Here is a 230,686-nt window from a genome sequence, read left to right on the forward strand (position 1 = left end):
ACAGGAACTCCTCACCGACATGGGCACTCAAGTGATACCACCCGAGCTTGACTTGCCAAGGGCCTTCACGCCATGTGAGCGGAATACCGACTCGGTAGTCAGTTGCATCGAGATCTTGTTCGAACTCGGAGTTCAGTCGAGGATAGATCGCAGCTTCGATATCAAGTTGAAAGCCTTCCGGGTTCTCGTTTCCCGGCCGACCGTACCGCAAGATTCCGACACGGGCACCGGCGGTCATTTCGAGAACGGAGTCGTAACCCGAATGTTGCAACGCTCGCACGGCTAGCCGTGGTGCTCGCGGATTGCCGAGGTACGAACGGTACAGCAGCGAATCCGGCAGCAACTCCCACTGGCTCGGTTGGTCCAGCGAGAGGTGATAATCCGCAGAAACCACGCGAAGCGGTTCGGACTCTTCGTCAAACACATCCGCATTCGTCACGGCGGTCGCGGAATCGATGATGTCTTCGGCCAGCGTATCACTCGACCGGACGGCCAAGCCAAGTCCGATCAGTATCGTCACGATGTGGAAGACGTGTTGTCCTCGCCACCCCAGAGTAAACCGGCAACTCATGATGTCGTCTCGCTTCAAGCCGGTCTCGATAATGGAAGACGGTTTCATGCCGCATTTCCAGTTCTCACCGGGTACGGATGCGAATCACATACGTCCGAGAAACGCGGTCTAAGCTGCGTTGGTGCCAGGGGTCTCGGCGGGAGACGTCCAGACTGGTTTCTTCGAAAATTCCGTGAACGATTCCGCCATCCGCGTGAGCACAGACTCAAAATCCAGGCGGTCACTGCTGGCGAGATTTCCCAGCAATTGCTGCATTCTCGGTTCGTGACAGGCTTCCACTCGATCGAGCAACTCGCGGCCGCGTTCCGATAGAATCAACGATTTCCGCCGACGATCTCTCGGAGCCGTCAGCCGGTAAATCAAACCGTCGCGTCGCATGCGTTCGATGAGGGTACTAATGCTGGATTCCGATTGCAGTAGTTCATCCGCGACTTGTTTCTGCGAACATCCGCCCTCACCGGCATTGCGAATCATCTGCAATACACTGTAGCGGACATCCGTCAAATCAAATTCCGCGAAATGCGATGCCAAAATCCCGCGAAGTTGGTGCGAGACTCGGAGCAGCAAGTCGACGGCTCTCGCAGAGTTGGTCACCGGCGGATTCGGAGTCGGTTCCGGCTCGGGTTCGGTGTCGGAATCATGCACTCCCACAAGTTGCAGAGAGTGCGGGCGATCCGAATGTGGTGGGCGATAATCAGACATGGCGGTATCCCACTGACCGAACTCGTTGAGTGTAAACTCAGTGAACAAATGCAACGAATCAACTACAAGCATTGGTCGTCCTTCTTTGTTTCGGCATTCGGAAGTAGGTGGCTGTAATAAAATATGGAAGATTTAACGATTTTCCCGACATTGACGATTTGGCGGATCAAAGTTGGAAGTAGGAACTTGAAGTCAGATGAGAAATGCCGGGGACTTGGATTTCTCCCGCAACTTGGAGTCATGAGTCGGCATTGATATCCTGTTAGCTGACAGTCCACCGCTTCAGCCGTTTCATCAGCCATGTCCACACCATCCGAAACCAAAAGTTCCGAAGTCTTCGCCGATTTGCGTGGCCGCTGTGCGGTGGTGACGGGTTCGTCCACCGGCATCGGACGGGCGATCGCATTGGAACTGGCACGGGGCGGAGCAAGTGTGTTGGTTCATGGGGCCAAGAACACGGAAGCCGCCCGTGCAACCGCCGAAGAGATCCGAGCCCTCGGCGTCTGGTCGGAAGCCGTGATGGCCGACTTGGCAAGTGCCTCCGCCCGTCGACGCTTTGTCGAGAAAGCATGGAAGTGCTGGGACGGGGTCGACATTTGGATCAACAATGCCGGGGCGGACTTGCTGACCACTCCGGAAGCCCAGGCTGACTACGCTCAGAAACTGCGAATTCTGTTTGAAGTCGACGTCTCCGCCAGCGTCTTGCTCTCGAAAGCCGTCGGCGAACGAATGCGTGAGAATGGCGGCGGGGTCATTATCAATATCGGTTGGGATCAGGCGGACCGTGGCATGGAAGGCGACAGCGGCGAATTGTTTGCCACTAGCAAGAATGCCGTCATGGGCTTCACGCGATCGCTTGCGGTGAGTTTGGCCCCGGAAGTCCGGGTCAATTGCGTTTCGCCGGGTTGGATCCGTACCAAATGGGGCGAAAACGCTAGTGAGGATTGGCAAAACCGTGTGCTACGCGAGACGCCGCTCAATCGCTGGGGCACGCCGGAAGACATCGCCAAGACGACGCGATTCCTCGTCAGTGACGAAGCCAGTTTTCTGACCGGTCAAGTCATCAACGTCAACGGCGGAGCCGTTCGCTGATGAGTGGCGAACCGCCGAAATCAGAACACGGAACACCGGAACGCATCTTGTTTGTCACCGGTCGTCTCGCGGAATCTGCGTTGCGGAGTGTCACCGACGAAATTGCTGACTCGGTGAAGATTGAAGCTGAAGTGACGGTGCTTGGAATCAGCGTGGCAGCACTCATGCACACGGACTGGGTGTCGCGGAAGCTCGAACTGGCCGAGCGATTCGACCGCATTATTCTGCCGGGATGGTGTCAGGGTGACCTCAAACCGTTGTCTGCACAATTCGGCTGCCCAGTCGAACGCGGCCCCAAAGACCTGTACGACTTGCCACAGTTCTTCGGTCGAGGTGCTAGACAACCGGTGGATCTGACGAAGTACGACATCGAAATCCTCGCGGAAATCAATCATGCACCGCGACTCACTGAAACCGAAACTATGCGAATCGCCAATGGGTTTCGTGAAAGCGGGGCGGATGTGATCGACATCGGCTGTATTCCCAGCGAAAGTTGGACCGGCGTTGGCGAGGTTGTGCGACAATTGCGAGCAGAAGGTCATCGGGTTTCGATCGACAGTTTCGATCGACGGGAAGTTGAAACGGCTGTCGATGCGGGCGCAGAGTGCGTGCTCAGTTGCAACGCAACGAACCGGGACTGGGCCGCGGGATTGCCGGCGGAACTCGTCGTCATTCCCGACGATCCTCGCCACCCTGAAACAATGCAGGACACGATTGATTGTCTCACAGCGGCCGGGGCGAGGTTCCGGCTTGATCCGATTTTGGAACCCATCGGATTCGGGTTCGCCGCGTCATTGGGACGATACATCGAATGCCGCAAACGTTGGCCAGATACGCCCATGATGATGGGCATTGGCAACCTTACCGAACTCACGGAAGTCGACTCAGCGGGCGTCAACATGTTGCTCGCGGGGGTCTGCCAGGAGTTAGAAATTCGCAGCGTGCTAACCACCGAAGTTATTCCCTGGTGTCAGTCGGCCGTCCGCGAGTTTGATTTAGCACGCCGACAGACCTATCACAGCGTAAAGAACAAATCGCTGCCGAAGCACATCAGTTCGGACTTGGTCATGCTGCGTGACCCGCGAACGCCGGTTCGTGGGGAAGAAACACTGACCGCGATCGCGTCACAATTGACCGACCCCAACTTTCGCATTTTCGCCGAACGTGGCGAAATTCACATCATGAACCGCGACGGTTACTGGCGGGGCAGCGATCCATACGCGGTATTCGACCAACTGGCCGCCGATGTGGGACTGACCGACTCCACACACGCGTTCTACCTCGGTTACGAATTTGCCAAGGCCGTCACTGCATTGACACTTGGCAAACAGTACACCCAAGACGAACCTCTCCGCTGGGGATTCCTGACCGTTCCCGAAATCTCCGCTGTCCAACGACGCAAACACGACCGCGATTCGTAGGTCAGTTTGTGCACAGCAATCATTTCGTGGGTCGGTCATTCTTGTCTGTCGGAATTCTTATCTGGTTCAGTCAACGGCTGATGGAAACGTTCCCCCCGGTGTGGTCTCGCAGGAAAAATCCATTCTCGGGCAAAAGCAATTGCGGCCGGCTTGGCGTTTTTCGGGTGGCTCCGCTACGCTGTGGAAACGCGTTTCAATTGGGAGAAGCCAACGATGCCAAGCGTTTTGTGTTGTTCGTTGAATGCCGAGGAAGGTCCGCACTTCGAGATCCTCCGTAAAGCCGGGTTTGAGGTCGAAGTTGTCGACCGCAGTCTCGACCTGAACGATCCGGATGTGTTCGCCGATCAGTTGCAAAACGTGGATGCGACCATTGCCGGTTCCGAGCCGTACACGCCCGCCGTTTTGGAACGGTGTCCTCAGTTGCGAGTCATCGCCCGGACGGGTGTGGGGTTCGATGCGGTCGATTTGGAATCGTGTGACGCCCGAAAGATCGTCGTGAGTACAACCCCGGGTGTGAATCATCACGCGGTCGCGGAACATACAATTGCAATGCTGATGGCTGTCGCCCGTGGTTGGCCGGACAACGATATGCGAGTTCGCGATGGTCGCTGGAAACGGATCGCCCGCCCACGTGTGATGGGTCGCACGATCGGCATCGTCGGTTTGGGTCGCATCGGCAAAGCGGTCGCTTGGCGAGCGGCAGGGTTGGGATTGAACGTGCTGACGTACGAGCCATATCCCGATATGGAATTCCTTAAGCAGCATCGCATCGAATCGGTTGGGTTCGACGAATTGCTGGCTCGGTCTGATTTCGTCTCGTTGCATCTGCCCGCAACGGCGGAAAATCATCATCTGATGAGCACCGAAAACTTGGCGAAGATGAAGAAGGGCAGTGTGCTACTCAACACGGCACGCGGTCGTTTGGTGGACGAAGCCGCTTTGTGTGAATCGCTCAAGAGTGGTCACTTGGCCGGAGCAGGTTTGGACGTGTTCGAAACCGAACCGTTGCCGACCGATCACCCGCTGTTGAAATTCGACAACGTCTTGCTTGCCGGTCACTTAGCCGGTCTCGACGAAGAATCCCACGAAGACACTTTTTCGATGGCGGCGGAAACAATCATCGCACTCCATCGCGGCGAATGGCCGGCATTTTGTATTCAAAATCTGAAGAACGTCAAAGACTGGGTGTGGTAGATCCAGGCGTCTAGGAACAAGGGACAGGAGACAACTACCTGTTCCCGAACTTCTGCCACCCATCGACATTGCCTGCTGAAACGTAACCGAAAACCTCAACGACAACTGCCCACTGATTCGGGAGATATCGCGTGCTTGCTGGTCCGATATTTGCGAGAGAAGCCCTGACCACACCGCGTCAGTTTCGACACTTTCTGGTGCGGGCCGGGTACATCGCGGCCTTGTTTCTGCTGATGTTCACGGCAGGGCAGGTCACATTCGGCTGGAAGCAAACACGAACCGTCGGTGATCTCGCCCGCTTCGGAGCGCTTGTCTTTCAAGTGTTCTCGTTAGTGCAGCTTTCGCTGGTGTTGTTCTTTGCGCTGCTGTTCGTGGCGAATAACGTCAGTCAGGAAAAAGACCGCCGCACGATGATTCTGCTCCTGATGACCGACATGCGTGATCACGAACTCGTGCTCGGCAAACTCAGCGCGAGCCTGTTGAATGTGATCATCATGCTGGGCATCTCTATCCCCGCGTTTGCGTTGCTGCACATATTAGGTGGAGTGATGCTGGGCCAAATATTCTGGTCCATCGGCATTTGTACCGCAGCCGCGATTGCAGCCGGGAGTTGGGGCGCGTTGGTGGCGTTCTGGCGGGAAAAAACCTTTCAAACCCTTGCGATCAGTATGCTCGGTTTGGTGCTGTTCATCGGAACCGTGGAAGGCATTGTGTTTCTCGTCGGTGCGAGTTCGACGGTCGGCCAATGGGTTGCCGAGTTGAACCCGTATCGGTCGTTGTTCGCGGTTTTAAGCCCGTTGCAAAGTCATTTGAGTTTGTCGCCGCCGAGTGTCTCCGGGCTAAAGTCCGTCTTGGCGTTGCTGCTACTGTCGGTTGGATTGAATGCAATCACGATTTGGCGATTACGGATTTGGAACCCGTCACGGTTCATCTTCTTCCAAGCCAACTCTGATGCCGACGACGCCGAAAAGCAACGTAGCAAGACCCGCGAAGTCCGTGGCAATCCGGTCTATTGGCGAGAAGTCGGCACGCGGGCGTACGGACGGAAAGTGTTCGTGATCAAGCTGGCGTATCTGGTTTTAGCCGGCTTCGTGTGTTACGCGATCTCCGGTTTCGTCACACAAATGGTTGACGACGGTCCGCAGTTCCTCGGAATGTTATCAACACCTGGTTTTGCCTTCCTCGCGTTGACGATTCTTGGGCTGATCTTGATCAATGCCCAAACCGTGACTTCGATGACCAGCGAACGCGACATGAAAACGCTGGAATTGTTGCTTGTCACCGACATCACTGCCAAGGAGTTTATTTTCGGCAAACTGCTGGGATCGTTGTGGAACACGAAGGAACTGATCGTGGTTCCCGCTGCGATGGTGCTATGGTTTGCAGTGGCAGGGTTGGTGAGTTGGGAGAACTTTCTGTATCTCGAAGTCAGTTTGTTCACACTGATTCTATTCGCCGCGGCGTTGGGACTGCACGCAGGGCTCAGTTTCGAACGTTCGCGTTCGGCGGTCGCTAACAGTTTGGGAACGATTTTCTTCCTCTTCATCGGCATCTTTGTCTTCATGATTTTGCTGGTCGAGGCGAGCAGTTCGTTCTTCCTCCAATTCCAAAGTTTCGTGGTGTTCATCGGGGTCGGGAGTATCGCCTTGTATGCTTCGTTGCGACACAAGATTCCGTCCGGTGCGTTGACGCTGTCTGCTGGAATGTTGCCATTCTTCACGTTCTATGCGATCACCTCGTATCTGCTGGGCGGCTCGTTGGGGGTTTGCCTGACGATTCTCGCCGCTTACGGATTTCCGACGATTGCGATGCTCGTGCCCGCCGTCAGTGAATTCGACATGGCCTTGGGCCGGACCACACACGACCGCTAGACCGACCGAACATTCCATAGAATCAGACCGCAGGACGCACTCGGATTTCGCCAATCATGCTTCACGAATTTCTCGAATCCATGCAACTTTGGTCGCATTGGTTGATCGTGATGGGCGGACTGGTGATCGGCTCAGGTTTTTTTTCCTCCAGCGAGACGGCGTTGTTTTTTCTCTCGCAGGATGAATTACGACGGTTCCGCGTGGGAAAAGCCCGAGAGCGAGTTGCAGCCGGTCTGATGCGGGACCCCGATCGCTTGTTGACCGCGGTGCTGTTCTGGAACCTCGTCATCAATCTGCTGTATTTCGCGGTGACGGTGATCGTCTCTCACAAGCTTGCCGATGCCGGGCAGAGTGCGGCCGCCGGTGCGTTTGGATTGTTCAGCCTGTTTTTCATCATTCTTTTCGGCGAGGTTCTGCCGAAGAGTTTCGCGGTCGTGTTTCGTATGTTTCTGGCTCGCACGGTCAGTTTGCCTTTGAGTGTCGCGGTGCGAATTCTCGACCCGATTATTCCGCACTTGGCCCGGCTTACCCGTGTTGCCCGTCGTACATTTTGGCCAGACTTGGTTCGCGAACCGCATCTGGCGGCGGAAGACTTGGAACGTCTGATCGAAGTTGCTCAGCAAAGTGCGGAAGTTGTCGAACACGAACGTCACGTGCTGCAGAACATTTTGGACCTTTCCGTGATCTCGGTCGAAGAAGCCATGCGACCTCGGGGCACCTATGTGACGATGTCGCCACCGGTGAATCTCGCGAATTTGGGGGGAGAGGTGCCGCCGGGGGAAATCATTGCGTTGGTTCCCGAAGGCAGCGACGAGATCTACGCGGCCGTTTCTATGAATCAGGTTCCGTCGGCACAAAAGACGAACCTCGAACGCATTGCGGACGTCGTGCAGCCGGTGCCTTGGTGTTCCACGTTGACCTACGCACTGACAGAAATGAAAGCCAATTGGACGAACGTGTTATCTGTCGTCAACGAGTATGGAGAGACCATCGGGATTGTGCTGAAGGACGACATTCTCGACAACATGCTCGCTGCTCAGCCGAGTCGGGCGCGGCGGTTGCTGCAACGGGAACCGGTCGTGGAAGTTAAGCCGGGAGAGTTCCAAGTCGACGGCGTGACCACGCTACGATACCTCTGCTTGCGACTTGGTTTGGAATACGAACCCACACCCGATGGACTCATCACACTAGCCGGTCTGATGTATGAATTGCTCGAACACATACCGGTCGTCGGTGACCAATGTGAGTGGCGTGGTTATCGGTTGGAAGTGACCGACGTCCCGCAGCACGGTTGGATTCGCGTGCAGATTACGCGGATCGAGGAATAAGTATTCAGGATTTAACTACCATTCCCATGTTCGCATTGATGTCACTCCCGAACGGCCTGGAACTGATGATCGCCCTGGTGATCTTCGGGCTGGGCTTACGTATGTCGGCGTTCTTCAGCGGATCGGAAACCGGATTTTACCGCCTGAGTTACTTGCGGATCAGTCTCGATGCGCGAGCAGGGGAACTCGCTTCTCGGCGATTGATGAAGTTCATGCAGGCTCCGAGCACATTTGTGTCGACTGCACTCGTCGGGAACAATGTCGCGAATTATGTGACGACATTGGCGGTCGGCATGATCTCACTGACTCTTTTCCCCGGACAAGCTGGTTCGATGGAGTTGGTGTTCACGCTGTTGGTAACGCCCATCGTGTTCATCTTTGGGGAATTGTTGCCGAAGAATTTGTACTTCCGTGCCCCGATGCACTTCCTCAAACGCGACTCGCTGAAGTTACAAATTTGCTACTACGCACTTTTGCCGGTCAGTCTGCCGTTGATGATGACGGCTCGATTGTTCGAACGGTTCGGGAAATCCGACGATCTTCGAACCGGGCGTGTTCTCAGTCGCAGTCGTCTGACGCAAGCAGTTACTGAAGGGCACCGCCAAGGTTTGCTCACGGACCTTCAGAACAAACTCGTCCACGGACTTCTGACGATTGCCGACGAGTCAGTTCGACATGTCGCCACGAATCCGTCCATGATTCTCGGCTGCTCGGAAGACACGTCCCGCTCAGAGATGTTGAAGACAGCCAAACAGTTTGCCCTCCACGCGTTGCCAATTCATCGTCAGGGTGATCCGCACGCTTGGTATGCGTATGTTCGCACGGTTGATCTCATGGTCACGCAACGCCCGGTGAAGAATCTCATTCGCGAAATGCCCCGTCTGCCAGCGAATCAGAAAAAGCTGGAGGCGTTGTTGCAACTTCGTCGGTTGGGCGAAGACTTGGGAGTATTGGTCGATGAGAAAGACCAGGTCGTAGGACTGATCCGCGAGCGTGGACTCATGGAACAACTCCTCCGCGACCATCACCCCGCCACACGGAAGATCATTGACGACTAAAGACCGTTACTTTTGACCTTCGTGGCTTCTGTCTCGTAGGGTTGAAGAAAAGGCATTCCCGCTTCCCCCCACGGACTGAACTTTTCGTCTTTGGTGTCCGCTACGCCCGTGAAATTGCTATCTTTGACTGCTGGACTGCAATCCGCTTTTGCAACCAGTCACATGTCGTCAGCGAGGATTGTTCTCGACAGACTGCAATTTTTGGCGATATGATAGATGGTACGATCTCGATCATTGCATCATCGCTCAAGAAACCGATGAAACACCATCGCACGGCAGATACGTTAGGAGCAATCAATTTATGGCGTTGCGATACGAGACGGACATGACGATCGTTCTCGATCGATCGGGGTCGATGGGCAGCGTCATTTCCGAGACCATTGAGGGTTACAACCGTATGTTGCGTCGGCAACGCGAAGTGCCGGGACGCTGTCGGCTAACCCTGATTCAGTTCGACGACCAAACCGAATCGGTCTATGTCGGAAAAGACCTCGAAGAGGCGGACGAGTTGGATTTCCAAAATTACCAACCTCGTGGTGCGACGGCGTTGTTGGATGCAATCGGCTGTAGTATTCGGGTGGCTTCGACCCGGCTTTTGGCGATGCCCGCTGCAGAACGCCCTCGGCACGTGGTGATTGTCATCCTGACCGACGGATTGGAAAATGCGAGTTCGAAGTTCGATCGCAAACTGGTGTTCGACATGATCAGCCACCAGCGACGCCAAAACAACTGGCAGTTCGTGTTTTTGGGAGCCAATCAAGACGCGATCGCCGAAGCCCGAGGCATTGGCATTCCTGCCCACGCTGCTTACGGTTTCGAAAGCCAGAATGGTGGGTCGCTCGAGATTTGGGAGACGGTTTCCAAGGGTTTGCTCTCACTACGCACCAGTCAAACGCGGGAAGTCCCGTTCTTTTCGGCTCCAGACGGTTCACCCCGTCCTCAAAAAACGACCGATCCCGCGTCTCATTAGAATCGGTAGATTTGGCAAGATTGCCAACTTCCGACTGTATCACCAAAACCGCGTGGTCGAGATGCGAATTCGACCAACTCATTTCCCGTTCCCACGGGTCCGCGGTTTAGGCTATGAATGGGTTGTCTCGTGAATGGATTGACTCCATTCCGATTGATCCCGTCTTTTCGACTAGTCGTCTCCGCTGGCAAGAATCAATTATGTCTTACATCGACAAGGAAGACTTCGCGTCATCGAATCTCGCAGTCTCTGCCGCTGTGCCAGGGGCGAACCGGGAACAGAACGAAGCGTCGCCGATTGACGATGCGTTCGATAGCGATGATACCCCGATTCTGCAGGACAAAATGCCTGAATGGTTTCGTACGTCTTGGGTGTTTCCCGCTTCCGTCGCGTTGCTCGGGGTGTTTTTTCTTTACCTGAGTTACCAACCGCTTTGGCACACCGATCTCTGGGGACATTTGTCCTACGGACGAGTGCTCGCGGAAGACGGTCTCGATTCGCTGTACGGTGAAGAACCGCTGATGCCATTGGCGGTCGGGGTCGACTTCATCGATACCGCTTGGCTGTCCCAATATGTGACGTACATCGCCTACAAAAATCTGGGCATCTCGGTCTTGCAGTTTATTTACGCCCTGAGCATCACAAGTTGCTTGGCGATGTTGATGACGCGATTCTACCGACATTCGGGCAGTTTTCTGGTCAGTCTGTTAGGACTCGCAGCGTTCTTGTGGGTCGACTGGCAACAGTTACTTATCATCCGCCCCCAGTTGGCGGGGTTGGCCGGTTTTATCGCAACGTTTGGATTGCTCACGGCTCGGCGATGGAAACCCGTGTATTGGGTTCTCATGCCCGGATTGATCGCATTATGGGCGAATCTCCATGGGTCGTTCATCATGGGATTGGCCTTGATGGCATCGTTTGCCATCGGGCATGCGTTCGATGTTTTCCGACGGACCCGTAATTGGAAAGCCGTCGTATCCAGCCGACAGGTTCAACGTTTGATCCTGGTGACCCAACTCGCAGCAGTCGCGGCGTTGATCAATCCATACGGTTTGGCCCTCTATACGGAAGTGCTAACCTTCGGCAGCAATCCGAACTTGAACGACCTCATCGAGTGGGACGCGTTGAATCTTCGGATGTCACAGGGACAAGCGGCAGCAGCGATCGGGTTTGCTTTGATCGTGCTGTACCGACTTTCTCCGCGTCGCGTCCGTGCGATTGAAGTGATCCTACTCGCGGGGTTAGGAGCCGCCACGTTGTGGCACTCTCGTATGATTCTCTGGTGGGCACCGATTGCAGCTTATTATTTCGTCCGACACGGAGCAGCCGTGTGGCGTCGATTCCGCAACAAAGCCACTCACAAAGAACCCCGCTCAGTCGCCAGTTTGTGGACGGTGACCGGGCTCGCGATGATCTGGTTGTGTTTTGCGCCGACGAATTTTGCCCTCCGTGTGCTGCATGGCAAAGAACCGAGTCTGCAAAGCCAACGTCGAATGCTCTCGCCGAATACACCGATCGATGCCACCGCCCATCTGCATCAAATGGCCGCCGCTGATCGTCTCCCCAAGGGTGTGATTTTCAACCCATATTACTGGGGCGATTACCTGCTTTGGGCCGGTCCGCAACAGCTCGATGTGTTTGTCGCATCGCACGTTCAGTACATCCCGCGCACGGTTTGGGGACATTATCGCAGCGTTTCGTTGATGCGAGACAGCTTCGAACAAACACTTGATCGTTACGGCATCAACTTGATGGTTGTCGACAAGATGTACAGCGGACGTTTGATCGACCACATGAAACGCGATCCGAAATGGCTCGTCGAATTTGAATCGCCTTTGGCGGTGATCTTCACTCGAGCCGAACCCATTTAGATCGTTAAAACTCACGTTCCGATTCGACTCGGTCTGACTCTCAATTCACGTCCGGAAACTGTCATGCGACGTCATCAATTCTCTTGGAAGACAATCCTCGTCGTGCAAGCTCTTTTTCTGGGGGCATTTGCAGTCGGTTTTGCGGCGTTGAATGAGCAAAACACTCGCAAGCTCGAAAAGCTGGTCACACGAGTGAATGCTAATCCGCACATTCCACTCCCGCGTCGCGAACCGCTGACGATCACACCGCTTTACGATGATCCGTCGGTCGTCACCGACGACGAATTGGCCGCCGTGCTGATGAAAATCCGTCCAAAGTTTCCGGCTTCGCAGCGAAAGCCCAACTATGTCGAACATGCATTGCGTGCGTGGGGACAATCAGCCGAGTTCCGAGATCCGGCGGTGATGTCGGGAGTCGAACTTCGTGACTTCCTTGTCGATCATAGTCAGTACGCGGCTTCGTGGAGTCTTGCAGGAAACGGACACGATGTGGAACCGATTCTCATCGAAGAGTTGCACGGAATCGATGTGCGTTGGGGGAGCCGTTCGGAATTGTCGGTGCACCACGATCACATGTTGGCATGTCTGGCGGAAGCAGGTGTTACACTCGACGAACGTGTTTTCACGCCGTCAGGGAAACATCACGACGTGGCAGATGTGTTGCAGCAAGCCCTCCAAGATTTCCGTTTGGACGAACGCGAAACCGAATGGTCGACGCTTGCATTTGCCTTGTATCTGCCACCCACGCGGGAGTTTCGCACCGCGACCGATCGGCGAATCGATTTCGATATGTTGGCTCGTCGGTTGATCCGTGGACAACGACAACTCGGCGTCTGCAGCGGCACACATCGTGTGTATTCGCTGATGGTCCTCTGGCGATTGGACCAGGACTTCGACATTCTCTCCGATGCCGTCGAAACCGAAGTTTGGCAGCACTTGGAAGGCGTGCGAGACTCGATCATTGCATCGCAGTATCCTGACGGACGATGGCCGACGAACTGGCCCGACGGCGCGAAAGCATTGACCAATCCCGATCCCAATTCCGCAGAATACCGGGAAGTGATTGCCACCGGACACCATTTGGAATGGCTCGCAATTGCGCCGCTCGAACTTCATCCCCCCCGTGAACAAGTCCGCAAAGCCGCCCAATGGTTGATCGCCAATACGGCCGGCAAGACCGAAGTCGAAATCCGCCAGAAGTACACCTTCTATAGTCACGTGGGCAACGCCTTGGCACTTTGGCGTAACACGCACCCGGCCGTGTTCTGGAAATCCTGGCAAAGCCGTCCCGACACACCAGCGATCGCAGAGTAGGGTGCTCTGCCGAACATCGGCCGAAGCAAACCGTCGGTTAGCCGCTGCCATCGCGCGTTTTCAAGTTTGACGTGACGAATCCGCCGGAAAACCGTAATGTGTACGGATAACATCCACGTCGATTCTCGCTTTTCCTAAAGTTCCGGGAATAAAATTCGATTGGCGGGATCGTAATTGTAGGGAGATCCATGGACGACCAGACGATCGAGCCAATGAACTTGGCGACCTTGATCGACGATCACTACCAGGTCTTATATCGCTATGCGTACCGATTGTCCGGTTCACAAGCCGATGCCGAGGATCTCACCCAACAAACCTATCTACTGGCTCAGGAAAACTTGAATCAGTTACGTGATCCGTCCGCCGCCCGTGGCTGGCTGTTCACAATATTGCGAAATGCCTACCTCAAATCTCAACGGAGCCAACGTCACGCGAAGACAGTGTCACTCGAACGAGTCGGCGAACCCGAGCAAGAAGAAGCTCTTCCGAAATCCATTGATGAAAAGAGCTTACAGAAAGTTATCGACGAACTCCCCGACGAATTTCGAATACCACTCATCTTGTTCTACTTTGAAGAATTCAGCTACAAGGAAATTGCTAGCCAATTGGAGTTGCCGACGGGAACGGTCATGAGCCGGCTATCGCGGGGCAAAGAACATCTTCGCAAGAAACTCCAACCCGAGACCGTTGAAGTCGGTTCGTCGATAGACATCATTCAGAAGTGAATCGGAACTACAGCGAGAGCAAGGAGTTTTCGCAATTTTTTGTCCGACGGTGGAACCGTTGGATTGACCGTTGATTTTCAGGTTTTTATCCCATGCATCCTAAAACCGCACTTGAGCAGTTAGAGGCCGCCCGACCCGGGGACCTCGATTGGGAGGATCCCGATCTCGCTGCTGCCTTCGAGATTGTCGATAATGATTCCGCTGCTCGGGAACTGTTCGAGCAACGACAAGTGTCGGACCGCATGGTTGGAGAGGCTGTTCGGGCTGTCGCCATCCCCGAAGGTTTGAAAGACCGGCTCCATGCGGCTGTCGCCGCGAAGACTGAGATTGCGAGCGCTAAAAACGAGACTCCCCCGTCCCGAACCCGCCAAATCTTGCGAACGGTGGCGATCGCGGTATTAACGTGCTCATTCGTTCTGGGTTTCTGGTTCATTCAGTCGCGGACTCCGCAACTGGAATTGGCGGAAGTTCAATCTGAGATTCCATTTGAGTCTGATGAACTCGCCGGTTTACCGAGATTCGAGGGAAGTTTCGATCCGATTCTGCCCTCGGGTGGTTGGCTCGATGAGCGACGAATTTCCTTCGGGACTGTGATCAAAGGGTTTCCCACGAACGCAGCTCCGCACACGTTGGCCGTTCGTGAATTTCGTTTCCGAGACCCGCGGGATTCACGACGATCTGATCTTCGTGGCGTACTAGTCACGATTCCCTCAGAGCGGTTGAATTCCGTCCCGGAAGGTCGTTCTTTCATGGACGGCACATATCGCTCGATGGCAACCCGCCATGGGCTGGCGATTCGCAGTTGGCAAGAAGACGGTCTTGTATACGTCTGTCTTGTGCCAATCTCTCAGCAGGAAGCTTTGATTCGCGCACTCGAAGTTCGCCCAGTCTAATACTGTCTACCTATTTGCGCTTGGTGCGGAAATCTCGCAGGACACGAGATTTCATCGCTTGAGTCGAGAAGACCACCCCCCGTATGCATTCGGAAGGGGAACTTGCGTTAACCGGCAGACAGACGATTCGCTTCATTCAGTCGTAGCGGGCAGCCGATAAGATCAATAGGGACCCAAGCTGTTCGTGTGCAGCCCTAGCAGCTTTTGTCTCGTGGAAGTTGGAAAAGGAAGGCAATTTCGCATCCACTGCGGACACAGAAGACCCTAGAACGGTCGAATGCCAAATTGGTTCCGCTCCAACGCTGGCGGCGTGCTGATCCCGACGACCGCCAAATTGACTTGGACCGTTGGCAGTGTGACGTGCTGGAGTATCAGCCGAATGCGAAACTTTCCAATTGCATTGTTCGCCAGCCTTGCCCTCGTTTACGTCAGCGACAACGCCGGGGCACAATCCACGAGCGAGCCAGGTCAATGGCCACCGGCAGCGATTGCGGAATCGCCGAACCGAGCACTAGCGAAGCCAATTCACACGACGCTCACCTTCCCACAATACCCGAAGCGCCGATACGAGCGGTCCACGCCAGCGTCCCGACCACCACAAAGTTCTTCAATGGTCTACGAGACCACACCACCACCGCTTGTGAGCCCTGTCATTGAACTTCCGCCGCGTGTGAATCGAAGCGAAGAAGAATTGGCCAAGCAACGTGTGTGGGAGCAAATTCGTGAACGAGAACGCCGACGCGCCGAAGCTCGACGCGCGCGGATTGCTTACCGCAAGGCGATTGGATATTCCGTCAGCCGGCCAACAATTCGCGGCTCAATTATCCCACCGCGAATTGTCTACCCGCCTCAGATTCGTCACGGTGCCTATCGTCGTTAAGCCAATCTCAGGAGATGTTTGTCCAAGCAAACGCTCTCCCATCACTGGCTTACAGCACGTTGCGAATCTTCTGTAGGAACTCGGCGTTTGAGGGGAACATTTCCAGCTTCCGCGTAAGTTCTTCCATCGCCTCAGTCGGATTCAGCGAAACCAAACTGCGACGCAGTAGGGTAACGGTGTCGAGTGTTTCGGGGTCGAGGATCTTTTCTTCTCGACGTGTCCCGGAACGACTAATGTCGAGAGCGGGCCAAATCCGGCGATCGGCCAAGTCTCGGCTGAGAATGGCTTCCATGTTCCCGGTGCCCTTGAACTCTTGGAAGATCGCATCATCCATTCGGCTACCGGTATCGATCAACGCGGTCGCGAGAATCGTCAGCGAACCGCCTTCCTCGAAGCGACGGGCGGTCCCGAAAATCTTGCGTGGAATGTCCATCGCTTTGACGTCCAAACCACCTGTGCCGGTCCGACCACTGTTGCCGACCCATTTGTTGAAAGCTCGGGCGGTCCGCGTGATACTGTCGAGCAACACGAACACCTCGCCACCAGCTTCCGCCAAGCGTTTGGCCCGTTCGATCAACAATTGACTGACGCGGATGTGGCTTTCCACTTCCCGGTCCATTGAGGAGGCAATCACTTCACCGTTGGTGTTGCGGCGAATCTCGGTGACTTCTTCGGGACGCTCGTCGATCAGGAGAACCATCAACTTCATTTCCGGATGGTTCTGACTCACGGCATGAGCGATGTCATGGAGCAACATCGTTTTCCCGGACCGTGGCGGAGCCACCAGCAATGCCCGTTGACCTTTCCCGATCGGCGTGAGCAAGTCCATCACTCGCATCGTGATCGGACGTGGCCCCGTTTCGAGACGGATTTGCTCGAACGGATTGACGGGGGTGAGATCATCGAAGTGCTTGATTTTTTGATACTCTTCGACGTCGCGTCCATCGATTGTTTCGATCGACTTCAGCCGCGGTCCCTGACCTTTCGTGCCTGGTCCGACTTCCCCGCGGATCAGCACGCCTTCACGCAGTCCGTGCTTATCGATGAAGGAACTGGAGACGAAAGCATCGGAGTCTTGTGCGGAATAGTTCTTCTCGGGGCTCCGCAAGAAACCGTAGTTTTTCGGATGCAATTCGAGGACACCCTCGATTGTTCCGGTGACATCTTCTCCGTTTTGATCAAAAGACCGAGTTCGCGTCGTTCGCGACCGACCACGATTGCCACCCCCACCACGCGAATTGCGAGAACCGCCAGAGCTTTGGTTATCGTTGTCTCTTGAGCGACGACGACGACGACGGCGACGACGACGACCGCCCGATTCATCATCGGAGTTGCGGGGAGACCGGAAGTCTGTCGATTCGGACCGATCCGACGACTCATCCGCGGAACTCACCTCACTGTCTCGCGACTCCGCGACGACAACGGGCTCTTTCTTGGCAGACGACTCGGAATTCTTCGTTTCGGCTGATTCGCTGGACTCGTCTGCCTGGGTCTTGGTGGCTGCAGCCTTAGTGGTCGTCGCTTTTGTTCGTCGGCGCCGGGTTTTCGGTTTTGCTTCTGGCTCAAGACCGGCACCGAAATCATCGCCTTCGCCATCAGCGTCTTTGGCGGCAGCTTTAGGTTCCGCCTCGACTTTCTTGCGAGTTGTGCGACGACGGGTCGTCTTTTTCTTCGGGGCTTCTTCTGTCGAAGAGTCGTCGTTCGAAAGCGATTTTGTTGTCTCCGCTTCCGAAGTCGTTGGTTCATCGCTCACGGAATCCTCCGCTGTGGCTTTTTTTCGAGAAACGCGACGACGAGTTGTGCGAGCAGTCGACGTTGAACCCTGAGTTGGCATAAACCGATTCCGTATAGATTCCGTTAAGACAAATTACCGCCATGACCTACTCGCGAATAAGAGCGAGTTCCGTCTGGCCGAGCGAAGTGACGAGCCGACAGACCCCAAACAATTTGGGTCACCAAGACTCAATCCCTTTCCAATACAAGTCAGCGAAAAGACAACAGCGATTGAGACATGACTCCATGCTCTTACGCCTGCTGAAAGTTAGACAAGACGAACGATGCCAAGAGTCTGAAACTCAGACCGGGCATACGCGTCTCACTGCTGCTCATTACCGATTTACCGAACTGGTAACAACCCGTTGGCAAACCACGAGGGGACTTACGACAGATGGATAAACCGAATTCTCAGTCGACACCCCAAAACCGCCAGTGATGGCTTCGACGACAACCCGTCAAAACCGGAAAGAGGTCCGAGGCCGCAACCATCTGGCCGAAAGCAACAAACGCCGAACTTAAGCGGAGCCCGAACAGGACCCCAGCTCGAACATGCTTACGAGCCAGTTTCAGCCGCACCCTCTCGAAGCAGAGTAACGCACCCAGTTCCCGCAAACATCAATGCGGGGGCAGAGCAATTCGCCCATACCAACCGGGGGCAACAAGAGGACTGTCGAATTGATAATGTGATGGGAAGCTGAAAGCAACAACTTCAACCGAGAAACCAAAAGAGACCTCGGTGGGGTAGTTTCACCCCTCCTCACCTCTATTACCAAAACTGTGCGTATCATAACCAATCACGAAGACGTGTCAATCGCACTCGTTCGGCTATCACCCGTTTTTCAAAGTTTTCCGATGGATTATCGTTATGTCTAACTTACCGTGTGACAGTGGTTTCCAGCTGATCCACTCGCAAGACATGCCGGGTGCGTGTGTAACGAATGGGGTGTTGCTTGAACTCGTTGCGGGTTTCTTCTGTCTTGAATAGGTAAAGAGCACCGTCGAAGTACGCGCCGAATTTCGTGGTCCCGGTGATGGCACGATCGGTCCGATAGAGGATTACCGGATCGCAGCCCAGCAATTGTGGCACGAAGCGTTCCGGGTCGGACTCGAATGTTTTCTGTTCCGCGGCGCTAGCACAACGGTAGATCACCCCTTGATGTTCCACCTGGAATTGTTCCTGACCTCGTCGCCATTCCCGCCAATTGGAAAGCGAAACCGGACAATACCCATCAAGCCCCAGCGGAGAGACTTTCGGCTTAGCCGCGATCTGCGGTAGCTTGGCCGGCGGTTTGCTTTCGTTCGACTTGCTGACAAACTTGGCGGCGACACGATCCATCCGCGCCAAGTACAGCGACTTCGGCTGATACCCGAAATCAAGCGAAATGACTTGGCCTTCCGGGGAAAGCAATAAATCAGCCGGTAGTGAGCGGATGCCGTATTGCTTGAGCAATTCCGGGTGTCGGTCGGCATCGACCTTGACCCCGACGAAGCGGGTCTTCAACTCCCGAGCCAGTTCGCCCGAACGCAGAACTTCGCGGTCCATCCGACGACATGGCCCACACCAAGACGCATGGAAATGCACCAGAATCGGCCGATTCAATTCTCGTCCAGCAGCTTGTGCCTGGCGGAAATCGTCAACCCATCCTGGTTCGGTCGCGGATGCGAACCGCTCTTCAGCTCCCAGGAAGCCGGTTAGAACGATGATCGTAAAGAGAAGCCCAATTCGCATATTTGTGCAGTTCACTGATTACAGTCTTGGGGACTGTTTCGAGGAATGCCATGGTTGGAGGAGTTCGAATCCCGGTGCAACACACGCCACGGTGTTCGTTCTGGGATTTGCTCCGAGTCGTGTTCCGACAGCGACAAGGCGGGTTCCGTCCCGTGTTGACGCCGAAACATGCTCATATCACGGCATTGGTCGGTGCCAAAAATTTGAGTCGGTCTGAGAAGATGTATCGACCGTTCCAGTGGGTGTCGGTCGATGCGGGTTTGTCGCAGACGTCCCGAAACGGCGGATCCAGCGCGGATGTTCCGATCGTAACGGGCAAGCGGGCGGTATAATCGTTACGACCGCTTCGATCTCGGCTTGTGTGTAGAACTGCACACCTGCCAGTGGATTGGGCCATCAGACGACTGCATCGACACGTCCGTGGGCAATTGAACACGCTCAACAGGACAATCGAAGGGAATATCGATGCCGCTGATCTGCAGGAAATTCCACAGCAATCGGTGTCCAGAGTCCGTCAGAATCGACTCTGGATGGAACTGCACTCCCATTACGGGCAACATCTGATGCTGTAACGCCATCGGAATACCGTCTGACGTTCTCGCCGTAACTTCGAGTTCCGATGGAAGAGTGGATTCGTCGACGATCAACGAATGATAACGGGTGGCCTGCAACGGCTGTGGCAGTCCGGCGAACAGACCTTGCGCACTGTGCTGGATGGAACTGGTCTGCCCGTGGATCGGTTGCGGAGCACGCACAATCCGACCGCCAAACGCCGCTGCAATCGCCTGATGTCCCAAACAGACACCGAGAATCGGAATCGTCGAACCAAGTTGCCGGACCAATTCGACACTCACACCGGCTGCCGACGGACTACACGGCCCCGGCGAGATAACAATGGCTGCAGGATCGTGGGAGGCAACGTCTTCGATGGAAACGTCATTTCGCAGCACGAGCGTTTCGCAATTCAACTCTTCCAAGTAGCGTGCGAGGTTGTAGACGAAGCTGTCGTAGTTGTCGATCAGGAGAATCATAGGCTTCGCGTCTACCGTGGGCAGTCATTAAGTCAACGCACGCAGCATTCCCTCGGCTTTGTGCCAGGTTTCTTCGTATTCGGCTTGCGGAGTGGACTGGGCAACGATGCCGCCGCCAACCGAACATTGTAACCATCCATGCCGGCCGACGAATGTGCGAATCAAAATGTTGCTGTCAAACGCACCATCCAATCCGGCCCAGAACAGGTTCCCACAGTATGGGCCGCGTGCGGTCGGTTCAAGTTCGGCGATGATCTCCATTGCACGAATCTTCGGGGCCCCGGTGATCGATCCACCAGGAAACGTTGCCCGCAACAAGTCGGCAGCGGACAAACCATCTCGCAATTGGCCTTGGACCACGGAAACCAAATGCTGCACGGTTTCGTAGTTCTCGACCTGACACAACTGCGGAACACGAATCGAACCGGACTGGCACACACGCGAGAGATCGTTTCGCAGCAAATCGACGATCATCACGTTCTCGGCTTGATCCTTTTCACTCGTTTTGAGTTCGGCTGCTGAGTACAAGTCGGCTTCCGGACGACTGCGTCGTTGCCGAGTACCTTTAATCGGCCGCGTTTCGACCAAACCTTCGTGGACTTGAACGAATCGCTCGGGAGACGCGCTGGCTAGAAACCAATCGTCCCACCGCAGGAACCCGGCGAACGGTGCGGGGTTGGTTTGTCGAAGTTTCCCGTACAATTCTAACGGCGAACACGACTGTGTCGCCAACAACCGCTGCGAGAGATTCGCCTGAAAGATGTCGCCGGCATAAATGTATTCAATGACGCGTTCAACCGCTTCCAGATAACCTTTTCGCGAAAACGTACTCGTAATATCACGCCACTTCGGCACCGCATGCTGCGAGATGGGCGTGACCGACCGGACCGGAATCGGCCGTTCGATAGCCGGCGAAATGTTCCGAATTCGAGTTTGAATCTCGACGAGTCGCTGATGAGCGCGAAGTCGACGTTTTTCGGGGTCGGTCTCCGGGATGCCTTGCGAAATGATCCACGCCCGATCGGTTTGGTGATCCCACGCAATCACCCAATCGTAAATCCCTACCGCAAGATCGGGAATTTGAAACTCGTCATGAGCCGCACGCGGAATCCGCTCCCAAGCCCCGCCCAATTCGTAACCGAGGAGACCAATCGCGCCGCCCTGAAACGGAGGAAGGTCTGGGAGTGCCGCCGTCTGCAGATTGGCAAGTGTCGACCAAATTGGGCTCAGCGGTTCAAGCCCGAGTTGCACGCCACTCTGCTGAAAACACTGCACAGGATCGGCCGAGAGGAACGAATACCGCCCTAAGTTTTCAGACTGCTTGACACTTTCGAGCACTGCTAGATACGGCCAGTCCGCAAATGCCCGAGCAACTGTCAATACGTCCGGAATCGATCCGAGTTCTTGAACGAGCGGGAATTGCCCCGCGTGGGAAACCGATCCGGACATGCAAGCCGATCAATCGCAGTATTTTTAACAGTATCTTCCTTTGAAACCGACGCATTCTAGTTCGAATCGCAGATTTCGCCAGTCCTGTGATATCAACGAACGCCTTTGTAGCATTGCGTGAAATCGTTTAAGACTGCAGACTGTGGCCAATCCAACCGAAAACTTCGCGAACATTCAACCGAGACTCTGCCATGCGTCTGTGTCGATTCGAATATCAAAATTCTACCCACGTCGGTATCTATCAAGATGAAACGGTCACCCCGCTAACCTCCATTGACGCATCTTTGACCGTCAACGATTCGGTTCTTCCGTATTTGCCTCACGGCGAACTCGCCGAAGAAGTTCAAGCGGTCGCAGAGAACCTGGATGCGGGCAAGTCGCTTCCGATTGATGATGTCAAACTCTTGGTGCCGATTCCTGCGCCATCGAAATTGATGCTGCTTGCGGGAAATTATTCGAAACACATTGAAGAAGGTGGCGGTAAGGCGGAAGAACGGGCCAAGACCTTTCCATATGTCTTCATGAAACCGCCGTTGACCACGTTGACCAACCCGAATGACCCGATCCGAATCCCGGCTGTTTCGCCAAACTATATTGATTGGGAACTCGAATTGGGCGTGGTGATTGGTCGCGAGTGCAAAGGCGTTTCCGAAAGTGACGCCCTCGATTATGTCGCGGGATACACCGTGATCAACGACATTTCCGACCGCAAATTCAAACCGAACTCCAACCGAACGGCACGTGAAAAGGATTCCTTCTTCGACTGGCTCCACGGCAAATGGCATGACACGTTCTGCCCGATGGGTCCCTGCATCACACCGGTAAGCGACATCCCAGACCCGCAGACTCTCAAGCTTGATCTCCGTGTGAACGGCGAAACCGAGCAAGACGCCAATACCGCAGACATGGTGTTCCCGGTGGCTGCGATCGTGGAGTTCGTTTCCAGCTTTGTCACACTCATGCCCGGTGATGTCATTTCGACCGGCACACCGGACGGTGTCGGTTTCCCCAAGGGCAAATTCCTGAAAGCTGGGGACGTTGTGGAAGCGGAAATCGGAGGAATTGGAATCCTTCGAAATCCTGTCGAAGGACCATAAACCGCTTGACACCGTACCGATTTGGATCGAAATAACTACGGTAGGGCGGAAGATCGGTTGATCTCGACCGGCAAACTCGAAACAATGCGCGTTCATCTGTCAACCGCCCGTCGGTGGGGACGTTCGCCCAATGCAAGTTTTTGAATTCAACGCGGGACGCTATCGTGCTTCACAAAAAGCCACCAATTTACAACGAACGTGACCGCAATTCCTTGCGAACCGCTGCGAAGTTCAATGCGGAATTGATGGACCACCTGCGGCAGTATGTCGAACCGGGTGTCACTACAAACGACTTGGATCGATTGGCAAGCGAGTACACGCTCAGCCACGGCCATACGCCGGCATGCCTGGGATATCGCGGTTATCCCAAGACGATTTGCACCAGCGTCAACGATGTCGTCTGTCATGGCATTCCTAACGATATCCCGCTGCAGGAGGGAGATATCGTGAACGTGGACATCACTACGATTGTGGATGGTTGGCATGGCGATCAGTCAGAGACCTTCCTGATCGGGGAAGTTTCGGACGAGGCCAAGGCACTGGTGCAAACGACGTTCGAATCCCTCTGGAAGGGGATTCACGCGATTAAACCCGGTGGTCGCGTGCTGGATATTGGACGGGCGATCTATCACTACGCCCGTGCCAAGGGGTATGAGATCGTCCGCGAGTATCAGGGGCACGGCATTGGACGCGGATTTCACCAGGAACCCGGTGTTCCACACTTTCCCGATTCCAAACTCGGGCGGCAAGTCATCAAACCGGGCATGTGTTTTACTATCGAGCCAATGCTAAACATTGGCGGTTTCCGGACGAGTCTCGACCGAAGTGATGGGTGGACAGTCCGCACAGTCGACGGCACGTTATCCGCTCAGTTCGAACACACCATCCTGATGACTCAAGACGGTCCCGAAGTCCTCACGCTTACGAAAAACGGCCCCCAAGAAGGTCATGTGTTCTAGGCGGACCGGCGTAGAAGATTAGTCGCGGAGTTCCCGGTGAGCGAATTCGCTACGTGATTCACTGAGGGTGCGTTCGGGCGACGGCGTGTGACTGGTCTCTTCGTCGTTCGACAATAGGTGCATCCAACCTGGGATAAAGAACGGCCGCACTAAAACCGTGGTCAAAACCATTCCCACCGCAATCGCCAATCCTAACTGTTGCAACCCGAGGACATCGCTGGCAAATAGCGAGAGGGAGCAAGCAAGCATCGCGAGCCCACCCAACACCACCGCGTTGCTTTCATTGGTCGGAGCTTGGGATGCCCGAGTCAGTACCTGACGCACCACCGCCAAGTTGCCTGGGAACACGAGTGCAAAGACGATCGTGAACGATAGCGTCACGACTTGCCAATCCAATTCATAAGGCCCACCGGCAAGAACATCGCTGAGTATGAAATCGCACACGCCCATCGTGGCTAACCAGCAAAGCAGACCCGAACATACCAGCACACATGCCACGGAAAGTCGTTTGACCGCCGCCAGTGACAATCCGATCGCAATGACGATCGATGCGAGTTGAATCACGAGTTGATCATGTTGATTGACCGAGTGCAGATCCACAATTCGAGCCGTCGCTCCGAGAAAATACACTCGGCTTTTGCTCAGTTCTGGCGGAAGACAGGCATGGATCAATTCTTGAAGTTGCTCGAACTCGTGAAAGCCGCTGCGTGAAAACGGGCTCTGGTCGACGATCAAATCCAGTTTCGTCACATGCCCATTCCATCGACCTTGGTCCGCAACGTAATGCGAGACCGCTGCCCGGTGTCGAATGATGCGAAACGGCACGGTCTCTTGAATCTTGCGTTCTTCTTGCAGTCCGAGCGGGTAGGCCAAACTCCGCACGTCGAGAATCCCGTGTGTCTCCGAAGCGGAAGCGACACATTCGGTCAAGTCCGCAACAAGTTGCTTTCCTTCGACAGAGTTAAATTGAACCGTCTGATCCTCGAGCAAGATTGTCGCCGGACTGATCGCACCAGGCGGGAAATGTCGTTGAACCGCGTCCGCGCCAATCACACTGGGTGCATGAATCGGGAGGACATTCAAAAGCCGATACGTCGTGCGATCAGCATTGTGCACCGCCACAATCGCGAACGGGAGCAACAACCCAATTGCTAGGGCACACGACAACGGTAGGCCAAATCGACTGCTGCGGTCGCTTGGTCCTTCCGGTTCTGCACGTCGAAGAGTCGACTCCGTTTGCCGAGACCGCAACCAAGATTTCCGAGCGGAAATCCGAGCTTGCGACCGATGTGGCCAAAAGATCCAGTGTTGGAGCGTCCCAATCACGCCGAATGTCAGCAAACTCGACATTCCCCAAGTGATCACGAGCCCCACGATCAACACGGCTCCGATCTGATGAAAACGACCGAAGTCTGCGAACAACAACGTCGACGTGACAGCAACGGTCGCAATAGCACCGATCAGAACTGGGCGAATCTGACGCCACGGAAATTGCGGGAATGCGTCCGCTGTTCGACTCTGTCGCTCGACTTGCGTTCGATAACCGGACAACAACCAAAGACATTGTTCAGCAGCCACGCAATAACACACGACGGCAGCATAACACCGGAAATCGGAATACAGAGTGAGCCAGCCGCGTTCGGTGGTGAACGTCAGAAATCCCAAGGCCGCGTGGACAGACAAAAAGACCACCCCCAATGGAATCACCACTAACACGGGGGATTTCTGTGTCACGATCAAAAGCAGCCCCAACGCCAGCAGGGACCACATTTCAATTGCTCGGGCACTGGCCTTATTCGCGCGATTGATGTCGCGTGTGAATGAGGCCATTCCGCTCATTTCCATCGACAAACCAGGCGGCACCACACCGGCTCGGAACAAACTATGCGGAGACGCAGCCAAAGGACCGTGTTGAGCAGTCAGCCTCTCGATTTGATCAACCGCTTGCAGCACCTGTTGATCTGTCAAATCCTCTTTCAACTCGACCGCGACCAGCGTGGCTTTTCCATCCTCGCTATCCAGTAGCGATCCGATGTACTTGTTCCGTGCGGTCCGCACATTCTTGACAATTCGGGTGCGTTTTCCCCATTGGTCGTAGACGCTGACGGAACTCAATGCAGGCTGCAGAACATTCTCGATAAACTCGCGATCGTCCGGACGCAATCCTCCCGACCGCCCCGTCCGACGCAGAACGACGAACAGACTATTGCTCATCAAGTCACGCGAGAAAGCCGCTTCGTACAAAGCTTCCGCTTGCTGGCTCGGTAGATCTGGGGGCAGCGAAGTCTGCAGCCCGCGATCGGTTTCGATAGACCACCAATGAAAACTCAGGGAGACTAACGCCACCGAAACGAGCAACACCGAGCCGATGAACGCATATCGCCACTGAAAAGCGATTTCCGATGGATTTGCGTTCATAAACTGTTCGCGTTCACAAAGGACACCGCCATGTTAGCGAGCATCCACGAGCCTCTTAATACACGCGATCCAGACCGCCACGTGTCAGCGTTCGCCAAGTTCCGGACCGACGAATTTCAAACGTCTGTTGCGATTCACGGTATCTCTGGAAATTGAACTCGTCAAGAATTGATCTTGGATTCAAAGAGCAAAAGCTGGAAGGATTCCGCTTTTTGCAGAGCCATGTCGATCTGCTGTACTAGGTGAACATACTAAAACTCGTCAAAGTCTACGAAACGGGCAGCACATGCTGGATGAATCAGCAATCGCAAACACTTTTCGGCAAAACTCGCAGAAAATGAAAAATAACTGTCTCTACTGTACGACGGCTTGGTGAATCCATTTTCGTGGAGTGCCGACACCCACTCTCGACTGCCCAACCTCGCGAAAAAACCGGGCTTCGGCACGCGACATGCAGTCCAGACTGTCGCGTTTGATTCTTCGTGTCAGAAAGGGGTCGGGCAAATGAAAAAAATTGAATGCGTTTTCCCCACCCATCAACTTCAACAAATTCAAGATCTGTTGAAGCAGGAATCCTGGCGGTCGGCTTCTATTCTCAAGATCTACGATGGAGCCGCTGCTGACTCGCACGAGATCGGACGCGGACGAGCCTTGCCCACCAAATGCCGATTGGAATTGTTGGTGGAAGACGACGACATCAGCAAACTCACGCGATCATTTCACGAATTGACTGCGTCCGAGGAGGATATCGATTTGCTGGTCACGAATGTCGCCACGAGCCTGATGATCGTGCCGGTCTCCATGTTAGACCGTGACGACGCCCGCTAAACCGCAGTAACGACCTTCTTTCGTTCGCACTTCGACAGTGTCTGTTCTGTCAGCTGAATGCCGGTCTAAGACTCAGAGCCAGTACAACTCCCCGTCGGCCGCAAATCCATAGTCGATCGAATCGTCACCGAGGTACCGCTTGAGAATGTCGTGGCTTTCTTCGTGGAAGGACTGAAGATCTTCGTCGGACCGCTTCGGGTCGTGATGGACGATCCGCAGTTTCTTGGGTCGCTGACTCGTTTTTTCGATATAGGGGAACAGCAACTCAGGTGTTCCATGCCCCCAACCTTCGCGGGACATACAGTTTTCGGAGCGACGGCCAATCGCCATTGTTCCGTCGTATTCCGCTTGGCGATACTGCATATCTGCCAGAAGCAAACCCGCACCGTCGAAGAAATCGACAATCGAAGTATTCACCTCGACTGCCGGTTCATGATCGGTCGCGATCACGATTGGATCACTCTGAGCGAACTCGAAGCGATAGCCCACGCATTCACCGGGGTGGGGCAGCCAAGTCGTCCGGACGACCACATCGTCGATCTGCAGGGTGTCGCCGGTTTGAAATTCGACGTGCTCTCGCGTCGCACCGGTGCGGTCCAACAAGTCCAAAGTGACCGGCCAATAGCTCTTACAAAATTCCGCCTCTAGGACGTCCATCATGCATGGATCAAGCGGACAACTCGAGGTCGGTGACGTCTCATCGTGTGTAAACAATCGCGTTGAAGCACGTGCCTGCAGCCTCGGGCTATAAAACCGTAGTGTTGTTCCCCGTTGAAACATCAACGCATTTGCTCGCAGACCTTCGATGTGATCTTCGTGGTAATGCGTTTGCAGCAGGTGCACAACCGGGTTCTCGATCCGCTCCGCTTGCAGCATATCGATGACGAACTCGGAAATCGGTTCGATTCCCAACCCCTGATCGATCACAATCCACGTATCACGATGCCGCAGAAAATAGGATGAGGTGCGACTGCCGAATTTTTGGCGGGAAAATGGCACATGTCGCACTTGATGCGGAGAATCGGCATCGAAAACGGGCCGGTTCTCCGTTGGTGCAGCGAAGCTCCCGGAGCAGCCACCAACAAAAAGGAGCGTGTCGCTGAGCATCGAGAGTCTCTCAATGAAGGGGACGCCGAGTGAGTGTTGGTCCAATCCAATCCAAATCAACAATGTGGCCGAGCGATTACGTCAAAAAGTGACTAACATGAAAACGCCAAAACCGTCATTGTTTTGCCCAGCCAATCCTGGTGCCCCGAAGATCTGACACGGTTTGCCCAGTGGGACAGATTGACATGGGTCGATATGGTACAGTACGGCTTACCCCGTGCCAACGGGAAATGGGCTAAGTGGTGCCCCTTGTGGCTTTAAACGATTTCCTCCTGACCGTAGCAACATCTTACACATAGAACTCGATCGCTCCGTAGGTTTCTGATTTATGACAACAATTACTGGACTGATTGCCAAAGACATCCGCTTTCCGACCTCGCAAAGTCTCGCGGGATCGGATGCGATGAATCTCGATCCCGATTACTCTGCCGCCTATGTCAATTTGCAGACCGATGCTGACGGTCTTGAAGGTCATGGGATGACTTTCACCATCGGTCGTGGCAACGAACTATGTCGACAAGCCATCGAGGCACTGGGACCGTTGGTCGTTGGCACCACTCTCGAAGAATTCCAAGCGGATCGCGGTGGATTCTGGCGACGAGTCACAGGGGATAGCCAACTTCGCTGGGTTGGACCAGAGAAGGGCGTTATTCACTTGGCGACGGCGGCGGTCGTGAATGCGATGTGGGACCTCGATGCCAAAGCAGCCGGCAAACCGCTGTGGCGAATGGTTAGCGACTTCTCCCCCGAGGAGTTCGTTTCCGCGATCGACTTCCGTTACCTCACCGATGCCATCACCCGCGAAACTGCGTTGCAGCACCTGCAAAAACTTGCCGACACCAAGGCCGATCGGATCGCCACTCTCGAACGCCAAGGTTATCCTTCCTACACAACGTCAGCCGGTTGGCTGGGTTACGACGACGATCAACTCCGCTCACTTTGCCGAGAGATGCTTTCACGGGGTTGGGAGCGGTTCAAGATCAAAGTCGGCCGCGATTTGGAGGACGACATCCGTCGTTGCCGGATTATTCGGGAGGAAATCGGCCCCGATCGCAAACTCATGATGGACGCCAATCAAGTTTGGGAAGTCCCGCAAGCGATCGACCACATGCGGGCACTTGCGGAATTTGATCCATGGTTTATTGAGGAACCGACCAGCCCAGACGATATTCTCGGCCATGCAGCGATCGCGAAAGGCATTTCGCCTATCCGTGTCGCGACCGGTGAGCATTGTCATAACCGTGTGATGTTCAAGCAGTTCCTACAGGCGGGGGGGATGCAGGTCTGTCAGATCGACAGTTGCCGACTCGGTGGCGTCAATGAAGTTCTCGCGGTGCTATTGCTTGCGGCTCATTTCGATGTGCCGGTGTTTCCACACGCGGGTGGCGTCGGGCTCTGTGAGTACGTTCAGCACCTTTCGATGATCGACTATGTCTGCGTCAGTGGGACGTTTGAGGAGCGTGCCACCGAGTACGCAGACCATCTCCACGAGCACTTCTTCGATCCGGTCGTCATGGAGAATGGTTGCTACCAAGCCCCTAAAGCCCCTGGCTATAGCATTACGATGAAACCGGAATCGTTAGACATGTACGAATTCCCCCACGGCTCGGCTTGGGCGTCTGAGGGGAAATAAATCGTCATTTATGGCAATCTTTCCTAAGTTTCCTGGATTGCGGCAAAATTGGTGTCGGGACAATTGTGGCGATTCGCCATAATAGTGTTAGACGAGGCAACGACGGATATTCGCTGCCCCGGAATTCTTTCGAGAATCACTACCACGATGGTCAGTTGACCGGGAAGAGGACACCACAACTATGAAACGCATTGCCCTGACTTTGCTGGCGATCGGACTTTTCGCGGGAGCGACCAGCCTGACCCGCCCGGCCTTCAGTGACTACGACGATGACGACGGACCGCGATATCGTGGCCCTCGTTTCTATACACCCGACTACGATGATGACGACGGCCCGCGATTCCGTGGCCCACGTTTTTACACGCCCGATTTTGACGACGACGATGGCGTGATCATTCGGCGGAGCTACGTTCCACGCACTTACGTTGTGCCGCCGCGATACCCGTCGCGGAGCTATGTGGTACCGCACCGGAACACCTATATTGTTCCTCAGTCCCGAGTTGTGCCGACACAACCGAGTTATGTACCACCGCCACCCGTCGTCAATCAGTACCATCAACACGACTACAGTGACTATTCGGCCCCGCAGACGGTAGCGCCGCCACCGACGCCGGACGAAGCGTTCTCAAATGGCCCTGCGTTGGCACCGCCACCGATTCAGCAGGATGCGTATAACCCATCGGTTACCATTTCCGAACCGGTTATCAAGCAGCCATACCGTGCCGGTCAGTGTGTCTCGACACCAATGCAGTGTTTCCCTCGGGTCAAAGTCAAAGACGCCAAAGACATCCACCCCGCTGCCGTTCCGACACACGTGGCCATTGCGAATCCGCTTGGCCAGGGTTTGGTGTTCGTCAAAGTCTTCGTGCCACCATTCCCGCCGGAGAAACAAGAAGTCAAGAACAACGGCCGGAAGGTCAAACTCGAGTTCGACGACTACAAGGTCGAAGTCGAATCCAAAGACGGTTACATCGAAGTCGACTATGACGACTGACGGCACAGCCGTCGTTCGGGTCCGCGGCGGGCAGGTTCACGCCTTTGGTGATGCACTTCCACGAGACAGGCCCCGTTAAGAAGAAAATTCAAGCCCGCTGGGATCATTCGATCTCGGCGGGCTTTTTCATTTCAACTAGCGCGTGAGCAACGGTCTAGCCGACGTCCGTTATGCAGGACCGATGTATTCACCTTCGTCGTCGAATAGTGCCTCGTGGGGAACGAGCGAGGAAAAGAACTGCAGAAAGCCTTCAGCTACGTACAAGGTGTCGCCGGACTCTGAATCTAAAAATACGATTGTTGGATTGGCTTTGTTGGTGCGGTAGTCAAAAGCTGTCCATGTGTGTCCATCGCCGTCCAGCAAGACGAATCCTGTGGGAAGGCCCCATTCGTCAGTCATGTAGGGAGTATTCAGTACACTCACATGCGTCTGGCCAATGCCATTGATTTCATCAATAGAAGTGTAGCCGTGGTCAACAAATCCCCGTAGATGCGATGGAACGAATTGCTTCGGTAATTTGAAGTAGTTCCCCAATGTTGAGCCGCCATTCTTTTGTTTGAGGGCGGCAACGTAGTCGGCAGAGAGACTGACACCAAGCACACTTTCAGCTTCCCCGACCATCTCATCGGTCAATGCATCATTGGGCGATGGCTCTTGAAGATTCCACATGATTGTGGCTGCCGCCTCCCTGTCTGCGAGAAATTCCGTGCAGCTGTCATTCAGGTATGAAAGTGACTGAGAACAGCCGAATGGTCGGGGCCGTGCACAATGTTTCTTCAGTCTATTGCAAGATCGGCAACGCGGGATCCGGTTTGACCGTGGTTTCAGAACCATTCGCCGCCAACACGCCGGGGGCGGCGGTGGTGCTGTGATCCTGATCGCGGTAGACGCCGAAGTCGTTGAACCAGAAGCGTTTCGCCAAGCGGTACCAAATGTTCTTTTCCGGAATTTCGTTGCCGGGGTTGAACTGCGATGTGCGAACTTGCATCGCTTCCAACTCCGCCAGCGCCGACTGTCGTGCGGTGACATCGGGAGCGGAATGTTCCTCGACAAGTTGTTTCAACAAGTCAGGCCGTTCGAGGACGATGCAGCCGCGTGTTGTTTCCTGCGAGAGTTTGCGGAAGTCGTTGAGATATGGCGAGTTAAACTTTTCGGCCAACGTCTTCGATTCGTCGTGGATGTTGTCGGTCGCGAACTGAATGATCGGGCAGGGCTCGATACCGCCCCACGGGTTGATGTGGTTCGTGATCCCCGTTGCCGCCGGACACAACGCTTCACCGTTGCCGTCGAAGTAGGCGTCGATAATCACAATCGGCTTTTTCGCCCGCATCTCGACGACAAACTTTCGCGCCCGGAGTTGTTGCTCCGGCGTGAGACACAGCTCTGGCGAGGCGTCCGGTCCCATCGGACGGTAGATATGGAACCAGGTGTAGAACACGCCCATCTCGATCAACTTGTCGACCCACTCCTCAGTCAGTAAGTCATCGATGTTCGTCTGGCACACGCTCGTGCAAACGCCGGTGAACACGCCCGCCTCTAGGCAGTTGTGCACACCTTGCATCGTCTTGCTAAAGACGTTCTCGCGGCCTCGGCGTTCGTCGGAGACGATTTCGTTGCCTTCCACGCTGATCAGCGGAGTCACGTTGCCGAGTTTGTGGAGTTGCTTCGCTTTCTCCGGCGTAATGAATTGCCCGTTGGTAAAAACTTGAAAATAACAATCCGGGTGGGCTGCGAAAATCTCCATCAACTGCGGGTGCATAAACGGTTCGCCGCCGACGATTCCGAAAAACACGTTGCCCATCGCTTTCGCTTCATTGATGAGCTTGTTCATCGCCTCTAAGTCGATCGTCTGCTGTTTGGCCGCGACATCGACCCAACACCCCTGACATCGCAAATTGCAGGAATTGATTACCGAGACATACAAGAACGGGGGGAAATAGTTGCCTTGTTTCAGACGTTTTTTGTGCAACCGGACGCTGCGTGTGCCTTTCACTCCCATCGTCCAGGCGACTTTGAGCAGCAATCGCTTGTCGGCTTCGAACAAGGCACGCTTGGCCATCTTGAGCAGATACATGGGCGAAGGTCTTCCGATCGCAAAGTCTGATAAGCCCGCTGAAAAACTCAGTTCGGTGTGCCACTGGCGTCTCGCTCGTGCGGATCACCCGCACGCATTTTCGGTCAAGCACGGCTGACATCGCCGTGGCACAAATTTTCAACTGGCTGCTATTTCGAGATGCCACGATTCTATCCTAAGCAATCGTGTGCTGGGAAGAAACTCCGTGAACCGCTATGCTGATCAAATCCAAAACTGACCGGGACCCGAATGCATGTCGTTTGCCAACCCTTGGGGATTACTCGCGTTGCTGGCGATGCCGGCGATCGTGGCAATTCACCTTTATCATCGTCGCTTTCCACCGATCGTGGTGGCGGGTGTGCATTTATGGGGCGTGCAACATGAGATGCGGTCGGTCGGCCGGACACGGGAACGGTTGCCGATCACTCCATCACTGCTGCTGGAGCTTTTGGCAGCGTTCTTGATCGCGATGATTCTATCACAGCCGCGATTCGGCGAACTCGGCCGGGCAACACATTTGGTGGTTGTGCTCGACAATTCCGCCTCGATGCAAGCCGAACCGACGACGGACACTTCGTTTCGCGATCTCGCTGCCGCGGAATTATTGGAACGCATGGACAATCTCAACCGAGGGAGTCGCGTCACGGCATTGGTCACCGGCAACCGACCGGCGACGCTAATTGGTCCGTTGGCGAGTGTCGACGAAGCTCGCGATCAGCTCGCGAGTTGGCAACCGTCGGTGTCGATCCATGAGTTCAGTACCGCCTGGGACCAGGCAGCTCAGTTCGCGGGCGAATCGGGAGAAATGTTGTTTCTCACGGACCATCTGCCGGCCGAGACGACGCCGCTGCCACAAAGGATGGAGACGGTAGCCGTCGGCGAACGTTTGCCGAACGTGGCCATTCTCGCTGCCCGTTGGCAGATCGATTCCGACAAAGAAACCAGCGAAATCTATCTGCGATTCGTCAACTACAACACCAATGCTGCAGTGGTTTCGGTCCGGGGACGTGTGAGTAGTCAAACGGTCTTCGAACGAGACTTAACCATCACACCAGGTGCGGAAACGCCGTTGCTTGTGCCGGTTCCGATGGGTATTGGCGATATCGTGATTGATCTCTCCACACCCCAAGACAGCCTTGCGATCGACAACACGGTCACGCTCATCGAACCGCAACCGCGACCGGTGAAAGTTGCCATCGATCTCGCAGGCAATCCGACCACGCAAGCCGCTGTGAAAAAGGCGATCGAAGCGTTGCCGGACGTTGAACAGGTCGCAGCCGGTGATGCAGATCTCGTCATCACGTCGCCCAATCCACTGCCACGTTCCGACCGAGAGTTGTGGTGGTTGGGCATTGGTCCGCTGAGCCAAACCGAGGAAGCGAAGGAAGCCGCTGTCGATCTTGGTGGCCCTTACATCCTCGAAAAACGCCATCCGCTGATCGAAGGACTGGAACTTGGCAACCTCGTGTGGGGTGGGGTGCAGAAAGTGGGATTAGACATCAACCCGCTCATCACCGCCGACCAACTTCCGCTACTCGGCCAATTGGAAGGAACCCGAACGACGGCGTTTCTATTAAACATCGACCTTAGTCGATCGCAACTCAGCGAGAGCGAGAACTGGCCAATCTTGCTGAGCAATCTTGTCGAACTCCGTCGGGATGATCTGCCAGGATTACGGCGTTGGAATTACCGCGTCGGTGAAATCATCCGGTTTCGTTGGCCGATTTCCGAAAACGAGATCGAACTGCGGTTGGTCGGTGAGAACACGGAACGGGAGTTGGCTCGCGATCTGTCTGGGATTGTCGAGATCGGCGGTCTTGATCAACCTGGCGTCTATGAAATCTTCGCCGGCGAAAAGTTGCTGGACCGGTTCGCTGTCAACTTTCATGACCCTCGCGAATCCGTGCTCACCGCTTTGAACGACGGCGTCATCGAGCCACAGACCACCGAAACCGTCAACGATTTTCGCTTCGATAACCCATATTCGTGGCTGATTTTACTAGCCCTCGCCATTGTTTTGCTCGCCGCGCTTGTTGATTGGCGAGTTGTGAAAGCGTAGTAAGAAGTAGGTCAGGCTGTGCCTGACGAAACATCAGTAGAACTGCCGAAACGTTCAATACGAAGTCACCGGAGCTTGTCGGGCCCAGCCTGACCTATGGTACACGGTTCCCTTTTTCGCCGATCTCGCTACGATTCACGATGTCCTAACTTGTGTGAACCCCAAGGTTCGCCGCGCGGTCTAATTGAGGGTACTAATCCCCTCGGAGTTTGATACGAATGAAGTGGTTTTTGTCTTCGAAGATTCATCACGCGACCGTCACGCAAGCCAATGTGGAATACATTGGCAGCATTACGATCGATTCCTCGTTGATGGAACGGGTCGGCCTGGAACCGGGTGAAAAGGTGATGGTCGCTGCGTTGGAATCCGGGGCGCGGCTGGAAACATATGTCCTCGAAGGCGAACCCGATAGCGGCGTCATCTGCATGAACGGCCCAGCTGCTCGGCAGATTCAAACCGGTGATCATATCATCATCTTCGGCTATACGCTCTCGACGACACCGATTGAACCCAAAGCAATTTTGGTCGATGGAGACAATCGCTTCGTGAAATGGCTATAGACTGGTTCTGCCCTCAAGGAAATTGTGCGAAGTTTCACGTGACAGGCTTACACATGATGGCTAACATCGAAGAGAGTTGAAACAAAGCCGATCCCGCCAGTTTCCTCGGGCCAGCAAGTTGGGAGGTCGCTATATGCCGAAGCCGTCACCTCAATCGCGGACAATTTCCCCTTCGTGTGCAGACGCCCTCAAGCAGTATCGAGCCAAACTCGCCAACGGCGAACGGATTTCCATCGATCGTTTCGTCGCGGAACACCCGGCGATCGCGGAGGAATTGCGAACGGTTTTGAAGAAATTGGCGGCTTCCCCAGTTTCCCGAAACGCAAAACAACGACCACAGCCACAAGACCGAGAGACACATTCGACCGGGACACTGGAATCGCAAGTTGGAGAACCACAGCCTATGCGTTCGGCTGATCCACAGAACGAGTTTTCATTGCCGCCCGAATTCGGCCGTTACCGCGTCGAAAAACAACTCGGTCGCGGGGCAATGGGGGCGGTCTATTTAGCCCACGATACCCAACTGGATCGGAACGTCGCGTTAAAAACGCCGTCGTTGGAAGCCAAAAACCGCCGCCAACGCATCGAACGATTCCAACTCGAGGCCCGTGCCGCCGCCCGGTTAAACCACGAATTCATCTGTACCGTTTACGATGTCGGTGAAATCGACGGCGTCAGCTTCATCGCGATGGAGTTCGTCAACGGTAAACCACTCTCCGATTTCGTCGGGCAACCCTGGCCGGAACGTCGAGCAGTCCTCATGGTGCGACGCTTGGCATTGGCAATGGAACACGCCCATGCGGCAGATGTCGTTCACCGCGACCTCAAGCCTGCCAATATCATGATCGATCGGCAGAAACGGCCGAAAATTATGGACTTCGGTTTGGCGCGTCAAGTCGATGCCGATGAAGACGAAAGCCGAATGACGAAAGAAGGTGCAATTCTCGGCACACCCGCATACATGTCTCCCGAGCAGGTTCTCGGTGACCTCGATACCGGACCGCCAGCGGACATTTACGCCCTCGGTATCATCCTGTTCGAATTATTGACCGGCGAACTTCCGTTCCGAGGGGGTACAACGGTTGTGCTTGGTCAAATTTTGGGGGCGGAGACTCCGCGACTGAGCAGTGTTCTTCCCCACATCGATCCCGAGTTAGACGCCATTTGTGCCCGGGCAATGGCTAAAAAACCGGAAGACCGTTACCAATCGATGAAGGAGTTCGCCTTACACCTGACCGAATTTGCTCAAGGGAAAACAGCGGGCACTTCGAGTTCCGACTCGGTCCCGGTTCTTCAGCTTGCTCAATCCGCAGACCCGGCGTTTGCCTCGACGCAGATTAACGACGTTTCCGCACCTCCGGAACCGGCGACGACGGAAATGGGGTTCGCGACCGAGTTGCCGCACATCCAGACTGAATCCCCAGACGACGTCGCCACTAGAAGCAGTTTGTTTACCACCCCTCCGGCTTCCGGTCACACACCCCCTGCAAGAAAATCGCACTCGAATGCCGGGCTCATCGCGATTAGTCTTGGCTTTGTCAGCATGATCGCGTTACTGATCGGTGGGGCGATGTTTCTGTCACAAGAACCCGTGGAAGAGCCCGATACGGTCGCTGTGACGAAGCCAACCGCAAAGCAACCTTCGTCGGTCGAATCGGAAGCCCCTGAAGACGAAAACTCGGAGAAAGAATCGGAACCTGAACCAGACTCGGAAGATACGGAATCGTTCGCTGAGCGATCCGAGAACACCCCGGATGAAGAATCTTCGGCGATCAAGGACATGTTGTCGACGAATTCCGAAACCCCACCACCGCAGACGACGATCGCTTCGAATTCGCCTCCACAAAAGACCAATCCCTCGCCTAAACGTGGCGGGTTTGGTGGGAATGCCGGCGGTTTTGGAGGGGGAGGGATTTTCGGCCCGCGAAATCGAACGCCTTCCCGTAACGATACCGACGATGAAAAACCAGATCCGAAGCCGGAACCGCAACCAGAACCTCAAAAACCCCGAGACGCTCTTCAAGAAAAGCAAGACGCGAAAGCCAGTTTGCGAACGGCTCAAGAGCGGCAAAACTTCGACTCTTTCTACAACAAATTTGAAGAAGTCTACGAGGATGCGCCAGGTGGTCCGTACTTCGGCACGTATACATTAATTCTCCCCGGTGCCGCACCGACCCAACAAGATGGCATCGCCAATGCCGCCAAATACATGGCCACCCGCATGCCGTTCCGTGGAAGTTCCCGTCGATATAACATGTACTACCAATACTCCGAATGAATCGAGACGTTCCGACCGATATGAGAACGAGATCCCTAGGTCGGGTGACGGAACGCTCGACCATTTATCACAGGAATTGAATACGTCCAAGGACTGACATGGCAGACCATACCGAGCACCAAAAGAAAATCATCAAACGTTTTTACGACAATCGTGATGATATCGATCAAGATCGACTCAGTGAGATGGTGACAAATCTTTACCTGACAGATTCCGCAAAGCAAAAAACTCGAATCTGGCAAAAAGCCGAAGAAACCATGCTCCGATTAGGCGTGCCGGAAAGCCGCGTGACGCATGTTGTTGGCACTCAAGATCCCGCAATCCTGGCTGAAGTCGTCAGTGACCTGCAGGCGGGCAAAATCTGATTGATAGCCCCATCAGAGCGTCGTTGTTGAATCCCGTCCCGCGAATACCGGACGGGATTTTTTATTGACCTCGCGATAATCTTGCATCGCGGAAGAGTTGATTTCTACTGGGACATTGTTAGAGTGTCTGACTTGAAACTCAATTCTGCCAAAGTGGACCGCGCAAACAGACGAGCGTGGTCATCTGTGTATGGAGCCGGTCGTTAAGATGTCTGTGACAAAAGAGCGGAAATCAGAAATTGTTGAAGAGTATCGACGGTCGGATTCCGACGTCGGTTCGCCAGAAGTGCAAATTGCAGTTGCCACGGAGCGGATCGCCAACCTGACGGTTCACCTCCGCGAAAACCCCAAGGACTACGCCAGCCAACGTGGTTTGATGCAACTCGTCAGCCGCCGTAAGAAGTTGTTGCGTTATCTCGCAAACAACACGCCAGAACGGTATCGCGAGATCCTTCAACGGCTGAACTTGCGGAAGTAGTTCTTAAGAAGCCGTGCGGGCTTCCAGGTACGCATGGCACGAGTCGTGTAAATCAGTATCAGGTGTCGAAACAACAACCTTTCGACAGGTGTGTTGAGAGCGACCACCATTCGCGTGTCGTCGACATACAGTGTCGACGATGCAGAACGGCACGTCCACGCAACACCTTCCACACTCGTGGCTAGTCGAGGTCGCAATAACTGTTGTCATAGCTCCAAGCGTGATCTGACAACGATAAGCGGGTTGAAGTGCGCATTTTGTCAAATGCGTCGAACTTCTGTCGTACGGTCTAACCCAACCGGTTGTGTCGGTGTGTCGTCGTAAGAATTTTGAATGCTAGGACGGAAAACGTGAGCAAAGTTACAGTCGAACGGGAAATCGGGGGCCGAAAACTCAGTCTGACAACAGGAGACTGGGCCAAGCAGGCAAGTGGGGCAGTTCGAGTTCAGTTCGGCGAAACAGTTCTCTTTGTTGCGGCTCAAACTGGGCCAGCCCGACCAGGTATTGATTTCTTCCCACTTCAAGTTGATTATCGAGAACGACTAGCCGCATCCGGCAAGTTTGCCGGCGGCTTTCTCAAACGCGAGGGACGCCCGACGACCCGCGAAATTCTGGCAGCCCGTCTCACCGACCGCCCGATCCGCCCCCTCTTCCCGGAGGGTTACAAAGACGAGTTGCAAGTCATGTGCAACGTCTTGTCCGCGGACCCCGAAAACGATCCTGATGCTTTGACGATCCTGGGAGCCAGCGCTGCGATCATGCTTTCGCCGGTTCCGTTCCAAGGTCCTATCGGTGGACTGCGGGTCGGATTGATCGATGACGAGTACGTCGTGTTCCCGACCATCCAACAGATGAAGGAGAGCAAGCTTGATCTGATCGTCGCCGGTAGCCGGAAAAGCGTTCTGATGATCGAAGGCTTCGGCGAAGAGATCCCCGAACAGCAAATGACCGAGGCGATCGCTTTCGCTCACGAAGAAATTCAGAAGCTCTGTGATCTGCAAGACGAGTTCGTCAAAAAGGTCGGTGTCGAGCCGTTCGAGTGGGAAGCTCCACCAGAAAACCCGTTCGATAAGATGCTCAAGAGCAAGGCTTATTCGCGGGTCAAGGAAGCGAAGCTAGCTGGCAAAAAGCAAGATCGACATAGCGAAGTCGCTGAGATTCGCCAAGAGTTCATTGACGAATTGTTCCCGGATGACGCCACGGAAACCGCCGATGGTCACTCGCTGACAGACTTCAAAGATGCTTTCTATAAGCTCGAAAAACGGGCCGTTCGCGACCTGATTCTCGAAGGCAAACGTCTCGATGGTCGTAAGCCTAGTGAACTGCGTCCCGTTTCGTGTGAAGTCGGTGTGCTGCCACGCGTCCATGGTTCCGCAGTGTTCACGCGTGGCGAAACACAATCGCTAGGCATGATCACCTTGGGAACCTCGCGTGACCAACAACGCGTCGACGGGTTGTATGATGAAATCTCCGAACGGTTCATGTTGCACTATTACTTCCCGTCATTTTCGGTCGGTGAAGTGCGTCCGATTCGTGGTCCCGGTCGACGTGAGATCGGTCACGGGATGCTAGCCCAACGCTCCGTGGAACCCATTCTACCTACGCCGGATAAGTTCCCTTACACGATTCGTGCGATCTCGGACATCCTCGAGTCCAATGGTTCGAGTTCGATGGCAACAGTGTGCTCGGCTACGCTTTCGATGATGGACGCCGGTGTGCCGTTGCAGCAACCGGTTGCTGGTATCTCCATTGGGATCGTGATGGACAGTGATACCGAATACACTCTCCTCACCGATATCATGGGTGATGAAGACCACTACGGCGACATGGACTTCAAAGTCGCTGGCACACAACGTGGAATCACTGGTATTCAACTGGACCTGAAGAACTCGGGGATCAACGGCCAAATCATCAAGGAGACTTTGGCTCAGGCTCGGCAAGCTCGGATTCAGTTGCTCAAGACCATGTTGACCACGATTCGTCGGCCACGTGGTGACATTTCCGATTTCGCCCCCCGTTTGCGTCAGATCAAAATCGATCCGGAAAAGATCGGTCTCCTCATCGGCCCTGGCGGAAAGACGATCCGCGCCATGCAGGAGAACAGCGGCGCTCAGATCGACATTCAAGACGATGGTACTGTCACGATTGCCGCGAACAATGGCGAGTCCGCTGCAAAAGCACTCGCTGCCATCGAAGCGATGACCGAGGAAATCAAAGTCGGTCGAATCTACGCAGGGACTGTGAGTTCGATCAAAGACTTCGGAGCCTTCATTGAGATTGCTCCCGGCAAAGACGGTCTCTGTCACATCAGCGAGTTGGCAGACGGCTTTGTGAAGAATGTTTCTGACGTCGTCAAGGTCGGTGATCGGATCGATGTCAAAGTGATTGCGGTCGACGAACAAAACCGTGTCAAGCTTTCTCGAAAGGCTGTCCTCGCTGAACAGAACGGCGAAGGTGACGAGGAAGAGTAATCGTCGCCTTTCGTGCTCTTGCACAACACGTGTCTTTGGAGCGATCACAAGGACCGCACCACTGCTCGATTTGAATAAGCATGAATGCGGATCGCTCATTAGGTGACGACGAACGCAAGCGATTACAATCGCAGTCGGCTGAGATCGCCACGCTCGCAGGCGGGTTAGCGCATGAGATCCGCAACCCGCTTTCGACAATCAGCCTCAATCTTGAGCTGATGGCCGAAGACCTTGAGCAAACCGACGGCAGTCCGCGTGATCGGCGATTGTTGAACAAGGTCAACTTGCTTCAACGTGAGTGTCGCCAACTCGATCAGATTCTCACGCAGTTCTTGCAGTTCGCTCGACTCGGTGAGCTTCACCGGATTGAAACGGATTGGAATTCGGTCGTTCGTGAGTTCATCGAGTCTTATCAGATGCAAGCGGACGATGCGGGAGTCCGCATTAGCCCGCATTTGGCGGCCGACCTTCCTTTGGTCCCCATCGATCGAGCGTTGATCCGGCAAGCGATTCTCAACCTCGCACTCAACGCCCAACAAGCCATGGCCGATGGCGGGACGCTAGAACTGCTGACATACACCGATCAAGAATCCGTCTGCCTGGACGTGATCGATACCGGAATCGGCATGAGTGCCGACATGCTCGAGCGGATGTTTCGACCATTTTTTTCGAGTCGCAAAGGCGGCAGCGGACTCGGACTGCCCACGGTTAAACGCATCGTCGAAGCTCACGACGGCGTGTTGACCTGCGAGAGTGAACCCGGTCGCGGTACTCGATTCAGAATTTGCATTCCGATCACACCGGCGACGAATTAACTGGGAATTCCGAAAAAATCGGAACGTCGGCTTTTTTGATGATCTCCTCAGCCGCCTGCTCGTTTCCCCTTTCAGAATCGAGTAAAATGTCAGTGTTGGAAGTCGACGAAATCGGATCGACACCACACACGGAAGGGGATCAACTCCAATGGAATTGGATGCTCTCGTCACGCAGACGAAGATCGAGCCGCGGCCCTATCAGGCTCGCATCGTTAATAAAGTTGTGGCGATGCTGGAAGGTCGGTTTACGAACGGCCTCGGGAATCTCGAACCCGCCGCTCGGTCAGCGATGATTGAATCGCCGACTGGCAGTGGCAAAACCGTCATGGGATTGTTGACAGCGAAACTCCTGCAAGAGCGACACGGCGTGCGGGTTGGCTGGGTTGCGATGCGTCGCAATTTGCTGAACCAAACGGCTGCAGAAAACGTCGAGCAGGGCATCGACGTCGACCCCATCGAGTTCATATCGATGTTCGACAAAAATCCGCCCACCGACATCGACCTACTGATCGTCGACGAAGCTCAACACGATGCTGCCTCGTCGATGGCGTTCTTGCACAACCGAATTCGCCCGCGATGGATTCTCGGACTCACCGCCACTCCGTTTCGAGCAGACCGCGTCAAACTTTGTTTTGACAAAGTCATCAAGGATGCGGGAATTCATCAGCTCATTCAGGACGGGTATCTCGCCAAGTATCACCACTACACGATCCCAGCGTTCAACGTGGACACGGTGGCCGAGTTTTATCTTCGCGAACCACACCGCTGGGGCAAAACAATCGTCTTCTTTCGCAAGCTGGCCGAGTGCTTCGAATTCGCCGAGCGATTGCAACGACATGACATCGCGTGTGAAACCGTGACCGGGTCGTCGGATCGCGATGCCCAACTCGCCCGCTTTCGCCAGGGGGGAACGGACGTGCTCGTCAACTGTATGGTTCTGACGGAAGGCTTCGACTGTCCGGATTTGCAAACCGTTTTCTGTCGTGATTCCGCAAAAGGCCCCACAATGCAAATGTGCGGGCGAGCGTTCCGTAAGCATCCGAATGTTCCGTTCAAGCAAGTGATCCAGAGCAAACTAACGCGGTATCCGTTCACGAAGATGGCGACCGCACTCGAGCAACATCTTTGGCAGGAAGATGAGTGGCGAACGTTGACGGTCAATCCGTTGATCAACATTGCGAACGCCCGGGCACGCATGGCCATCGCCAGCACGGATGTGGAAATGCCCCGTTTCATCCGTCGTCACAATGTCGGGCTTCCCCGTCATTGGAACGCGCAACCGTCGCAGTTCGATTGAACGGTCGATTGCCTGATCGTGTCCCTGCTGCCGCAATTTTCATGAATTCGCGTTACCTCATGTCGAGAACGCATTTTGCCCCGAAGGAGTGCAATCCCATGTCTGCCCGCGTCAACGATGCTTACACGTTCGAATATGGCGTCACCACGATCGGCCAATTGCGTGTAGAAACAACCGAACCGGAACAGAAGATGGCTCGCCATCGTCCGGTTGCGAACGTGTTCATCGATGATGAACCGGTGACGCCGACGGATCGGTTTTGGAACAGTCTGTACGTGCGATATGGATTCAGCAAATCGATTTTCAACTACTTTAGCCACGAGGAAGTCTTTCAACGCATCGCCGAGAAATCACCGCACGAGCGAATGCGATTCTGCATTGAACGCAATCCGAAATCGGGTCGAGGTCGGTTGCTAGGAATTTCTAATCCGAAACGTGCTGCCGTTCATCATGATGAACTGAGCGACCTGCTCTCGCGTTATGACGGCGAGAAAACGACCTATCACAACGGCATCGTCGAATCGCACCACATGCCGCGTACGGGATCAAATCGTTTCCAGATTTCCGGCGATCAATTCGCCCACCGCTTTGTGCTCCGAACGCCGGTGGATGGCTTTGGCCTGCCGAATATTTACTTGTCGCTTTTGCGTGAGGTTTGTTCGAACGGAATGATCGGCTACGCCAAAGCGTTCCGGAGTGAAATTACTCTCGGTCGCGGCGACGATTCTCCCATTTACTCTCTCGTGCGAGCATTGGATGGTTTCAACAATGATGAAGGCTACGCCGCTCTTCGTCAACGATTCGAAAGTGCGACCACGTCTTGGGCGAGCGTCCATGAAACGATGAGTCTTTACAACTTGCTGGCCCGTTTGGTCGGCGGTCGGCAAGTCAATCACGAATTGCGTGGCCACGATGGAGCAGAATCTCGCAGCACCAAAGACAGCACGCCGTTGCTCAAGTCGTTTCACCAGATGACGGGTGACGTCTCCCGGATTTACGGGTTGGCCAACCTCGACGCACTGTCCGCGAAACGACAACGGACCCTGCCGGTGCAGTGCAAGGTGTATGACCTGCTGAACTTCGCCACGGAAGTCGCCACGCACCATGCGGAAACCGACGGCTCTCGTCGTCTGCAAGCGTGGTTGGGTACGATGATCAGTCGCGAATACGACATGGAAGGGACCACCGATAACTACAGCGACTTCCAAGACTTCTTTGTTGCCGATAGTGCAAGTCGACAGACATTGAACGACCGCTCCATCCGAAACTAGTCGCGGCTCCCTTCAAACAGAAAACGCCCGAGAGATTGCTCGGGCGTTTTTTATTGCCATTCGTGGATTGCTTGATGAAACTTGGTCGGACGGATGATCAAATACATTGATACTCGGCGACCCAAATGGCTCGAGCGAACCCAAATGCTAGTAATGCTATTGAATATGAGATCGACGAGACGGGCCAGAACTTTTCGAATTACTTCGCAAGCACGAACACACAGAACGACTCGTTGAAATTGTGCTCGATGGTGATCTGAATAGCTTGTGGGATTGGTCGATTGATCGCAGCGTACGTTTGGCGAGCCTTCAAGATTGGACGCATGACGGAACCATTTCCAGTCGATCTCGTTAGACCAGAGCAAACTTGTGGAGGCGTTTCCTCGATACGGTCGACACCGCACCGAACAGTACCGGCCACTGCCGTTACGGACGGCTCCCATGAAATCAACGCATTCGACAGATATCATTGAATACGTTAGAAATCAGAGATGTTCGCGATTCTTCTCACTCTGACTCCGAGCCCACATGCGTAGGTTCAACAAAATTCACGTCATTGCACTTCCGCGGTGTGCCACGGTTTCCGTATGCGATGCATTGCGAATGTTGGGACTGCGTTTGGCTCATCTTGGCAGAATCGACCGACAGTCCGACGAAGAACACCACGACACAGCTCGGCTCGTGCGGATGCATCAGCAGATTGAGAGCAGCGACTTCGCTTTCGACATACTTGATCACTGTGATGGGCTTGCAGACTACCCGGCGTGCATCACGGAAGTCTATCAGAAACTCGATCAACAATATCCCGGAAGTCTCTTTATCAACGTCCGTCGCGATCTCGACCCGCAAGCCTGGTTGCGTTCCGCCCGACGACAATTCATCGGATTGCGATTACTTAAGTCGATGCCGAACTCGTCGGACCGTGACCAAGACTTCGTCAACGTGATGAACATCTTCCGCGAAATGACATTCGGCAGCCGTGAGTTTCATCACGAGACTTATTTGCGTGCCTATGAAACGCACCAGCAAAACGTATCTCGCTATTTCGCCAATCGACCGGAATCGATTTTAGACATCCCTGATATCAGCATTTTGAACGACCAGGGTTTCGATCTCCTCTGCGAATTTCTGGATTGCGAGAAACCAAAACTGCCGTTCCCGTACAACAATCGACATAGCATTGCCCCCGAAGAGGCGTATCGTTCGGCCTTGGAACGTGGTGAAATTACGACCGACACTGAAGACGACACCTGACTTTCCAATCTAACGTTACAAGCTCCCTCGTACCGCCATTCATTGGCGAGCCGGAAATCTTGAGAAAAGTCTCGGTTTTCTTCTAAGCCCGTGCGTAGAAACGTTTTCACAACACGTAATCGCAAGAATTGTGTCGCAAAAAGCGAAAAAATCAGAAAAATTGTTGAAATTCGTGTGCAATTTGTACAGAATGTCGATGATCTAACCAGACTTGTTTCTTCAAGTCTCAATATCACGCACTCGCGTAACGCTGTCGAAACCCAATCCAAGTTCAATTTTTTTACAACTTGGTAAGTCGTTTTACTTTCGAAGTCGTATGCGCGTGTGGTTTGCGTCTGTTGTCCAATTCTGGATTTCGGACTAAGCGGATGTTGTATCACCTTTCTAATCTTTGTTCTTCCACACCCGTCTTTGAAGGAGAGTCTTATGTCGCGTCGTCAAATGAGATCGCGCACTGGGTTCACGTTAATCGAACTACTCGTGGTGATTGCCATCATCGCGATTTTGATTGCCTTGCTGTTGCCGGCCGTCCAACAAGCCCGTGAAGCTGCCCGCCGCACGCAATGCCGCAATAACTTGAAGCAAATCGGGATCGCACTCCACAACTATCATGACATTCACGGCACGCTCCCTCCGGGTAGTTATCATACGACCACAGGCAACGAAGAAGTCTGGGGTTGGGGAGCCTATTTGTTGCCTCAGATCGAACAAACCAATCTCTACGAGCAGATGGGCGTCTCGTCACGACGACTGACCGAAATGTTGAGCACGGCGGATCGAACTTTGGCTCAGACAAAACTCGATTCCTACATTTGCCCCTCCGATCGTGGCAAACACTTGATGGACGGTGGGCGGATGAACGGCGGAAGTGGTCGTCACTTCAACGGAGCCTCGACTGGATTTAACAACAGCTTTCGCGTTGCCAAGTCGAACTACATTGGCGTCTGTGGTTATGGAGACGTGCATCGAACCAACAACGATGGCGTAATGTATCGGGGTAGCGAAGTTGGCTTTAAGGATATCATAGACGGGTTAAGCAACACGTTCGCAGTCGGCGAGCGAGATTTCCGTTGTGCACAGGGGGCATGGGTTGGCAATCGAAACGTAACCGGGCACGGACCACAAGGTGCGGACTACACAATGGGTCGCGTCACCCGACCTCTCAACGATCCTGATAACAGCTCGCACCATTGCACCGAAGGGTTTAGCAGTGCACATCCAGGCGGAGCTCACTTCTTGTTCTGCGACGGTTCGACTCAGTTCATCAGCGATAACATCAACTACAGCGTGCCAACCGGCGTTGACACAAGTAATGCCCCCGGCAAAGCGAGTAACGCCCAGAAACTTTCCTCGGGAACTTACCAACGGCTCGGAATGCGAGACGACGAGCAAGTAGTCGGCGATTACTAAGCCGTCATTTGACCGGTATCTCACTGAATTTGGGAATACATGTTTCTTTCGGCGACATGCCTCCTCGCATGTCGCCGTTTTTGTAAATTTAGATAAGCAATAGTATTCTTCTCTCAATTCCCCGTATAGGAGACGAGCCGTGACCCGAAACAGACTTTGCTATGCATTCTTGATTCTCGGAGTTATCGCGAGCGGCTGTGGTGGAAGTGACGACACCCCCGAACTGGGCACAGTTAGTGGTACGGTCACACTGGACGGAGAACCGGTGCCCAATGCGAATGTGTCATTCACGCCAACCGAAGGCGGACGACCATCGGCAGGAACAACCGACGAAGATGGGTACTACGAACTCATGTACTCGCTCAACAATCCTGGCGCTTTGCCAGGGGAACATCGAGTCGGAATAACCACGGCAACCACCGTCACTAACGAGGCCGGGGACGATGTCGAAGTTCCTGAAAAAATTCCCGCTCAATACAACGCGGAAACCGAGTTAACCAAGACGGTTGAACCAACCTCACAAACGATCGATTTCGAATTGAAATCGAACTAAATTCGTTATGTCAAACATGGTCGTCGGTCGGAATGGTCGTCGCTGATTGAGATTGCTCGACGACGATATTCTTGCCGTAATATTTTTGCAGACGTTCCCGAATCTGGGCAATTTGCGCCCGCCTGTCCAGATCGGGAATGTTCTGACACTCGTCAAGAATCTCCACAAGTTGTTCGAGACAACGCAACGTCAGTCGCTTCGAAAACACAAGCATCAACCGGCGTTCGACAAGGTCTTCGAGTGTCGCGACCCATTCGTTCTGGCAAACCCATTTGGCGTATGCGATGGGAATGTTGGTCCCGTCTAAGTTTTCGAATGGGCCCGGTCCGATTTGGTCCAAAATCTCATGTGTTCGGGTTCCCCATAAATTCCAAATCGTCGCAACCTGCGACGGTTCGGCGTTGTGACCTTTGGCAAGCTGATTCACTTCAGATTGCTCGGCTGTGGTGTCGGGTGGAAATGATTCCCCACCAGGAAAAGGTCGGTCGTGGGTATTCTGAGAACGCGAAATGCTGAGTTCTTCCAACACCCGGTCGGCGACCAACTCGCCGAAGGCCCGAGCAGTCGTCAACTTCCCGCCGACTAATGTGCAAAGGGGATATGACCCGATCCATTGTTCTTTGAGGGAATGGTCCCGGGAGATGGCGGCAGTTGTTCCATCGGTATAAGGTAACGGTCGCACACCGGCATAATGCATCGTCACATCGTCACGGCTCAGGTTCAGTCCGTCGAACAGATAATTGACCATTCCAAGCAGGTATTCCAATTCTTCTTCGCGTGCGATCGCTAATTCTGGCGGTCCTTCGAAGCGTTCGTCGGTCGTGCCGACCATCACTCCCTCGCCAAACGGGAGGACGAAGACCAAACGCCCGTCGTCTGCCTCGGCGTACAACCCGCCATCACGGAGCCGCTGACGAAGGTGTTCGTTAGTCGTGAAGAAATGGCTGCCTTTCGTGCCTCCGAACAACCGCGGCGAATTCACACCGAGTTTCCCAAGCGTCAAGTCTCCCCAGGCACCAGTCGCATTGATGACCATACGTGGCGTGCACGTGGTCGCATCATTGTCTTCTGCGAATCGGGAGACGAGACGAAAATCCTCACCGGTAAATTCGGTCTCGGTGTAGGTCAGCACGCGAAATTCGGTTGCGGTTTTCTCTGCAATCCGTCGTGCGTCTTCCACCATCGACAGCACAAACCGTTCGGGAAATTGCATCCAAGCGTCGGTGTAGCTGCATAGCCAACGAAACTTCTCAGGGTCGACATCAGGAGTCGAATCAGTTCCGACCGCAAATGATTTGGATTTCGGGAAAGCCGCATCAGAGACGAACGCGTCGTACATCTTCAAGCCGGTTTGCACCAACCATAATCCGCGAGATGCGGACTGACTCGATTTGCCGAACAGAAAGCGTTTCGCGGACTGCACCAAACCGCTGGACAGTTTCGAGACCGGAATCGAGAGTCGCAAAGGATGCACAAACTGCGGGGCCAAGCGATGTAACCGTGATCGCTCTTGGAGAGACTCTCGCACCAGCCGAAATTCGGCGTATTCGAGGTAACGCAACCCACCGTGAATCAAACGCGACGACCGGGAACTCGCCCCGGAGGCGATGTCGTGTCGATCCACCAACCACACTGGAACTCCGTTGAGAACCAGTTCCCGCGCGACGGCACAACCGTTGACACCGGCTCCCAGAATCAGAACCGGTCGTTGATCACTCGACATCCCCACACACCTTCAGAGTTCATCCGTTGTATGCCCATCAATGTTTCACTGCATATATCATAGCAGTCTCAGGCCAGGTTTCAGCATTCGAGCAGGTATCCGGCGAGGCATTCAATTGGAACACACTCGTGGTTTCCGTTTTTCGATCAGGAACAGAACCGGGGTACGTTCGCTCGGGTGCTGAACATCGATTCGCTCCCAAGATATCCGTTCTCGTAATGCCCACACCTCAATTGCATCGGTGATTGCTTGCATTTCTCGTGTCCCAGCGGGATGGCCGGGGTAGGCGAGAACCGTTATCAATCCATCGTCGCTAAGGACGTCAATCGCCGCGTCGATTGCAAGTACGGAAGAATCCGCCTGGGTCGTGTGCTGTTCATCTCCGCCAGGTCGGTAGCCTAAGTTGAACATCACCGCACCCACAGCACACCTGTGGTTTTCTGGAATCCAGGTTCGCAGGTCGGCGTGGTTTCCGAGAATGAGTTCGACATTCTCAACGGACTCATCCGCCAGTTTCTTCCGCGTGTTTTCAATCGCGCTCGGCTGATTGTCGATTGCAATCACTCGCCCCGATGACCCGACACGACGCGCAAGAAAGAGGGTGTCATGTCCGTTACCGGCGGTGGCATCGACTGCGAAGCCGCCTGTCGGTAACACGTCGCCAATCCGTTGCTGAGCGAATTGCGTCAGTCGAATCATCAAGTTTTCCGTCGGAGTTGGTAGTCGTATTCCGGGTCGATCGGGCATTCGCCTGTTGCAGCTTCCACCAAGTGCGCGACAACTGCGGGAGCTTGCAACGCACCTTTCGAAGCCAAACCGTTGAACAACCACATCCCCGCGTGAGTCGGGTGTCGACCGATGACGGGGTTGCGTCCCACAACAATCGGCCGAACGGCTGCATCGTGCTGTAGTACCTCGACCGTGTCTGACACGAATTCTTGGAGGCCGTTCAAGATGGTCTCTTTCCCGGCTGAGGTGCACTCACCGGTTTGGTCTTCACGATTATAGGTCGCACCGACGCGAAAAACCTGTGCGGTTTTTTCCGCGGTTAGCCATAGACCCCGGTGTATCGTACGCGATTCTGTCAGCCCGCTGATTCGCACAGTGAGAATTTCCCCTGCGGCCGAATCGAACGCCAAATCCGCGAACCACGCGTTGTTCCGAGCCGCGATGCCTTCGCAGAAGAACAGGCGTTTGGCCGTCAGGTTGAAACGAGGCAATTCGATGCTTTCGAGGTTGGGTTCGACATCGGTGGTGGAATCAATATCGGCTTGGAGATAACTATTCGTCTGCTCCAGCATGCTCCGAGTGGCAGCCAAGAATTGAGTCGTGTCCAAGCGGGCCGCTGAGGGCATTTCAAATGCACCGAACGGTTGATGAAACACTTCCGATTTGAGCGGCGGCCTTGGCGGTTGCGTTTGTCCACTCAGTTTGCCCGCCGTAAGCCGTTTGGCATAGTTGTCGACTTCGGCTTGCGATGCAAGAATTCTCACTGCCGGTTGAACACGAAAAATCGACATGCCGGTATCGCGTTCGACCCGTCGATAGAACTCGACCGCGGCTGGCCAGAATTCGGCGAATCGCCAAGTTTCGACGAATCGCATGCCGGTGACGGGCGTGATCAGACCGGCGGCAATCCGGGAGGCTGTCTGTGTGTCTTCGCGGTCGATCACCAGCACTCGCCGTCCGAGCCAATGCAATTGCCAGGCCAACACCGAACCGGCAAGCCCTTGGCCAATGATGATGTCGTCAACTTCAGGCATGCGTTGTATTCGTCAAAAGAAAATCGCCACCGGAAACCCGGCGGCGACATACAAATTCATTCGAGATCAGTTTCGATCTAGCGTTGTAAACGGCTGCGACGATCTTGCCATTCAACGTCTGCGTTCTGCACCGAATCTTTAAGGAACTTCACCATCTGGGTTTGAATGGGTGCGATTCTCAACATCATCGATCCACGGGCCGGTGTGGGAAACGCCGCTTTGAAGACGCGATCTTCGATCGGTTTGACGTGAACGGTGTCGTAAAGTTCTTCAGCAGTTCGTTTGTCTTTGGCGTCGTTGCCGTAGAGGAACACGATCGAGGGCATTAATTCCTCACCGGCGACCGGGTAGAATGCCGATGCTGCGTCCTTCAGTAATCGCACAGCAGCTTGGCCGGGAACCCCCGGAACCGATTCTGCCGGAGAAACCAGCAGCAACGCTCGCACATCTTGTCCTTTGCGAGTTTTGGCAATGGCCGTTGGGGCGTCGTTATAAGGAGCTTTCGCCCAATCAGAAGCCGCCCAAGCAGCAGCGACAGGTGCCGCTTCTTCACACGCCACAATGGCCATCTTCGACATGTTCAACTTGCCTTCTTGGTGTTGATCGAAGATGAATTTTTTCACGCTTTCGATATCTCCTGCAGCCCAACCGGCACTGGCGACGGCTTGCCAATCGCGACGTGTCATCTTTCCACCGGTCGCTGAACCAAGACCGGCCTTGGCCTCGCCATGCTTGCGATAGTCCATCGCGATCACCGCAAAACCGGTTTTCTGCAACGCTTCGGCAAAACCATTCGCTTTCCAGACTAAACGATTCTTGCCTTCACCGTGCAGCAATAGGACGACAGCGGCATCTTTCCCTTCCCGAGAAGGGTAGTAATGAAACGGAATCTTCCAACCGTCTGCCGTTGTGACTTGATCCGTTTCGACATCATTCTGAGCGAACGCATCAGCGGCCACACCACCACAAATCGCGGAAGTTACCAGACTGAACAGGAAAAGTCGTCTTGCGATAGACGCCGGCGAAAGACGAGCCATGGAAACACCCTCTATGTGAGTGAGAACGATTGATGGGGACCGTGGATGTGGTTCTTCGATGAACAGACGATCTCGAATCGCCTTCTTCTCAGTGTAAAGTCGACTGTCCGAAGGGTCAATCTGCGATTGACATGGGTGGCAGGATTGAATAATGATTTGCCGCGATTGATCCGCAAGGTCGACCCCGATTCGTAAGTTTGCCGCCGTATCGCGGCCAACCGACTTCGAACGGTCAGACGGCAATCCCAATTGGAATGGAATCGATTGGGGTTTGCGATTGCGCTGAACAATGAACATCAAAGAACCTTGGGAGGCAAGATGCCGATTCACCCAACCGCCGTTGTCGACCCACAAGCCGTTATCGACCCTACCGCGATTATTGGCCCGTATACCGTCATCGAGGGACCAGTCGCGATTGAGTCTGGTTGCAAGATCGGCCCGTTTGCTTACATCACGGGATCGACCACCATCGGTGCCAATTGTACCATTCACGCCAACACGAGCATTGGCGACTTCCCGCAAGACCGGGCATTCGAAGGCGGCGAGAGTTTCTGCCGAATCGGAGCCGACACGATTATTCGGGAAGGTGTCACCATTCACCGAGGAACCGCCGCTGGGTCAATCACCAGTGTCGGCGACCGATGTCTGTTGATGACGAATTCCCATGTCGGGCACAACTGCGTGCTCGACGACGACGTGACACTCGTGAGCGGTTCGCTGCTCGGCGGACACGTGACGGTCGGATCGAAGACGATCATCAGCGGCAATGCAGCTGTGCACCAATTTGTGCGGATCGGTGAGATGGTGATGGTCAGCGGACTCGCGAAAGTCGTGCAAGACATTCCGCCATTCTTCATGACCGACCGAGATGGCCACGTTGTCGGTGTGAACAGTGTGGGACTGCGTCGCAACGGATTCACAGCCGAGGAACGAGCCGAAGTCAAAGCGGCGTTTCGGATCGTGTATCGATCGATCTCGAACGCACAAAACGCGCTGGACTTACTTCGCGAGACCATGCAAACCCGCACCGGACGGGCCATCGTCGAGTTCTACTCGAACGGGGGCGGTCGGGGTGTTGCCAAAGGACGGGAACGGCGTCGAGCGGCGGCTTAATTCCTAGAATAGCGATCGTTCCAGTATAGCGACCAAACGTACTGCCGATTCTTTCCGTTGCCTGGTCAATCCGTTACAGTCATGGGCACTTTCCTTGACCCATGACCGCGGATGAGCAGCTCGATAATGACGATCAATCAACGGAAGTATGTCGCGGAAGTGATCGGCACATTCGCCCTGATTTTCGCTGGAACTGGCGCGATTATCGTCAATCAGGCGACCGACGGGCAGCCGGTGACACATCCCGGAATTGCATTGACGTTCGGGTTGATCGTCATGTCTGTGATTTACGCCATCGGTGACGTTTCCGGTGCGCATATCAATCCGGCGGTCACCATTGCGTTTGCGGTCGCCGGTCGATTCCCTGTTTCCCAGGTGTTGCCATATTTGCTTAGCCAGTGCGTTGGCGGCTTAGCAGCGAGCGGACTTTTACGACTTCTGTTTCCACTCCAAACATCGCTCGGCGGAACATTGCCGGCGGGGCCGTGGTGGCAATCGTTTGTGTTTGAAGTCGTGCTGACGTTCCTGCTGATGTACGTTGTTCTACGAGTCTCAAGTGGCTCGAAAGAGCAGGGGATCATGGCTGGCGTTGCCATCGGCAGCGTGGTGGCCTTGGAAGCGATGTTCGCCGGGCCGATCTGCGGAGCGTCCATGAACCCCGTACGCTCGTTTGCCCCTGCGGTGGTTAGTGGCAACTTGCAGTCGCTTTGGATCTACCTCACCGCACCGGTCATTGGTGCGGTACTGGCAATCCCGGCGTTCGCGGCGACAACAATTCCACTCTACAACGAGCCGACTGCGTCGAGCAATCAAACCCCGGCAGAGGCGAAGTGAGTCGGATCGTCAGAACCCATGGCGTACAAGCCGTTGAGGACCGCCAACATTTCCTGACCCATCTCTGTCAACTCCGGCCAGACCGCATGCTTGTGTTCGGTCTCAGAACCTTGAGCTTGGTCATCGAAGAGGCCATCGTAATCGGTCTCGAAATCCAAGTTATTGGCGTTTTCGCTCAGGGTCGAAATCATTCCGTTCATAAGATCTCTCTTGGCAGGCAAGCGGTACAATAGACGGACAGAATGTTGTCAATTAGGAGGGCTGACTCAAGAACGCCTGAAAATCGAGCGGATCGACGGCGAACCATCTTGAGTCTCGTTATGAACATAGGTCACGAGGAAATAGACATCGCCGATTTTCAAACGAAGAAACTGGAAAGAATAGGGCCTTGGTTCGGGCAGAAGCGAATCGTCCAAATGAAACGATTCTCATAGATGGATGCGACTTTGCCCTGACGAAAAGTTCGGCTGGCCCTTGACCGGAGGCCACATCCTGTCATAATTCGCCTCGGTGTTCTTCGACTCTGCATAAAGAGCGAGACGCCACCTTTAATTGGGGTGGGCGCGTGTGAACCTGGTCAGGCCCGAAAGGGAGCAGCCATAAGCATTGTTGTCCAGGTCCATGCGAAGGTGGCGTCCCGCTCTTTTTCTTTGCGCCGCCGGCAATTCGTGTTCGGCATCAGAGACTCTTTGGCACTACGGTCGGTGATTTGCTATCGTAACTGGTTCGATTGCCGTCCGTGACCGTCCGATCGCTGGAGAACCGATGGATTCCACTTCGCCGCATTACACCGTGCTTGCTCGGCGGTTTCGGCCGCAGACGTTCGATGCGGTTATCGGCCAACAGCACGTCGCACGGGCTCTGCAGAACGCGATCCGACACGAGCGTGTCGCCCATGCATATCTCTTCACTGGTGCTCGCGGTGTCGGGAAGACATCAATGGCGAGGATTCTCGCCAAGGCCCTGAACTGCCCGAACGTCGTCGATGCCGTCCCTTGCAACGAATGCGACATTTGCCAGGCGATTTCAGCCGGGAACGATGTCGATGTGCTGGAAATCGACGGAGCCTCCAACCGCGGGATCGATGATATCCGCCAGTTGCGAGCGAACGTGAACGTCAAATCGATGCGAAGCCGCTACAAGGTTTACATCATCGACGAAGTTCACATGTTGACGACCGATGCGTTCAATGCATTGCTGAAAACCCTCGAAGAACCACCGCCCGGCGTGAAGTTTGTCTTCTGTACCACCGAGCCGGAAAAACTGCTGGACACGATTCTTTCCCGCTGCCAACGCTTTGATTTCGCGTCGATCGAAACGCAAAACATCGTAGAACGCCTAGCCGAAATCGCCACGGCTGAAGGTTACGAAGTCACGCCCGAGGCACTCGAACTGGTCGCGCGACGGGCCGGGGGATCGATGCGAGACAGTCAATCGCTGTTCGATCAAGTCCTGGCGTTTGCGGAAGATACGATCACCGCTGACGATATTCATCAACTTCTCGGTACGGCCACGGACGACCGGTTGATTGAGTTGGTCGACGCCTTGGTTTCTCGCGACCGTCCCACGGTCGTTCGGCTGTTCGACTCAGCACTTGCGAGCGGCGTGCAACTTACGGAATTGACCGATCAGTTGCTGCGATATCTTCGCGACGTCATGCTCGCTGCTTCAGGAGCCCAGTCAGCAACCCTGTTGAGTGTTAGCGAAACACATCGCGAAACATTGAGTGCTCAAGCGGAGACATGGGGGCTTCCCACGGTCATCGCGGCTTTGCAGATTCTCTCCGAAGCCCGGACTCAGATGAACCGCGTCAGTTATGGGCGAGTCCTGGCAGAGTTGGCACTTATTCGGATCACTCTCCTGGAAGACCTGCGATCGATCGACGCGATGTTGCAGGCGATTCAAACGAAAGACGAACGCAACGACCAAATTCCTCCGCCACGCCGGATGGAATCGCACGCTACAGAACAGAACCGCCCGACTGCAAATTCAGCGCCTTCGCCTAGCAACGTTGTCGAAAAAAAAAAGCTAGAAACTGACCCCGGCCCAGAAAAAATTCCAGATTCGCCGAGACAGGAACGGCCCTCTGTCAATATCAAAAAAGGTTCTGAAGCCAACATATTGACACAACTTATTGAATCGTCAGACGTTAGATTCCAAAGCCACCTCAGAACTGCAACAATAGCAATTTTTGAGCCAAACGGTCTGGAATTAGCCTTCGATACAAGCTATGATTTTAGTCGAAGGTATTGTGAAAAGAATCTTGACGAAATTCAACGATTGGCATGCCGTTTGGTGGGTCAATCGGTGACGGTGCGAATTCGGGCTCCTGAGGAGTCGATGACTCCTCAGCCAAAGCCCATTACGACCGAAAGTCGGCCCCGCAAGGTGGTTGAAGACGTCGAGTCAATTCCGTTTGTTCGCGACCTTCTGAATGTTTTTAATGCCAAAGTTTTGAATGTACAGACTTTGAAGGCCGTGGAAGTCGCAGCGGTCCCAAGTTCCTACGAAGAGGGACAAACCGACGCAGACGGTCTCGATGAGTCCAACAGTGACGAATCGGAGGAGTCATCCGACTGACCGATTCGTCATCACAAAAGAAGGTGACCGGTCATGTTTGGAAAGCTCGGTGATATCGCTTCGCTGATGAAGCAAGCTCCCGAAATCATGCGGCAAGCTCAGCAGATGCAGAGCAAGGCGGCAGAAGTGCAGGAGCAGCTCAAGGAAGTCCGCGTGGAAGGCGTTTCCGGTGGCGGCATGGTCACCGTGTCGGCAGACGGTCAACAACGAGTTCTGAACGTCAAAATCGACCCGACGTTGCTCGAAACACCCGATGCGGAAATGCTCGAAGACTTGATGCTCGCTGCCACGAATCAAGCGTTGGAGAAGTCACGTGAGAAGGCCGCAGAAATGATGCAGGGGCTGACTGCCAACATGGATATTCCTGGTATGCAGGACATGATGGGCAAATTCGGCCTCGGTCCCACATCGACGCCGCCCGGCGGTCCAATCGACGAAGACGAGTAAGGCGTTTTCCCGCAATCGAAATTTACTGAGTTAGGAATCGGTCAGTCCATTATGGAAAGTTCCGCACATCCGTTTGGCCCTGCTGTCGGTGAGTTGATCGACCAGTTCGCTCGCCTTCCGGGCATCGGTCGTAAGTCGGCGGAACGGCTTACCCATTACATTTTGGGTTGTACCGGCGAGGAAGCCCGAGGACTCGCAGAAGCGGTCCTTCGGGTCAAAAATTCTGTGCATCCTTGTGCAGTGTGTTTTAACTTAACAGAAGCGGAAACCTGTCGGATCTGCCAAGATCCGAAGCGAGATCGCGACGTTGTCTGTGTCGTGGAACACTCGAAAGACGTGGTAGCTTTGGAATCGACCGGGGCTTATCACGGATTGTATCACGTGCTCGGCGGACGAATCTCGCCGCTTGAAGGCGTTGGTCCAGAAGACCTGACCATCGCCGCTTTAGTGCGACGAATTCGCCAGGATGGTATTCGAGAATTGGTGATGGCGACCAACCCGACATTAGAAGGGGATGGAACGGCACTCTACATTTCCAATTTACTCGCCGACGATGGCGTAAGCATGACACGACTCGCCCGAGGCATTGCTTCTGGCAGTGTGTTGGAATTTGCGAATAAAGAAATGCTGGCCGACGCATTACGTGGTCGGCAAGGGTTTTAGAGTCAGTGATTGAACTCGGACTCTCAAGAGTTGTGACCCGAGGACTGAATTTCGATCTTTCAACAACAATCAGTTTCGTGCTACATCGAAGCAGGGCGGTTTCGAACTGGCACCACCTGGATTTTGACATGGATTCACCATGCAACTGAATGTCGGTCAATATCAAAAAATGAGCCAACAAATGAAGTTGGCTCCGCGGATGATCCAGTCGATGGAGATTCTGCAACTTCCCGTCATCGCGTTGCAAGAACGGATCGACCAGGAACTCGAAGAAAACGTGTGCCTGGAAGCCCGCACCAAGGACCGTGAAAATACGACCGACTCCGAACGGCAACACGAGATCGAAAGAGCTCGCGAGGAAGCCAACGGCAAAGACACCGACCAAAAGGAAATGGTGTCCGACGATAACAACGAAGCCGACTTCGAACGCCTTCTCGACATCAGTCAGGAATGGCCCGAAGACAATGTTTCCGCGGGCAGCCGGGTGTCGTCGAATCGTGTCGGCGATGAAATGGATCGTCAACATGACATGATGAGCAATATGATCGCGCGCCCGCAGTCGCTCCAAGATCACCTCATCGAACAGTTCGGTTTCTTTTCCTGCGAGCCGGAAGTTCGGGACTTCGGTGAGTTCCTCATTTCTAATCTCGACCACAATGGCCGGTTGCAGTCGAGTCTGCCGGAAATCGTGCAGGTCTATCCGCACAACATCGACTTGGAGACTGCCGAAAAAGCCCTTGCGATGATTCAACGCCTCGAACCAGCCGGTGTCGGAGCGCGGGATCTCAAAGAGTGCATGCTCCTGCAAATTCAGCCGGAAACACCTTACCGTGAAGTCATCGTCACGCTGATTAACGATCACCTCGAAGATCTCAGCCAGAACCGGTTACCCGTCATCCAACGACGCACCGGCTACGACTTGGAAACCATCAAGACCGCCATCGAAGAGATGCGGCACGTGGTTGATCCGTATCCGGGACGCGGTTTCGTCGAACAGCCGGTCCAACGTGTGACGCCAGACGTGTCCGTCGAACAAGACTCAGATGGCAATTGGACGGTGAAACTGATCGACGAGTACACGCCGGAACTCCGCATTAGTAAGCGGTACATCAACATGCTGCGGAACAACCCCGATCAGCAAACCAAAGAGTACATCAAGAAGAAAATCGATTCGGCGAAGTGGTTGATTGAGTCCATTGAGCAACGCAACGGCACGCTGCGAAAAGTGTCTCAGGCGATTGTCGATTATCAATCTGCGTTTCTCGAACAGGGACCGGAAGCGATTCAACCGCTGAAGATGCAACAGATCGCGGACCAAGTCGGAGTCCACGTGACAACCGTTTCGCGGGCGGTTGATGACAAGTGGATTCAAACGCCGCGTGGGTTGTTCCCGCTCAAACGCTTTTTCGGTGGTGGCACACAAACAGACGACGGTGAGGAAGTCGCCTGGGACATCATCCGCCTGAAACTAAAAGCCATCATCGATAACGAAGACAAGAAAAATCCTCTCAGCGACGACGCGTTGGTTGATGCTCTCGCAGACGAGGGGTACCAACTCGCTCGGCGAACGGTGACCAAATATCGCAAAAACATGGGCATCGCTTCTTCCCGCCAACGTCGCGAGTATTAAGCTCCGAACGTGATCAAAACAGCGTGCCACGGCTCTGCGAGCCGTGCTTGTCGACACGAACTCTCGGCACGCCTAGTCTGAACTCTACAATCGAACTTTCATAGACCGGAGGGGAATGCCAATTCCTCTCCGGTTTTTCGTCGGTCGAAAGTCATACGGTTGATTCGTGATTCGTATTCGGTTCTGCTACGATCGGATGACGTCTTAACCATCGACGAATGTCATTGCCAATTTCGACCTCACCGAGTTTCCCCAATGCTGCGACTTTTCCCTCTTGTTCTCCTCGCCCTCCCGAGTCTGCTGTTGGCGGAAGACACCGGCACGTTCAGCGGGCAATTCACTTACAACGGTTCGGCCCCGAATCGCGAAAAACTGGAACTCAACAAGGACTTGGAGTTCTGTGCGCCGCACAACTTGAAGTCGGACGAGTTGATTGTCGATTCGAAATCCGGCGGGATCAAAAACGTCATTCTATGGTTGGACACAAAATCCAGCGGAAAGAAACCGGGATTCAAGTCCGACAAGAAGCACACGGAACCAACGCTTCTCGACAACAAAAATTGTCGATTCGATCCCCATATCTCGATCGTGATGACGACGCAAAAACTGCTGGTGAAAAACTCCGATCCGATTGCCCACGCCGCTCTCGTCAATGCCTTTGTGAACGATCCCGTAAATGCGGTCGTCAAACCGAAGTCGAAGGCGGATACGGTCTACAATCTGCCATACGTCGAGCCTTTGCCGATCAAAGTCACATGCCCGATCCACGCTTGGATGTCGGCATATCTCGTCGTGCAAGATCACCCCTTTGTGGCCGTCACCGACGACAATGGTCGATTCAAAATCGAAGGTTTGCCGGCCGGAGAATGGACATTCCGTGTTTGGCAGGAGTCCTGCGGATATGTCACATCAGCCACCCAAAATGAGGAAGTGATCGATCTGGATCGCGGTCGTCTGACCGTCACGATCGAACCTGGAAAAACCGCGGGCGGCGTGTTCCAATTGAAGCCCGAACTTTTCCAAAGATAGTCTTTGCAGAATCTGATACTCGAGAGAACCCCACTTATGAAAACGTTGTTCGCTTTGCTCTGTCTCACGACTACCGTCGTTGCGGCTGACATCGATACGTCCCCCGTACCCGCCAAAGCCGAGCGTGTGTTCCGGCAATTGCGATTCGACCGCCCGATTCTCGTTACGCATGCGAACGACGGGTCTGGCCGGCTGTTCGTCGTCGAACAAAAAGGGCAAATCCGCGTCTTCCCGAATCAGCCGGACGTCGACGAAATGGAGACCTTCCTCGATATCGGCGAACAAGTCGTCTACAAGGATAAGCAAAATGAAGAAGGCTTGTTGGGTATGGCCTTCCATCCGAATTACAAGGAGAACGGCGAGTTCTTTCTCTATTACACCACCAGCGATGAGCCGCACACGTCGGTGATCGTGCGTCGGCGAGTTTCAAAGGACGACCCCAATCAAGCGGACCCGAAATTCTCGCAGGAAATCTTGCGAGTCAAACAACCGTTCTGGAATCACAACGGCGGTACGATCGTGTTCGGGCCGGATGGATTTCTTTACGTCGCGTTGGGCGACGGCGGCAGCGCGAACGATCCGCAAGGCAACGGACAAAACTTGAACACGCTGCTCGGTGCGATTCTGCGAATCGATGTCGACAAGACCGTCAAAGGGAAAATGTATGCGATTCCCGCCGATAACCCGTTCGTCGGAAAACCGAACGCTCGACCGGAGATTTACGCCTACGGTCTACGAAACGTCTGGCGGATGTCCTTCGATTCGGAAACGAAAACTCTCTGGGCCGCTGACGTCGGGCAGAACCTTTGGGAAGAAATCAATCTGATTGTCCCTGGCGGCAACTATGGTTGGAATGTGCGTGAAGGACTTCACCCGTTCCCGCCGGAATCGAAATCGGATGCGTCGAAGTACATCGACCCGATCTTCGAATACCATCACGACATTGGCAAATCGATCACCGGTGGCGAAGTCTATCGCGGCAGCAAGATTCCCGAACTGGTCGGCAAATACGTCTATGCCGACTACGTTTCCGGCTTGGTTTGGGCGCTCGACTACAACGCCAGTCAGGACAAGGTCGTCGGCAATCATCCGATTGAGGCCGCCAAGTTGCCGGTGATGTCGTTCGGTATGGACGAAGACGGCGAACTGTACATGACGACCTCCGTCAACGCGATTTACAAAATCGTTCCCGCCAAATAGTCGCCAAGCACGTCCCAACTCGAAAGGTTCCTACGGATGTCAAAAACGATCGTCATCACCGGAGCAACGCGCGGGTTGGGGCGAAATTTGGTCGATCGCTTCGCGGAATCGGGGCATACCGTCGTTGCGTGCGGTCGCTCCGAATCTGCGGTGGCGGAGCTGAAAGAACACTTCGGCTCTCCTCATGCATTTGAAGTCGTCGACGTGACCGACGACGCCAGTGTTGCAGCCTGGTGTCAATCGGTGCTTGATTCACACGGCCCGCCGGATTTGCTCATCAATAATGCGGCGATTATCAATCGCAGTGCCCCCTTGTGGGAAATTACCGCGGACGAGTTTTCGCAAATCGTGGATATCAACATTAAAGGTGTGGCGAATGTGCTTCGCGGTTTCGTGCCGCAGATGATCGCCCGTGGACAAGGTGTGATCGTCAATCTCAGTTCCGGTTGGGGACGTTCGACGTCTCCGGAAGTCGCACCATATTGTGCGACAAAGTGGGCGATCGAGGGGCTCACGAAAGCACTGGCCCAGGAGTTGCCCAACGGTCTCGCAGCGATTCCACTCAATCCCGGCGTGATCGACACCGATATGCTCCGTAGCGCGTTTGGGGCCTCCGCAGGAAGTTATCCCAACGCCGAACAATGGAGCTACAACGCCGCTCCGTTTCTGTTGAAACTCGGTCCGAAAGACAATGGCGAATCACTTACGGTTCCGCAGTGACCTCTGCATGTCTCGCCAAGCCTTCGGCGCGTAACCGACGATCATCCCCAGGACCAACCCGCCCGCGTGTGCCACATTGGCCACGGGTCCCATCGCACCGGTGAAGCAGATGAAAAACCAAAAAACCATAAACACGATGATGTTGTGCGGAAGATAAAGTCCCGTTTCCGGCGCATATCGAGTCTTCATCCATAGGTACCCGAACAAACCGTAATTCACACCGGACATCCCGCCAAAACGCGGTCCGTGCCAATAGTACTGGGCCAGATTCGAAACCGCCGCCATGAACAGCACCAGCAATAGCAACCGCCAACTGCCACGACGGTATTCAATCATCCCGCCGAAGTAATACAGCCAATATGCATTGAACAAGGCGTGCAGAAACGGGATGCCCATGATAGATCCGTGCAGGAACATCGGTGTGAACAACCGCCAAACTTGTCCGCTCCGAATATCGGCAAGTCCGTCCCAGTACATGTAGAAGTTGTCGATCTTGTAACTGGCGATGGTGAGTGTCTGATAGAACTCACCTTCATCCTCACCGGATCGGGTCACAGTCGTCACAAACGCAATGCCGATCAGGAGTCCAATCGTCACCGGTAGGCGGCCGCTCGAACGTTGCCAACGATCACGCACATTGATGGTGCGTTTCGCAGCCGCTTTGGCTTCCTTGAGTTCGCGGGTTCGTAATTCGTCGGCCACTTCCCGAGCGGCCATATACTTGGCATCGCTCGGGTTCTCCCGAAAGGCGGCCAATTCCTCGCGAGCACGATCTAAATCGTCTTCGTCGATCACCCACACGACCCAGCCATCCCCGTCACGTTCCAATGTCACGCGCATACCAGTGGTGAAGAGATAATCGGTCAAACGTTGGGCTTGATCGGATTGTTCAAACGTTGCGAGTTGTCGCATTTCGAGAAAAATCTTCTGAGGGACTACGAGTGAAGTTCGACGAGATCGCCATCGGCGAGTTGATGATCCCGGCCAACGCTTTGACCATCGTGAGCGCTTTCGCCCCAGACCTTCGCGAATTTTAGTGACTCCGCCAAATCGCGGTGCACCTTCGCCGCCAGATCTTCCACCGTTCCGCCGATGGGAATCGTGAACGGGTCTTTATATTCCGCGGGTTTGCCTGGGGCTTTCGTGTAAACGCGAATCACTCCGAGCATCTCGAAAATTCGGTTCCGCAAGGCTTCACGCGAATCGTCTTGGTCGAACTCCACCTCTTGAATTTCAAAGGGAGTTGTCACCATTTCCCGGAAGTATTCCAAGCGTTCCGCAACGCCGTCGCTACCGGCACGCGTAACGACCAAAAGAGTCTTCACCTGCACGACCCCGAAATCGTCATCGACAAATCCGTTCTCACGACCGAGCACCGTGCTGCGGGATCGAAACTGTTCCAGCAGTTCTGCGGTCTCGTCGGGTGCATCATCCGAGGAACCATCGAGACACAGCACCACCAAGTCGGCGGTTCGCACCAAATTCAAGACGTACGGTTCAAGGTGGTCGGCGGTTGTTGGTGGCGTGTCGATCAGTTGCACCATCGCGTCTTGCCAAGGCATCATGCCGGGCATGGGCTCGTGCGTGGTGTAGGGGTAGTTGGCGACTTCCGGTTCGGCGTTCGTCAGTTCGGCAAGCACTCGACTTTTCCCGGCATTCGGCCCCCCCAACACCAAGACTTGACCCGCGCCCTGACGAGGAAACCGAAACGTGCGACCGGTTTTGGGTGCTTTCTTTTCGGTTTCAACGTCTTGCTTCGCTTCCTTGAGTCGTGTCTTCAAGTCAGCCTGCAGGTGGTCGGTTCCCTTGTGCTTCGGGATGAGCTTTAACATGTTCTGTAAACATGCAACGCGTTCCTCGGCCGACTGTGCACGTCGGTATTCGTCTTCGGCTTTGTGATATTGAGGGGTGAGATTCGCTGGCATCGGGATTCATTCCACCCAGGTTTTTCAATGTCGTTGCGATGAATCTTAGCAATACAATCCAAAGACCAACAGGAAACACCGAACCAGATCAGAAGGTTTACTCGGACCGTAATGTTGCCAGGATTGGCGTACGCACGGCTTCGATCACTGCCACGAACGCGGCTGCCAAGCCGACGAGAAACACGCCCACCAGAATCACACCCACCGCGAGCCACGGTACATCGGCACCGGTACTCGACAGGTGTGGAGCCATCGCAATCAGTGCTGAAATTGTGCCCGAGGCCAACCCCCATACCAACAGAAACGCATTCTCACAGACAACCAACCAAGCGATTCGCGACTTCACAAAACCCACACTTCGCAACAACGCCAGTTCGCCGCGTCGTTCGAGAACATTTCGCAGCATCACTGTCGCGAGTCCGAGTGTCCCCAGTAACAGTCCCAACCCGCCAAGTGCTTCGAAAGTTGAGAGATACGTGTTCTGCACTTCGAGAAACTTTTGCAATCGCTGGCCGACCGGTTCGGCATCGAAACCGTAGTCGTGCAGTTGCGATTCCAACAAATTTTGCAGTTCTCCGGTCTCGGCCGGTGGTGCGTCGACGAGGAAGTACTCGTAGCCGACCTGTTCCGGATACAGCCGCGTGAAATTCGTTTCCGCCATCGTCAATACGCCTTGAAACACGCTGCCGTCGAACATACCGACAATCCGCAACGCATGCGTCGGGTTGCCTTCGGTCGGCACCGGAATCAGATCACCCACTGCCTTGTGTAAACTGTACTGCAGTGTGTTCATGTCTCCGAAAACCGGGTAAGCCGGGACTGTGTGTTCCTTGCCATCGGGAGTCGTCAGGGTGACATCTTCAGCCGGCTCTTCGAGGAGTGTCCAAGGGTTCTCACGGTCGGCACCGATGAATTTGAATCCGCCACGTTCGATCATCCGTGACGGAACTCCGAGTATGGTTGGTAACCGCGTCTGATAGATGTTCAAGCAACTGGCGTTCTCTCCGGGTCGGACACGAAACGGCATGACGGACATCTCATCGAGCAGGTTGTTCTTCCGTTTTGCCTCCTCTTTGGCTGCCGCCAATTCCGCCGGGTCGTTCTGAAACGCAGCGTCATTGACGGAGATGGTGAGATCAACTTCACTGCGTCCGCCGGGAGTTCCCAGGTCGTAGAGGATTGGGGTCGATGTCTCTGCGACCAACGTGAACCCACCGTTGCCGCTGTTCTTGTCAGGTTGTTCGGAGGCAGGATTTCGATGCCCTGCCGCGATGGCAACGATGACAAACGTCGCCGATGCAATCAGTGCGGTTGTTAAGTTGCTACGCGAGCGATTGCGAGACGCATTGCGAATCCCAAGCCGTCCAGAACCGCTCCAACCCGAACCGCGAACAAACACGCCGCGATTCCCGCCGGTGTACCAGTTGAGAAAGGCGATGCTCGCGGTGAGCATCAACATGCCAACCAGAAAGAACGCGATCACCTGCCACGAGATGCCCATAAACGCTTCCGATGTCGGCACCAACCCCAGTAAGGCGGCGATCAACACGAGTAACGAAATTCCCGCTCCGATGATGGCGATTCGCAGGGAACGGCTACCGTGTGCTTGGGTTTCCTCAGATGTTTGCGTGGGTTCGCTGACACCAGCGAGCAACTCTCGCGTGGAGATCTTTTTGAGTTGTCTCAGTGACCACCAAATTGTCGCCAACGCGATCCCGGTCGCGATGACAAATCCGATCAACAAACTGACCGGCTGCACATACACGTCGAGAAACCGCGTGCCAATGGCTCCAAACCACCAAGTTTTGAGTCCGTAAACCATCAGCTCCGCATAGCCCACAGCCGCGATCGTCCCTAGCAATCCGCCAACACCGACGACGATCAATCCTTCGCCAAGAAACTCGTTTCGGACGCGTTTCGGTGAGTATCCAACTGCGGTCAGCAATCCAATGTTCGTCACGCGTTGGTCGATACCGAGTCGAAACAGCAAGCCGATCAAAATCGTTGCGGACAGGATCAGGAAAAAGCTGAAACCGAAAAACAGCCCGGAAAAATCCGTCGTGCCGCTCGCGGCTTGCAAGCTCCGATATTTGATCGGCAAGAACGTAAGTTGCGCGTCTGTCGGATCGAACTTTTGAAGATACGCGTCAATGAATTGTTCCTTCGCGGCTTCCAAGTCCGCTGGCATGTCGGTTTTCTTTGGAGCAAACCTCAATGATGTCTCACGGCCGTAGCGACTGTTCCACAACTCCTGAGCAACCTCCAACGACAGAAACGCTTTCGGCGTGGCGGGGAACATTTCCCAGAAGTTCTCGTCGCGTTCCGTGATCAGTTCTCGCTTCATCGGGAACGGCTCTTTGATTTCATCGAACGTGCGGGCGTCGGTTACGCCTTTCACAGCGGGAACCAAGCCGCCATCGACCGCGACTCCTTCCGCTTCGACGATTCCTGCAACACGAAATGTCTTTGTCTTCTCCGGAATGTTGCCATCGGCGTCGACGACATGGGAACCGACGATGTAATACGTCATTGTGATTTCATTGCCGACAGCGACCTTCAGATCTTCCGCGAGGTACTCGTTGAGGATGATTTCGTCCGTAGCCAACGGCCAATTCGGTTTCTCGCCAACAAACGGGAACTCGGTAAACGGAGCCGGTTGTGGGAACGGCAAACCCGCAACGAGCGTATACATGCTGTAACCTTCGCCATCCTGCTCTTCGAAGGTGCCATCGTCTTTCTGAATTCGCTTGCGGTAGATCACTTGGCTTCGATCCGAATTGGCAAGCTCGTTCGCGACGTAAATCAAGACGGGTGACGTTGCCCAGCCCAATTCGTTCGCAACCGTTTTTCCGGTGTCGGCGTAGGCATCGGAAAGGATTTGCTGATCGCTTTCCAACGACAAATAAAGATGCTCTTTATTGACGGTGACTTGCAATCCAAGATCATCGAAATCGAGCGTCTTTTTCAGTAGTGAATCCAGCGATTCCGCCCTGGCGACCGCCTCCGTCCCTTCGGCGACGGACCGCGACCTTGCCTGTGTGAACAGTGCGTTCACTCGGGCCGGGTGATTGATCACTTGCCGACGTCTTGTGTCTCGCTCACTGTAGGCAGCCAAGCCCAATGCGTCTTGCAGGGTGTCGAGTGGCACGAAGGCGTTTAACGGCAACTGTTGTGATGGACGCAGTTCCAACCGGCCCACGCCCGATTCTTCCGGGAGAATCCCGCTGACCGTCAAATCCAGTTCCACCGACGCCTGTTCCTCGCGATCGCCGAGGAGTGAATCGCGTGGTATCGACGCCGGCAACTCGATCCATAACCGAATGGAATCGCCGGGTTTGATCGGCTTTGCGTCTCCATCCACCGTGCTGGCCAACTGATCGGCCAATGACTGACTGAGCAGAACGCCATCGTCCTTCGGATTGGGCATACCGCCGTGGTTGGTCAGCCCCCAGAACCGATCATCGATCCCCCAAACATTCACCTGACCCGCGCGGGCAAACTGACTCTTCGAATCTTCCTTCGTCTTAATCTCTCGCTCGACCGCACCAACCAATGCAATTGCCGGTGCGATGCTGGGCGAGTCGGTACCAGACGACTGACTTCGAAACTGCTCCGCGAACTCCAGCTGCGAAGCAATTTCCGTTGCCAGGTCTTCGCGAAAGAAGCGGTAAGACGACAATGCAAAATCGATGTCACCGAGTCGTTCACGACTCATCGTTTCCAACGACCCGCGTACCGAATCCCCGACGATAAGTGCACCGCCGATGACCGCAGTTCCCGCGAGCACACCCAGCAACACCGCGAGATGAGTTCGCCAATAGTACAACAAACTTTGCAGGCGAAGTTTCCAGTTTGACATTGGGAATTATCTTCCTGGGAAGTGTCGTTTTGTTATTCGTTCCCACCGGCGGAACTTTTTTCAAAGAAGTGTCGGGCTGCCGCTACACTCTCCCATTTAGAGAATGTGAGGCAATGACGCACTTACGAACAATCATGACAAGACGGCTCCGGCGGGCCAAGACCTTCGAGGAGATTTGCGATGAAGACAATCGCCACCACTTTTGCGATTCTCGCTGCCACTGCATTTTCTGGCGTTAACACAGCTCAAGCACAAGTTGTCGATCCACATATCGATCAACTCGCGTTGCAGTTGCAGTCGCAATCGGCGGCGGCTTGTCGCGAAGTGTATCATCATTTCCGTCGTTCACCGCACTTCCAACATGCTTACAGCGATCTCTACGAGATTTACACCCTGGCAACTCACATTCACGACATCGCCCATCGCCCTTGCGAACTCGAGCACATGCGTGAAGACGTCGCGGAAATCGATCGCTTGTTTCACCACACCGAGGACGTGGTCGCTCGGATGACTCAATGCCCGATTACCGGCAACGGTTATCACATGCGACGTCTCCAAGCCCTGATGCGAGGTCTGGAAGATACCATTCACCACCTTGACGAGGACCTGAACCCTGTTGGAATCCCCGGCGTGAACTTGCCCGTCCCCCCGTCGACCGGCCCGGCTTTGCCGCCTCCGCCGCAGACGGGTTTCCGCAGCGGATACCGCACGAGTCGCCCTCTTGGATACAACGGCCGCACCGTCTCGATCGGCAACGACCGCATTGGAATCTCGTTCTCTTTGGGACGCTAGAGCACGAACGACATTGCTCGAAAAACGTCATTGCGATAAGCCCTGAAGTGGTTCACTTCGGGGCTTTGTTTCTGCGCGACACGGTCGGTACGATACACGACCAAACAGACTGGCGGTTTGATTGCGTTCCGAACCGCTCTCGCAAAAACAAGATCGGCTCTGATGACTGCCCCCGCCGTGATCCCCTCAAATCGCGAACGATCCGAACTGGCATTTCTCGTCCTGGCGGGCATCTTCATTTCTTCGATGACGATGCTCAACATCCTCGGGGCGACGCGAATTCTCGACATGAGTTTCACGCTAGGAGGAATGCGGATTCCGCTCTCCGTTCCGATCGGCGTTTTGCCCTATCCAATCACCTTTCTGTGTACCGACTTGATCAGCGAAGTCTACGGGCGACGACGAGCCACGTGGGTGGTACTGGTGGGTTTCGTTGCGAATTTATGGCTGCTTCTGATCATCTGGTTGGGCGGAATGTTACCGGGTTTGAACGAACCGGTTCTCGATGAAGCCAGCCGATTGCCGTTGTTCTTCGAGATTCGTGCTGCCACGCTCGGCGGAACCGTTGGCTCGATGATCGCCTATCTCGTCGCCCAATTTTGCGATGTGTACCTATTTCACTTTTGGAAAGACCTTACCAACGGCAAACACCTTTGGCTGCGGAACAATGGGTCCACACTTGTCAGCCAGTTTCTCGACACCTTCGCCGTGTTAACCATCGTGCACTTCTACGCGAACATTCTGCCGATGGACGCGTCCCGACCCGTTTGGCCTCAACTCTGGACGTACATTTTCTCGGGCTACGTTTTCAAAGTCGTGTTCGCGTTGCTCGATACGTTGCCGTTTTACTGGTTGACTGCCTGGTTGACGAACTGGATCGAAGCCGATCCTGAAACGTCACCCCATCAAACACCAGCCTCGGAGTCACCGGGAGAGCAAGTCCTCTAGCCGATACACCTGATACCGGCCACGTTGAAACAGAGGTTTCGCTGGCATTTGCCGGTCAGTTTCCAACACCACATGAGTCACCCCCCCACGATTCGGTTTGTTCACCACGTCTTGAAGGTCTTCGTTCGAACGGTGAAACCAATCGACCACGTTGGCCGCGTCTTGGGGTACGTCTTTGTACGCAAAGTACTCCGCTCGCTCTGCGTACCATTTGAATGCCCACGTGCTGCGAGGCGTAAAGAAGACTGCGTCGGTTGGTGTATTTCCACGAATCCACTCGCAGACTTCCAACCAGTTCGCAAGTCGTTCCGGGTCCATCCGACTGGGATTGCGATTCGCCGACGGTAAAAAAATCGCGTAGACAAAGATGGTCGCGAACAACGCCCAACGTCGGCAAGACTGCGAAATCCAACGGACGCTCAAGCGAGCAGCCATCAAACACACCGCCATCGGCAAAGCGACATCGACCAACCGGAACGGATAAAACTTCAGCAGCGACTGCCGAAACTCAAAATACGGCATCTCAAGGGCCGGGCGTGGCCCCCATCCTAATCCCACGCCGACTAACGCAACCAGCACGCTTCCTAGAACAAACCGCGTCCACCAGCGTTCGTTTGCCGATCGTTCGACTTCGGGACGGACCAACAGCCATACGGCGAGCAACAATCCGTAACCGAGATATGCACCGGCTTTGAACTCCAGCGGATCGAGGTGATGTCGCAGGCGGATGAAGACGTGAATATACGTGCCTTGTCGCGTTTGCTTCGGAGTGGCATCTGCGAGTGTTTGCAACGCCGGTACAATCCCTGGCAACGAGCAAACAAACAGTACGACCACCGCGAGCCAAACTTTCGACCATGGAATGACTTCCGTCGACGGTTTTCTCAACGCACCAAGGCGTCGCAACAATTCCGCGAAACCACCGCAGATGCCCCCCCAAATCCCAACAATCGGATGAAAGCTAATCGCCAGGCCCAGACAGACAGCCGACCGCAATGGTCGGAAATTCAACCAGTAACCGATCCCGGCAAAGAGCAAACCATAGCTGAAGACTTTGCCTTCAACCCCACCGACAACCCACTCGCCCGAGAAGTTGCCAACGGACTGCATCGCCAAAAACAACCAAGCCGCATAAAGCGGGGTCCAGCGAAGGAGCCCCAAACTGCGAGATAGGACAGTCCACCCAAAAGCGAGCAAACCGAGAGCAACGCAACGCCCCACCCACGCGGCCAACTCGAATGACGCGAATTTCGTCAACCATCCGACCGTGAGGTAAAACACGTAGTGTGTTTCACTCGAATTCAGAAAGAAGTCGTGTGGGGCGAACTCTGGTTGCCAAAAATGTTTGGCACGGGCTAAATAGTGCGGTTCGTTCACCGATGGTACCGGCGAACGCCACGCAGACACAGCGAAGAAACTAGCCCAAATCGTGAGCCCAACGATCCACGTCAGACCCCGATGATGGGGATGTGTCTGCTCGTTCGCGACAGAGTCCGCCATGGCAAGTCGTTCCCGAAAGAGAGTTGATCAAGGTCCGCGTGACGGCCCTCGGGGAACAACCGCCGATTACTTCTTCTTCGCTTTTTTGCCGGTGGACTTCTTGCCGGTGGTCTTTTTCTTCGCGGTTTTCTTTGCGGTTGTGGATTTCTTGGGGGTAGCCGCTTTCTTGGCACTAGCGGCTTTTTTCGTGCTCGCTGATTTCTTTGGGCTGGCGGATTTGGCCTTTGCTTTCGGGGCCGCCTTTTTCGAATCGTTAGCTTTCTTCTTGGTCGACTTTTTCGCGGTGGTTTTCTTCTTCGACTTCTTGGCAGTCGACTTGGTCTTCGGTTTCTCGCCGCCGAAAATCCGATCCCAGCCTTCAGAAAATTCAGGATTCGCGCCAACGCGAATAATTGGTCCACTCATGATGCTTCCTCGTGTTGCTTAAAAACTCGGTGCAAGTCGCAATGTTGTTCGGCAGGATGACGAGTCAAGAAACTCTCAATGACATCCCGCGAAATCGTAGGTGAAAAGCCCACTCAATTGCGAGCCGGATTGTTTTCGACTTGCGAAACCTTGTCAAGCGGGGAACCGCGTTTGGTTGGACTTCGACGCGAAAAACTCATTGTTCGGCCAAGCTACCACCGCACAAGTTGCCATTCGAGCTGTTCGACGGACGTTTTCCGAAGCACATCGCGGATTTCTTGACTGGTATAGCGGTCCGCACGGATCCGTCGAGCCGAAACCGAAACGGGGAGTGAATCACCTTCGAAGGGATACGGCGAAAACGCAAACTCGAATTCACGCAGCGGGGTCATATGGAACGAGTTGCCATCCGGCAGCGACAGTTCCGTTGTTTTCTTCAGACTGCCCATGCAAAGTAGCAAACTGAGCCGGTCGAAGATTTGCAGCCAACGGAATCCCACGTCTTCGATCTCGCTTCGCCACTCGTCATGTCCGAGTTCTTCACGCCAACGGTGTTGCCATTCGAGTTGGCGATTTCGGAACTTCGTTGCGGCGGACAACTCGGCTGGATCGTCTTTGCGGTGTTCCATGGCCGATTCCGCGAGAGCCGTAAAATGTCGACTCACCCACAATCCGCCCCAGAGAGAACCTTGGTCGAGACTATGCGTTTGGCGATACGCTTTCGCCCGCCGTCCCAAGACCACACGTTCGATCAGACCAGCTTCCCGCATGAGTCCAATTGTTCGGAACACCGTCGCACGAGAAACCCGTCTCGCATCATCCCGCATTGGAAGACATTCGAGGATCGATTCTTCATCGAATGCCTCATGCGTTGAAAAAACCTCTTCTGCAACGATGGTGCGTTCATGCGTCATTCGCATGCCACGACCTTGCAAATACTGCTCGAATTCCTGCAATGCGGGCACCATCGACTGCCGACCGGATCGGCAAATCGAGATGCTTTTTTCCCAGATACGCGTCGACACTTCCATCGGCATTTCGGTGAAGTTGAGCGGGCGACCGGTCGCTTCATCGACAGTGGGTGACTGTTCCCAGTCCAACCAGCCCTCATCGTGATCACGAACTGCGGGAATGAGTTCGACCGGTTCCGGCAGACGGGGAACTTGCGAGTTTCCCCACGAACTTGCCAAGGTCTCGGCCAACCGGGCGTGGTCAATTTGTGAAATCAACAACCATTCGGAACCACAATCACGTCGTATCATGCCGCATCCGTTTCCTGCCAGAACCGTTTTGCGGAAATCGGCCTCTCACGGCTGTCACCCGAGCGTTTCTGGGAGCAGAAATTTCACTTCGCATTCGGGGCAACGCGCTTTGCGCCCTTTCATTTGTTCGAACATCGACTCAGGAAGTTTCAACGGAAATCCGCACCGCGGACACGCGATGAGTAAAATCCGACCGGCGGGTTTCGAGTCGGACGTTTTCGGCGTCGGCTTGGGCGTTGAGGCCTTTGCACCAGCAGTTGCTTTGGGATTGGCCGCTGTCGAACGAGGTTCTTTCGTCGATGCCTTCGTTGGTACTTTAGGCGTCAGCACAGGGCCTTTCGGGATGACTTTCTCCTGAACGGGTTTCTTGGTATCGGTGGTTTGCTCTGCTTCTTTCTTGGCGACTAATTGCAATGCCGCCTTTGCTCGCCAGGCGGCCGGCATTGCCCATTCTGCCGGATACCCATACTTCTCGCGGAGCAGGGCCACAATCGTCGCCGCTTGATGCTCCGTTCCCGATCGTCCTCCCGAGGGATGTTCCGGCACGGCGGCAAGCGTGGGGGTATCGTCTTCGTCCGCAATGCTCGGTAGGGGACGACTGGCTGGAGGATTTTTCGTCGCAGTTGCAACGTGATCTTCCGGCCGACGCTCTAAGGCCTTACCGGCTCGTTGAGCGGCTTCAGTTGCGAGAGTCGTCGAATAGCCGTACTTCTGAACGAGCAGCTGTTCGATTTTTTGAGTGTCGCCAGAAGTTGCCATCGTACGAGAACCGTTCAGGTGTTCGTGGAAAGTCGTCGACCGTTCGCAATCCGTTTACTTAGTCCGTTGTTCCAAGAGATATCCTATCAGATCATTGAGATCCGCAGGAGTCAATGTTTCCTCCCAGTTACTGGGCATTAAGGAAAGTTGCGACCGCACGCGTTCCAGTATCTCGGATTCCGCGACGGTGAACTCCTTGCCCTTGTTATCGGCAAAAATGAGCGTTGAATCCTCTGCACGGCGGAATAAACCAGTGCGAACTTGCCCTGATTCCAGGGCCAGCGTTTCACTACGGAAGGCGGCATCGACGTTGCGATTCGGATCGAGAATGTCTTCCAGAATCCGACCCACACCACGAATTCCGACACCATCCAATTGCGGACCGATCAACGCCCCTTCCTGACCGATTCGGTGACAGGCTGCACAGTTCTTTTTGAAAATCTCGGCCCCGTGTCTGATATCCGGCGAGGCACTTTGGAAACCGCGTGTCCGTTCTGCGATGACTCCGGCGAGTCGTTCGTCTTCCGGAGCAACACGTTCAGTCAGTGTTTCTAATCGCTTCGTCCACTCGGGATTGTTGCGGGCCACGATTTTCTGCCGAACTTCCGGCCGCACTAACAGCCGAGGCGAAGCCCGTCCGTCGGCAATCAGGTCCAAGAGTGTCTCGGTACCGGCGGCATCTGCTGTGAGTGATTCGGCAAGTTCCCGTTGTTCCGAGCTGGACGCTAATTGCATTGACCGGGACAGCAATTTCTTCACCGCATCAGGAGCGGGTTGAACGTCGTCGGCGATCGGGAACTGGTCGAGGATCTCACTGCGGATTTCGTCGGTAGTCTGTGGACTTTCGACGATCGCCAGCAGGGTTGACCAGCGGGCATCCGGACGCAACGCCAGTTGAACGCGAGCCGCTCGGGTTCGCTCCACGGTCGCCCGGGATGTGTCGTGAAGAATCGTTTTGGCTTCGGGCAACAGTTCTTGAAGACGAAATCGTTGGGTTAACTCAGCCACAGAAACGGCGGCTCCGGCCCCTGTCGGGTTCAGCGACTCCACTGAAAACCGTCCGACCGCCAACCACGCGTAAGCCGCTGCGTTATCACCATCAACGATTTCCAGATAAACCGGTTTTCCCTGCGACTTCGGCAATGTCCACGTGACTTTCTGAGCGGTATCGTTACGCGGAGGAAACGCTTTCGCCAGGACGGCATCTGTCTGGGCATCACGCAGCTGCACGAAGTTTTTCTCATGAGCTTTTTGACTAGGATGCCCATGATGCCCCGCTACAAAGAACTCGAACAACGCGGGCATTGGGAACACATCCGAAATCACACGACCGGTGTATTGTTCCCCCAACGGAAAACTACTCAACAGCGTCGCCTGTTGACCATCGGCGGATGGACGCTGCCCCAACGGCCAACTCGATTGCCCGTCTGTCGGCGGAAGTTGTCGCCAGGTTATTCGCGGCGGCTGTTGCAACGCTGACTTGGCCAATTCCAACCCCCAGCCACGCAACCGACCATCCGCCTCACGCCCCGAATTCCGCAACCCATTGTGCATTGCGATCAGTTGCTCGTACTGTTTGTCGGGCGAACCTGCAAACCGCTGTTGAATTACCGGCTGCAAACTTGTCAGCGTTTCGAGCGTGCCGTGTCGCGCGATGTGCTGAAGCGCAGCTGTCAAATCAAGTTTTGACTCCTCAGCCTCTCGCAAGTTCTTAGCAATCAATCGTGTTGCTGGTTCCGTTGGCACGGCGAGACACAACTCGGCGAGCGTGGAATCGTCGTCTGTCATCGGCTGTTGGGCCAATGCAATGCAGATCGCATCTGTCCGGAGCTGATTTCGCAAGGCAATCCGCAACGTGTGTACCAAATGCGTGTCATCGGGATTGGCTTGAGATAATGCCGACTGAAGCCCCTCGACGTTAGCCAGGTCCGGACGACGTCCCAGTGTTTCCGCGGCCGCTCTGCGAACTTGTGGATTGTCGTCAGACAACACCCGTCCGCATAATTCGCTCCGCACCGCAGTCGGCAAGACGTCTCGCTCGCCGCAAATCCGCATGATGTGCGTCCGCACGATCGGTGAGGCATCATCCATCAATCGCGATTGGATCTCGGGGGTCAATCCATCGAGACGAAATAAAATCCACGCCGCGTGTGCCCGCTGCACCGGTGACTCCGCAGTGAGAACATGTTCTTGCACGAACGCTACCGTGTCATCAGCGTGGTGGTCGACGATCAGATTCGTTGCGAGCATGCGTTGGACCAGGTTCGCACCGGCCAACTCGTCCCAAAGCTCAGGGAGCGATTTCTTCGTCAAATCGACGTTTTGCGTGACCGACGACGAATCGCTTCCCGTGTACACGATTCGCCAAACGCGGCCATGTGTACGGTCTCGACGAGGGTTATTCAGCGGCACTTCGTAATGCCCGATGATCGCGTTGTAGAAGTCAGCCACGTACAACGCACCGTCCGGCCCCACTTGGCAATCCACCGGGCGGAACCACGGGTCATCGCAGGTGATGAAATCGGGTTGTGTGTCGACTTCGGGCGTCGATCCGTGCCACTTCAACTTGTCGCGGTGGACTCGTCCCGTTACCGGATTGCACAGAAACAGATTTTGCCGATAGTCTTCGGGGAAATGATCCGCCGCATAAAACGCCGGTCCACAAATGCCAGTCGAACCGTGATTGTGGTTGATCATATCCGGCCCAAAACCCAGGCCATCATGCGGTTTGCCAAAGCTGGAATAGTATGCGCCTCGAATCAACTGCGTGAGCGGTTTCGAGTGGCAATCGGCGGTGTAGATGTTGCCGAATTCGTCGAAGGTGAGACCGAACGGGTTCACTTGCCCCCAAGTCCACTGCTCGAATCGCGAGCCATCTTCGCGAAACCGGTACGTGTTGCCGGAATTCATTTCGGTCACACGGCCTTCGCCGTCGGTAATTTTCGACGTATTCCGAAACCCATGGCAACCATAAATCCAACCATCGATCCAGCGTGTGAAACTATTCGCCATCCCATGCGTGTCGACGTTCCCAAACTGCCCGTAGAGTTTCTTCCGTGCGTCGGCTTGAAGGTTATGATCCGCGTCTGGACAAAACCAAATGTTCGGAATGCTAAATAGAATTGCACCGTCATCGACGGGCACATTCCCGATTGGAATGTTAAGTTCGGTAACAAAATCTCGCGACTCCGCTGGGGTTCCGTCGGCACCGATTTCGAAAAAGATTGTCAGGCGATCACGTGGCGGCGGTGTTCCGGGTTTGCCAAAGCGGGCGTCACGTGGCTCGACCCCAGGCGTTTCGACAGGGTAGGGGTATTCTACCGAATGCGTCACCCATAATCGGCCAGCCGCATCGAAGTTGAGATTCATCGGCTGCCCGATCGTCGGTTCACTCGCGACAAGTTGAATCTCAAAACCGGGCGGCAAATGAAATTTCGCACGTTGTTCTGCAGGCGTCAGCGGATCCGTCGGTGCGATCAACTCCGGCGACTGCGCAATGGCCAACCGCGTCAGACTCAGACCAACTCCAACCAGGAAAAACAACCGACGAAAAAAACGCGAATTCATGAAGATACTCTCCGGCGCGATGAAAGAATCAAGCACCGAGAATAACAAATCGCGTCCCGCTTCACACCGCCGTCAATCGACCGGTGCGTTCAAATTGCTAAGGTCGCAACCCGCCAATTTCTTCTTCGAACTCTCTAATCTTCTGCGGATCGAGATAGCGATCGATCAACAAGCTAATTTCGTCGCATTGCGATTGGATTTTGCGGACGGCCACGTTGTTCTTCTGCTTGCGAGCACGTTCCAATCGCGGCAGGCGAATTTGCGTGAGGTCGCTTTGCAAGTCGGCCCGGGTGGGAAGTTCCTTCAGCGTCTTCAACTCGCGATCAACGCCCTTCCAATTGTTCGCCTTGGCCAGCGCTCGTGCTCGGATCGTGGCAGCGGCTCGTCGTGCAACGACATCGACCAACCGACTTTTGAGTTGATCGATATCACCTTCGACCTCCAACCGCACGCCATCGTCCGGCAGATCGACGGTGGCAAATTCTTCAAGTCCGGGAGCGTAGGGAAGTTTCGCCAGGAGTTGTTGACCGCTCTTGATGTAAATCCACACAATCTGTGATGCTTGATAGACGGGGATTTCAACGACGCCATTTCGATCGGTAAACAGATCGCCCAGCTTTGTTTCCGGTTCGTCGGCTAACCGAGCGGACGTCGCGATGGTCACATCGTGGGCGGCTAACCGGCGATCCGGGTTTCGTCGCAGTCGAAGTTGCAACTCCGATTTCGGGAACAACGGCTTGACCGCCAATCCAAACGTGCGAACACGTTTGCTCTGCGCACTTCCGAGCGGCACCCGAATTCCCGAGACGAAGTGACTCATCCCGCGGCCACGTTCGACGTTATCTACGACCAGATAAGTCCAAGGCAAGAACTGATTCTTCCGCAACGAACCATCACGGTTCCGGTATTGAATGAATGGCAGAATCACATCGTCTGCATGAACTTGGGCGTGCAATGGATCAGCGTCGGCATCATTGAAGAGGTTCACCGGTGCAAAGGCTCCCGCTTTCAAGGTGAAAGCCACGGAGCGTGTGCCCAAATCCACGTCACCCAATTCGACAATCGGACGGAACACGTCACCCAGAAGATCATAAACGACCGATGGACATGCCGTCGGATCGCGAACCGATGCCGTTGCGAGCGGCCCCAGCGTTTGGGACAACGCATCCCACTCGCGGACGCAGACTTCCCAGCCCGCGTTCGCCGGTGCAATGCCTACGAGGAATCGCTTCGCGAACATATCTTCGTCAACAGCGTCCTCCATCGACATCACCGCCGCCGGACTAAGCCGCTGCAAACCCGAACGATTTGCCAACGTTGGCAAGTTCCTACTAGAGACATCCGCCGACCACGCCGCTCCCACGTTTTCGTCGAGCCGCGTTTGAAGTTCCGCAAGGATCTGTGCAGACACCGATGGAGCCAAATCACGCGATGCTGCAAAAAACACATCGATCTGAGCGGTGTAAGGCGTGCATTCAAGGCGGTCATTATCCGCACCGACCACCGGCCGCGCAGCACAAAACGCCATCAAACCTAGGAATGAAACCAGCGTCTGCGAGATTTTCAGCATGGAGTTTTGTTTCGAGGGTTTTGAAGTCATCAATCGGGCCAAGCGGCCGGAAGTTTACGGCGGACAGTCCATTGTTCGATGTTCTGGTACGGCGTGACAGGCTCGGCAGCGAAGCCTTGCACGTCGCGACGGAAGGTCAGAAATTCGTCGATTTCCCATAATGGAATCAGTTGCACTTCCGATTGCAACAACCGATGCATCCGTCGCAAACGCCCCAAAGCCGTTTGGCGATCGGAGACGGTATCGAGTTCCAAAAACTCGCGACGCAACCAGTCGGGAAGATGCTTCAATGACGACACGCGAACGTGATCATCGAGGGTTACGAACGGCCACAGTTCCGTTAACGGGTCGGCCATGCTCGCGGTGCGGTAGACGATGTCCCAATCGAGCGAGTCCTTACGAACGGGTTTCGTGGGGTCGTCGATCAATTCAATTTCGATTCCCGTCCGTTTCCAGTCGGCCACCAACAATTCGGCGGCTTTGCGGATGTTCGGGTCGGGTTCGCAGAGCATTCTGAGTTTGGGCAGTTCTTCTTTCATCGCTTTCTTGGCGGCCAACCGAAGTGCCACCGCCAGCGTGAGGTCTTGCGTCCGCGGATCGACCAACGAATTGTAAGCCGCATGGCTCGAAGGAAATGGAGCCGAGACCACCCGTCCATGTTCAGCCGTATCGCCCGTGAGGAACACATCACGCAGGATCTGCGGCCGTCCGATCGCGTAGGCCAACGCTCGGCGAAGTTCACGTCGACGAAGTGGTTCACTCAGCGGATTGAACTGCAATACATGCGTTACCGGCAATGCCATCGGAACAACCACAAAGTCGCTGGTGGCATTGAGCCGATTCAAATCTTGATGTCGAGTGGGTGCGAGCAAAGACAATTGCCCGCGGACCAAATCACGGACGGCTTCGTTTTCGTCTTCGTATTTCGTCTCCACGATTTCCGCCAAACGATACGCGTCGGCCGGCAAATCCGTCTGCGGAACTGCGCGTTGGTAACGCACCATATCGGCGGTCCGTTCGACTTCCACGAACCGCCGAGCGATAAACTCGCGTTCGTTGTCGATGGAACTTGCAGGAAGTGGAAAGTGAAACAACGACTCGATCCGTAGCGGAACCCGGGCCAACGCGATTTCGAATTCCAACGGCGAGCGGACGCGAATCGAGTCGACATAGTCCGCGAGTCGTTCATCATATGCCGCCGAAAGGGGATTAAGTCGACGACCGATGGCGTCGGCCAACCGCGGCGCGGTCACTGCTTCCCGACTCTCCCACGATGCCATTTGCGGACGCAACCGAAACGCGATCCGTCGTCCCAAGTCCGTCGGTTCCCATTCCTCGAAGAACCGTGTGCGGTACTGCGGTTGCTCTTGAAATCGGCCGATCTCGAACAGCGTGAGGCGGGAAAGATAGTTCACGCGACGGTCGGCTTGCGTGGGAAGGAAGTAGTGTGGCGACTCGCCTGGAAGTTGCCGAACGCCGACAGACAGTCGTTGCCAACGCGATTGCAAGTTGCTGTACAACGCCGGCAAACCTGGCGTGCGTGGCCAAATCTGCGCGGCCTCTTCCGCGAGCGTGACGGCTGCGGAAAAATCACCGGATTTCTGCTTCTCTTCGATTGCAGGAAACTTTTCGAGCGTTTGCCGTTCGAGATCTGCTTCCCACTGTTTCACCACCGGATGTTCCGAATTCAGTCGATGCAACCGCCCTACGTAATGACGAGCCTTGCGGAAGTTCTGTTCGTCGACAGCAGACTTGACCAGACTCTCGGTTGCCTCACCGAGTTGCTCTTTCAGGTTCGGGAACCGAGGGTCGCGGTCGAACAACTCTTCCAAATAGACCAACGCCAACTCCGGTTCGCCGGCTTCATACTTTAACTTGGCTTCCAACAAAAGCACGCCATCATGCCGTCGCTGCAAGCCCGTCCAATTCGGATCACGTCGATCAAGATGCGCCAGCAAATTGTACGCGTCTTTGCTGTTTTTCTCCTCGATCAAGCGGTCAATGCGTCGCAGCACGAGATCTTCGTGATGGATGATTTCTTGGATGTGTCGCGGGTGCAAACGAAACTCCGGATCTTCACCGCCATCCGGCAGGATGATCGTCACATACTCGAGTTCCTCTAACCGTTTAGCACGGTCGGCCCGTTCCTCTTTGCTGCGGACTCGCTCCTGTTTGATCTTTTCCTGCTGGCGTTTCAACTCCTCGATCGTATCCGGTCGCGGATAAATCGGTTCCGACACGATGACCTCATCGGTCTGCAGTCGCACCCAATCTTGCGGCGATTCCGAAAGAAACTCAGCCGCCGTCGGCAATTTCATCTCGCTGTAACGCGGCAGTTTCTCTTCGTCTTCCTCGTCGTCAGCAGTTTTCTCGTTTTCGCCGTCGGCGTTTGTCGCGGGCGGTGAGTCATCCTGAGCGGCCAAGAAACCGCCCGGAATGGAAAATGTCAGAAAAAATAACGGAAGCCAGAACAGACGCATGCGAAGTTCCCGCAGAATGGAAGACTGGTTATGGCTATCGTATCGCCCCTGTAGACCAGACCTCAAGTGTGCGTCGCATGATCGGCAAGATGGTTTATCGAGGGCGACGCCGCAACCGTTCGATGGCGGATGGCGTTGCGGGTTCGCTCGAGTCACGTTGCACTTGGGAATTGAATTCGGTAGCCGTCATTGCGTGAATTCGCGAGTGACTCGACTCGTCCTTCGTGACCAAGAAATAACGACTCACGAATCCATCTGTTACGCGAGCCTTGGCATCGAGCGGAGCGACGATGAGAAGTTGCAAGCCAAACCGCTCGAACAGATTCAACGCATACTGTGAATACCTGTCGTCCACTTTGGAGAACATTTCGTCGACCACCACGAAGTGGAACCGATCGCTAGTTTTCGCCGACGGATCGATGTTGTACTGATACGCGATCGAGGCCACCAAAATCGTAAAGGCAAGTTTGGCTTTCTCACCGCCCGATTGACCGGTGCTGTCTTCGTAGTAGCTTCGCTCCGCGCCAGATTCCGTCTCAATTTCTCGTGCAGCAAAATCGAACCAACGACGAACATCGATCACTTTGTTCCGCCAACGGTCTTCCTCACGTAAGCGGGAAATCAATTCCTTGATCTTCAAAAACCGGCGTTCGTTGGCGTCCGCATCGTTATCAAAGGCATCCGTCAAACAGGCGGCGAGAGTCTGTTGGAATTCCACGATTTCCGGATCACGGACACTCCGCATCTCCAATTGCATATGTGTGCCGGCGCGGTATTCCAACTCGCGAAGAGATTGATTTAGCAAACTGATTTTGCTCTCGATCGACGAGCGTTCCAGCTGCAAACTCGCGCTGAGTTGACTGATCTCGCGAGTCACTTTGTCGTTGAGTCGGCCACGGAAGCGTTCCTCATGCCGCGGCAAATCTTCCTCGCGAATCGATGTCAGCAAATCGACGAACCGATCCAAATACCTGGCCGACGGTTGCAAATCGGCCCGTTCCTGCGGGAACTTGGCGAGATAACGAGCCATCATCCGCACTAATTCGTCATGGATCGGTTCGAGTTCCTCTTGCAGTTCCTGCTGGTTAGCCAACTGAAGTTTCTGCACCTCGTCGCGACGATCGAAGAAGTTCTCCACGGTCAACGGATCGGCTTCGACTTCCTCGGCGAGGTGAGCCAGAGCCGTTCGAGAAACGGATGATTCGTCTTGCGACTTGAGCCGACGACGCGCGTTCCCGATCAGTTGATCGGCTTGACGCCGTTCCAGCGACAACTCGCCTTCCCGCACGTTCAACGAATCGCGTTGCTGCGTGAGCGATTGTTCCCGGTCTTCCAGTTCTTGCAGCCGGTCTCGCAACAATCGCACTTCATGACTGCCGCTTTCGAGCGACTCGCGTTCGGCTTCCAACTTCGCGATCGCATCGTCGTGTGACGTCGGATCGATGGACTGAAAATCGGGAATGTTCGCCAACTCGGCGAGAGCCGCCAACGTCAAACGATCACTCGTCCGTTGCGATTCGATGTCCGCGATTTGACGGTTCAAGTCGTGCTCTTGCGAAACGAGTCGATCGAGACTGCCCGTCAACGATGTTCGCTTCTCGCGGTTGTCCCAACCGAGCACAAAGCGTTGCCGATCGACGGACCAGTTGCGGTCGTCTTTGGAATGGCGGACCGATCCGGATTTGATGTGCCGATCCTGCGTGACGGCCAATCCGGTTGTCGCTTGGAATTCGTCGATGGAGTCGCAGCAGCGGTAATCGAAGCGGCTCTTCAGTTCGGCTTTCAACCACGGTGAAAGAGCATGGCCATCGCGGAATTGGAGTTTGCGAATCAGCGATTTCGCGTGGGGCACCCGTTCGGCGTTCATGTCACGCGTGGGATTGACTCGCAGATAAACCAATCGTTGCCCGGCTCCGGCCGAGTTAATGAGCCGATTCTGATTAATGTATGTGCTCACCGTGCGATACAGCCGATCGGGCACCAGCAGACTCAATGCAAAACTTCGTAGCACAAGTTCGATGCTAGCTTCCCAACCTGATTCGTCTTCATCGACACGCATCAACTCGCCCGCGAAACGAAGTTCGTCAACCGGCAGGCCAAGATCGTCGCAGATGCGTTGTCGAAGTTCGACCAGACCGATCGGCAAATTCTCTCGCCGACTTTCCATCCCCGAGAGTTCGGTTTGCATCTCGGACATTTGGCGACGAATGCCGGCCCGTTCGAGCACCAGCCGTTCGTACTCGGCATTCGATTGCGACAACTGGCGTTCGGTCTCAGATTTGAGCTCGGGAAGTTGTTGTCGAATATCACTCCATTGCTGGGCATCGGTAATCGGTTCGACCACGCCGATCCGCTGCAGGGACTCTTGGAACTTTTGATTCGCTTCCCGAACCCGATCGGCTTGCAGTCGATGCGAACGCACGAGAAACGGGATCTCACGCAGTCGGTCACTGCCGGCATTTTCGATTTGATTGTGCAATCGCCGGGCATCGTCTTGCACATCACGAATCGACTGCGCCAACTTGGTCTTCTGCGTTTGGAGCGATTCGAGTTCTCGCTGACGGTCACTCGCGGCCGGTTCGAAGATCTCGATCGTCTTCTGAAGGAAGAAGAAATCCGAAGCGTCGATCATCTCCTGCAAGTCGTGAAGTTGCTGCGTGTGTCGCCGCCACTTCGCACCTTGTTCTTCGATCGGTTCCAACAATTCCGCTTGTTGCCGAACACGCAGCAAACTTTGGTGCGTTTGATCGAGCAGGTCATAGTGTGTGAGCAGTTTATCGATCTCTTCGCCATGCAACGACGGTTCGAGCATGTGGTTGCGGATGAAATCGTTCAGACGTTCGATGTCTTTGACAGCGACCGTTTGGTTAAACGTGTCCATCGCCTTCGGTTGGATGCCGGTCGCTTTTTGAAACCACCGCTGGTACTCGTTGAAATTCCGCGTCGTGCGAAATCCGCGTTCTTGCAACTGCAACGGCAATTTCTTTCCGCTCGATTTCAAGCCGGAGCAATCTTGGGTGATCGAGCGTTCCTCCTCGCTAAAACAGTAGACCTTGTCAACTCGCCCTTCGGCATTTAGGTGCATGACCTGAGCAATGGTGATGGTTCGATCGGATTGCTCGTTGCGAAAGCATGCCAGCAGCACGGAGTAGTGTTTGCCGTCGGGCCGGAGGAATTGCACGTCGCTGCGACCGTCTTCGCTCCGGCTACGGCGATCGAATGCGCCTCGAATGTAAGTGCGTTCGTCGCGTTCGCGTTTCTTCGCACCTGCGGCGACGTTGTAATTCCGAACCGCGGGACGCACCAACAACGTCAGCAGGGCATCGACCAGCGTCGATTTCCCGGAACCGTTCGCACCGATTAACAAGCCCGTCTGCCCATCGGGTTCAATGCGGTAAACCAAGCCGCGACTGCTCGGGGAGGCACTGTCGAACGTCCCCCAGTTCGTGAGTTCAAGGTGGTGCAATCGAAACCCGACCTGTGTGCCGACCGGTGGTGTGACGTCTTTAGTCTTCATCATGATCGTGTTCGATTTCCTTCTGATCTTGAACTGCGAGCAAGCGCGCTTTCAGTTTTTCGAGTTCCGCCACGGACAATCGGGCCTTGAGAATCCGCCGAATTTCCCATTCGTTCGCATCCTTATCCAGGCGGCGAATGAACTTGAGGTCTTCCAACCGCGACAACGATGTTTCGAGCGACCGTGACAACCGCACTTCGTCCGCTTCATGCGTAGAAAACGACTTCCAGATTTCGAACAGTCGATCCGTTGAAATCAGGCAACGATCGCCGTCCAAGTCTTCGATTTCCAACCGGCGTAATTCGTCCCGGAGAATGACACACAGCAGCGTGGCATCGTAACTGAGTCGCGTTCGCCGAAAGAGTTTCGGCAGGTTCTCGTAACCCGACGGGAGTTCGCCGTCATCTTCCGCTTCCCATTGTCGCACGAACGCGAAACCCTCGGCCTCATTCACAACCAACCGCAGTCCCAAGGCAATGAGATAATTCTGCAGCGGCGTTTGAAAGCGGAGTAGGGCGTCCCAGGCGGGCAGGTCGTCGTGATACACTGGCCCCTGCAATAGTTTCGCGGCAGCCAAGTTCCAATCACGGTACGCGGGGAGTTCGATTTCCGGGTGCATTAAACTCCCTTTTGGTCAACGAAGGTCACTTCCGGTAATGTGATCCGCACGGGACGATCGATTTCCGGCAACTGAATGACAACGTCTTCGGAACGCTCCGAAGCGATCGTGTGCCCATCATCGTTTGCAATTTGCAGGTATGCCAACACATCCAACACGCCACCGGTGGGGGGATGTTCGATCAACAAATCGGCCAATGTGGTTGGTCCGTCTTCGTGTACGGTTTTGCGGATCGTTTCCCGCATCGAAGCAAAGTCGATACGTTGCATCCGCGTGAATGATTCGAATTGCTGCTGCACGGCTTGGGTGTCGAGTACGGAATCGACCAGGTCCACCGCTTCGAACGTCGGCGGCGGAGTCCAAAATGTGCGACTTGTCGGTGAGTTCAGCGGAATCGTTTCATCGATTTCCAGGTAGAAATCGTCTTTAAGCGACTCAGATTTCAACTCGACAACCAACCCTTTGATCTCTTGCAACAACTCGGTGAGTTGCTGATGTTCGCGACCACGACGTTGATCAAGCAATCGCCGCAAACTGGCAGACAATCGGCGTTCGGTTTGCATGACCTGGTTCGCCTCGGCCAACAACACTGGCACAATATGTCGCAAGGTTTCGACGTTGTCTTTCTCGTCCGCCAAACCTGGTACGCGTTCCAACTGCTGGACTAAAGACCGTAAGCGTTCCTGTTGGTCCGGCGATTGAATCAGCCGAAAAAACGCGAAGAAACTCGCGCCATGCTCGTTTTCTCGCAGGGAATCTTCGGCGGCGAGGGCGTCTTCGAGAATGCCACTACGCGAGCCCCAGCCCTGGATTTGCCGTTGTTGGACATCGCGGGCAATTTCGCGGAACCGCTCCTCAACCACGCGAAAATCCCGTTGAAGTTCCTTGAACACATTGACTGCCCAACTAAACTGCTCGCGAATCCGGTTTTCCGACCATTCGACGGGTTGACCGGCGGTCTTGAGAAACCGAATTTGTTCGTCGATGCGGTCTCGCTCGGCTTCCAAATGCTGAATGTGAACCGTCGGATCGGGCGACGAACCAACGACCAATTCTTCCAAGGTCTCGACGATATGCGTCAACCGTGTTTCCGGTCCGACGAAATTTCCGCCCGTTTCTAGCGTGCGTTCGAGGAACTCGAACACGGCTTCGGTGACTGGCGTGAGTTGATAGAACGGTTCGGAGCGGTCGAAATCTAGCGTCCGTCGCAACCAGCGTTTTTCGTTCGAGCACCAATCGGCCAGGTAGGTCTCGGCCTTGTCGGCGAAGGCATCCGGGATAGACTCCTGAAAACTTCGCAGGCCCGCGATCAACTCGGAATGCGGAATCACAATCCGACTTTCGCTCCGAAATTGATCGAACAAGAACTGCAGCACATACGGCGCATTCTGAGCGCGGAGCAGACGGACTGCCGGGGAGGTTTCAAAATGCTCGATCAATTGCTCCAGCCGCATGGTCTCCCATTATACGGCTTTTCGTCACAAGTCGAGCGACAAAAACTGAACAAATGAACAAAAACGCGACGATTCTAGGCTGTTTCGACTGGTTTTTCCGCTTCTGTATCAATTTCGCCGTCACGAACGCGGAGCACATTGTCGCCGTCTTCGATATAGCGTTGATCGTGAGTCACCACGACGACGGTCGCTTGTTTGTCTCGGTGAAGTTTCCGCAGGTAGCCGAAAATCTCCGCTCCGGTTTGGCTGTCGAGTTCGCCGGTCGGTTCATCGGCGAGCACGATTTGCGGGTCTTTCAGCAAGGCCCGGGCAATCGCGACACGTTGCTGTTCGCCGCCAGAGAGCTGATTCGGTGTGTGATCGAGTCGATGTCCCAGCCCGACTTGCTCCAATAAATCCTGAGCCCGACGCCGGAGATCCGCAGAAATGCCCCCGGGCAAGAACGGCATGAGCACGTTCTCGACTGCGTCCATCGTTTTCATCAGGTTGAAACTCTGAAAAATAAACCCGACTTCCGTGCGACGGTACTCGTCACGTTCGGCAGGTGTCATCTCAGAGAGCAATCGGCCCCGGACGCGAATGTCGCCAGAAGTTGGTTCGTCGAGCGCTCCGAGCAGATACAACAATGTGCTCTTCCCGCTGCCGGACGGTCCCACGATAAACGTGAACGATCCGGCTTCGATCTCGCAACTCAATCCGCGGAGGGCCGGAACCTCGGTATCGCCGCGATGATGAACTCGTGTGACGTTGCAAACTTCGATCATGAGGGGGTTCGCCTTCCGGTTCGATCCGGCATCTTTTTTGAAAGTCACATTCGCGACGTGCTGACCGTTGCAGTATCCTAGTCTGCAGATCCATTCCGTTCCACTCGAGACGAGACGACCACTGTGCTGAAAATCAAATTCGTGATGATGGCGATTTGCGGCATGCTGTTGCACGCCGGCATCAGCTTTGCGGATGATCCTGCCGAAACCAGCAAACTGCACGCACTCTTCGAGGAAACTTGGGAACGCACGCTGCGTGAGTTTCCTACGTTCGCCTCCGACCTGGGCGACCTGCGATACAACGATCAATGGCGAGACGTTTCGCTAGAGTCGCTTGAAGAGTACCACAAGTACGAAGTCTCGGTTCTCGAACGACTAAAAACGATCGACCCGAGTAAGCTCTCAGCCGACGATCGCATCAATTATCGGTTGTTCCGACGCGAATACCAAGACAGCGTGGACGCGTGGCCGTATCGCTGGCATCTTGTGCCGCTCACACAACGTGAGGGCATCCAGGACGCAGGTTCAACCGCCGATGCTCTCCGCTTCGAAACCGTCAAGGACTACGAAGACTGGATCGCCCGGATGAATGCCATGTTGTCTTACATGGACCAAACCATCCTGCTAATGCGTCGCGGGATCGAGCTAAAAATCGTACATGCTCGGATCGTGATGGAGCGTGTGCCCAACCAGATCGAACGGCAAATCGTGGATGATCCGACGAAAAGCCTGTTCTACAAACCATTCCGCAAATTTCCGGATTCGATCCCGCCCGCCGAACAACAACGACTTCGCACGCAAGCCCAGGCAGCGATCCGTACTGCTGTCGTTCCGGCTTATGAAAAGATGCTGACGTTCTTCAACGATGAATATCTCCCGGCATGTTTCGACCGCGTGGGAGTTTGGCAGATCCCCCAAGGACAAGAGTTCTACGCTCAACGTGCTCGACAGTTCACGACCACCGAACTGACGCCGCAAGAGATTCATGATATCGGTTTGAGTGAGGTGAAACGGATTCGTGGGGAGATGGAAAGGATCGTTAAGGAAGTCGGTTGGAAGGGCACGTTTGCGGAATTCCTGACGCATCTCCGCACGGACGAGAAGTTTTACACCGATTCCCCAAACGAATTGTTGGAAGCCTACCAAGCGGTGTGTCGCCGCATCGATCCGGAGTTGCCGAAGCTGTTCAAAAATTTGCCGCGAATCCCTTACGGAATCGAAGCGATCCCGGCTCATATCGCTCCCGATACGACAACTGCGTATTACCGACCGCCATCGGCCGATGGTCGTCGACCGGGCACGTATTTTGTGAACCTCTACAAACCCGAAGTACGACCGACCTACGAAATGGAAGCCCTTTCGCTGCACGAAGCGGTGCCGGGGCATCACTTGCAGATTGCACTCGCCATGGAACGCGGTGCGTTGCCGGAGTTTCGTCGATACGGTGGGTATACGGCGTTCGTCGAAGGTTGGGCGTTGTACGGGGAGAAGTTGGGTTACGAGATGGGACTCTACCAAGACCCATACTCACGGTTCGGCCAACTCACTTATGAAATGTGGCGGGCGATTCGGTTGGTGGTCGACACTGGTATGCACTCGCTGAAATGGAGTCGCCAAGACGCGATCGATCTCTTCAAAGAAAACACTGCGAAGACGGAACTCGATATCGTCAATGAAGTCGACCGTTACATCGCCTGGCCCGGTCAGGCGTTGGCGTACAAGATCGGCGAACTGCGGATCAGCGAACTTCGCAAAAGAGCAGAGAAAACGCTCGGCGACGATTTCGACGTCCGTGAATTCCACGACGTCGTCCTCCGTAACGGAGCCGTCACTCTCGACGTGTTGGAACAGAACGTCAACGCGTGGTTAGAAGAGCAAAAGTAGCGACCAACAGGGCTCGCATGGCGGACCCGACTTCTGGAACATTGCTTATTGGGGAACGAGTTCGAAAGGAATCTCGCGGATCAGTTCCGGGGCGGTGTATTGTTCGCGAACAGTGAAGCGAATGAGATACCGCCCAGGCCGAAAATCGTCTTCCATCTTGAATCCAATACTGCTGTAGGCGTGAGTGGAATCAATTTGCCGGGAGTAATGGGCGGCGATGGTTTCATCGGGAGTTTTCCCATCATCGGCAGGCGGGACGAGTTTCCAGTCGAGAATAAACTGCGGATGCGGTTGGGCAAATCGCACCATGATCGTCACAACTTCGCCGATCGTGAATGTGGTCTCATCGCCGAACACATGACGATGCCCCAACCGGTGACCGACTTCCACGCGGTGCACGTAATCGGCGTAATCCGGTTCGAAGGCGTCGATCATCGTGATCGCATCATCCGCACTGATCTCCACGAACTCGCTGGGTTCCGATCCACTAAAAACGCCATACCGATCATGCGTTTTGTGCCAATAGAATCCCCACGCTACGCCACTACCGACGACAATTAAATAAGCGACGAGACTAACGGCGGTCACACGCAGGGTCCGCGGTGCGGACCATTCCCATGCAGCGTGGTCCATCCGTTTCCAACGCCACCACCTCAAATCTCGTTCATCCACGAACGCTAGCAACGCGACCATCATCAAGGGCGAGAAGATCTCTAGGTGCATTGTCGCCCAAAGGGACGCGTGGAACAGAACCCCGCAGCACAACATCACCCGCCGCATGCAGGGAATCCAAATGAGCACCGGAAACAGCACTTCGTAGACGACGGTCAGCAAACTGCCAACGATCAGGAGTTGCGGATGAGTTGCAATCCAATGCCCGAAGTACGTGCCGCCATAAGCATCATCGAGGAGCGAAAACTCCAGTAGATCGCCGGTGGCAAAATCCGGGAGCCGAATTTTGGTGATCGCTGCCCCCCAGTACACACTACACACAAGTAGTTGCATCAATCGGCGTGGCCAAACCGGCGAGAGCGGCACGGCCGATGTATGCCGTCGTCGAAACCACGCATCAACCGACCACACCGCACCAGATTGCGTGAACGCAAGCAAAATCAGCAAATGGGTGCTGATGGCCGTGTACTTCGTGAGCGTCGAAATCGCATCTTGAAACGCAAAACCAAGGACCAGAAACCCAGAAAGTGCCAGATTCAACCGCGTCCACCAACCGATCAAGACGGCTACGAGTGAAACCAACATCAAGCTGTGTAGCATCACCGTATTCGATGCTGACAGGGTGATTTCCGGAAATCCCGGAAACCGTGTGACATTCCCCGCGACGGAATACAGTTCCACCGCAAACGGCCACTTCCCAAAGAATTCCCAAAGCCAGACGGTTGCAAGTCCGATCCGCATCAACGCATAGGAACGTGGACTTTCCACCGCGAATAGGAAATTCGTCACGGACGAGGCAGCCATTCCAACTCCCCGTTCGGACCGACCGCGGATTCATCGACGATCCGCCACGATTTTCGTCGTGGGTTCTCGGTGTTGTAAGCGGCCTCGTAGAGATCATCTGGCAAATTGAACCGCACCGGCCAGAATTGTTCGATCAAGAACACATAGCTCGGAGGATCGTCGACGGCGATCGGCAAACCTCGAAACTCCGTCAATGCCACTTCAGCAGCTTGACGTAGGGCATTGTCGTTACGAGGAAGATCGAGCCGACTATGGGTGCGTTGGCTCCCGCGACGGAACTGCTCATGCCGAGTCGGCAAGATCTGGAAGTACCGCCCGCTTTCGGTCTCGACGAGAGCCACACGCCTCGCGGACCACGCCGGATAATTTGGGAACATATCCCAAGTGAACAGGTAAGCCACCGGCCCACCAACCGCGTCTCCTACAGCATGTCGACCGAAAAACCACAGCGTCACCGTGGCGTACAGCATCACGGCCGTCACGATCAGAAAGCAACGTGAGATTCGGAGTATCCGCGAGAATCCATTCACGGCGTTTCGTTCTTTATCGAGATTCGTCGGCGTGAAAAGTTGAGGCTCGGACTACTCGTTGGTGTCCGCAGCTTCGGAATTCGCGGAAACTTGCTGTTCGAGTTGTTGCAGTTCATCGATCAATTCGGCGATTTTTTCGTCGGCGTCTTTGATCTGTCGACGAATAGCATCGAGTTCCAGCAATTCTTTATTTCGCTCGTCTTCCTCGCTCGCCAACATGGCCACCAAGCCGGGATCGTCGTCTTTGCCTTCGAGTTGATCGATCCGATTTTGCAAGATTGTTCTGGCGTCGGCTTCCTGAGCGGTCTGGGCTTGCAACTGACGGGACTTGTCCTGCAACGATCGAATTGCCGTCGCCCGGTCAGTTCGCAGTCGCGTCAATTCACTGGTGAAACGCGATGGGATTTCCGACCGCAACCGCCATTCGCCACTGGGTTGCACACCGTTCAAGTCACCGGCTTCGACGTTCCACAACGGTTCGAACTGTGCTTGATTGTCGTCGACTTGCACGGCTTGGAAGATGCCAACGTACTTTGACTCCGTGCCGTTGTTTATCGTCATGAATGCATGCACGATTGGCAGTGGCACGTTGGGGTCGTTGCCGGCTCCCGGTGTGCCCAATCCTTGCAGACGACCGACCTGAGCCACCATCTGACCTTGCGGGTTGATGTTCACCTGCACGGGGAACCAAGTGCGTCCCCAGCCGATGGAAAGATCGTGGAGTTGGCTTTGCAGTCCCAGATACTCCTTTTCGCTGGCCTCCAACGTGATCGCATTGGTGGCGACTTGCTCTTGAGCTTTCTCGACTTTTTCGGCCCACGAGTTTCGCACTTCGAATAATTTGGTCGTCAGCACGGTCGCACCGACTGCGCCGATGACGTTGAGCCACAGCAAAACCTTGCCGAGAGTATGCATCGGGTTCCCTGCCGGTTGATTATCGAAAGAATTTGAGGGGGTTTTGATCCGATCTTCGCCCTACGTCCGACCATAGTCGACGCAGTAACAGACCAGGCGCAATCGCATTGGACGGAATTTTGCGTCTGGTACCAAGTGTATGCCACACGTTTTTCGTCGGTCAAGCAGAAACAGTTCGCCTCGCTTGCCTAAGCGGAAAGATCCGGAGGTCGGGGTTAGGATTTAGGGATTAGGGGTCAGGGAAGATGGGACGATTGCGTTTGGTCGTGGCCCAATCGGCACACACTGCAAGCTCTCAGACATGCGAGTGATAGCATTTCCCATCTGTGGTCCACTTGCGTTTTGGTACGTCGTGTCGTCAAGGACGTGCTTTCGAGGTTGTTACAAAGATCGAAATTGACGGTGTTATTGCACACACGTATGCTAACGGTATCTCAAGGTCTAAGCGTCTGTTAGGCCACACAAGAAATCCCTTGATGGAGAATAAATTGTGATGCGACGCTCATTGGCCTTGATCGTAATGTTATTCGCTTTGCCGCTGAGTCCCGTAGATGCGGAAGAGCCGATTTCGGAGACGGCTTCAGAATCCAATCCGGTGTACGTCAAGCTGATTATTCCGATCGACGCTACGGACCGCAAGCAGGATCAACCTGTTGTCGAGTCTTGGATCGCGAAGGAACTCAAGAACCGGGGACAGACCACGTTCTCCGCTGCGACATCGTGGGTGCCATTGGATCTTTCTCCCTTTTCCAGCACGCATGTATGGAATGGGAACCTGGGCGATCAAAGTTGTTGTCCTGTTGGCGCGGACATTCGTGTCCGGGCGAAGGGCCGCATCGACATCTTCCTCATCGGATGGACCCCGGGAGGTGCCGACGTGACGGTTTCACTGACGGATGAACCAGGCAGCCGCGCGATTGCGGCGGTCAAACGGTTCAAGATGGAAAAGGGGATGCCCCATGTTGCGGTCCTCATCGGTCCACCGCCTGAAAAATCCACGCCTTCGAGCGATTCCAGGAAATAGGTTTGCCTCCCGGTTTGGTCAACATCCGGAAATGACTGGTTGGGGATCAGGATTTAGAGATTGGGAAAGTTGAACCAATCTCTCCTACCACGCAGGTTTTCCGGTTCCGTGGGGTGGCCCAGAAAGATTTCTTTCTGGGCTGCGAAGCAGCAAGAGATTGTTTGATGGCGTGGTTCTGTTCACAATCGTAGAATGAGCGAATCTTGTCGGATTGTCGATGACCTGTTGTATTGCCACTTCGTAACGTTTTCGTGGACTGGCGATGGAGTTCCGCCAAATGGTATGAGGAACGGAAATCCGTGGGAGTGCCGATTAGTTGGGTCGACTGACGGGGGACCTCTTGATCACTTCGTGATCCCAGTTTGCAAGCAAACTGGGCCACCCGGGAATCCCTAATTCCTCCCCTCAGAACAAAAACAGCCTCCGAGCGTGACACTCGGAGGCTGTCTGCATTTTGCCAACTTCCTGAAAATTCTTACGCTGATTGCATCTCGGTCAGCATTTCTTTGAGCCGATTTCGAGCGGTGTGCAATCGTCGTTTGATCGTTCCGATTGGGCTGTCGAACTGATCGCTCATCTGCTTCAAAGATTGACCTTCGAAGTAGAACGCCATCAAGGTTCGTCGGTCCAGCTCCCGCATCTTCTCCAAGCTGTTGCGGAGTTCGGACGCCCGTTCGGTCTTCATCAAACCGTCCAACGGGGTTTCAGGTTCGCTGGCGAGTGCGCCGAAGGTTTCGGGAGCACATGCCGTTTCGTTCGGTCGTCGGACGGCTCGGTTGATGCTCATCCGCACGGCGATTCGTCGCAACCAACCGGCGAACCGTTCGGGTTCTCGCAATTGATCGAGCTTTCGCATTGCCTGAATGAACACGTCTTGCGTCACTTCCACCGCTTCGGCGTGGTTTCGCAGTCGACGAAACACGATGGCGTAAACGGTGGGCTCGAATTGCGTGACCAACTCGCCCATGGCTTCCCGGTCACCAAACTGGGCTTGTCGGACCAGCGAGATCATTTGTTCTTCGTCCATTTGTCTGCGTTTCCTCTGGTGAAGGACAGGCGCATCGATTCTTAAAAAACGCCTGGTACCGAAAAATCATGGGCAAAAACGCTGGCTGTGTGTCCGTGCCAAGACACGATTCGTAAGCGATCACGAACGCATCCGCCTGGAAATCGACGAATCAAGTGGCAGTCTCTTCGTGCGTGAAGAAGCCGACCGATTCCGTCGAAACCGACGAGCAACGGAAAATGCCCACTTGACGACTGTCATCAGTCACCAAGTGACAGCCAGAAACGGCTGAGATGTGTTGTGCTGGCAGTTACCCGGCGAGGGCGGCTGGCAGCGGACACATCATCCTTGCATTCCCTGGTTGCATGGTCCCGCGTTGATAACTCGCCGCCGGTTGCTTGATGCAACTTGCCTGCGAGGCGAACGCGAAGGAACCGAGTGACGAACCCCGTTTAGACTGAGTGCCGGTACCTCGCGTGGTACCGTCCCAGCCGGTGGGTTCCGTCTCGCCTGTCGGACAACATCCAACAGACTCGGGATGCAATAGCCGTTTCCCACGTAACTGGCTGCGTAAGCGAATTTGCCAATGGCGCATAATTCGCGGCAGGAGTACGTTAATGACGGCGGCATCTACCTTCGCATGCACACCGGCGAACCGATTAGCAACGAGAAGGGCGACGGAATCGAGATTGAGATTCTTCCGCAACATCACACGACCTCCTGCGGGCGGTCTCACCCCCCGCAGCCGAAGGAAACGAAATGAGGACAATTCCTCATCAGACATCCGCACTTCAGCGGCGAATGCCCAAACGAAAATTCGCCCGTCCACGACGAGCAGTATCCAAAGTTATATACAGATCCCGACGCCGATGAAACGCCGGTCATCCACTTGTACTCTCGCAGAGAGCCGTTCTTTCAATATGGTTCGCTCTTTTTTCGAAGTTTTTGAAAAAAATGTTTTCTAGCTGCATATGCTGACCATACTCGAAAACTGTGCTTGCCCAACTAATAAGAGGTCATTGATGGAATCAATGTGGGATTTCACAACCGACACACAGTCGAAGAAATTTGTTGAGGAAATCATAGATTTGATTTGTTCTCGTTTTGAGGCCACGCCAGACCAGGCAATCGCCTCGATCAACAAAACTTGGCGTCACATGGATTTTCGAGGCGAAGGACACATCTACTATCACGAGTCACCCGGCTACTGGGCCAACACGCATTGGCTAGGCAAGGATTCTCAATGGTGGCTACCCAAGCACGAACGAGATGAATTCCAGGAAGAGTCCGTAGAGCCCAAAAATCGTTTGGGCGACACAGATCGTCGTTAAAACTGCACTATTGCCAAGTCCGAGCGAGAAGCTCACCTTTCGTTTTCCAACTCTGTACTCTCTACCCTCAACTCTCCACACGATTTACAACGGGTCTCTCTGCCGTTTACACTGAACGGATCAAAGCCAATCCCACACCATTCTTCCAAATCCATTCGTGAGGAGAATCTCTTGGCATCTCAAAATTTGCAGCGTCGTGACTTCCTGAAAACCTCCGCGGTTGCCGCTGGTGCCGCGAGTGTGCCGTTTTGGTTCCCGGTCCAACCAGCCAACGCATGGAATCAGAACAGCCCGAATGAACGCCCCGTGCTGGGTTGCATCGGAACCGGAAGTCGCTGGGGAGCCGTCGGTCCGAACGCGATGGAGTTCGCCGACTGCGTGGCCGTTGCCGACGTCGATTCCGCTCATGCCGAAAGCGGAGCGAAACGGGTCAAGGACATTCAGGGTAAAAAGGGCCGTAACACAGACGTTGAAATCCATGAGGATTACCAAAGGATCCTCGACAACGACAAAATCGATGTCGTCACCATCGTCACCCCAGACCATTGGCATTCGAAAATCGCCATCGAAGCGATGAAGGCCGGTAAAGACGTCTATTGTGAGAAACCGCTGACGCTGACGATTGATGAAGGCAAAAAGATTCGTCGTGTTCTTGAAGAAACGAATCGTGTCTTTCAGGTCGGGACCCAACAACGCAGCGAAATGGGTCTGCGATTCCTGCAAGCCGTCGCGATGTTGCGGGACAAACGCATTGGTGACATTAAAAAAGTGACGTGTGCAATCGGCGGCGTCGGCGATAGCGGACCGATTCCGAAAGCCGATCCGCCGTCCACGCTGAATTGGGAGAAATGGCTCGGTCAAGCTCCGTTGGTCGACTTCCGCTACAAAAAAGGCGGACGCTGGGGTAAGTCGCGGTGTCACTATGAGTTCCGTTGGTGGTACGAATACTCCGGCGGCAAAATGACCGACTGGGGTGCCCATCACGTCGACATCGCGATGTGGGGACTCGGTATGGACGATTCCGGCCCGACCGAAGTCGAACCGGTTTCCGCCCACCATGCGGTCGATCTCAAAGACGGTATGCCGGTTCAAGATGACCGTTACAACGTCGCGTTGAAATTCCATGTGATCGAGCGATTCGCCGACGGTGTCGAGATGCACATTCGCGACCGTGCCGACGATCTCGGTTTCGACAACGGCATCATGTTCGAAGGCACCGACGGCCGATTCTTGGTCAATCGAGGCAAAATCGTTGGCGCACCGGTGGACGATCTGAAGAAGAATCCGCTGCCGGAGGGCTTGATGAGAGAGGTCTACAAAGGCCGCGAGCCTGGTGGCAACAATGCCCATATGAAGAACTTCTTCGATTGTACCCGCGACCGCGAGCAACCCGTCAGCGACGTGCATTCCCATCACCGAGCGATGACGGCCTGTCACTTGGCGAATATCGCCGTGCGACTCGGCCGTTCGATCAAATGGGATCCCGAAGCTGAAATGATCGTCGGTGATGAACAAGCCCAAAGCATGCAAGCTCGTGAGCAACGCAAGGGCTATGAGATTGAAGTGTGATGTCGTCGACAAGTTGAATCGGTCAGATTGATCGATTCGACGTATTTGCGGTCGGACCGAGAAAGCTGCCCTTGCGCTCGCGGGCGGCTTTTTCGGGCCTGGCCAACACATCGGAATGGTGGTCAAGCACCGTTGAAAACGCCCGCAACTCACCGCCGAAGAGTTCCTTCCACCCGGAAGTTGAAGCCGCGGAGTTTGCTGGTCATCGTTGTCACCTCGATGTTATGCACCTTACCGACTTCCGTACGAGCCGAACGCGACCCCAATCTTCCGGAAGGGTGCATCGCACGGTTTCAACTGGAAGGTTACACGTTTACGTCTCTGACGATTGATAAAATCGGAAACTCGGTTTCGGCCTTCTGTGGAACCGCGACCGGCGAAGTCATTGAGTTTGATTGCGCGAACGGTCGACATCTTAGCACGTTCAACCGATCGGAATCTGTTGAGCCGGCCGGTATCCAGTCGATCGCTGTAACGCCGACACAAATTTTGGCGACATCACCAACGACCGTGATGCGATGGTCACGCGATTCCGAAATTCCTGAAACGATCGCATCGATCGAGTCGCCGAACACGCTTGATCCATCGGGGGTGTTCGTAGCATCGCCGCGGGACTCGTCACCAATTTGGATCAGCTCACTCCCGCAGCCACAACATTCGTGGCGGGTCGATCACCAAGTTCAATCCGACCTATTAAGATTTAGTCCCGATTCGCGTTGGTTATTGAGTACGCGATTCGGACGACTCTATTGCTGGCGGGTTTCGACCGGTGAACTCGTATGGAAACGCCGTCTAGCCAGCCGCGCAACAGGCCTCGAATTTTCCCCGTCGCATCGTGAACTGATCGTGGCTACCGAGTACGGAATCGGCTACCGCTTAAATATCATTGATGGTGAGACGATCTCGGAATTAGGGAAAGAGCGGCAGTTTCATAGTTCGCCGGCATTAGCCTGGTCCCTAGATGAGAGTTTGTTGATCGTCACCGAACCTGACAACACATTGGCGATTGTCGAAGAGTTTAGCCACCTTGTCGCATTGCGATTAAAAGGGCACCGCGACAAGGTGACAGGCATCCGCTTCCTTCCCGACTCCCAGAAGTTCGTCAGTGTTGACGCTAGCGGTGTTGGACTGGTGTGGGACCTGTTTGATTCGTCCTTGGCTTCACACACTCCTCCGCAGTCGTCGGATTCAGACGTTGACGACCAACTCGTCATGTTGTGGCAACACCTCAGCGAGATTGATAGTCCTCGAAACGTCTGGACGGCCGTCGTCACCCTCCGAAACCAACCGGAAGTGGCGTATGCGATGATTCGGAATCCGCCGGATGGACGATCGACGCTCACGCGATTGATCTCAGAACTCGATCACCGGGAGTATCTCGTCCGGGCAGCGGCAACTCGGTCGCTCCGAAAATTTGGTGTCCTCGCGGAACCCGCGCTACGACAGGCGAAACAACAAAAACAGTCCGTCGAGATGCAGAGGCGTTTGAATCGACTGCTGATCTTACTCGGCAATTCGCGTTCGCAAGATGCGATTCGAAAGAAACAGGCGGACGATCTGCGTCTCATGCGGTGCGTCCATTTGCTAACATGGATCCACACGGAACGCTCGGCCGAGGAATTGGCCCACCTTTGGGAACAAGCCGACAACCGCCGCGTTCGAGACGAAATTGCCAAGGTGCTGGAGAGAACGATGCGGAACCTTGTGTTCCACCGGTCTCGATTGACAACATGGAAGCAGATGTTGATTCGGCATCATCGAGTTTTGAGAGTCATTTTTTAGAAAGTCATGCGTTCGATGCTCAAATCCGGAATGGCGGGTTGGTCCCATCAACGGCTACGCGGCGTTCTTGAATACAGTATCTACGGACACGTCGTTTTTTCCGCGATCATGTTGTTGGTCGCGGAGGGCACGAAAACGTCATTGCCCCCGCAAACGCTGACCGTCCCGATTGCACTCGCCGCGTACTTCTTCGTGGAGCGTTGGCAACGTTTTGATCTACCGACTTGGATCGGGAACACCGGCGGTACAATTGCAGTGCTCGTTTCCGCCTGGTCGCTGATCACCGGTGACAACGAAATTCGTCTGCTGTCGTTGGCGCATTTTCTGGTGTACCTCACTTGGATCGTACTCCTGCAGAAGAAAACGCAGCGACACTTTTGGTCGTTGTGTGCTCTCAGTGTCGGGCAAGCGGCCGTCGGAGCCGTGCTCACGGAAGCCCCGGTTTACGGCGTGATGCTCGTGGGTTTCATGTTTGCCTCCGTCTGGACGCTCACGGTTTTCACCCTGTACACCAGTCACGAAGAGTTCGACAACGCCGACAGAATCTCGGCCACTCCCGTCGCGAAACTCGAACCTCTTGGAACGTCTCCCATTGATGGGCTTTTGCACGTGTTGCACCGACCGAGTACCGTCATCGGTTCGGTACAACGCGATCCATCCCGGAACTGGATCACCACTCGCTTTACACTCAGTAACCTGGGCATGGGTGCTGCGTCCTTGATGATGGCGTTCGTGTTGTTCCTGATCGTGCCCCGGAATCAGGAAATCTGGGGATCGGGTCAGAAGAGGAATTCTAACAACGAAATGCAAACCGGCTTTGCTCGGGAGATTCAGCTCGGTGATCTCGGGCAGATTCTGGAAAGCAACAAGCGGGTGATGGAAGTTCGGCTCTTCGAAAACGGCAGCGATCGCGAACTCGACATCGAACGTTATGCTCAAACGATCGGTTACGACGAACCGTATTTTCGCGGCTCGGTCATGGATGAGTACGAACGTGGGAAATGGAAAAACCGCACTCGAGGGAATTCGTTTACACCAAGCGTGCTGAGAAACCCCTTGTTGCCCGACCCCGGTTCGGTTCGTCAAGAAATCTTACTCGAACCGGTCGACAAAGAAGTTCTTTTTGGCATCCCTCCGATTGTGGGTGGGAAGCTCGATACGACGGACGACTCCATCCTGCGAGATGACCGAACCATGATGATTCGGCTGCCCGAATCGATGCGGAATCCCAAAGCTCAAATTCAATACTCGCTGTTGGCCCCCGCACCGGTTCCTTCGGCAGAACCTCGGCTGCATGGAAACGAGTTTTCGGAGCGTCGACACGAACAAGCCTCGCGACTCAACCGCTGGTATCTACAGGTTCCCAGCGAATTGGGACGACTTACTCAATTGGCCTACGAAACGAGCGAATTCAATCCGAAACTGGAAGACACTCCGCAAGGCGAGGGCAATGCGAAAGCGGCTCAGAATCCCACGCCACGCGAGCGAGCCGACCGATTGCAACATTATCTTCGTGATTCCGGGGAATTTGGATATACGCTCAATGCTCGCGTCAACGATCCGCGTGATGACCCGATCGAAGACTTTCTGTTCGCGCGGAAAGTCGGACACTGTGAGTATTTTGGTTCGGCTTTGACTTTGATGTTGCGAGCCGTCCGGATCCCGGCACGACTGGTCAGTGGTTTCAAAGGCGTGGAGGTGGACGAGTACTCCGGGCATGCCTTGGTGCAAGAACGCCATGCTCATGTCTGGGTCGAAGCCTTCATCGAGGGAGAATGGAAACTCTACGACCCCACGCCATCCAACTTGCGATCGGCCAGCGTGGCGGAAATCGGCGGAGAATCCTCTGGCTGGTCTCGGTTGGAATCTGGACTTCGAAACTTTTGGTCACGGTACATCGTGAATCTGAACGAGATTCAACAGCGGAACCTACTGTCACCCGTGAAGGACTCGGCCTTGTGGTTGGGTATGCAGATCCGTAGTTTGTGGATGAATGTCGGCGAGCACCTCAGTCGAATTCGCGACATCGTCATGACTCCACGACGTTGGTTTAGTTGGGAAGGCGGGGCGATCTCGTTTTTCTTGTTGCTCGGGTTGGTCGGAGTCGCGGCGGTGTTCCGTCGGCTCATCCGTTTGCTTTTGAAGCAACTCCGTGATCGGCAACTCGCGTCTCGTCACGCAGAACGTCAGATCGCGTTCTATGAACGGTTTCGTCGACTCTGTGCAAAGGCCGGTTTCAAACGACTTCCCAGCCAAACACAACGCGAATTCGCACGGTTCGTGCAAGGGCAAGTCCAGATGGCCGGGCAAACTTTCGATTCGATTTCCGAAGCGTTTTACCGAGTTCGATTCGGGCATCAGCAGTTGGATGTCGACGAACTTAACGAACTCGAACGCTTTCTCGATCAATGGGAGACCCAGATCGCAGCTGGCAAACCGGCATCTTGAGAGAATTGATCCGCTCCTGAACTACACTTTCTCGTCCACCTTCGACAGAATGGCAACGCATCGGCGTTCGCTGTTTTCAACTGTGAGGCAAAGGATCGGTTCATGAAGTGGATTTTGTCGTTCAATCTTTTCGTGCTGTCTGCCGTTTGGAGCGTCGACGCTGCACACGCCGAGTTCCAAGCGGGAGCCGCCGTCGTCAATGTCGTGCCCGAACAATTCCCGGTTCTGGTCAACGGTGGCATGACCAGCCGTTCCACCGACAAAACGGAAAAAGCCGTCAACGCTCGGGCTGTGGTCCTCAAAAACGATGACACGCAGTTGGCGATCGTCGTTGTCGACAGCTGCATGATGCCCCAATCGCTTCTCGACGATGCGAAGGCACTTGCGACCGTGAAAACCGGAATCGCGGCCGATCACATTTTGATTTCCGCAACCCACACCCATACGGCACCGTCGAGCATGGGAGCCTTAGGCACCGATGCCGACTCCAACTACGTACCGTTCCTACGACAAAAACTGGTCGAAGCCATCGCTGCGGCTCAGGCGAATTTGGAACCGGCACAGGTCGGATGGGGAAGTTGCGATGCCAACGAATTCACGGCCTTGCGACGATGGATTCGTCGATCCGACCGGATCGAACTCGACCCCTTCGGGAACCCCACCGTGCAAGCGAATATGCACGCCGGTCGCACCCCCGAAGTTGTGACGGGTGAATCGGGTCCGGAAGACCCGGAACTTTCGCTTGTTTCGTTTCAATCCCAGGCAGGTCGCCCGATCGCGGTGCTGGGAAACTTTTCGATGCATTACTTCAGCGGCGTCCCCGCGTTGCATCCCGATTATTTCGGACTGTTCTGCGACGGTTTGAAGGAGCGAATCGCCGGGGCGGAACTTGGCAATCACCCGCCATTTGTCGGCCTGATGTCTCATGGTTGCAGCGGCGATATTTGGCGACGAGATTACCGTTCGCCTTCGCCATTCGAGCAGGTGGCGATCGAGGAATACACATCCGCATTGCTAGACCGAGCCATCGCGGCTTACGAAGACATTGAGTACCACACGCCCGACGAACTCGCGATGGCGGAACAACGCATCCCGTTGAAGTATCGGGTGCCGAATACTCAACTCTTGGAGTGGTCGCAGAAAATCGTCGACGAAATGGGCGATCGACTTCCGAAAACGCGGGACGAAATCTATGCGAGGGAGCAACTGTTCCTTCATGAGATGCAGCAGACAAAAGTCGTGGTGCAGGCACTTCGCATCGGCAAAATCGCGATTGTGACAACACCGACCGAAACCTATGCACTCACCGGATTGAAGTTCAAGTTGCAGTCGCCATTCGAGTCGACGATGGTTATCGAACTGGCGAACGGGGGCGACGGTTACATCCCGCCGCCGGAACAACATCTCCTCGGCGGTTACAATACCTGGGCCGCTCGGTCGGCGGGTTTGGAAGTCACCGCGGAGCCGAAAATCGTCGCAGCTGGTCTACATTTGCTCGAAACCGTCACCGGCCAACCCCGAAAACCATACCGACCAACGAACGGTCCTGCGAGCAATGCCATCTTAGAGTTGAAACCGTTAGCGTATTGGCATTTGGCCGACATGGCGGGACCGGTTGCGGTCGATGCAACATCCCATCATCGAGACGCCATCTACGAACCCGGTGTTGTGTATTTCCTCGAAGGTCCGACTGAACCCGCTTTTACGCCAGCTGACGATATCAATCGAGCGGCTCACTTCGCAGGCGGTCGATTGCGAACACGCTTGCCAGATCTCAAGTCCGACTGGTCCGCTTCCATGTGGATTTGGAATGGCATGCCCACGGATGCGCGTCAAACGACCGGTTGGATTCTCTCTCGAGGACACGAGTTCCTCGCCGACTCGCCAGGCCTACACCTCGGTCTGGGAGGTCTCGACAATCATGCCGGGCGGCTGATTCTCCAAACCGGCGATGCAAAAACCGCAGCAGGAAAAACGGAGATCGAACGCTGGACTTGGAATCATATTGTCATCGTTTGCCAGGACGGTCAGACCAGTGTCTACCTGAACAACGCAGCGAAACCCGAGATCACGACCGACTCGCCGATCGAATTCAACGCCGGATTCGAAACCGTCTTTTTCGGGGGACACGCATCGAACGAAAGCAATTGGGAAGGTCGACTCGATGAAATCGCAGTGTTTGATCGAGCACTGTCTGACGCGGAGATCAAATCGCTGAGGTCGGCGAAGTAATTTCCTCTTGATCCACTCGCTGGGCGACGACAACTTTCGTCCGCCCGGCGATTTTCGCGTAGATCAAACTCGCTGGTGGTCCATCCCCTAACGGAAGCTTGCGTCGAACGACGTCCGCCTGCACGGGGACGTGTCGGCACTTGATTTCGACCTGTCCGCAATTCATCTCCCGCACGAACTTCCGAATTGCCCGGTCGTTATTCGGGAGTTCCGCCAGCACTTGATACGCCCGTACGAACGGTGAAGCCACCAACCGATCGGCCGTCAAGTACTCGTCAGCATCGTCGAGACGCGAGATCTGGAGTTGTTCCGCCAGCAGCGAAACCAAACCCGCGCGAACCACCGCGGGGTCGGGGTCGTAGAGATATTCGCTAAGGTCGTCTAACTCGGCCCATGCATCGAGCGGATCGCCGAAGATGGTTTCACCCGAGGGCAGGGCAGTTGCACGCCAGAGTCCCGGTTCCGCGAGTTCGCCGAACCACACAGTTGCCTCTTTGCACTCGCCGTGCAAGCTGACGAGTTCGATCTCCGTTGTCGGAAATTTCCCGACGAAGTTCGAAGCCGGACTGAGTTTCGCAGCACCGCCACGTCCGCGTTCAAACAAATCGATCAACGCTTCGAGATTGGGCTGGCCATCTTCAATCCGCAATGAGCGTTTGCGACCGACCCGCCGATCGGGATCGACGTGAATCCACGCGTTCGACGAAATTGCCTCGTTCCAGACCTCCGACACATCCGCGATGCGTGTAGTCACTCGATCGGCGACTTCGTAGACCTCGCCGTTCCATTCCGTTCGCAGACACGCCGCCGGATTCAAATCGACTGCAGTCACGTCACACCGCTGGGCCAACGTGATCGCGTCGCCACCGATTCCGCAGCACAGATCCCAAACTGCCCCATCGAAGCGTTTTGCTTTGTGACAGGCCACATCTTCAGGGGTGGCCTGTTCCAATCCCACACGGTCGAACCACATCTCGTCGGCCCGTGTGAACTTGCGATGAGCCCGTTCACGGAGTTCGTGCAAACTCAACGCGGCTCGGACGATTTCGTCATCGTAATCACGGCGAAGTTGCTTCTGTCGTTGCAATTCGTTGCCAGTGACGGTGGCCAAAGCCGAAAAGATCGCGGGTGTGTTTCGCAGGCGATTCATCACCTCGACATTGAAATCGTCCGACATTCCGAATTGTTCCCGCTCGGATCAACGACTGAAATTTTCTAAATTCGATACTCGGATTCCACAGTAGTTGGTTCGGCTCGAATTGCAAAGCCGATCGGCAGTCCATAGAGTGCTCTAGTGGTGCAATTCGTAGGTGCCGCGTGATTCGATTCGACGTTGTGAGGACGTGAATGCACATTCCTGACGGTTTTTTGGCTCCCGAAGTTTGCTTGGCCACCGGGGCGGTTTCCGCTGCCGCGGTCGGTTGGAGTGTCGTTCGACTGCGGGATCAGATCGCGGAACGAACGGTCGCATTAACCGGAATGACAGCGGCCTTCATTTTTGCTGGTCAGATGGTCAATTTTCGGGTGCCGATTGCTTTTCTGGGAGTACCAGCCGTCTCCGGGCATCTGATGGGAGGCGTATTGGCGGCGGTCCTTCTAGGACCGTGGGCGGGTTGTGTCGCAGTGACGATCGTCCTCGCGATGCAAGCACTTTTATTCAGCGATGGTGGGCTCTTAGCCCTTGGGGCGAACGTCCTAAATATGGCGGTCGTGGGCACTTGGGGCGGTTACGGCGTGTTCACAATCACACGACGCTTCCTCGCCGATCGTTCGGTGGGTACGGTGGTCGGTGCGGTGGTGGCGTCGTGGCTCACTGTCATGGCTGCGGCAATGCTTTTCTGTGTGGAACTTGGTTTCTCAGTGGATCGATCCGAGTTTGATCTCGGTCGCGTGTTCTCGATGATGGTCTCGGTCCATTCCCTAATTGGAATCGGCGAAGCATTGATTACCGGTGGAATTGTCAGCTTCGTATTGACTCAACGTCCGGATCTGCTTGAACGCGATGAACCCGCGTTTCGCCCACGCTCGAACCTAGCCCCGACAGTGATGGCTGGCTTGATTGTCGCGTTGACAGTCGCCGCGTTTTTGGCGCCATTCGCTTCGGCAGCGCCGGACGGATTGGAAGCCGTCGCGGAATCGCGTGGATTCATCGATCGAGCTGAAGATGGTGCTGCACTTGTCCTGAGTGACTACGCCGTACCGTCACCACTGGCTGGTTGGAACCGCTCGCCGTGGTGGCAACGATTGTCAGTCTCATTGGCCGGAATGTTCGGCACGATCACCGTGGCAATTGCAGCGTTTCTGTTTGCGAAGTCGATCCGCTCGCGGATGCAGCTCGAACTCGATTCGTCGGCAACACCCCCAGAAAGCGGTTCAGTGTGAGCGATCCGGAATCCCCACAACCCCGCACATTTGCAGGTTGGCGCATCGGTTTCTGCTTGGCCATGATCGTTGTAGCGTTGGTGGTGCCGATCCGGTTCTGGCCGTTGCACGGGGTATTACTGGCGACTCTCTGGGCCGCCCATGCCTTGGCCGAGACGCCGTTGTCTTACCTCGCTCGTCGACTCGTCGTGTTTCTCCCGTTTCTCGCATTGCTGGCGATTTCGTTACCGTTGTCGCAGGGGTTCCGGACGGGTGGCGAGCTGGCTGCTGCGATTGCATTTCGCGGTTTGATCTCGTTTCTCGCAGCCTTGTGGCTCACGCGTGTCGTATCGTTCGATGAGTTGATTCTCACACTGCGGAAGATTCACGTCCCCGAACTTTTGCTCAGTGTGATGTTGCTTTCGTACCGCTACCTGTTCGTTCTGTGGGAAGAATTAGAGCGAATGCAAACCGCACGAGCCGCCCGCACGGTCCAACCACGACCGCTGTTTGCCAGGTGGCGACTCGCGGTGCAATTGATCGGTATGTTGTTGGTGCGAGCACTCACTCGGGCGGAACGTGTGCATGACTCGATGTGTGCTCGCGGTTGGGACGGACGACATCGCACCCTCGACCAAGACCGTTCCCAACGCTCTGCCTGAGCGGTAGGATGGAATTCGATCCTCGCCGTCTCTTGAACCTGCCTCATCAACGAACGTTGCCTCCGTATGATCGAAAGTTCCTCTGACCCAGTTCCGATGTCGGAACCCGCTGTGCGAGTGAACGAGCTTTCATTCCAATACGCTGGCGGACCACCCACCCTGCGGAAGATCAGTTTTGAACTTCAACCCGGTGAACGCGTCGGGCTGGTCGGTCCGAGCGGTGCAGGCAAATCGACATTGTTGATGCACCTCAACGGATTGCTGCCGCGGACCCACTCCGCGAAAAACGGATGTGCCGCCGTTTCGATCCACGGGCAAATCATCTCGCGTGAGACCTTGCCGGCGGTCCGTCAGCAGGTGGGCTTCTTGTTTCAGGACCCGGACGACCAACTGTTCTGCCCGACGGTGCGGGAAGATGTTGCATTTGGTCCGCTGAATTTGGGTTTATCATCGGACATGGTGCACGATCGCGTCCGAGTCAGTCTTGAACAAGTCGGGCTCGCAGGTTTCGAACATCGCAGTACGATGCGGCTTAGCGATGGCGAACGAAAACGGGTGGGGTTGGCCGGCGTGTTGGCGTGTCATCCGTCCGTTTTGGTGCTCGACGAACCGACAAGTAACCTCGATCCACGTGCACGACGATCGTTACTCGCCCATCTGGCTGCGTTTCCCGGTACGCAGCTGATCGCGACGCACGATTTGGATTTCGTCGTTCTGCATTGTTCTCGCGTGCTGGTGTTGGACGGTGGCGAAATTCACGCCGACGGACCAACCGGGCGGATTCTTCGCGATGCCGCCCTGATGGAACAGCACGGGTTGGAAGTCCCTCTGCGATTGGCCGCTCAGCAGTAGCCTCTGCGCTGAAACTGCAGGCCCCTCCCAACGTTTTCCGAAAAGCAAATCGATTTCCGCGCGGTTGAGAAAATCGTTGTGGAATTCGAGGTTTTCGCATGTCTTCGGTGGTCCTGCCGGCGATATCCGTTCAAAGCCCGCAAACCCTCCAGACCACCAAGAAAACCTAGTCAAGCTGGACACCGTTTCAACCGAAAATAGAGAAAGGCGACGCGATCGCGGGCTCTTCTAGGTACGCCAAAAGGATCTCTCCAGCATGACAGACGACATCGTAAAAGAGTTTCTTGCAGAGAGCTGGGAGAACCTGGGACAACTCGATTCCGAAATCGTTCAGCTGGAAAAACGGCCAACCGATACCAATCTGATCGCAAGCATTTTTCGAACGATCCACACCATCAAAGGCACTTGTGGATTTCTCGGATTGCCGAAGCTCGAAGGCGTGGCCCATTCGGCGGAAAACGTTCTCGGGCAAATGCGAAGCCGAGCGTTACCCGTGACGCCCGATGCGATCTCACTCGTGCTCGAAGCCATCGATCGGATTAAAGAGCTATTGGAAGCACTTGAACGATCTGGTGCCGAAGACGATGGCGACGACAAAAAACTAATCCACAAATTGGATTTGTTGGCCTCGATCCCCCAGACCTTCTCGCAGGCGACAAGTCAGCAGCCTAGTGTGGACATTGCTTCGGAGTTGGTTTCTGCCGATCCTCCTGTCGTCGAAGAACCGGTAGCCCAACCGGTCGAGCCAGTCCCAGCCCCAGAACCTGCGAACGTCGAAACTCCGCCGCCAGCACCGGTTGCCGAACCGGAGCCAGAAGCCAAAGCCCCCCCCCCTGCAAAGAAACCGGCTCCCAAAACGGAACCGCAAGCGAACGGATGGGAAGAGCACGCGAGAACTTCAGATCTATCGATCCGAATCGACGTGCAGGTGTTGGATCACCTGATGAACTTGGTCGGCGAGTTGGTTCTTACTCGAAATCAGTTGTTGCAACTCACTCGAGGCGATGAAGAATCCCGTTATGCGGCTCCGGTTGCACAACTCAATCGCGTGACCACGCATCTACAAGAAGGGGTCATGAAAACGCGGATGCAACCGATCGGCAATGCCTGGAATAAACTTCCCAGACTTGTCCGTGACTTGGCCCGCGTCACCGACAAACAAATTGAACTGGAACTCTACGGAGCAGAAACAGAGTTAGACCGGACGGTTCTCGATGCGATCAAAGATCCGCTAACGCACATGGTGCGGAATTCTGCCGATCACGGAATCGAATCGCCCCAAGACCGCGAGGCGGCCGGGAAACCAGAAACCGGGCAAATCAACCTCAAGGCATACCATGAAGGCGGACATGTCATCATCCGCATCGACGATGACGGTCGGGGAATCGCCGTCGACAAGGTTCGTGAAAAGGCGGTGCGGCAAGGATTGATCAGCGAGTCCGACGCCGAACTCCGCAGCGAAGCGGACTTGATGCAATTCATTTTCCATCCCGGTTTCTCGACCGCCGAAAAGATCAGTTCGGTGTCCGGGCGGGGTGTGGGGATGGACGTCGTCAAAACCCAGATCGAAAAAATCGGCGGAACGATCGAACTCACTTCCCGTGCTGGTCAAGGCACGACAATCAAAATCAAAATCCCTCTGACACTTGCGATTATCTCAGCGTTAATCGTCGAAGCCGGTGGTGAAAGTTTCGCGATTCCACAACTCGGCGTTGTGGAACTCGTACGGCTATCTTCTGCAGATCTTCGCAAGATCGAACGAATTCGCAACCACGAGTTCTACCGTCTCCGCGACCGGTTACTGCCCTTGATTCCATTGAACGAAATTGTTGGCTTAGAAGATGGTCGCGAAGCGCCCGATGAAGCCAACATCGTGGTGGTACAAGTCGGCGAAGATCAATTCGGTATCTTGGTGACCCAGGTCTTTGATACCGAGGAGATCGTCGTCAAGCCGGTGGGATCGCTGTTAAAGCACATCGATATTTATCAAGGCACAACGATCCTGGGCGATGGGCGTGTGATCATGATTCTCGATATCGCGGGAATCGCGAACCAGAATGGTGGTCTGCCGAGTAACGACGGTCTCAATCACGAAGTTGCCGACGGACACGGCCCCGAACCGACGAACGTTCTGCTATTCGATGCCGGCGACAATCGCACAATGGGTGTACCACTTTCGCTCGTCGCTCGCTTGGAAGAAATCCCGCACGAGAAAATCGAAACGGCCGGACGCCGAAAAGTGGTGCAGTATCGCGACCAATTGCTTCCGTTGCTCACAATCGACGGCGTTCCTAGTGCAAACAACAGCACCAACATTCAGCCGGTGATTGTGTTTAGCGAAGGCAATAACTCGATGGGGCTGATGGTGCAGGGCATTCGAGACATCATCGAAGAACGCCTGACAATGCACATGAACTCCACGCAACCCGGCGTACTTGGAACTGCCATTCTCGGTGGGCAAGCTGTGGACGTGATCGACACGCACTACTACATCAGCCAGGCCAACCCGGAATGGTATGCCGACGTGAAACGAAAAACGTCGCATCGAGTGTTGGTCATTGACGATTCCATCTTCTTCCGCCAGTTGATTTCCACGACGTTGGTCTCTCATGGCTATGAAGTCGTCGCCTGTGGAGCGGCGGACGAAGCCATCAGCCGATTGGACCAGGGTGCACGTTTCCATGTGGTTGTCAGTGATCTCGAAATGCCGAACATGGACGGCTTCCAATTCGCAAAAGCCTGTCGCGTTCGCCCGGAACTCAAATTGACCAAGCTCATTGCGATGACCGCGCTCCAAGATGCCGACTTGGACCAACGTGCGAATGACGCCGGCTACGACGCCATCCTCAAAAAGTTTGATCCGCCCGTTCTCGTCTCGACGATTCGCCGACTCTGCGAAGCTCACAATCGCCAGGAAAGGATCTCCGCATGACAACCGCCGCTCCATCCGCACCAGCTTCGAATGCCACGGCTCAAGTTGCTCAGCAATATGTCACCTTTCGCGTTGCCAACGATCTGTACGGCGTCCCCGTAAACGTCGTGCAGGAAGTGCTCAATCCGCAGCGAATCGCGAAGACCCCCAAGGCCCCGGCCGATATCGCGGGCCTGCTGAATCTTCGCGGGCAGATTGTCACCGCTGTCGACTTACGAACATTTTTCGACTTACCGCCGCTCGACGGTGAAAAAGAACCCATGAATGTCGTGGTCCGTTACCGCGACGAATGGTTCAGCCTTTTAGTTGACGAAGTTGGCGAAGTCGTCGATGTGGGCAAAACCCGAATGGACCCGGTTCCTCATTCACTCGCTGCCACACGTCGCGGTGTTCTGCAAGGCGTGCTGCGATTGGAAAATGCATTGCTCGTCGTGCTGGATATTTCTTCCATTCTCGATCGGCGAAAGGGCTAGAATTTATGAGTTTGGCTGTCGGTCCCTTACGAGATTCCTTCGCACTTCTGCGAGGGCAACTCGACCGCGTTACAAAACTGTTCTACGAGCGGTTATTCGAACGACACCCGACGCTGATGCCGTTGTTTTCCGGTGCCGATCTTATCGAGCAACGGCAAAAACTCGCACAGGCGTTAGTCCTGATCGTGCGGTGGCTTGACCAACCGTCGGCACTCCAACGTTACCTCGGTGATCTGGGCGTGCGACACATGCGGTGGGGTGTTTCGGACGACGATTATGCCGACGTGGGCGCAGTATTGCTCGACGTCCTCGCCGATGTGGCCGGAGAACATTGGAACTCCGAACTGCAATCCGCCTGGTCCGATGCATACTCCGCGATCGCGGAGATCATGATCACAGCGGCCAACTCACAGATCGCGGTGACATCCACCGTCAACGAAGTCACTCTCGGTTCGTCGGGACATGAATTGCCCCCGACAGTCAATTCCGTCCCTCCCTCTCTCGATTGGACTGCTGAAACCATGCCTCATTCTCAAATCGATGCCCCGACGAATGCCGCGTCTGAGTTGAACTCACAATCGACTCAGGCCAATCTATTGGCAATCGCTCTGGAACAGTCACCGACACCAACAATGGTTTTCGACGCCGACGGCGACGTGATCTGTTTCAACAAGGCGAGCGAGAAGCTGTTTCAAACGCTCTCATCCGATCTCGATGTTCGCACCGACACACTTCGGCATGGTTCGTGGTCGTTGATTCGGGAATCGATCCCCGGTCTGCGTGACATCTCCAGTCATGTCGATACGCGAACGGTCATATCAAAGATCGGCAATCGTCACTTGGAGATGACAGTCGTAAACTTACACGATGCCAATGGCCGTCCCTCGGGACATACATTGAGTCTGACAGAAATCACGGAGCGAGTGAAATCCACCGAGAAGACCGCCGATCTGGAAAGCCAAATCGAAGCGATCGGTCGCACTCAGGCCGTCATTCAATTCGAACTCAGTGGCAAAATTGTCACCGCAAACGACAACTTCCTAAACGCCTTGGGTTATCAACTTAGCGAAATTCAAGGCCAACATCACCAAATCTTCGTTGATGAAGCCTATCGAACTTCGACCGAATATCGACAGTTCTGGGAACGGTTGCGTAATGGTGAAGCGTTCGTGGGTGAGTTCAAACGTATCACGAAGACCGGTAAAGAAATCTGGATCTCTGCTAGTTATAACCCGATCGTCGACGCCTCGGGGAACATCATTAAGGTTGTCAAGTTTGCGACCGACGTCACCGCACTCGTTGCCGCTCGCAAAGAAGCTAGTATCATCAAGTCGGCTATCGAACAAATGCCGATCAACGTGATGATGGCTGGCAAAGATTTGAAACTGAACTACATCAACACTGCAACCCGGAACACACTCCGCGAGTTGCAACACATGCTACCGAAACCGGTTGACGAACTAGTCGGCAACTCGATTGACATTTTCCACAAGCAACCGGAAATGCAACGACGGCTGCTTGCAGACCCTTCGAACTTGCCGCATCGTGCGAAAGTAAAGTTGGGCCCGGAAACGCTCGACCTGCTCGTATCGGGTGTTTACGGCGAAGATGGTCAATACGTTGGTCCCATGGTGACTTGGTCGGTCCTTACCAGCCAAATTCAACTTGCAGACGACTTTGAACGCGACGTCAAGGGTGTCGCCAGCAAAATCAGCCAGGCCTCAAATTCGCTGCACATGAACTTCCAGTCGATGGCTGAGACTTCCAAAGAAACGTCTCAGAAGGCGGAAGTCGCGGCTGTCGCTGGCGAACAAGCCACGAAGAACGTCGAAACAGTCGCCGCTGCTGCGGAGCAACTGAGTCAATCGATCGACGAAATCGCACGACACGTCCAAGAAGCTTCTCGCATGACCGAGCAAGCCGTCTCGGAAAGCAACCGTACGAACGACTCCATCAATGAACTCGAAGGTGCTAGCAAGCAGATTGGCGAAGTGATTAAGGTCATTACCTCGATCGCACAGCAGACAAACCTGTTGGCATTGAATGCAACAATCGAAGCCGCACGAGCTGGCGAAGCCGGCAAAGGGTTTGCAGTTGTGGCCAACGAAGTCAAAGAACTTGCCCGGCAAACTGCTAAAGCCACGGAAGAAATTAGCCACAAGATCGCTGCGATCCAAACGAGTAGTGGCGAAGCCATCGGAGCCATCACATCGATTGGGGAATCCATTCGTCGAATCAACGAAATTTCGACAACGATTGCCGGGGCAGTGGAAGAGCAAACCGCAGCCACTAGTGAAATCTCGCGAAACGTGGCTGAAGCCGCCCGTGGAACTGCAGAAGTTAGCAGCAGTATCTCTGTCGTCGCCAATGCCGCCGAAGAAAGCGGCCGCCGCGTCAGTGAGATGCAGAAGGTGGCTCAAGAAGTCAATAGTGAGTCAGTAACACTCAACCAAGTTGCAGACGACTTCCTCACCAAACTTCGCATCGACTGACAAACCCGTCTGTCGAATCACTGCCTGCGTCCTACTGCGACCACTTTTCGGATCAAGAACGATAGGAAGACTAATGGGAACAGTCTTATTAGTCGACGACGCTCGCACCGTGCGGTCAATCTGTCGACGAATCATGGAATCAATGGGCTATACCGTTCTAGAGGCGGAGAATGGCCAGATTGCACTGGACATGGTTCACAGCCATCCAGAGATCGAACTGGTACTTCTCGACTGGAACATGCCTGTCATGGACGGCCTAAGTTTTCTTAAGGCAGTTCGTGCTGAAGCATTGCCTCAGCAGCCTAAGATTGTCATGTGCACAACCGAAGCTGAGTTCACGCAAATCGCAACTGCGATTCAAGCGGGGGCCGATGAGTACGTGATGAAGCCATTCACCGAAGATGTGATCCGCGAAAAAGTTGAGGCGGTATTCGCGTTCTAACAATGATAAGGCACCTTGTTTCAACTTCTGTCACAAGGTGCCTTATTTTTCTCGTTCTGTGCTCGACGATAAGAACGAGGATCGAACAATAATCGGTTCGAGGGTCAAAAGCCATCGATCCCTATTTTTCTTCTTTGTAACAATCGCTTGTACTCCATCGGCACTAGTTTCCGGCAACTATTCGCACCGGCAATTCTCGCTGTCGACTCGTTGTGCTCAACTGTAATTGCAGGAAACCGCCAACCAGCGACCTCGATGACTATCTCGCAGTTCTTAGACGCATCCAGCATAGCGACTGTTCTGCGGATGAAAGGTTTCAGGCTTACCCATGAATCCAAGCGATTTTGAGTTTCTTTCCCGTTGGCTCCGAGAACGGTCGGGACTGGTTTTGACTCCGGGGAAGGAATATCTTGTCGACTCACGCCTGCTACCGCTTGCACAGAGTGAAGGGTTGGCTGACATTGCCGCGTTGGTTCGGGAGTTGCGTCGTTCATCAACGACGCCCTTAGCAACTGCGGTAGTCGAGGCGATGACAACGAATGAGTCACTATTCTTTCGGGACAAGAAACCATTCGAAGATCTTAAGGATGTGATTGTCCCCGAACTTATCGAAGCCCGCGCTACGAAGCGAAATTTACGAATCTGGTGTGCCGCCTGCTCGACCGGGCAGGAGCCTTATTCCGTATTGATGTTGCTTGGTGAAAACTTCCCACAACTGCAAAGTTGGCATGTTGAAGTCGTCGCCACGGATCTCGACTCGAAAGCGATCGAGCGAGCCAAAAGAGGGCTTTATTCTCAGATGGAAGTTCAGCGGGGCTTACCGATTCAATACTTGCTGAAGTACTTCCGACAAGTCGAGAAGAGCTGGCAAATCAAAGACGAACTTCGTCACCGCGTCACATGGAAGCAGTGGAATCTACTAGACTCGTTTGCCGGACTCGGACAGTTCGACCTGATTCTTTGCCGCAATGTCTTGATCTACTTCGACGAATCTCTCAAGAAAGACATCTTCCAGAAACTAGCACAAAGTTTGAGGGGAGATGGTCCTCTAATCTTAGGAGCTGCTGAGACTGTATTCGGCCTGTCATCACAGTTCAACAGAGACTCTCGCTGCAAGTCCTCTGTCTATCGACAGCAGCATCAAAGTAATGCCTTATAGATTTCATCACCACGGGCTTCTTGCACGACACTATAGTTCGCTGCAAGATTCCCGAAAGGTTGTCCAAACGCCCGCCTCACAGCCTGCCAACTCCCTCGCCTCGCTCACCGACAGAGTCCTAACCACAACGGGAATCAGACCGTACGCGGTCCGTAGTTTCCACAGCAGACGTAATGCCGCTGTTGTTTTCCTACGTCCGGGAAACAGAACCCGCAATGATCAGAACGGAGCAACTCGATTGTACGAAGCTAGGTTCACGAGTTTTTCTTAATCGCGTCGTCAACATCCGTACAATTCGGACGTCATACTTCACAAATCTCTATTTCTTCTTGATTCGGAGGTGAACTATCAGTCCACGGGGCTAATGCCGATACAACCTTATACCACCGAGACATATATCGGGCATTTGATGCCTTCGTATGTCGTTGGTAACAGAGAGTAAATCTACACGAACTTCATTAACCACTTTTGGCAATACCTGACAGCAGTTTCTCATAAGACGCTCCACATAGTAATGTGCCACCATTTGGCTTTGCGGTCATTGTAAGTTCACTTATACCGGGCAACTGCCAATGCCTCTGATGAGATTCGATACTCAGTTAACAACGGAAGCGGCTAACCCCTTCATCGTCGCTACCAAAGACACGTTCAAGACGATGCTAAGGTGCACTCCTACCCGCAGGACTTTATCGTTCAAAGCCGACGAATCTGGACGCCCGCCGCACGAAGTCAGTGCTATGATCAACATCACAGGATCGGCGAACGGACTCGTGCTTCTCAGTATGCCTGCGCGAACGTCGTTTAATCTCTTGAATCGCATGTTGCAGATCAATGTCGAGTCGATGACTGATGAAGTGATCGACGCCGTCGGTGAGATCGCAAATATCATCTCGGGAGCCGCGAAGGTGCAGATGGAGCAGATGAACCTGACGATCGACCTTCCCAACGTTGTAGTTGGACGAAATCGTGTGATTCGCTATCCAGGCCAGGTCACGCCACTCGCAGCTGGATTTCACTGTGAAATCGGAGAGTTCGCTTTAGAGTTTGGATTCCAGAGAAACGACTAATTAGCTCTCCCGAGACCTGCGTTATCTACAGGCAACAACCTCAGAGATGGGGCCAGCGTGGAATGAAAGTCTTAGTAGTCGATGATTCGTATGTCATGTGTCGAATGCAGGGTTAGTACTTCGACGAACTTGGTATTACGGATGTCGTCGAGACTGCCGATGTTTCAGGTTCAATGGTTACTACAGAAGTAACTCGGGGAAGTGTTGTCGCAGCGATTGTGTCAGGAGTTACCGATCATCTAGTCAAACCGATTCAGAAGCATGGATTAGCAGCTAAGGTTTATCGCTGGTGCTTTCAGTCCGACCGCTCGCAGGTCATCTAGGTTTCGACATTTTCAGTTCAGACAATCTGCTTGACTTCAAAGAGAAAGCCACTCAGTCGTAAAGATAAGACAAGTGGCTTGTGCTGTTTCAGCTTTGCAAGCTAGGACTAAACGTTTAAGCCGTTTCTGTTTTCGCGGCCTTTGAGTCTTGCCCGTTCTTTTTATTCGTGGCAACTCGATCTTCGTCGGCTTCTGCAAACTTGGCGAGATACTCCGGCATTTCGACTCCGCCGATATCTTTCATCACTTGCATCATCGGTGGCAATGTTCGCGACATGCTTTGCAAGAAGTTGCTAGTCATGTTGCCACCATTGGGGTTTGCACCATTTCCGCCATTGTCCCAGACGATGATCTTATCGAACTTGATGTTCGAGATTGCCTCGGCACTTTTTGCGGCCAATGTATCTAAGTGTTCGAGCATCATCAGCTGGAAGGCCTGTTGAGAGCCGCCACACGCAGCGACGATTTCTTTCAGACCGGCCCCCTTCTTGGCAAGTTTTTCGTACTCACCACGGGCTTCGGCGTCGAGTCGCGCGAAGATGGCAGCTGCTTCGGCTTCAGCTTCGAGTTTGCGTTTCTCGGCTGCCGCTTCCGCCTCGACAATTGTTTTGGCTTTCATGGCTTTCGCGGGGGCTTCCAATTCAGCACGTCGTTCCGCTTCGATGCGATCGGCTTCCGCCAGGGCGGCTTTGGCCATCGCGCGGTGCTGGGCCTCTTCGACGGCAGCAGCGGCTTCGCGTTTGCGGGTTTCACCAATCTCATAGGCTTCAGCCTGACGAACATTTAACGTTGCATTCGCATCGGCAATCTTCGCTTTTGATTGCGTTTCCCCTTCGATCGCAGCGGCCTCAGCCTCAGCAACCGCAATTCGTTGCTCACGTTTGGCATCGGCAACGGCGGTGTCGCGTTCGAAGTCGGCTCGTTGTTCGGCGACTTCCTGTTCCTTGTTCAACTCGGCCACTCGAACAGCTTGGGCACGAGTCGCTTCTCGAATCCCAATTTCCCGCGTCTTGTTCGCATCGGCAACCTGCACCGACTTATCTCGGTCTGCGGCGGCAACGCGGATTTCACCGAGCTTTTCCTGCTCGGCAACATCGGCACGCGCGTTTTGCACGGCTTCCGCGGCTGCCCGTTGACCAATCGCTTCGATGTACCCCGATTCATCGGTGATATCGGTGATATTGACGTTAATCAGAACCAAGCCAATCTTTTCCAGTTCCGGCTCTAAGTTCTGATGAATGTTGGACAGAAACGCATCGCGATCGCGGTTGATGTCTTCAATCCGCATCGAGGCAATCACTTGTCGAAGCTGACCAAAGATAATGTCCTCAGCCTGTTTCTTGATATCGATCGTCTTCAGTCCAAGCAAACGAACTGCCGCGTTCTGCATCACTTCAGGATCAGTCCCGATAGCCACCGTGAACACGCTCGGCACATTGACGCGGATATTCTCATGGGAAAGTGCATCTTTCAGCGGCACTTCAATTTGAATCGGCTCTAGCGAGAGGTAATCATAATCCTGAATGATCGGCAAAATAAATGCCCCACCGCCGTGCACCGTCTTCGAGCTTTTCCCCGCACCGACACTCCCATAAATCACAAGGATCGCGTTACTCGGACAACGACGATAACGCTTGGCCAGAAAGAGAAACAAACTCGCTAGAATCACAAAACCAACGAACACAAAGCCCCAAGTCGAGGCCAGCAAATCAAGCAGTTCGACGGCAAATAGGGGTGTAGACATAAGACGGCTTTCCGAATGGAGAAGTGAAGTGGATGCTTCGAAGTTCAGATTCGAACTCAGTATTGTTGGTCGATTGAACAACTTGCAGGGGTTGCAATCGCAGCTGCTCGACGTTTGAACTCAAGAAGGAGACAACGGTTGAGTCAGCAAGGAATGCTTAATTTTTCAGTCGATCGTGAATGATCACGCACCACGTCGTGAGACTTCGATTAGTTTGTCGTCGAGGACGTTTGTGACAATGACCGCAGTGCCAGTCGGCAATTCTTCCTCAGGAGTCACCGCTTGGAATTCGACAGTTCGCTCACCGACAAGGACGGTCACACGCCCCTGTCCACTGGCTTCCCCGGGGATCTTGACATACACCCGACCGGGCATGCCCATCGTTTGTTCGATATGAATCGTGCCATCGGTTGCCAAGCCGTAGAAGGTGTTCATCAACCAACCGACGAGAAATAACACCGCGATCCCGGCAGCGGTTGCCATCGAAAACGCGAGAGTGGGGTCATATTCCCGAGAAGCCGCGATCCCTGTCAGACCAAAGATCGCGACAGAAGCGACAATGGCCCGCAAGCTCAGAAAGCTTGCAAACCGAATTCCATCATGATCACCATCCGGCACATCGGCGGCATGGTCTCCGAGGCCATCGTGGTCGACTCCGATATCATCAATGCCATCGCTGCCAAGGCCGCCAACCTCAAGCCCTTCGTGGTCGTGACCGATTCCTAAGAGAGAGAGTAGGAATTGACCGAACAGCATTGTGCCGGCCACAATGGCACACCAACGATAGAACATTTCCATCAGGAACCTCGGCTCGTTTCCAACGATATTCACCAAGTTGAAGAGATAGTATTCAACTGTGGGAATGGTCACTTAAAATGAGTCGACTGTCAAAAAATTTTCGATTGGATGAATTGAGATTGTCGCGAAGAGTTTCCTGGCGACGTTTTTACCAACGTAGTTTTCAAACAATCGGATCTCGGAATTCGAAAAAGATTCAAGTTTCCGAATTCCTTCTGACACAGGAGTCGATTGACGGACATGCCCGACCTTCCGGCGATTTTAGGGGGCGTGCCGATTCGTCCTCAGGGACCACCCACTTGGCCACTTCGTCGGTCGGCCATCCGCGATGGATTGCTCTCGGCGTGGGATAACGGAAGTTGGGGGCGTTATCACGGTCCACACACCGAACAACTGACCGAGTACTTAGCCGAACGACATCAGTGCGAGCACATCATTCTCTGTAGCAGCGGGACTGTGGCGGTGGAGTTGGCTTATCGTGGCGTGTCAGTTCAGACTGGCGATAAGATTTTGCTAGCCGGTTATGACTTCAAAGCAAATTTCCAGAACGCACTGATCCTGGACGCCTGCCCGCTGCTGGTCGATATCCGTCCTGACGACTGGCAGTTGGACATCGAGCAACTCGAGAAGGCCTCACCGCATGCAGGGGTGGTGCTGGCGTCGCACTTGCACGGCGGTGTCGTCGATATGCCCAGACTCAAAACATGGGCAGGGCAGCATGATGTTCGTATCATCGAGGACGCCTGCCAGATGCCGGGAGCCAAGTTGTTCGGACGTCCCGCGGGAACCTGGGGCGATGTCGGCGTTCTCAGTTTCGGCGGCAGTAAAACACTTTCGGCAGGTCGCGGAGGAGCGGTGCTGACGAACGATGCCGCCATTGCCCAGCGAATCCGACTCTACATGCAACGCGGAAACAATGCGTATCCGCTTTCCGAGTTACAGGCGGCGGTGTTGCTGCCACAATGGGTTGAACTCGATTCGAACCGTCAACGACGGACCGCTAGCGTCGAGAAACTTTGCAAGTGGGGCGAATCGTTGGCCGGTCTTCGTCCATTCAAAGCGCCGGCGGATTGCGAACCAGATTACTACAAACTTGGGTTTCAGTACGATTCGGCAGCGTTCGCCGGACTGTCACGAGATCGGTTTGCAGCAGCGATGCGAGCGGAGGGAATCGCCTTAGACGCTGGTTTTCGAAGTCTCCATTGCATTCATAGTCGTCGTCGGTTTCGAACGCTCGACGACCTTCCACACGCCGATCGTGCCGACCGCGATGTTTTGGTTTTGCATCACCCGGTGTTGCTTGAAGACGACGCCGCGTTGCGAGAAATCATCACCGCAGCCGAACGAATCCGCGAATTTGCAGGTCAAATCGTCGAATGACGAATCGGCATTCCGTTTGCGTTGACTCCTGGTGTTCACATCATTGGGAGAGACCGACATGCAAGCGGCAGGTTTAGGTGGCGTTGGTGCAATCAGCATGGGCGGAGCAGCGGGAATGACCGTTGCGGCCGGCGGCTCGACGTCTTCCGCGGGAACACAACCCGCCACAGCGACCTCGCAATCGAACGCTGCATCGCAACCGAATGAGGCATCTCAACCGAATGAGGCATCTCAACCCTCTCGCCCGCCCGAGACAATCGCCGAACTACACGACCGCATTGATCCAGGTCGTCTGCAAGAACTGATGGAACACCTGGAAGGTTTCTCGTCAGCCGAGTTAATTATCGCCTTGATGTTGATGTCCCAGTCGAAACAGGAGGATCAGAAATCAGGCGGTTCCGAGTTGCTTGCCGGCCTAATGATGTCGCAGGCGTTTCTCGGGCAAGGCTCGTCATTCTCACAAGACTGGAACTCCCATTCGCAGATTTCTTCGGTCGGCCAAGTCGGCGGTCAGTTGGACGTCAGTGCGTGATCAGTTGGCTGCAACGATGGCATAAACTTCCGAAGTGCTCACAATACGATTGCCAGAACAGTTGACTTGGCTTCGTAGCGGTTTCGGTCCTTTAGGGTCCGGTAAGCCGTGAGACGGCCTGGTAATCGTCTTTGTGGGATCTTGAGATGGATAAACCGATTTGGGTTTGGAAACTCGGCGGGAGTTTGTTGGACTTAGCCGATTTTCCTCGTCGATTGGAAACCGCCCTGGACTTGTATCCGCACCGACCGCTATTGATCATCGGCGGCGGGGGGCTAGCGGATGAAGTACGACGTTGGGACCAACGGTTCGAAATCGGTGAAGCGAAATCGCACGACCTGGCACTTCACGCCATGGCCCTCAATGAGCAGTTGATCTCAGTGGTCTGGCCACGCTCGACCTTAGTGGCCGATCGCACGTTGGCTCAAGAGGCCTGGCGGATCGGTCGAGTGCCGGTGCTGCAGACAAGCGTCTTCCTCAAAGCCGAGGAATCTCGCCATCAGACCGAGTCTTCTTCAATCGCTGCGTTGCCGCATACCTGGGATGCAACAAGTGATACCATCGCAGCGTGGATCACTTTGCGATGGCCAGCTGAGGGGTTGTTATTGTTGAAATCGATCGATCGCCCCACCGGCGAACTCGGTGACGCCGTCGACCCGATGTTCTCTCGCTTCTCTGAACAAATCGACGCGTTTGAATGGCTCAATCTGCGAACCGTCGAACCATCACCGCGTCGACTCTAAGCGGATATGTTGCACATTGTGTTTGAGTAACCACTCGAGGAAAATTTCCTGATCTTCGGTGATCTCGAGTTCGGTGCGGTTCTCGCTATCAAGAATGGAAACTACATGTAGCACGCCTTCATCGAAGGCTTGCTCCGCGTCTTCTCGCCGAACCCAGTACTCACCCGATGCTAGTTTTTCAGGGGCATCCGCCATACCGGCCGGTGTGGCGAAGTGAATAACGTCCGTCCGAAAGCGATCCGGCAACTTAAGCGGCGGCGTTTCCGGTCGGTCAACCGAGTAAACCATGACGGACATAACAGGTCATTTCCAATGGGGCGGGGTGTTGGACCTATCGAATCACTCAGATTCGGCACGGGTTTGCTGGATTGCAGCGATCACTTGATCATGATGTCGACCAGTTGTCACGACAACTCCCTGATTCTCTACCAGTTCGATGCCATGGGTAAAGTCGAGTGGTTGGCCATTGATATCGGTGACAGTTCCCCCCGCTTCTTGAACGACGAGCACTCCACCGGCGTGATCCCAGATTTTTTCGAGATAGCCGGGGCGAGTAGGCAGTCGAAGATAGATATCCGCCTCTCCCCGAGCCACGGCGGCATATTTCGCTTGGCTATCCATGCGAACCGGGTCGGCGACAATGCCCAACTCCTCAGCAATTCGCGCCGACCAATCGTGCTTGCTGTGGCCACTTTCGACAGACTCACAAAACCGCGATTGTTCCATGTCCGGTGTTTCCCGAACTCGGACCGGCTGCGGAGATTGTTCCCCGTCGGCCAGTTGATACATGGCTCCACGCCCACTGACTGCCGAAAAAATGACGCCCGCTTGCCCATCCGCTGAGAGATTCGGGCATCCCAACACCGCCACCGTCGGCAGTCCTTCCACAATCAACGCCAACGAAACAGCGTACTGTTCGCCACGTAGGAACCCTTTGGTCCCGTCGATTGGGTCCAACGTCCAGAACCGGTTGCAATACGATTGCGCGTTTCCTTGATCGATCCAGCGACAGATGTCGTCCGTGGTTCCGTTGATCCCAACTCGTTGTAACTCGTGTTCAATCTGCGTGAGGAACGCCTTTTGCTCTGTTTGCCGGAGTGAGGTGGAATCCTCTTCTGCAACGATTGGATCACCAGGGAACGCCAAACTCAATGAACGACAGATCACTGCCTGACTGGCATAGTCGGCGATTGTCACGGGGCTTTTGTCCCGCTTTTCCAAGGCTTCCGGGGTCACCTGACTCTGAACAAATTGGCAGACCGACATCGCTTGACGCACCGCATCGATCCCAACAGCCAACTCAGCTTCATAAATGTCGAATCCACGAACCTCAGAGCGGTCAAAATTTTCAGTCATGTATCTGTCTACTTTGGACGATTCGAATTCCACAGCCCACAATTGATCAAACCAAACCTGAATTTCCAAGGTCTGGTCCGAAAAATCTTGTTTTCCGCTCGGATTTTCATAGTTCGTTCAAAACGCTTTCCTAATACGTGACAATACTCATATGGAAGAACGTCCCATCTTCGAACTTCTCTTCCATACACTCGACATTTGAAACGGATGTCACATTCGTGTCCTTCAGTCAAAGAAGGCGTCCGTCTCCAGTTTCTGACTTTCCATATCTGGATTTCTGTTCTTAATCCTCAATCATGAGGGGCTGCGATGTCGAACTATCGTCTTGAAAGCATGACACTTCGGGAAAAATACAAGGCTGCCGATGTCATAGTGCGCGAGCTCATCGAACATGTCGAACTCGGTTTTGTGCCAAAAGTTCGGCAGTTGGAACGTTTGGTGGAACCTCAGGAGTCTTCCGGCGTCTACCGTTTACCTGATAACCCGGCTACCGATCGCACGATCCGGGACGAAGTCGGTGTTGTTTTGGAAAGTGAACTGTTCACTGACGATGTTTTTGAACAACTTCGAGCCTTATTAGAATCCATTGATTCCGACGTCGCACAAATTTTGAAATAACTTTTTTTGTGACTGACTTCGGGATCTGCCGAGGTTTCTATCGAGAATTTCCTGTAAGAAGCCGGCCGGTGTAGGGGTTTTTCTTTGACCCCAAGGAAGTTAGCGCGATAATATGTTTGCATTGTGGAACGGACTCCTCAACCATTCTCAGGCTCGAGAAACTCGATGAGCCAACACGGAACGCACGAACACTCCTCCCAAGTTACACAACCTCCGGAGTCATCTCCCGACGAGGAACGCTCTCCGTTTGCATTCCCATTGCTTCCCGGCGCGTCTCGCCATACGGAGACCGTTGTCAATCTGGAAGGACGGGGCGAGCAATCATCCGATAAACCAGCCAGCACATCGACGAACCGGAACGACCCTGACTTGTGGAACCGTTTGTTCCCGGTTTTGAATTCGGATGGATCATCGATCACCGAAGCTGCCCCGACGAGCCCTGAAGGCGTCGAACTTGGGCATTTTGTGATCAATGAGCGGATCGGAATTGGCGGAATGGGAGCCGTCTTCCGGGCATTGGACACGCGTCTGCAACGAATTGTGGCCCTTAAAGTTCTTGGGCCGAGTCAATCGCGTGATGAATCCGCGGTCCGTCGGTTTCAAAACGAGGCCCGTTCCGCGGCCCGTCTCGACCATGATAACATTGCGCGTGTTCACTACTTCGGTGAAGACAAAGGTCTTCACTTTATCGCGTTCGAGTATATTCATGGCTTGAATCTTCGCGATCTGATCTCGCAACGCGGTCCCTTGCATCCCGCAGAGGCCATCAACTACACGTTGCAAATCGCAACCGCGCTGAAGCACACTTGCGAAGCGGGTGTCGTTCACCGCGACATCAAACCCTCGAACATTATCATCACGTCCAATGGTCGGGCCAAACTCGTGGATTTGGGTTTGGCGCGGAAAGAAGCAGCCGATTCATTGGGCGACATCACACTCGCTGGCACGACGCTGGGAACGTTCGACTACATTTCACCCGAACAGGCTCAGGATCCTCGCCGAGTCGACATCCGTAGCGACATCTATTCGCTTGGCTGCACCCTATTCCACCTTCTGACGGGTTCGCCGCCGTATCCCGAGGGTACGGTACTCCAGAAATTGCTCGACCATCAGGGTAAGGAACCGCCGGACCCGGCGACTCGCAATCGGCTCGTGCCGGCGGAATTGTCGGCGATCGTCAAGAAAATGATGGCGACCAAGCCGAAGAACCGCTACGGGACCCCGGATGAATTGTTGGTGGATCTCGGTCGCTTGGCGCAGGCCTTCGGACTGCAAGCCGTCGACCCGGAAAGTTACATCTGGACGATTCCGGAAGTGAAACCGGAACGTTTTTGGGAACGTCATTTTGGCTGGATCGCGACGGTCGGATTGCTGTTTGCGATCGTGATCGGAATCGAGCGATTCCCGAAATGGTCAGCCTCCGTTTCCGCACCATCGGACCGAGTTGTAACGGCTCCAAATCGAGTCAACTCGGGCACACAGACGAATCCTGATGTTCCGCCGAAGCCCTTCGCAGATCGTTCCGAAGGAGATGATCCCATCTTCAATGATGCGCCGGTCGCGTCATCGAATTTGAACGAAAGCACAGCCCCTACGCGTTCTATCGGAACGGAGAGTGAGAGAGCGAGTTCCAATACTCAACCGCTAGTTACGGCTTCCACCGATCCACCACTTCCGTTGTTGGATCCCGATGCCGTTTCTTCGTCTGCGTTGCCGTTTCCAGGGATCGAGCCGATCTTCAAACCCTCGACGACTGATACGCTCTCTCCGTTGCGACCAAGCGAAACTCTGGTCTCGCCGACCAAGCCGACCGAACAAACACCGGCAGACTCCGTTGCCATGACTTCGACGAAAACGGGGACAACTGTCACACCAACTTCGAAAGAACTCGACACATCGAAGACGACACGTTCGCCGGTGAAAACAACCCCCGTCGAACAACTTCGGCCATACACAATCTTACACGCCGATGGTTCGCCATCGGAAACCAAACCGACCTTGGAAGCTGCCTGTGCCGCTGCCAATGACGGCGACATCATCGAAGTCCGCACCTCGGGAACCTTGCCGGAACGAATCCGTAAGCCCATTCTCATCAAGGGAAAGAAACTGGCTATTCGAGCGGCTGAAGACTCTCGCCCCTGGTTGGAGTATGTCGCAGACGTGGACGATGGTTCGGCTCAACAAACTCGATTGATGGAGTTGGTGGACGCGTCGATCGACTTAATCAATTTAGATATCCGGTTCGACACCGCGACGCAATTCGGAGCGGAGACCGATTGGGCCGTTATCTCCCTGCAGGGAAGTGGCCAGGTCCGGTTAGACCGCGTTTCGATCACTGTCGAAAATTTGGGCAACGTTGATTGCTCGGCCATCGAACTACTTGAGGCATCGGTCCGATCACCCGTCGACATGGGAATGAAACGGACCAGTGCCGAACCTCGCCCCGAGTTCAGTATCGAAGTCGTCAACAGTCTCATCCGTGGCGGTTGTGATTTTATCACATCGCACCATACCAGTCCCGGTCGAATTAATCTCGAGCGATCTGCGATCGTTGTCGAAGGGGCGGCCTTTGCGTCGACGGGGAATCTCGAGTTGCTCGACGAATCCGCACGAGTCGAGTTGCGGATGGTTCACGTCACAGCCGTCACCGATTCGCTCATCCGTCTTGATGCCGGTTCGACCCCGCGTGACCTACTTCCCATCGATGTCTCCACCGCCCGAGACAACATCTTCGCCACGAATACCAGTAACCCCTTGGTAGCGATTCATGGCGCTGTAAGTGCCGATCGGTACGAACAGTTGCTGCAATTCAACGGTCAGCGCAATTTCTATTATGGCTACGAGATGTTTTGGTCCGGCGACGCAGCGGAATTCATCTCTCGCGATTTCGAGATGTGGAAACGCACCTGGACGCAGTCGTCGAGGCAGGAAGTCGGTGCACAGAACGGTGGATTTGATTGGAGCGGCATGTGGGACCGCATGGAAGCCTCTGCCGTTTCTCCCGCTGATCTGATGCTGGACGACGAAGCCCTCGGCAACAACCCGGCCATCTCGGGCGCTACCGATGGCACGAACGTCGGTGCTCCCTTGCAAGCAATTCCCACGCCACCAAGTCTGCCGGCCGGTTTTCAGTAGGCCGGTGCGAGCGATTCGATCATGCTGAGATGGATTTATATCGTCGTCACGCTGACTTACGGATCGTCGCTGTACGCTCTTTCGTGGGCACCAAGTGTTATTCCCTGGGATTTGACGGTTCCCGCCTTCTTGGTCTCGGTCGTCATGACGATCCCAGGTTGTCTCGCGTTCGGCCGATTCGAAATATGGTACGACGGTCCCGGGCCAACGCCTCCTGACATCCAGCAAAACAACTCGGATTTATCCTTCGCGTGTCGCTGGTGGCCGGGAATCTATTATGCGACGTTGGTCCTGATTGCAGTCAATTGGTTGGGGTTCTTTCTTGGTCTCTCGACGCATCCTTTCTATGCGTTTTCCGGTGGCATCGTCACATTCGTCGGCTGCTGGTTTCTGTTCGTGCATCGCACCGCATTGGAATTGTTTGCGTCAAACCCGCCACAATAACTCCCGAAAAGTGGAACCACCTCAAGTCCGCAACCGATCAATTTCCTATCCAAAACAGTTCCCCACGCATCAACGACTTGATATACTTTGAGATGCGAATGCTTGCTCCCGCCTTTCCACCAGCCCAAATCATTCCGCCATGTTGGACTTCTCCATACTGCGCCAGTTCGCTTGGGTCAGCCTGTTTTTCGGGTTAGTAGTTTCGACTTCCCTCGCTGATGAAGCCGGACTGGAATTCTTCGAACGAAAAATTCGGCCGGTTCTGGTTGAAAAGTGTTACGAATGCCACTCGGCGAAAGCGGCAACGAATGGCGAACTCAAAGGGAACCTGCTGCTCGACACTCGCGAAGCACTGCTCACCGGTGGTGATTCCGGGCCGGCGATTGTGCCGAACAAACCCGATGAAAGCCCGCTGATCGACGCACTCGCCTACACGACCTACGAAATGCCACCCAGTGGACCATTGGGTGAAAAGGTCGTCGCGGACTTTCGCAAGTGGATCGAAATGGGCGCTCCCGATCCGCGGTCGGGGGGCGAGAGTATTCCAATTGCCAAGACGGAAATCGATTTCGAATCCGCCCGAGAGTTTTGGTCCTTTCAACCACCGCAGCGTCACCCAGAGCCGGAAACTCGACAACACGACTGGATCACACGTCCGATCGATGCGTTTGTCCTCAAGCGAATCGAAGATGCTGGTCTGTCACCAAGTGAACCCGCTGACCGGCATACTTGGTTGCGGCGGGTCACGTTCGATCTGACAGGGCTTCCGCCGACTCCACACGAGGTGGAACAGTTTCAAGCGGACAACTCTGCGGATGCAAAATCGCGTGTCGTGGAACGACTGTTGGCCTCGCCGCAATACGGCGAACACTGGGCGAAAATGTGGTTGGATTTGATGCGGTACGCCGAAGATCAAGCCCACATTGTCGGGAACAATCGCTCGCTATGTTATCCGAACGCGTATCTGTATCGGGATTGGGTGATCGACGCGTTGAACAAAGATGTCCCGTACGATCAATTCATCAAACTGCAACTGGCCGCCGATTTGATCGAACCCAAAGACGACCGCAATCATGTCGCACTTGGGTTTATCGGGCTCGGTCCGAAGTACTATCGGCGGAACTCGCTCGAAGTGATGGCTGACGAATGGGAAGACCGTGTGGACGTCGTGAGTCGCGGATTACTTGGGCTGACGGTGGCCTGCGCGCGGTGTCATGATCACAAATACGACCCAATCGAAACCGAAGACTATTACGCACTCGCGGGGGTATTCGCTAGCACGCGGATGTTCAACCGCCCAATGGATGACTCGAAAAAAGCGGAGAAGGGTGGCGAAACGAAGAACCCGGAAGACGCGATGCACATCATTGCGGACACAAAGCCGCAAGATCTCAATGTCTTCATTCGGGGCGACGTCAAGAAGAAAGGCCCAACCGTTCCACGACGATTCCTACAGATTCTCGATGACGAAGCCAAAGCATTTGAATCCCACAGCGGACGATTGGAACTCGCGAACGCAATCGTCGATCCGCAAAATCCGTTGACGGCACGGGTGATCGTGAATCGGGTATGGGCACGACATTTCGGTCAGCCAATTGTCGATACGCCCAGTAACTTTGGAAAACTTGGCTCTGAACCAACGCATCCGGAATTGTTGGACGATCTCGCGACACGGTTTATCGAACACGGTTGGTCTTTGAAATGGCTCCATCGTGAAATCACGATGTCGGCGACTTACGGTCAATCGAGTGTCGCAACCGCCGAAGCGATCGCCAGTGATCCGGCGAATCAACTGCTCTCACGTATGCCCAGGCAACGACTGAGCATCGAGCAATGGCGGGACGCAGTACTCACGATTTCCGGGGAACTTGATCCGCAAGTCGGTGGCCAATCGATCGACCCGCAAGATCCGAAATCGACTCGCCGAACCGTTTATAGTGAAATCAGCCGTCTGGAACTGAATTCCATGTTGGCATTATTCGGGCATCCCGATCCGAACACCCACAGCGAACGCCGCATTCAAACCACCACCCCGTTACAAAAACTGTTTGTATTGAACAGCCCCTTCATGGTGAAGCAAGCGGAAGCATTCGCCAGTCGATTGATCAACAGTCAGACCGATTTCGACTCGCGGCTTGAACTCGCCTATCAGTTGTGTTTCAGCCGATCGCCAAATCCAGCTGAACACGCGTTGGCTGCGAAGTTCTTGGAAAATCATGCCGACGACGAGAATAGTCGTTGGACGCAATTCGCCCAAATCCTGTTCGCCTCGAATGAACTGCAGTTCGTCGACTGACCCCGGTGATGGGTACGTGACCTCGCGATAGCATCCTTAAGAGCATCAGAAAGAAGATTCCTCATGCAGCGGACAACCACGCCCACGTTGGTCAATCGACGCACGATGCTGCAACGTGCGGGTGCCGGTTTTGGAATGTTGGGGTTGGCCGGTGCAATGAACACCGAAGGCATGTTCACATCGCCCGCACAGGCGGCTTCCGCTCCAGCACCGTTGCCGCACTTCGCACCGAAGGCGAAGCGGGTTGTCTTCCTGTTCATGAACGGTGGTCCGTCGCACGTCGACACATTCGACCCCAAACCGGCCCTCAAGAAACACGAAGGTGAGGAACCTTCGGAACGCTCGAAGGGACGCGGCGCCGGTTACATGCCATCGCCGTTCAAATTCCAGCCGCACGGAGAAAGCGGCGTGGTGATGAGCGAATTGCTGCCGAATCTCTCACGTCATGCCGACGATCTGTGCGTACTTCGTTCAATGCACACCGACGTGCCCAATCACGAACCGGGTTTGCTGCTTATGCACTCGGGGAATATCCAACCGACTCGGCCGTGTCTCGGTTCTTGGGCGTCGTACGGGTTGGGAAGTGAGAATCAGAACCTGCCGGGTTTCGTATGTCTGTGTCCGGGATTGCCAGTGGTTGGGCCACAGTTGTGGTCAAACTCATTTCTGCCAGGCAAACATCAAGGCGTGGCGGTCAACACGAACGACATGGCTGTCGACAAGCTCGTCGCGAATGTTCGCAACCCGCGTTGGGATCGTTCGCAACAACGCCAACAGCTCGACATTTTGAACCAACTCAATCGCCTGCACGCAGACGAACGCAACCAAGACGATGCGTTGGAATCGCAAATCCGGGCGATGGAACTTGCCTTCGCCATGCAACGTGAAGCGACCGACGTGTTCGACATCAGTGGCGAACCGAAACACGTGCAGGAAGCCTACGGCAGTACGCCGTTCGGGCGATCGTGTTTGCTCGCGCGTCGCTTACTCGAAGCCGACGTTCGTTTCGTGCAGGTCTACTACGTCACAAAGTCCGGCAAGCAACCTTGGGACACGCATTCCAACAACGACGACGGACATCGCCGCCTGTGTGCTGACAGCGACAAAGCCACCGCTGCGCTTCTGGGTGATCTCAAAGCACGCGGACTGCTCGACGACACACTCGTCATTTGGGGCGGGGAATTCGGTCGCACGCCATACGCTCAGCAAGATAAAAAGAAGAAGAACAAGCCCGGACGCGATCACCACAACACCGGGTTCTCGATGTTCCTCGCTGGCGGCGGCACGCGGGGCGGAATGATGTATGGCTCGACAGATGATTTTGGAATGCACGCCGTCGAAAACCGCGTCCATGTCCACGACCTGCACGCCACGATTTTGCACCTAATGGGCCTCGACCACGAACGCCTCACCTACCGCTACTCCGGCCGCGATTTCCGCCTCACCGACGTCCACGGCCGAGTCGTGCACGACATCATCGCGTAAAGCCAACCAGCGACAATCCGGCTATTGGCTGGTATGCCAATCCGAAAAAATGTACCCTTGTTGAGTGGTCTAATCACACGTGAAGTCATTCACGGACCAAGAGGGTATGCCGCATCGTATTCCAGAACAATTCGGCCGCTATCAGATCAACCGCTCACTCGGGTCGGGCGGCATGGGCGAGGTTTTTCTAGCCCACGACACAATGATGGATTCATTGGTCGCCCTCAAAATTCCGTTTCTTGACAAAGGTCAAACCGCGCGGGCCACCGAAAGGTTCTATCGCGAAGCACGGGTGATGTTCGGGTTAAGACACCCAAATCTCTGCCCTGTATATGACGTCGGTGAGTTTGACGGATACCACTACCTTGTGATGGCCTACATCGAAGGTGTTCCGCTTTCCAAGTGGTTAGGTCAACAAGGGCAGATTACTGTCCAAGACGCGGTGAAGCTGGTGAGTACCATCGCGAGTGCAGTTGACGTCGCCCATCGGAATCATATTGTCCATCGGGATCTCAAACCCGAGAATATTATGATCGAAGACGGCGGTGTGCCGGTGGTGATGGATTTCGGTCTCGCGTTGGAGACGGATGCAGCTCAATCCCGGTTGACGCAGACCGGTGTCGTTTTGGGTACGCCGGCTTACATGTCAATCGAACAAGTAATGGGGCAGACTGAGCAAATCGGACTACGCACCGACGTGTATAGTCTCGGCGTCATCCTCTATGAATTGCTCTGCGGTCGCTTGCCATTTGAAGGCGGCACAACGGTCGTGCTTGGGAAAATCATTGGCTCCGAAGCGCCGCCGTTATCGGAATGGAACTCGTCGATCGATCCGCAACTCGAATCCATTTGTATGCAAGCGATGGCGAAACAGCCAGACGATCGTTTCGCCAGTATGAGTGAGTTCGCCGCAGCCTTGGATGAGTATCTCGCTCAAACTTCAGCCACGCCAAGCGGCAAGGTCGGCGGAACCTCGCTGTTCGCAACCATTCAAACGCAGCCAAATCTCATACTACAACCGACATCTCGATCGCAGCCGAAGAAATCGCTGTGGGACGAGGAACCGCAGACAACTCCCGAGACAAAAGCAGCCACCGTCGAGACCACGACATCGCTTGATCAGACCACGATCCAACCGCAGCCTGTTGTGACTAAAGATGGGGTGGTGCGGAAATTTTTCGCGAAGTGGCGAAAGCCGATAGTCGCAACAATGTCGGTGGTCGCGTTGACGACAGCCATTTTCCTGGTCGCAATCAGCAAACCAGATCCCGCTTCCTCGAACCTAACAACCAAGAGCAGTCAGCCGACAACGTCCTTGACCGAAGCAGAGAAAAGTGATCCGCCGACCGTTCTAGTGAGCGACACAATCTCGCAAGCGTTTGACGGCATCAAGACATTAGCGACTCGAAATCAGACGTCTGAGCCATCCAACGTACCGACCGAGAATTCGTCACCACCGCCTGAGCTCATCGAGACTTCCAATGATACTCCGAAGCCAACGCCGCAAGTCGTAGTGAAACAGGATTCGACCACCAAGCCTCCGCAGTCGGCTGATTCGGTCGTTGCCTCAGTTTCCACCAACAAAGCTCCATCAGCGAATCCACTGCCAATTCCGAATGCAAAACCGAGGCCCGCGTTGATGCGTAGCCCGTTCAATGCTTCTCAAGCCGAAGCCGGTCAGAAAGTTTGGGCAGCATACCTGGAAATGCCGACGATGAAATTGAACTCCGCTACGATGGTCATGGTGCTGATCCCGCCGGGTTCCTTCAAAATGGGTAGTCCACGGTCGGAGAGCGATCGCGAAGACGACGAGCACCAGGTGCAAGTCACACTGACACGCCCATTTTATCTTGGTCAGTATGAGGTGACTCAACGTCAGTGGTTCGCAGTCGTCGGAACCAAGCCCTGGAGTGGCAAGCCAACGGTTCATGAAGGCGATTATCAAGCAGCTAGTTACATCAGTTGGAATGATGCCAGGTCGTTCTGTAAGAAACTCACCGACAAAGAACATCGGTCGGGGCAATTGCCGAAGGAATGGGCCTATGCATTACCGACTGAAGCACAATGGGAATATGCCTGTCGTGCGGGAACGACGACAACCTATTGCTTTGGGGACGACGAAGCCGGCCTCAAGTTCGTTGCCAACTACCGTGACCTCCGAAATCATGGCAGCGGAAGTTCGAAGAATTCCTACCAAGTGGGTTCGAAGACGAAGAACGCTTGGGGGCTAGCCGACATGCATGGGAATCTGCGGGAATGGTGTGAAGATCGTTATTCGAGACGACTCCCGGGTGGCCCAGATCCACTCGTGACGCAGGGCAATTACTCGCGAATCAGCCGAGGCGGAAGTTGGACCGAACCGGCTCGATTTGCTCGATCGGCAAGCCGCGGGCCGCTGGAGTTCGACCGCATCCGATACGGTCGCAAGCAGTATCTCAATGCCATCCCCAATTTCGATGCTGGCAAAAATGGCTTTCGCGTCGCCCTCGTGCAAACGACGCCGTAGAAATCGACGGAGGCCAAACCGTTCGATCTTGCAAATGTAACGGAAGTCAAAAACTCGAATTATCCTGTCGATTTGCTACTGTTCCAATCGACTATGAGATGTCCGCTGAGAAGTTCTCAGTTTCTGTTATTCGATTGGAGTCCAAAAAATGTCCGATTCAGCCAATACGGTGAAACTACATCGCGTGCTGCGTGCTCCTGCGGAGCGGGTTTATAAGGCGTTTATTTGTCCTGATGCGCTCTGTCGCTGGATTCCGCCGTATGGGTTCCTGGGAAAGATTGATGAAATCGATGTGAAAGTCGGTGGCGGCTATCGGATGTCGTTCACGAACTTCGGCACCGGCAGCAGTCACTCGTTTGCGTGCAAGTTCGTTGAACTCACACCGAACGAACGCATTCGCTATACCGACCGGTTTGACGACCCGAATCTGCCAGGCGAAATGGCAGTCTCGATTGAGTTTCGAGCCGTTAGTTGTGGCACGGAGTTGTCGATCGTGCAGTCGGGAATCCCGGAAGTGATTCCGGTAGAGATGTGCTATCTGGGTTGGCAAGAGTCGTTGTTGCAACTTGCGAACCTCGTGGAACCGGAAATTCCGGATGGAGCATAACCGAGACGCTTGCAGAATTCAGTGAAGCCTCGAATGTGATCCGTCGCACCCGGGTAGTTTTCTGGAAAGCCCGCAAACGCAGTCGTTCAGCCCTTTACCGTCTAAGATCCGTTCGGCGTAGCGTTCGATTCTCGTCGAGCGGGTCTTTGATTGTTTGCCCCCGGAAAAGTGCAGCAGATACCCGCGCTGGCGACCGGGTGTGAGTGCATAGAATGCCGACTTCAGTTTGGGATTCTGTGCGAATGCGGCGTGAAGTTCTTCAGGCAAATCGAGTTGGGGGTGTTCGTCGAAACGAGGTTTCAGACCCGCTTTCTCGACTTCGATTGCAGCCATGATGTAAGACCGCAAGATCTCTTTCCGCTCTTGGATCTCTGCGAGAGTTGTAAACCGAATCACACGGGCAGACCGCGTGTTTTCGCCCGGTTTTTCGAGCAAGTCATGTGGATCGGCTAGCAACGCGCCGTTGAAGAAACCCAGCGTGCAGCAATCTTTGAAGTCTCCCAAGATCGCGATGTTCTTTTTTCCGAAGGAATAGCACGGCGCACGCCATTTCCAGTGCTCGACCAATTGGCAATCAAGCAAAATCTCTCGGAGTGCCAGCAGTTCCTCTTGCCATCGATCTGTGGTGGCTAGAAATTTGTCGACGTCTGAATGCACCGGTTCCTCGATCGCTAGACTCGATGCACTCTAACGTACACAGCGAAATTCGATGATTCAAGCGGGACAATACGCTCTCGGTGGCGGGTGGCTGTTATCTCATCAGAGTCCGCTTTATCATGTCCGCATCCCACACAATTTGCCGTGAAAGAACTTGGACTGATGAGCATCAAAAAACTTCTCGTCGCGAACCGTTCGGAGATCGCGATTCGGGCGTTCCGTTCCGCCTATGAATTAGGCATTCGAACCGTTGCAATTCACGCTCATGAAGACCGCTTTTCGCTGCATCGCTTCAAGGCCGATGAAGCGTACGAAGTCGGACTAAAGGGCGAGCCGATTCGATCGTATTTGGATATCGACTCGATCGTGCAACTTGCCGAACGCGTTGGCGTGGATGCCATTTACCCGGGCTACGGGTTTCTCTCGGAGAATGCCGACTTCGCTCAGGCGTGTGTCGATCACGGGATTATTTTCGTCGGCCCGCCGGTGGATGTGCTCCGACGGTTGGGTGACAAAACAACCGCCCGCGAAATCGCCGAGCAAGCCGGCGTGCCGATTTTGGGCGGGAGCCAGGGTGCGATTCAAAGCGTGGACGATGGATTGGACACCGCACGCGGACTCGGTTTTCCTATCATCCTGAAAGCTGCTCATGGTGGTGGCGGACGCGGCATGCGGGTGGTCCATAAGGAAGACGAATTTGCCGGTGCCTTTGAGCAAGCTCAACGGGAATCGTTAACTGCCTTTGGCAGCCCGGATATTTTCGTCGAGAAGTTCATCTCTCAAGCTCGGCACATTGAAGTGCAATTGCTGGGTGATCAACATGGCAACGTGCTGCACTTGTACGAACGCGATTGTTCCGTTCAACGTCGGCATCAGAAAGTTGTTGAGATCGCTCCCGCTCCCTCACTCGACAGTAGCATCCGCGATGCACTTTGTGATGCTGCAGTGAAGATCGGTCAAACCGTCAACTATCAGAACGCCGGTACGGTGGAATTCCTCGTCGACGCCGAAAGCGGGCAGTTCTTCTTTATCGAAGTCAATCCGCGGATTCAGGTCGAGCACACGGTGACGGAGGAAATCACCGGGGTCGACATTGTGAAGTCACAACTTTTGGTCGCTCAGGGGAGAGCACTGAGCGAACCGGAAATCGGGCTACCGGATCAAGCGTCTGTTCCCATTCACGGTTTTGCGATTCAATGCCGAGTCACCACCGAGGACCCGACGCAAAATTTCACTCCCGATTATGGTCGGATTACGCACTATCGCTCGGGTAGCGGGACCGGTGTGCGGTTGGATGCAGGTAGCGCATTCTCCGGGGCCGTTGTCTATCCCTTCTATGATTCCCTCTTGGTCAAAGTCACCGCACGTGCACGACGATTCACCGATGCCGTCAAACGGATGGAACGGGTGCTCGCCGAGTTCCGAATCCGTGGCGTGAAAACGAACATTCCGTTCTTGCAAAAGCTGCTGCGACATTCGACCTTCGTAGCCGGCGAATGCACAACTCGGTTTATCGACCAACATCCGGAGTTATTCGACATTCCCGAACGCCGAAACCGCGCCCAGAAGATGTTGCGGTATATCGGTGATGTCATCGTCAACGGGAATCCCACGGTCGCCGGTCGACCACAGGGCAAACGACGGACGCCAGCCCCGGTACCGAAGTTCGATGGCTCGGAAGCAATCCCAAAGGGCACGCGGGACTATCTCAAAGAACTTGGCCCCGAGAAATTTTCTCAGTGGATTCTCGACCAAAAACAGTTGCTCATTACCGACACCACGTTCCGTGATGCCCATCAATCGTTGTTCGCAACGAGAATGCGAACTTACGATATGCTGCAGGTGGCAGAGGCGTACGCACACTTGGCACCGCAATTGTTCTCCCTGGAGATGTGGGGCGGAGCAACCTTCGACGTCTCGATGCGATTCCTCAACGAATCGCCGTGGGATCGCCTGGCGAGGATGCGAGAGAAATGCCCAAACATTCTGTTCCAGATGTTGTTGCGGGCATCGAATGCCGTCGGTTACACGAACTATCCCGACAACATCGTGCGGGCGTTCGTCAAGGAAACCGCCGACGCGGGGTTGGATGTCTTCCGAGTGTTCGATGCCCTCAACTGGGTGCCGAACATGCGAGTGGCGATGGAGGCGGTTCTCGAAACCGACGCGATCTGTGAAGCCTCGATCTGTTACACCGGCGACATCACCAACCCGAACCGCACCAAGTACGATTTGAAGTACTACGTGGAATTGGCGAAGACGCTGGAAAAGATGGGGGCGCATATTCTGGCCATCAAAGACATGGCGGGCCTATGTAAACCGGCGGCGGCCAAAAAGTTGGTGTCCACGTTGAAGAATGAAGTCGGAATCCCGATTCACTTCCACACCCACGACACCGCCGGCATGCAGACCGCATCGATCTTGGAAGCCAACGATGTCGGTTTAGATATTGCCGATGCTGCAATGGCTCCGCTTTCCGGTGGGACTGCGCAAGTCAACTTGAACACGCTGAGCGAGTCGATCCGCTTCACCGACCGGGCCACCGGACTGGATTCCGATGCGATCGATTCCATCGCCGATTACTGGGGTGCGGTCAAGGAATTCTACATGCCGTTCGAAAGCGAAGTCCTTCCCGGCACAGCCGACTTGTACAACCACGAGATGCCCGGCGGGCAATACACCAACCTGTATCAACAAGCGTCCGCGCTCGGGTTGGCGGATCGTTGGCGGGAAGTGTGTCATGTGTATGCCGACGTCAACACAATGTTTGGTGACATCGTGAAAGTCACACCGACATCGAAAGCCGTCGGCGACATGGCATTATTCATGGTCGGCAACGACCTGACGGTCGACGACGTGTTAAACGGCGAGAAAGAGTATTCCTTCCCGGCTTCGGTGATCGATTTGCTCAGTGGAGCAATGGGCCAACCGCCCGGTGGGTTCCCCGAGAAAGTTCGCCAACGGATCGTCAAAGATCACCCGTGTTTCGACGGTCGGCCTGGTGAGACACTTCCACCGGCAGACTTCGAAGCCGAAGCGGAAACGTTAGAGAAACTGCTGGACCGCAAACCGACTTCGCAGGAAGTCTTGTCGTCTCTGTTGTATCCCCGCGTGTTCGCCGACTTTGCGAAACATCAACTGGAATTCGGCGACACCAGCACTTTGCCCACGCCAGTGTACTTCTTCGGCATGGAAGCCAGTGAGGAAATCGCAGCGGACATCGAAGAGGGCAAGACTTTGATCATCCGTTACCTGACGACCGGAATTCCGCACTCGGACGGAATGCGAAGTGTGTTCTTCGAACTCAACGGGCAACCGCGTGATGTGCTGGTGCTCGATAAATCGGAAGAACCGGAAACCCCCGCTAGTGCCCAAGCCGACCCGAACAACCCGAATCATGTCGGATCACAAATGCCAGGGATGGTCGTTGCGGTCGCGGTCGAAGCAGGAGCTCAGGTCTCGAAGGGGCAAAAACTTCTCACGATGGAAGCGATGAAAATGCAAACCACTGTGACTGCCGAACGTGACGGCAAAGTTGCCGATGTCCTCGTGAAAGCCGGCAGCCAAGTGAAAGCCGGAGACCTGCTGCTCACTTGGGAATAGATAGGCAAAAAAATTGCTCGTGTCGCCAATCGGGCGACACGAGCAATCGTCAAATTCGATGATTAGCTTGATATTCTGTGTTCAAGGACTGTCACAAACGCACCGTTCGGCGAATCGACAATGAACACAGACGACCGTTAAGCGACCTAGAAGTCACTGATCACTTCGCCGGAAGCTTTACTTCCCAATGCTCCCCAAACACCATAAGGGCTGAGGCCACCGAAGCTCGGTGAGGTCTGAGTCACACCCAAGTTTCCGGTGTCGACGTTTTCGCTCACGAATCGCACCGATGCATCGGCCATCAGCACATTGACACCACCTGGGTGCAAGCTGCTGGCAGGTAGCAACACATTGATGGAGTCGGCGTTGACGTTGGCGTCGTCGGTACAGCTTGGCGAGTTCGGCGGAAGAATCGTGTTGAATCCGCAGCGTTCTGGTTGACCGTCCCACAGAGACGTTCCAAAGCGACCTTTAACCGCACTCGGCGTCACAAAGGTGTTGCCGGAAACCGAAGAGAGACAGCTCACTGGCGGATTGACGACGGCACCGGTCGCGGTTCCTTGGTTGATTCGAGCACCGGTATTTCCGCCGATGCCGAAACTAGCTTTTACCCGTTCACTCATCAGCAGCGTGTTGCTGGTACCGTCGGTGATATCAGCCATTTTGGTCGATGTTCGGTAAGCGAACACGCCACGCAAGTTTTGCGTATCCCGAATGTTCATGTGGCTATCGCCCAAGCTAAAGGCGTAGTTCGTTTGTCGCACGCCGCTTGGGTAGGCATCCGATGGACAGATCAAACCATCGATGGAATGATCCCAACCTGGCCAACCCGCCCAACCAGCCGGTCCACCAGGACTGACACCAACGCTTGCGTCGCCGGCTTGGATAACGTCATAGAGGTTGTCTTGTTCGATGAACGGCAGCAGTCCGAAGAAACCACTCAACCGGTTGCAGTTGCCGTTGTGATAGGTCCCGGATTGGGTGCACGCGGCGGTTCCATATTTCCGTGGAACGAACCCGCCGTGAACATCGTGATAGTTGTGATGCGCAATACCAAGTTGTTTGAGATTGTTCTTACATTGGGTTCGACGTGCCGCTTCACGAGCTTGTTGAACGGCGGGCAATAGCAGGGCAATCAGAATCGCAATGATCGCGATGACCACCAACAATTCGATGAGGGTGAACCCTCGACGGGAAACGCGCATCTCAACTCTCCATAACCAAAAAGGTTGAAAAAACCGGGGAGTTCACCCCGCAGAAACGTGCAAAGCAAAAGTGTGGGTGTGGTGTCTGCACGCTCGATCGCTATACGGACCGAGAGTTCGCTTAGGTAGGAAAACTCAACAAGGAAAGCTCTACGACAATCGAGCCTTGTTTAGGGGTGGGGAATGTCGTGGGTAGGATTCTTGGGAGTTTGTTCATCCCTGTGACTAGGCAGAACAATCTCAAATTACCTATAACGATAAGTGTGAGTTCTCATCGTATTCGCGATATTTTACGTAAGTATTCACACAAATTTCAAGAGGATAATTATGCGAATTTTTTATGCTTCCGTGACGGTGGGCGTATTAGGGCTACTTTTAGGATGCGGGGGATCGGAGGCGAATCCCAATCGCCCGGAAACGGTGCCGGTTACGGTCACTGTCACGCAAGGTGGTACCGCGGTCGCCGGGGCAACGGTGAATTTTATCCCAGCTAGCAACGCAGGGGGACACGCAGGTTCAGCAATCACCGATGACAACGGCCAAGCCGAGGTGCGGACGTTCGAAACAGGCGATGGTCTGGTTCCAGGCGAGTACAGCGTGACAGTCGTCAAGGTGGCTGCTCCGCCGCAGACCGGATCAGGAAGCGAAGACGAAGGCAGCTACCAACCGCCAGCCGCCGGAGAACCCGCCCCTGTCGCCAAAAGTTCGCTTCCCGAGAAGTACTCCCAACCAACCAGTTCGCCGCTCAAAGCCTCGATTCCTAGCACCGGCGAAGCCCAGGAACTGACTTTTGAACTGGAGTAGCGTGAGTTTGAGAGCGGCATGCATCACAACATGCATGGCATGATCGAACATGCATGGCATGAGCGAAGCGGTTCGGTGCTTCGGACTATGCGAGCACCGAAGCTTCGATTCACGAACCGTGGAAACGTGCGTCGATGAAGTCTTTCAACGTATTGACGTCGTTGTAAGATTTTCGAGGATGACGCCCCGTGACCGAAGAATCGCTAAAATCCGACTCGGCCAAGACGACTGTTCTGCGAGTGGCTGTCGCGCAGATTGATTCCGTGCCTTACGAAGTCAACATTAACGTCGACAAACACTTCAAGTACATCGAGCAAGCCCGAGCGGCCGACGTCGATCTGCTCGTGTTCCCGGAACTTTCCATTACCGGTTACCCGGTCGGCTTCCGGGCGTTGGAAGTGGCCATCGAAAAAGATGACCAACTTCTGACGGAAATGGCGAACGAATCCGGGCCGATGCGGACGGTCGTGGGATTTGTCGAGGATGGGTACGCGGCTCAGATCCACAATACCTGTGCGGTGCTCCACGAAGGCAACGTCCAGTTCATTCATCGCAAACTGAACCTCGCTTCCTATGGGAATCTGGAAGAAAAGAAGCACTACGCCAGCGGACGCTATATCGACGTTTTCAAGTTGCAGCGACCTTGGATAGGTTCGATTCTCGTCTGTGCCGACCTCTGGAACCCGGCGCTCGTGCAGATTTCGGCCCTTTATGGCACCACGCTATTGATCGCCCCCGTTGCCTCTTCTGAGCGGGCATTGGCGGGCGATTTTTCGAATCCCGCCGGTTGGGAAACGGTCATCAAGTTTTACTCGATGATTTACGGCTTCCCCGTCATCATGGCGAATTTCTCTGGCGGCATTAGTTTGGACGACCGTTTCTGGGGCGGTAGTCGTGTGGTCGATCCTTATGGAAACACATTAATTCAAGCCGGTGACGGCGAAGAACTGATCGTTGCGGAAATCGACTACAATGGCGTTCGCGATGCCCGATTCCGACTCCCCACCGTTCGCGACTCGAACCTAGATTTGATTCAGCGAGAAATCGGTCGTCTCACGAAAAACCTCGGCGTTCCGTTTGACGTGCGTACTTGACGCTGCCTGGTCTCGGGTCTAGGGTTGCCTTCGGAAGACGCTCGTATTGCCCAAGGATCTCCCGAAGGACGCGATTTCTATGTGCGGATTCGTTTGTTTGTGGAACATCGACAACGAACCCCTCGCTCGGCAAATGATCGAACGGATTGCCCATCGCGGTCCCGACGAAGTCCGAATCTACCGATCGGAAAATGTGCCTGCGGTCATGGCGCATTGTCGTCTCTCGATCATCGGTCCTCAAAACGGTCGTCAACCGATCTACAGTGCAGACGATATCCTCGTTGCGAACGGCGAGATCTACAATCACTCGGATTTACGCGCGATCCTGGGTGAAAGTGCCTTCGAAACGCAAAGCGACAGTGAAACGATTCTGCATCTGTTCCGTTCCGATCGGCTACGCTGGATCGCTCAACTCGATGGCATGTTTGCCTTCGTGCTTGCAACTCGTGATCGCGTGATTGCCGCTCGGGATCCACTCGGCATTAAACCGTTGTACGTCGCGGAGTTTGACGGCGGATTGGCCTTTGCCTCGGAACTGAAGGCTTTCGACGGCTTGGGACTTAAGTCGATTCAAGCGATCGAACCCGGAGGAATGTTCGATAGTATTGACGGCTACCGAAAGTGGGCTCGGATTCCTCATGGTGCAGCGGACGTGGAACCCGGCTTGGATATCGAACCGATCTCTCGCGAACTCCGACTTGTTCTTGAAGAAGCCGTCCGCAAATGGATGGTGGCCGATGTCGAAGTTGGCTCTTTCCTTTCCGGCGGTCTGGATTCCTCGATCATTGCGGCATTGGCAGCGAAAGCGATTGATCGGCCTTTGAAAACGTTCTCGGTCGGTGTGGAGGGCAGCCCCGATTTACTGGCTGCGAAACAAGTCGCGGACCATATCGGCTCCGAGCACTACGAGCTGACATTCACGCCACAAGACCTAGCCGACGCCTTGCCGCACGTCATTTATCATCTCGAAAGCGCAGACGTAGACCTTGTTCGCAGCGCGATGCCCACGCACTTCGCCACCACGCTGGCCCGCCAACACGTCAAAGCCATTCTGACTGGCGAAGGCGCCGACGAATTGTTCGCCGGGTATGCGTATCATCACGAGTATGCCACCGCTCCTCGCGAACTCGCCGAGGAACTCACGCGGTCTTTGCAGTCGATGCACAACATCAACCTGCAACGGGTCGATCGCATCACGATGGCCCAAGGACTCGAAGCCCGCACGCCGTTTCTCGATCGCGATTTGATCGACTTCGCTCAGTCCATTCCGGCATCTCTGAAGATGCGAGTCACTGACGAAGCCACTGGCGGAACCGTCGAAAAGTGGATTCTTCGCAAAGCCTGTGAAGACTTGCTGCCACACGATTTGGTCTGGCGGGAGAAAGCTCAGTTCGACGAAGGCACGGGAACTGTTGGCGTCTTGGATGAAGCTTTGGGTTTGATTGCCGACTCTCAACCACCGATCAGTCGCGAAACGGAAGCGGAGATCTATCTTCAAGTTCTCCGTGAGCAATTCCAAGAACCCGACTTCATTCTCGAAAACGCTGGCACATGGACGGACAACCGCGTCGCACATTGATTTGGCCAGAACCAATGACAAGTAACGAGTCGTGTCCCTCGAAAAAAATCACCGCAGCCCCACCTCGGCAGATTGTCGATTCGTTCGCCATAGCCTTTCGTTGTCTCACGGTCATCGCATCATTTCTTGCGACGAAAATTGCTTACGCGATTTTAAGTTTGATGGGCGCGAACCCACCGCCAGATCATTTTATTGTTCAGATGTCCACATTCTTCGGCGATCAACTCATTTTCCGTCTGACGATCCTCTGTTGGTGCTTCTGCGTTGTCGTTAGCCAATTGTTGCGAGGGCCAATCAGATACTCGCCATGGGACATCCTGCTGTTGGTGACACCAGTGACTTTATGGCTGGCGATCGGAATAGCTGTCATCTCTGCACAGTTTGGCTAGAGCAGTTCACTTTTGACATTCTGTGAATTGCGGACACCGAGTCGCTACCGGTACACTTGTCCCGGTCACCCCCGGAGAAGCGCGATGCCGATTACTGCTGTCTGCGAGTATTGTTTCAAGGAATATCAGGTCAAGTCTGCGTTCGCCGGTCGAACCGGCAAACTCGGTCATGATGGTGTGACCTACTTCATCGGCTCGCGACGTCGGAAGCTTCTTTCCAAAGAGCTGGTCGACGTAGAACTCGATTCGTGTACGGCCGCCTATTTAGAATCACGACCAAGACTCCAAGAATTTGGACGCTGGCCGATCTCGATTGGCAACCATCCCGGTATTGAATTGCGGCTTGTCGGTCCCGGTCATGAAGACCGCGTGCGGTTTTTCATTTTTGAGGACGACATCCTGATGCAATCCGTGTCGGCTGAAAACACGCGATTACCGAAGGAGAACATGCGTCGCTTCTTCGACTCGCTCACAGTTGACGGCCAACCCGTGGAACAAGGAAAAGAAAACCCATAGTTTTCACGGGCGTCGCCATGCCGTTATGCCGCTGCGGCGAGATCATCGCCTTCGTCGGTGGCGAATTCGCCGTCGTCGCTGACGTCTTCGAAGCGGACCGACATCCGTTTCGAGACCCCGGACTGTTCCATCGTCACGCCGTAGATCACGTCGGAAATCGTCATCGTCGGTTTCTTGTGAGTGATGATGATAAACTGTGTTTCGCCTTTGAACTCTTCGACGAGCGCGCCCAATCGACCAACGTTCGCTTCGTCGAGCGGGGCGTCGACTTCGTCCAGCAGACAGTACGGGCTCGGTCGCGTTTTGAACAATGCGAGCAACAACGCGAACGCAGTCAGTGCTTTCTCGCCGCCGCTCATCAGCGAAATGCTCTTGAGGTCTTTCCCCGGCGGACGAGCAATGAGTTCGATCCCGCACTCAAGCACATCGCTCGGGTCTTCTAGCACAATGTCACCATCCCCGCCGCCGAACGCTTTGCGGAATAGGTGTTGAAAGTGCCCACGGACCATGTCGAACGTTTCCACGAACAACCGTTTGCTTTCGATGTTGATCTTCCGCACGATGTCTTCGAGAGCCGCCTTCGCTTCGGTCAGGTCGGCCAATTGCGTGCTCATATGAGCGAAACGGGATTCCATTTCTTCGAGGTCACCAAGACTCTCGGTATCCACGCTGCCCATACTTTTGAGCCGACGACGGAGCTTGTCGACCTGCTGTTCGAAATCGTCCCGAAGTTCCTCGAACTCCGGGATTGGTTCGGCGAGTGGAAGTTCTTCTTCCTCGAGCTCAGCATCTTCGACGGATTCGACATTGGCCGATTCGGTGTCAGCCGGATGTGCAATCGATTGTTCCGCTTGTCGCCAGTTGGGATGGTTTTCGTCGAGGTAGTCGCGATACGCCGACGCATCGGACGCCACGATGTCGGAGAGTTCCAATTGATACTCTTCGCGGATTCGCTCGGCCATTGATTCGAGACGCTGACGAATGTCGCGAGCCGACATCTCTTGGAGATGTTGCTGGTCGTTCAAGTCCCGTCGTTCGCCACGAAGTTGAGTTTCCTCTTTCAACAACACAGCTCGACGCCCACGCAGTTCGGCTTTCTCCGTCATGCATCGACGCACGCGCACGCCGACCGTCTCTTGTTCCAATGCCAACTCCGCGAGCATGGCGGAAGTGTTTAGAACATGCAGACGAATGTCCTGTCGTTTTTCGATAGCGGCCGAGTAACGCCGTTCGACTTCATCTCGTTGTTGCAATCGCGTGGTGCGGTCTTCTTCCAACCGTTTGTAGGCTTGTCGCATGCCGGCGAGGCGTTCTTCGTGCTTGACGGAATTCAGCCGTTCTTCTGTTTTCGTTTTTTCCAAAGTCTGCAAACGGTGTTCAGAACGAGCCAGGTCGAACTCCAATTGGCTGATATCGTTTTGCAGCCCTTCGAGTTGTTCTTCCGCGGCGGAATGTGTCGCTTCGGCCTCTTGCAATGCCGCCGTGACTCGTTCTTCGTCTTGCGTGATTTTAGCGATTTCCTCGTCGAGGGCATTCAAGTCGCGAAGTAACCGAGCGAGTTCTTGCGATTCCGCATGAAATACCGCTTTGCACTGGTTATGTTCATCGGCAGCTTCCTGCAGCGTATGGTCGATGGTGTCGAGTTCATGGTCATAGCTGGTCAGCGTATGAGCCATCCCTGCCAACTCGGCTTCGCGTTGTTCGATCAACGTGTCGACTTCTTGGAGATCGTACTTCAGCCGCTGTAATTCACTTTTTCGAGGTATGAGGGCCGTTTCGATCTGCAATGTTCCGACGACCAGATTGCCGTCGGCATCCAGTAATTCACCTTGCAACGTCACGAACCGGCAGCCACGTCCGACGCCGTTCGCCAGATGTCGTGCGACTTGAATCGTTTCGACGACCCATGTGTCTTGCAACAACCGCGCGGGCAAATCAGCGATACGCGGAGACTCTTTGACAAGGGAATCCGCCCGGCTACAAACACCAGGTTCCGCGGATAAATCTCGCGTGGCCGCAGCGACCGGCTGGTCGGTGGCATCGTCGGTCAGTTCCACTAAGGAAGACATTCCCGATGCAGACAAGTCTACGAAACCAACGCGACCGGTGATGTCACAAATTCCGCTCGTCAGGTATTCCACGAGGGAATCCAAGTTGTTCACGACCAGATATTGCGAACGCGGCCCGAGGGCGGCTTCGAGAATGGCGGCATTTTCTAGGTCGACTTCGAGCAGCTCCGCAACGCTGCCGTGAATCGTGTTCCACGGTGGTTGATCGAGCGTCGCTGCCCGGCGGAGCAGTTCCTTCACCCCCACGCCAAGACCATTCTGCCGGCGTTCGAGGTCGTCGAGCACACTCTTTCGGGCCTGCCAACCGCTGCGTTGCTCGCGGAGGTCGGACAGACTCTGCTGATAGTTATGTCGATCTTCGAGAAGTCGGCGACGTTCCGCGTGAAGTTCATGCACGCGATCACCCAGCCGCACGACCCGTTCGCCGGAGGTCTCCAATTCGTCGCGGTGTCCTCGGCATTCCTCTTCGCACGCCTGAACCGCTTCCGCAACGCGTGCCCGTCGTGCCAACACACCGACTTTCGAGTCGCCCATCGCCTTGAGTTGCTGACGAAACCCGTCCGCCCGACTCGCCGCCACGGACGCTTCTTTCATCTGTTCCAGCAGTTGTTCGCGATACTCTTCGACGGTGTCGCGTTCGCTTTGAATCTTGTGATTCAACTCGGCGATCTCGGCGAGACACTGTTCCAACCGTCCGGCACGTTCCGCGTGTTCTTGTTCAAATCGCTTGAGTTGCCCGCGAACATGCTCGATTTCGCCAATCACTTCTGCCGCTCGTGACGCGAGAAACGTGCGTTGATGACGCAGCCGATCGAGTTCGGTTTCTAGTTCCACCAGCCGGGATGATTGGTGACCGATGGTTGTCTCGTGACCGGCAAGCGTTTCGCGTTGGGCGGAGCTGGCTTGTTCCTCGACACGCAAGCGGTCCTCGACTTCGGCGATATCCACATCCAAAGCCGAAAGTTGCGATTCCAATTCCTGATGCCGCCCGTTGACCTCGTCCAATCGGCGTCCACACGCGGACAATTCGGTTTCGAGGTGCTCGAGTTCCTCCGACTGATAGCGATAATCGTCAGCGGCAAGCCCGAGCCATAGTTTCTTCAGTTCGGCAGAGGTGTCCCGATATTTCGCGGCGCGACCGGCTTGCGTCCGCAGGGAATTCAATCGGTTTTCGACTTCCTCGACGATATCCCGCAGTCGCAACAGGTTCTGATCGACGCGTTCCAACTTGCGGAGGGCATCGGCTTTGCGAGCTTTGAACTTACTGATTCCGGCGGCTTCTTCGAAGATGACCCGCCGATTCGCTGCGTTGGCTTGCAGAATCTGGTCGACGCGACCTTGCTCGATAATGTTGTACGCCGCCGACCCCGCACCGGTGCCCATTAGCAGGCTGCGAATGTCCTTCAATCGTGCAGTTTGGCGATTGATCAAATATTCCGCATCGCCGTTCCGCCACAATCGTCGACCAATCGCCACTTCCCGGGCATCGATCGGCAAAAAACCGGACGTGTTATCGAAAGTCAGCGTGGCTTCGGCGAAATTACTGCCTTTGCGACCACTGGAACCGTTGAAGATGACGTCGGTCATCTCCTTCCCACGGAGACTTTTCGCGCTTTGATCCCCGAGAATCCACTTGATACCGTCGACCACATTACTTTTGCCACTACCGTTCGGCCCCACCACGGCGGTAATGCCGGGGGAAAAGTCGAACCGCGTTTTCTCGGCAAAACTTTTGAAGCCGAAAAGTTCAAGTGATTTCAGCATGGTCCAAACAGTTCAGTAGACAGGATTCAGGGGCAGCAGTCAGGGGACAGGTCTGCAGCAACTTGCTGACGCCTGTCTCCTGAACCCTGATCTCTGCCCCGATCAGTCCGTGTTCAGTTGGGGTTTGCCCAACAACCGACGCGGGTCGTACCATTTTCTTTCATCTCGGAGAAGAGCGTTTTCGGGATTCTCGTCCTTCTCTTCTTCAATCGACGGTTTATCCTTCACGCTAGCTTCCACTTTTTCCTCGGAATCGAAGGAATCTTCGTCTTCGTCACGGGAACTCCGATTTCGAGACGATTCCTCCTCACCGGCTTCAAACAAGTTTGGCAGCAATCCGGTTCCACCGACGCGGGATGAGGACGTTTTCTCAGCATCGCGGTAGTAGATTCGGCCGGATTTCGGCAAAGCGTCGACTTCGAGTCGGCCAATCAAGTTGTGTTGTTGGTCAGCCTGTGTCAGAAGTTGAGCGACGTCCGGGTAAGTGGCGCCCATTTCGGTGACGGCTCGGACGACATCGACCACTCGATTGGGAACTTCACGCTTTTCATCCGTGCGACCAACCTGGAATCGACTGATTTTCACCGTTGCACTGCCTGGCGAGGCGGTTACGAGGATATGTCGTCCTGCACGCAAGGCCAACGGAGTTTCGAACGGTTGACTCGCTCCGAACACCACGACTTCAGCGATCTTGCGATTGGTCAGGTGAACCATCGGTTCGCCTTTGGTATCCAACGCATGCAACATGAATTGTCTGTCGGTCGGGCTGGGCAGGGGTTCGCCTTCGATGAACGGATCGCGTTTATCTAAGACGGAAAGTGCACGGAACGCTCCGTACCGAGTTTCGGCACTGTCACTATCGAGCAGACTTCGCAAACCAACATGAGCGGTCGCGTCATCGGTGGCAGCGAGACCGGCAAGAGCGTACACGCGGAAAGCGGGTTCATCGCGGGCGGCTTCCACCAACGCATCAATCCCGTCCGGCTCTCCGAGATAGGTAATCGCCATCGCAGCATGGAAGCGAACTTCGAGATCCGGGTTTTCCAACGCGTCTCGTAAGACCGGAATCGATTCCCGGCCGACCGCTTCCAACTCGAGCGCGGCTTTCTCGGCTGTCGGAGGATTGTTCAACTTATCGGCCAGTTTCTCGACTCGTACGTGCTTGGCAACATCCGTTTCACGAAACGCGATATGCCGAATTGCCTGGAGAAACCGGGGATAGTTCTCCTTGTATCGCGGTTGCAGATTGAGTTCGATTCGCTGATGGGTTTTGGCTTCCGCGAGTGGTTCACGAATGCCAGCGCGGTTGTAGCGATAGAAGCGATCTCCGATTTTCTCCGCGATCCGCACCGAGTTACGGAAGCTGGCGAAGTCGTTACGAAGATACATGGTCAGGTGACGGTCGGTCTTGGAAACGCCTCCGCCCAACACACGACCGCGTTTCAGCACACCGGCCAATTCCTCGCGATCACCCTCGCTCGCCGAGACGAGAATCGGTCCCGAAGCGATCGCGAACTCGCGACCGGTCATCACGCCTTCACCAGGAACGACGGCATGCTCGCTGAGGTAAGTCTCGTAGAGCAATCCGCCATTGAGGCTTTTCGTGTCGTCTTTGCCAGGGACACGAACTTCGACGTCAAACCGATCGCCCTTGGCAACCAATGGTGGCAAATACGCTCGAACAACAACTAAAGCCGTGTCGGGGGAGGCGAGGAGTTGGTTCGGGTTCTTGATGTCACGACGCCGCATTTCATCCAAAAGGGCTTCGCGATAGTGTGACGGAGGGGGATCACCGCCGTTGCCGTCCAATCCGACAACTAACCCCACGCCTTCCAATGTAATGAAATGCAACCCTTCGATGGTGGTGTAATCGCCGACCATCGGGGTTTCGACTGTTGTTTCCAGGGTGAGTTCGTCATCCGGACTTTGTGACCGGGCAAACAGGTCTCCCCCGAATGGATTCACCGTTTTCAAGGACGACGATAACTCCGGACCGCGGAGCGCATCCCCACCACAACCAGCGGCAAACAACGCGAGAGTGATCCACACGAAATTGGTTGAATATGACAACCGACAAAAACAATAGCGCATGGAACACGAGTCCTTTCGTGTCGAGACCGCTGGCCCGGATCCGCACCCTGAACCGATCGTGACAGAACGTCACTAACGGCGATTACGAATTGGGGTTCGCATCCGAAGAGATCGAACGAGTTGTACAGGAGAAAGAGAGAGGGCGGGAGGATAGGAATCCTCTCACGATCGGTCAACTCCAGTTTTTTTCCGGTGACTCAGTGTCGTTTCTGCGTCGGACGGTCATGAAGATGATGTTGTTGTTCTCTTCAGATTCCAACGAAACGTTTTGAATTTCCTCCTCGGCGATTCCCTCGGTCAGCCCAATCATTTCTTGCCGGGTCCGATAGATCAGCTTCCAATCCATAATGGCTTCCATATAGCCAATGTCATGAATGCCGGGCAAAAAGTTCGCCACGACCAATCGACCACCAGGTCGCAACATGTCAAACGCTTTGCTCACAAGCCGCCGACCGATTTTGGCGTTGAGATAGTCGAACAGACCGAGTGAGTAGATCAGGTCGAATTGACCGGCTTGGACTTTTCCAGATAGTAGACTCGTGAGCGGTTCGGCGATGGTTTCCACGCCATAGCGTCCGTATCGTGACTCGACTTCCTTCAGGCTCTGAGGGTCGGCATCGAGTGCAGCGATGCGGCCAAATCGTCGGCGACGGATCGCTGCCGACATCTCTGCTTCACGGAAGTGCCCCGCAGCGATCGAAAGCACATGCGGACGTGTTACCTCGAAAGCCGCCAGATCGAGAACATCAGCGATGTAACCACGTCGAGCCCGCACACCCGCCGATGCCGGTGCAAGAGTCGTGTATTCGAAAATCTGCCGCCCCAAATCAGTGCACTCGGGCAAGGGCCAGTAGTCTTCTTTGCCATAGATGTAATCGAGCATCACAGCGTCACCGGCGTACCGCCGTGGTTTGTAAAACGCTCGGTGTGTGAATGGGTCCTCATGAAGAACAGTTAGTACCGGATGTGATCGGCACAACTGCACACAGTGCTGCCATTGCTCTTCATCCAGCTCCATTTTGAGGGTCTGCAAACTCGTGAAAAGAAGCTCTAAACAGTCACGAACTCGATTTTCGTCTACGAGCCACCGAAGCGCGGTGTCTAATTGTGTCGATAGTTCTACCAATTGAGGGCGTGCCTGCTGAACAAGGCGTTGGTTGAGAGAAGATGGTGAATTTTTGCACATGTCAGAAAAAGGGACGCTCATCGTCAGTCCTTGTGAATAGTGGCCCGACAAAACAAGTAAGAATACTGAGGACACATCCTACCCGGAATCATGACGTCGTCAAAAACTTCAAAACCAAATCAGCAAACAACTTACGGCAAAAACACATTGCGGTATCTTAGTAAGATTTTCGGCTTAATCGTCTTCGGTAAATGAGTTGGCCAGACGAACGTCTTCAACCGGTGCAACGAGACAAGAGATTATTATTGGAAAATCGCTCATCGTCGATTTAAGACCATAAATCAATTTGATCAAGAAAAACATCAATACGTGTAAAAATTACACAGAAACACTTAAACCGATGTAGTTTTGCGACGCCACGTTGCAATTTCGAAACTTGAATTTAGTTCGACGGAGCGATGTCGGGGTTAACAACGTGCAACACGTTGCTTGACCTTCCCCTATAACACCACCGAGGTTGACCGTGCCGGAAAATCCGCTGCCCGCATCGAGTTGGAGAGACTTGCCGCAAAAGGTGCGGAATCGATATCAACTGATCAAGACTTTGGAGACGTCTCATCCTCGGACTCGGTGGTTGGCAGAAGATGGCGAGACGCTGTCCCAAGTCGTCATCGAGACGGTTCACCCGAAGTCTATCGCGGGTGGTGTTCGGCTGCGGATGGAACACGATGCGAACACGCTAAGACAGCATGCCAGCAAGCTGATCGATGGCATTTCAGACTTGGTGAAACAACCCCATTGTTGGACGGTTGTTTCCCAGTTTCGTTCGGGCCTTGCGTTGTCCGATCGACTGGAAGCAGCGGCCATCGAGATTTCCGATGCGCTTCGAATCGGCAGCGATCTGCTGAAATCTCTTCAGGAAGCCCATTCCATCGGTGTGTTACACCGGATGATCCGTCCATCGCACGTCACGCTGGACCAAGAGACCGGCTCGGCACATCTGACCGCGTTCGGCACAGCGGGCTTGATGCGTTGGGAGGATCATGACGATCGGCAAAAAGTCAAAATCGCCGCCTACCTTTCCCCGGAACAAGCCGGCGCTGTCGATTGTGACGTTAAAGAAGCGGCCGACTTGTACTCGTTGGGCATCGTATTGTTCGAATGCCTAGCGGGGCGTCCCCCGTTTCTCGGTGGCAACATCGGCGACTTGTTGATGCAGCACATGACTGCAGAAGTTCCTAGCCTGCGGGCATTCGGCTGTGAGACGCCACGAGTTCTCGATGAAGTCTTTCAGCGGCTGCTCTGCAAAGACCCCCAGGACCGCTATCAGTCGGCACAGGCAGTTCTGTCTGATTGGGAGACGATCCGAGATGCATGGAACAATGGAACCCCGGAACCGTCTTTAGTCGTTGGACTCACGGATCAACGGAGTACCTTGGTCGAACCGGCATTTGTGGCGCGAAAGGCAGAGTTGGAATGCTTGACGCTAGCTGTCAGCGAATCGCGTCAGGGCAAACGGCATCTGCTTTCCATCGAGAGTGAATCCGGGATGGGGAAAACCCGGACCATTCAAGAACTCGTACGGACCGCGAATAGTCAAAATGTCTGGGTCCTACGCGGACAAGGAACGGACCGTGCCGGTCAACGACCGTTCTCGCTTTTGGAAGGGGTGATTCGCGAAATTATCGAGGTCACCACACGTGACTCCCAATGCTTAAAGCAAATTCAAGATCGCATCGGGGACCGTCTTGATGCGATCATCGCCGCGGTTCCAGAACTTGCGACCGCCTGGAATATCGAGTCGCAAACAGACCTTGGACCGGAAGCGTTCGGGGAAACGCGTACTGTCGAAGCGTTGGCGTTGCTGCTGGATTCGCTGGGGACATTCGAGAAGCCCGCGTTGATCATCCTCGACGATTCCCAATGGTCCGACGATGCCACCATCCGACTGATTCAAAGCTGGAGAAACCTCAAGGATCGTCCGGGGTGTTGCACGGTTCTTCTGGGCATTCGCACTGAGGAAACCCGGCCGGACCATTTATTGCGTTCGTTGCTCACGGATAGCCGAATTGAACTTCAACCGCTCGGTGCAGACGATGTGCGACTGCTGACCGAGTCGATGGCCGGGCCGTTGCCGTCGGACATTCACCCAATCATTTGGCGGTTGTCGAAGGGGAGCCCGTTCCTAGCATCTGCGGTCTTACGGGGCTTGGTTGAGACCAAAGCCTTGCGTCCGACCGAGAAAGGCTGGCGTGTCGATTCCCTCGCGATGGAGGACATGCAATCCTCCCAACAGGCAGCGGATTTGCTTTTGCAACGACTGCAGCTTCTTTCTCAACCTGCGAAAGACTTCCTCCGTGGCGGAGCCATCCTCGGCAAGGAGTTCGATCTGGAAGCGGCCGCGGAACTCGTGAATCTCTCGACATCCGACACGATGACCGCCGTCGATGAAGTTCGCCGACGGAATATGATCTGGTTGCGTTCCGATGGAACGACGTGCGTCTTTCTGCATGGACGGATTCGTGAAACATTGCTCGATGCGATGGATAACCATACGCAAGCCGGACTACATCTGCGAGCTGCGAAACGGATTTTGCGAACGCAGCCGGACCGCGTTTTTGAACTGGCTTATCACTTCGATGCAGCGGGGCAATCGGACCGCGCACTGCCGTTTGCACTCTCGGCTGCGGATCAGGCGAGGACTCAACACGCTTTAGAAGTCGCCGAGCAACAATTTCGCATTGCCGACCGTGGAAGCAACGAAACCGACGAGCAAACGCGTTACAAAATTGCCGAAGGACTTGGCGACGTCTTGATGCTGCGTGGTCGCTATGACGATGCAGAAACCTACCTTCGTCGTGCATCGGAACTGGCGACGCAACCGTTCGCTCAAGCTCAAACTCGTTGCAAACTTGGTGAAGTCGAATTCAAACGTGGGCAGGTCGAGTCCGCGACGGCTTCGTTCGAGGATGCTCTCCGGTTGCTCGGACGACTGGTGCCACGGACTTCGGTCACCTTGTTCGTGATGCTGCTTTGGGAAATCTTGATTCAGGCGTTGCATACGATTTGGCCGTCTCAATTTCTGGCGAAGTATCAACGAGAACCCGATCGAGAAACGCGACTCAGTTTGCATCTTTTTAGTCGCTTGGCTCACGGGTATTGGTTCACGCAGTCACGCTTTCATGTTCTGTGGACCCACCTGCGTGGCATGAACCTGGGCGAGCTATATCCGCCGACATTGGAACTTGCGCAGTCGTACTCGGAACACGCCCCCGCGATGAGTTTGGTTTCGTGGTATCGTCGTGGGATTCAATACGCGCAAAAGTCGTTACGTATTCGTCGCCGTCTGGGCGATGTTTGGGGGCAGGGTCAAAGCTTACATTATTACAGCGTCGTCCTGTTCACGAGTGCCCAATTCGAAAAGTGTATCGAGAAAGCTCGCGAAGGTGTTCGACTACTGGAACGGACCGGCGACTACTGGGAAGTGCACACCGCACGATACCAACTTTCGGCGGCTCTCTATCGACTTGGGCGGTTGCGGGAAGCCGTCGAGGAAGCACGAATCACGCACCAGTCAGGTCTCAAATACGGAGACGAACAGGCATCTGGAATTATTTTGGATGTGTGGTCCCGTGCTGCTGATGGCGATGTTCCTGAAGACATCATGGCTCTTGAAGTAAGTCGGGTTCGTCCCGATGCTCAGGGAACCGCCCAAACGATGCTTGGCGAAGGGGTGCGTTTGCTCGCCAACGGCACACCGGAAGAAGCTGCCGAAGTCTTTCATTCCGCGTTCTCACTCGCTGAACGTGCGGGTGTGTGCAATGCATACGTCTCCCCGAACCTGACGTGGTACGTGACGGCATTGCGTCGACAGGCGGAAGAGTTATCAACATTTCATTCTCGACGAAAACGAGAATTGATTCGCCAGGCGTTTCGAGTAAGTCGACGAGCCGTGCGAATGGCACACCGGTTTCCGAATTGTCTGCCGCACGCATTGCGAGAACGCGGGCTGTTGCTTGCCTCTCAAGAACTTCATCAAGCGGCCCTTTCGTCATTGAACGAGAGTCTGAAAATTGCCCGAAAACAGGAGGCTGCCTACGAAGCCGAACAAACGCAACTTGCAATCGCCCAGGTTCGATTGGCCTTGGGTGATCCAAATGCTCAGCGCGATGTGGAACAAGCGGAATTGCAACTGGCAAATCGTCGACAACAAATTGCCCCCGAAACCGAACAGAAAGCCGACTCACTTTCTTTGGCCGACCGATTCGATTTCATTCTGCAAGCGGGTCGTGAAATTGCCACAGCGTTGGAACCGCGGGAGATTTTTCGCGCAGTCGAGGACGCCAGTACCCGACTGTTGCGGGCCGAGCAGTGTTCGCTGTTTCTCACTCCTGAAGACGGCGATCTTGATGTCTCGAATTGGTTCTACGCGGACACCGGCGTTCAAATCGATCCCGACCTGGTGAATTCCGCGATCCTCACCGGTCGCGCGATGATCCCCCGAGACGATTCGGAAGAAAACTCTTCCCGTGATGACAACCGGTCTCAGCTTTGTGTTCCGATTTCTGTACGATCGCGAGTCATGGCCTGTTTGGTCGCGAGACACGATCACATCCGCAACCTATTCGGCCCTGACGAATGTCGCTTGGCGGATTTCATCGCGACGATCGCCGGTGCGGCTTTGGAGAACTCGGAGAACTTCGTCAAACTTCAGGAACTCAACGAAACCTTGGAGGCTCGTGTCGCCGATCGTACCGCCGCGGCCGAAGCGCGAGCTCAAGAACTTCAATTGGTCGCTGCGGAGTTGAAGACCGCCGAGGAACGTCTGCGGGTCGCCAAAGAAGCTGCCGAAGCGGCCAACCGTGCCAAGAGCGACTTCCTGGCGAACATGAGCCACGAAATCCGGACGCCGATGAACGCAATTCTCGGCTTTACGGATTTGCTTCGCCGCGACTTCTACGAATCCGACGCCGAACGGATCGAGTTCCTCGAGACGATCCACTCGAGTGGCACGCAACTGTTGCATTTGATCAATGGCATCCTCGATCTTTCCAAAGTGGAAGCGGGGCAGATGGATATTGAACAGGTCGCGTGTGCACCGCATGATGTGCTGGAAAGCACGTTACGCACACTCAGCGTTCGGGCGATGGAAAAGGGGCTGACGCTGCGGATGGAAACACCGGAACCGCTGCCGGCGTACATCGTGACCGACCCAGCTCGATTGCGACAAGTCGTAACGAACTTGGTGGGCAATGCCATCAAGTTCACCGAGACGGGCGGCGTGCATCTCGTCGTGAGAATGCAGGAAGACGATTCACCGAGCATGCAAATCGAGGTTATCGACAGCGGTATCGGAATGTCGCCCGAGAATGTCGATCGCATCTTCCAGCCGTTCGTGCAGGCGGACAGCTCAATCACTCGCAAATACGGCGGTACGGGGTTGGGGTTGGCGATCAGTCAGCGACTGGCGCGGGCGTTGGGCGGGGATCTCACTGCGACCAGCGAAGCCGGGGTCGGAAGTACGTTTACGCTCACGATCGCAGCCCCGATGCCAAGTGCGGATACGCCGATCGCGGAAACGACCGGATTGGCAACCTCGGAAAACTCACTCACGCGGTCATTGCAATCTCAGTTGCCCGCTGCTCGGGTGCTTTTGGTCGACGATGGCGAGGAAAACCGTCGCCTGTTGCGGTTGGTGCTCTCGCGGGCCGGTTTGGAAGTCGTTCAAGCCGAGAACGGTGCGATCGCCGTCGAGAAAGCGTTGGCCAGTTCATTCGATGTCATTCTGATGGACATGCAGATGCCCGTCATGGACGGTTACACCGCCACGAGTCGACTCCGTGAGGCCGGTTTAACAATCCCAATTTTTGCCCTGACCGCCAGCGTCATGCGTGGCGATGAAGAAAAATGTCTCGAGGCCGGCTGTTCCGCGTTCATCGCCAAACCCGTCGATCTGGATGCATTGCTCGTCACGCTCTCGGAAGTTCTGCACGAATCCGCCGACAAGGACGACTTCTGCGACGACAGTGTCGACCTTTCGATGGACATCGGCATCGAAGAATTGATCAGGAATATTTGCATTCAGGGCCAACGTATGCATCGCGTCTTCCAGAATCAGGAATGGGAGCGATTAGAAGAATTGAATTCTCAGTTGCATGAGGCCGCCGGGGAAATCGATCTGGATGACTTGGTGGATGCGACGAACGCTGTTTCGGAGATGCTACAGACGCACGACGAATCCGGCCTTCAATCCGCCATGACGGAACTTTCGGCGGTGATCGATATGTTTGCAGGCCCGGCATCGTCACCGGCTCCGCAACCGAAGCCGTCGCTGAGTGCCCCAAGTTTAGGGAATGTGTTGACGGATGACCCCGAAATTCAGGCCATTCGCCAAGACTACCTCATCGGTTTGCCGAAAAAGTTGGAGCAAATGACAGCGGCAATCGCGGCGAAAAATTGGGATGAGCTAAAATCGCTCGGTCACTGGATGACAGGTTCTGCCGGCACCGTGGGGTGGCCCGAGTTCAGCCCGATCGCTCACGAGCTCGAGCAAGCAGCCATCGCACGAGAATTGGAAAAAGCCCAAGATCTCCTCACGAAGTTACAATCAACGGTGGAAAAACAACTGGCCGTCATCCACGAGTGATCGCTTTCGGACATTCTCTTGAGTCTTCCCAGTCTGCCCACCTTTACAATTAGTGAGAATTCGATTCAACGCATCCCGAAACCGCGATCGGGATTCGAGTGACGTCAGGCGAGCGGTCGATACGAACTTCGGAACACGAGCAACCTTGGCGACGATCTTCCAAGGTGATGATTGTATGCAGGTGATCCGATCTCGTCCGTTAGAGCCAAGCATGGAACGCTGTCCTATTCGAAATCGACTTTGCACTGCATTGGCTTTCGTCCTCGTTTTCGTGGGACTCGGAAACGCCGTTTCGCCCACGGTCTGTAACGCACAATCGGACGTCGCCGGCCACATTGTATCGTCCCAATTTGCAACTCTTCCCGCTTGCGACTGGAAACGATCGCTCCGGGAAAACGCGTTCAAGAAACGCCCGAGCCCCGAAACGGCTGCAGCGTTGGCCAAACATCTCCTGTGGCGAGCACAGCAAGCGGCGGAAACCACGAAAGAAATCGCCGTCGATCATGCGTATCTTGCAGCGACCTACGCTTGGTATGGCCAATTCGTACTCGATCCCGCCCCGCGAGTGGGTTCGACATGTCTTGAACTCTACAACGAAGCAGTCGGTCTCTGCATGGAGATCGGATTCAAGACGGGTCGATTCCATCCGACACGTGGGTTGACGGTTAACACGCCAAACGGTTGGCGAACGTTGCCGGTCGAGCTTTTTGGTTTGGAATGGCAACCGGATAAAATCGACCGACTGTATGCGGTTACCGAGGAGAACTTCGCAGACATCAACTGCGATTACGCGGTGCACGGAGTGGGTGCGGCGATGGCCGCGGTTCACGTCCGCAACCCCGATGACCCTGCCGAAGAATTCCTCTTCGATGAACATGTCTACGCATTCACGATTGTACTGCGACCGGATCTGTCTTGGCTGGCTGGTTCCAATGCATTGCTCGGAACGAGTGAGGCAGACGGTTCGCCGCTCGGCCCGTGCGTGGAACTCCATGATGTCTTGCGACACAGTGGTGTGCGAGTCGCGGAGCATGTTTGGCCGTTGACCAAACAAGCAGCCGCCGCATTGACGATCGGCCTTGACCTAGCGATGCCCGAATACAACGTCGTCCGCGCCTATTTGAATCCGAACCAGGCGATCGATCGGCAACGCCTCTACTTGCTCGAACCGCATCGCCCCGGTCGCATCCCCATCCTCATGGTGCACGGATTCCTTTCGTACCCGTGGACGTGGACGGAAATGGCCAACTACATCCGGTCCGACCCTTGGATGATGGAGCATTTCGAACTCTGGGTCTATTTCTATCCTACCTCCATGCCGGTGCCGCAATCGGCAGCGAATTTACGCTCCAAATTACAACGGGCCGTCGAAGGGTTCGATCCTGACAGTACCGATGCAGCACTGCAAAATATGGTCATGCTTGGTCACAGCATGGGTGGACTGCTGACGAAACTGCAGGTCACCGACAGTGAAAACATTCTCTGGGATAAGTTCAGCAACATTCCTTGGCCGTACGTTCGCGGCAGCGAGAAAATGATCAACTTCTTCCATCGGCAGTTCTTCTTCGAGTCGCAACCCTTCATCACCCGAGCTGTCTTCTTCGCCACCCCTCATCGCGGGACAGGATTACCAGAGCCTGCGGTGCGGTGCATTGGTCTGGCACTTGCAGGAGAATTACGAACGACCTCGCAATATTTCGGGGAGCTGATCGACCAAAACCCGGGCATCATCCGACCTCCGGATCCGGGACGCTACGGGAACGGGCCACTAGTCAGGATTTTACGGTCCCCGTTTTTCATTCCCTCCAGCATTTTGAACGTGACGGAACCCAGCAGCATCCTGCAAGGGCTCGACATGTTGCCGTATAACCCGCGGGTCACGATCCACACCGTCTATGGGCGACTGGGCAAATATTGTTTCCGGGAAATCGGGGACTTGGTCGTTCCGACCTACAGCGCGCGCGAGATGGAATCCGATACGCTCTATGAACTACGCACGACCCACGGCCGTGTCCACCGAATTCCCGAAGCGCTACTGGAGACCCGACGAATTCTGCAGCAACAATGGAATGACGTAGAGGCGATCCGTTCGGGCGACATCGTGCCACCGGCACCTGCCGACGAAATCGTGCCGCCATTACCTGCCGAAGACAACGTGCCGGCAACGCCAACCGTGCTCGCACCGGCTCCGGCAACGATCGATAACGAGGATTCCACAGACGACTAGAATCAAGCGGCGTCGAGTTCGCTTGTCTGGGAGGTCGGCTTTTGTCCGGGCACTCGGAAGCTGGCTTTTTCCTTGATGATCGATTCCCCGTCGAATCGCGTACCGAAGTACATTTGCTGAGCCAACGGATCGTTCAGCACGGTGGCTGCATCGCCACTCACCAGGATTTTCCCGGCACAGACGACATAGCTGCGATCGGTAATGGTGAGCGTCTCACGTTCCCGGTGGTCGGTCAGTAGGATCGAAATGCCGGAATCGCGGAGGTCGCGGATGATGTCCTGAATGCTGTTGATCGTCACCGGATCGATCCCGGTGAATGGTTCGTCCAAGAGAATCAATCGCGGACGACTTGCCAAACATCGGGCAATTTCGAGTCGTCGTCGTTCCCCCCCAGACAACGTCGAGGCGATCCGTGGCTTCTTGTCTTGTAACCCGAACTGTGTCAGCAAGCGATCGACTTCACGATACCGGTCTCGCCGTTTCAGCTTGAGGTACTCCAAGATCGCCAAGATGTTCTGCTGCACCGTCAGTTTGCCGAAGACGCTGTCATCCTGAGGCAAAAACCCCATGCCTTGACGAGCCCGACGAAACATCGGCCAGCGAGTGACTTCCACACCCTGGAGGAACACTTTGCCCTTGGTGGGTGTGATCAACCCACACGACATGCGGAAGGTGGTCGTTTTTCCGGCCCCGTTCGGACCGAGCAACCCTACGATTTCCCCTTCTTCGACGGTGAAATCAATGCCATCGACTGCCCGCTTTCCAGGGTAGTCTTTCACCAGACCGGTACATTCTAACAGGGCCATCGTTCGTCCTCCATGACGAATGTCGTTTCACTCGGTTCTCGATTGGGCGTGCTCAACTCTGTGCATTCTGGGCTTCGAGTCTACCACTCAGCACGGCTGACAACGTCGTGATTCCCGCTCGGTTGGATATTGTCTCAATTTCCGCGGACCTTGCAAAGGGCGAATTGTTGGCACAATGCCGACAAGCGTCTTAGCGGATCCGCCGCATTCGCATAACGTCCGGATAGAACGGCACGCGAAAACTTGGGTAATCTGTCTTTCCGATCGCACCGCCGGACGGAAAATGATCGCCTCGATCTTCGACAGCCCGATGATCACGAATGCCCCAACCGTCTCCGCCGTTGCCGAATGGAATCCCGTGTGGCCAATAGATGAAAAATGCTTTCCCCACCAAAGCCGACCTGGGCACCGCGTGCCGATTCGGCGGACGACGATCACCCGGCAACAACCAATCGCGATCAAACGGCCACAACCGGCTATCCATGCTTTGCGGGCTATTATCGCCCATCACGAAAAACTCATCATCCTCCAACCGGTCGAATTCGATGGCCTCACCGATCAAGTCACGGTACTCATCAAACCACAACTCAGGTTGCGATCGTAAAAAATCGAGATCCCGCACGTTACTGGCCGACTCTTTCTCGCCCACAAACAAGTCCGCCCGGTAGTAAATGTCCCGTTCGAGTCGCAAGTTGGCAACTTGCGCGACGGCGTTTTGGACGGTAATGCCCACCGGTGTGAGATCGGCCTCGGTCGGTACGGTTCGGGTTCGCAGTCCGCCGACAGGGTGGTAACATCCCACGCGTTCGCCTTCGGCTAACTCCACTTCGCCCGCCGACTCGAATTCCACCAGGTCGCCATCGATCCACAGACACACGCGGTCATCGACGTTGGCATAGGAAATATCCCAGGAACCGGTGCCCACGAGATCGGTTTCGGCCGTCCCCAAAGTGACAACTTCCGATTCATCGCGGCTTTTGTCATCGGGGTAATAGAGCGTGGCATGTCCGTTCGAGAGATCGATTCGACAACGGTATTGTCGACGACCTTCGTTCAGCTCCAATACGAGTTCCGCGTCTTCGGTGGCAGACTCGACGGTCACATTCATCGAGACCATCAAATCGCCGACCCAGAAGTGTCCCTCGCCGTCATGGTTACCCATCTTTTGCAGGGTAAACGCATTGTATCCGCAGAAGTCGGTCACCAGTTGCAAACGATCCCGCAGGTTGATGACATTCGACGACTCATCGTCGACAAAATCCCGATCCGCCAATCGCGGAGGAGTCCGCCATTCGAACTGCAGATTCCCTCCCAACTCCGAGATTGCTCGCCAATCCGATGCACTTGGTACGAAATGACGATAACGCAGCGTTGCGGGGCCGTTACTCGCGTCGACCACAAAACTGCGGTCGACCGGATCCATTTTCCATCCTTCAGGATCATCGATCCAGCCGGCGATCGCGCGGCCATCATCTCCCTTGGTCATCCCGGCCCAACGTTCGGGCCAACCAACCGCCCGCAGAGCCTCCGCGGTGTGGTCGTTGTCATAGACGAGAATTTGCAACTCTTGTTGTTTATCGGGATCGTCCTTCCGCAGAATGCGGAGCGGCCCGCCATCGGAATCGTTAACGTAGACATCACCTTGTTGAATACGGATCTTTTCGCCCGGCAGTCCCACAAGTCGTTTGATGTAATTCGTCGTCGGTTTTTCCGGATACTTGAAGACAATAACGTCCCACCGGTCGGGACCACCGATCTCGAACGGAAACTTGTTGACGAGAATCCGGTCGCCCTTGAACGCCGGTTTGTCGAACATATCGAACCGGTACCGGCAGTTGTCGCAGATGACATCGTGGATACGTCGTGTTCCTTCGATGACGCCGTTGGAATTCTCGCGTCCGTACAAGTAGCCATCGTTGTTGACTTCTGCCGACGCTCCAACCACCACATGATGACCACACTGCGGACAATCGGCCTCTTTGTGTCGTCCTCGCAAGGTCGGTGCCATCGATCCGGTGGGAATCACAAACGCTTCCGCTTCGAAGGTTCGAAACAAAAACGCCAGGATAAATGCGACAACGATCGATTCCATCGTCTCACGCAGTTCACCGGCCTTGGACTTTTTGTTCTCGGAGGATTCCGCGGACTTCTCGGACGGTTGTCCAGAATTGGTCTCGTTTCCAGAGGTCGATTTGGTGGGATTTGCTTTCGCCATGAGAACGAAGATTCCTATCGAAAAAAGCGGCGACCGACTAAGTCTGGTCCAGGTAGCGGCGGCGTAATCCACCATCGGAAAGCGTATTATCCGCGAATTCGGCATATTAGGCAATGTTAGCCACGCAATTCGAACGCCTGTGACTGCGGAAAGTGTTTTCCTTCCCTCAAATCCACTGTAGAATCTAGTTTCGCTAAACCACCAGAACAACCTAACCGAAAAATTGTGTGTATACTAACTGACCTACCACATAACGAAGCCGAGATGTTTCAAGAATCACGATTGAAAATATTGGGGAAACAGCGTTGAATGGGTCCAACCCACCGCGTTTCCTCAACAGTTGATCGCTCGCGACGCCTCCCAACGTCAGCGATCGATCGCACCTCGCGTTGATTACCCACACAACCCAAAGAGCTCATACATGCCTCGTCCTAGCAAGCGGTCCGGAGCACGGCATCACCGAATCCATATTGCCAGCGTGGAAACCTTCGAAGACCGAGTGTTACTTTCAGCGGTTTCGTCCGTAGCCGATCTTACGGAATTTGCTCCGATCGACGGAGTTGGAAACAACGAAGCCCACCCGGAACAGGGATCCACCGATACGCCGCTGTTGAGACAAACTTCCGTTGGATACACAGACGGTCTCGGCACGCCCGCCGGTGAAGATCGTCCCAGCGCACGCGCAATCAGCAACGCCGTGGCGGCCCAGTCCGGGTCGAACGTCAACGACCGGCATCTGACCGACTACATCTGGGTGTGGGGTCAGTTTCTTGATCACGACATCGACCTAACCGAAACAGCCGACCCTGTCGAACCCTATCCGATCAAAGTACCGACCGGGGAACCGTTGTTCGATCCGTTCGGCACTGGCACTGCTCAAATTGCGTTGTCGCGTTCGATTTATGAAATCGACATCAACGGAATCCGTCAACAAATCAACCAGATTACCACGTATATCGATGCGTCCAACGTCTACGGTTCGGACATTGCCCGCGCAAATGCATTACGTTCATTTTCCGGTGGCCGACTTAAGACCAGCGAAGGCGATTTGCTGCCGTACAATGTCGATGGCGTCCCAAACGGCGGGGGAGAAAGTGCCAGTTTCTTTCTTGCCGGTGACGTGCGAGCCAACGAAAACGCTGTTCTTACATCGATTCACACGATTTGGGTTCGCGAGCACAACCGCATCGCCGACGAACTCGCCCAGAACGATAAAAGCCTGACCGACGAGGAACTCTATCAGCAAGCTCGGGCGATTGTCACCGCGGAAATTCAAGCGATCACCTTCAACGAGTTTCTGCCGGCCCTTCTCGGTGAAAATGCCATCGACGATTACACCGGTTACGATCCGAACGTGGATCCGTCCATCGCGAACAGCTTTTCGACAGCCGCCTACCGTCTCGGTCACAGTTTGCTTTCGTCGGAATTGCAACGTCGCAATAATGACGGCAGCGTAGCTGACGAAGGCAACATTGAGTTGCGAGACGCGTTCTTTACGCCGTCGGTCGTTGGTGACAACGGCATTGACAGTCTGCTGGTTGGTGCGTCCTATCAGTTGGCCCAAGAAATCGACCCCCAAGTTATCGACGACGTCCGCAACTTCCTTTTCGGACCTCCCGGTGCCGGCGGGTTTGATTTGGTGTCGTTGAACATCCAACGTGGTCGCGATCATGGTTTGGCGAGTTACGCCCAAACGCGGATCGACTTGGGACTATCACCGGTCACCAGTTTTGCCGACGTTTCTTCCGATCAGGCAATCCAAGCTGCTCTCGCGAGCGTTTACGAGACTGTCGACCAAATCGATCTCTGGGTCGGTGGTTTAGCCGAGGATCACTTGCCCGGTTCCAGCGTGGGCGAACTGTGGAGCACAATCCTCACCGATCAATTCGAACGACTTCGCGACGGCGATCGATTCTGGTATCAAAACATCTACACCGGAGAACTCCTCGAAGAGATCGAATCGACGACATTGGCCGACGTGATCGAACGCAACTCGACCGCTGCCGGTCTGCAAGACAATCTCTTTTTCAGTCGTGCGTCCCAGAACTCTTCGCAGGTGGAACACCTTCGCAATGACCCGGTCCCGTCCCAGCGGATGGACCGCGATTTTGAAATCGTTGTCGCCGGTGATTTCGACGGTTCCTCAGCCGGGCAGGGGATGCAAGACGATCTCTTCCTGTGGAATCCACGCACGGGAACAAACCGCGTGATCCTCAGCAATGGAGCCATTCGGTCCAACCCGATTCCGCCACAGGCCATCAATGGTAACGATTTTGGAATCGCCGTCGTCGGTGATTTCGACACGACCGGCGGTAGTGACATCTTCTTTTGGAATCCACTGACGGGGCGGAACCGTCTGGTCCACTTCGATGACGGCTCCATCGGCCAGCTGGACACCAACATCGAAACGAATGTGGTCTCACCAACTGCAATCAACGGGAACGCCTACGGGAAAATCGTCACGGGTGACTTTGACCAAGGCGGTGCCGACGACTTGTTCTTCTGGAACCCGCGCTCTGGAAGCAACCGGCTCGTGAGGCTTGCCCCGGGTTCATCGCCTGATACGACCGTCACCGTGCAGATTCAAACCGATGTCATCACGCGACAAGCTATCAACGGCAATGATTTCACAGAGATCTACGCCGGCGAATTCGTGGCTGGCGGAGGTGACGAATTGCTCTTTGTGAATTTGCGAACCGGACGCAACCGCGTGGCCGAATTCACGCAAAGCATTCCCGGTGGCGAATTACTTGCCGGAGCGATTTCGAATAACGTGATCGACTCGACTGCAATCAACGGAGATACCTACACTCACGTTTCCATCGGCGATCTCAATCGGGATGGCGTTGACGAACTTTTCGCATGGAACTCCCGCACCGGATCCAATCGGTTGTGTCTGATCAACGATAACGACCCGACACTCGACCAAGTCTTCGACGAATTGGTGGACTCCAGCTTCATCAACGGCAACGACTTCGACCAATTACTCGGATTGACAATGGATGATGGCGACGAAATCGGCGACGCTTTGTTCTTCTGCAATTCCATCACCGGCCGAAATCGCATGGCCTATAACGGCTTTGACGACATGCGTCCCTTCGGGCAGTAGACGTCAAAACGAGACTCCGGCTATCATGGTTTGCATGATGAACAAGCCTGAATCGTCGCCTGATTTCTCTTTTTGGAAAGTAGTTGATGCGATCGCGCTAGGTGTCATTGGCACGTTCTTTGCAAACATCCCTTCAGCCATGATTATGATGGCGATCGCGCCGCGTCATCGTGAGAATATTCGCGATGTCGTATCCTGGCCATTTCCGCCATTCGCCCTGGGGGGTGTTGTACTTACGTTGTTGATCGTGTACGTGATCGCTCTCGACGCATTCAAGAATCCGAAACTGCGAGTTCTTATCGTCTGCGTTGCAGCCATCGAACTGTATTGGATCAATAACATCGGCATTTTACGTCGTTTCCACATCGGCAAGTTTTAAGTATGAACCTGGACATCGTTGACGGTGACTTACTCGATCAGGATGTCGAAGTCATCGTCAACGCGTGGAATCGCAATGTGATTCCCTGGTGGCTACTGATCCCGCAAGGCGTCTCCGGGGCAATCAAGAAACGCGGGGGAAACAGCCGTTCCGCGAACTCGCGAAGGTCGGACCGCTTCCGCTTGGGCATGCGGTCCTGACGAACGCCGGGACATTGCCGTTCCAAGGCATCATTCATGTCGCCGGAATCAACCTGCTATGGCGATCCTCGGAGTACTCGGTCCGCGAGTCCGTCCGCAACGCAATGCGAATCGCAACCGATCAAGGGTTCCGCTCCATCGCCTTCCCTCTCATCGGTGCCGGCTCGGGTGGCGGAAAAGCCACTCGAATTTTGAATTGGATGCAAGACGAACTCACGCAGACTGAATATCAAGGCGACGTGCGAATCGTGCGTTATCACAGCAGATAATCAACTTGCACCGATCGTTTCCGGAACTTGCGGTTGCGTGATGTGGGGTTCATCATCGCTTTCGTCCTCGGTCCTCACCAAACCCACCATGCGATGCTTGGTTTCCATGACCACGCTGAACAACGTCGGCACGAGGAACAGGGTAAACACCGTCGACAACGCCAACCCCCCGAGCACCACACTCCCCAAACCGCGATAGAGTTCACTCCCGGCTCCCGGGAACAACACCAAAGGCAACAGTCCGAGCACCGTGGTGGTCGTTGTCATAAAGATCGGGCGAATCCGCGTGCGGACACTTTCCAGAATTGCTTGCCGTGGCGCGAGGTTGTCTTCCCGCATCAGGTTCAACGATTGGTGCACGATCAAAATCGGGTTGTTCACGACAGTCCCAATGAGGATCACGAAGCCGAGCATCGTCAGTACATCGAGCATCTGCGTCGGTTGGCCCGTGAAGGTCAACCACTGATTGAGTAACTGCAACCCGATAATTCCCCCGACCGCCCCCAGCGGAACACTTAAAATCACCACAGCCGGGTACAGCCACGATTCGAATAACGCCGCCATCAGCAAATACGTGATGAGCAATGCTAAGATCACGTTTGACTGCAACGCCTTCCAGGTGCTGTCGAGTTTGTCTGCCGTTCCCGCTAGATTCACTCGATAGCCACCTTCAAGTTGCCCGCTTTCTCGTAGTGGTGCGATGACCTGCGTTTTGATGAGTTCCATGGCGTCTTCGAGTGCCATCTCTGCGGGCGGGGAGACTTCAATTGTGATCGCTCGCAGACGTTCCCGGTGATTGACTTGCTCCGGTCCGCTACTCATCTCAACCGATGCCAAGGCTTCCAACGGAACGACTTGCCCAATGGGCGTCGCTACCGGCAAACCGCGAATTCTTTGCACGCTGTCAGCTCGGGTTTCATCGCCGACAATCGTGACATCGATCTTGTCGCCTTCGATGTAATAATCGCCGGCGTAGGCACCGTCGATCAAAGCATCGGCAGCGTAGCCCAGATCGGCGGTCGGGATTTGCATCTCGGCAGCTTGTGTCAATTTAGGCCGAATATGCACTTCCGGCGATGACAAATCCAAACTCGGCACGGGACGGGCTTGAGCCGATTCGGTGATGGTCTTTCCATCGACGACCCGGTCAACTTTGATAATCGCCCCGATCGGTTTGAGACCGATTTGCGGATTGCCCCCGAGAATCTGCCCTCCCATACCAACGAGCGTTTTCAGTTCCGGCCCAGTGATTTCGATATCAATTGTTCGCCCGGCAGTTAGCCCTTGTTCGAACAAACTTGACTGTTTCGCCACCGCGAACGTGCCCGGCAGTTTCGAACCGACCTGCTGAACCAACGGCACGAGTTTGCCGACTTGGTCCTGATTGCGTGCCCGAATCCCCAAAAATACTTGCCGACCCCGAGCCACAAAGAAAAAGTCGCCGATGATCGGGTAATCCAAACCGGCTTCGGCCGCATCTTTGGCGTCGGTATCCCAATAGGGCCGAAGTTCCCGTTCGACGGTCTCGCCCATCTCCATCATTTGGTTGAGGTTGTACCCCGGCGGCGGAATGAGAATTCCGAAAACGAGGTTTCGGTTACCGGTCGGCAGATATTCGACCTTTGGCCACAGAATCCAACTAAGTGCGACCGCCGCACCTACCAGAATTCCAATCGTCGCCAGCCGGCGGGTAAGCGAGTGTTGAATCCAGTTATTGATCGACACCACCTTGTCGACAAAATATCCACCACACTTGTTGACCGCACGGACGAAAGCCTGATCTTCGTTTGGCTCGGTCGAATCAGCATCGCCAAGCCCGCCGATTTTAAGATTGCGGCCTCCGAACAATCGCGAGGACGCCGTCGGAATCACGGTCATCGAAACCAACATCGAAAGTGCCACCGCACCACTGATCGCCAAGGCGATATCACGGAAAAGTTGGCCGGCTTCTTCTTGCACAAACACAATCGGCAGGAACACCGCAATCGTCGTGAGCGTGGAGGCAACGACCGCTCCCCAAACTTCCTGCGTGCCCCGCACGGCGGCGGTGATTGGTTTTTCACCGAGGGAGGAATATCGACGGAAAATGTTTTCCAGCACGACAACGGCGTTATCGACCAACATCCCGACCGCGAACGCCAGCCCGGCAAGCGAAATCACATTGAGCGATCGGCCAAGCGCACCGAGAATCAAGAATGTCCCGATAATACTGATCGGAATCGCCAGACCAACGACCAATGCCCCCCGGGCGAACCAGAATCCGGCACCGATGATGAGTGCCAAACAGGGCACGAAGAACCACGGCGAAACAAACGCAGCAGCAATCGCGGTCGCAAGAATTGCGGGAATCACGAGCAACGTGCGGATGCCGAGATGCAGAAACGACATGAGCACGATCATCGTGAGTGCCCCCCCGATGAAGATGTTCTCCTGCACCAAATCGACAGACGAATAAATGTAATCGGTTTCGTCGTAGACCTGCGTGAGCACCAACCCACGATCTTTCAGAATGCCCTCGTTGAGTTCTTGATTGACCAACCGCAATCCATCCATCAAGTCGAGCACGTTCGCACCGGTTTCCCGCAAGCAGTTCACCGCGATGCTCGATTCGCCGAACCGCCGCACTAAACCGTCGGGCTTGCGATACCCTAGTCGAACTTGCGCGACGTCACGAACATACACGGGGCCGCCATCGTCGTGGGCAAGGAGTTGTTGCTCGACTTGTTCAGGCGTGCGGAATTGCCCAAGCGTTCGCACGACCCAACGGCGTTTCGATTCCCAAAAATCACCGGCGGACACATCGGTATTCTGCCCGCGTAGTACTCGTCGCACGTCGGCGATCGTCAAATTCCGAGCAGCCAACTTGTACGGGTCGACGACGACTTGCAGTTCCTCTTCCAATCCGCCAAGCACGTTGGATTGCGAGCAGCCGGAAACCCGCTCAAAACGGGCTTCGATCTCATCTTCGGCGAACCGCTTGAGCTTCGTGACATCCATATCTTCCGGTGGCAACAGAGACTTGACCGCGGGATGATCTTTGCTCAAATTTCGCAACCGGAGCGTCGCCAAACCCGGATTGGCAGCGTTTAACACCTTGTCTAAAGCGTCTTTGATTTCGGGATGCTGTTTCTGCATCTCCCGAATGTCGTCAGGGTTCGGAAATTGGGCACTGAGGATGAACCACGCAATCGGTCGGTCCGCTGCGTTCGATGTACTGATAATCGGTTTGTCGGCGTCTTCGGGGTAGTTGGGAACTTGTTCCAACCGGCCGATCACATCGACGACGGCTTTATCCATGTCGGTTTCGACAAGAAACTCCAGCGTAATTTTGCCGCTGGAATCGCTGCTTTCCGATGTCATCTTCGTGACGGACTCGACGCTTTTCAGCTGCTCCTCTTGTTCGAGCACGATCTCGCGTTCGATCTCCTGCGGACTGGCACCGGGCCAACGCGTTTCGACCGTGATGGTCGGCGTTTGCACCTCGGGGGTCAGTTGCATCGGCATGCGGTCGAGCGCGACATAACCAAACAGCACCAACAGCAACACACCGACCGCCACCTTCACCGGGCTGCGAACGAATGAACCAATCAGTTCCATGATGTACCGATTCGGAATTAAGGATTCGAGATGAAGATTGATGATATGCGATTTACCACCGACCGACGGCGTCAGTCGGAAGTCACTGCAGAGCGAATCGACGTTGCTGGTCCAACTTTCGACGGCTCCACGGTATCGACAATAATCACTTCATTGGGGCCACGTGGACGCAACCGCTCGTTCCCCAGCACAACCACCAAATCACCTTCCTGAACGTCGCCTTTCACCTCGATGAACGTGCCGGTCGCCGCATGAGTTTCCACAGGAACCGCGACAGCCGTCCCGGTCAGGGGTTCGCCTTTCTTCGCGGGGGACTTGGGTTTGACGACGAAAACAGAACGTTGATCTCCTGCGAGCACCAAAGCATCCTTCGGCACCAACAATCCATCATGTTGGGGGCCAGTGGGAAGGTACGCCCGAGCTAACATGCCAGACTTGATGACAGGTTGGCCGTCAACGATTTCGTTGTCCACACGGACTTTGACCGGAAATGTTCGCGAACGAGGATCGCCTTGGGGGTTGATACTGGCGATCTCTCCCCGGAATGAACGCCCTAACGCGGGCACTTCGACTTTCTCCACCGCACCGCCAATTTGCAGGTGTGGCACATGACTTTCCAAGACGTTCACAACCACTTCGACACGATCCAATGCCACAACTTCCGCAACGAGATCTCCTCGATTGACCCACTGGCCTTCCTCGGTATGTTCTGCAGAAACGTAACCAGCGAATCGAGAAATGATCGTGTGTTTCTTGATTTGGTCCGAGAGTTTCTCGACGACCGCCTCCTGCATGCGTGTCATCGCTTCCGCCTGAGCGACCTTTTCCTTCCGAGGGCCGGCGACCGTCAAATCATGACCGGCTTTCCGTTCGTTGTAGGTTTCCTGAGCCGAGGTCCACACCGAAATCGACTGCAAGAGTTCGTCTTCGGAAATGCTATTGCGGGCATACAGAGTTTGTGCGCGTGACTTCCGGCTTTCGGCCAACTCTAAGACCGCTTTCGATGCTTCCATCTGAGCACGGGCCTGTTCGATTTCCTCGGGACGCGAACCCGCTTTGAGTTCTTGCAATTCCTCGCGTCTCACTTCGAGTTCCGCTTTGGCGGCTGCGAGTTCGAGCGAGATCGTTTCCGTCAGCAGTTGAGCGAGTGTTCCGCCTTTCTCCACGCGATCGCCTTCGCTAACAGGAAAGTCAACGACGCGGCCGTCGACCGCACTGCCGACTACCGCCCGTCGTTCCGGCATCACCGAACCGACAAACGCTTGTTCGGAACGAATCGGCGAGATTTGGGCCGGCGAGAGAACGACACGAACCGTTCCCTGAGCAAACGCAGAGGAACTCGTGATCCAACCGCTGCACAGTGCGATCAGTGTCGTCGAGATACTCAGGCCGGAGAACAATTTTCCGCGTGGGGTGCGGACTTGGGGGGGCTTCATAGCGGAGATTCCGAAGGATCGTGATTTAAATTGGCATGCACGACGCGAAGCAGGTCTCGTAAGTTTGCAACTTGCTCGTCACTCAGACCGTGTGTGGCCCGCGCACGGATTCGGCGGGCACATTGAGCAACGATTTCCCAAACGGGTTCAGCAGCGGAAGTCAACTCGATCAGTTTCTTGCGGCGATCGTTGGGGCAGTTGGTCCGCCGGACCCAACCGGTACGTTCCATCCGATCCACAATCCCCGCCAGCGTGGGTGGTTCGATCTGCATCCGACTGGCCAGATCGCTTTGTGAGAGTTTCCCATCCAGGACCAGCCAGCCCAGCACTTGCGACTGTCGAAAGGTCAGGTCATGCGGAGCAAGTTCTGCATTGAGCACACGATGAAACGACAAGGCTGTCACCGTCACCCAGTAGCCAACACTCTCTTCAAAGTCATAGTCCATACCGAGACCCACCCCAATTCAATAGCAAGCTAAATTTTAGCAGGCTTAGTATCAGTGTCAATTTCGAATTGTCAGACGAGGCAATGAGTCTCAGCGTGCCGGATCAGCTGTCCTTTCCGAAGACGAACAGATGAAACGAATGAGGGCAGGCTAGCCAACCTCATTCGAAACTCTTCAATCACGAGTGAGCGCACTCTTCTGTAGGAAAGTTCGATTTAGTACCGAGCCAAATCCTTAGTGGCAGGTTCCATATCAAGTTCGCCCAGCATCCGACTGGCCTCATTGACCATCATTTTCATTTCGCTGGCAATCGCGATGAACTGCCAACCCTCTTCGATTCTCTGTTTAACCTGTTCCGGCGTTTGCACGTGTAGTCCGACCGGAGTGCCTGTCTTTTTGCCGGCCGCCAAGACGCGTTGCATCATTTCTTCGTGAGCTTCCGCCGACGGATCCGTGCCATCCGGCGTTCGCATTTGTGCTCGCAAGTCGTTTGGGCCGACGAAGATTGCATCGCAACCGGGCAAGCTATAAATCTCCTCCGCGTTCTCGACACCCGTGGGAGACTCCGTTTGCAAGACCACGAGAATCTCATCGTTCGCATGCCGATAATAGTCACCCGCCGAAGCCGCAAAGTTCAATGCGTGCATTCCGCCGCCAACCGATCGGTTTCCAACCGGCGGGTACTTCGCAGCGGCAATGATCGACTTCGCTTGCTCGACGGTATCGACCATAGGCGCCACAATCCCCATCGCACCCGCATCGAGCGCCCGTTTGATGTGCGTGTGGTCGCCATTGGGCACCCGGCAAATCGGCACACAGCCGGCGTCCGCGATGACACCGAACAACGTGCCCGCTTCCATCCAACTGATGGGCGAGTGTTCCATATCGACCGTGAGCCAGGGAAAACCAGTGCGAGCCATCAATCGGGTCGCAAAAATATTTCCGAACGACAACCATGTCCCAACTTGTGGTTCCCCCGCCCGTAACGCGGCTTTGACTGGATTCTTCTTCATTTGCGTTTTCCGTAATTTCGTCGGGTGCGTCGTGACACACCACATGAGGTCGATAATGGTTGAAAGGGAGGGTGCGTCGCGACGCACCCGACGATGAGAAAATTATTGTTTGAACATGGGGTCGTTCGGGTTGCCTCGCGAGAGAAGATAAGCCATCAAATCCATGACCTCGTCGCGGTTCAAATCGTTGAGCAGTTTCGCCGGCATCGTGGACGTTTTCGAAGGCGTCATGACTTCGATTTCATCCTTGTCCACGGTGACGGTTTTCGAGATATCGACCGGATCGGTCAGGATGACGACTTTGCCATCGGCTTCCGAAAGCACTCGCCCTGAATGGCTCAGCCCCGAAGTTAAAAACACTTTCATCTCGCGATACTGATCGGAGATGACTTTGCTGGGGTCGATAATGGCGTCGGCCAGATCTTTGGCGCCGAAACGACCGGCAACGTTGGTGAGGTCCGGCCCGGTGGCACCGCCTTCACCCCCGAAGCGGTGACAACGCACACACTGAGCCGCCGCGAACATCGCGCGACCTTGATGAAAATCCCGTCCGGTCAGACCAGATGCTGACATTTGCACTAAATCATCGACAGTCCAGTTTTCTCCCGGCCCCTGTGGCTTCGGAAGTTCCTCTAACGATGGTGGTTCGAGAACAACGGTTCGCTCGAGGGCTTCGCGTTCCAAGTCGGAGGCGTTTTCGAGAGCTTCCTTGCGAATGTTGTCGATGAAACCCTGATAACTCGCCCCGCCGCTTTTCTCACGCTGGGCCGCCAAGTGGGCAAAATATTCTTGGCGTTGTTCCAGCGTCCAACCGTATTTCAGATTCCGCAGCACTAACGCGTAGAAAACTTTATCTGGGTCGGGTTGGTTGGCAATCATCTGAGCGACCGTCCCGCCGTAACCCGGATTGCGAGCCAGCAAGTCGGCCCGTTGTTCCGCACTCGGTTTGAACGGATTGCTCATCAACTTCAGCGTTTTCGTGATGACTGTTGGCGATTTGAGATAGACCAACAATCGCGCGAGTTCGCGGTTCACTTCGGAATCGTCACTTGGGAAATACGGATCGAGCTTTCCGGCCAACTTCGAGGCAATTTGTGAAGTCGGTTCCCCCATGCGAATGAAGACTAACGCCCACGCCCGCAGGTACGCCAACTTTTGATCCTTGTCGAGTCCGCCGAAATCCACTTTGTCGAGAGCCGATATCGCAACCGCTTGCTGCGACGGTTCGCCTTGCCGAGCCAGTGCAATGACCGCCGAGACAAGTTGTCGTGGGCTGTCGACAGCGTTCAATCTCGACAGCCACTTTTCGACGGGCCGATGCTCCAACGCGATTCGGGCAGCATAACGAATGAAGCGGTCTGGACTATCCAATTTCGACCAGATAAATTCCATCTCGTCTTCGTCGACTTCACCAGGACGGTGCAACGCTTCTAAACGGCGGCGGATTTCGCGCGATTCCTCGCTTGCTTCATTTCCCGCGTCCACCGGTTGCGTCGATTCGTCACCCACATACGTCACACGATAGAGTTCCGATTGCGTGCCGCGACCGCCGATGGTGAAGTACAACGCGCCGTCCGGTCCGACGGCGGCATCGGTTAATGGGAGCGGTGTGCGTGAGAGGAACTCGGTGCGTTCGCCGTCGTAGGTGGAACCATTTGGGGTCAGGTGAATCGCGTAAATCGTGCCGAAGGTCCAGTCAAGCAGATACAACGCTTTCTGATACTTCGCCGGGAACTTAGTGCCGTAGCCGAACTCCACTCCCACTGGCGAACCCGGGCCGATATTCACAACCGGCGGCAACGAATCTGGGAAATACGTCGGCCATTTACCGGTGCCGCTCCGCCAACCGAACTCGCTGCCGCTGACGGCGTGACACACACGCGTCGGGCGATACCAAGGCGAACCGAGGTCCCACTCCATGTCGGCATCGTACGCGAACAATTCGCCATCCGCGTTGAACGCCATATCGTACGGGTTACGGTAACCAACGCTAAACATTTCCCACTTCTCACCGTCCGCGTCGGTCTTGGCGATCCAACCACCTGGCGCCAACTTCCCACGGGCATGTCCGCGAGCGTCCCACTGACGCGGCAACAGCAAATCTTCGCTCCAGTTCGAAGGAATGCGTGATGCATCAAACTCAACCGGGTCCGTGTGATTTCCAGCGATCACATACAGCGACTTGCCATCCGGCGACAGTCGAATCGCATGCGGCCCGTGTTCGCCACCGCCTCGGAACGATTGGAGTTTCTTCACCTCATCGTATTGGTCGTCGCCGTTGGTATCGGTCAGCCGATAGAACCCACTCCCCGGTCCGCCGTTGACGGAGCAATACAAACTTCCGAACGCCGCCAGCATTCCTTGAGCCGACGTCATTTTGACGTCCAACGGCTCAACTTTCGTTGGTTCATCGCTGCCGATTGGGGACGGGGTGACGCGACACAAGCCTTTGTCGCCCTGATCGCTCGCAATCAAGCGTCCTTTGTCATCGAACGTAATACATACCCAGGAACCGAGTTCATCCTTGGGAACCGTGTAAAGCAATTCGACTTGGAATCCCGGCGGCGTTTGGAACACATTCCGCGGTTGACTGCCTGCCAAACGTGGCTTCGAAAAGACATTGCCCCACGGTTGATCGCCCATCTTTCCCACAATTCGAGCCGCAACGGCATCGGAATCGCTTTTCTTGCGAGAGACGGTCCAACTGTCATCGGTCACGATGAACTTTGGCTGGGCATTTGGGTCGCGTTTGTTGACCAGCATCAACTTCATGGCAAACGCCGCGATTCCGCCTTGGTTGTTTGCTTCGACAAGAATCTCGTTCTTGCCCCGCTTGAGCATCGCGCCGATTTCACGCGTTTCCGGCGATTGCCATTCGCTGCTGCTGAAGACTTTCTTGCCGTTCAGAAAGACGGTCATCACGTTGTCGCACGACGCGATCGCGGTGCCGGTCCAACCCGGTTCAGCGGTGAATGTTTTGCGGAAATATCGGGTGGCGTTGTCTGTGCCTTCATTCCAAATCCAATTAGGTTTCGGACCTTGGTTCGGGTCGATTGTGGGCGTTTCCGGTTTGCTGGTTTCACCCTGCACCTGAGAAGCCGCGACTTCCGGCATCTGCGTCAGAACTTTCGCAGCATCGGCGGCGAATGCCGTTCTCGAAAACCCACCCAAAACCAGCGTGCAACAACACCATCCGCACACCCGAACAACCAGCAGCGAACGCAACATATCGAACCTCTTCGGAATAGATTGGGATATTCCGTTAAGATAACGAATGCCCGATGCGAACGGTAGCGGGTGGGAGTTTGGCAAGTGACGAGGGACCAGAGGCCAGGGCCGGAGATTGATGGGACTTTGCACGCCTGTATGACGTCTCACAAGTTACAATGGGCAACGGTCTGCGAAGTTCAAATGCACAATGGCAAGGTGATTTCATGACACGGCAAGTTCTGCTATGGGTCGGGCTGTTCCCAATTTGCGGTTGTAATTTCCCGCAGTTCGACCCCACCTCGTCAAACGACACGATCGATACCATGTTGACAGTGGTACCGTCTCACGATCCCGAACCGCCGGTTTTCTCGCTCGCTGACAAGCCTGTGCTCATCCCGATCTCCCAGAGACCCAATGGACCAGCGATTGCGGAACGCTTCAGACCACCAGCTCCAGAACCGTATCCGAATCAGATAACGGTCCGTGAGGCGAAAGCGTTGGCAGCTGTATTAGACGAAGAATGGATCGGGTGCGGCATTGGGAGATTGGAGGGCGAATGGCGTGGTGCGGAATGGCTGGGTTACGGCGGAAACCTTTCTACGACCTGGTATGATGGCCCGGTCACACTCGAGCTCTTTTCCCTCGCCACCGACCACGGGAGTCACTTGATGGGAGTGACAATCAACCGCCAAGAGTATCGGCGTGAGAGTCTCAACACGAACATCTTAACGTGGCGACGTACACGGCCGGAGCGTTGACGCACAAGTCTGGCTCGAAACTCTATTCGTCTTTCCGGGCCGCGAGCCACTTGGCGTATTCGCTGTGAGCGTAGAAGATGACGTTCGTGCCAAGTTGGTAGCACGCTTCCCAGACCGTCGGTTTCACGCCGGCATGGTCGTCGGCCCAGGCATCGGCGATGTCGCCGGGATGGTAATAACACACCCAGCGTCCGTCGACTTTCCAACCGAGCGCTTCTTTCCCACCGTGCGGAGCGACATACGGCAGAAAGGGCAGGGTGTAGGGGATGCGGTGAATCACGTCATCCAACGGCACCGGCACCTCCCGCACGTTCGGCAAGACTTGGTGCATCATGTGCAAGACTTGATTATGAAAATGCCGACTGCCGCCATTGTCCACGAACAGCATGCCGTGTTTGTCGAGCAGATACTCCCGCAGAATTTTGATCTCACCATTGGAAAGTGAAATGTTCTTCTGCCCGGTCAAGAAGACCATCGGCGGAGACTTGCCGATCGGGAAATTCTTGAGTTCCGCGACCCGTCGGGCTTCGGTTTCGGCAGCGACTTTCTGACCGGTGCGGATGCCGTACTCAATCAGAATATTTTGGTCCGCCCCCACACCGAAGTCTTGGTTCCAGTCGCCGCCGGAGTATTCCAAGCGAATAAACCGCACCTTGCCCTTTTGCGTGCCGCCCGCGAAACCGGCTCCTTCACCCTGTCCGTAACCGACCGTGTAAGCGTGTTTAGTCAGGTCCTGCGTGATGACCTGCACCTCATCAATCGGCGGAACTTTGAACTTGAGCGCCGACAGCGGATTGACGACAAACTTCTGCCGAATCTTTTTTTGAACTTTGACGACTTGTGCGATCGGCTGTTGCTGCCCACCACCGGCAGGCATTTCGTAGACTTCGGAACAGCCGCCAACTTGCGTGAGCAGCATGTAACCCGCGAAGAACAGCAACATGTAACTCATCAATGCCGACAGCGACTGGTTCAGTTTCTGACTGCGTCGCCCGTAAAACCACGCATCCGGTCGCATAGGGTTCCAGATGCGTTTTGGTGGTTCCTCAGTGGTCTCGAGCGCTTCCAACCAGTGTCGACGTTCGATCCGTTCGAGCATCCAAATCAGCCACGCCAACCCGACGAAGAAGATGCCAATCGTGCCCCAAAGTGCGAGTTGACTGCGAGCCCATTCCCATCCCAACGCATCGGCCGCGAACACACTGAACTGCCACCACATCACGCCGATGAATGTACCCACCGCCCGACGTCGCACAATGTCCGCTTGCCGAACTTTCAACCACCAGTAAAAACCGAACGGAATCGTCGCAACGAAGACCGCCCAATACACACCGGTGACCCAAGTATGCGAGTCGGCCAGTCGCGTGAAGTATTTCCAGGTTGCAACCGCAACCAACCACACGACGAAAAACACGCCGGAGAGAATTTTCTGGTTGCGGGAAACTGAAGTCTCGGACATATCGCGACGTTAATCCAAAGAGCGATCAAGGATGCTGTCCAGGTCGGGAGCTTCCGCTGGGTTGGTCCCTTTCGTTTCGTCGATCCCGAGCACACGGGCGGCATTGTTCAGATCGGGCTCTGAAGCCGTCGGATTCGCCGGTGGGGTCTCGGCCGTTGACTCCGAAGAGGTCGCTGTCGTTTTGGTGGGACCTTTTTCCGCGGTCGTCGATTTTGGTGCGGATTGGGCAGCCGTCTTGGATTTCGACGAGTTATTTGCGGCTTCGGCAGATTCGTTGAGCATGTATGGCACGACCGTAAACACACCGATGACCAACACGAAGCCGATCGTCGAGATCAACAATGCCTGGATCAAATTACTCGACGCGAACGCACCTAGAGCGTCTTCGGGCGACTTCCCGCGAATCGAACTTAGGAACTCACGCAGTTCAGCAGCGGAGGCGGCACCGTTCGTCCGCAGTTTGTGCAAGTCATTCGCCACGCCGCCGCGTGCGGGCGGTTCGCTGAGACGGTCTCGGGTATGGTCCATGTGTTGTCTCCAAAAACTCGCGAGGAATTTCTCACGGCTTGGTTATTCTTCGGATGTTTTCTGCTCTTCGAGAACGAGGAACGCTTCGCCACCTGCCGCCCCGACCGCTTCCAAGACCGGCCCCCAACGTTGACCGAGGGCGTCTTTGTGAATTTTGAGCAGCACATTGCGTTCGCCCTTAGGGGCATCGCCAAGAAGTCCGCTGACGGCCCCTTCCAGACCCGCCAATCCGATTTCTCCTCCGTTGAGGTACAGCCGGCTTTCTTTGTCGATCACCACACTGACTTGTGATTGCCGACCCGCTTGCAACTCCGCCGCATTTGCAGGCTGCCATTGCAGATGGCTGTCGTCCTGAGCCCGAGCGAGAATGACGAAGAAGATCAGCAAGTTGAACGCAATGTCCCCCATTGCCATGCTCGGCACTTCGGCAGTTGAGGATCGTCGGCGGATTTTCATGCCAGTTAGGGGCTGGGGTTGGATTTAGGGGTTTGGGAAAGCGTTCTTGCTTTGTTCTCAACTATTCAGTGGGAACGTCGACTTCTTGTTCTTCTTCGGTTTGTAGCACGACGGTGCCACCCGCGGTGTCGATGATCTCCGAGACCTCCACGTAGCGAAACCAGGGGGCGTCGTTGTCGTAACTCACCACGACCAATTTTTCTTCCGGCGTGCGAGCGGCGGCAAACTTGTTCGTAAGTGCCGGACGGAGCGTGTCCAACTGAATCGGGTCACCATTGTATAACAGCACACTGCGTTTGATACGAACTTCGAGGTTTTCCTGTTCGTTTTGCTGCTCGACGGTTTCGCTGCCGGGAATGTTCTGTTCCTTGCCGCCCTCCGGTTGGACTGACGCACACACCAGGAAGAACACGATCAGATTGAACGCAATGTCCCCGGTCGCACTCGCAGGCGATTCCACCAACAACTTGTTACGTCGCCGAATTCGCATAGGTTTCTGCGGTTTAGAGTTCAAATTTCTGTTCGGGTGGCATGCCCACCGCTCGGGGTGGGCATGGGCCGGTGACGTCGAATGTCTAATCATGCCCACGCAAAGCCGTGGGCATGCCACCCATTTATTCGTTCTAGGCTATGACACCAAGTTCGCTTTCGATTCCTCGGTCGGCGTTCCGTTGCGTTCTGCGAGGGTTTCGTTGAGCGAGACGGTCTCAATCAGTTCCGTGGCGGATTCTTCCACGTCGAGTACGAAGCGATTGATCACGCTGTTGAAATAGTTGAACCCGATGAACGCGGGGATTCCGACGATCAATCCGAAACACGTCGTTAGCAACGCTTCACTGATCCCGCCGGAAGCGAGTTTAACGATGTTCTCTTCGCCGATGCGTTCGTTGATTTCATTGAAGGACACGATCATCCCGGACACCGTCCCCAGGAACCCCAGCATCGGGGCGGCACTCGAAACCGTCGCCAGAACCGGCAGATGTTTTTCCAAAGCAGCGACGATGTGCACGCTGTAATCGTCCATTGCTTTAATGACTTGTTCTTCGATGCGGGCGGTGTCGTAACCGAGTCGTCGCAGCACGACATATTTCCGCAGTCCTGCCGCGAGAATCGCCGCCACCGGCCCGGTTTCGCGGTCACACAATTCGAGGGCTTCTTCCGGGTTATCTTGCTCCAAGAGTTTGCGGACTTTCGCCCGCAATTCTGACGAATCGGTACTCAGCATCTTCAAACTGCGATAACGTTCGATGATCACGCCGAACGCGACAATTCCGAGCAACAAAATCGGCAGCATGAACCAGCCGCCATCGAGCAACAACTTGAGTGCCCCGGAGTTCCTCAACCCGTCGAGGACACCGTCCGATGTGGATTCTTCTTCCGATTCGGTCTCGGTATTTTCGGTCGACCCTGGTTCATCGGTCGGAGCGGGATCTTCCGGAGCGACTTGCTGTTCGGCGGCAGGCGGCGGTGGAACATCGTCCACATTGGGGGCAGCCGGGGCCGCCTGCGCGAACAAAACCGTACAAACTAACCAGTGCGTCATGACGAATCACGGCTTTCCAAAACGTCTGTCTTTTGAAGTTTCGAATGTCACTGGCTGCTAGTTTGCCAGCGACACCCTCGCATTAGACAGTTGTCTCAAACTCCCATGAGGATACGCAGAATTTGCTCAGCTCGCCTATTTTTTGAGAGTTCCTGGTGTGACAGCGACAAAATGCGTATGTAATTTCAATTCACTGGTCCCCTGCGTGATTGGGTGGCAATCCGATGCGTGAGTCGCGAGAATAGGGGCCGCGCGGCCGATTTTCCGTTTAAGAGGGTGTACATGTAATGTCCGATGACCGTCAAGCAGCCACAATTCTCATCTTCGGTGCCACCGGCGATTTGACGGCCCGAAAACTTTTACCCGCCTTGTACGAATTGTGGATTTCCGGGTATTTGGCGGACCAATGTCCGATTGTCGGTGTTGCACGACGCGACAAATCCGATGACGAGTTCCGCAGCGATATGCAGTCGGCGATCCGCGAAGCACGAGACGACTTCACCGAGGAACGCTGGAACAAATTTGCCAGTCGACTGTTCTATCAACGTGCGGACCTAAAAGACCCGGAAGACTTCAATCGGCTTCGTACCCGTTTGGAAACACTCGAAGACGAAACGAACACTCACGGAAAACGTTTGGTCTACCTGGCGACGGCTCCAACATTGTTCGTGCCTTCGGTCGAGGCGCTCAGTGAAGCCGGAATGATCCCGCATGCGGAGAGTGACCAAGTCCTGCGGGTCGTCATCGAAAAACCTTTTGGACACGACTTGGAATCCGCTCGCGAAATGAGTCGGCAACTTGGTCGTCTACTCAATGAGGACCAGATTTACCGCATCGATCACTATCTCGGAAAAGATACCGTCCAGAACATCTTGATGTTCCGCTTCGGCAACGCGATTTTCGAGCCGCTCTTGAACCGGAATCACGTCGATCATGTTCAGATCACGGTAGCAGAGTCTCAAGGAATGGAACACGGTCGTGGAGCGTATTATGATCAAGCGGGCGCTTTGCGAGACGTGCTCCAGAATCACGCGTTGCAACTACTCTGTTTGACTGCGATGGAGCCACCGGGGCAGTTTCTGCAGGAACATATCCGGGACGAAAAAGTCAAGATTCTCGAAGCACTTCAAGCACCATCGGCGAACATTGATGATTGGGCGGTCGCCGGACAGTATTTTCCGAATACGATCGGCGGCGAAACGCTGTTGGGTTATCGCCAGGAGGAGCGAGTTTCCGAGACGTCCAACCGCGACACCTACGTCGCGATGGAAGTGCATGTCGACAACTGGCGATGGTCCGGTGTGCCGTTCTATCTGCGAACCGGAAAGCGTATGGCCAGTCGGGTCACGGAAATCGCGATTCAGTTCAAACTCCCGCCGCAACACTTGTTTCAAACGGTCGAATGCGAAGGCGATATTTGTGACGTCGTCGGGACCCAACCAAACGCATTGGTCTTTCGCATCCAACCCAAAGAAGCGATATCGCTGAAGTTCTCGACCAAACGACCGGGCATGCAGTATCAAGTGCATCCCGCGAATATGGAGTTCGATTACGAAGACGACTTCGGCGAGAAAATGCCGGAAGCTTACGTCCGCTTGTTGCTTGATGTGCTTCGTGGTGACTCCACACTCTTCACCCGCAGCGATGAATTGGAAGCCGCCTGGAAATTCGTGACGCCGGTGCTCGAGCATTGGGAACAAGGCAACCACGAACCCAACTTCTACCCAGCCGGCACCTGGGGTCCGAAAGCCGCCGACAATTTGCTCAACCGCTCCGGTCGACATTGGCGTCGCCCACGTTCATCCGGACCGTCTTGAAGATGATGAGGTAATGAGGTCTGATGTGATGAGGAAAGGGTCCGTAGGATGCGTCGCGTACCATTTCGCATTTCTAATTAATGATCTCATCGAATAGTTGATGTCGAAAGAAGTTGGGTGGCATGCCCACCGCTTGGGGTGGGCATGAGCCAGAAAGGTTCAAATGTCGAATCATGTCCACGCAAAGCCGTGGACATGCCACCCTTGCCACTTGATGAATGCGAAGTGGTAGCAGTAAAACGCAACCTTTTGATCGACGTGGAAGGAAATCTGTGCGATACGCTTCGCTACACACACCCTACATACTCTTCGCGAAGTACAAACCAGTGTAGACTTTGGGGTCGATGTACCGGCCTTTCGCTCGGCGTTTGAGCCATTCGTCGACTTCGGCCAGCGGCACTTCGTGGACTTCGATGTCTTCCGAACCGTCGCCACCGCCGCCGTCTTTGGTCTTCGTCAAACCGGTGGCGAGATAGAACGTCACGACCTCCGTCGACAGCCCGGCAGAGGGTGGTCCTTCGGCGACTTTCTTCATCCGGCGGGCCTTGTAACCCGTTTCTTCGTGGAGTTCCCGTTTGGCCGCCGCGACGGGTGTTTCGGTCTCGGAGTCATCCCCGACCAAACCGGCCGGAATTTCGATCACGCGTTTCCCAACCGGTGCCCGAAACTGCTCGATCAAGATGATCTTCCCGTCATCGGTGATCGGAATCATCGCCACGATGCCAGTGACACCAACGCGGTCGACATATTCCCAGCCGTCCTGTCTGAGTAATCGTAAATACTTCCCACGAGCTTGGAAATCAATCGAGGAATCGGCATTCATGGTGCTTCGTTTCGTTGGTTTGGATGGATGGGATCGTTATCATGTCAACGTCGTATCCCCGCGTCTAGATCATTCGGAAAAGGGAAACCTATGTTTCAACGTCGCTCATTGCTGATCGTGTTGTCAGCGATTCTTATTGTCTTGCCAACGTCGTCATTTGCCGCGGATAAGCCGGCTCGCGTGTTGTTTTTGACGCAGAGCAAAGGGTTTGTCCATGGCTCCGTGAAACGCAAAGGTCAAGAGTTGTCGCCGTCCGAGATCGCGATGAAACAGCTCGGTCAACAGACTGGCCTGTTCACCGTCGATGCGACTCAAGACGCCGCCGCCGACTTCACACGCGAGAACCTGGAGAACTACGACATCGTCATGCTGTATACGACTGGCGAACTCCCGATTAGCGACGAAGCCAAAGACTACTTCCTCACGAAATGGTTGACGCAACCCGGTCATGGCGTGATTGGTTTTCACTCGGCGACCGATACCTACCGCAACGACAAGCCCGAGCATGCCTGGTATCGGGAAATGATCGGCGGCACCTTTGCAGGGCATCCGTGGGGAGCTGGCACGACAGTCACGATCGCCGTCCACGATCCCGAACATCCTGCCATGCAACCGTTTGGCGAAGAGTTCCAAATCAAAGATGAGATTTACCAATACGTGAATTTCGTCCCGGAAAACGTGCATGTGCTGATGAGCTTGGATATGTCGAAATGCAAACCAAGCAAACCCTATCACGTGCCGGTGGCGTGGTGTCGGGAATGGGGCGAAGGCAAAATCTACTACAACAATCTTGGCCACAACAACCAGACATGGACCGACAAACGCTTTCTCAAGTCCACCGAAAACGCGGTGAAATGGGTGCTCGACCAAGTTGACGGCGACGCGACCCCGAACCCGGAAGTCTCCGCCGAAGCCACCGCCGCCGCTAAGAAAGCTGCCGAATAGGGATTAGGATTTAGGGGATAGGGATTAGCGGAAAATCAGAGCATTCGAAGCCTCTAACCTAATTCCTAAATCCTAACCCCCAACCCCGAGACCTTCCCCCTCACTTCAATCTGCCCCAACAAAAACCAATTTCATCATGACAACTGTTCGCACGCGATTCGCTCCGTCTCCGACTGGCTACATGCACATCGGAGGGATGCGGACCGCTCTCTTCAACTGGCTGTGGGCGAAAGCCAACAACGGTCAATTTATTCTTCGCATCGACGACACCGACCAAAAACGTCATGTGGAATCGGCACTCGAACCCATCTTCCAAGCGTTTCGCTGGTTAGACATGGATTGGGACGAAGGCCCGGAAGTTGGGGGGGAATTCGGTCCGTATTTTCAATCGCAACGCAGCGGGTTGTACAAAGCGGCCGTCGAAAAATTGCTGGCCGATGGGCATGCCTTCCGCGATTACAACACGCCCGAGCAGAACGCCGAAGATCGGGAACTCGCCGACAAGGAAAAACGCCCCAGACTCAACATTCGTCGTTCGCTCGACCTCACCGACGCCGAACGCGAGCAGTACAAAGCCGAGGGACGAAATTATGTCATCCGATTGCTGGTTCCGCGTGATCAGAAGATCGCGGTAGACGACTTGGTTCGCGGTCATGTCGAATGGGATCTGTCGGTCATGTCGGACCCTGCGATCGCTCGCGGCGATGGTTCGCCACTCTACAATTTGGCGACAGTCGTCGACGATGCGCAAATGAAAATCAGCCATGTGATCCGAGCCGAGGAACACCTCTCGAATACACCCGCTCAACTGCTGATCTACAAAGCTCTCGGCGAGACTCCACCACGGTTCGCTCACATTCCATTCGTGACGGCACCGGGAACATCGAAGAAGCTGTCAAAACGAGACATCGGAAAATACCGCAATAACCCGAGTTTCAAGAAACTCTTTGAAGCTGGCGACCGAGTGTTTCCGCAATTGAATCTTGGCGAGATCAACAACGAAACCTTGAACCCGGTGATGGTGCAGTTCTACGAACAGATCGGCTACCTGCCCGAGGGCCTACTCAACGCGCTTGCCCAACTTGGTTGGTCGTTCGACGACAAAACCGAGATCCTTTCCCGCAAGTTTCTTCTGCAGAATTTCACGCTCGAAAAGGTCATCAAAGCGCCCGCCGGGTTTGATCCGGATAAACTCAACAGTTACCAAGCCCATTGGATGCAGGAACTATCCCGCGACGAGAAAGTCGCCGGGTGCATTCCGTACTTGCAACAGGCCAAACTCTTGAGCGGTTCGGCAACCGATGATGATCGCGAATGGGTCGGCAAAGTGATCGACATTCTTGGCGAGCGATTAGTGCTATTCAGCGATATTCTGAATGCCGACGACTTTTTCACATCGGATGACGAACTCACTTTCGACGAAAAATCGTTCAAGAAACGAATCCAGAAACCGGATGACGCCGTTCCGTTGCTGACCAAGTTCCGTGACGAGTTGGCCAAGGCCGAGCAGTTTGATGCCGACGCTTTGGACAAGTTGCTACACGATTTCTGTGAGACCGAAGACGTGAAGATCGGCCAAATCATCCACGCGATTCGCATTGCATCCACCGGAAAACCGAGTGGACCGGGAATGTTTGATTGCCTCGCGGTACTCGGCAAAGACCGCGTCCTCGCCCGAATCGACCGAGCCTTGGCAATTGCAAAAGCCTAACCGAAAGCACCACTAAAGCGGGTGCCACGGCTTTGTGAGCCGTGTTTTTCGGGGTTGTCGAGCGGCACGGTTCACCAAGTCGTGACACACTGGTTCGCGACGCGCTTGGTCGCATGCGTTGGACAACGCATCGGCGAACGTTAATAATTCACGAATTGCGTTCGTGAGTCTGACCAAATTGATCGGAGTGAATTTTATGTTCCGTTGGACGCTCGTCCTCGCGGGGATTTTGACGTGTGTGTCGACCGAGAACCTGTCGGCTCAACCGGCAATGGTGAAGAGTCCGGTTTCGCCGAAAGAGTCGATCCAGCACCTGCAGGTTCATCCTGATGTGCGGGTCGAGTTGGTCGCATGCGAACCGCAGGTCGTTGATCCTGTTGCAATGGCCTTCGATGAAACCGGGCGGTTATATGTCGTCGAAATGACCGACTACCCCAACGGCCCAGAAGACGGTCAACCGCCGAAATCGAAGATCAAGTATCTCGAAGATCAAGACGGCGACGGTTTCTACGAAACGTCCCACCTCTTCGCGGATCAACTGCTTTTTGCCAACGGTGTGCTGCCTTGGGAAGGCGGTGTCATCGTCACGATGGCTGGCGAAGTTGCGTACTTCAAAGACACGACCGGCGACCACAAAGCGGACGTCCGTGAGACCTGGTTCACGGGGTTCGCTCAGGAGAATCCGCAACTGCGGGCCAACCATCCAACGCTTGGAATCGACGGTTATGTTTACATCGCCAACGGTTTACGGGGTGGGGATGTCATCGCGAAACGCAAGGAATGGGCCAAGGATGCCAAACCGGTTTCGCTCAGCGGACGTGACTTTCGGTTTCACCCGATCACTGGCAAGTACGAAGCCGTCACCGGAATCGGCCAGTTCGGTTTGACCTTCGACGACTACGGTCGACGTTTCGTGTGCAGCAATCGCAATCCCTGTAAGCACCTTGTCTTCGAAGATCATTACCTGAGTCGCAATCCCCATTTGGCGATTAGCCAAACCGGGCACGATGTCTCTCCGGCCGCGGAGAACAGCCGTGTCTACCCCCAAGTCAGTGCCTGGACAACTTCCACACTGCACTCGGGCCAATTCACCGCCGCATGCGGTGTAACGGTGTATCGCGGAACTGCGATGCCGCAGTTCTACGGCAACTCGTTCACCTGCGAACCGACCGGCAGTTTGGTGCATCGTGATGTCTGGTCACCTCTGGGAGCCACGTTCACCTCAAAACCGGGCCGGGACAAAGTGGAATTTCTCGCCAGTAAAGATTCCTGGTTCCGCCCGGTGAACTTGGCTCACGGACCAGATGGTGCATTGTATGTTTGCGATATGTACCGAGCCGTCATCGAACACCCGCAATTCATGCCGACCGAACTCAAAACTCGTCGCGATCTCACCAATGGCAGCGACCGCGGACGGATTTATCGCGTAGTCCAGAAGCCCACGCCCAGCGATGAAGAAGAGGAAAGTTGGGCCACATATTTCAAAGACTTTCCGCCAGAGAAACTGGTCGGGTCCCTCGATGCCTACGAACCTTGGCAGCGAGAAATCTCGACACGACTTCTGTTGCAACAGCAGGACCAATCCATCATCCCGGCACTGGCGGAGCAAGTTCGAACTGCGAACAGACCGACAGGTAAAGTTGCTGCTCTCGGACTGCTACATGCGTTGGGTGGACTGAAGTCGAATCGTGACTTGGTTCTCTCTGTTATTCAAAATGACTCCGACCGTGTGGCAGAAATTGCAGTTCGATTTTCCGAGAGTTGGTTAACGGAAAACGATGTCGAATTATTAGACACATTGAAAACGCGAGCGAAAAAAGCCGATCCACGATTGCAGTTTCAAATCGCACTGAGTCTGAGTTACGCCGATGCTGACATGACCGAGACGCTAGCCGAAATCGCTCTGAACAATTTAGATGACGAATGGATCGCGTCCGCGGTCCTTCTTGCCACCAAGAAACCCGTCGAGTTGTTGACACGAATCGTTGACGATGAGCGGGGCAGCCAGGCGGACCGATTCCTTGTACAACTCGGCAATCTGATCGGTCGACGCAATACGCCGGCTGAGTTGGCTCGCGCGTTCGCGTTGGTCAGTCAGTTGTCCGCCGATGACCAATTGGCAACGCAGTTACGGTTCCTGAATGGTCTGGCTACGGGCCTACGAAGTCGCGGGCAACGACTGCCACGCATCGTCGAGAAGTTCGACAAAGACCTGCAGACTCAACTTGCAACAATCGCATCCAAAGCACTCGACGAAGCAACCGATGCAGATGCATCGCCGAGCAACCGCCAAATTGCCATGGAATTCCTGGCACACGGATTGGCCGACGCCGAGGAACCGCTGTTCAAACTCGCGACGTCCCGCGAACCGCAATCGATTCGCTTGGCTGCCATCGATGTCCTGGGACAACGATCGAGTGCATTCGTCAGCCGACTGCTCGAATCGGGATTTTCCGCGCAAACGCCAACGATGCGGAGCAAAATTCTTGACGCGGCTATCTCTGTTCCGGTCGCGACAGACACGTTGCTTAAACTCATGGAAGCGGGAACCATCAAGCCGGCGGAACTTTCTCTCGGGCAGTCACGACGATTGACATCACACCGTGATCCTGGCATCCGTCAGGCATTCGCGAAAATCGTCCAAGCGGCGACACCGGCGGATCGCAAGCAAGTTCTTAGCGATTACCAAGTGGCATTGTCGCTCAAACCGGATTCGGCAGCGGGCCGGGAAGTCTTCACGAAGAACTGTGCGACGTGTCACCGCATCGGCAAACTCGGCGTCAATGTGGCCCCCGACATCGCTGACTCTCGCACGAAAACTCCCGAGTATCTGCTAACGAACATTCTCGACCCGAATCGAGCGGTCGACAACAACTATTTCAGCTTTACCGTACTCACTGTCGATGGCCAAGTTCACACGGGGTTGGTCGAAACCGAAACCGCGACATCTGTGACGCTCAAGCAGCCGGAAGGCAAAAGCATCACTCTACTGCGAAGCGATATTGAGCAAATGAAATCGGATGGTGTCTCACTGATGCCGGTCGGTTTGGAGAAAAACATCACGCCGCAACAGATGGCAAACCTGATTGGTTTCATCAAGAATTGGCGTTACCTCGATGGAGATATCCCTATCGATTTGCCCGGCGAGTAAGCAATGGGAACAGGCCGGTGAACTGCAACATTGCTTCGATTCGTCGTATTTCGACCGATCGTTAGATAACAATCAACAATCGAACTCGCTTTGGTATTTGCCAAAGCGAGTTTTTTTTGGGCCGACGAAACCGACGCAATCGGAATCATAGAAAAAGCATCTGGCCGATTCGCAAGCTGACCGATAGCATGAAAGGTAGTGTCATCCGTCTCAAGTCAATTCGTCAGGTATCACATGAACCGCTCGCAACGACTTTGCCGCCTTCGTGATCTAGCGACTCTCGGCATTCTTGTTGCATGTGGGACAACTTCCGTTTGGGGTCAACTTTACACCGTCAAACCCTACCGCGGACGACAAACCGCTCCCACGACAACGACTTCAAAACCACCGACGATTTCCCCCACTCAACCCGACAGCACCAATCAAACCGTCGTGACGGTCGAACTCTTGATGGAAGCTCCTGGGACGAGTTATGAAGCTCAACGCTGGGCAGCCGGATTAGGGAAGCTGGGCTACTCGCCTCAAGTCCGCACACGACGCGCGATCGACGAACCTGGTGTCACCGAGCGTAGCGTTCGGGGTATCCGTAAGGTGTCGGTCGTGGCGGTGTTGGATCGGCGGGGACGAGTGGTCTTACCGGACGGAGCATTCACACTCGACAACCTGGGCAAGTTCCGTGACTACCTTGACGAGTTGAAAAAATTCGGCCAGCAGGGTGATCCGAAAGGCCAACCGCTGTGGGGCTTGAGCAAAACGCAATTTGGGGTCGTCTTCGGCACATTGAGCTTGGAAGTCGAGCAGGACGTTAAAGGAAAACCACTTGTCGAGGCCGTCGAACAGCTGAATCTGCCAAACGACTTGCCCGTGCACTTCTCCGAGGAATCGCAGGCTTGGCTTCGGTTGCGGGGCGACGAAAAAACGAAGGTCCGGCAATCGGTTGCCGGGTTCTCGCATGGGACCGCGCTTGCAATTATGCTGCGTGAGCAGAGCATCGGGTTTCGTCCACGTCGGACACCGGACGGCACGTTGGAACTTGTGGTCGACCCACTCAATTCGCAAGCGAAATTGTGGCCTGTCGGTTGGGAGCCGAAAGACGCCCCGATCGAGACGGCACCAGTCCTGTTCAAGTTGCTGCCCGTGAATCTCCACGATGTCGCCTTGCTCGATCTTTTGGCCATCATTGAAGCCAAGACGAACGTGCCGATGCGATTGGACCTAGCCACTATCGAAAAACAACAAATCAACCTCGACGAAATCCGCGTCGATCACCCGTCCCGCAGCACATCGTGGAGCCTGCTGATTCGCCGGATCACAGCGAAAAGCGGACTTGTTCGTGACCTCAAGATCGACGAACGCGGTCAGCCGTTTATGTGGATCACACCGATGGAACACGGCCCGGTCGGCCAATAGTTCGTCTCACGTTCTTGGAAAGAATCGAGCTGTAATGGTCATTCTATGGGCCGTTTTACTGTTAGCCGCAAACCTGATTGCTTGGATTTCCACCGCATTCGGACTGCCGGGAAATTGGCTGATTGTGCTGTTTACGGCTTTATATGCGTATCTTCAGCCAGTTGATCAATCGCCGAGTGTGAGCTGGACGGTCGTCATCGCCATTCTCGTCTTGGCGATCATTGGTGAAATCATCGAGTTCCTCGCCGGTGCCGCCGGTGCGGCGAAGCAGGGTGGCAGTCGTCGGGGAATCATCTTCTCCATCGTCGGAACGATCGTGGGCAGTATTCTCGGTGCGACGGTCGGAGTGCCCATTCCTGTAATCGGCCCCATCATCGGAGCCGTCGGCGGCGGCGCGGTCGGTGCATTTGCAGGTGCGTATCTCGGAGAATCCGCCGCGGAACGCACGACCTCCGAACGCATTGCCATCGGTAAAGGTGCAATGATCGGCCGCCTCCTCGGCACCGCCAGCAAACTCATCGTCGGCATCGTGATGGTCATCGTTGTCGGTTTTGACTCGTTTTTAGACTTCAAAACTGATTCGGACAGCCGCAATGCTGCCACGGCCACTTTCGAATCGGCTGCCTACCAGAATTTCCACCAAGGCTTGCAACTGCGATCCGGTGGAGTGAACATAAAGCCGTTTTGATGGTCTAATGCGACCAGACCCGACTCACGTGCGAGTCGCAAGATTTCGTCGCGGAACTTCGGTTGGGGCGGGTCCATTCCAATGACTGCAATCTGGGGTCGCAGTACGACGTGTAACTGCCGGTCTCGAACTCACCGTGCGTGATCGGAACAACGAAGTGATTGGCTCCGAAGCGTTCGACACATTGTGTCACGAATGCTATGAGTTCGTTCGACACGAACCCGGTTTCACTCAAACCGTCGGTGAGAAACTGTAGGGCAGCTTCATAGTTGCGATGGTTTTGATTCACACTCACCGTGATTCGTTCCATCTCGTCTAAGCCCTAGACACGTTCGCCTATGTGAATCGATGGCAGCTATTGACGGACTTCAATGCCTTTTTCCCGCAGTCGCTTGATGATATCTGCTCCGTTCATCTCCCAAAGGTCTCCGGGGTCGATGGTGCGAGTACTGCCGTCTTTGGCTGTGATGATCCAAACTTCCTGGGTACGACCTTTCCGATCGAGTTCCGTGCCGATTGTCACCACCGCGGTATCTGCCAACCGAAGCCCTTTGACAGTTGGCGAGAACCAGAAACCAGTCGTTTGTTCGAGTTTTTCATCATCGAGCACGACACGATCCAAAGCCAACGCCGGCGCGAAAATCGCCCCTGCCAGCACGGCAAGTACAAACGAACCGATGATGAACCGCAGCGGCTTCCGCGCCCAAATCAAGATCACACCAACAATCGCAGCAACCACCGCAATCGCAACAGCAATCACAGGGACATAAGTCGGAAATTTATAGATCATGATTCTCACAAACCTCGTTTGCGTAGCAATGTAGGTCAGGCTGTGCCTGACGAAAATAGACGCACTTGTCAGCCACAGCCTGATCGACTGACTTCATGATCCCAGTCGACCTCGCACTTATGGAACACGAAGCGAGGAAACTACTTCGTCAAAGACAGGTTTGAGATCAGCCACTCGATCCGGTTTTCCGCCACAGAGTACAGCATACGCTCGCCCGTGACGTACGGCCATATGGCCCGTCACCCTTAGCTCATTACCTTCCGCGAACTGCCGGAATTCAATCCATGACCAGTCCACGCCATTGATCGCCATTGTGCCGCTATCGTATTCCAAAAAGCCGGGAGTGTTCCGCCGAAGGTCTCGCAAATCCTTGGCGATAACCGCTTCGCGTGTCATTCCAGCGGGGATACTCCCTGATACGATCGTGATGTTCTCTTGAAACTGATCTTCTGACGAATCCAGAGGGCTCAGTGCGATGGCGGCAATTCCGGCTTGCGGATCTCGAATGACTTCCCAGTCGTCTGGGAACTGAATTGCGAAAAACGATTTTCGATCGACGTGCCAGTCTTCACCCGTTGGAATCCAATCGGTTAATACGGCCGCTGCTTCCTCACGGCGATGTTGCTCGATGATTTTCGGGGCAATAGTGAATGTAAAATAAACCATGTAGACGAGAAAGCTGTTGATCACGAGACCGATGGTTGCGGGAATTAGTATTCTTTTGGGTCCCTCTCGAAATGCCCCAATGATGGCCCAGATCGCGAACACGAATCCCGCGAGAATAATCAAACCGGCAAATACCGCAATCGCCAATTTCGTGGTCCGGTCGTCTGCGTTCTTCCCGAGAGCCATATTGATGAAGATCGCAACCAATGGAGCAACCCAACTGGCCTTCGCAGCCTGCACATGCGACGGCGCGACGTTTGATGAATCGTGGTTGGATGTCGACATAATCGCTTTCTGAACTAGTTTCGTAGGTCAGGCTGTGCCTGACATCTGCGTCTACTCTTCGTCAGGCACAGCCTGACCTACTAACTACGTGACGACTATGAAAATGGATGCTTCCACGGTTCACGGTACGGTCGCTGCAAGAGTTTGGTGGCTTCGTCGTCGCCGGTGACGATGTGTTTGTCGGGATCGAATTCGAGGGAACGGCCGAGTTGCATTGAGCGGTTGGCGAGGATGCAGCTGGCGGCGGAGATGTGGCCTTGTTCGATGTCGGCGATGGGTTTCGTGCGGTTGTCGATCGCGGTGAGGAAGTCGCGCATGTGGCCTCGGATGGCGGAGGCGACGTGTTGTTCCAAATTGATGGCAGCTTTATCCGGGCCGTCTAGCGGGTATTTGTCGAGTTCGATCACTGCGTCGCCATGCAGTTTTTTGCCGGGGCCGTGCGGGGTGAAATCGTAACGATTCACACTCAACCGCAGCGTGCCCTTAGTGCCATAGATGGTGGCTCCCCAGGGATATTCCGGGTCTGGCGGATTGCCCCATGACCGGTGCGTCCAAAGGACGTCGAAATCGTCATACTCGAAGATCGCGTTTTGTGTATCGGGAATGTTCGCCAGCGACTTTTCATCGACGAGAATCCCGCCGCTGGAGGCGATCCGCTTCGGCCAACCGAGTTCGAGCATCCAACGCACCATATCGAGCATGTGCACACACATGTCGCCCATGATGCCGTTGCCGTATTCCCAGAACGCCCGCCATGATCGCGGATGTGTTAGACTGGTATAGGGTCGCATCGGGGCGGGGCCCGTCCACATCTCATAGTCGAGCCATTCCGGCGGCTGACTGGCGGGCGGATTCGCCTTTGCTCGCATGTGATAATAACAGTAGGTCTCGACTTGAGCGATGTCGCCAAGCAGGCCTTCGTTGATGACACGGTCGCGGGCTTCGATCAAGTGCGGCGTGCTGCGACGTTGCATCCCAACTTGCACAACGCGTTTGTGCTTGCGGGCGGCAGTCACCATCGCTTGGCCTTCACGCACATCCACGCTGATCGGCTTTTGCACCCAGACATCCGCACCGGCTTCGACGGCCGCAATCATCGGCAATGCGTGCCAATGGTCGGGCGTGTCGATCAGCACGATATCCATCTCCTGATCGGCCAACATCTTGCGATAGTCGCCGTAGAGTTGCGGCGTTTTCTTCGATTCCTGGCGAGAGGCGATCAGATCGCCGGCTTCTTTAAGCATTTTTTGATCGACATCACACAACGCGACGACTTCGACCGGTTCAATCTGCATGAGCCGTGTGAGATCGCATTTGCCGTACCACCCGGTGCCGATCAATCCGACTCGGCGACGTGAAGCCGGAGCGGCGAACGCTCCACTGGTCAGCATTGCACTCGGCAACGCGGCGGCAGTCAAACCGAGAGCGGCACCTTTTAAAACGTCTCTGCGATTCATTGGTTCATCCTTTCGAGCGGTTGGGAATCGGAATCATTCTAACGCTGTTTCATGTCCGTCGCGACTTCTCGGGGTTGGTTACTGGTGTCACACGACCGGCTCGCGCTACAATATCAGTTCGTTGAACGGAATCCACCGACAACCAACACCGCCCCAGCAGACGCTGCTAATGGGCGTAACCAATTCGAGGAGAATCCTGTTGATGATTTGGTCTTGGCATCGATTGTTAATCTGTCTTGTCTCATGTGTGTTTGTCGGGTTGGTCGGGGAAGCCACCGCGGAAGAACTTTCAACCACACAGAAGTCATTGCTCGACGATCTGAAATACCTTGCGTCCGACGAATTGGACGGTCGCGGCGTAGGCACGGAAGGATTGAACGAGGCCGCCGAGTTCGTCAAGAAGTCCTTCCGTGATGCCGGTTTGAAAGTCGACGCCGTTGATGGCGACGCGTTTCAGAAGTTCTCCATCACAACCGGTTCCAAACTCGGCGAACCGAACGAGTTAACGTTGACAACCGCGGAGGGGAAATCGATCGCACTGAAAATCGGTGAAGATTTTGAAGTGTGTTCGTTTGGCGGTTCGGGTGAGTTCGACAAACCGATCGTGTTCTGCGGCTATGGCATTGAACACGACGACTACAACGACTTCGAAGGCGTTGAAGTGAAAGATTGCGTCGCCCTCATCATGCGTCGCAATCCGCAACAAGCTCGGAAGGATGGCCCGTTTGCAGGTGTGCATGGTGGCGTCTCGCGACATGCGGCACTTTCGACGAAACTCAGCAACGCTTACCAACGCGGGGCGACGGCAGTGTTGTTCGTGAACGATCCTTACAGCCGAGCGAGTGAGTTGACCAACCTCAAGGAACAACTCCGCAAAGCTCGGGCAAAACGCAAAGAGTTGGCGGAGGAAATCACGAACGTTGGCGACGACCAAGAGAAAGCGGAAAAACTGAAGCAAGAGCAAGTCGACACACAAAAACAGATTCGTGCGGTACGACAGCAGATCGAAAAGTTCGACCCCGATCCACTGATGGAGTTCGGTTACGGCGGCGATGGTAAAGAGAAATCCATTCCGGTCGTGCACATCACTCAAGAAGTAGCGAACAAGTTGTTGTCAGCGAGTCTCGATAAAACGCTGAACGACTTGGAAGCCGAGATCGATAAAGACCTCAAACCGCAAAGTGCTGTGCTCAAGGATTGGAAAGCCGATGGCACTGTGTCGGTCGAGCGGGTGAAATCGGAAATCAAAAATGTCATCGGCGTGCTGGAAGGCGAAGGACCGCTAAAAGACGAAACGATCGTCATCGGTGCTCATTATGATCACGTCGGTTTGGGTGGTGCCGGTTCGTTGGCACCAGGTTCGACCGAAGTTCACAACGGTGCCGACGACAACGCATCGGGGACGGTCGCGTTGCTCGAAATTGCCCGACGGCTGGCGAGTCGTGCGGAGAAACCGAAACGGCGCTTGGTTTTCATCGCCTTCACCGCAGAGGAAATCGGTCTGATCGGTTCCGCCCGCTATTGCAAAGAACCCGTATTTCCGCTGGAGAACACCATCGCGATGTTCAACATGGATATGGTCGGTCGGCTAAGAAACGACGAACTCACCATTTTTGGAACGGGGACGGCGAAGCGATGGGTCGAACTGCTCGACAGTATTGAAGAGGATTCCGGACTGAAACTGTCCTACAAGCCAGAGGGTTTTGGGCCGAGTGATCAGTCGTCATTCTATGCGAAGAAGATCCCAGTTCTGCACCTCTTCACGAACACGCATCGCGACTATCACCGACCGACAGACGATTGGGACAAAATCAATGTCAGCGGCATCGATCGCGTGGTGAAGCTGCTCGAACGAGTGGTTATTGCGACCGACGACAACCCGAAACGGCCGGAGTACGTGCAGGTCAAAGAGAAAGCGAACCCGATGCGGTCGGGGAACCGGCCATACTTCGGTAGCATTCCCGACTTCGCGAATGAAATCGAAGGGTATGCGCTCCAAGGTGTGGCACCGGGAAGTCCCGCGGAAAAAGGCGGACTGAAAGCCGGCGACGTAATTGTCGAATTTGGTGGCAGCAAAATCGGCGGGCTCGATGACTTCGATCTCGCGTTGCGAAAGTTCAAAGCCGGCGAGCAAGTCCCGGTTGTGGTATTGCGGAGCGGCAAACGTGTCGAACTCAAAGTGACACTTGCAACACCGAAATAGATGGTGTCGCAGTTGGAGTGTTACTGCGTGAGGAGTCATGACTCAGGGTGCCACGGCTCTGTGAGCCGTGCAGAGCGATGACCCGGAAAAACACGGCTCACAGAGCCGTGGCACCCATGCCGACTGGTTTGTGTAGAAGTAATACTATTCTTAATCAATGGCTGGTGGTGTTCTTGCCCTGATTGTTGCAATTTCCTGCATTGGCAAAACGCTTACTGGTCATATCGTTACCGACATTCTTTCGAAGGACAACAACAGTTTTGCATGGGTTTCTGGCGATCTCCGACGTTTTCACGCTTCAGTATGTCTCATCCGAAATCATCGCTCAGGCGGGTTTCGCGAACTGGGGGATGCTGGGTTGGGCGGCGGTGGCAGGTTTGCCGGTGTTGATTCACCTCTTGCATCGACGACGGTACAAGGAAACCACTTGGGCCGCCATGCGTTTTCTGCTGCAAGCGACGCGAAAACATTCGCGTCGCATTCGGCTGGAACAACTCCTGCTGTTGGCGGTGAGAGTGTTGATACTTCTACTTTTGGTCTTGGCACTCGCGCGGCCGTACATGTCCGCATTGGGTTCGTTCTTCCAGACCGACGCACCGAAGCACCGGATTATCGTGGTCGATACCTCGATGAGTCTCGCTCACCAAACCGGCGAACCCAGTCGATTCGAACAGGCCCGCGATCTTGCGAACGAAGTCATTTCCTCAAGCCGACAAGGCGACGCGTTGAACTTAGTGCGAATGGGTTCGATTCCGCCAACCGTGTTGGTGCAAAAACCGTCGTATCAAAAGTCGCAAGTTCTTAAAGAGATCGACAACCTTCGGCAAACGCACGAGGTGGCCGATGTCGTCACCACACTGCGAGATGTGGAAGGACTTCTTGCTGAAGCGGGTAACATCACGCAGAAGGAAGTTGTGTTCATCAGCGACTTCCAACAATCATCCTGGCAACCAGACGCCACCGGACGACAAAGCCAAATCGGTCGGGCACTCAAACGTCTTAGTGAGCAGGCGGCGGTGCACTTCCTTCCGGTTGGCCAAGCAGACGCCGCGAACCTGGCAATTTCGTCGCTCACAATCGTTGACCCCTACGTGATCGCCGGAAAGCCGACCAGTTTCCGGGCGACGGTGACGAACAATTCTCTCAATGTCTCCGGCTCCCGAGCGGTGCAGCTGTTGGTTGACGATCGCGTTGTTGCCAGCGAACAAATTGAAATTGCGGCGGACGATAGTGCAGTCGTCGATTTTGAGACGACCTTTGCCTCCGCAGGGGAATTCCGGGTGGAAGCAAGATTCGCCAACGAAGACGCCTTGAGCGTAGACGATCACCGTTACCTCGCCGTGACAGCGAAAGAAAAACTGCGAGTTCTGCTGGTGAACGGTCGCGCTGCCGGTCGTCCGCGGGAGACAGCAACGTTTTACCTCGAACAAGTGTTAGGTCCGCCGCCTGGAAATACTTCAGGTCATAGCGTGACCGAGTCGCAAGTGATTGCCGATGGGGAACTGGCGGCAGTAGACCTTAGCCGATACGACTGCGTTTTTCTGTGTGATGTCGCTTTGGTAACCGAACAGGAAGCCATACTACTGCAGCGATACGTCGAAGCCGGTGGCGGACTCGTGATTTGTCTTGGCGACCGTGTTCAGTCGGCGAACTACAATCAGACGTTATTTGCGGACGGTCAGGGATTGCTGCCTGCAAAGCTACTCGACACGAACGGGGGAGTCGCGGCAGACAACATCGACACCGTTTTCCAATTCGATCCGATTGACCTGAAACATCCGATTGTCAACGCGTACCTCGGGAATCCCGGCACGGGCTTGGAAGATACCATCATCTTCAAGTATTACCGGACGGAGATCCCGGAATGCATGCAAACCGAGAAAGTCCTCGGCTTCACAAACGGAGACCCGGTTCTGCTCGACCGAAAAATCGGTTGGGGCCGGGTGATTCTGATCACAACCGCCGTTGACGACCAATGGGGACTCTGGCCGGTCCAACCCAACACGAGTTTTCCGCCGATTATCAGCGAAACCGTGCAATACGTGGTTGCCGGTCGTTGGGCGGAACGCAATCGGTTGGTGGGTGAACAACTGACGTTGACCGGTCATCGGTCTGCAGGTTCCGTGGTGGTCGTGACGCCGGATCAACGGGAAACGACGCAACCGGGATCCGCCGAGACCTCGCCACAGTGGACGGACACTGCGTTGGTTGGTTTTTACGAATTCCGTACCGCATCGGCCAATCAAGCAGCGGGATGGTTCGCAGTCAACTCGGATCCCCTGGAGAGTGACCTCCGCACGATCTCGAAATCGAAATTTGAACAAGTCTTACTGCCGGGTGCCCAGTTCACCTATCAAACGAAATGGAAAGAAGCCCCTCGTGTCAGCCAAACCGACGAAGACGGTAACGGTCTGATTCGTTGGTTGCTTCAAGCGGTTTTGGTGTTGGTTTTCATCGAACAGCTGATGGCCTGGCGGTTTGGTTGGGGATTGACGGTTCTTCTGGTCTGTGTGGCTTGTACGATCGTCCAACAGACAATCTCCAACAATTGGGTAACCTTGGCAGTTCTCGGACTAGTAGTTATTCTGACTGTACTACGGGTCGTCACCAGTTCTCGGAAGCCAAGGCCAGTCAGTTCGAGCTAGCATCGTACGGTTGCGCTTGAACACGACCGAGTCCGTGATAACATCATCAAATACTGGGCCCGTTCGTTCTCGCTTCCGACTTCGGATGCCGTCCTCCTTCCGGACCGGTGACCGAGCCGTCATACCCGCTGGAAGGTCTTTGTTTCTCTATGCCCATCACCACGATCGATCAACTCACTCATGACTTGATCCAAGCCCGCCTCGTGACTCAGCAGCAGATCGATGACGCCCTGATCCAGGTCAGTTCGCGTACTCGAACTCCCGACGACTTGCTCAAAGCCCTCGAGCAAAGCGGGCACCTGACGTCTTACCAAACGGGTCGAATTCGGCAAGACGCCGCCGACGAACTGGTACTTGGCAATTATAAGATCATGTATCGCAATGCATCGGGAAGTTTTGCCCGCGTGTACCGTGCGAGCCGATTGTCGGATGGTGAGACGTTCGCACTGAAGGTCCTCCGCAAACGCTGGGCCGACGATCCCATGATGGTGGCTGAGTTTCGACGCGAAGCGGAAATGTGCCAGAAACTTCGTCATCGAAATATCGTGCGAATCGACGAAGTTCAGTCCGAACGTGGGTATCACTACTTCGTGATGGAGTTCGTACAAGGCGGGAATCTCAAAGAGTTCCTGCAAATGCGACGCAAGTTGTCGCCGCTCGATGCCACACGGGTCGCCTTGGATGTTGCTCAAGGGTTGGCTTATGCGATGGAACAAGGCGTGACCCATCGCGACATGAAGCTAACGAATATCCTGATGGGAATGGACGGCGTCGCAAAACTGGTGGATTTCGGCCTTGGCGGAGCTGATGATCGCGGCTCGTTCACCAGTGAAGACAGCGAAGCGAATGCCCGAGCACTCGAATACGGTGCCATCGAAAAGTTACCTGGTTCGCGACGAAACGATCCCCGCAGCGACCTGTTTTTCTTGGGGGCAGTCTATTACGAACTGCTAACCGGTCAGCCGCCGTGGCCACCGACGAAGAACCCGGAAGAACGGCGGATGACGACACGCTACACCAACATTCGGCCGGTCCGGTCTGTCGATCCGATGTTACCGAACTGTGTCGGTGAGATCGTCGATCGACTGTTACATCCCGATGCCAACCAACGCTATCAAAAGCCCGCGGAACTCTCGCTCGATCTTCGTCGGGCGATCAATCAGCTAGACGAAACCAAAGCCACCCCGACGGGTCAACCCGCAGGTTCCAACGGCCAGCCCACGATTCTTTGTGTGGAAAGCCGGATCAAACAACAAGATGCGTTGCGACAGTATCTCTCGAAACACGGTTATCGTGTAATGATCGTCGGTGACGCGGAACGGGGAATTAGTCGCCTGAACACAAACCCGCCCAATTGTCTCATCCTCATGGGCGATTCCATTGGCAACGACATTGGCGAGTTCTTCCAGCAAGCTGTCGAGAAGGCCGCCGAGAAATCGGTGTTCACGATTGCAGTGCTCTCGGAAAAACAGCAACAGCTAGCCAAGAAACTGAAGTCGATGGATCGTGCCCGTGTGCTGGTCCAACCCCTCAAGCTTCGTGAACTGCGAGAGACCATCGAAGAGGGAGTGCAAGGCAAGAAAGAACCGAGCGGTTCAGCGTGACTTACTCGGGAATCGCTCGAATGGTCACCGAATAGCGGCCCGAATTATCCGCTAGACTATCGGGCCGATCGTTGATCCGGAGGAAAATCCGGCCATCGACGGGGGCCGTGAACGTGGCACGCAGACCAATCGGAATCGGCTTGAGCAGCCCGTCGGCCGGTCCTTGGAGTCCTGGTGATTCATCTTGAAACGCAAGCATCAACCGTCCCAAAGGTTGTTTGGCGACGTAATCGAACGTAATCCCACCAGGTTCGCTGACCCAAGGTTTCGGCTCGTTCGCCAACGTCACACGCCCGGACGCTAGAACTTCGTAGACGGTTCCGCGTGTCACCTCGACACCGCTCGACTGCCAACCACGATCGGCTCGCACCGGGATGCTGGCTAGGCTGGCATCTGCGATCAGTTCGGGAGGCGTCATCGTAATCGCAGCGCGAATCACGTCGTACCCCTCTGTCAATTCGCTTGCAAACAGTCCCCATCCGACCGTCATCTGCTCCGCATCTGCTTGGAACGACTTCTCGAACTGATCCAAAAATTCAGGTCGCGACTTTGTCTTGCCCAACTCGCGAAACCGAGTCGAGTACTCGGGATGCGTGTCTAACCAATAACACAACGCCCACGACCAAGCGTAAGCTTCGTTGTTCAGAAAATCATTCGGCGTCAGGTTGAGTATGTTCTGCAGTTGCTGGAAACCGCCCATCTCGACGGCTTGTTGAATCAATGAGATTCGCCCCAGACCTGCGAAATCGTCGTTGTTGGTCGGCATGACGCGAAACACAAAATCCCCGTCAGGGTTCCGTATGTGAGTGGCGAAAAACTCCGCCATGCCTTCCATATACCAAACCGGTGGCAACAAGTTGTTATTGCGACGCACGGACATGAAACAATGCGTTGCTTCATGCAACAACAGGTGACGCCGATAGTAGTCGAACTCCTGCTCGTTCATCCAGAATTCGCGATCCCGATGTCGACCGTTGAGAAACTTGGGCAAGTCGTCTGGTAGAAGTCCCATTTGGCGAAACAGGTCCCGGTCTTTCATCAGGAACCCGGTCATCTGAAACGGTTTCCCATCGCGATCGGGTGGCAACGGTGAAAAGTACCGTTCCCACTCCGGGTAAATCGCATCGATCAAGTCCGGTAGTTCTTTCGCGAATTCCGGGGCAATGTCGGTATAGAGCAAAAGATGCTGGGACTCGTACTTGTGAATGCCCACCGCCGCCAAGCGACGAGCGTCACGGACGGGTCTCGTGTCTGGTCGACGATAGTTGGTCGCTGGGATTGGCTTGGATTCGATCTCCGGAGAAACGGGGTCGACCGGTATTTCTGGAATCACCTCTGGCTGCGTCTCTTCGTTCACAATTTCCGTCTGGTTTGTGGAAATCGTCTCCAATTCCCGGTCCGTTTTTCTTTCGGTTTTCGCCGGTTTGGGTTCGTTGCATCCGCTGAGGATGATCCACAACAGTCCCAAACACCAAATTCTCGACCACGTTCTATGAACAAGTGACATGCCATACGTGTGATGGTTTTGGTGTTTCATTCCGACCTGTTCAATTTGCGTTGTTCGAATCCGCTCGGTAGGCTAACGGACGTAATAGACACCCCGTGGATCGCTTGCCGACGGACTTCCAGAATGGCAGATTTCATCTACTCGCTCAATTCCAGTACGATCAAACCGACGCCTATCCTAGAGAAAATTCGAATCGCCGGGGAAGTCGGCTACCAGGCGATTGAGTTATGGCACGACGATATCGATCTCCATCTGCAAGCCGGTGGCTCGTTGGCGGACATCCGCAAAGCATTGGCCGATCAGGGATTGTCGGTGCCGACAACGATTTTCCTGAAAGGATGGTGGGATCGCGCCGGTGACGAGTATCGCATGGCGATGGATGAAATTCGTCGTCGTTTAGCACAAGCCGCCGAGGTCGGAGCACCGCATTCGATTGCCGGTCCGCCGCATCATGGTGTCAGCGACTTCGACCACGGAGCAGAACAATACCGCAAGTTGCTCACCGTCGGACGGGAGTTTGGCGTGAAGCCGGTGATGGAATACCTGGGATTCGCCGATGAAGTCAACACGATCGAAGCGGCCATCGACATTATGGAACGCTGTGGCGATCCAGATGCCACGACCGTGGTCGATCCATTTCACTGCTTCCGCGGTGGCGGGGGAGTGGAAGGTATCGCGAAACTCCGTCCGGAACAGATTGCCGTCTCGCACTTTAACGATGCCCCCGCCGATCCCCCACGCGAAACCCAACGTGATCCGCACCGCGTCATGCCGGGCGACGGTTGCATCGATCTGAAACGCTATTGCGATCTTCTCCGGCAAATCGGGTACGACCGCTGTTTGTCACTCGAATTGTTCCGCGAGGATCTCTGGCAGCAAGATCCTATGGAAGTCGCGAAGGTCGGCCTCGAAAAGATGAAAGCCGCCGCTGAAGCATGAGGCTGTCGTAACAGTCGATTGGTGCTTGAAAACGCCTCAAGTGAGACACCGGGAACGCACGGACCACGCTCACAGCGTAAAAACTCAACTTGGCAAAGGTTCGCGGACGAGTTGGCTGATCTGCTTGAATTGTTCGGTCCCGGCCACTTCACACCATTCGAACAGGACTGACTCGACGGTCACGATCACTGCACCACCGTCACGCAGCCGTTGAAGGGCAAGATTGTGACTCGTCGTCGAGCGGCTACTGACGGCATCGGCGACGACATACACTCGCAGACCGCGTTCCATGAAATCGAATGCGGTTTGCAAGATACAGATGTGGGTTTCAATCCCCGCAAGAATGATCTGATCGCGGGCATTTCCGTCGTCGTCATTCAGAGACCAAGGCAACACCTCGCCGGCACTGAACCGCAACTTTTCTGGGCGGGTCTCGAAGAATTCGACGATTGGCGAAACCGTCGCTCCCAGGCCTTTCGGATATTGCTCCGTCGCAGTAGCTGACACGTCGAGGATGTTTGCCCCGGTTAACAAACGTCGACACCCCTCGATGACCCGATCTGCTTCCGCGATATGCGGAACGAATTTTTCCTGCACATCGACGATGACAAGTCGTGAGCGACCTGCGGACATTAGTTCATGGCTGCGGTGAAAGTCGTTTGGCTGATTCATCGGGGGCAGTTCCAAAAAACAGAGTTACGGATCGGCCGCTAAGTATGTCGCAGTGTCAAAGCGGGTGTCAAACCGAATAAACAGAAACCATAAGGTCAATGAAATAATGGACTTATGGCTTTGACACAAGTTTGACACAAGTTTGACCGCCGCTAGACAGTGTGCAGTTTACACACGCGTAAGATACAGAGTACAACTACGTGTCAAATTGACCTGAATTGAATATTCAGCGTGCTTGAATTCCCATAATCCGCCCGACAGTTCTTCATGGAAAGCCATTCACCCATGTCTGATACAATTGTTCCGGCAACTCAAAACGAGTTAGCCACCGAGGCCGACGCCTCTGGAATTGCAACTTTGGAACCGCCCGTTGAAACGGAAGTCGTTGAAACGGAGTCTTCCTCAACGAAGCCTTTAACGATCAGCGAAGAACGCCAGTTGATCATTGATTTTCATGATCCTGCGAACTTGACCTGGAAAAACCTCGATTGGCTCACACTGGTTTGGACCGGTGTGATGCATGTCGGTGCGGTTGCGGCATTGTTCTTCTTTACTTGGCCGGCGTTCATCTGTTTCCTAGTCATGCACTGGTTAACAGCGAGCATCGGAATTTGCATGGGATATCACCGGTATCTCTCGCATAAGACCATGAAGCTTAAGCCGCCGGCGGAATTTTTCGCCATGCTCTGTGGAACGCTGTCAGCAGAAGGTTCGCCATTGGATTGGGCTGCCACACACCGATTGCACCATCAGAAGTCGGATCAAAAAGGCGACCCGCACTCTCCCAACAATGGCAACTGGTGGTCGCATCTTCTGTGGCTGTTCGTGAAACCACCGAAAGGTCACTGGGAACGAACCCACCGATTGTACGTTCCCGAACTTCTCGACCGCCCGATGATTCGGTTCTTCCAGAAATTCGAATTTGCATTGCTGTTAGGCAGTGGTGTCGTTTTGTATCTGATTGGCGGTTTGCCCATGCTGTTATGGGGCTTGTGCATGCGGATGGTGGTGGCTTACCACAGCACGTGGTTTGTCAATTCCGCCACGCACATTTGGGGCTATCGCAACTACGAAACGCGGGATCGCTCCCGCAATTTGTGGTGGGTTGCACTGCTAAGCTACGGAGAAGGCTGGCACAACAACCATCACGCTCATCCGTCGGTCGCTCCCGCTGGGCACCGTTGGTGGGAAATTGACATGACTTGGATGGCCATTCGCTTCTTGCGGTTCATCGGCCAAGCTTATGATGTCAAAGACAAAATCCCGGATCGTAGTAGCCGCAAAGCTGGCGTCGATGAAAACGACGCTCCAGCGAACCCGATTCCAGCTGCGACCACGTAAGTTAAACTCTGATCTCAATAAGAAAGCCCCGTCCAACAACCGTTGGACGGGGCTTTATCGATTTTATCGTCAATGTCTTCAGACCTATGCCATCGAGTCATACGACGTCGAGACGACCGTCAGGATAACACCGCATCGCCGGACCGGCATCTGCGATCGGCAAGCCATGGACTGTCAGACGGACGGATTCATCCCCGATCCAGCCTTGGACTTCAATCACGGAATTCTCGATCATTGGCGAGACTTCAGTCGACGACTCCGCAGAGAACGTCTTCCATGCAACGCTGTCGACGCCACTGAAAAGTTCTTGCACGCCCTGCACATCGAACCGAAATGCCGCTGGACGTCTTGATCCGTCGACTGGCCCACCCACGTGTTCGACAAGACCAAGATAAACATCGACGGCCCAGTTCGTTTCCGTCAGGCTACATTGAAAGCCGACCCGAGCCACATCATCTTCGGGATCAAACAATTCCGCTGCGTTTTCCACAAGGTCGACTAACCAATCGGGTCGGATATCGACGAACTCTCTCGGCGTGTTTTGGTAGGTCTCCAATTGTTTGAGCAAATGTTGAACGGGGAGGTGCGAATGACTCAACGGCGTTTTCTCCGAATCACAACGTGGACCGCGATCGATACCGCGGCGGGCTCTTATGAATACTTGTCAGGTAGGGGCTGATCGCGAGGAAAGATGTTTGCTGTGAAACATCCTTCTATGATCGCGAAGCTCGATGCCCGGGGTGCGATCTGCGACGGGCACATAGGTGGATATCGGGCGATGTTCCGGCGAAACCGCATGGAAATTGAGCCGCTTCCGTGCTGATCGATGCACCGCGCACGGTTGGACGAAATGGTCCGGCAACGACACGCCTTCCTATCCTTCCGTGTTGTAACGGTTGCGTCAAACAGCGGTATTTGGCGTTGTAACAAGAGTTTTCTCAAGCATTTGCGTCGCTCGACCAGTTTTCAGTTATCGATGGTCGCGTGAGATGTGCTTGTGCGTTTGGATTTCTGACTGTTCAGAATCATTGCTGCGATGATCAAAAGTTGTCTGCACTCGGCGCGTAGAAAAACGGGTTGGCTCGAAATCATTTCAAGCCAACCCGTTCCACATCGAACCCGCATACCCGCATCCGTGCAGCGAGTGAATTCGTTCAAGTCATGGTTGCGTTAGTTCGGTTGCTCATAAGCATGCATACCGTGTTCGCAGAGGTCCAAACCTTGCATTTCCTCTTCCGGTGAAACGCGGAGCAAGCCGATCGTTTTCAGGACCAGGAAGATGACGAGCATTGTGACAAAGGCCCAGACTGCATAGGCGACTGACCCCAAGATTTGCACGCCTAAATCTTTGCCTTCACCGAAGATACCGGTGGCAATTCCACCCCAAATCCCGCACAGACCGTGGACAGGCCATGCACCAACAGGGTCGTCGATCTTCACTTTGTCAAGAAGCACGACACCGAGCACCACAAGGACACCGGCAACTGCACCGATGATGATGGACTCTGGGTTCGTCACGACATCAGCATTCGCGGTGATGCCGACCAGCCCGGCCAAACAACCGTTCAAAGCCATCGACAAGTCCGGCTTTCCAAACATGCCCCATGAGGTCGCCATTCCGAGCAAACCGCCGGCGGCAGCTGCCAGAGTGGTGTTGACCGCGACGAGCATTGTCAGATTGATGTTCGCGACACCTTCGAATGTCAGCACACTACCGGGGTTAAAGCCATACCAACCCACCCAGAGAATGAAGACACCAAGAGCGGCGATCGTCAGGTTGTGTCCAGGCATTGCCTGTGGCTTGCCATCTTCGGAAAACTTGCCGATACGCGGTCCCAAGACAATGGCACCAGCCAACCCGGCGAAACCACCTACTGCGTGCACAATCAGCGAGCCAGCGAAGTCGTGGAAGCCTTTTGCATCCAACCATCCGTAACCCCATTTCCACGAACCACTGATCGGGTAAACGATCGCCGTCAGAATCATACTGTAGATCAGGTAAGCACCGAACTTCATACGGCCGGCGACAGCACCGGAGACGATCGTGGCAGCGGTCGCAGCGAACGCGACTTGGAACAAGAAGTCCGATTGCGGAGACAAGCTTGTCCCGCTCAAACCCTCTGCATCTTGGACTTCCGGACGCCCGATCGAGTCAGGCATTGCAAAGTACCCGTTCGGGTTGCCGTCACCCCACGCACCGGGATACATAATGTTGTACCCGATTGCCCAGAACAATAATGCTCCCAAGCAAAGGTCCATCACGTTCTTGAAGAGGATGTTGACAGTGTTTTTCGAGGCATTGAAGCCTGATTCCACCATCGCGAATCCGGCCTGCATAAACAGCACCAGAACCGCACAGACGAAAAGGATAACGTTGCCGATCCCGTACCAAATTTGCGTATCCATCGGGATGGCAGCGTAAGGATCTTCCTCTTCCGCAGGAGCCTCTTCGGTTTCGGCCTCTTCGGTTTCACCACCCGCTTCTGGACTGGCTTCGGCGGTTGGTTCTTCGTCCTGTGCATAAACAGGGGCCAGACCGAGGACTGGGCTGAGGAAAAGAATGCCGCTCAGAAGTGCTCCGAGCGCAAGTAAGCGTTTCATGGATGGTTCCCTTTCGCAGATGGTGCATCACGGTGGACAACAAAATGTTCAAGTGGGAAACGAAGACGATTCGCAGGCAGCACCGACCCAGCCATCGCGACTTCGCATCATGACGTTCAAGTTGATTCCGAGTTCTCTCCAATCAATGTTCGCGGGGGAGTGGAGGGAGAGACCAACCCGCATGATCGGAAGCTGTGGACTTTCAATAAAATGAGCAGAACGCAATTCGTATGCCTGACCTGCCCGAGTTCTGAGCAACAGGAATTTTCGATGAAAAAAAACGGGTTTTCCCTGTGAAAGCAGGCACTCTTTTTTTGAACACGACCTTCTCGAAGCAAACATGCTTAGACATCGGGCAACGTCTCTGCCCAAAACGAAAGCACCAACGCGCGCTATATCAGCAGCGATAATCATCGAGAATGCCCAGAGGGCGTCCGAATCGGGATTGACGCATTTGCGGTCGGTTGCCACCATACCGCCGCTTCCCGAATCCCGTGGTTGAACTGTCGCGGTCTGTTCGGAATCCGGATTGCCCCTTGTCAGCATAAGGCCAGACAAACCAATGTCTTATCATCTCATCAACGCCGTCGAGGGCCTGGGAGAACCGCGATTGCTCGTCCTGGGAGATTTGATTCTCGATCGCTACATCTGGGGCGATGCCGAGCGAATCAGCCAGGAAGCTCCCGTTGTCACATTGCGGGAAGAGCGACAAGAAGTCCGACTCGGCGGAGCGGCGAATGTTGCTCAGATGCTCTGCGGGTTAAATGCCCAAGTGACCGTTGCCGGAGTCGTCGGTGCCGATGCCGATGCTCAAGTTCTGCGACGACAACTGGAAAAAATTGGAGCCGACTGTGCGGGCGTTGTCGACGATCCGTCTCGTCCCACCACCGTGAAACAACGCTACCTCGGACATGCACCGCATCGTCATCCCCATCAAATGTTGCGGGTTGATCGAGAAACTCGTGAGGCGGTCTCGACGGAAATTGCCGACGAGATCCGCAAATGTATTCTGAGTCGGTTGTCCGAGTTCGATGCCATTTTGATTTCCGACTATGCCAAAGGCGTGTGCACCGCGGAGGTCGTCGCCCCGGTCATCGAGCAGGCTCGGAAAGCAGGAATCCCGGTGTTGGCCGATCCGCCCGGTAGCGGAGCAGGGGCTCACTTCGCAGGCGCCACCGCGATTACACCGAACCGCGTAGAAACTGGCCGCATGACTGGTCGTACCATTAATACGACTGAAGAAGCCTTTGCCGCTGGCGAGCAACTTTGTCGAGAACTGAATCTCGATCACATTTACGTCACGCTCGACAGCGATGGCATTGCCCTCGTCCATGCCGACGGTCGTCGCGAGATGCACTCCACGCGGAAGCGTGAAGTTTGCGATATCACGGGGGCAGGGGACATGGTCATCTCCACGATCGGGCTCGGTCTGGCGGCGGGGATTTCAACGAGCGATCTCTGCAAACTCGCGAATGTCGCTGGCGGATTGGAAGTTGAGCAAATCGGTGTCGTCACCCTGAGCCGCGAAGAAATCATTGCCGACCTGCTACATGGTGCCCGGTCGGTAGAAGACAAAGTCACCGAACTTACCAACGTGAAACGTCACATCACTGCCCGCCGAAAACTTGGGCAACGCATTGTGATGACCAACGGTTGCTTCGATCTGCTTCACATCGGACACGTCGGGTATCTCGAGCAAGCTGCCCGTGAAGGCGATTGTCTTGTGGTCGCGATCAATAGTGATGCCAGTGTTCGGAGTTTGGGCAAAGGAGACGACCGTCCAATTTTCGATCAGATTCATCGCTCCACCATGTTGGCCGCGCTCGAAGCTGTGGATTATGTCGTCGTGTTCGACGAGTCCACACCTCACGCGGTCATCGAATCTCTGCAGCCGGACATGCTTGTCAAAGGCGGAACCTATGCCAAAGAAGAAATCGTCGGCTGGGAAATGGTGGAAGCGTATGGCGGAACGGTAAAACCGATGGGTGAAACTCCTGGCATGTCGACGACACGGATTCTGCAACGCATCCGAGGTCTCGACACTCCGGATGTCCTGCCGCATCCGTCTGCTCGGAATACCGACACCGACCCGTCACTGCCCGAACGCAAAGCTGGTTGATCAATCGTCCCGTTGACACGAAATCGCCGCCCGCTTCCCTAAACAAGTCGCACGCGCGAGAGTAACCCATGAAAATCGGTGTTTTTCTCCCTAACTGGATCGGCGATGCTGTGATGGCAACGCCGGCACTGCGGGCCTTGCGAACGCAATTTCTGTGCTCGGAGATTGTCGGAATTTGCCGTCCCTATGTTGCAGACGTCCTCGCCGGTCTGGATAGCCTGGACCGAGTGATGTTCTACAACCCCCGCGGCAAAGACCGGAATCTTCAGGGTTGGCGGATGGCGCGGACATTGTATCGTGAGCAATTTGATACGCTCGTCCTGCTGCCGAATTCGATGCGATCGGCTTTGATGGCGTGTGTTTCCCGTGCTCCCACGCGTGTTGGATTTGCCCGAGACGGCCGGACGTTGCTACTAACTCACCCGGTGCGTCCGAAACCCAAGTCGGAGCCAAACCCTGTTCTCGATGAGTATCTCCGGCTGACGGAACAGCTCGGCTGTCGTCCGACTTCCAAGCAAACGGAACTCGTCGTACAACCGCAAGACCGCAAACAATTGGCTGACTTTTGGAATACGCAGCCGGCATTGTTGCGGGAACGTCCACTTGTTTGCTTGAACCCCGGAGGGGCGTTCGGAGCCGCGAAACATTGGCCTGCGGAACACTTTGCCGCGTTAGCGAATCGATTCGCAGATGAGTTGGGAAAATCGGTGCTTGTTCTTTGTGGACCTGCGGAACGAGAAATCGCCCGACAGATTGTGAACGAAACCCGGCACCAATTCGTGACGAGCCTTGCAGAGTTTCCTCCAAGCATCGGTTTGACGAAAGCCTGTGTCGAGTCGGCTGAACTGTTGGTGACGACGGACTCGGGCCCGCGACATTTCGCCCAACCCTTCGATGTCCCTGCAGTCACGCTGTTCGGGCCAACGCACATCGCCTGGAGCGAAACCTATGCACCCAAGGCGGTTCACTTGCAGTTAGATATGGAGTGCGGGCCGTGTCAAAAACGTGTGTGCCCGTTGCAACATCATCGCTGCATGAACGAACTCACGCCGGATAGTGTGTTTCGGGCCGCTTGCGAATTGCTGAACCAACAGCCGCAATCACGTCGCGTCGCGTAGCCCATTGAACCAAAGCTTTTCCTAGTATGCCACTGGCTTCGCCAGTGCTTTACCGTTCCAACACTCGCCGAGACTCGCACTGGCAGAACCAGTGACACACAAAACTCACTCTCATCAAGTACGCCGCACCTGAATTGAACCTGTGCCGCGTGAATTCCTCAGCTCCGAGAATCGTGATGCACATTGCCTTCGTTAAAAAACGATTCTCACTTCAAGCCGGGGGATCCGAACGCTACACGGTCACGCTCGCCCGGCAATTTCAGAAACTTGGCCATCAAGTGAGCGTTATTGGCGAGCGTATCGACGAGGATCTCATCGACGAAGTCGAATTTCTGCCGGTGCGAACGAATCGGCTGACGTCTGCATTGCACAACCGCTCTTTTGCCATCCGAGCAGGACAGATCGCCCGAGAGCGAAAGTTTGATATCACATATGGCATCGGACGGTCTTTCGGCCTCGACGCTGTCCGCGTGACGGAGCGGTTGCAATCCCACTGGCTTGGCGTGCGGTATCGCAATGGAGTTACCCGGTCGATACAGCGGATGAATCCTCGACATCGCACGCTAATCGAATTAGAACGCGTGATCTACAATGATGACTCGGTCCGCCGTGTGGTAACGCAGTCCCGCTTGGATCGCGATCTCGTGCGGAAGTATTACAACGTGCCCGAAGAGAAACTCCGCACGATTTACAACGGCGTCGACACAACACTCTTTCACCCGGGTGTGCAAACCGAACGCAAAGCTGTTCGGGAAGAACTTGGCATTTCACCGGATGTGCCGCTGCTGGTGTTTGCGTCGATGGATTTCGAAGGCAAGGGGTTGCGTTCGATTCTCGAAGCCATTGCAAACTCGAAGCATCATGAAACCGAACTACTGGTCCTCGGCACGGGACCGGTTCGTAAGTTTCAGCGAATTGCCGACCAACTCGGAATTGGCAATCGCGTGCATTTCGCCGGAAGACGCAGCGACATCCAACGCTGTTACGGAGCTGGCGACTTATTCATTTTGCCGACCGCGTACGAACCGTTTCCGAACGTCAACCTGGAAGCGATGGCCTGTGGTTTGCCGGTGATGACGTCCACAACTTCGGGCGGTGCCGACATTGTGACTCCGGGCAAGACGGGTTGGTTGGTGCCGACGGTGCATTCCGTGGATGAAATGACCGAGGGAATCAACATGCACTTCGATCTCTCGACAAACGACCGAGAAACGATGTCCGTCCGCTGCGTGGAAACGGCTCGGCAAATGCCCATTGAGAACAACATCCGTCAGACGCTACAACTTTTTGAGGAAGTGCTTGATGAAAAGCGGGCTGCTTGATGTTCCGAAGACATCACCGTTGGAAACCACGGTTTTTGATCACGGTCGCTTGCAGATCGCAAACGATTTCGTCGAAACCTTCCGTCACAACGATCGGCTGACTTTCGCGTCACTCATGGATGCCTCACTTGGGACGGTCGCCAAAAATGTGCTCGCCGAGCGGGTGACGAGTCGCTTCACACTGACGGGCCCCGATGGCGTCGAGCACGCGTTTTATATCAAACGACATGAGCCATCGCCTTGGCGGGAATATCTCAAACCTTACTTGCGACTCCGTCGACCGATTCTCGGCGCACGCAATGAATGGACCGCAATCCAAGATTTCACAGCAGCCGACATTCCCACCATGACACCGGTCGCCCTCGGTGAAGACGGCCGTCGTTCGTTTCTAATTACCGCAGCGATCGAAAACTGTCGCAAGCTGTCGGATTATCTCAGCGATCCAACGACGTCGTCGAATGATGTTGAGCGAATGTCGGTTCTCGTTGCGAAGTTAGCGCGTCAAATGCACGACGCCGGCTTGCACCACCAAGACTTCTACCTGGGACACCTTTTAGTCCCGACGCACGATGTTTGGTCGCAGATCCTTGTGATCGATCTCGGTCGGGCCCGGAAGTTGGCTCGACTGAGTCGTCACTGGGTGGTCAAAGACCTTTCACAGTTATTGTACTCTGCCCGCGACCTAGACGGCTGGAGCGTCAATGCGTTTCTAGAGACTTATCTCGATCGCGAACTTTGTCCGTCTGATCGCCGGTTCTACAACCGCATCGGCAGCAAAGTCGCTGGCATCAAGCAACATTCTGAGAAGAATCGATTGTAGACCGTAGTACGGCTTTCTGTGTCTGTGAAGGTCCCGAGTAACCGGTGACTTCCGACCTCCACAAGACACAAACCGCGACGATCAAACGTCAACTGCTCTACAAGCCTAATGCACGGTCTTGACGTCATCAGGGGTTTTCAGCCGCAACATCACAAGTGCTGCCGCTTGAACCGTGTACTGAGACTCGGCAGGGAAGACTTCAGTTTCGGCGTCTGGATTGGCGGTATCGAGCACCAACTGCCAAGGATAACTTTCGTCGGTCATCGGAAGCGTGAAGTCGATGGCATTGGCTTGATCGCCATTGAAGAACAGCACGAGCGTGTCGCCGGTAATCTGTTCGCCATGTTCATCGACATCGATTGAGTCTCCGAACAAAATCACACCCACGCTGCGCGCGAACCCGGTGTTCCAACCGTCCGCGTCCATTTCTTCGCCGTCCGGATACAACCAAGCGATATCGGACGCATTCGAACCTTCAATCGCTTCACCGTGGAAGAATCGACGACGACGCAACACCGGTTGGTTTTCCCAAATTCGGATCACTTCGCGAGTGAAGGCAAGCAGTTTTTCCTTCCGCTCGTCCAGATCCCAATTGAGCCAAGTCAGTTCATTGTCCTGACAGTAGGTGTTGTTGTTGCCCTGTTTCGTGTGACTGATCTCATCCCCCGCAAGTAGCATCGGCACACCTTGCGAGAACATCAGCGTCGCCAACATGCTGCGTTTTTTGCGTTCGCGGAATTCGATGATTTCCGGATCATCGGTCGGGCCTTCCACACCACAGTTCCAACTAATGTTGTCGTCGGCTCCATCGTTTCCGTCTTCGCCGTTGGCTTCGTTATGTTTGTGGTTATACGAAACCAAGTCGTTTAGATTGAAACCATCGTGACAGGTGATGAAGTTGATGCTGGCGTGAGGACGGCGACTCGACCATTCATAGAGATCGCTCGAGCCACAGAACCGGGTAGCGAATTCACTCACCACGCCGCCGTCACCTTTCCAGAAACTCCGCACCGTGTCACGGTATTTGCCGTTCCATTCAGACCACCCGATCGGGAAGTTCCCCACCTGGTAACCGCCTTCTCCGAGATCCCATGGCTCGGCAATCAACTTGACTTGGCTGATAATGGGATCTTGGTGAATGATATCAAAGAACGCACCCAGCTTGTTCACTTCGTGAAGTTCTCGTGCGAGAGTACTAGCGAGATCGAAGCGGAACCCGTCGACATGCATTTCCAGAATCCAGTACCGCAGACTGTCCATGATCAGTTGCAGTACGCGGGGGTTGGTCATGGCGAAGGTGTTGCCGCACCCGGTGTAGTCCATGTAATACCGGGGATCCTCAGGCGAGACACGATAGTAAGCAGCGTTGTCGATTCCGCGGAATGACAACGTCGGTCCCATTTGGTTGCCTTCCGCCGTGTGGTTGTACACAACGTCGAGGATAACCTCGATCCCGGCTGCGTGCAGGTTTCGCACCATCGTTTTGAATTCACGAACGGTATCTAAGCCCTCCGACTCAGACGAGAACCATGTCTGCGGTGCGAAATAGCCGAGAGTATTGTACCCCCAATAATTGTTCAGACCTTTCTCGACCAAGTGCCGATCGTTCGGGAAGTATTGCACCGGCAAGAGTTCGACGGCATTAACGCCCAAATTCGTGAGGTGATCGATCGCCGCTTCCGAACCCAACCCCATGTAAGTTCCACGCCATTCCTCACGGAGTTCGGGATGAAGCTTGGTGAAGCCGCGAACGTGCATTTCGTAGATTACGGTGCGATTCCACGGATGATTTGGACGTCGATCATCGCCCCATGTGAACGCCGGATCGACGACCATCGCAAGCGGAGCATGGGCAGCACTATCGCGGGAATCGAACGACAAATCTGCATCGGGATGACCAATCTCGTATCCGAATAAACAATCATCCCACTCGGCCCGCCGAGCAATAGCTTTCGCGTAAGGATCGAGCAGCACCTTGTTCGGATTAAAGCGATGGCCTTGCGGTGGATCGTATGGGCCGTGCACCCGATACCCATAGATTTGGCCGGGGATGACATCAGGGAGATAACAGTGCCAAACGAGATCGGTCTGTTCCGGCATCGGGATGCGAATTGATTCCTGCTTTGCATCGGGTGAGTCGAACAAGCAGAGTTCAACCTTAGTCGCGTTTTCGGCATAGAGCGCAAAGTTGACGCCCTTGCCATCCCAAGTTGCACCGAGTGGGTACGAACGTCCGGTCCACACCCGCCGAACTTGTGATGGCACACCGGTTCGTTGTTCTTGTGTGCGAACACCACGAACTCGTTTGTCTTTGCCGACCGGTCGCTTAGGACCTTTGGATTTATTTGAAGTTGGCATATAGCTCTTTCGTTTCTCTTTGGTCGTCGCGGTGTCCCAGTTGCGGAAGCCCCAGTCACCGAAGTGGTTCATGGCTCGATTTGTGACTATCAACCTCACCGTCGATCGCAGACATCATAGCATCAATGTCCAGAGAGAACAGACTCTCAAATTCCGATCGCTCGTTCGCAACTCGCAATGCCATGCTAAGACGGCTAAAATGCACCGACACTTATTCGTCTGATGATACTGTCTCAAATACTTGCATCGTCTGACGAACCACGGTTTTTAGGGTAATAGCATGAGCGTCGTCGATCCGCGTTTCGCATCGTACCTTCTTCTGATTTTCTTGGTCGTACAACCGAATATCGTCCAGGCAGAAGAAACGAAACCGAACATCGAAGCAGATCATTCCGAAAAGATGAAAGCGGGACTGGTCGTATTCAAAGATCGGGTCCGTACAATACTCATCGATAAATGCGTGGAATGTCATGGCGGAAAATCGACCAAAGCCGACTTCGACTTATCCACTCGCAAGGCATTGCTCGACAGCGGCTACGTGGGCAAAACTGCGGACGACAGTTATTTGATGGAACTGATTCGGCATACCGCCGAACCCCATATGCCGTTTAAAGCGCCGAAGCTTTCGGAAACCGAGATTGCTCATATCGCGAAGTGGCTTGATTTGGGGGCTCCGTTCGACAAACCACTCATCGACTCTCAATCCACTCCGGCAAGTCGTTCCCCGGTGACCGATGCCGATCGAGAGTTCTGGTCCTTTCGCCCGCTGCAAGTCGTTTCTCCCCCTGATCACGACGGAAAAACCAGCCCCGACCAACACCCGATCGACGCCTTCATTCGACACCGTCTTGCCGCAGACGACTTGGACCTACTTCCTTCGACAGACCGCAAAGTACTGATTCGTCGGTTGTCGTTCGACTTACTTGGTTTGCCGCCGACACCCCAACAGGTTGCAGATTTTGTCGCGGACCCGAGTCCGAAAGCGTACGAAAAACTTGTGGATTCGTTGTTGGCCTCTTCGCACTACGGGGAACGATGGGCGCGACATTGGATGGATGTGGCTCGGTTTGCGGAAAGTCACGGTTACGAACAAGACTACAACCGTCCCCACGCTTACCACTACCGCGACTTTTTGATTCAAGCACTCAACGACGACATACCTTACGATCAGTTCATCCGCTGGCAAATTGCCGGCGATGAATTTGCGCCAGAGAGCCCTCTCGCAATGATGGCAACTGGTTTCCTTGGTGCCGGTGCATTCCCGACACAACTCACCGAACAAGAATTTGAATCCGCCCGCTACGATGAGTTGGATGACATGATCGGCACCATCGGCACTTCGATCTTGGGGCTGACGGTCGGATGTGCTCGCTGTCACGATCATAAATTTGATCCCATCTCGTCACGCGATTACTATCAACTCGCCGCGACTTTTGCGACGACGATCCGCAGTGAAATTGATTTGCCTCGCGAGTCCGCTACCGGACTTCCCGCAGGTCCTGTGATCAAACCGCCGAAGGGAGAACAAGCCCCCGCAGTCCCGAAAGTCAAAGTGCAAGTCACGTCGGAGGGGTACCCGCATATGAAGCACCACGCGGATGGCAGAGGCTTTCCGCACTTCTATCCACAGGTGCACTTTCTCAAGCGGGGCGATGCCTCGCAGAAAGACGGTGTGGCGGAACCGGGGTATCTCGGCGTCCTCAAGCGGAACGGTCGAACCGATGAGTTCTGGAAAACCGCCGCTCCAGATGGCGTCCAACAGAGTTACCGTCGAACCGGTTTGGCAAATTGGCTGACGGATACACAAGACGGAGCCGGTCATCTAGCGGCCCGCGTGATAGTCAACCGGTTGTGGCATTACCATTTCGGACGTGGCATTGTTAGTACGCCAAGCGACTTTGGTTTCCAGGGCGGACGTCCCTCGCATCCTGAGTTGTTGGATTGGCTCGCGGTCGATCTCGTTCATCACGGTTGGAAGCTCAAACGATTGCACAAGTTGATCGTGATGAGCCAAACCTATCGGCAACAAGCGGTAGACAACGACGCATCGCCGGAGAAACTCGCGTTGCGAACTTCGCTATTCGGTCGCTGGACACCGCGCCGACTCGAAGCTGAAGCCATCCGCGATGGTATGCTTGCGGTTAGCGGGTTGCTCGATGAGACGCCATTCGGCCCCGGTACTCTCGATCAAAACATGCGACGGCGGAGCATTTACTTCTTCATCAAACGCAGCCAACTCATTCCGACAATGATGCTCTTCGACTGGCCGGAACATCTCGTCGGCATTGGGCGGCGGAGTACCACAACTGTTGCCCCTCAAGCACTCGCGTTTCTCAATAGCCCGCAGGCTCGCCAGTACGCCGAAGGACTTGCCAATCGCACCGATGGAGTCGAAACCGCTGAAGCCATTCGCCAAGTCTACGAATTGTTATTCAGCCGCGAGCCGACTTCCGAAGAATCGGCGATCTCGCAAGAGTTTGTAAAAACGCAAGCCGATCTGCACAACGAAGCCGATGCCACCAAGGCTCAACGCCTCGCCTTTGTCGATTGGTGTCAAATGATGCTCAGCACCAACGAGTTTCTATACCTGCAATAGAGGTCACGGCTCGCGAGCGGTTTTGGCGTTTTGCATTTCCCAGAGGAAGCGTGACGGATGCGAATCCCGTTTGCGTCCCCACTTGGTTCGAGCGACGGCGCGTGTGAGTGTCAGGTGATCTTTCGCCCGCGTGATGCCAACGTACGCCAACCGCCGTTCTTCCGCGATGCTTTTTTCACCGACTTCTAGCGACCGACGATGCGGCAAAATGCCTTCTTCTAATCCAACCAAGTAGACCCGCGAGAACTCCAGCCCCTTCGCGGAGTGCAGCGTCATCAAGCGAACTCCATCACTTTTCATCGGGTCACTTTTGCCAAAGCCGTCTTCCCCACCGATCAATGCCGACTCTTCAAGAAAATTGATCAACGTAGGTTTCGCCGTGCGTTCGGCATGTTCTCGAAGCGCTGTTACTAGTTGATCGAGCATGGCGCGTTTGGTCGCTCGAATTTCCTCTTTCGGGTACTGCTTGGCAATTTCATTGTCGTAGCCGATTTCCTTGATCAACGCTTCTGCATGCTCCGCCATTGCCTTGGGAGCTTCTTGAAACCGAGCCCGGTAGCGATTCAACAAATCGTAAAACGCGACAACCGACTGTGCGGCCTTCTTGGAAACATCACCCGCTTCGACCGCAACAGGCAGTGTCTCCCACAACGTCCTGCCACTTTTGACCGCACGTTCCAGAAGTTTTTCAACGGACGTGGTTCCGACCCCTCGTGCAGGCGTGTTGATAATTCGCAGCAGCGAAACTTCATCAGCCGGGTTTGCCAGCAGCTTCAAGTACGCGAGCATGTCCTTGATCTCGCGACGATCAAAGAATGACTGCCCACCCAGCAACACATATCGCACCCGCTTGCGGCGAAACTCTTGTTCGAAGACACGGGGTTGCTCGTTCGTGCGGAAGAGAACTGCAATATCGCTCGCATCGACTTTCTGTCGATTCACTAACTGTTCGACTTCGTTGACGACAAACTCGGCTTCTTTGGTTTCATCCTCGAACGCAAAACAACGAACATCGCTCACCGCACGCTTGTGGGCCCGCAAAACTTTGTCGTGCCGAGCCGAATTGTGTCGCACTAATCGGTTAGCGAGATCGAGAATCCGATCGGTGCAGCGGTAATTGTCTTCGAGCCGCACGACTTTCGCACCGGGGAAATGACCGGCAAAGTTCAGAATGTGCTCGACCTCCGCCCCCCGCCAGCCGTAAATCGATTGGTCATCGTCACCGACCACACAGATGTTATGATGCGGCTCGACGAGTTTCTCGATGATCTGAAACTGAGTGCCGTTGGTGTCTTGGTACTCGTCGATCTGCACATAATCAAATCGCTTTTGCTGACGTTCGAGCGTCTCGGGAAACTCATCGAACAACTGCAACGTGAGCAACAGCAAATCATCGAAATCGACCGCACCGCATGACTTGAGCTTCTGTTGATATCGGCGGTATGCAGTCGCTGCGAGGAAATCGAGATCGTGATCGGTGAAGTCTTTCGCCCGATCTGGTGCGACTCCCGCCATCTTCCACTGACTGATCCGGTTCAGCAGATCGTTAGGACGCATTGTTTGATCGGTGACACGAATATCCCGAAGAGCGGTCCGGGCGGCGGCTTCCTGATCACCACGATCGTAAATCGTGAAGTCTGCGGGGTATCCAAGAGCCGTAATTTCCTGTCGCAGAATCTTCACGCATAGCGAGTGAAACGTGGAAATGATCGGCTTCGTTTTCCGTCGTCCGCCGAGCAAACTCATCGCCCGGTGTAACATTTCCCGAGCGGCTTTATTCGTAAACGTGACCGAGAGAATCCGATCCGCCGGGACGCCGTTACGGATCAACTCGGCCATGCGGAATGTAATGACACGAGTTTTTCCGGTTCCTGCACCGGCCAAAACCAACAGCGGTCCCGAATCGGTGAGAACCGCCTCACGTTGCGGCGGGTTCAAGTCGGCTAGATGCTGCATGGATCAATTCAACGTCGCGAGGTGTTTCCGGTCGAAAATGGTATGCGAAGCGTTCGCACTTAAGAATCGGCCAGACCAGCGGGAGTCCGGGCTTGCACCCCTCGAAGTGCCTCGAGCATCCGCGAGATCGACGACCACCGATCGTTCGGCTGAGCAGCAATGGACTTCATGATAATTTCGCCCAACTGTTCGTCGATCTGCGGACAGTACTCCTGAACGGGAGTCGGGGGGCTGTTGATCGCCTGCACCACAGCCTCGAACGAACTGGATTTCAACTCCCACGGATGCTTCTTCGTGAACATCTCGTAGACGGTCACGCCAAACGAGTACACGTCGATCCGTTGGTCGGTGGGCTGTCGCTTGACCAACTCGGGAGCCATGTATTGAGCTGTCCCGGTCCGATTGCCAGGCTTACGGAAGTTTGCCGTGTTCGGCACGACCAAACCAAAGTCGATCAGCTTCACCACATTGTCATTATCGACCATGACATTCCGCGGGCAGATGTCGCGGTGAATCCAGTTTTCGCGGTGGAAGTATTCGATCGCCTGAGCCAACTGAATCGTGAAATCGAGTCGTTTCTCTAGCAGCAATTTGCTCTGGTTGAGGACATGAAAGCTGAGCCCGTTGCCTTCGATGTACTCCATAACCAAGAACTGCTCGGCGTCCTGGGTCCAACCGTGTTCCAGGGTCCGGACGACATTGGGATGCTTGAGTTGCATCGCAATTTCGCCCTCGGACGGCCGATCGAGACCCGCAAACCGAGCCTCCAGTTTTTCGGTCTTTTCCTTATCGAGCACCTTGAGCGCGACAGTGCGACCGGTGTTGTAATCGATGGCCTTCCAAACCTTGGACATGGTCCCATGCCCGACACGACCGACTTTGTTGAAGCGGCTGTCGATGTCTGTGTTCGTGATTTTCTTCCGATTGCCGAGCAGCTTCTTGAAAAAATCGATCACCAAACAGAATCCGAAGGCGGGAGGAAAAAATTACTGGCCGCAGTAATCGATGATCCGAGCAATCTCGCTGCGGAGATCCCGCCGCGCGACAATACGATCCACGAACCCGTGCTCAAGCAAGAATTCACTGGTTTGGAAGTTTTCCGGTAGCGACTGTTTCACGGTCGCTGCAATCACACGCGGACCGGCGAAACCGATGAGGGCTTTCGGCTCAGCAATGATGATATCGCCGAGTGACGCAAAACTTGCCGCGACGCCGCCCATCGTGGGGTTAGTCAGCACTGAGACAAACAATCCGCCAGCTTCGTGAAAACGCGCAAGTGCGGCGGAGACCTTCCCCATCTGCATCAAAGACAAAATGCCTTCATGCATCCGAGCGCCACCGCCGGATCCGCTAACGATCACCACCGGCAATTTTCGCTTTGTCGCGCTTTCGATGGCCCGCGTCAGTTTCTCACCAACGACCGAGCCCATACTTCCCATGATGAATGCTGAATCGGTCAACCCGAGGACTAAAGGTCGTCCACGCATGTAACCGCGACCGACAACGCAGGCATCTTTGAGGCCCGTCTTCTTCTGCTCGGCGACGAGTCTGTCCGCGTAGGCTTTCTTATCTCGAAATTCCAACGGGTCACATGGCGAGAGATCCTCGAACCATTCCTCGAAGCTGTCTTCGTCCAACAACTGAGCAATTCGAGTTTGAGCTGGCACGTAAAAGTGGTGATCGCATTCCGGGCAGACACCAAGATTCTGCTCGACTTGCTTGCGAAACACTGTCGCATGACAGCCATCGCAGCGAATCCATAATCCTTCCGGAACGCCTCGTTTCGGACGCTTCACTGTTCGACCGCTTTCCCCATTCGATCCGTTTCCAGACGTCGCTGTTGTCTCTGACGCGGTAATGGCCGACTCAGTTTGTGGTCCCCCGCTCACGGTGCATCCTTTTCATGAGGGTGTGACGCTTCGGTAACATCGGCGCTATGACCAGAAACTCCCACGGGTGCGAGTTCTTCGGGCAGCGATTCTGCGATTGTCCCGCTCGATTCCACGAACTCCAAACGCGGAGCCGAATGACATTGGCAATTAGGCTCGGGAATTTCCATACGTTCATTACGGACGATTGAAGCAATGATAGTTGCCAACGGTTCGGCAACGACGACTCCAATCACCTTACGTTTCTTGAGCGGCTTCCGCAACACCCGGCGGACTCGCTCGACAGCCTCAGGAACCGTTTCCCCTTCGGGCGGGCAAATCGTTTCCGGAGAATCCTGCCATTGTTTGTACGCTTTCGGATATTTGTGCCGTATATCGTCGATCTGCAAACCCTGCCAAAGCCCTTGGTCGAGGTTTCGTAGGTCCTCGGAGAGTTTGACAGGAATCCCAAGTTCGTCCGCAATCGCTTCAGCGGTGCGGCGAGACGCCTCGCTTGGATCGGCGTAAATCACTTCCAGCGGGCATTGGCTCAATTGCAGAACCACTTCCTCGACTTGTTGAAGTCCGCGAGGATTCAACGGGATGTCGAGTGAACCTTGAATACGGTTCTGTTCGGCGAAATCCGTGCATCCGGGCCGAATAATGACGACCTGTGGCATGGTTCAATTCACATGAGAGAAAACTGACATGCGACAGGCCGACAATTGCTCCCTGTCTACATCGGTCAGTCTGAAATTTGACGCGGAGTCGTTGGGTCAGGAACGCTTACTGAATCACAACGACCGGCTGTAACCTCCGATTAACTCGATTGGGCTTCCGATTGTAGCATCGTAATCGCTTCCGAATAATCATTGGAATTAAAGATAGCACTTCCAACCACAAATGTATCAGCACCGACAGAGGCCGTTTGGCCGGTTGTTCCTGGTCCAATTCCTCCATCGACCGACAACCGCACTCCGTCCGGGAGAACGTCCCGGAGTTTCGCCAGCTTCTCCAAAGCCGACGGCATAAACTTTTGCCCACCGAACCCGGGCTCGACACTCATCACCAAGACCAGGTCGCAAGCTGTCAGGTACGGTTGAATTGTCTCCACTGACGTCGACGGATTCAATGCCAAACCCGCCAACGCGTCATTGCGGCGAATTTTCTCCAAAAGCGGCAGGGGATCGTCGATGGCTTCGACATGAAACGTAACAATGTCGCAGCCGGCTTGCAAATACTCGTCGACGTACTTCTCGGGATCAGAAATCATCAGATGAGCTTCGCAAGGGATGTCTCCCACATTGCGAACGCTCTCGATCACCATCGCGCCGTAAGACAAATTCGGCACGAAGTTGCCGTCCATCACGTCCCAATGGATCAGGCCAGCTCCAGCCGAGACAAGCGATTCGACTTCCTCACGAAGCCGACCGAAATCGCACTTAAGCATCGAAGGTGCAATCACTGGGGTCGCCTGGGCGAGTTGATTTTGAACTTCCTGCCGACTCATTGAATTCGATCTAACTACACTTGGTTGCTTTGAGGGTTTGAGCGTCCTCACTCCTCAAGCGACTATTGTGTCTTGCGAATGGTCTGTCGTCTAGTGCGAGTCCGAGGAAACGACAACCAACACGACGCAATCGCTAGAACCCTGTACCATCAAAACGGCAAGCCAGACTTACCGAGACCGCAAGAAGTTACGGCCTCGGCTATGTGTCTGACTGCGAAACGCAGACAATTTGTCGGCATCTCGCCAGGCTGACTTCGAACGGATTCTACAAACCGGCGACTTTCTTGATGATGTCTGCGGTTCGCATCGAATATCCATACTCGTTATCGTACCAACCCAAGATCTTCACCATCTTCGGACCAATTTTGGTGGTCCAAGAGGCATCGAAAATACAGCTGTGGGAATTACCGATGATATCGGTCGAAACGATTGGATCGGTCGTGTACTGCATCACGCCTTTCAGCTTGCCTTCAGCGGCAGCCTTCATCGCGGCGTTGATTTCGTCAGCCGACTTGTCTTCCTTCAGATTGACCACCAAGTCGGTGATACTACCGGCCGGAACCGGAACCCGCAGAGCAATCCCGGTCAGCAAGCCATCCACTTCAGGAATCACTTGACCAACCGCTTTAGCAGCTCCGGTCGAGGTCGGAATGATGTTGATTGCCGCAGCACGAGCCCGACGAGGATCCGAGTGAATTTGGTCGGCAATCTTTTGATCGTTTGTGTAAGCATGACAGGTCGTCATCAAGCCGTGCTCGATGCCACCCAAATCGTCTTGCAACACTTTGACCATCGGAGCCAAGCAGTTGGTGGTGCAGCTCGCGTTGGAGATCGACTTGTGTTCGCTGGTGAGTTGATCGTCGTTGACACCGGTCACGACGGTCATATCGGGTTTGTCTTTGGCAGGAGCCGACAACACGACTTTCCGCGCACCGGCGGTCAGGTGGCTATCGTAGCCGGGTTTGCCATCAGCCGCTTTCTTGGTGAAGAAACCGGTCGATTCCAACGCAACATCGACGCCCATGCTTCCCCAAGGCAAGTCAGCAGGGTTACGTTCGGAAAGAACTTTGATCGACTTGCCATTGACGATCAACGTGTCGCCGTCGGCTGAGACATCGCCAGGGAACCTGCCTTGAACACTGTCATACCGCAGCAAATTGGCCAACGCCTGTGGATCGGAGAGATCGTTAATGGCAACGACTTCAAATTCCTCAGGTCGAGCCGCCAACGCACGAAACGTCACGCGACCGATACGTCCAAAACCGTTAATTCCAACTTTCACAGCTGCCACGGATACACTCCTCACGATGCTTGAGCCAGCCGTTACGACTTTTTAACTGGCGGTTCGAAATTCTACAAAACGTCCTCTTACCGATCCTCACGACTGAATTCAAGCGTGAGTGCACTTCCGGGCGCACAGCGAGTGCAGTGCACCGCTGGGTCAGCGCGACGATTGTAGTCTTGCGTGGAAACCTCGACAAGCACCCACGGGAGCCAACCCAAAGAATCGGCGGAATCCAAATTCGTCGATTCGATGATGAATCCCAACTGGCCTTCCGTGCGCCGACGCTCAAATCATTGCTTGGTGCGACTTTATCGCGCATGGTCGCCAAACGAATCAACAGACTCCTGCCTATGATCCAGGTCTTGTAAAATCTCTGGAAAAACGTCTGTCGGAGCGATTTCACGAGTCGTCATTCCAGCAGTTCCATGAAAGCACGGATTCTCACCAACCTCGGCACGCGAGTTGCTTTCGACCGAAACAGCCGCGCTTCCGCTACTGAGATCTACCGATTTCCTCCCGTGCTGAACCAACCGAGTGTTATCTAGAAGGCCTGCGATGTCGACAACTGCGAAACCCGTGCGCTTACACCGTGGATTCACGCTGATTGAACTCCTCGTCGTGATTGCGATTATCGCAATCTTGATTGCCCTTTTACTTCCTGCCGTTCAGCAAGCACGTGAAGCCGCTCGCCGAACCGAATGTAAGAACAAACTCAAGCAATTCGGCCTCGCGCTTCACAATTATCACGACACCTACCGAACCTTTCCGCCGGCTCAAATTGACAGCGGCTCTTGTGCCTCTGGGACTCGACCAGCGACGGCGTCCAACCTGAATGGGTTGGTCTTCCTGTTGCCGTACCTGGACCTCAACAACATGTATGAGCAGTTGAACTTCAACTTGGCTTTCGACGATTACGCGTCTGGCGGGTCCATTCCCTTGTATGGCGGTGAAGCCTCAACAAACGGAGCATTGATCGCTCAGGAATTCTCGATTTTCTCGTGCCCGTCCGATATCGGACCTGTCGGCGCGAGCACCAGCACGACATACAACCCGCCGAGCGGAACGCCAGACCAACGGACGAACTACGACTTCATCGTCTACTACAACAACTACAACACCTGTAACAACTGGCAGGGAGCGGGCGTCAACCGCACGATGTTTGACGACAACAGCAAATGCCGAATCGCGGACATCACGGACGGCACCTCGAACACCGTCGCGATGGCGGAAACCCGTAAAGCTTGCTGTGGCAACGGTAGCAACGCGAATTGGGGTGGTCGCGGTTGGGTTCAGAATGGATTGAGCCTGCGACTTACCAAACCGAATAACACCTTCTACGGCGGCACCGACCGCAAGCCGTTGCTTGGCAGCTGGGCCTACACTGGAAGCTGGCACCCCGGCGGCATTCAAGTCATGTTGGCCGATGGTAGCGTGCGATTCATCAGCGACACCACCGATGCAACTACCCGCCTCAATTTGGAACGAATCGCCGACGGACAAGTCCTTCAAGAGTTCTAGACCGCCTGAATGTCCTCAGTGTCCGGGGGAGATTGGAGAACCTCAGTTATTCGGTCTTTCCAAGCCGGTATTCAAGAAGACCTACAAAAATCGGCTCTCCCGCTGGTCTTCGATTTTCAGAGATTGGAACCTCACGGGACACAGTTTTGCAACGTGCTTGCGTGTCCCGTGTTTCCGCATCTCCGCTCTTTGCTTCTTCCGAAACTTGCCTCCTCCACAACGCCGAGCATCCCATCGCTCAACATTTCGATCGAGACATACGAGAATGCACCGGACAAATCGCTTGCGAAGTTACGCACCTAGCCTACTGCTGACAATTGCTGTCGTCTCCGGTTGCGGTGGTGGCGTGGAACTACCGGATTACGCGGACAAACTCATCCCGGTTTCGGGTACCGTCACAGCCGATGGCAAACCGGTCGCCGGAGCAAACGTGGTTTTCCACCCAGCGGACTACGGTGGTGACAGCGCACAAACGGCCTATGGCCGGACGGATGACAACGGCAAATACACTCTTACGACACCAATTGCCGGGCTCGACATCGAACAGCAAGCTGGAGCGGTTGAAGGTGTTTACAAGGTGACCGTCAACCGCATTGCACGTCCGGACGGCACACCAATTCCCGACGGAATGTCGGAAGCCGACGCAATGGCTGAAGGCGCCCGGGAAACAGTTCCTCCAATGTTCAGTGATCCCGGAATGAGCCAAGTAACCGTAACGGTTACCCCGAATGGTGCCGAATATGATCTCGCGATTCGTTTGATGAAGTAGTGCCAATTCGACACCATAGCGAATTGATAATTCTAAGGCGTTGACGTTTGGGCAATCCCCACTATGATGAGTCGCGGTTGAGGTGTTCGCCACATGTGGTGGTGAAAGAATAGGGAAGTCCGGTGCGAATCCGGCGCGGTCCCGCCGCTGTAATCGGGGACGAACGCTGCATAATCGCAAGTGCATCACGGCTTGCGGTCGAAAAGTCACTGCGAAACGACATCGCGGGAAGACGCAGTCAGTAGAACGATCCGAAAGCCAGAAGACCTGCCTGCAACCGTCACTGATCATACGGACTCTGCGCGGGTTGGGTGTCTCGGCTGCGATGCGAACAAACGTTTGGCTTGGCCATGCGGTTCGTTTCTCCTTCCGATCTCCTGTCACACTGCGCGGATTTCGTGACAACGGGAGATTGTCATGCAGAGTTTTGGTTCGCCGCTAGGAATCCGCGCTTCGAAGCCCCGCGGATTCACGTTGATTGAACTGCTAGTTGTGATTGCGATCATCGCGATTCTGATCGCGTTGTTATTACCTGCCGTGCAGCAGGCTCGTGAAGCGGCCCGTCGAACGCAGTGTCGCAGTCGGCTTAAGCAGATCACGCTGGCGATGCACAATTACGCCGACATCCACTACGAATCGTTCGTGCCGTATGTCGTCGAGAACGCCGACCGCATGCACTACCTCGCCACCTATTCGGGCAGTCAAGGTGCCGCTCAGTTCTGGTTTGGGATCGTGAACTACGACGAAACCGATCCTGACTTGCAACTCGACTTTGCTGGCGGTCCCCTTAGCCCGTTCATGGAAACCAACTACACGGCGTTCCAATGCCCGAACTTCGGTGAAACGCAAATGGACAATGTGCGTTTCGGTCGGCCGGCATCTGGGTTCGGCTATAACGCCGTGTATCTCTCCCGAGAATCCGGTGTCGAATACCCACCGCCAAGCTATACAGCTCAGCCGTCTCGAACACCGCTGGCTCGGAAATTTCGGGACGTTCGCTCGACAACAAATACCGTTGCGTTTGCGGATGCCGCCCAAGTCAGAATGACTTCATTCTCGCCACCGGAGTTTAGCTTCGAAGAAAACTGGACGATTATCCCTCCGAGCAAAAACTTTCCCACGATTCACTTCCGACACCTCGATACCGCGAATATCGCCTTCCTCGATGGACATGTCGAAAGCCGACCGCGAGAATGGCGAATCGAGATTCCGGGCAGCAATTTTGTCTCCCAAGAACAAGCCGACTTAATGCAGGAACACCGACTCGGCTTTGCCAGTAATGGCAATCTCGATGACCCACAACGACAAGATGAAATCTTCGACCGCGAGTGATCTCGACGGACGCAAAGGCGTGCTACCCATCCGGGAACGACACTGAGCGACGTGCTTCCGACACGCACAGTCTCGGAGACGTAGCACACTTTGCTCGAATTCGATACAACTGCGAATGAATTCTCCTGGATCTACAGAAACGAAGAGAACATGAATTCTCACAACTCCACTCGACCAAGCGAACAATCCCCAACCACGGGCGGCGCTCCGCGGAACTTGCTTCTTGGGCTGATGATTTATGCTCTTGTCATGCGGATGATGCCGTATGCGTTAGAAGCGATTTGGGGCATGAAAATCACTCCCAGTGAGACCGTCTACCCGTGGAACTTTTCCCCGTTTTCGGCCACGGTGTTGTTCGGAGCAGCTTACTTTTCGCATCGACGATGGGCGTTTTTTGCACCGTTGCTCATGTTGTTCGTTGGCGACCTCGGCATCTGGTTGTTCTCCGGCAATTTCGATTGGGCGTTTTATCGCGGTATGGAATTCGTCTACCTCGGCTTCCTGGTCACGGCCACACTGGGGCTGTTTCTTCGTCACAAATGCTCGGCGATGTCTGTGTTGACACTCGCATTCGTTAGCGAAGTCGCATTCTTCTTGATCACGAATTTCGGCAGCTGGTGGACGATGGGCTTCTATCCGCACACCGCAAGCGGATTGATGGACTGCTACATCGCCGGTTTGCCGTTCTTCCGCAACTCCCTGATCAGCTGCGGATTCTTCTCGATGCTGTTGTTCGGTTTCGGTCGACAATTCGCATCGCGACCGGCCCCGGCTGTGGCTACATCTGGCGCAACCGCCGACGTTGTTTCGTGATTGCATGCTGATGCCGGAACGAATTGTTTCACTGATCGCCAGCGCGACGGAAATCGTATGCGCGCTCGGTTTGCAGAATCAACTTGTCGGCCGATCGCACGAGTGCGACTATCCCGCTGGGATCATCGAACTTCCGGAATGCTCACGATCCAAAGTCGATGCCTCCGCTGCGAGTGGTGAAATTGATCGGCAAGTCAAAGCCGTCCTGCAGAACGCCATTTCGGTTTACGATGTCAATACGAAGGTTCTCGATGAGTTAGAACCGACACTCATCATCACGCAGGCCCAGTGCG

172 protein-coding genes, 1 other RNA gene, 1 pseudogene and 1 riboswitch (2 of these 175 only partly in view) are annotated in these 230,686 nt (G+C 54.7%); of the genes and pseudogenes, 101 read left to right on the forward strand and 73 right to left on the reverse strand.

The window, feature by feature from the left end; genetic code table 11:
• Positions 1 to 619, reverse strand: the 5' portion of a protein-coding gene (locus tag AC5DDB_RS06385) for a DUF1207 domain-containing protein (protein ID WP_491738859.1). It extends 407 nt beyond the left edge of the window; 619 of the gene's 1,026 nt are visible here — the first part of the coding sequence; its start codon is at positions 617 to 619; the stop codon falls past the left edge of the window.
• A 60-nt stretch (positions 620 to 679) separates the two neighbouring features.
• Positions 680 to 1,273: a MarR family winged helix-turn-helix transcriptional regulator gene (locus AC5DDB_RS06390; protein ID WP_491738860.1), complete on the reverse strand. Its 594-nt coding sequence runs from the start codon at positions 1,271 to 1,273 to the stop codon at positions 680 to 682.
• A gap of 300 nt (positions 1,274 to 1,573) precedes the next feature.
• On the opposite strand from AC5DDB_RS06390, the gene AC5DDB_RS06395 reads away from it, so the two are divergent.
• From AC5DDB_RS06395 to AC5DDB_RS06450, 12 genes are all read left to right on the forward strand, one after another.
• A complete protein-coding gene (locus AC5DDB_RS06395) occupies positions 1,574 to 2,365 on the forward strand; it encodes an SDR family NAD(P)-dependent oxidoreductase (protein WP_491738861.1) in 792 nt (263 codons plus the stop codon).
• Positions 2,365 to 3,786, forward strand: coding sequence for a DUF6513 domain-containing protein (locus AC5DDB_RS06400; protein ID WP_491738862.1), 1,422 nt, complete (start codon positions 2,365 to 2,367; stop codon positions 3,784 to 3,786). The genes AC5DDB_RS06395 and AC5DDB_RS06400 overlap by 1 nt, the downstream gene beginning before the upstream one ends.
• 213 nt (positions 3,787 to 3,999) lie before the next feature.
• Positions 4,000 to 4,980 carry a phosphoglycerate dehydrogenase gene (locus AC5DDB_RS06405; RefSeq protein ID WP_491738863.1) on the forward strand — a complete coding sequence of 327 codons (981 nt, stop codon included), beginning with the start codon at positions 4,000 to 4,002 and terminating at the stop codon, positions 4,978 to 4,980.
• Positions 4,981 to 5,111: 131 nt separating this feature from the next.
• Positions 5,112 to 6,851, forward strand: coding sequence for an ABC transporter permease (locus tag AC5DDB_RS06410; RefSeq protein ID WP_491738864.1), 1,740 nt, complete (start codon positions 5,112 to 5,114; stop codon positions 6,849 to 6,851).
• Positions 6,852 to 6,907: 56 nt separating this feature from the next.
• Complete coding sequence (locus tag AC5DDB_RS06415) at positions 6,908 to 8,179, forward strand: CNNM domain-containing protein (RefSeq protein ID WP_491738865.1); 1,272 nt, start codon at positions 6,908 to 6,910, stop codon at positions 8,177 to 8,179.
• A 38-nt stretch (positions 8,180 to 8,217) separates the two neighbouring features.
• Positions 8,218 to 9,237 carry a CNNM domain-containing protein gene (locus tag AC5DDB_RS06420; RefSeq protein WP_491738866.1) on the forward strand — a complete coding sequence of 340 codons (1,020 nt, stop codon included), beginning with the start codon at positions 8,218 to 8,220 and terminating at the stop codon, positions 9,235 to 9,237.
• Positions 9,238 to 9,538: 301 nt separating this feature from the next.
• Positions 9,539 to 10,207 carry a vWA domain-containing protein gene (locus tag AC5DDB_RS06425; RefSeq protein ID WP_491738867.1) on the forward strand — a complete coding sequence of 223 codons (669 nt, stop codon included), beginning with the start codon at positions 9,539 to 9,541 and terminating at the stop codon, positions 10,205 to 10,207.
• Positions 10,208 to 10,407: 200 nt separating this feature from the next.
• Entirely contained in the window at positions 10,408 to 12,078 is a 1,671-nt protein-coding gene (locus AC5DDB_RS06430) for a hypothetical protein (RefSeq protein WP_491738868.1), read from the forward strand.
• Between the two features lie 63 nt (positions 12,079 to 12,141).
• Positions 12,142 to 13,392 (forward strand): hypothetical protein, encoded by a 1,251-nt coding sequence (locus tag AC5DDB_RS06435; protein ID WP_491738869.1) that lies wholly within the window; start codon positions 12,142 to 12,144, stop codon positions 13,390 to 13,392.
• A 188-nt stretch (positions 13,393 to 13,580) separates the two neighbouring features.
• On the forward strand, positions 13,581 to 14,117 hold the full coding sequence (locus tag AC5DDB_RS06440; protein WP_491738870.1) for an RNA polymerase sigma factor: 537 nt from the start codon (positions 13,581 to 13,583) through the stop codon (positions 14,115 to 14,117).
• 92 nt (positions 14,118 to 14,209) lie between these two features.
• Positions 14,210 to 15,010, forward strand: a complete 801-nt coding sequence (locus AC5DDB_RS06445) for a hypothetical protein (RefSeq protein WP_491738871.1) — start codon at positions 14,210 to 14,212, stop codon at positions 15,008 to 15,010.
• Positions 15,011 to 15,287: 277 nt separating this feature from the next.
• Entirely contained in the window at positions 15,288 to 15,890 is a 603-nt protein-coding gene (locus AC5DDB_RS06450) for a hypothetical protein (protein ID WP_491738872.1), read from the forward strand.
• Between the two features lie 49 nt (positions 15,891 to 15,939).
• On the opposite strand, the gene rho is transcribed toward AC5DDB_RS06450, so the two are convergent.
• Positions 15,940 to 17,643: a transcription termination factor Rho gene (gene rho / locus AC5DDB_RS06455; protein ID WP_491738873.1), complete on the reverse strand. Its 1,704-nt coding sequence runs from the start codon at positions 17,641 to 17,643 to the stop codon at positions 15,940 to 15,942.
• 897 nt (positions 17,644 to 18,540) lie between these two features.
• A complete protein-coding gene (locus AC5DDB_RS06460; RefSeq protein ID WP_491738874.1) occupies positions 18,541 to 19,395 on the reverse strand; it encodes a thioredoxin domain-containing protein in 855 nt (284 codons plus the stop codon).
• Between the two features lie 74 nt (positions 19,396 to 19,469).
• Between AC5DDB_RS06460 and AC5DDB_RS06465 the strand changes: the two genes are divergently transcribed.
• Positions 19,470 to 19,727 (forward strand): hypothetical protein, encoded by a 258-nt coding sequence (locus tag AC5DDB_RS06465; RefSeq protein ID WP_491738875.1) that lies wholly within the window; start codon positions 19,470 to 19,472, stop codon positions 19,725 to 19,727.
• A gap of 3 nt (positions 19,728 to 19,730) precedes the next feature.
• Here the strand turns inward: AC5DDB_RS06465 and AC5DDB_RS06470 are convergent, their stop codons facing one another.
• Positions 19,731 to 20,426 (reverse strand): anthranilate synthase component II, encoded by a 696-nt coding sequence (locus tag AC5DDB_RS06470; RefSeq protein ID WP_491738876.1) that lies wholly within the window; start codon positions 20,424 to 20,426, stop codon positions 19,731 to 19,733.
• Positions 20,427 to 20,453: 27 nt separating this feature from the next.
• Entirely contained in the window at positions 20,454 to 21,875 is a 1,422-nt protein-coding gene (pabB, locus tag AC5DDB_RS06475) for an aminodeoxychorismate synthase component I (RefSeq protein WP_491738877.1), read from the reverse strand.
• A 191-nt stretch (positions 21,876 to 22,066) separates the two neighbouring features.
• On the opposite strand from pabB, the gene AC5DDB_RS06480 reads away from it, so the two are divergent.
• Entirely contained in the window at positions 22,067 to 22,972 is a 906-nt protein-coding gene (locus tag AC5DDB_RS06480; RefSeq protein ID WP_491738878.1) for a fumarylacetoacetate hydrolase family protein, read from the forward strand.
• A gap of 161 nt (positions 22,973 to 23,133) precedes the next feature.
• Positions 23,134 to 23,931 carry a type I methionyl aminopeptidase gene (map, locus tag AC5DDB_RS06485; protein WP_491739139.1) on the forward strand — a complete coding sequence of 266 codons (798 nt, stop codon included), beginning with the start codon at positions 23,134 to 23,136 and terminating at the stop codon, positions 23,929 to 23,931.
• An 18-nt stretch (positions 23,932 to 23,949) separates the two neighbouring features.
• On the opposite strand, the gene AC5DDB_RS06490 is transcribed toward map, so the two are convergent.
• Positions 23,950 to 26,349, reverse strand: a complete 2,400-nt coding sequence (locus AC5DDB_RS06490) for an MMPL family transporter (protein WP_491738879.1) — start codon at positions 26,347 to 26,349, stop codon at positions 23,950 to 23,952.
• A gap of 504 nt (positions 26,350 to 26,853) precedes the next feature.
• Between AC5DDB_RS06490 and AC5DDB_RS06495 the strand changes: the two genes are divergently transcribed.
• A complete protein-coding gene (locus AC5DDB_RS06495; RefSeq protein WP_491738880.1) occupies positions 26,854 to 27,177 on the forward strand; it encodes a hypothetical protein in 324 nt (107 codons plus the stop codon).
• Between the two features lie 72 nt (positions 27,178 to 27,249).
• Here the strand turns inward: AC5DDB_RS06495 and AC5DDB_RS06500 are convergent, their stop codons facing one another.
• Positions 27,250 to 28,176, reverse strand: coding sequence for an MBL fold metallo-hydrolase (locus tag AC5DDB_RS06500; RefSeq protein WP_491738881.1), 927 nt, complete (start codon positions 28,174 to 28,176; stop codon positions 27,250 to 27,252).
• On the opposite strand from AC5DDB_RS06500, the gene AC5DDB_RS06505 reads away from it, so the two are divergent.
• The 3 genes from AC5DDB_RS06505 to AC5DDB_RS06515 all read left to right on the forward strand — a co-directional run bounded on the left by AC5DDB_RS06505 (position 28,177) and on the right by AC5DDB_RS06515 (position 30,911).
• Positions 28,177 to 28,317 carry a hypothetical protein gene (locus AC5DDB_RS06505; protein WP_491738882.1) on the forward strand — a complete coding sequence of 47 codons (141 nt, stop codon included), beginning with the start codon at positions 28,177 to 28,179 and terminating at the stop codon, positions 28,315 to 28,317.
• A gap of 295 nt (positions 28,318 to 28,612) precedes the next feature.
• Entirely contained in the window at positions 28,613 to 29,917 is a 1,305-nt protein-coding gene (locus AC5DDB_RS06510) for an L-fuconate dehydratase (RefSeq protein WP_491738883.1), read from the forward strand.
• A gap of 181 nt (positions 29,918 to 30,098) precedes the next feature.
• Positions 30,099 to 30,911: a hypothetical protein gene (locus tag AC5DDB_RS06515; RefSeq protein WP_491738884.1), complete on the forward strand. Its 813-nt coding sequence runs from the start codon at positions 30,099 to 30,101 to the stop codon at positions 30,909 to 30,911.
• Positions 30,912 to 31,079: 168 nt separating this feature from the next.
• Here AC5DDB_RS06515 and AC5DDB_RS06520 read toward each other — a convergent pair whose 3' ends face one another.
• Both AC5DDB_RS06520 and AC5DDB_RS06525 read right to left on the reverse strand, forming a co-directional pair.
• The gene (locus AC5DDB_RS06520) at positions 31,080 to 31,580 is read right to left on the reverse strand and encodes an SMI1/KNR4 family protein (RefSeq protein ID WP_491738885.1); all 501 of its coding nucleotides are present in this window, start codon (positions 31,578 to 31,580) and stop codon (positions 31,080 to 31,082) included.
• Between the two features lie 112 nt (positions 31,581 to 31,692).
• Positions 31,693 to 32,985, reverse strand: coding sequence for a radical SAM protein (locus AC5DDB_RS06525; RefSeq protein ID WP_491738886.1), 1,293 nt, complete (start codon positions 32,983 to 32,985; stop codon positions 31,693 to 31,695).
• Positions 32,986 to 33,238: 253 nt separating this feature from the next.
• On the opposite strand from AC5DDB_RS06525, the gene AC5DDB_RS06530 reads away from it, so the two are divergent.
• The 9 genes from AC5DDB_RS06530 to AC5DDB_RS06570 all read left to right on the forward strand — a co-directional run bounded on the left by AC5DDB_RS06530 (position 33,239) and on the right by AC5DDB_RS06570 (position 44,579).
• Positions 33,239 to 35,044 (forward strand): vWA domain-containing protein, encoded by a 1,806-nt coding sequence (locus tag AC5DDB_RS06530; protein WP_491738887.1) that lies wholly within the window; start codon positions 33,239 to 33,241, stop codon positions 35,042 to 35,044.
• Positions 35,045 to 35,262: 218 nt separating this feature from the next.
• Positions 35,263 to 35,604, forward strand: a complete 342-nt coding sequence (locus AC5DDB_RS06535; RefSeq protein ID WP_491738888.1) for an aspartate 1-decarboxylase — start codon at positions 35,263 to 35,265, stop codon at positions 35,602 to 35,604.
• A gap of 133 nt (positions 35,605 to 35,737) precedes the next feature.
• Positions 35,738 to 37,882, forward strand: coding sequence for a protein kinase domain-containing protein (locus AC5DDB_RS06540; RefSeq protein ID WP_491738889.1), 2,145 nt, complete (start codon positions 35,738 to 35,740; stop codon positions 37,880 to 37,882).
• A 98-nt stretch (positions 37,883 to 37,980) separates the two neighbouring features.
• Entirely contained in the window at positions 37,981 to 38,247 is a 267-nt protein-coding gene (locus AC5DDB_RS06545; protein WP_491738890.1) for a hypothetical protein, read from the forward strand.
• 208 nt (positions 38,248 to 38,455) lie between these two features.
• Positions 38,456 to 38,725 carry a 30S ribosomal protein S15 gene (gene rpsO / locus AC5DDB_RS06550; RefSeq protein WP_491738891.1) on the forward strand — a complete coding sequence of 90 codons (270 nt, stop codon included), beginning with the start codon at positions 38,456 to 38,458 and terminating at the stop codon, positions 38,723 to 38,725.
• Between the two features lie 350 nt (positions 38,726 to 39,075).
• Positions 39,076 to 41,196 carry a polyribonucleotide nucleotidyltransferase gene (gene pnp, locus AC5DDB_RS06555; protein ID WP_491738892.1) on the forward strand — a complete coding sequence of 707 codons (2,121 nt, stop codon included), beginning with the start codon at positions 39,076 to 39,078 and terminating at the stop codon, positions 41,194 to 41,196.
• A gap of 80 nt (positions 41,197 to 41,276) precedes the next feature.
• On the forward strand, positions 41,277 to 42,011 hold the full coding sequence (locus AC5DDB_RS06560; protein ID WP_491738893.1) for a sensor histidine kinase: 735 nt from the start codon (positions 41,277 to 41,279) through the stop codon (positions 42,009 to 42,011).
• A 148-nt stretch (positions 42,012 to 42,159) separates the two neighbouring features.
• Positions 42,160 to 43,308 carry a DEAD/DEAH box helicase gene (locus AC5DDB_RS06565; RefSeq protein WP_491738894.1) on the forward strand — a complete coding sequence of 383 codons (1,149 nt, stop codon included), beginning with the start codon at positions 42,160 to 42,162 and terminating at the stop codon, positions 43,306 to 43,308.
• Positions 43,309 to 43,406: 98 nt separating this feature from the next.
• A complete protein-coding gene (locus tag AC5DDB_RS06570) occupies positions 43,407 to 44,579 on the forward strand; it encodes a DUF932 domain-containing protein (protein WP_491738895.1) in 1,173 nt (390 codons plus the stop codon).
• A 199-nt stretch (positions 44,580 to 44,778) separates the two neighbouring features.
• Here the strand turns inward: AC5DDB_RS06570 and AC5DDB_RS06575 are convergent, their stop codons facing one another.
• Complete coding sequence (locus AC5DDB_RS06575) at positions 44,779 to 44,904, reverse strand: hypothetical protein (RefSeq protein ID WP_491738896.1); 126 nt, start codon at positions 44,902 to 44,904, stop codon at positions 44,779 to 44,781.
• Between the two features lie 203 nt (positions 44,905 to 45,107).
• Here AC5DDB_RS06575 and AC5DDB_RS06580 point away from each other — a divergent pair, with 203 nt between their 5' ends.
• From AC5DDB_RS06580 to AC5DDB_RS06590, 3 genes are all read left to right on the forward strand, one after another.
• Positions 45,108 to 45,833, forward strand: a complete 726-nt coding sequence (locus AC5DDB_RS06580) for a sulfotransferase (protein WP_491738897.1) — start codon at positions 45,108 to 45,110, stop codon at positions 45,831 to 45,833.
• A gap of 441 nt (positions 45,834 to 46,274) precedes the next feature.
• A complete protein-coding gene (locus AC5DDB_RS06585; RefSeq protein WP_491738898.1) occupies positions 46,275 to 47,243 on the forward strand; it encodes a DUF1559 domain-containing protein in 969 nt (322 codons plus the stop codon).
• Between the two features lie 139 nt (positions 47,244 to 47,382).
• The gene (locus AC5DDB_RS06590; RefSeq protein WP_491738899.1) at positions 47,383 to 47,796 is read left to right on the forward strand and encodes a carboxypeptidase-like regulatory domain-containing protein; all 414 of its coding nucleotides are present in this window, start codon (positions 47,383 to 47,385) and stop codon (positions 47,794 to 47,796) included.
• Positions 47,797 to 47,806: 10 nt separating this feature from the next.
• Here AC5DDB_RS06590 and AC5DDB_RS06595 read toward each other — a convergent pair whose 3' ends face one another.
• From AC5DDB_RS06595 to AC5DDB_RS06610, 4 genes are all read right to left on the reverse strand, one after another.
• Positions 47,807 to 49,519, reverse strand: a complete 1,713-nt coding sequence (locus AC5DDB_RS06595; protein ID WP_491738900.1) for a glycerol-3-phosphate dehydrogenase/oxidase — start codon at positions 49,517 to 49,519, stop codon at positions 47,807 to 47,809.
• Positions 49,520 to 49,630: 111 nt separating this feature from the next.
• Entirely contained in the window at positions 49,631 to 50,218 is a 588-nt protein-coding gene (mnmM, locus tag AC5DDB_RS06600) for a tRNA 5-(aminomethyl)-2-thiouridylate-methyltransferase MnmM (protein WP_491738901.1), read from the reverse strand.
• Positions 50,218 to 51,282 carry an NAD(P)/FAD-dependent oxidoreductase gene (locus tag AC5DDB_RS06605; RefSeq protein ID WP_491738902.1) on the reverse strand — a complete coding sequence of 355 codons (1,065 nt, stop codon included), beginning with the start codon at positions 51,280 to 51,282 and terminating at the stop codon, positions 50,218 to 50,220. The genes mnmM and AC5DDB_RS06605 overlap by 1 nt, the downstream gene beginning before the upstream one ends.
• A gap of 77 nt (positions 51,283 to 51,359) precedes the next feature.
• A complete protein-coding gene (locus tag AC5DDB_RS06610; RefSeq protein WP_491738903.1) occupies positions 51,360 to 52,319 on the reverse strand; it encodes an alpha/beta hydrolase in 960 nt (319 codons plus the stop codon).
• 318 nt (positions 52,320 to 52,637) lie between these two features.
• Between AC5DDB_RS06610 and lpxA the strand changes: the two genes are divergently transcribed.
• Together lpxA and AC5DDB_RS06620 are read left to right on the forward strand one after the other, a co-directional pair.
• Positions 52,638 to 53,432, forward strand: a complete 795-nt coding sequence (gene lpxA, locus AC5DDB_RS06615; RefSeq protein WP_491738904.1) for an acyl-ACP--UDP-N-acetylglucosamine O-acyltransferase — start codon at positions 52,638 to 52,640, stop codon at positions 53,430 to 53,432.
• Positions 53,433 to 53,543: 111 nt separating this feature from the next.
• The gene (locus tag AC5DDB_RS06620) at positions 53,544 to 54,266 is read left to right on the forward strand and encodes an MIP/aquaporin family protein (protein WP_491738905.1); all 723 of its coding nucleotides are present in this window, start codon (positions 53,544 to 53,546) and stop codon (positions 54,264 to 54,266) included.
• On the opposite strand, the gene AC5DDB_RS06625 is transcribed toward AC5DDB_RS06620, so the two are convergent.
• Entirely contained in the window at positions 54,242 to 54,466 is a 225-nt protein-coding gene (locus tag AC5DDB_RS06625) for a hypothetical protein (RefSeq protein ID WP_491738906.1), read from the reverse strand. The genes AC5DDB_RS06620 and AC5DDB_RS06625 overlap by 25 nt on opposite strands.
• A gap of 342 nt (positions 54,467 to 54,808) precedes the next feature.
• On the opposite strand from AC5DDB_RS06625, the gene ffs reads away from it, so the two are divergent.
• From ffs to AC5DDB_RS06665, 8 genes are all read left to right on the forward strand, one after another.
• An RNA gene (ffs, locus tag AC5DDB_RS06630) (signal recognition particle sRNA small type) lies at positions 54,809 to 54,902 on the forward strand.
• Between the two features lie 129 nt (positions 54,903 to 55,031).
• Positions 55,032 to 56,846, forward strand: a complete 1,815-nt coding sequence (dnaX, locus tag AC5DDB_RS06635; protein ID WP_491738907.1) for a DNA polymerase III subunit gamma/tau — start codon at positions 55,032 to 55,034, stop codon at positions 56,844 to 56,846.
• Between the two features lie 33 nt (positions 56,847 to 56,879).
• The gene (locus AC5DDB_RS06640) at positions 56,880 to 57,293 is read left to right on the forward strand and encodes a YbaB/EbfC family nucleoid-associated protein (protein ID WP_491738908.1); all 414 of its coding nucleotides are present in this window, start codon (positions 56,880 to 56,882) and stop codon (positions 57,291 to 57,293) included.
• A 51-nt stretch (positions 57,294 to 57,344) separates the two neighbouring features.
• Positions 57,345 to 57,956, forward strand: coding sequence for a recombination mediator RecR (gene recR / locus AC5DDB_RS06645; RefSeq protein WP_491738909.1), 612 nt, complete (start codon positions 57,345 to 57,347; stop codon positions 57,954 to 57,956).
• Positions 57,957 to 58,095: 139 nt separating this feature from the next.
• Positions 58,096 to 59,586 (forward strand): RNA polymerase factor sigma-54, encoded by a 1,491-nt coding sequence (rpoN, locus tag AC5DDB_RS06650; protein ID WP_491738910.1) that lies wholly within the window; start codon positions 58,096 to 58,098, stop codon positions 59,584 to 59,586.
• Positions 59,587 to 59,841: 255 nt separating this feature from the next.
• Entirely contained in the window at positions 59,842 to 60,615 is a 774-nt protein-coding gene (locus AC5DDB_RS06655; RefSeq protein WP_491738911.1) for a carboxypeptidase regulatory-like domain-containing protein, read from the forward strand.
• Between the two features lie 36 nt (positions 60,616 to 60,651).
• Entirely contained in the window at positions 60,652 to 61,815 is a 1,164-nt protein-coding gene (locus tag AC5DDB_RS06660) for a PQQ-dependent sugar dehydrogenase (protein ID WP_491738912.1), read from the forward strand.
• Between the two features lie 36 nt (positions 61,816 to 61,851).
• Entirely contained in the window at positions 61,852 to 62,535 is a 684-nt protein-coding gene (locus AC5DDB_RS06665; protein ID WP_491738913.1) for an SDR family oxidoreductase, read from the forward strand.
• Here AC5DDB_RS06665 and AC5DDB_RS06670 read toward each other — a convergent pair.
• From AC5DDB_RS06670 to AC5DDB_RS06680, 3 genes are all read right to left on the reverse strand, one after another.
• Complete coding sequence (locus AC5DDB_RS06670) at positions 62,515 to 63,447, reverse strand: rhomboid family intramembrane serine protease (RefSeq protein ID WP_491738914.1); 933 nt, start codon at positions 63,445 to 63,447, stop codon at positions 62,515 to 62,517. The genes AC5DDB_RS06665 and AC5DDB_RS06670 overlap by 21 nt on opposite strands.
• A gap of 23 nt (positions 63,448 to 63,470) precedes the next feature.
• Complete coding sequence (locus tag AC5DDB_RS06675; protein ID WP_491738915.1) at positions 63,471 to 64,460, reverse strand: GTPase; 990 nt, start codon at positions 64,458 to 64,460, stop codon at positions 63,471 to 63,473.
• A gap of 97 nt (positions 64,461 to 64,557) precedes the next feature.
• Entirely contained in the window at positions 64,558 to 68,319 is a 3,762-nt protein-coding gene (locus AC5DDB_RS06680; protein WP_491738916.1) for an ABC transporter permease, read from the reverse strand.
• Positions 68,320 to 68,499: 180 nt separating this feature from the next.
• Between AC5DDB_RS06680 and AC5DDB_RS06685 the strand changes: the two genes are divergently transcribed.
• On the forward strand, positions 68,500 to 69,111 hold the full coding sequence (locus AC5DDB_RS06685; protein ID WP_491738917.1) for a hypothetical protein: 612 nt from the start codon (positions 68,500 to 68,502) through the stop codon (positions 69,109 to 69,111).
• 162 nt (positions 69,112 to 69,273) lie between these two features.
• Positions 69,274 to 70,059 (forward strand): queuosine precursor transporter, encoded by a 786-nt coding sequence (locus tag AC5DDB_RS06690; RefSeq protein WP_491738918.1) that lies wholly within the window; start codon positions 69,274 to 69,276, stop codon positions 70,057 to 70,059.
• Here AC5DDB_RS06690 and AC5DDB_RS06695 read toward each other — a convergent pair.
• The 11 genes from AC5DDB_RS06695 to AC5DDB_RS06745 form a co-directional block, all read right to left on the reverse strand.
• On the reverse strand, positions 70,036 to 71,559 hold the full coding sequence (locus tag AC5DDB_RS06695; RefSeq protein ID WP_491738919.1) for a DUF6798 domain-containing protein: 1,524 nt from the start codon (positions 71,557 to 71,559) through the stop codon (positions 70,036 to 70,038). The two genes, AC5DDB_RS06690 and AC5DDB_RS06695, sit on opposite strands and share 24 nt — an antisense overlap.
• 66 nt (positions 71,560 to 71,625) lie before the next feature.
• The gene (locus tag AC5DDB_RS06700; RefSeq protein ID WP_491738920.1) at positions 71,626 to 71,964 is read right to left on the reverse strand and encodes an RNA polymerase subunit sigma; all 339 of its coding nucleotides are present in this window, start codon (positions 71,962 to 71,964) and stop codon (positions 71,626 to 71,628) included.
• A 212-nt stretch (positions 71,965 to 72,176) separates the two neighbouring features.
• The gene (locus AC5DDB_RS06705) at positions 72,177 to 73,226 is read right to left on the reverse strand and encodes a DUF3891 family protein (protein WP_491738921.1); all 1,050 of its coding nucleotides are present in this window, start codon (positions 73,224 to 73,226) and stop codon (positions 72,177 to 72,179) included.
• Between the two features lie 54 nt (positions 73,227 to 73,280).
• Positions 73,281 to 73,985, reverse strand: coding sequence for a hypothetical protein (locus tag AC5DDB_RS06710; RefSeq protein WP_491738922.1), 705 nt, complete (start codon positions 73,983 to 73,985; stop codon positions 73,281 to 73,283).
• Between the two features lie 54 nt (positions 73,986 to 74,039).
• On the reverse strand, positions 74,040 to 77,552 hold the full coding sequence (locus AC5DDB_RS06715; RefSeq protein WP_491738923.1) for a DUF7133 domain-containing protein: 3,513 nt from the start codon (positions 77,550 to 77,552) through the stop codon (positions 74,040 to 74,042).
• A gap of 97 nt (positions 77,553 to 77,649) precedes the next feature.
• Positions 77,650 to 79,122, reverse strand: coding sequence for a hypothetical protein (locus AC5DDB_RS06720; protein WP_491738924.1), 1,473 nt, complete (start codon positions 79,120 to 79,122; stop codon positions 77,650 to 77,652).
• Positions 79,123 to 79,151: 29 nt separating this feature from the next.
• On the reverse strand, positions 79,152 to 81,602 hold the full coding sequence (locus tag AC5DDB_RS06725; protein ID WP_491738925.1) for an ABC transporter substrate-binding protein: 2,451 nt from the start codon (positions 81,600 to 81,602) through the stop codon (positions 79,152 to 79,154).
• Positions 81,603 to 81,696: 94 nt separating this feature from the next.
• Positions 81,697 to 85,122, reverse strand: coding sequence for an ATP-binding protein (locus AC5DDB_RS06730; RefSeq protein ID WP_491738926.1), 3,426 nt, complete (start codon positions 85,120 to 85,122; stop codon positions 81,697 to 81,699).
• The gene (locus AC5DDB_RS06735) at positions 85,109 to 85,738 is read right to left on the reverse strand and encodes a DUF4194 domain-containing protein (protein ID WP_491738927.1); all 630 of its coding nucleotides are present in this window, start codon (positions 85,736 to 85,738) and stop codon (positions 85,109 to 85,111) included. Before AC5DDB_RS06735 ends, AC5DDB_RS06730 begins: the two co-directional genes overlap by 14 nt.
• Positions 85,738 to 87,192 carry a DUF3375 family protein gene (locus AC5DDB_RS06740; protein ID WP_491738928.1) on the reverse strand — a complete coding sequence of 485 codons (1,455 nt, stop codon included), beginning with the start codon at positions 87,190 to 87,192 and terminating at the stop codon, positions 85,738 to 85,740. The genes AC5DDB_RS06735 and AC5DDB_RS06740 overlap by 1 nt, the downstream gene beginning before the upstream one ends.
• Before the next feature lie 74 nt (positions 87,193 to 87,266).
• Positions 87,267 to 87,956 (reverse strand): ABC transporter ATP-binding protein, encoded by a 690-nt coding sequence (locus AC5DDB_RS06745; protein WP_491738929.1) that lies wholly within the window; start codon positions 87,954 to 87,956, stop codon positions 87,267 to 87,269.
• Positions 87,957 to 88,079: 123 nt separating this feature from the next.
• Here AC5DDB_RS06745 and AC5DDB_RS06750 point away from each other — a divergent pair, with 123 nt between their 5' ends.
• The gene (locus tag AC5DDB_RS06750) at positions 88,080 to 89,840 is read left to right on the forward strand and encodes a DUF885 domain-containing protein (protein ID WP_491738930.1); all 1,761 of its coding nucleotides are present in this window, start codon (positions 88,080 to 88,082) and stop codon (positions 89,838 to 89,840) included.
• A 45-nt stretch (positions 89,841 to 89,885) separates the two neighbouring features.
• On the opposite strand, the gene AC5DDB_RS06755 is transcribed toward AC5DDB_RS06750, so the two are convergent.
• From AC5DDB_RS06755 to AC5DDB_RS06765, 3 genes are read right to left on the reverse strand one after another with little or no spacing between them, the layout of a single operon-like run.
• On the reverse strand, positions 89,886 to 91,316 hold the full coding sequence (locus AC5DDB_RS06755) for an HTTM domain-containing protein (protein ID WP_491738931.1): 1,431 nt from the start codon (positions 91,314 to 91,316) through the stop codon (positions 89,886 to 89,888).
• Positions 91,298 to 91,846, reverse strand: coding sequence for a hypothetical protein (locus tag AC5DDB_RS06760; RefSeq protein ID WP_491738932.1), 549 nt, complete (start codon positions 91,844 to 91,846; stop codon positions 91,298 to 91,300). Before AC5DDB_RS06760 ends, AC5DDB_RS06755 begins: the two co-directional genes overlap by 19 nt.
• 51 nt (positions 91,847 to 91,897) lie before the next feature.
• Positions 91,898 to 92,761: a hypothetical protein gene (locus AC5DDB_RS06765; protein ID WP_491738933.1), complete on the reverse strand. Its 864-nt coding sequence runs from the start codon at positions 92,759 to 92,761 to the stop codon at positions 91,898 to 91,900.
• Between the two features lie 493 nt (positions 92,762 to 93,254).
• Between AC5DDB_RS06765 and AC5DDB_RS06770 the strand changes: the two genes are divergently transcribed.
• On the forward strand, positions 93,255 to 93,785 hold the full coding sequence (locus tag AC5DDB_RS06770; RefSeq protein ID WP_491738934.1) for a hypothetical protein: 531 nt from the start codon (positions 93,255 to 93,257) through the stop codon (positions 93,783 to 93,785).
• Between the two features lie 475 nt (positions 93,786 to 94,260).
• Here AC5DDB_RS06770 and AC5DDB_RS06775 read toward each other — a convergent pair whose 3' ends face one another.
• Together AC5DDB_RS06775 and AC5DDB_RS06780 are read right to left on the reverse strand one after the other, a co-directional pair.
• Positions 94,261 to 94,812 carry an RNA polymerase sigma factor gene (locus AC5DDB_RS06775; RefSeq protein WP_491738935.1) on the reverse strand — a complete coding sequence of 184 codons (552 nt, stop codon included), beginning with the start codon at positions 94,810 to 94,812 and terminating at the stop codon, positions 94,261 to 94,263.
• Positions 94,813 to 95,101: 289 nt separating this feature from the next.
• Positions 95,102 to 95,620 (reverse strand): hypothetical protein, encoded by a 519-nt coding sequence (locus AC5DDB_RS06780; RefSeq protein ID WP_491738936.1) that lies wholly within the window; start codon positions 95,618 to 95,620, stop codon positions 95,102 to 95,104.
• A gap of 259 nt (positions 95,621 to 95,879) precedes the next feature.
• Here AC5DDB_RS06780 and AC5DDB_RS06785 point away from each other — a divergent pair, with 259 nt between their 5' ends.
• The 5 genes from AC5DDB_RS06785 to AC5DDB_RS06805 all read left to right on the forward strand — a co-directional run bounded on the left by AC5DDB_RS06785 (position 95,880) and on the right by AC5DDB_RS06805 (position 104,153).
• Complete coding sequence (locus AC5DDB_RS06785) at positions 95,880 to 96,122, forward strand: hypothetical protein (RefSeq protein WP_491738937.1); 243 nt, start codon at positions 95,880 to 95,882, stop codon at positions 96,120 to 96,122.
• Between the two features lie 171 nt (positions 96,123 to 96,293).
• Positions 96,294 to 97,691, forward strand: coding sequence for a Gfo/Idh/MocA family protein (locus AC5DDB_RS06790; protein WP_491738938.1), 1,398 nt, complete (start codon positions 96,294 to 96,296; stop codon positions 97,689 to 97,691).
• A 219-nt stretch (positions 97,692 to 97,910) separates the two neighbouring features.
• Positions 97,911 to 99,473, forward strand: a complete 1,563-nt coding sequence (locus tag AC5DDB_RS06795) for a WD40 repeat domain-containing protein (protein WP_491738939.1) — start codon at positions 97,911 to 97,913, stop codon at positions 99,471 to 99,473.
• A gap of 6 nt (positions 99,474 to 99,479) precedes the next feature.
• Complete coding sequence (locus AC5DDB_RS06800) at positions 99,480 to 101,921, forward strand: transglutaminase TgpA family protein (protein ID WP_491738940.1); 2,442 nt, start codon at positions 99,480 to 99,482, stop codon at positions 101,919 to 101,921.
• A gap of 102 nt (positions 101,922 to 102,023) precedes the next feature.
• Positions 102,024 to 104,153, forward strand: coding sequence for a LamG domain-containing protein (locus tag AC5DDB_RS06805; RefSeq protein ID WP_491738941.1), 2,130 nt, complete (start codon positions 102,024 to 102,026; stop codon positions 104,151 to 104,153).
• On the opposite strand, the gene AC5DDB_RS06810 is transcribed toward AC5DDB_RS06805, so the two are convergent.
• Positions 104,128 to 105,330 carry a class I SAM-dependent methyltransferase gene (locus AC5DDB_RS06810; protein ID WP_491738942.1) on the reverse strand — a complete coding sequence of 401 codons (1,203 nt, stop codon included), beginning with the start codon at positions 105,328 to 105,330 and terminating at the stop codon, positions 104,128 to 104,130. The genes AC5DDB_RS06805 and AC5DDB_RS06810 overlap by 26 nt on opposite strands.
• A gap of 170 nt (positions 105,331 to 105,500) precedes the next feature.
• Between AC5DDB_RS06810 and AC5DDB_RS06815 the strand changes: the two genes are divergently transcribed.
• From AC5DDB_RS06815 to AC5DDB_RS06855, 9 genes are all read left to right on the forward strand, one after another.
• The gene (locus AC5DDB_RS06815; RefSeq protein ID WP_491738943.1) at positions 105,501 to 106,535 is read left to right on the forward strand and encodes an energy-coupling factor ABC transporter permease; all 1,035 of its coding nucleotides are present in this window, start codon (positions 105,501 to 105,503) and stop codon (positions 106,533 to 106,535) included.
• The gene (locus AC5DDB_RS06820) at positions 106,532 to 107,176 is read left to right on the forward strand and encodes an energy-coupling factor transporter transmembrane component T family protein (RefSeq protein WP_491738944.1); all 645 of its coding nucleotides are present in this window, start codon (positions 106,532 to 106,534) and stop codon (positions 107,174 to 107,176) included. Before AC5DDB_RS06815 ends, AC5DDB_RS06820 begins: the two co-directional genes overlap by 4 nt.
• A 96-nt stretch (positions 107,177 to 107,272) precedes the next feature.
• Positions 107,273 to 108,028: an energy-coupling factor ABC transporter ATP-binding protein gene (locus tag AC5DDB_RS06825; RefSeq protein WP_491738945.1), complete on the forward strand. Its 756-nt coding sequence runs from the start codon at positions 107,273 to 107,275 to the stop codon at positions 108,026 to 108,028.
• Positions 108,029 to 108,284: 256 nt separating this feature from the next.
• A complete protein-coding gene (locus AC5DDB_RS06830; protein ID WP_491738946.1) occupies positions 108,285 to 110,960 on the forward strand; it encodes a hybrid sensor histidine kinase/response regulator in 2,676 nt (891 codons plus the stop codon).
• Positions 110,957 to 111,433 carry a chemotaxis protein CheW gene (locus tag AC5DDB_RS06835; protein ID WP_491738947.1) on the forward strand — a complete coding sequence of 159 codons (477 nt, stop codon included), beginning with the start codon at positions 110,957 to 110,959 and terminating at the stop codon, positions 111,431 to 111,433. The genes AC5DDB_RS06830 and AC5DDB_RS06835 overlap by 4 nt, the downstream gene beginning before the upstream one ends.
• Positions 111,434 to 111,438: 5 nt before the next feature.
• Positions 111,439 to 113,925 carry a methyl-accepting chemotaxis protein gene (locus AC5DDB_RS06840; protein WP_491738948.1) on the forward strand — a complete coding sequence of 829 codons (2,487 nt, stop codon included), beginning with the start codon at positions 111,439 to 111,441 and terminating at the stop codon, positions 113,923 to 113,925.
• Between the two features lie 73 nt (positions 113,926 to 113,998).
• Entirely contained in the window at positions 113,999 to 114,367 is a 369-nt protein-coding gene (locus AC5DDB_RS06845; protein ID WP_491738949.1) for a response regulator, read from the forward strand.
• Positions 114,368 to 114,695: 328 nt separating this feature from the next.
• Entirely contained in the window at positions 114,696 to 115,526 is an 831-nt protein-coding gene (locus tag AC5DDB_RS06850) for a CheR family methyltransferase (RefSeq protein WP_491738950.1), read from the forward strand.
• 737 nt (positions 115,527 to 116,263) lie between these two features.
• Entirely contained in the window at positions 116,264 to 116,593 is a 330-nt protein-coding gene (locus tag AC5DDB_RS06855; RefSeq protein WP_491738951.1) for a chemotaxis protein CheX, read from the forward strand.
• Positions 116,594 to 117,031: 438 nt separating this feature from the next.
• Here AC5DDB_RS06855 and AC5DDB_RS06860 read toward each other — a convergent pair whose 3' ends face one another.
• Complete coding sequence (locus AC5DDB_RS06860) at positions 117,032 to 118,660, reverse strand: flotillin family protein (RefSeq protein ID WP_491738952.1); 1,629 nt, start codon at positions 118,658 to 118,660, stop codon at positions 117,032 to 117,034.
• 183 nt (positions 118,661 to 118,843) lie between these two features.
• Positions 118,844 to 119,458: a hypothetical protein gene (locus AC5DDB_RS06865; protein ID WP_491738953.1), complete on the reverse strand. Its 615-nt coding sequence runs from the start codon at positions 119,456 to 119,458 to the stop codon at positions 118,844 to 118,846.
• 240 nt (positions 119,459 to 119,698) lie between these two features.
• On the opposite strand from AC5DDB_RS06865, the gene AC5DDB_RS06870 reads away from it, so the two are divergent.
• From AC5DDB_RS06870 to AC5DDB_RS06880, 3 genes are all read left to right on the forward strand, one after another.
• On the forward strand, positions 119,699 to 120,838 hold the full coding sequence (locus tag AC5DDB_RS06870) for a DegT/DnrJ/EryC1/StrS family aminotransferase (RefSeq protein WP_491738954.1): 1,140 nt from the start codon (positions 119,699 to 119,701) through the stop codon (positions 120,836 to 120,838).
• Positions 120,839 to 120,896: 58 nt separating this feature from the next.
• Positions 120,897 to 121,370, forward strand: coding sequence for a hypothetical protein (locus AC5DDB_RS06875; RefSeq protein WP_491738955.1), 474 nt, complete (start codon positions 120,897 to 120,899; stop codon positions 121,368 to 121,370).
• A gap of 146 nt (positions 121,371 to 121,516) precedes the next feature.
• Positions 121,517 to 122,113, forward strand: a complete 597-nt coding sequence (locus tag AC5DDB_RS06880; protein WP_491738956.1) for a hypothetical protein — start codon at positions 121,517 to 121,519, stop codon at positions 122,111 to 122,113.
• Here the strand turns inward: AC5DDB_RS06880 and AC5DDB_RS06885 are convergent.
• Positions 122,096 to 122,410, reverse strand: coding sequence for a hypothetical protein (locus tag AC5DDB_RS06885; protein WP_491738957.1), 315 nt, complete (start codon positions 122,408 to 122,410; stop codon positions 122,096 to 122,098). The two genes, AC5DDB_RS06880 and AC5DDB_RS06885, sit on opposite strands and share 18 nt — an antisense overlap.
• A gap of 42 nt (positions 122,411 to 122,452) precedes the next feature.
• Complete coding sequence (locus tag AC5DDB_RS06890; protein ID WP_491738958.1) at positions 122,453 to 123,469, reverse strand: 3'(2'),5'-bisphosphate nucleotidase; 1,017 nt, start codon at positions 123,467 to 123,469, stop codon at positions 122,453 to 122,455.
• 309 nt (positions 123,470 to 123,778) lie between these two features.
• Here AC5DDB_RS06890 and AC5DDB_RS06895 point away from each other — a divergent pair, with 309 nt between their 5' ends.
• From AC5DDB_RS06895 to AC5DDB_RS06925, 7 genes are all read left to right on the forward strand, one after another.
• Positions 123,779 to 124,087 (forward strand): hypothetical protein, encoded by a 309-nt coding sequence (locus tag AC5DDB_RS06895; RefSeq protein WP_491738959.1) that lies wholly within the window; start codon positions 123,779 to 123,781, stop codon positions 124,085 to 124,087.
• Between the two features lie 165 nt (positions 124,088 to 124,252).
• On the forward strand, positions 124,253 to 127,222 hold the full coding sequence (locus tag AC5DDB_RS06900) for a serine/threonine-protein kinase (RefSeq protein WP_491738960.1): 2,970 nt from the start codon (positions 124,253 to 124,255) through the stop codon (positions 127,220 to 127,222).
• Positions 127,223 to 127,243: 21 nt separating this feature from the next.
• On the forward strand, positions 127,244 to 127,666 hold the full coding sequence (locus AC5DDB_RS06905; protein ID WP_491738961.1) for a hypothetical protein: 423 nt from the start codon (positions 127,244 to 127,246) through the stop codon (positions 127,664 to 127,666).
• Positions 127,667 to 127,805: 139 nt separating this feature from the next.
• On the forward strand, positions 127,806 to 129,962 hold the full coding sequence (locus AC5DDB_RS06910; RefSeq protein ID WP_491738962.1) for a PSD1 and planctomycete cytochrome C domain-containing protein: 2,157 nt from the start codon (positions 127,806 to 127,808) through the stop codon (positions 129,960 to 129,962).
• A 63-nt stretch (positions 129,963 to 130,025) separates the two neighbouring features.
• Entirely contained in the window at positions 130,026 to 131,447 is a 1,422-nt protein-coding gene (locus tag AC5DDB_RS06915; protein WP_491738963.1) for a DUF1501 domain-containing protein, read from the forward strand.
• 106 nt (positions 131,448 to 131,553) lie between these two features.
• Positions 131,554 to 133,953 (forward strand): protein kinase domain-containing protein, encoded by a 2,400-nt coding sequence (locus tag AC5DDB_RS06920; RefSeq protein ID WP_491738964.1) that lies wholly within the window; start codon positions 131,554 to 131,556, stop codon positions 133,951 to 133,953.
• 148 nt (positions 133,954 to 134,101) lie between these two features.
• Complete coding sequence (locus tag AC5DDB_RS06925; RefSeq protein WP_491738965.1) at positions 134,102 to 134,560, forward strand: SRPBCC family protein; 459 nt, start codon at positions 134,102 to 134,104, stop codon at positions 134,558 to 134,560.
• Positions 134,561 to 134,578: 18 nt separating this feature from the next.
• Here AC5DDB_RS06925 and AC5DDB_RS06930 read toward each other — a convergent pair whose 3' ends face one another.
• Positions 134,579 to 135,217 (reverse strand): YdeI/OmpD-associated family protein, encoded by a 639-nt coding sequence (locus tag AC5DDB_RS06930; protein WP_491738966.1) that lies wholly within the window; start codon positions 135,215 to 135,217, stop codon positions 134,579 to 134,581.
• A 162-nt stretch (positions 135,218 to 135,379) separates the two neighbouring features.
• On the opposite strand from AC5DDB_RS06930, the gene AC5DDB_RS06935 reads away from it, so the two are divergent.
• On the forward strand, positions 135,380 to 138,820 hold the full coding sequence (locus tag AC5DDB_RS06935; protein ID WP_491738967.1) for a pyruvate carboxylase: 3,441 nt from the start codon (positions 135,380 to 135,382) through the stop codon (positions 138,818 to 138,820).
• 146 nt (positions 138,821 to 138,966) lie between these two features.
• Here the strand turns inward: AC5DDB_RS06935 and AC5DDB_RS06940 are convergent, their stop codons facing one another.
• Positions 138,967 to 140,025 (reverse strand): DUF1559 domain-containing protein, encoded by a 1,059-nt coding sequence (locus AC5DDB_RS06940; RefSeq protein ID WP_491738968.1) that lies wholly within the window; start codon positions 140,023 to 140,025, stop codon positions 138,967 to 138,969.
• A gap of 327 nt (positions 140,026 to 140,352) precedes the next feature.
• Between AC5DDB_RS06940 and AC5DDB_RS06945 the strand changes: the two genes are divergently transcribed.
• The 4 genes from AC5DDB_RS06945 (at position 140,353) to AC5DDB_RS06960 (ending at position 144,407) form a co-directional block, all read left to right on the forward strand.
• Entirely contained in the window at positions 140,353 to 140,829 is a 477-nt protein-coding gene (locus AC5DDB_RS06945; RefSeq protein WP_491738969.1) for a hypothetical protein, read from the forward strand.
• A 188-nt stretch (positions 140,830 to 141,017) separates the two neighbouring features.
• Complete coding sequence (locus AC5DDB_RS06950; protein WP_491738970.1) at positions 141,018 to 141,923, forward strand: nitrilase-related carbon-nitrogen hydrolase; 906 nt, start codon at positions 141,018 to 141,020, stop codon at positions 141,921 to 141,923.
• 79 nt (positions 141,924 to 142,002) lie between these two features.
• A complete protein-coding gene (gene asnB, locus AC5DDB_RS06955; protein ID WP_491738971.1) occupies positions 142,003 to 143,502 on the forward strand; it encodes an asparagine synthase (glutamine-hydrolyzing) in 1,500 nt (499 codons plus the stop codon).
• Positions 143,503 to 143,975: 473 nt separating this feature from the next.
• Positions 143,976 to 144,407 carry a hypothetical protein gene (locus tag AC5DDB_RS06960; protein WP_491738972.1) on the forward strand — a complete coding sequence of 144 codons (432 nt, stop codon included), beginning with the start codon at positions 143,976 to 143,978 and terminating at the stop codon, positions 144,405 to 144,407.
• A 23-nt stretch (positions 144,408 to 144,430) separates the two neighbouring features.
• On the opposite strand, the gene smc is transcribed toward AC5DDB_RS06960, so the two are convergent.
• From smc to AC5DDB_RS06975, 3 genes are all read right to left on the reverse strand, one after another.
• Positions 144,431 to 148,240: a chromosome segregation protein SMC gene (gene smc / locus AC5DDB_RS06965; protein ID WP_491738973.1), complete on the reverse strand. Its 3,810-nt coding sequence runs from the start codon at positions 148,238 to 148,240 to the stop codon at positions 144,431 to 144,433.
• A 102-nt stretch (positions 148,241 to 148,342) separates the two neighbouring features.
• Positions 148,343 to 150,331, reverse strand: a complete 1,989-nt coding sequence (locus AC5DDB_RS06970) for a flagellar basal body P-ring protein FlgI (RefSeq protein ID WP_491738974.1) — start codon at positions 150,329 to 150,331, stop codon at positions 148,343 to 148,345.
• A gap of 172 nt (positions 150,332 to 150,503) precedes the next feature.
• Positions 150,504 to 151,349, reverse strand: coding sequence for a class I SAM-dependent methyltransferase (locus AC5DDB_RS06975; RefSeq protein ID WP_491738975.1), 846 nt, complete (start codon positions 151,347 to 151,349; stop codon positions 150,504 to 150,506).
• Between the two features lie 631 nt (positions 151,350 to 151,980).
• On the opposite strand from AC5DDB_RS06975, the gene AC5DDB_RS06980 reads away from it, so the two are divergent.
• Both AC5DDB_RS06980 and AC5DDB_RS06985 read left to right on the forward strand, forming a co-directional pair.
• Complete coding sequence (locus AC5DDB_RS06980) at positions 151,981 to 158,103, forward strand: ATP-binding protein (RefSeq protein ID WP_491738976.1); 6,123 nt, start codon at positions 151,981 to 151,983, stop codon at positions 158,101 to 158,103.
• A 211-nt stretch (positions 158,104 to 158,314) separates the two neighbouring features.
• Complete coding sequence (locus tag AC5DDB_RS06985; RefSeq protein ID WP_491738977.1) at positions 158,315 to 160,330, forward strand: esterase/lipase family protein; 2,016 nt, start codon at positions 158,315 to 158,317, stop codon at positions 160,328 to 160,330.
• Positions 160,331 to 160,332: 2 nt separating this feature from the next.
• Here the strand turns inward: AC5DDB_RS06985 and lptB are convergent, their stop codons facing one another.
• Both lptB and lepB read right to left on the reverse strand, forming a co-directional pair.
• Positions 160,333 to 161,136, reverse strand: coding sequence for an LPS export ABC transporter ATP-binding protein (lptB, locus tag AC5DDB_RS06990; RefSeq protein WP_491738978.1), 804 nt, complete (start codon positions 161,134 to 161,136; stop codon positions 160,333 to 160,335).
• A gap of 190 nt (positions 161,137 to 161,326) precedes the next feature.
• On the reverse strand, positions 161,327 to 163,351 hold the full coding sequence (lepB, locus tag AC5DDB_RS06995; protein ID WP_491738979.1) for a signal peptidase I: 2,025 nt from the start codon (positions 163,349 to 163,351) through the stop codon (positions 161,327 to 161,329).
• 421 nt (positions 163,352 to 163,772) lie between these two features.
• Between lepB and AC5DDB_RS07000 the strand changes: the two genes are divergently transcribed.
• The 3 genes and pseudogenes from AC5DDB_RS07000 (at position 163,773) to AC5DDB_RS07010 (ending at position 167,308) form a co-directional block, all read left to right on the forward strand.
• Entirely contained in the window at positions 163,773 to 166,460 is a 2,688-nt protein-coding gene (locus tag AC5DDB_RS07000) for a peroxidase family protein (protein WP_491738980.1), read from the forward strand.
• 34 nt (positions 166,461 to 166,494) lie between these two features.
• Positions 166,495 to 166,839 carry a hypothetical protein gene (locus tag AC5DDB_RS07005; protein ID WP_491738981.1) on the forward strand — a complete coding sequence of 115 codons (345 nt, stop codon included), beginning with the start codon at positions 166,495 to 166,497 and terminating at the stop codon, positions 166,837 to 166,839.
• 2 nt (positions 166,840 to 166,841) lie between these two features.
• A pseudogene (locus tag AC5DDB_RS07010) lies at positions 166,842 to 167,308 on the forward strand (macro domain-containing protein).
• Here AC5DDB_RS07010 and AC5DDB_RS07015 read toward each other — a convergent pair.
• The 5 genes from AC5DDB_RS07015 to AC5DDB_RS07035 all read right to left on the reverse strand — a co-directional run bounded on the left by AC5DDB_RS07015 (position 167,309) and on the right by AC5DDB_RS07035 (position 177,028).
• On the reverse strand, positions 167,309 to 170,905 hold the full coding sequence (locus tag AC5DDB_RS07015) for an efflux RND transporter permease subunit (RefSeq protein WP_491738982.1): 3,597 nt from the start codon (positions 170,903 to 170,905) through the stop codon (positions 167,309 to 167,311). It abuts the pseudogene before it with no gap.
• Positions 170,906 to 170,976: 71 nt separating this feature from the next.
• On the reverse strand, positions 170,977 to 172,341 hold the full coding sequence (locus AC5DDB_RS07020; protein ID WP_491738983.1) for an efflux RND transporter periplasmic adaptor subunit: 1,365 nt from the start codon (positions 172,339 to 172,341) through the stop codon (positions 170,977 to 170,979).
• On the reverse strand, positions 172,338 to 172,787 hold the full coding sequence (locus AC5DDB_RS07025; RefSeq protein WP_491738984.1) for a MarR family winged helix-turn-helix transcriptional regulator: 450 nt from the start codon (positions 172,785 to 172,787) through the stop codon (positions 172,338 to 172,340). Before AC5DDB_RS07025 ends, AC5DDB_RS07020 begins: the two co-directional genes overlap by 4 nt.
• A gap of 215 nt (positions 172,788 to 173,002) precedes the next feature.
• Positions 173,003 to 173,800: an HpcH/HpaI aldolase family protein gene (locus tag AC5DDB_RS07030; RefSeq protein ID WP_491738985.1), complete on the reverse strand. Its 798-nt coding sequence runs from the start codon at positions 173,798 to 173,800 to the stop codon at positions 173,003 to 173,005.
• Between the two features lie 102 nt (positions 173,801 to 173,902).
• Positions 173,903 to 177,028, reverse strand: a complete 3,126-nt coding sequence (locus AC5DDB_RS07035) for a c-type cytochrome (protein WP_491738986.1) — start codon at positions 177,026 to 177,028, stop codon at positions 173,903 to 173,905.
• Between the two features lie 206 nt (positions 177,029 to 177,234).
• Here AC5DDB_RS07035 and AC5DDB_RS07040 point away from each other — a divergent pair, with 206 nt between their 5' ends.
• Entirely contained in the window at positions 177,235 to 177,768 is a 534-nt protein-coding gene (locus AC5DDB_RS07040) for a hypothetical protein (protein WP_491738987.1), read from the forward strand.
• A 22-nt stretch (positions 177,769 to 177,790) separates the two neighbouring features.
• On the opposite strand, the gene AC5DDB_RS07045 is transcribed toward AC5DDB_RS07040, so the two are convergent.
• The 5 genes from AC5DDB_RS07045 to AC5DDB_RS07065 all read right to left on the reverse strand — a co-directional run bounded on the left by AC5DDB_RS07045 (position 177,791) and on the right by AC5DDB_RS07065 (position 181,754).
• Positions 177,791 to 179,227 (reverse strand): DUF4159 domain-containing protein, encoded by a 1,437-nt coding sequence (locus AC5DDB_RS07045; protein ID WP_491738988.1) that lies wholly within the window; start codon positions 179,225 to 179,227, stop codon positions 177,791 to 177,793.
• A gap of 9 nt (positions 179,228 to 179,236) precedes the next feature.
• Entirely contained in the window at positions 179,237 to 179,755 is a 519-nt protein-coding gene (locus tag AC5DDB_RS07050) for a hypothetical protein (RefSeq protein WP_491738989.1), read from the reverse strand.
• Between the two features lie 42 nt (positions 179,756 to 179,797).
• A complete protein-coding gene (locus AC5DDB_RS07055) occupies positions 179,798 to 180,211 on the reverse strand; it encodes an ExbD/TolR family protein (protein ID WP_491738990.1) in 414 nt (137 codons plus the stop codon).
• Between the two features lie 61 nt (positions 180,212 to 180,272).
• Positions 180,273 to 180,701, reverse strand: a complete 429-nt coding sequence (locus tag AC5DDB_RS07060; RefSeq protein WP_491738991.1) for an ExbD/TolR family protein — start codon at positions 180,699 to 180,701, stop codon at positions 180,273 to 180,275.
• Between the two features lie 138 nt (positions 180,702 to 180,839).
• Complete coding sequence (locus tag AC5DDB_RS07065) at positions 180,840 to 181,754, reverse strand: MotA/TolQ/ExbB proton channel family protein (protein WP_491738992.1); 915 nt, start codon at positions 181,752 to 181,754, stop codon at positions 180,840 to 180,842.
• 287 nt (positions 181,755 to 182,041) lie between these two features.
• Between AC5DDB_RS07065 and zwf the strand changes: the two genes are divergently transcribed.
• Positions 182,042 to 183,571, forward strand: a complete 1,530-nt coding sequence (gene zwf / locus AC5DDB_RS07070; protein WP_491738993.1) for a glucose-6-phosphate dehydrogenase — start codon at positions 182,042 to 182,044, stop codon at positions 183,569 to 183,571.
• 298 nt (positions 183,572 to 183,869) lie between these two features.
• Here the strand turns inward: zwf and AC5DDB_RS07075 are convergent, their stop codons facing one another.
• A complete protein-coding gene (locus AC5DDB_RS07075; protein WP_491738994.1) occupies positions 183,870 to 184,394 on the reverse strand; it encodes an NUDIX hydrolase in 525 nt (174 codons plus the stop codon).
• A 90-nt stretch (positions 184,395 to 184,484) separates the two neighbouring features.
• Between AC5DDB_RS07075 and AC5DDB_RS07080 the strand changes: the two genes are divergently transcribed.
• The 5 genes from AC5DDB_RS07080 to AC5DDB_RS07100 all read left to right on the forward strand — a co-directional run bounded on the left by AC5DDB_RS07080 (position 184,485) and on the right by AC5DDB_RS07100 (position 192,299).
• On the forward strand, positions 184,485 to 185,339 hold the full coding sequence (locus AC5DDB_RS07080) for a ThuA domain-containing protein (protein ID WP_491738995.1): 855 nt from the start codon (positions 184,485 to 184,487) through the stop codon (positions 185,337 to 185,339).
• A 136-nt stretch (positions 185,340 to 185,475) separates the two neighbouring features.
• On the forward strand, positions 185,476 to 187,050 hold the full coding sequence (gene gltX, locus AC5DDB_RS07085; protein WP_491738996.1) for a glutamate--tRNA ligase: 1,575 nt from the start codon (positions 185,476 to 185,478) through the stop codon (positions 187,048 to 187,050).
• 196 nt (positions 187,051 to 187,246) lie between these two features.
• Positions 187,247 to 190,201 (forward strand): PVC-type heme-binding CxxCH protein, encoded by a 2,955-nt coding sequence (locus tag AC5DDB_RS07090; RefSeq protein ID WP_491738997.1) that lies wholly within the window; start codon positions 187,247 to 187,249, stop codon positions 190,199 to 190,201.
• Between the two features lie 234 nt (positions 190,202 to 190,435).
• A complete protein-coding gene (locus tag AC5DDB_RS07095; protein ID WP_491738998.1) occupies positions 190,436 to 191,611 on the forward strand; it encodes a hypothetical protein in 1,176 nt (391 codons plus the stop codon).
• Between the two features lie 34 nt (positions 191,612 to 191,645).
• Positions 191,646 to 192,299, forward strand: a complete 654-nt coding sequence (locus AC5DDB_RS07100; protein ID WP_491738999.1) for a DUF456 domain-containing protein — start codon at positions 191,646 to 191,648, stop codon at positions 192,297 to 192,299.
• 4 nt (positions 192,300 to 192,303) lie between these two features.
• Here the strand turns inward: AC5DDB_RS07100 and AC5DDB_RS07105 are convergent, their stop codons facing one another.
• The 4 genes from AC5DDB_RS07105 to AC5DDB_RS07120 form a co-directional block, all read right to left on the reverse strand.
• On the reverse strand, positions 192,304 to 192,609 hold the full coding sequence (locus AC5DDB_RS07105) for a hypothetical protein (protein ID WP_491739000.1): 306 nt from the start codon (positions 192,607 to 192,609) through the stop codon (positions 192,304 to 192,306).
• A gap of 45 nt (positions 192,610 to 192,654) precedes the next feature.
• Entirely contained in the window at positions 192,655 to 193,089 is a 435-nt protein-coding gene (locus AC5DDB_RS07110) for a hypothetical protein (RefSeq protein WP_491739001.1), read from the reverse strand.
• A 117-nt stretch (positions 193,090 to 193,206) separates the two neighbouring features.
• Complete coding sequence (locus tag AC5DDB_RS07115) at positions 193,207 to 194,040, reverse strand: hypothetical protein (protein ID WP_491739002.1); 834 nt, start codon at positions 194,038 to 194,040, stop codon at positions 193,207 to 193,209.
• Positions 194,041 to 194,135: 95 nt separating this feature from the next.
• Positions 194,136 to 195,497: a Gfo/Idh/MocA family protein gene (locus AC5DDB_RS07120; RefSeq protein WP_491739003.1), complete on the reverse strand. Its 1,362-nt coding sequence runs from the start codon at positions 195,495 to 195,497 to the stop codon at positions 194,136 to 194,138.
• Positions 195,498 to 195,699: 202 nt separating this feature from the next.
• Between AC5DDB_RS07120 and AC5DDB_RS07125 the strand changes: the two genes are divergently transcribed.
• The 3 genes from AC5DDB_RS07125 (at position 195,700) to AC5DDB_RS07135 (ending at position 201,949) form a co-directional block, all read left to right on the forward strand.
• Positions 195,700 to 197,700 carry a M20/M25/M40 family metallo-hydrolase gene (locus AC5DDB_RS07125; RefSeq protein WP_491739004.1) on the forward strand — a complete coding sequence of 667 codons (2,001 nt, stop codon included), beginning with the start codon at positions 195,700 to 195,702 and terminating at the stop codon, positions 197,698 to 197,700.
• A 260-nt stretch (positions 197,701 to 197,960) separates the two neighbouring features.
• Positions 197,961 to 200,345 carry a BatA domain-containing protein gene (locus AC5DDB_RS07130; RefSeq protein ID WP_491739005.1) on the forward strand — a complete coding sequence of 795 codons (2,385 nt, stop codon included), beginning with the start codon at positions 197,961 to 197,963 and terminating at the stop codon, positions 200,343 to 200,345.
• Positions 200,346 to 200,494: 149 nt separating this feature from the next.
• Positions 200,495 to 201,949 (forward strand): serine/threonine protein kinase, encoded by a 1,455-nt coding sequence (locus AC5DDB_RS07135; protein ID WP_491739006.1) that lies wholly within the window; start codon positions 200,495 to 200,497, stop codon positions 201,947 to 201,949.
• Position 201,950: 1 nt separating this feature from the next.
• Here the strand turns inward: AC5DDB_RS07135 and AC5DDB_RS07140 are convergent, their stop codons facing one another.
• On the reverse strand, positions 201,951 to 203,486 hold the full coding sequence (locus AC5DDB_RS07140; protein ID WP_491739007.1) for a hypothetical protein: 1,536 nt from the start codon (positions 203,484 to 203,486) through the stop codon (positions 201,951 to 201,953).
• Positions 203,487 to 203,579: 93 nt separating this feature from the next.
• Here AC5DDB_RS07140 and AC5DDB_RS07145 point away from each other — a divergent pair, with 93 nt between their 5' ends.
• Positions 203,580 to 204,395: a sugar phosphate isomerase/epimerase family protein gene (locus AC5DDB_RS07145; protein ID WP_491739008.1), complete on the forward strand. Its 816-nt coding sequence runs from the start codon at positions 203,580 to 203,582 to the stop codon at positions 204,393 to 204,395.
• 84 nt (positions 204,396 to 204,479) lie between these two features.
• On the opposite strand, the gene AC5DDB_RS07150 is transcribed toward AC5DDB_RS07145, so the two are convergent.
• Positions 204,480 to 205,067, reverse strand: a complete 588-nt coding sequence (locus tag AC5DDB_RS07150; RefSeq protein WP_491739009.1) for an isochorismatase family protein — start codon at positions 205,065 to 205,067, stop codon at positions 204,480 to 204,482.
• Between the two features lie 285 nt (positions 205,068 to 205,352).
• Between AC5DDB_RS07150 and AC5DDB_RS07155 the strand changes: the two genes are divergently transcribed.
• Positions 205,353 to 206,408, forward strand: a complete 1,056-nt coding sequence (locus tag AC5DDB_RS07155; protein ID WP_491739010.1) for an acyl-CoA desaturase — start codon at positions 205,353 to 205,355, stop codon at positions 206,406 to 206,408.
• A 97-nt stretch (positions 206,409 to 206,505) separates the two neighbouring features.
• Here AC5DDB_RS07155 and AC5DDB_RS07160 read toward each other — a convergent pair whose 3' ends face one another.
• Both AC5DDB_RS07160 and AC5DDB_RS07165 read right to left on the reverse strand, forming a co-directional pair.
• On the reverse strand, positions 206,506 to 207,006 hold the full coding sequence (locus tag AC5DDB_RS07160) for a hypothetical protein (protein WP_491739011.1): 501 nt from the start codon (positions 207,004 to 207,006) through the stop codon (positions 206,506 to 206,508).
• A 572-nt stretch (positions 207,007 to 207,578) separates the two neighbouring features.
• Positions 207,579 to 209,009 carry an ammonium transporter gene (locus AC5DDB_RS07165; RefSeq protein WP_491739012.1) on the reverse strand — a complete coding sequence of 477 codons (1,431 nt, stop codon included), beginning with the start codon at positions 209,007 to 209,009 and terminating at the stop codon, positions 207,579 to 207,581.
• Positions 209,010 to 209,571: 562 nt separating this feature from the next.
• Here AC5DDB_RS07165 and AC5DDB_RS07170 point away from each other — a divergent pair.
• From AC5DDB_RS07170 to AC5DDB_RS07185, 4 genes are all read left to right on the forward strand, one after another.
• Complete coding sequence (locus tag AC5DDB_RS07170; protein ID WP_491739013.1) at positions 209,572 to 211,128, forward strand: PfkB family carbohydrate kinase; 1,557 nt, start codon at positions 209,572 to 209,574, stop codon at positions 211,126 to 211,128.
• A 68-nt stretch (positions 211,129 to 211,196) separates the two neighbouring features.
• Positions 211,197 to 212,246 (forward strand): lipopolysaccharide heptosyltransferase II, encoded by a 1,050-nt coding sequence (gene waaF, locus AC5DDB_RS07175; RefSeq protein ID WP_491739014.1) that lies wholly within the window; start codon positions 211,197 to 211,199, stop codon positions 212,244 to 212,246.
• A 176-nt stretch (positions 212,247 to 212,422) separates the two neighbouring features.
• Positions 212,423 to 213,568 (forward strand): glycosyltransferase family 4 protein, encoded by a 1,146-nt coding sequence (locus AC5DDB_RS07180; RefSeq protein WP_491739015.1) that lies wholly within the window; start codon positions 212,423 to 212,425, stop codon positions 213,566 to 213,568.
• Positions 213,549 to 214,388 (forward strand): lipopolysaccharide kinase InaA family protein, encoded by an 840-nt coding sequence (locus tag AC5DDB_RS07185; protein WP_491739016.1) that lies wholly within the window; start codon positions 213,549 to 213,551, stop codon positions 214,386 to 214,388. The genes AC5DDB_RS07180 and AC5DDB_RS07185 overlap by 20 nt, the downstream gene beginning before the upstream one ends.
• Before the next feature lie 105 nt (positions 214,389 to 214,493).
• Here AC5DDB_RS07185 and glgX read toward each other — a convergent pair whose 3' ends face one another.
• On the reverse strand, positions 214,494 to 216,818 hold the full coding sequence (gene glgX / locus AC5DDB_RS07190; RefSeq protein ID WP_491739017.1) for a glycogen debranching protein GlgX: 2,325 nt from the start codon (positions 216,816 to 216,818) through the stop codon (positions 214,494 to 214,496).
• A 208-nt stretch (positions 216,819 to 217,026) separates the two neighbouring features.
• Here glgX and AC5DDB_RS07195 point away from each other — a divergent pair, with 208 nt between their 5' ends.
• The gene (locus AC5DDB_RS07195) at positions 217,027 to 219,342 is read left to right on the forward strand and encodes a PSD1 and planctomycete cytochrome C domain-containing protein (RefSeq protein WP_491739018.1); all 2,316 of its coding nucleotides are present in this window, start codon (positions 217,027 to 217,029) and stop codon (positions 219,340 to 219,342) included.
• Positions 219,343 to 219,345: 3 nt separating this feature from the next.
• On the opposite strand, the gene AC5DDB_RS07200 is transcribed toward AC5DDB_RS07195, so the two are convergent.
• The 6 genes from AC5DDB_RS07200 to gap all read right to left on the reverse strand — a co-directional run bounded on the left by AC5DDB_RS07200 (position 219,346) and on the right by gap (position 225,967).
• Positions 219,346 to 221,298 (reverse strand): ATP-dependent helicase, encoded by a 1,953-nt coding sequence (locus AC5DDB_RS07200; RefSeq protein WP_491739019.1) that lies wholly within the window; start codon positions 221,296 to 221,298, stop codon positions 219,346 to 219,348.
• Positions 221,299 to 221,357: 59 nt separating this feature from the next.
• Complete coding sequence (locus AC5DDB_RS07205) at positions 221,358 to 222,254, reverse strand: serine/threonine protein kinase (RefSeq protein ID WP_491739020.1); 897 nt, start codon at positions 222,252 to 222,254, stop codon at positions 221,358 to 221,360.
• Between the two features lie 30 nt (positions 222,255 to 222,284).
• Positions 222,285 to 223,187, reverse strand: coding sequence for an acetyl-CoA carboxylase, carboxyltransferase subunit beta (gene accD / locus AC5DDB_RS07210; protein WP_491739021.1), 903 nt, complete (start codon positions 223,185 to 223,187; stop codon positions 222,285 to 222,287).
• On the reverse strand, positions 223,184 to 223,846 hold the full coding sequence (locus AC5DDB_RS07215; RefSeq protein ID WP_491739022.1) for a histidine phosphatase family protein: 663 nt from the start codon (positions 223,844 to 223,846) through the stop codon (positions 223,184 to 223,186). Before AC5DDB_RS07215 ends, accD begins: the two co-directional genes overlap by 4 nt.
• A gap of 140 nt (positions 223,847 to 223,986) precedes the next feature.
• A complete protein-coding gene (rpe, locus tag AC5DDB_RS07220; protein WP_491739023.1) occupies positions 223,987 to 224,676 on the reverse strand; it encodes a ribulose-phosphate 3-epimerase in 690 nt (229 codons plus the stop codon).
• 265 nt (positions 224,677 to 224,941) lie between these two features.
• The gene (gap, locus tag AC5DDB_RS07225) at positions 224,942 to 225,967 is read right to left on the reverse strand and encodes a type I glyceraldehyde-3-phosphate dehydrogenase (RefSeq protein ID WP_491739024.1); all 1,026 of its coding nucleotides are present in this window, start codon (positions 225,965 to 225,967) and stop codon (positions 224,942 to 224,944) included.
• A 549-nt stretch (positions 225,968 to 226,516) separates the two neighbouring features.
• Here gap and AC5DDB_RS07230 point away from each other — a divergent pair.
• The 5 genes from AC5DDB_RS07230 to AC5DDB_RS07250 form a co-directional block, all read left to right on the forward strand.
• Positions 226,517 to 227,479: a DUF1559 domain-containing protein gene (locus AC5DDB_RS07230; protein WP_491739025.1), complete on the forward strand. Its 963-nt coding sequence runs from the start codon at positions 226,517 to 226,519 to the stop codon at positions 227,477 to 227,479.
• A 265-nt stretch (positions 227,480 to 227,744) separates the two neighbouring features.
• Complete coding sequence (locus tag AC5DDB_RS07235) at positions 227,745 to 228,248, forward strand: hypothetical protein (protein ID WP_491739026.1); 504 nt, start codon at positions 227,745 to 227,747, stop codon at positions 228,246 to 228,248.
• A 63-nt stretch (positions 228,249 to 228,311) separates the two neighbouring features.
• Positions 228,312 to 228,538: riboswitch (cobalamin riboswitch) on the forward strand.
• Positions 228,539 to 228,665: 127 nt separating this feature from the next.
• Positions 228,666 to 229,580, forward strand: a complete 915-nt coding sequence (locus AC5DDB_RS07240; protein ID WP_491739027.1) for a DUF1559 family PulG-like putative transporter — start codon at positions 228,666 to 228,668, stop codon at positions 229,578 to 229,580.
• Between the two features lie 150 nt (positions 229,581 to 229,730).
• A complete protein-coding gene (locus tag AC5DDB_RS07245; protein ID WP_491739028.1) occupies positions 229,731 to 230,393 on the forward strand; it encodes a DUF6580 family putative transport protein in 663 nt (220 codons plus the stop codon).
• Positions 230,394 to 230,403: 10 nt separating this feature from the next.
• A protein-coding gene (locus AC5DDB_RS07250) for a cobalamin-binding protein (protein ID WP_491739029.1) crosses the window boundary here: on the forward strand, positions 230,404 to 230,686 show its 5' portion. The gene runs 647 nt beyond the window's last position; 283 of the gene's 930 nt are visible here — the first part of the coding sequence; the start codon lies at positions 230,404 to 230,406; the stop codon falls past the right edge of the window.

It is taken from the genome of Thalassoroseus sp. (assembly GCF_984380535.1).

Bases quoted from the DNA above. Each gene is read 5' to 3' on its own strand.
- AC5DDB_RS06420 (WP_491738866.1), top strand. From the start codon at position 8,218: ATGTCACTCCCGAACGGCCTGGAACTGATGATCGCCCTGGTGATCTTC.
- AC5DDB_RS06875 (WP_491738955.1), top strand. From the start codon at position 120,897: ATGCAAGCGGCAGGTTTAGGTGGCGTTGGTGCAATCAGCATGGGCGGA.
- smc (WP_491738973.1), bottom strand. From the start codon at position 148,240: ATGCTGAAATCACTTGAACTTTTCGGCTTCAAAAGTTTTGCCGAGAAA.
- AC5DDB_RS07230 (WP_491739025.1), top strand. From the start codon at position 226,517: ATGTCGACAACTGCGAAACCCGTGCGCTTACACCGTGGATTCACGCTG.
- AC5DDB_RS06910 (WP_491738962.1), top strand. From the start codon at position 127,806: ATGTTGGACTTCTCCATACTGCGCCAGTTCGCTTGGGTCAGCCTGTTT.
- AC5DDB_RS06775 (WP_491738935.1), bottom strand. From the start codon at position 94,812: ATGGACGAAGAACAAATGATCTCGCTGGTCCGACAAGCCCAGTTTGGT.
- AC5DDB_RS07045 (WP_491738988.1), bottom strand. From the start codon at position 179,227: ATGTCCGAGACTTCAGTTTCCCGCAACCAGAAAATTCTCTCCGGCGTG.
- rpe (WP_491739023.1), bottom strand. From the start codon at position 224,676: ATGAGTCGGCAGGAAGTTCAAAATCAACTCGCCCAGGCGACCCCAGTG.
- AC5DDB_RS06885 (WP_491738957.1), bottom strand. From the start codon at position 122,410: ATGTCCGTCATGGTTTACTCGGTTGACCGACCGGAAACGCCGCCGCTT.
- AC5DDB_RS06725 (WP_491738925.1), bottom strand. From the start codon at position 81,602: ATGCGTCTGTTCTGGCTTCCGTTATTTTTTCTGACATTTTCCATTCCG.
- AC5DDB_RS06970 (WP_491738974.1), bottom strand. From the start codon at position 150,331: ATGCGCTATTGTTTTTGTCGGTTGTCATATTCAACCAATTTCGTGTGG.
- lptB (WP_491738978.1), bottom strand. From the start codon at position 161,136: ATGGCCCTGTTAGAATGTACCGGTCTGGTGAAAGACTACCCTGGAAAG.
- AC5DDB_RS07135 (WP_491739006.1), top strand. From the start codon at position 200,495: ATGCCCATCACCACGATCGATCAACTCACTCATGACTTGATCCAAGCC.
- pabB (WP_491738877.1), bottom strand. From the start codon at position 21,875: ATGTCCGGATCGGTTTCCCACGCGGGGCAATTCCCGCTCGTTCAAGAA.
- AC5DDB_RS07050 (WP_491738989.1), bottom strand. From the start codon at position 179,755: ATGGACCATACCCGAGACCGTCTCAGCGAACCGCCCGCACGCGGCGGC.
- AC5DDB_RS06405 (WP_491738863.1), top strand. From the start codon at position 4,000: ATGCCAAGCGTTTTGTGTTGTTCGTTGAATGCCGAGGAAGGTCCGCAC.
- AC5DDB_RS07180 (WP_491739015.1), top strand. From the start codon at position 212,423: ATGCACATTGCCTTCGTTAAAAAACGATTCTCACTTCAAGCCGGGGGA.
- AC5DDB_RS06395 (WP_491738861.1), top strand. From the start codon at position 1,574: ATGTCCACACCATCCGAAACCAAAAGTTCCGAAGTCTTCGCCGATTTG.
- AC5DDB_RS06805 (WP_491738941.1), top strand. From the start codon at position 102,024: ATGAAGTGGATTTTGTCGTTCAATCTTTTCGTGCTGTCTGCCGTTTGG.
- AC5DDB_RS06940 (WP_491738968.1), bottom strand. From the start codon at position 140,025: ATGCGCGTTTCCCGTCGAGGGTTCACCCTCATCGAATTGTTGGTGGTC.
- AC5DDB_RS06595 (WP_491738900.1), bottom strand. From the start codon at position 49,519: ATGTCGAGTGATCAACGACCGGTTCTGATTCTGGGAGCCGGTGTCAAC.
- AC5DDB_RS06665 (WP_491738913.1), top strand. From the start codon at position 61,852: ATGTCAAAAACGATCGTCATCACCGGAGCAACGCGCGGGTTGGGGCGA.
- rpoN (WP_491738910.1), top strand. From the start codon at position 58,096: ATGCAACTGAATGTCGGTCAATATCAAAAAATGAGCCAACAAATGAAG.
- AC5DDB_RS06575 (WP_491738896.1), bottom strand. From the start codon at position 44,904: ATGCGTCCAATCTTGAAGGCTCGCCAAACGTACGCTGCGATCAATCGA.
- AC5DDB_RS06585 (WP_491738898.1), top strand. From the start codon at position 46,275: ATGAGATCGCGCACTGGGTTCACGTTAATCGAACTACTCGTGGTGATT.
- AC5DDB_RS06560 (WP_491738893.1), top strand. From the start codon at position 41,277: ATGAATGCGGATCGCTCATTAGGTGACGACGAACGCAAGCGATTACAA.
- AC5DDB_RS07245 (WP_491739028.1), top strand. From the start codon at position 229,731: ATGAATTCTCACAACTCCACTCGACCAAGCGAACAATCCCCAACCACG.
- AC5DDB_RS06795 (WP_491738939.1), top strand. From the start codon at position 97,911: ATGTTATGCACCTTACCGACTTCCGTACGAGCCGAACGCGACCCCAAT.
- AC5DDB_RS07095 (WP_491738998.1), top strand. From the start codon at position 190,436: ATGAACCGCTCGCAACGACTTTGCCGCCTTCGTGATCTAGCGACTCTC.
- AC5DDB_RS07025 (WP_491738984.1), bottom strand. From the start codon at position 172,787: ATGGACTATGACTTTGAAGAGAGTGTTGGCTACTGGGTGACGGTGACA.
- AC5DDB_RS06765 (WP_491738933.1), bottom strand. From the start codon at position 92,761: ATGCATACTCTCGGCAAGGTTTTGCTGTGGCTCAACGTCATCGGCGCA.
- lepB (WP_491738979.1), bottom strand. From the start codon at position 163,351: ATGGCGAAAGCAAATCCCACCAAATCGACCTCTGGAAACGAGACCAAT.
- AC5DDB_RS06610 (WP_491738903.1), bottom strand. From the start codon at position 52,319: ATGGCTCGTCTTTCGCCGGCGTCTATCGCAAGACGACTTTTCCTGTTC.
- AC5DDB_RS07040 (WP_491738987.1), top strand. From the start codon at position 177,235: ATGACACGGCAAGTTCTGCTATGGGTCGGGCTGTTCCCAATTTGCGGT.
- AC5DDB_RS07005 (WP_491738981.1), top strand. From the start codon at position 166,495: ATGATGAACAAGCCTGAATCGTCGCCTGATTTCTCTTTTTGGAAAGTA.
- AC5DDB_RS06770 (WP_491738934.1), top strand. From the start codon at position 93,255: ATGCGACGCTCATTGGCCTTGATCGTAATGTTATTCGCTTTGCCGCTG.
- AC5DDB_RS06685 (WP_491738917.1), top strand. From the start codon at position 68,500: ATGAAGACAATCGCCACCACTTTTGCGATTCTCGCTGCCACTGCATTT.
- AC5DDB_RS06840 (WP_491738948.1), top strand. From the start codon at position 111,439: ATGAGTTTGGCTGTCGGTCCCTTACGAGATTCCTTCGCACTTCTGCGA.
- dnaX (WP_491738907.1), top strand. From the start codon at position 55,032: ATGGATTCCACTTCGCCGCATTACACCGTGCTTGCTCGGCGGTTTCGG.
- AC5DDB_RS06710 (WP_491738922.1), bottom strand. From the start codon at position 73,985: ATGGCAACTTCTGGCGACACTCAAAAAATCGAACAGCTGCTCGTTCAG.
- recR (WP_491738909.1), top strand. From the start codon at position 57,345: ATGGAAAGTTCCGCACATCCGTTTGGCCCTGCTGTCGGTGAGTTGATC.
- AC5DDB_RS06925 (WP_491738965.1), top strand. From the start codon at position 134,102: ATGTCCGATTCAGCCAATACGGTGAAACTACATCGCGTGCTGCGTGCT.
- AC5DDB_RS06640 (WP_491738908.1), top strand. From the start codon at position 56,880: ATGTTTGGAAAGCTCGGTGATATCGCTTCGCTGATGAAGCAAGCTCCC.
- AC5DDB_RS07090 (WP_491738997.1), top strand. From the start codon at position 187,247: ATGTTCCGTTGGACGCTCGTCCTCGCGGGGATTTTGACGTGTGTGTCG.
- AC5DDB_RS06620 (WP_491738905.1), top strand. From the start codon at position 53,544: ATGAGCAGCTCGATAATGACGATCAATCAACGGAAGTATGTCGCGGAA.
- AC5DDB_RS07055 (WP_491738990.1), bottom strand. From the start codon at position 180,211: ATGAAAATCCGCCGACGATCCTCAACTGCCGAAGTGCCGAGCATGGCA.
- AC5DDB_RS07105 (WP_491739000.1), bottom strand. From the start codon at position 192,609: ATGGAACGAATCACGGTGAGTGTGAATCAAAACCATCGCAACTATGAA.
- zwf (WP_491738993.1), top strand. From the start codon at position 182,042: ATGTCCGATGACCGTCAAGCAGCCACAATTCTCATCTTCGGTGCCACC.
- AC5DDB_RS07145 (WP_491739008.1), top strand. From the start codon at position 203,580: ATGGCAGATTTCATCTACTCGCTCAATTCCAGTACGATCAAACCGACG.
- AC5DDB_RS07185 (WP_491739016.1), top strand. From the start codon at position 213,549: ATGAAAAGCGGGCTGCTTGATGTTCCGAAGACATCACCGTTGGAAACC.
- AC5DDB_RS06660 (WP_491738912.1), top strand. From the start codon at position 60,652: ATGAAAACGTTGTTCGCTTTGCTCTGTCTCACGACTACCGTCGTTGCG.
- AC5DDB_RS07165 (WP_491739012.1), bottom strand. From the start codon at position 209,009: ATGAAACGCTTACTTGCGCTCGGAGCACTTCTGAGCGGCATTCTTTTC.
- AC5DDB_RS06440 (WP_491738870.1), top strand. From the start codon at position 13,581: ATGGACGACCAGACGATCGAGCCAATGAACTTGGCGACCTTGATCGAC.
- AC5DDB_RS06975 (WP_491738975.1), bottom strand. From the start codon at position 151,349: ATGGAGCTGGATGAAGAGCAATGGCAGCACTGTGTGCAGTTGTGCCGA.
- AC5DDB_RS06525 (WP_491738886.1), bottom strand. From the start codon at position 32,985: ATGTATCTGCTCAAGATGGCCAAGCGTGCCTTGTTCGAAGCCGACAAG.
- AC5DDB_RS06745 (WP_491738929.1), bottom strand. From the start codon at position 87,956: ATGATCGAAGTTTGCAACGTCACACGAGTTCATCATCGCGGCGATACC.
- AC5DDB_RS06540 (WP_491738889.1), top strand. From the start codon at position 35,738: ATGCCGAAGCCGTCACCTCAATCGCGGACAATTTCCCCTTCGTGTGCA.
- AC5DDB_RS06435 (WP_491738869.1), top strand. From the start codon at position 12,142: ATGCGACGTCATCAATTCTCTTGGAAGACAATCCTCGTCGTGCAAGCT.
- AC5DDB_RS06530 (WP_491738887.1), top strand. From the start codon at position 33,239: ATGTCGTTTGCCAACCCTTGGGGATTACTCGCGTTGCTGGCGATGCCG.
- AC5DDB_RS07060 (WP_491738991.1), bottom strand. From the start codon at position 180,701: ATGCGAATTCGGCGACGTAACAAGTTGTTGGTGGAATCGCCTGCGAGT.
- AC5DDB_RS07035 (WP_491738986.1), bottom strand. From the start codon at position 177,028: ATGTTGCGTTCGCTGCTGGTTGTTCGGGTGTGCGGATGGTGTTGTTGC.
- AC5DDB_RS07240 (WP_491739027.1), top strand. From the start codon at position 228,666: ATGCAGAGTTTTGGTTCGCCGCTAGGAATCCGCGCTTCGAAGCCCCGC.
- AC5DDB_RS06495 (WP_491738880.1), top strand. From the start codon at position 26,854: ATGAAAAAAATTGAATGCGTTTTCCCCACCCATCAACTTCAACAAATT.
- AC5DDB_RS06800 (WP_491738940.1), top strand. From the start codon at position 99,480: ATGCGTTCGATGCTCAAATCCGGAATGGCGGGTTGGTCCCATCAACGG.
- AC5DDB_RS06425 (WP_491738867.1), top strand. From the start codon at position 9,539: ATGGCGTTGCGATACGAGACGGACATGACGATCGTTCTCGATCGATCG.
- AC5DDB_RS06935 (WP_491738967.1), top strand. From the start codon at position 135,380: ATGAGCATCAAAAAACTTCTCGTCGCGAACCGTTCGGAGATCGCGATT.
- AC5DDB_RS06850 (WP_491738950.1), top strand. From the start codon at position 114,696: ATGAATCCAAGCGATTTTGAGTTTCTTTCCCGTTGGCTCCGAGAACGG.
- AC5DDB_RS06855 (WP_491738951.1), top strand. From the start codon at position 116,264: ATGATCAACATCACAGGATCGGCGAACGGACTCGTGCTTCTCAGTATG.
- AC5DDB_RS06845 (WP_491738949.1), top strand. From the start codon at position 113,999: ATGGGAACAGTCTTATTAGTCGACGACGCTCGCACCGTGCGGTCAATC.
- AC5DDB_RS06715 (WP_491738923.1), bottom strand. From the start codon at position 77,552: ATGAATTCGCGTTTTTTTCGTCGGTTGTTTTTCCTGGTTGGAGTTGGT.
- AC5DDB_RS06960 (WP_491738972.1), top strand. From the start codon at position 143,976: ATGCCGATTACTGCTGTCTGCGAGTATTGTTTCAAGGAATATCAGGTC.
- AC5DDB_RS07065 (WP_491738992.1), bottom strand. From the start codon at position 181,754: ATGACGCACTGGTTAGTTTGTACGGTTTTGTTCGCGCAGGCGGCCCCG.
- AC5DDB_RS07200 (WP_491739019.1), bottom strand. From the start codon at position 221,298: ATGCAGCATCTAGCCGACTTGAACCCGCCGCAACGTGAGGCGGTTCTC.
- AC5DDB_RS06535 (WP_491738888.1), top strand. From the start codon at position 35,263: ATGAAGTGGTTTTTGTCTTCGAAGATTCATCACGCGACCGTCACGCAA.
- AC5DDB_RS06520 (WP_491738885.1), bottom strand. From the start codon at position 31,580: ATGTGGAATCTTCAAGAGCCATCGCCCAATGATGCATTGACCGATGAG.
- AC5DDB_RS07155 (WP_491739010.1), top strand. From the start codon at position 205,353: ATGTCTGATACAATTGTTCCGGCAACTCAAAACGAGTTAGCCACCGAG.
- AC5DDB_RS06890 (WP_491738958.1), bottom strand. From the start codon at position 123,469: ATGACTGAAAATTTTGACCGCTCTGAGGTTCGTGGATTCGACATTTAT.
- AC5DDB_RS06905 (WP_491738961.1), top strand. From the start codon at position 127,244: ATGCTGAGATGGATTTATATCGTCGTCACGCTGACTTACGGATCGTCG.
- AC5DDB_RS06815 (WP_491738943.1), top strand. From the start codon at position 105,501: ATGCACATTCCTGACGGTTTTTTGGCTCCCGAAGTTTGCTTGGCCACC.
- AC5DDB_RS06730 (WP_491738926.1), bottom strand. From the start codon at position 85,122: ATGATGAAGACTAAAGACGTCACACCACCGGTCGGCACACAGGTCGGG.
- AC5DDB_RS06825 (WP_491738945.1), top strand. From the start codon at position 107,273: ATGTCGGAACCCGCTGTGCGAGTGAACGAGCTTTCATTCCAATACGCT.
- AC5DDB_RS07125 (WP_491739004.1), top strand. From the start codon at position 195,700: ATGATTTGGTCTTGGCATCGATTGTTAATCTGTCTTGTCTCATGTGTG.
- AC5DDB_RS07015 (WP_491738982.1), bottom strand. From the start codon at position 170,905: ATGGAACTGATTGGTTCATTCGTTCGCAGCCCGGTGAAGGTGGCGGTC.
- AC5DDB_RS06515 (WP_491738884.1), top strand. From the start codon at position 30,099: ATGAAACGCATTGCCCTGACTTTGCTGGCGATCGGACTTTTCGCGGGA.
- AC5DDB_RS07030 (WP_491738985.1), bottom strand. From the start codon at position 173,800: ATGAAGAAGAATCCAGTCAAAGCCGCGTTACGGGCGGGGGAACCACAA.
- AC5DDB_RS06920 (WP_491738964.1), top strand. From the start codon at position 131,554: ATGCCGCATCGTATTCCAGAACAATTCGGCCGCTATCAGATCAACCGC.
- AC5DDB_RS06655 (WP_491738911.1), top strand. From the start codon at position 59,842: ATGCTGCGACTTTTCCCTCTTGTTCTCCTCGCCCTCCCGAGTCTGCTG.
- AC5DDB_RS06460 (WP_491738874.1), bottom strand. From the start codon at position 19,395: ATGCGAATTGGGCTTCTCTTTACGATCATCGTTCTAACCGGCTTCCTG.
- AC5DDB_RS06755 (WP_491738931.1), bottom strand. From the start codon at position 91,316: ATGGCTGCCTCGTCCGTGACGAATTTCCTATTCGCGGTGGAAAGTCCA.
- AC5DDB_RS06900 (WP_491738960.1), top strand. From the start codon at position 124,253: ATGAGCCAACACGGAACGCACGAACACTCCTCCCAAGTTACACAACCT.
- AC5DDB_RS06915 (WP_491738963.1), top strand. From the start codon at position 130,026: ATGCAGCGGACAACCACGCCCACGTTGGTCAATCGACGCACGATGCTG.
- AC5DDB_RS06570 (WP_491738895.1), top strand. From the start codon at position 43,407: ATGTCTGCCCGCGTCAACGATGCTTACACGTTCGAATATGGCGTCACC.
- AC5DDB_RS06695 (WP_491738919.1), bottom strand. From the start codon at position 71,559: ATGGCGGACTCTGTCGCGAACGAGCAGACACATCCCCATCATCGGGGT.
- AC5DDB_RS06945 (WP_491738969.1), top strand. From the start codon at position 140,353: ATGCGAATTTTTTATGCTTCCGTGACGGTGGGCGTATTAGGGCTACTT.
- AC5DDB_RS06860 (WP_491738952.1), bottom strand. From the start codon at position 118,660: ATGTCTACACCCCTATTTGCCGTCGAACTGCTTGATTTGCTGGCCTCG.
- AC5DDB_RS07140 (WP_491739007.1), bottom strand. From the start codon at position 203,486: ATGAAACACCAAAACCATCACACGTATGGCATGTCACTTGTTCATAGA.
- AC5DDB_RS06810 (WP_491738942.1), bottom strand. From the start codon at position 105,330: ATGTCGGACGATTTCAATGTCGAGGTGATGAATCGCCTGCGAAACACA.
- AC5DDB_RS06740 (WP_491738928.1), bottom strand. From the start codon at position 87,192: ATGCGGCTGGAGCAATTGATCGAGCATTTTGAAACCTCCCCGGCAGTC.
- waaF (WP_491739014.1), top strand. From the start codon at position 211,197: ATGAAAATCGGTGTTTTTCTCCCTAACTGGATCGGCGATGCTGTGATG.
- AC5DDB_RS06580 (WP_491738897.1), top strand. From the start codon at position 45,108: ATGCGTAGGTTCAACAAAATTCACGTCATTGCACTTCCGCGGTGTGCC.
- AC5DDB_RS06400 (WP_491738862.1), top strand. From the start codon at position 2,365: ATGAGTGGCGAACCGCCGAAATCAGAACACGGAACACCGGAACGCATC.
- AC5DDB_RS06870 (WP_491738954.1), top strand. From the start codon at position 119,699: ATGCCCGACCTTCCGGCGATTTTAGGGGGCGTGCCGATTCGTCCTCAG.
- AC5DDB_RS07120 (WP_491739003.1), bottom strand. From the start codon at position 195,497: ATGAATCGCAGAGACGTTTTAAAAGGTGCCGCTCTCGGTTTGACTGCC.
- AC5DDB_RS07115 (WP_491739002.1), bottom strand. From the start codon at position 194,040: ATGTCGACATCCAACCACGATTCATCAAACGTCGCGCCGTCGCATGTG.
- AC5DDB_RS06565 (WP_491738894.1), top strand. From the start codon at position 42,160: ATGGAATTGGATGCTCTCGTCACGCAGACGAAGATCGAGCCGCGGCCC.
- glgX (WP_491739017.1), bottom strand. From the start codon at position 216,818: ATGAACCACTTCGGTGACTGGGGCTTCCGCAACTGGGACACCGCGACG.
- AC5DDB_RS07020 (WP_491738983.1), bottom strand. From the start codon at position 172,341: ATGAAGCCCCCCCAAGTCCGCACCCCACGCGGAAAATTGTTCTCCGGC.
- gltX (WP_491738996.1), top strand. From the start codon at position 185,476: ATGACAACTGTTCGCACGCGATTCGCTCCGTCTCCGACTGGCTACATG.
- AC5DDB_RS06545 (WP_491738890.1), top strand. From the start codon at position 37,981: ATGGCAGACCATACCGAGCACCAAAAGAAAATCATCAAACGTTTTTAC.
- AC5DDB_RS06430 (WP_491738868.1), top strand. From the start codon at position 10,408: ATGTCTTACATCGACAAGGAAGACTTCGCGTCATCGAATCTCGCAGTC.
- AC5DDB_RS06680 (WP_491738916.1), bottom strand. From the start codon at position 68,319: ATGTCAAACTGGAAACTTCGCCTGCAAAGTTTGTTGTACTATTGGCGA.
- lpxA (WP_491738904.1), top strand. From the start codon at position 52,638: ATGCCGATTCACCCAACCGCCGTTGTCGACCCACAAGCCGTTATCGAC.
- AC5DDB_RS06985 (WP_491738977.1), top strand. From the start codon at position 158,315: ATGGAACGCTGTCCTATTCGAAATCGACTTTGCACTGCATTGGCTTTC.
- AC5DDB_RS07110 (WP_491739001.1), bottom strand. From the start codon at position 193,089: ATGATCTATAAATTTCCGACTTATGTCCCTGTGATTGCTGTTGCGATT.
- AC5DDB_RS06450 (WP_491738872.1), top strand. From the start codon at position 15,288: ATGCCAAATTGGTTCCGCTCCAACGCTGGCGGCGTGCTGATCCCGACG.
- AC5DDB_RS07170 (WP_491739013.1), top strand. From the start codon at position 209,572: ATGTCTTATCATCTCATCAACGCCGTCGAGGGCCTGGGAGAACCGCGA.
- AC5DDB_RS06865 (WP_491738953.1), bottom strand. From the start codon at position 119,458: ATGGAAATGTTCTATCGTTGGTGTGCCATTGTGGCCGGCACAATGCTG.
- AC5DDB_RS06895 (WP_491738959.1), top strand. From the start codon at position 123,779: ATGTCGAACTATCGTCTTGAAAGCATGACACTTCGGGAAAAATACAAG.
- AC5DDB_RS07075 (WP_491738994.1), bottom strand. From the start codon at position 184,394: ATGAATGCCGATTCCTCGATTGATTTCCAAGCTCGTGGGAAGTATTTA.
- AC5DDB_RS06510 (WP_491738883.1), top strand. From the start codon at position 28,613: ATGACAACAATTACTGGACTGATTGCCAAAGACATCCGCTTTCCGACC.
- mnmM (WP_491738901.1), bottom strand. From the start codon at position 50,218: ATGATTCGACTGACGCAATTCGCTCAGCAACGGATTGGCGACGTGTTA.
- AC5DDB_RS07150 (WP_491739009.1), bottom strand. From the start codon at position 205,067: ATGAATCAGCCAAACGACTTTCACCGCAGCCATGAACTAATGTCCGCA.
- AC5DDB_RS06445 (WP_491738871.1), top strand. From the start codon at position 14,210: ATGCATCCTAAAACCGCACTTGAGCAGTTAGAGGCCGCCCGACCCGGG.
- AC5DDB_RS06490 (WP_491738879.1), bottom strand. From the start codon at position 26,349: ATGAACGCAAATCCATCGGAAATCGCTTTTCAGTGGCGATATGCGTTC.
- rpsO (WP_491738891.1), top strand. From the start codon at position 38,456: ATGTCTGTGACAAAAGAGCGGAAATCAGAAATTGTTGAAGAGTATCGA.
- AC5DDB_RS07100 (WP_491738999.1), top strand. From the start codon at position 191,646: ATGGTCATTCTATGGGCCGTTTTACTGTTAGCCGCAAACCTGATTGCT.
- AC5DDB_RS06505 (WP_491738882.1), top strand. From the start codon at position 28,177: ATGTCGCACTTGATGCGGAGAATCGGCATCGAAAACGGGCCGGTTCTC.
- AC5DDB_RS06700 (WP_491738920.1), bottom strand. From the start codon at position 71,964: ATGAGTGGACCAATTATTCGCGTTGGCGCGAATCCTGAATTTTCTGAA.
- asnB (WP_491738971.1), top strand. From the start codon at position 142,003: ATGTGCGGATTCGTTTGTTTGTGGAACATCGACAACGAACCCCTCGCT.
- AC5DDB_RS07215 (WP_491739022.1), bottom strand. From the start codon at position 223,846: ATGCCACAGGTCGTCATTATTCGGCCCGGATGCACGGATTTCGCCGAA.
- AC5DDB_RS07000 (WP_491738980.1), top strand. From the start codon at position 163,773: ATGCCTCGTCCTAGCAAGCGGTCCGGAGCACGGCATCACCGAATCCAT.
- AC5DDB_RS06470 (WP_491738876.1), bottom strand. From the start codon at position 20,426: ATGATTCTCCTGATCGACAACTACGACAGCTTCGTCTACAACCTCGCA.
- AC5DDB_RS06625 (WP_491738906.1), bottom strand. From the start codon at position 54,466: ATGAACGGAATGATTTCGACCCTGAGCGAAAACGCCAATAACTTGGAT.
- AC5DDB_RS06835 (WP_491738947.1), top strand. From the start codon at position 110,957: ATGACAACCGCCGCTCCATCCGCACCAGCTTCGAATGCCACGGCTCAA.
- AC5DDB_RS06390 (WP_491738860.1), bottom strand. From the start codon at position 1,273: ATGTCTGATTATCGCCCACCACATTCGGATCGCCCGCACTCTCTGCAA.
- AC5DDB_RS07235 (WP_491739026.1), top strand. From the start codon at position 227,745: ATGCACCGGACAAATCGCTTGCGAAGTTACGCACCTAGCCTACTGCTG.
- AC5DDB_RS06690 (WP_491738918.1), top strand. From the start codon at position 69,274: ATGACTGCCCCCGCCGTGATCCCCTCAAATCGCGAACGATCCGAACTG.
- AC5DDB_RS07080 (WP_491738995.1), top strand. From the start codon at position 184,485: ATGTTTCAACGTCGCTCATTGCTGATCGTGTTGTCAGCGATTCTTATT.
- AC5DDB_RS06605 (WP_491738902.1), bottom strand. From the start codon at position 51,282: ATGCCTGAAGTTGACGACATCATCATTGGCCAAGGGCTTGCCGGTTCG.
- AC5DDB_RS06735 (WP_491738927.1), bottom strand. From the start codon at position 85,738: ATGCACCCGGAAATCGAACTCCCCGCGTACCGTGATTGGAACTTGGCT.
- AC5DDB_RS06675 (WP_491738915.1), bottom strand. From the start codon at position 64,460: ATGCCAGCGAATCTCACCCCTCAATATCACAAAGCCGAAGACGAATAC.
- AC5DDB_RS06480 (WP_491738878.1), top strand. From the start codon at position 22,067: ATGCGTCTGTGTCGATTCGAATATCAAAATTCTACCCACGTCGGTATC.
- AC5DDB_RS06720 (WP_491738924.1), bottom strand. From the start codon at position 79,122: ATGCTGAAAATCTCGCAGACGCTGGTTTCATTCCTAGGTTTGATGGCG.
- AC5DDB_RS06880 (WP_491738956.1), top strand. From the start codon at position 121,517: ATGGATAAACCGATTTGGGTTTGGAAACTCGGCGGGAGTTTGTTGGAC.
- AC5DDB_RS07195 (WP_491739018.1), top strand. From the start codon at position 217,027: ATGAGCGTCGTCGATCCGCGTTTCGCATCGTACCTTCTTCTGATTTTC.
- AC5DDB_RS06705 (WP_491738921.1), bottom strand. From the start codon at position 73,226: ATGATACGACGTGATTGTGGTTCCGAATGGTTGTTGATTTCACAAATT.
- AC5DDB_RS06670 (WP_491738914.1), bottom strand. From the start codon at position 63,447: ATGCGACAACTCGCAACGTTTGAACAATCCGATCAAGCCCAACGTTTG.
- AC5DDB_RS06830 (WP_491738946.1), top strand. From the start codon at position 108,285: ATGACAGACGACATCGTAAAAGAGTTTCTTGCAGAGAGCTGGGAGAAC.
- AC5DDB_RS06415 (WP_491738865.1), top strand. From the start codon at position 6,908: ATGCTTCACGAATTTCTCGAATCCATGCAACTTTGGTCGCATTGGTTG.